The organism is Aliiruegeria haliotis, from assembly GCF_003003255.1.
GTDB lineage: Bacteria > Pseudomonadota > Alphaproteobacteria > Rhodobacterales > Rhodobacteraceae > Tropicimonas > Tropicimonas haliotis.
Genome location: NZ_PVTD01000005.1, coordinates 113,533 through 298,754 on the forward strand (window position 1 = coordinate 113,533; position 185,222 = coordinate 298,754).

General features: G+C 61.6%; 182 protein-coding genes, 4 tRNA genes and 3 pseudogenes (1 of these 189 running past the window's edge). 83 read left to right on the plus strand and 106 right to left on the minus strand.

The genetic code is table 11. The features are described 5' to 3' along the window. The 7 genes from CLV78_RS13570 to CLV78_RS13600 all read left to right on the plus strand — a co-directional run. On the plus strand, positions 1-125 hold the 3' end of the coding sequence (locus CLV78_RS13570; protein ID WP_106205373.1) for a glycosyltransferase family 2 protein. The gene continues 1,111 nt to the left of window position 1, outside the view; 125 of the gene's 1,236 nt are visible here — the last part of the coding sequence; its start codon lies beyond the left edge, outside the window; its stop codon occupies positions 123-125. A 178-nt stretch (positions 126-303) separates the two neighbouring features. Then, positions 304-1,197 carry a UTP--glucose-1-phosphate uridylyltransferase GalU gene (galU, locus tag CLV78_RS13575; protein ID WP_106205374.1) on the plus strand — a complete coding sequence of 298 codons (894 nt, stop codon included), beginning with the start codon at positions 304-306 and terminating at the stop codon, positions 1,195-1,197. A gap of 15 nt (positions 1,198-1,212) precedes the next feature. Further along, on the plus strand, positions 1,213-2,196 hold the full coding sequence (gene galE / locus CLV78_RS13580; RefSeq protein WP_106205375.1) for a UDP-glucose 4-epimerase GalE: 984 nt from the start codon (positions 1,213-1,215) through the stop codon (positions 2,194-2,196). After that, entirely contained in the window at positions 2,186-3,403 is a 1,218-nt protein-coding gene (locus CLV78_RS13585; RefSeq protein ID WP_106205376.1) for a glycosyltransferase family 4 protein, read from the plus strand. Before galE ends, CLV78_RS13585 begins: the two co-directional genes overlap by 11 nt. A gap of 58 nt (positions 3,404-3,461) precedes the next feature. Beyond that, positions 3,462-4,448, plus strand: a complete 987-nt coding sequence (locus tag CLV78_RS13590) for a glycosyltransferase family 2 protein (protein WP_106205377.1) — start codon at positions 3,462-3,464, stop codon at positions 4,446-4,448. After that, positions 4,445-6,145, plus strand: coding sequence for a DUF5927 domain-containing protein (locus CLV78_RS13595; RefSeq protein ID WP_106205378.1), 1,701 nt, complete (start codon positions 4,445-4,447; stop codon positions 6,143-6,145). The genes CLV78_RS13590 and CLV78_RS13595 overlap by 4 nt, the downstream gene beginning before the upstream one ends. Position 6,146: 1 nt before the next feature. Next, the gene (locus tag CLV78_RS13600; RefSeq protein ID WP_106205379.1) at positions 6,147-7,571 is read left to right on the plus strand and encodes a nodulation protein NodH; all 1,425 of its coding nucleotides are present in this window, start codon (positions 6,147-6,149) and stop codon (positions 7,569-7,571) included. 2 nt (positions 7,572-7,573) lie between these two features. Here CLV78_RS13600 and CLV78_RS13605 read toward each other — a convergent pair whose 3' ends face one another. From CLV78_RS13605 to CLV78_RS13685, 18 genes are all read right to left on the minus strand, one after another. Then, the gene (locus tag CLV78_RS13605) at positions 7,574-8,038 is read right to left on the minus strand and encodes a PTS sugar transporter subunit IIA (protein WP_106205380.1); all 465 of its coding nucleotides are present in this window, start codon (positions 8,036-8,038) and stop codon (positions 7,574-7,576) included. Positions 8,039-8,070: 32 nt separating this feature from the next. Continuing rightward, positions 8,071-8,649, minus strand: a complete 579-nt coding sequence (hpf, locus tag CLV78_RS13610) for a ribosome hibernation-promoting factor, HPF/YfiA family (RefSeq protein WP_106205381.1) — start codon at positions 8,647-8,649, stop codon at positions 8,071-8,073. Positions 8,650-8,930: 281 nt separating this feature from the next. Beyond that, a complete protein-coding gene (gene lptB / locus CLV78_RS13615; RefSeq protein WP_106205382.1) occupies positions 8,931-9,695 on the minus strand; it encodes an LPS export ABC transporter ATP-binding protein in 765 nt (254 codons plus the stop codon). Then, positions 9,692-10,201 (minus strand): LptA/OstA family protein, encoded by a 510-nt coding sequence (locus CLV78_RS13620; RefSeq protein ID WP_245925052.1) that lies wholly within the window; start codon positions 10,199-10,201, stop codon positions 9,692-9,694. Before CLV78_RS13620 ends, lptB begins: the two co-directional genes overlap by 4 nt. Before the next feature lie 12 nt (positions 10,202-10,213). Next, entirely contained in the window at positions 10,214-10,819 is a 606-nt protein-coding gene (gene lptC, locus CLV78_RS13625) for an LPS export ABC transporter periplasmic protein LptC (protein ID WP_106205383.1), read from the minus strand. 3 nt (positions 10,820-10,822) lie between these two features. Beyond that, positions 10,823-11,788, minus strand: coding sequence for a KpsF/GutQ family sugar-phosphate isomerase (locus CLV78_RS13630; protein WP_106205384.1), 966 nt, complete (start codon positions 11,786-11,788; stop codon positions 10,823-10,825). Continuing rightward, positions 11,785-12,399 carry a ribonuclease D gene (locus CLV78_RS13635; RefSeq protein ID WP_106205385.1) on the minus strand — a complete coding sequence of 205 codons (615 nt, stop codon included), beginning with the start codon at positions 12,397-12,399 and terminating at the stop codon, positions 11,785-11,787. Before CLV78_RS13635 ends, CLV78_RS13630 begins: the two co-directional genes overlap by 4 nt. A gap of 99 nt (positions 12,400-12,498) precedes the next feature. Then, positions 12,499-14,496, minus strand: coding sequence for a sensor histidine kinase (locus tag CLV78_RS13640; protein ID WP_106205386.1), 1,998 nt, complete (start codon positions 14,494-14,496; stop codon positions 12,499-12,501). Beyond that, positions 14,489-15,853: a sigma-54-dependent transcriptional regulator gene (locus CLV78_RS13645; protein WP_106205387.1), complete on the minus strand. Its 1,365-nt coding sequence runs from the start codon at positions 15,851-15,853 to the stop codon at positions 14,489-14,491. Before CLV78_RS13645 ends, CLV78_RS13640 begins: the two co-directional genes overlap by 8 nt. Beyond that, positions 15,850-15,975, minus strand: coding sequence for a hypothetical protein (locus tag CLV78_RS24795; protein WP_281261149.1), 126 nt, complete (start codon positions 15,973-15,975; stop codon positions 15,850-15,852). The genes CLV78_RS13645 and CLV78_RS24795 overlap by 4 nt, the downstream gene beginning before the upstream one ends. A gap of 5 nt (positions 15,976-15,980) precedes the next feature. Beyond that, positions 15,981-17,282 (minus strand): c-type cytochrome, encoded by a 1,302-nt coding sequence (locus tag CLV78_RS13650; RefSeq protein WP_106205388.1) that lies wholly within the window; start codon positions 17,280-17,282, stop codon positions 15,981-15,983. Between the two features lie 7 nt (positions 17,283-17,289). Beyond that, positions 17,290-18,543 (minus strand): formate dehydrogenase subunit gamma, encoded by a 1,254-nt coding sequence (locus CLV78_RS13655; RefSeq protein ID WP_106205389.1) that lies wholly within the window; start codon positions 18,541-18,543, stop codon positions 17,290-17,292. Positions 18,544-18,718: 175 nt separating this feature from the next. Next, positions 18,719-19,312, minus strand: coding sequence for a formate dehydrogenase FDH3 subunit beta (gene fdh3B / locus CLV78_RS13660; RefSeq protein ID WP_106205390.1), 594 nt, complete (start codon positions 19,310-19,312; stop codon positions 18,719-18,721). Between the two features lie 13 nt (positions 19,313-19,325). Beyond that, positions 19,326-22,301, minus strand: coding sequence for a formate dehydrogenase subunit alpha (locus CLV78_RS13665; RefSeq protein WP_106205391.1), 2,976 nt, complete (start codon positions 22,299-22,301; stop codon positions 19,326-19,328). A 157-nt stretch (positions 22,302-22,458) separates the two neighbouring features. Beyond that, positions 22,459-22,644 carry a ubiquinol-cytochrome c reductase iron-sulfur subunit N-terminal domain-containing protein gene (locus CLV78_RS13670; protein WP_106205392.1) on the minus strand — a complete coding sequence of 62 codons (186 nt, stop codon included), beginning with the start codon at positions 22,642-22,644 and terminating at the stop codon, positions 22,459-22,461. A 46-nt stretch (positions 22,645-22,690) separates the two neighbouring features. After that, positions 22,691-23,296: a TorD/DmsD family molecular chaperone gene (locus tag CLV78_RS13675; protein ID WP_106205393.1), complete on the minus strand. Its 606-nt coding sequence runs from the start codon at positions 23,294-23,296 to the stop codon at positions 22,691-22,693. Positions 23,297-23,318: 22 nt separating this feature from the next. Continuing rightward, entirely contained in the window at positions 23,319-23,927 is a 609-nt protein-coding gene (locus tag CLV78_RS13680) for a DUF3306 domain-containing protein (RefSeq protein WP_106205394.1), read from the minus strand. Then, positions 23,924-24,490, minus strand: a complete 567-nt coding sequence (locus CLV78_RS13685; protein ID WP_106205542.1) for a DUF3305 domain-containing protein — start codon at positions 24,488-24,490, stop codon at positions 23,924-23,926. The genes CLV78_RS13680 and CLV78_RS13685 overlap by 4 nt, the downstream gene beginning before the upstream one ends. A 371-nt stretch (positions 24,491-24,861) precedes the next feature. On the opposite strand from CLV78_RS13685, the gene CLV78_RS13690 reads away from it, so the two are divergent. Then, positions 24,862-26,829, plus strand: a complete 1,968-nt coding sequence (locus tag CLV78_RS13690) for a 4Fe-4S binding protein (protein WP_106205395.1) — start codon at positions 24,862-24,864, stop codon at positions 26,827-26,829. Here the strand turns inward: CLV78_RS13690 and CLV78_RS13695 are convergent. Further along, on the minus strand, positions 26,823-27,584 hold the full coding sequence (locus tag CLV78_RS13695; protein ID WP_106205396.1) for a hypothetical protein: 762 nt from the start codon (positions 27,582-27,584) through the stop codon (positions 26,823-26,825). The two genes, CLV78_RS13690 and CLV78_RS13695, sit on opposite strands and share 7 nt — an antisense overlap. 95 nt (positions 27,585-27,679) lie before the next feature. Between CLV78_RS13695 and CLV78_RS13700 the strand changes: the two genes are divergently transcribed. Genes CLV78_RS13700 through CLV78_RS13715 form a run of 4 tightly spaced genes read left to right on the plus strand, consistent with a single transcriptional unit; the run spans position 27,680 to position 30,155 of the window. Further along, positions 27,680-27,880, plus strand: a complete 201-nt coding sequence (locus CLV78_RS13700; protein ID WP_106205397.1) for a DUF6494 family protein — start codon at positions 27,680-27,682, stop codon at positions 27,878-27,880. After that, entirely contained in the window at positions 27,881-28,945 is a 1,065-nt protein-coding gene (locus CLV78_RS13705) for an Mrp/NBP35 family ATP-binding protein (RefSeq protein WP_106205398.1), read from the plus strand. Further along, positions 28,942-29,676 carry a biotin/lipoate--protein ligase family protein gene (locus tag CLV78_RS13710; protein ID WP_106205399.1) on the plus strand — a complete coding sequence of 245 codons (735 nt, stop codon included), beginning with the start codon at positions 28,942-28,944 and terminating at the stop codon, positions 29,674-29,676. Before CLV78_RS13705 ends, CLV78_RS13710 begins: the two co-directional genes overlap by 4 nt. Beyond that, positions 29,676-30,155, plus strand: a complete 480-nt coding sequence (locus CLV78_RS13715) for a DUF6505 family protein (RefSeq protein WP_106205400.1) — start codon at positions 29,676-29,678, stop codon at positions 30,153-30,155. The genes CLV78_RS13710 and CLV78_RS13715 overlap by 1 nt, the downstream gene beginning before the upstream one ends. Positions 30,156-30,228: 73 nt before the next feature. On the opposite strand, the gene CLV78_RS13720 is transcribed toward CLV78_RS13715, so the two are convergent. From CLV78_RS13720 to fdhD, 7 genes are all read right to left on the minus strand, one after another. After that, entirely contained in the window at positions 30,229-31,038 is an 810-nt protein-coding gene (locus CLV78_RS13720) for an ABC transporter substrate-binding protein (RefSeq protein ID WP_106205401.1), read from the minus strand. Beyond that, positions 31,035-31,754, minus strand: a complete 720-nt coding sequence (locus tag CLV78_RS13725) for an ATP-binding cassette domain-containing protein (protein ID WP_106205402.1) — start codon at positions 31,752-31,754, stop codon at positions 31,035-31,037. The genes CLV78_RS13720 and CLV78_RS13725 overlap by 4 nt, the downstream gene beginning before the upstream one ends. Then, positions 31,748-32,452: an ABC transporter permease gene (locus tag CLV78_RS13730; RefSeq protein ID WP_106205403.1), complete on the minus strand. Its 705-nt coding sequence runs from the start codon at positions 32,450-32,452 to the stop codon at positions 31,748-31,750. The genes CLV78_RS13725 and CLV78_RS13730 overlap by 7 nt, the downstream gene beginning before the upstream one ends. Positions 32,453-32,635: 183 nt before the next feature. Next, positions 32,636-33,898 (minus strand): molybdopterin-binding protein, encoded by a 1,263-nt coding sequence (locus CLV78_RS13735; RefSeq protein WP_106205404.1) that lies wholly within the window; start codon positions 33,896-33,898, stop codon positions 32,636-32,638. Continuing rightward, positions 33,895-34,404, minus strand: a complete 510-nt coding sequence (gene mobB / locus CLV78_RS13740; protein ID WP_106205405.1) for a molybdopterin-guanine dinucleotide biosynthesis protein B — start codon at positions 34,402-34,404, stop codon at positions 33,895-33,897. The genes CLV78_RS13735 and mobB overlap by 4 nt, the downstream gene beginning before the upstream one ends. Further along, complete coding sequence (mobA, locus tag CLV78_RS13745) at positions 34,401-35,033, minus strand: molybdenum cofactor guanylyltransferase MobA (protein WP_106205406.1); 633 nt, start codon at positions 35,031-35,033, stop codon at positions 34,401-34,403. The genes mobB and mobA overlap by 4 nt, the downstream gene beginning before the upstream one ends. Then, positions 35,026-35,916: a formate dehydrogenase accessory sulfurtransferase FdhD gene (gene fdhD, locus CLV78_RS13750; RefSeq protein WP_106205407.1), complete on the minus strand. Its 891-nt coding sequence runs from the start codon at positions 35,914-35,916 to the stop codon at positions 35,026-35,028. Before fdhD ends, mobA begins: the two co-directional genes overlap by 8 nt. 496 nt (positions 35,917-36,412) lie before the next feature. On the opposite strand from fdhD, the gene CLV78_RS13755 reads away from it, so the two are divergent. Further along, a complete protein-coding gene (locus CLV78_RS13755; RefSeq protein WP_106205408.1) occupies positions 36,413-37,189 on the plus strand; it encodes a potassium channel family protein in 777 nt (258 codons plus the stop codon). A 224-nt stretch (positions 37,190-37,413) separates the two neighbouring features. On the opposite strand, the gene CLV78_RS13760 is transcribed toward CLV78_RS13755, so the two are convergent. Next, the gene (locus CLV78_RS13760) at positions 37,414-38,049 is read right to left on the minus strand and encodes a VPLPA-CTERM sorting domain-containing protein (RefSeq protein ID WP_106205409.1); all 636 of its coding nucleotides are present in this window, start codon (positions 38,047-38,049) and stop codon (positions 37,414-37,416) included. Positions 38,050-38,220: 171 nt separating this feature from the next. Continuing rightward, positions 38,221-39,876 carry an energy-dependent translational throttle protein EttA gene (gene ettA / locus CLV78_RS13765; protein WP_106205410.1) on the minus strand — a complete coding sequence of 552 codons (1,656 nt, stop codon included), beginning with the start codon at positions 39,874-39,876 and terminating at the stop codon, positions 38,221-38,223. Positions 39,877-40,107: 231 nt separating this feature from the next. On the opposite strand from ettA, the gene CLV78_RS13770 reads away from it, so the two are divergent. Further along, a complete protein-coding gene (locus CLV78_RS13770) occupies positions 40,108-40,686 on the plus strand; it encodes a L,D-transpeptidase (protein WP_106205411.1) in 579 nt (192 codons plus the stop codon). Between the two features lie 80 nt (positions 40,687-40,766). Here CLV78_RS13770 and CLV78_RS13775 read toward each other — a convergent pair whose 3' ends face one another. The 7 genes from CLV78_RS13775 to CLV78_RS13805 form a co-directional block, all read right to left on the minus strand. After that, positions 40,767-41,174, minus strand: a complete 408-nt coding sequence (locus CLV78_RS13775) for an acyl-CoA thioesterase (protein ID WP_106205412.1) — start codon at positions 41,172-41,174, stop codon at positions 40,767-40,769. A gap of 219 nt (positions 41,175-41,393) precedes the next feature. Continuing rightward, on the minus strand, positions 41,394-43,028 hold the full coding sequence (locus CLV78_RS13780; RefSeq protein ID WP_106205413.1) for an ABC transporter ATP-binding protein: 1,635 nt from the start codon (positions 43,026-43,028) through the stop codon (positions 41,394-41,396). Positions 43,029-43,109: 81 nt separating this feature from the next. Further along, complete coding sequence (locus tag CLV78_RS13785) at positions 43,110-44,270, minus strand: ABC transporter permease (RefSeq protein ID WP_106205414.1); 1,161 nt, start codon at positions 44,268-44,270, stop codon at positions 43,110-43,112. Between the two features lies 1 nt (position 44,271). Then, positions 44,272-45,429, minus strand: a complete 1,158-nt coding sequence (locus CLV78_RS13790) for a microcin C ABC transporter permease YejB (RefSeq protein WP_106205415.1) — start codon at positions 45,427-45,429, stop codon at positions 44,272-44,274. Positions 45,430-45,453: 24 nt separating this feature from the next. Then, positions 45,454-47,331: an extracellular solute-binding protein gene (locus tag CLV78_RS13795; protein WP_425427952.1), complete on the minus strand. Its 1,878-nt coding sequence runs from the start codon at positions 47,329-47,331 to the stop codon at positions 45,454-45,456. Between the two features lie 156 nt (positions 47,332-47,487). Then, positions 47,488-47,733, minus strand: a complete 246-nt coding sequence (locus CLV78_RS13800; protein WP_106205417.1) for a hypothetical protein — start codon at positions 47,731-47,733, stop codon at positions 47,488-47,490. Positions 47,734-47,751: 18 nt separating this feature from the next. Then, positions 47,752-48,276, minus strand: coding sequence for a c-type cytochrome (locus CLV78_RS13805; protein WP_106205418.1), 525 nt, complete (start codon positions 48,274-48,276; stop codon positions 47,752-47,754). 125 nt (positions 48,277-48,401) lie between these two features. Here CLV78_RS13805 and CLV78_RS13810 point away from each other — a divergent pair, with 125 nt between their 5' ends. Further along, positions 48,402-49,241 (plus strand): prephenate dehydratase, encoded by an 840-nt coding sequence (locus CLV78_RS13810; RefSeq protein ID WP_106205419.1) that lies wholly within the window; start codon positions 48,402-48,404, stop codon positions 49,239-49,241. Between the two features lie 27 nt (positions 49,242-49,268). On the opposite strand, the gene CLV78_RS13815 is transcribed toward CLV78_RS13810, so the two are convergent. Next, complete coding sequence (locus CLV78_RS13815; RefSeq protein WP_146136688.1) at positions 49,269-49,733, minus strand: SRPBCC family protein; 465 nt, start codon at positions 49,731-49,733, stop codon at positions 49,269-49,271. 49 nt (positions 49,734-49,782) lie between these two features. Beyond that, a complete protein-coding gene (nudC, locus tag CLV78_RS13820; RefSeq protein ID WP_106205421.1) occupies positions 49,783-50,757 on the minus strand; it encodes an NAD(+) diphosphatase in 975 nt (324 codons plus the stop codon). A 261-nt stretch (positions 50,758-51,018) separates the two neighbouring features. Between nudC and CLV78_RS13825 the strand changes: the two genes are divergently transcribed. After that, the gene (locus tag CLV78_RS13825) at positions 51,019-52,998 is read left to right on the plus strand and encodes a bifunctional 2',3'-cyclic-nucleotide 2'-phosphodiesterase/3'-nucleotidase (RefSeq protein ID WP_106205422.1); all 1,980 of its coding nucleotides are present in this window, start codon (positions 51,019-51,021) and stop codon (positions 52,996-52,998) included. A 193-nt stretch (positions 52,999-53,191) separates the two neighbouring features. Here CLV78_RS13825 and CLV78_RS13830 read toward each other — a convergent pair whose 3' ends face one another. Beyond that, the gene (locus CLV78_RS13830; RefSeq protein WP_106205423.1) at positions 53,192-53,815 is read right to left on the minus strand and encodes a class I SAM-dependent methyltransferase; all 624 of its coding nucleotides are present in this window, start codon (positions 53,813-53,815) and stop codon (positions 53,192-53,194) included. Positions 53,816-54,066: 251 nt separating this feature from the next. Here CLV78_RS13830 and CLV78_RS13835 point away from each other — a divergent pair, with 251 nt between their 5' ends. The 5 genes from CLV78_RS13835 (at position 54,067) to CLV78_RS13855 (ending at position 58,811) form a co-directional block, all read left to right on the plus strand. Further along, positions 54,067-55,074: an ABC transporter substrate-binding protein gene (locus CLV78_RS13835; protein WP_106205424.1), complete on the plus strand. Its 1,008-nt coding sequence runs from the start codon at positions 54,067-54,069 to the stop codon at positions 55,072-55,074. 162 nt (positions 55,075-55,236) lie between these two features. Then, positions 55,237-56,046 carry an ABC transporter ATP-binding protein gene (locus CLV78_RS13840; RefSeq protein ID WP_106205425.1) on the plus strand — a complete coding sequence of 270 codons (810 nt, stop codon included), beginning with the start codon at positions 55,237-55,239 and terminating at the stop codon, positions 56,044-56,046. Continuing rightward, positions 56,043-56,798 carry an ABC transporter permease gene (locus CLV78_RS13845; protein ID WP_106205426.1) on the plus strand — a complete coding sequence of 252 codons (756 nt, stop codon included), beginning with the start codon at positions 56,043-56,045 and terminating at the stop codon, positions 56,796-56,798. Before CLV78_RS13840 ends, CLV78_RS13845 begins: the two co-directional genes overlap by 4 nt. 9 nt (positions 56,799-56,807) lie before the next feature. After that, positions 56,808-57,578, plus strand: a complete 771-nt coding sequence (locus CLV78_RS13850) for an HAD-IIB family hydrolase (protein ID WP_106205427.1) — start codon at positions 56,808-56,810, stop codon at positions 57,576-57,578. A 12-nt stretch (positions 57,579-57,590) separates the two neighbouring features. Continuing rightward, positions 57,591-58,811, plus strand: coding sequence for a glycosyltransferase family protein (locus tag CLV78_RS13855; protein WP_106205428.1), 1,221 nt, complete (start codon positions 57,591-57,593; stop codon positions 58,809-58,811). A 259-nt stretch (positions 58,812-59,070) separates the two neighbouring features. Here CLV78_RS13855 and CLV78_RS13860 read toward each other — a convergent pair whose 3' ends face one another. The 5 genes from CLV78_RS13860 to CLV78_RS13880 all read right to left on the minus strand — a co-directional run bounded on the left by CLV78_RS13860 (position 59,071) and on the right by CLV78_RS13880 (position 62,051). Further along, complete coding sequence (locus tag CLV78_RS13860; RefSeq protein WP_158263525.1) at positions 59,071-59,520, minus strand: aggregation factor core; 450 nt, start codon at positions 59,518-59,520, stop codon at positions 59,071-59,073. A 147-nt stretch (positions 59,521-59,667) separates the two neighbouring features. Then, positions 59,668-60,153, minus strand: a complete 486-nt coding sequence (locus CLV78_RS13865; protein ID WP_106205430.1) for a fasciclin domain-containing protein — start codon at positions 60,151-60,153, stop codon at positions 59,668-59,670. A gap of 151 nt (positions 60,154-60,304) precedes the next feature. Continuing rightward, on the minus strand, positions 60,305-60,940 hold the full coding sequence (locus tag CLV78_RS13870; protein WP_106205431.1) for a DUF3047 domain-containing protein: 636 nt from the start codon (positions 60,938-60,940) through the stop codon (positions 60,305-60,307). An 82-nt stretch (positions 60,941-61,022) separates the two neighbouring features. After that, positions 61,023-61,562 carry a lipocalin family protein gene (locus tag CLV78_RS13875; protein ID WP_106205432.1) on the minus strand — a complete coding sequence of 180 codons (540 nt, stop codon included), beginning with the start codon at positions 61,560-61,562 and terminating at the stop codon, positions 61,023-61,025. A gap of 111 nt (positions 61,563-61,673) precedes the next feature. Beyond that, the gene (locus CLV78_RS13880; protein WP_245925056.1) at positions 61,674-62,051 is read right to left on the minus strand and encodes a PAS domain-containing protein; all 378 of its coding nucleotides are present in this window, start codon (positions 62,049-62,051) and stop codon (positions 61,674-61,676) included. A 347-nt stretch (positions 62,052-62,398) separates the two neighbouring features. Here CLV78_RS13880 and CLV78_RS13885 point away from each other — a divergent pair, with 347 nt between their 5' ends. Together CLV78_RS13885 and CLV78_RS13890 are read left to right on the plus strand one after the other, a co-directional pair. Beyond that, entirely contained in the window at positions 62,399-62,569 is a 171-nt protein-coding gene (locus CLV78_RS13885; RefSeq protein WP_106205433.1) for a DUF1328 domain-containing protein, read from the plus strand. A gap of 92 nt (positions 62,570-62,661) precedes the next feature. Next, positions 62,662-63,183: a Dps family protein gene (locus tag CLV78_RS13890; RefSeq protein ID WP_106205434.1), complete on the plus strand. Its 522-nt coding sequence runs from the start codon at positions 62,662-62,664 to the stop codon at positions 63,181-63,183. 83 nt (positions 63,184-63,266) lie between these two features. On the opposite strand, the gene CLV78_RS13895 is transcribed toward CLV78_RS13890, so the two are convergent. Continuing rightward, positions 63,267-64,076, minus strand: coding sequence for a response regulator (locus CLV78_RS13895; protein WP_106205435.1), 810 nt, complete (start codon positions 64,074-64,076; stop codon positions 63,267-63,269). A 134-nt stretch (positions 64,077-64,210) separates the two neighbouring features. Here CLV78_RS13895 and CLV78_RS13900 point away from each other — a divergent pair, with 134 nt between their 5' ends. The 3 genes from CLV78_RS13900 to CLV78_RS13910 are packed head-to-tail and all read left to right on the plus strand — an operon-like array spanning position 64,211 to position 66,689. Continuing rightward, positions 64,211-64,378: a hypothetical protein gene (locus CLV78_RS13900; RefSeq protein ID WP_245925058.1), complete on the plus strand. Its 168-nt coding sequence runs from the start codon at positions 64,211-64,213 to the stop codon at positions 64,376-64,378. Further along, positions 64,375-64,932 carry an RNA polymerase sigma factor gene (locus tag CLV78_RS13905; RefSeq protein ID WP_106205436.1) on the plus strand — a complete coding sequence of 186 codons (558 nt, stop codon included), beginning with the start codon at positions 64,375-64,377 and terminating at the stop codon, positions 64,930-64,932. Before CLV78_RS13900 ends, CLV78_RS13905 begins: the two co-directional genes overlap by 4 nt. Then, positions 64,929-66,689, plus strand: coding sequence for a sensor histidine kinase (locus tag CLV78_RS13910; RefSeq protein WP_106205437.1), 1,761 nt, complete (start codon positions 64,929-64,931; stop codon positions 66,687-66,689). Before CLV78_RS13905 ends, CLV78_RS13910 begins: the two co-directional genes overlap by 4 nt. A 29-nt stretch (positions 66,690-66,718) precedes the next feature. On the opposite strand, the gene CLV78_RS13915 is transcribed toward CLV78_RS13910, so the two are convergent. Next, entirely contained in the window at positions 66,719-67,783 is a 1,065-nt protein-coding gene (locus CLV78_RS13915) for an AI-2E family transporter (RefSeq protein ID WP_158263526.1), read from the minus strand. A 103-nt stretch (positions 67,784-67,886) separates the two neighbouring features. Between CLV78_RS13915 and CLV78_RS13920 the strand changes: the two genes are divergently transcribed. Then, the gene (locus tag CLV78_RS13920; RefSeq protein WP_106205439.1) at positions 67,887-68,909 is read left to right on the plus strand and encodes an amidoligase family protein; all 1,023 of its coding nucleotides are present in this window, start codon (positions 67,887-67,889) and stop codon (positions 68,907-68,909) included. 1 nt (position 68,910) lies between these two features. Then, positions 68,911-69,660 (plus strand): gamma-glutamyl-gamma-aminobutyrate hydrolase family protein, encoded by a 750-nt coding sequence (locus CLV78_RS13925; RefSeq protein ID WP_106205440.1) that lies wholly within the window; start codon positions 68,911-68,913, stop codon positions 69,658-69,660. A gap of 396 nt (positions 69,661-70,056) precedes the next feature. Here CLV78_RS13925 and CLV78_RS13930 read toward each other — a convergent pair whose 3' ends face one another. The 8 genes from CLV78_RS13930 to CLV78_RS13965 all read right to left on the minus strand — a co-directional run bounded on the left by CLV78_RS13930 (position 70,057) and on the right by CLV78_RS13965 (position 74,796). Continuing rightward, the gene (locus CLV78_RS13930) at positions 70,057-70,563 is read right to left on the minus strand and encodes a pyridoxamine 5'-phosphate oxidase family protein (RefSeq protein WP_106205441.1); all 507 of its coding nucleotides are present in this window, start codon (positions 70,561-70,563) and stop codon (positions 70,057-70,059) included. 3 nt (positions 70,564-70,566) lie between these two features. Beyond that, on the minus strand, positions 70,567-70,764 hold the full coding sequence (locus CLV78_RS13935; RefSeq protein WP_106205442.1) for a CsbD family protein: 198 nt from the start codon (positions 70,762-70,764) through the stop codon (positions 70,567-70,569). A 550-nt stretch (positions 70,765-71,314) separates the two neighbouring features. Further along, positions 71,315-72,487, minus strand: a complete 1,173-nt coding sequence (locus CLV78_RS13940; protein WP_106205443.1) for an energy transducer TonB family protein — start codon at positions 72,485-72,487, stop codon at positions 71,315-71,317. After that, positions 72,484-72,861 (minus strand): ExbD/TolR family protein, encoded by a 378-nt coding sequence (locus CLV78_RS13945; protein ID WP_106205444.1) that lies wholly within the window; start codon positions 72,859-72,861, stop codon positions 72,484-72,486. The genes CLV78_RS13940 and CLV78_RS13945 overlap by 4 nt, the downstream gene beginning before the upstream one ends. A gap of 4 nt (positions 72,862-72,865) precedes the next feature. Further along, complete coding sequence (locus tag CLV78_RS13950; RefSeq protein WP_106205445.1) at positions 72,866-73,231, minus strand: biopolymer transporter ExbD; 366 nt, start codon at positions 73,229-73,231, stop codon at positions 72,866-72,868. Continuing rightward, on the minus strand, positions 73,224-73,889 hold the full coding sequence (locus tag CLV78_RS13955) for a MotA/TolQ/ExbB proton channel family protein (RefSeq protein WP_106205446.1): 666 nt from the start codon (positions 73,887-73,889) through the stop codon (positions 73,224-73,226). The genes CLV78_RS13950 and CLV78_RS13955 overlap by 8 nt, the downstream gene beginning before the upstream one ends. Continuing rightward, positions 73,886-74,320, minus strand: coding sequence for a hypothetical protein (locus CLV78_RS13960; protein WP_106205447.1), 435 nt, complete (start codon positions 74,318-74,320; stop codon positions 73,886-73,888). Before CLV78_RS13960 ends, CLV78_RS13955 begins: the two co-directional genes overlap by 4 nt. A gap of 401 nt (positions 74,321-74,721) precedes the next feature. Beyond that, a tRNA-Thr gene (locus CLV78_RS13965) sits at positions 74,722-74,796 on the minus strand. Between the two features lie 131 nt (positions 74,797-74,927). On the opposite strand from CLV78_RS13965, the gene CLV78_RS24495 reads away from it, so the two are divergent. The 11 genes from CLV78_RS24495 to CLV78_RS14020 all read left to right on the plus strand — a co-directional run bounded on the left by CLV78_RS24495 (position 74,928) and on the right by CLV78_RS14020 (position 81,754). Beyond that, entirely contained in the window at positions 74,928-75,113 is a 186-nt protein-coding gene (locus CLV78_RS24495) for a hypothetical protein (protein WP_106205448.1), read from the plus strand. Then, positions 75,106-76,377, plus strand: a complete 1,272-nt coding sequence (murA, locus tag CLV78_RS13975; RefSeq protein WP_106205449.1) for a UDP-N-acetylglucosamine 1-carboxyvinyltransferase — start codon at positions 75,106-75,108, stop codon at positions 76,375-76,377. Before CLV78_RS24495 ends, murA begins: the two co-directional genes overlap by 8 nt. After that, the gene (locus CLV78_RS13980; protein WP_106205450.1) at positions 76,370-76,846 is read left to right on the plus strand and encodes a DUF2948 family protein; all 477 of its coding nucleotides are present in this window, start codon (positions 76,370-76,372) and stop codon (positions 76,844-76,846) included. The genes murA and CLV78_RS13980 overlap by 8 nt, the downstream gene beginning before the upstream one ends. Before the next feature lie 68 nt (positions 76,847-76,914). Beyond that, the gene (gene hisD / locus CLV78_RS13985) at positions 76,915-78,225 is read left to right on the plus strand and encodes a histidinol dehydrogenase (RefSeq protein ID WP_106205451.1); all 1,311 of its coding nucleotides are present in this window, start codon (positions 76,915-76,917) and stop codon (positions 78,223-78,225) included. Continuing rightward, positions 78,222-78,710, plus strand: a complete 489-nt coding sequence (locus tag CLV78_RS13990) for a UPF0262 family protein (protein ID WP_106205452.1) — start codon at positions 78,222-78,224, stop codon at positions 78,708-78,710. The genes hisD and CLV78_RS13990 overlap by 4 nt, the downstream gene beginning before the upstream one ends. A 1-nt stretch (position 78,711) precedes the next feature. Further along, entirely contained in the window at positions 78,712-79,179 is a 468-nt protein-coding gene (locus tag CLV78_RS13995) for an arsenate-mycothiol transferase ArsC (RefSeq protein ID WP_106205453.1), read from the plus strand. Positions 79,180-79,577: 398 nt separating this feature from the next. Beyond that, positions 79,578-79,796: a translation initiation factor IF-1 gene (gene infA / locus CLV78_RS14000; RefSeq protein WP_021097168.1), complete on the plus strand. Its 219-nt coding sequence runs from the start codon at positions 79,578-79,580 to the stop codon at positions 79,794-79,796. A 9-nt stretch (positions 79,797-79,805) separates the two neighbouring features. Then, on the plus strand, positions 79,806-80,384 hold the full coding sequence (locus CLV78_RS14005; RefSeq protein ID WP_106205454.1) for a Maf family protein: 579 nt from the start codon (positions 79,806-79,808) through the stop codon (positions 80,382-80,384). Beyond that, positions 80,381-81,424 carry a ribonuclease E/G gene (locus CLV78_RS14010; protein ID WP_106205455.1) on the plus strand — a complete coding sequence of 348 codons (1,044 nt, stop codon included), beginning with the start codon at positions 80,381-80,383 and terminating at the stop codon, positions 81,422-81,424. The genes CLV78_RS14005 and CLV78_RS14010 overlap by 4 nt, the downstream gene beginning before the upstream one ends. Then, positions 81,421-81,603, plus strand: coding sequence for a DNA gyrase inhibitor YacG (locus tag CLV78_RS14015; protein WP_106205456.1), 183 nt, complete (start codon positions 81,421-81,423; stop codon positions 81,601-81,603). The genes CLV78_RS14010 and CLV78_RS14015 overlap by 4 nt, the downstream gene beginning before the upstream one ends. 76 nt (positions 81,604-81,679) lie before the next feature. Then, positions 81,680-81,754: transfer RNA gene (locus CLV78_RS14020), tRNA-Phe, on the plus strand. Positions 81,755-81,888: 134 nt separating this feature from the next. Here CLV78_RS14020 and CLV78_RS14025 read toward each other — a convergent pair. From CLV78_RS14025 to CLV78_RS14060, 8 genes are all read right to left on the minus strand, one after another. Next, positions 81,889-82,518 carry a hypothetical protein gene (locus tag CLV78_RS14025; RefSeq protein ID WP_106205457.1) on the minus strand — a complete coding sequence of 210 codons (630 nt, stop codon included), beginning with the start codon at positions 82,516-82,518 and terminating at the stop codon, positions 81,889-81,891. A 41-nt stretch (positions 82,519-82,559) separates the two neighbouring features. Next, positions 82,560-82,835: a hypothetical protein gene (locus tag CLV78_RS23895; RefSeq protein WP_106205458.1), complete on the minus strand. Its 276-nt coding sequence runs from the start codon at positions 82,833-82,835 to the stop codon at positions 82,560-82,562. Continuing rightward, on the minus strand, positions 82,832-83,248 hold the full coding sequence (locus tag CLV78_RS14035; RefSeq protein WP_106205459.1) for a hypothetical protein: 417 nt from the start codon (positions 83,246-83,248) through the stop codon (positions 82,832-82,834). Before CLV78_RS14035 ends, CLV78_RS23895 begins: the two co-directional genes overlap by 4 nt. 33 nt (positions 83,249-83,281) lie before the next feature. Then, positions 83,282-83,914 (minus strand): helix-turn-helix domain-containing protein, encoded by a 633-nt coding sequence (locus CLV78_RS14040; RefSeq protein ID WP_211300989.1) that lies wholly within the window; start codon positions 83,912-83,914, stop codon positions 83,282-83,284. Beyond that, positions 83,911-84,699 carry an HNH endonuclease signature motif containing protein gene (locus CLV78_RS14045; RefSeq protein ID WP_106205461.1) on the minus strand — a complete coding sequence of 263 codons (789 nt, stop codon included), beginning with the start codon at positions 84,697-84,699 and terminating at the stop codon, positions 83,911-83,913. Before CLV78_RS14045 ends, CLV78_RS14040 begins: the two co-directional genes overlap by 4 nt. A 142-nt stretch (positions 84,700-84,841) precedes the next feature. Next, positions 84,842-85,060, minus strand: coding sequence for a helix-turn-helix transcriptional regulator (locus CLV78_RS14050; RefSeq protein ID WP_106205462.1), 219 nt, complete (start codon positions 85,058-85,060; stop codon positions 84,842-84,844). A 127-nt stretch (positions 85,061-85,187) separates the two neighbouring features. Further along, positions 85,188-85,787 (minus strand): hypothetical protein, encoded by a 600-nt coding sequence (locus CLV78_RS14055; protein WP_106205463.1) that lies wholly within the window; start codon positions 85,785-85,787, stop codon positions 85,188-85,190. Further along, the gene (locus CLV78_RS14060; RefSeq protein WP_106205464.1) at positions 85,784-86,992 is read right to left on the minus strand and encodes a tyrosine-type recombinase/integrase; all 1,209 of its coding nucleotides are present in this window, start codon (positions 86,990-86,992) and stop codon (positions 85,784-85,786) included. The genes CLV78_RS14055 and CLV78_RS14060 overlap by 4 nt, the downstream gene beginning before the upstream one ends. Positions 86,993-87,590: 598 nt before the next feature. Here CLV78_RS14060 and CLV78_RS24915 point away from each other — a divergent pair. Next, positions 87,591-88,760: pseudogene (locus tag CLV78_RS24915) on the plus strand (DNA cytosine methyltransferase); the annotation flags it as partial. 12 nt (positions 88,761-88,772) lie between these two features. Here CLV78_RS24915 and CLV78_RS24500 read toward each other — a convergent pair. From CLV78_RS24500 to CLV78_RS14080, 3 genes are all read right to left on the minus strand, one after another. Then, a complete protein-coding gene (locus CLV78_RS24500) occupies positions 88,773-89,723 on the minus strand; it encodes a response regulator (RefSeq protein WP_245925060.1) in 951 nt (316 codons plus the stop codon). Then, positions 89,720-92,047 carry a sensor histidine kinase gene (locus CLV78_RS14075; RefSeq protein WP_106205466.1) on the minus strand — a complete coding sequence of 776 codons (2,328 nt, stop codon included), beginning with the start codon at positions 92,045-92,047 and terminating at the stop codon, positions 89,720-89,722. The genes CLV78_RS24500 and CLV78_RS14075 overlap by 4 nt, the downstream gene beginning before the upstream one ends. A gap of 150 nt (positions 92,048-92,197) precedes the next feature. Further along, entirely contained in the window at positions 92,198-93,754 is a 1,557-nt protein-coding gene (locus CLV78_RS14080) for a MobA/MobL family protein (RefSeq protein WP_106205467.1), read from the minus strand. Positions 93,755-93,928: 174 nt separating this feature from the next. Between CLV78_RS14080 and CLV78_RS23645 the strand changes: the two genes are divergently transcribed. The 3 genes from CLV78_RS23645 (at position 93,929) to CLV78_RS14095 (ending at position 95,202) form a co-directional block, all read left to right on the plus strand. Continuing rightward, positions 93,929-94,219 (plus strand): hypothetical protein, encoded by a 291-nt coding sequence (locus CLV78_RS23645; RefSeq protein WP_146136690.1) that lies wholly within the window; start codon positions 93,929-93,931, stop codon positions 94,217-94,219. Between the two features lie 16 nt (positions 94,220-94,235). After that, positions 94,236-94,472: a hypothetical protein gene (locus CLV78_RS14085; RefSeq protein WP_106205468.1), complete on the plus strand. Its 237-nt coding sequence runs from the start codon at positions 94,236-94,238 to the stop codon at positions 94,470-94,472. A gap of 388 nt (positions 94,473-94,860) precedes the next feature. Next, complete coding sequence (locus tag CLV78_RS14095; protein ID WP_106205470.1) at positions 94,861-95,202, plus strand: hypothetical protein; 342 nt, start codon at positions 94,861-94,863, stop codon at positions 95,200-95,202. A 445-nt stretch (positions 95,203-95,647) separates the two neighbouring features. On the opposite strand, the gene CLV78_RS14105 is transcribed toward CLV78_RS14095, so the two are convergent. From CLV78_RS14105 to CLV78_RS14130, 7 genes are all read right to left on the minus strand, one after another. Further along, positions 95,648-96,172 carry a P-loop NTPase family protein gene (locus CLV78_RS14105; RefSeq protein WP_106205472.1) on the minus strand — a complete coding sequence of 175 codons (525 nt, stop codon included), beginning with the start codon at positions 96,170-96,172 and terminating at the stop codon, positions 95,648-95,650. Between the two features lie 103 nt (positions 96,173-96,275). Continuing rightward, positions 96,276-96,476 (minus strand): hypothetical protein, encoded by a 201-nt coding sequence (locus tag CLV78_RS14110; RefSeq protein WP_106205473.1) that lies wholly within the window; start codon positions 96,474-96,476, stop codon positions 96,276-96,278. Next, entirely contained in the window at positions 96,473-96,811 is a 339-nt protein-coding gene (locus CLV78_RS14115; protein WP_106205474.1) for a hypothetical protein, read from the minus strand. The genes CLV78_RS14110 and CLV78_RS14115 overlap by 4 nt, the downstream gene beginning before the upstream one ends. Before the next feature lie 160 nt (positions 96,812-96,971). Further along, positions 96,972-97,838 carry a hypothetical protein gene (locus tag CLV78_RS23650; RefSeq protein ID WP_146136691.1) on the minus strand — a complete coding sequence of 289 codons (867 nt, stop codon included), beginning with the start codon at positions 97,836-97,838 and terminating at the stop codon, positions 96,972-96,974. A 147-nt stretch (positions 97,839-97,985) separates the two neighbouring features. Next, positions 97,986-98,156, minus strand: a complete 171-nt coding sequence (locus CLV78_RS14120; protein WP_106205475.1) for a helix-turn-helix transcriptional regulator — start codon at positions 98,154-98,156, stop codon at positions 97,986-97,988. Between the two features lie 65 nt (positions 98,157-98,221). Further along, on the minus strand, positions 98,222-98,881 hold the full coding sequence (locus CLV78_RS23655; RefSeq protein WP_146136692.1) for a hypothetical protein: 660 nt from the start codon (positions 98,879-98,881) through the stop codon (positions 98,222-98,224). Beyond that, a complete protein-coding gene (locus tag CLV78_RS14130) occupies positions 98,878-100,071 on the minus strand; it encodes a tyrosine-type recombinase/integrase (protein ID WP_106205545.1) in 1,194 nt (397 codons plus the stop codon). The genes CLV78_RS23655 and CLV78_RS14130 overlap by 4 nt, the downstream gene beginning before the upstream one ends. Before the next feature lie 524 nt (positions 100,072-100,595). On the opposite strand from CLV78_RS14130, the gene CLV78_RS14135 reads away from it, so the two are divergent. Next, on the plus strand, positions 100,596-101,111 hold the full coding sequence (locus tag CLV78_RS14135) for a hypothetical protein (RefSeq protein WP_106205477.1): 516 nt from the start codon (positions 100,596-100,598) through the stop codon (positions 101,109-101,111). Positions 101,112-101,150: 39 nt separating this feature from the next. Then, complete coding sequence (locus CLV78_RS14140) at positions 101,151-103,814, plus strand: AsmA family protein (RefSeq protein WP_106205478.1); 2,664 nt, start codon at positions 101,151-101,153, stop codon at positions 103,812-103,814. 74 nt (positions 103,815-103,888) lie between these two features. Here the strand turns inward: CLV78_RS14140 and CLV78_RS23900 are convergent, their stop codons facing one another. Beyond that, on the minus strand, positions 103,889-104,041 hold the full coding sequence (locus CLV78_RS23900) for a hypothetical protein (protein ID WP_158263530.1): 153 nt from the start codon (positions 104,039-104,041) through the stop codon (positions 103,889-103,891). Positions 104,042-104,331: 290 nt separating this feature from the next. Continuing rightward, positions 104,332-106,656, minus strand: coding sequence for a mechanosensitive ion channel family protein (locus CLV78_RS14145; RefSeq protein WP_158263531.1), 2,325 nt, complete (start codon positions 106,654-106,656; stop codon positions 104,332-104,334). A gap of 1,107 nt (positions 106,657-107,763) precedes the next feature. Here CLV78_RS14145 and CLV78_RS23905 point away from each other — a divergent pair. Both CLV78_RS23905 and CLV78_RS14150 read left to right on the plus strand, forming a co-directional pair. Further along, positions 107,764-107,910, plus strand: coding sequence for a hypothetical protein (locus tag CLV78_RS23905; RefSeq protein WP_158263532.1), 147 nt, complete (start codon positions 107,764-107,766; stop codon positions 107,908-107,910). Between the two features lie 15 nt (positions 107,911-107,925). Beyond that, positions 107,926-108,657 carry a BamA/TamA family outer membrane protein gene (locus tag CLV78_RS14150; RefSeq protein ID WP_106205480.1) on the plus strand — a complete coding sequence of 244 codons (732 nt, stop codon included), beginning with the start codon at positions 107,926-107,928 and terminating at the stop codon, positions 108,655-108,657. Between the two features lie 261 nt (positions 108,658-108,918). Here CLV78_RS14150 and CLV78_RS14155 read toward each other — a convergent pair whose 3' ends face one another. Together CLV78_RS14155 and CLV78_RS14160 are read right to left on the minus strand one after the other, a co-directional pair. Then, entirely contained in the window at positions 108,919-109,254 is a 336-nt protein-coding gene (locus CLV78_RS14155) for a hypothetical protein (RefSeq protein ID WP_106205481.1), read from the minus strand. A gap of 136 nt (positions 109,255-109,390) precedes the next feature. Beyond that, positions 109,391-110,953 carry a hypothetical protein gene (locus CLV78_RS14160; RefSeq protein WP_106205482.1) on the minus strand — a complete coding sequence of 521 codons (1,563 nt, stop codon included), beginning with the start codon at positions 110,951-110,953 and terminating at the stop codon, positions 109,391-109,393. A 159-nt stretch (positions 110,954-111,112) separates the two neighbouring features. On the opposite strand from CLV78_RS14160, the gene CLV78_RS14165 reads away from it, so the two are divergent. The 4 genes from CLV78_RS14165 (at position 111,113) to CLV78_RS14180 (ending at position 114,193) form a co-directional block, all read left to right on the plus strand. Further along, a complete protein-coding gene (locus tag CLV78_RS14165; protein WP_106205483.1) occupies positions 111,113-111,391 on the plus strand; it encodes a hypothetical protein in 279 nt (92 codons plus the stop codon). A 197-nt stretch (positions 111,392-111,588) separates the two neighbouring features. Beyond that, positions 111,589-112,683, plus strand: coding sequence for an Ntn hydrolase family protein (locus tag CLV78_RS14170; protein WP_106205484.1), 1,095 nt, complete (start codon positions 111,589-111,591; stop codon positions 112,681-112,683). Positions 112,684-112,901: 218 nt separating this feature from the next. Continuing rightward, positions 112,902-113,420, plus strand: coding sequence for an outer membrane protein (locus CLV78_RS14175; protein ID WP_106205485.1), 519 nt, complete (start codon positions 112,902-112,904; stop codon positions 113,418-113,420). A gap of 83 nt (positions 113,421-113,503) precedes the next feature. Next, a complete protein-coding gene (locus tag CLV78_RS14180) occupies positions 113,504-114,193 on the plus strand; it encodes a GAP family protein (RefSeq protein ID WP_146136693.1) in 690 nt (229 codons plus the stop codon). A gap of 50 nt (positions 114,194-114,243) precedes the next feature. Here CLV78_RS14180 and CLV78_RS14185 read toward each other — a convergent pair whose 3' ends face one another. From CLV78_RS14185 to CLV78_RS14230, 10 genes are all read right to left on the minus strand, one after another. Further along, complete coding sequence (locus CLV78_RS14185) at positions 114,244-114,867, minus strand: hypothetical protein (protein WP_106205487.1); 624 nt, start codon at positions 114,865-114,867, stop codon at positions 114,244-114,246. Between the two features lie 309 nt (positions 114,868-115,176). After that, positions 115,177-115,977 carry a hypothetical protein gene (locus CLV78_RS14190; protein WP_106205488.1) on the minus strand — a complete coding sequence of 267 codons (801 nt, stop codon included), beginning with the start codon at positions 115,975-115,977 and terminating at the stop codon, positions 115,177-115,179. A gap of 473 nt (positions 115,978-116,450) precedes the next feature. After that, entirely contained in the window at positions 116,451-116,885 is a 435-nt protein-coding gene (locus CLV78_RS14195) for an alpha/beta fold hydrolase (RefSeq protein ID WP_146136694.1), read from the minus strand. Between the two features lie 141 nt (positions 116,886-117,026). Then, the gene (locus tag CLV78_RS14200) at positions 117,027-117,347 is read right to left on the minus strand and encodes an alpha/beta fold hydrolase (protein ID WP_106205490.1); all 321 of its coding nucleotides are present in this window, start codon (positions 117,345-117,347) and stop codon (positions 117,027-117,029) included. 153 nt (positions 117,348-117,500) lie between these two features. Further along, positions 117,501-118,529: a LacI family DNA-binding transcriptional regulator gene (locus CLV78_RS14205; protein WP_106205491.1), complete on the minus strand. Its 1,029-nt coding sequence runs from the start codon at positions 118,527-118,529 to the stop codon at positions 117,501-117,503. A gap of 99 nt (positions 118,530-118,628) precedes the next feature. Beyond that, positions 118,629-118,931 (minus strand): PfkB family carbohydrate kinase, encoded by a 303-nt coding sequence (locus CLV78_RS24920; protein WP_106205492.1) that lies wholly within the window; start codon positions 118,929-118,931, stop codon positions 118,629-118,631. Positions 118,932-119,015: 84 nt separating this feature from the next. Then, the gene (gene rbsD, locus CLV78_RS14215) at positions 119,016-119,426 is read right to left on the minus strand and encodes a D-ribose pyranase (protein WP_106205493.1); all 411 of its coding nucleotides are present in this window, start codon (positions 119,424-119,426) and stop codon (positions 119,016-119,018) included. Then, complete coding sequence (locus CLV78_RS14220) at positions 119,423-120,421, minus strand: ABC transporter permease (RefSeq protein ID WP_106205494.1); 999 nt, start codon at positions 120,419-120,421, stop codon at positions 119,423-119,425. Before CLV78_RS14220 ends, rbsD begins: the two co-directional genes overlap by 4 nt. Continuing rightward, positions 120,418-121,980 carry a sugar ABC transporter ATP-binding protein gene (locus tag CLV78_RS14225; protein ID WP_106205495.1) on the minus strand — a complete coding sequence of 521 codons (1,563 nt, stop codon included), beginning with the start codon at positions 121,978-121,980 and terminating at the stop codon, positions 120,418-120,420. The genes CLV78_RS14220 and CLV78_RS14225 overlap by 4 nt, the downstream gene beginning before the upstream one ends. Positions 121,981-122,058: 78 nt before the next feature. Continuing rightward, positions 122,059-122,979, minus strand: a complete 921-nt coding sequence (locus CLV78_RS14230) for a sugar ABC transporter substrate-binding protein (RefSeq protein WP_106205496.1) — start codon at positions 122,977-122,979, stop codon at positions 122,059-122,061. A 270-nt stretch (positions 122,980-123,249) separates the two neighbouring features. On the opposite strand from CLV78_RS14230, the gene CLV78_RS24925 reads away from it, so the two are divergent. The 3 genes and pseudogenes from CLV78_RS24925 to CLV78_RS14240 all read left to right on the plus strand — a co-directional run bounded on the left by CLV78_RS24925 (position 123,250) and on the right by CLV78_RS14240 (position 125,001). After that, positions 123,250-123,465: a transposase gene (locus CLV78_RS24925; RefSeq protein ID WP_425427953.1), complete on the plus strand. Its 216-nt coding sequence runs from the start codon at positions 123,250-123,252 to the stop codon at positions 123,463-123,465. 490 nt (positions 123,466-123,955) lie between these two features. Next, complete coding sequence (locus CLV78_RS24930; protein ID WP_158263534.1) at positions 123,956-124,093, plus strand: hypothetical protein; 138 nt, start codon at positions 123,956-123,958, stop codon at positions 124,091-124,093. A gap of 163 nt (positions 124,094-124,256) precedes the next feature. Continuing rightward, a pseudogene (locus CLV78_RS14240) lies at positions 124,257-125,001 on the plus strand (IS5 family transposase). A 332-nt stretch (positions 125,002-125,333) separates the two neighbouring features. Here CLV78_RS14240 and CLV78_RS14245 read toward each other — a convergent pair. Continuing rightward, a tRNA-Met gene (locus tag CLV78_RS14245) sits at positions 125,334-125,410 on the minus strand. Positions 125,411-125,581: 171 nt separating this feature from the next. On the opposite strand from CLV78_RS14245, the gene selD reads away from it, so the two are divergent. Continuing rightward, entirely contained in the window at positions 125,582-127,756 is a 2,175-nt protein-coding gene (selD, locus tag CLV78_RS14250; protein ID WP_106205546.1) for a selenide, water dikinase SelD, read from the plus strand. A 15-nt stretch (positions 127,757-127,771) separates the two neighbouring features. On the opposite strand, the gene mnmH is transcribed toward selD, so the two are convergent. The 3 genes from mnmH to CLV78_RS14265 all read right to left on the minus strand — a co-directional run bounded on the left by mnmH (position 127,772) and on the right by CLV78_RS14265 (position 132,110). Then, positions 127,772-128,812, minus strand: coding sequence for a tRNA 2-selenouridine(34) synthase MnmH (gene mnmH, locus CLV78_RS14255; RefSeq protein ID WP_106205498.1), 1,041 nt, complete (start codon positions 128,810-128,812; stop codon positions 127,772-127,774). Positions 128,813-128,892: 80 nt separating this feature from the next. After that, on the minus strand, positions 128,893-131,421 hold the full coding sequence (locus CLV78_RS14260) for an ABC transporter permease (RefSeq protein ID WP_211300995.1): 2,529 nt from the start codon (positions 131,419-131,421) through the stop codon (positions 128,893-128,895). 2 nt (positions 131,422-131,423) lie between these two features. After that, positions 131,424-132,110, minus strand: coding sequence for an ABC transporter ATP-binding protein (locus CLV78_RS14265; protein ID WP_106205500.1), 687 nt, complete (start codon positions 132,108-132,110; stop codon positions 131,424-131,426). Here CLV78_RS14265 and CLV78_RS14270 point away from each other — a divergent pair. The 8 genes from CLV78_RS14270 to CLV78_RS14305 all read left to right on the plus strand — a co-directional run bounded on the left by CLV78_RS14270 (position 132,109) and on the right by CLV78_RS14305 (position 141,897). Beyond that, positions 132,109-132,804: an arylesterase gene (locus CLV78_RS14270; protein WP_106205501.1), complete on the plus strand. Its 696-nt coding sequence runs from the start codon at positions 132,109-132,111 to the stop codon at positions 132,802-132,804. The two genes, CLV78_RS14265 and CLV78_RS14270, sit on opposite strands and share 2 nt — an antisense overlap. Before the next feature lie 14 nt (positions 132,805-132,818). Beyond that, a complete protein-coding gene (locus CLV78_RS14275; RefSeq protein ID WP_106205502.1) occupies positions 132,819-134,231 on the plus strand; it encodes an FAD-binding oxidoreductase in 1,413 nt (470 codons plus the stop codon). Positions 134,232-134,367: 136 nt separating this feature from the next. Then, positions 134,368-136,770, plus strand: coding sequence for a methyl-accepting chemotaxis protein (locus CLV78_RS14280; RefSeq protein ID WP_106205503.1), 2,403 nt, complete (start codon positions 134,368-134,370; stop codon positions 136,768-136,770). Between the two features lie 378 nt (positions 136,771-137,148). Then, on the plus strand, positions 137,149-137,652 hold the full coding sequence (locus CLV78_RS14285) for a flagellar basal body-associated FliL family protein (protein WP_158263535.1): 504 nt from the start codon (positions 137,149-137,151) through the stop codon (positions 137,650-137,652). Positions 137,653-137,661: 9 nt separating this feature from the next. Next, positions 137,662-138,030 carry a hypothetical protein gene (locus tag CLV78_RS14290; protein ID WP_106205505.1) on the plus strand — a complete coding sequence of 123 codons (369 nt, stop codon included), beginning with the start codon at positions 137,662-137,664 and terminating at the stop codon, positions 138,028-138,030. Further along, positions 138,027-138,620 (plus strand): MotE family protein, encoded by a 594-nt coding sequence (locus CLV78_RS14295; RefSeq protein WP_106205506.1) that lies wholly within the window; start codon positions 138,027-138,029, stop codon positions 138,618-138,620. Before CLV78_RS14290 ends, CLV78_RS14295 begins: the two co-directional genes overlap by 4 nt. Positions 138,621-138,682: 62 nt before the next feature. Beyond that, positions 138,683-139,555, plus strand: coding sequence for a flagellar motor stator protein MotA (motA, locus tag CLV78_RS14300; RefSeq protein ID WP_106205507.1), 873 nt, complete (start codon positions 138,683-138,685; stop codon positions 139,553-139,555). Further along, positions 139,552-141,897 (plus strand): hypothetical protein, encoded by a 2,346-nt coding sequence (locus CLV78_RS14305; protein WP_146136695.1) that lies wholly within the window; start codon positions 139,552-139,554, stop codon positions 141,895-141,897. Before motA ends, CLV78_RS14305 begins: the two co-directional genes overlap by 4 nt. Before the next feature lie 1,258 nt (positions 141,898-143,155). Here CLV78_RS14305 and CLV78_RS14315 read toward each other — a convergent pair. Beyond that, positions 143,156-143,916: pseudogene (locus CLV78_RS14315) on the minus strand (transposase family protein). A gap of 879 nt (positions 143,917-144,795) precedes the next feature. Between CLV78_RS14315 and CLV78_RS14320 the strand changes: the two are divergent. Then, positions 144,796-147,195, plus strand: a complete 2,400-nt coding sequence (locus CLV78_RS14320) for a cache domain-containing protein (RefSeq protein ID WP_106205510.1) — start codon at positions 144,796-144,798, stop codon at positions 147,193-147,195. Next, positions 147,192-147,833 (plus strand): response regulator transcription factor, encoded by a 642-nt coding sequence (locus CLV78_RS14325; protein ID WP_106205511.1) that lies wholly within the window; start codon positions 147,192-147,194, stop codon positions 147,831-147,833. Before CLV78_RS14320 ends, CLV78_RS14325 begins: the two co-directional genes overlap by 4 nt. Before the next feature lie 57 nt (positions 147,834-147,890). Here CLV78_RS14325 and CLV78_RS14330 read toward each other — a convergent pair. Continuing rightward, positions 147,891-147,966 (minus strand) — tRNA-Ala (locus CLV78_RS14330). A gap of 35 nt (positions 147,967-148,001) precedes the next feature. Then, a complete protein-coding gene (gene trxC / locus CLV78_RS14335; RefSeq protein ID WP_106205512.1) occupies positions 148,002-148,448 on the minus strand; it encodes a thioredoxin TrxC in 447 nt (148 codons plus the stop codon). 214 nt (positions 148,449-148,662) lie between these two features. Between trxC and CLV78_RS14340 the strand changes: the two genes are divergently transcribed. After that, positions 148,663-149,085: a globin domain-containing protein gene (locus CLV78_RS14340; protein ID WP_158263537.1), complete on the plus strand. Its 423-nt coding sequence runs from the start codon at positions 148,663-148,665 to the stop codon at positions 149,083-149,085. A gap of 99 nt (positions 149,086-149,184) precedes the next feature. On the opposite strand, the gene CLV78_RS14345 is transcribed toward CLV78_RS14340, so the two are convergent. Beyond that, positions 149,185-150,144, minus strand: coding sequence for an acetyl-CoA carboxylase carboxyltransferase subunit alpha (locus tag CLV78_RS14345; RefSeq protein WP_106205514.1), 960 nt, complete (start codon positions 150,142-150,144; stop codon positions 149,185-149,187). Positions 150,145-150,290: 146 nt separating this feature from the next. Then, positions 150,291-152,216, minus strand: a complete 1,926-nt coding sequence (locus CLV78_RS14350) for an elongation factor G (protein ID WP_106205515.1) — start codon at positions 152,214-152,216, stop codon at positions 150,291-150,293. A gap of 551 nt (positions 152,217-152,767) precedes the next feature. Here CLV78_RS14350 and CLV78_RS14355 point away from each other — a divergent pair. From CLV78_RS14355 to CLV78_RS14395, 9 genes are all read left to right on the plus strand, one after another. Next, on the plus strand, positions 152,768-152,977 hold the full coding sequence (locus tag CLV78_RS14355; RefSeq protein ID WP_106205516.1) for a YgaP family membrane protein: 210 nt from the start codon (positions 152,768-152,770) through the stop codon (positions 152,975-152,977). A gap of 4 nt (positions 152,978-152,981) precedes the next feature. After that, a complete protein-coding gene (locus CLV78_RS14360) occupies positions 152,982-153,410 on the plus strand; it encodes a YeeE/YedE family protein (RefSeq protein ID WP_106205517.1) in 429 nt (142 codons plus the stop codon). Between the two features lie 4 nt (positions 153,411-153,414). Further along, entirely contained in the window at positions 153,415-153,930 is a 516-nt protein-coding gene (locus CLV78_RS14365; RefSeq protein ID WP_342751834.1) for a YeeE/YedE family protein, read from the plus strand. 18 nt (positions 153,931-153,948) lie between these two features. Continuing rightward, on the plus strand, positions 153,949-154,830 hold the full coding sequence (locus tag CLV78_RS14370; RefSeq protein WP_106205518.1) for an MBL fold metallo-hydrolase: 882 nt from the start codon (positions 153,949-153,951) through the stop codon (positions 154,828-154,830). A gap of 84 nt (positions 154,831-154,914) precedes the next feature. Then, positions 154,915-156,600 carry a bifunctional protein tyrosine phosphatase family protein/NAD(P)/FAD-dependent oxidoreductase gene (locus tag CLV78_RS14375; RefSeq protein WP_106205547.1) on the plus strand — a complete coding sequence of 562 codons (1,686 nt, stop codon included), beginning with the start codon at positions 154,915-154,917 and terminating at the stop codon, positions 156,598-156,600. A gap of 57 nt (positions 156,601-156,657) precedes the next feature. After that, on the plus strand, positions 156,658-158,397 hold the full coding sequence (locus CLV78_RS14380; protein WP_106205519.1) for a SulP family inorganic anion transporter: 1,740 nt from the start codon (positions 156,658-156,660) through the stop codon (positions 158,395-158,397). 115 nt (positions 158,398-158,512) lie between these two features. After that, positions 158,513-159,619: a hypothetical protein gene (locus CLV78_RS14385; RefSeq protein WP_106205520.1), complete on the plus strand. Its 1,107-nt coding sequence runs from the start codon at positions 158,513-158,515 to the stop codon at positions 159,617-159,619. Positions 159,620-159,688: 69 nt separating this feature from the next. Then, positions 159,689-160,696: a deoxyribose-phosphate aldolase gene (deoC, locus tag CLV78_RS14390; protein ID WP_245925063.1), complete on the plus strand. Its 1,008-nt coding sequence runs from the start codon at positions 159,689-159,691 to the stop codon at positions 160,694-160,696. A gap of 51 nt (positions 160,697-160,747) precedes the next feature. Beyond that, positions 160,748-163,078: an aldehyde dehydrogenase family protein gene (locus tag CLV78_RS14395; RefSeq protein WP_106205521.1), complete on the plus strand. Its 2,331-nt coding sequence runs from the start codon at positions 160,748-160,750 to the stop codon at positions 163,076-163,078. A gap of 303 nt (positions 163,079-163,381) precedes the next feature. Here the strand turns inward: CLV78_RS14395 and CLV78_RS14400 are convergent, their stop codons facing one another. The 11 genes from CLV78_RS14400 to CLV78_RS14445 all read right to left on the minus strand — a co-directional run bounded on the left by CLV78_RS14400 (position 163,382) and on the right by CLV78_RS14445 (position 176,502). After that, complete coding sequence (locus CLV78_RS14400) at positions 163,382-164,242, minus strand: D-amino-acid transaminase (protein WP_106205522.1); 861 nt, start codon at positions 164,240-164,242, stop codon at positions 163,382-163,384. Positions 164,243-164,363: 121 nt separating this feature from the next. Further along, positions 164,364-165,359, minus strand: a complete 996-nt coding sequence (gene dgcA, locus CLV78_RS14405; protein ID WP_106205523.1) for an N-acetyl-D-Glu racemase DgcA — start codon at positions 165,357-165,359, stop codon at positions 164,364-164,366. A gap of 59 nt (positions 165,360-165,418) precedes the next feature. Beyond that, positions 165,419-166,423, minus strand: coding sequence for an N-acetyltransferase DgcN (gene dgcN, locus CLV78_RS14410; protein WP_106205524.1), 1,005 nt, complete (start codon positions 166,421-166,423; stop codon positions 165,419-165,421). 135 nt (positions 166,424-166,558) lie between these two features. Continuing rightward, positions 166,559-166,705 carry a hypothetical protein gene (locus CLV78_RS24285; protein WP_211300990.1) on the minus strand — a complete coding sequence of 49 codons (147 nt, stop codon included), beginning with the start codon at positions 166,703-166,705 and terminating at the stop codon, positions 166,559-166,561. Between the two features lie 51 nt (positions 166,706-166,756). Next, on the minus strand, positions 166,757-167,788 hold the full coding sequence (gene mgrA / locus CLV78_RS14415; RefSeq protein WP_106205525.1) for an L-glyceraldehyde 3-phosphate reductase: 1,032 nt from the start codon (positions 167,786-167,788) through the stop codon (positions 166,757-166,759). 116 nt (positions 167,789-167,904) lie between these two features. Continuing rightward, a complete protein-coding gene (locus tag CLV78_RS14420; protein ID WP_106205526.1) occupies positions 167,905-169,791 on the minus strand; it encodes an acyl-CoA synthetase in 1,887 nt (628 codons plus the stop codon). A gap of 107 nt (positions 169,792-169,898) precedes the next feature. Continuing rightward, positions 169,899-171,689 carry an ABC transporter transmembrane domain-containing protein gene (locus CLV78_RS14425; RefSeq protein ID WP_106205527.1) on the minus strand — a complete coding sequence of 597 codons (1,791 nt, stop codon included), beginning with the start codon at positions 171,687-171,689 and terminating at the stop codon, positions 169,899-169,901. Positions 171,690-171,796: 107 nt separating this feature from the next. Continuing rightward, positions 171,797-173,218 carry a c-type cytochrome biogenesis protein CcmI gene (gene ccmI, locus CLV78_RS14430; RefSeq protein WP_106205528.1) on the minus strand — a complete coding sequence of 474 codons (1,422 nt, stop codon included), beginning with the start codon at positions 173,216-173,218 and terminating at the stop codon, positions 171,797-171,799. Continuing rightward, complete coding sequence (locus CLV78_RS14435; RefSeq protein WP_245925064.1) at positions 173,218-173,727, minus strand: cytochrome c-type biogenesis protein; 510 nt, start codon at positions 173,725-173,727, stop codon at positions 173,218-173,220. The genes ccmI and CLV78_RS14435 overlap by 1 nt, the downstream gene beginning before the upstream one ends. Positions 173,728-173,737: 10 nt before the next feature. After that, the gene (locus tag CLV78_RS14440; protein WP_106205529.1) at positions 173,738-175,720 is read right to left on the minus strand and encodes a heme lyase CcmF/NrfE family subunit; all 1,983 of its coding nucleotides are present in this window, start codon (positions 175,718-175,720) and stop codon (positions 173,738-173,740) included. Next, on the minus strand, positions 175,717-176,502 hold the full coding sequence (locus CLV78_RS14445; protein ID WP_106205530.1) for a Crp/Fnr family transcriptional regulator: 786 nt from the start codon (positions 176,500-176,502) through the stop codon (positions 175,717-175,719). The genes CLV78_RS14440 and CLV78_RS14445 overlap by 4 nt, the downstream gene beginning before the upstream one ends. Positions 176,503-176,756: 254 nt before the next feature. Between CLV78_RS14445 and CLV78_RS14450 the strand changes: the two genes are divergently transcribed. Together CLV78_RS14450 and CLV78_RS14455 are read left to right on the plus strand one after the other, a co-directional pair. After that, positions 176,757-179,132, plus strand: coding sequence for a hypothetical protein (locus tag CLV78_RS14450; RefSeq protein ID WP_211300991.1), 2,376 nt, complete (start codon positions 176,757-176,759; stop codon positions 179,130-179,132). A 67-nt stretch (positions 179,133-179,199) separates the two neighbouring features. Beyond that, entirely contained in the window at positions 179,200-179,565 is a 366-nt protein-coding gene (locus CLV78_RS14455) for a Rap1a/Tai family immunity protein (RefSeq protein WP_106205531.1), read from the plus strand. Between the two features lie 282 nt (positions 179,566-179,847). On the opposite strand, the gene CLV78_RS24180 is transcribed toward CLV78_RS14455, so the two are convergent. Beyond that, the gene (locus tag CLV78_RS24180; protein WP_170111669.1) at positions 179,848-180,000 is read right to left on the minus strand and encodes a hypothetical protein; all 153 of its coding nucleotides are present in this window, start codon (positions 179,998-180,000) and stop codon (positions 179,848-179,850) included. Between the two features lie 195 nt (positions 180,001-180,195). Between CLV78_RS24180 and CLV78_RS14460 the strand changes: the two genes are divergently transcribed. The 6 genes from CLV78_RS14460 to CLV78_RS14485 form a co-directional block, all read left to right on the plus strand. Next, on the plus strand, positions 180,196-181,098 hold the full coding sequence (locus CLV78_RS14460) for a DMT family transporter (protein ID WP_342751835.1): 903 nt from the start codon (positions 180,196-180,198) through the stop codon (positions 181,096-181,098). 291 nt (positions 181,099-181,389) lie between these two features. Then, the gene (gene rpsL, locus CLV78_RS14465; protein ID WP_008182915.1) at positions 181,390-181,761 is read left to right on the plus strand and encodes a 30S ribosomal protein S12; all 372 of its coding nucleotides are present in this window, start codon (positions 181,390-181,392) and stop codon (positions 181,759-181,761) included. A gap of 12 nt (positions 181,762-181,773) precedes the next feature. Then, a complete protein-coding gene (gene rpsG / locus CLV78_RS14470) occupies positions 181,774-182,244 on the plus strand; it encodes a 30S ribosomal protein S7 (protein ID WP_106205533.1) in 471 nt (156 codons plus the stop codon). A gap of 27 nt (positions 182,245-182,271) precedes the next feature. Then, positions 182,272-184,389, plus strand: a complete 2,118-nt coding sequence (gene fusA, locus CLV78_RS14475; protein ID WP_106205534.1) for an elongation factor G — start codon at positions 182,272-182,274, stop codon at positions 184,387-184,389. 29 nt (positions 184,390-184,418) lie between these two features. Beyond that, positions 184,419-185,069, plus strand: a complete 651-nt coding sequence (locus tag CLV78_RS14480) for a sulfotransferase family 2 domain-containing protein (RefSeq protein WP_106205535.1) — start codon at positions 184,419-184,421, stop codon at positions 185,067-185,069. A gap of 59 nt (positions 185,070-185,128) precedes the next feature. Next, positions 185,129-185,222 (plus strand): GTP-binding protein (locus CLV78_RS14485; protein ID WP_146136670.1); only part of this gene is annotated, 94 nt, incomplete at its 3' end.

Here is a 185,222-nt window from a genome sequence, read left to right on the forward strand (position 1 = left end):
GGATCTGGTGGCATCGCGGCGGCACATTCGGGCGGGTGTCGCGCGACGGGCCGCACTTCAGGTTGCGCAGCTTCCGAAGAGCAGCGGAAGTCGAGCGCCTCCGTGTGGCCAAATTCCGCCAATAGTTCATGCATGGGCGCAAGTGTCGCTGCATTGCAGAGCATTTCGCACATTCAAGGCAGCATTGCTTCCGGTATACTTCACATCGGGAATTAGATGCACGATTATGGCGCCGGGAAGTGTGGAGAGCACGCCCGTCTGACGTCGCCGTTAAACCGGAACGAGTTTGAGAAGGACAAAGAGATGCAGCGCAAGGTTACCAAGGCTGTCTTCCCCGTTGCGGGGCTTGGGACGCGATTCCTGCCGGCCACCAAGTCTGTGCCGAAGGAAATCATGACCCTCGTCGATCGTCCGTTGATTCAGTATGCAATTGACGAGGCCCGCGCCGCGGGGATCAAGGAATTCATTTTTGTGACATCGCGCGGCAAGAGCGCGCTGGAGGATTATTTTGACGCCGCGCCGGAGCTCGAGAGCGCTCTGCGCCGCAAGGGCAAGGACGATCTGCTCAAGGCGCTTGAGCAGACAAACATGGACAGCGGCGCCATCGCCTATATCCGCCAGCACCAGGCCCTGGGTCTTGGTCACGCGGTGTGGTGTGCCCGGCGCCTGATCGGCGACGAGCCCTTTGCCGTCATGCTGCCGGACGATGTGATTGCGGGCGAGAAGCCCTGTCTGCAACAGATGGTCGAGGCCTACGAGGAAACCGGCGGCTGCATGGTCGCCGCCATGGAAGTGCCGCACGAAAAGGCCTCTGCCTACGGTATCCTCGACGTAAAAGAAGACATGGGCCAGATGGTGTCGGTCAACGGTATGGTCGAGAAGCCCAAGGCAGACGAAGCGCCCTCTAACCTCGCCGTGATCGGTCGCTACATCCTGACGCCGCAGGTGATGCATAACCTGTCCAAGATGCGCGCCGGCACCGGCGGCGAGATACAGCTAACCGACGCGATCGCCGAAGAAATCGAGGGTGGGCGTGATGTCTATGGTTATCGCTTCCGCGGTCAGCGCTTCGATTGCGGGTCCAAGGCCGGCTTCCTTCAGGCGACTGTTGCTTTTGGGCTTGCACGTCCGGAGCTTCGGGACGAATTCTCCGACTACCTGACGGAATTGGCGGCCACCCGGAGTGCCGCCCAGTAAGCACTGGACCGGAACATGACGAAGATACTTGTAACAGGCGGTGCGGGTTATATTGGCGCGCACGCCTGCAAGGTACTGGCCCGCGAGGGCTACACTCCCGTGACCTTCGACAACCTCTCGACGGGGTGGGAACAGGCCGTGAAGTTCGGCCCGTTCGAAAAGGGGGATCTTCTGGACCGGGCTCGGGTCGACGAAGTCTTTGCCAAGCACAAGCCGGAGGCCGTGATGCACTTCGCGGCCCTCAGCCAGGTTGGCGAGTCGATGCAGGTGCCCGGATGGTACTGGCGCTCCAACGTGGGTGGTGCGGCCAACCTTTGCGAAGCGGCGGTCGAGGCCGGATGCGGGAAATTCATCTTCTCGTCTACCTGCGCGACCTACGGTGATCAGGACGGTGTCGTGTTGGACGAACACAGCAAGCAGATGCCGATCAATGCCTATGGTGCCTCGAAGCGTGCCATCGAGGATATCCTGGAGAATTTCGAGGCCGCCTGTGGATTGAAACATGTCATCTTCCGCTATTTCAACGTGGCCGGTGGTGATGAAGAGGCTGAAGTCGGCGAGTGCCACCGCCCGGAGACCCACCTGATCCCATTGGTCCTGGACGCGATCGACGGACGGCGTCCGAAGCTGACGATTTTCGGCACGGACTACGACACGCCGGACGGAACCTGCATTCGTGACTACGTGCACGTCATGGACCTCGTCGAGGCGCATGTGCTTGGCCTGAAGTGGCTGGAATCCGGCAAGGACAGCCGAGACTTCAATCTGGGCACCGGCTCGGGCTTCTCGGTTCGGGAGGTGATGGACGCCGCGGGGGTCGTGACCAACCGCACGGTGCCCTACGAAGAAGGCCCCCGCCGCGCTGGCGATGCAACTCGGCTCGTCTCCGGTTCCAGCCGGGCGATGGACGAACTGGGATGGAAGCCTCACCGCTCCAACATGCCGCAGATGATCGAGGATGCCTGGCGCTGGCATCAGTCGGAGGGCTATGGGGTCTGAGAAGGCCCCGCTGTGTCTCGACCTGACCCGGCTGCTGTCCCGCGTCGGGCGGGGGCCTTGGACCGGGGTCGACCGGGTCGAGGCCGCCTACCTTGGGGCCCTGCTAGAGCTTTCGGATCGAACCGTGTTCGCGTTGGTGCGCATGCGGTTCGGGTTCGTGCTGCTGGACCATGGGGGCATGACCGCCATTTCCGCGCGTCTGGCGGGCGACATTCCGTGGGGGCGACCGGATCTGCTTGCCCGTTCATTGCGACGGCCGTCCCGGACGACCTCCACCGATCTGCGGCGCCACGCGTTGGCGGTGACCCATCGTCGAGGGCTCCCGCGCATGCTCCGCCGACACCTGCCGCCAGGAGCGGCCTATTTGAACGTTGGGCACAGCAACCTCTCTGCCCCCGTGTTCCGAGCGATACGCGAAATCCCCGGTTCCACGATCTGCGTACTTGTTCACGACCTTATCCCGCTCGACTTTTCCCAGTTCCAGCGCCCTGGCACGTCGGAGAAGTTCGAGGCCGCAATGCGACGCGTGTCGCGCTGCGCGGATCTCGTGATTTGCAACTCCGCGGCGACCGAGGCGAGTGTGTGCGCTCGCTTTACCGACTGGGGACGGGTGCCGAACCTCGTGACGGCGCATCTTGGGCTCGATCTGTCATCGGAGAGTGTCCCTGCCGAGCCGACAGAGCCGCCGCCGTGCCAGCCGTACTTTGTGTGCCTTGGCACGATCGAACCGCGCAAGAACCACGCCTTCCTGTTGGATCTGTGGGAGGCGATGCCGGCAACGGAACGCCCCGGCCTGCTCTTTCTCGGGAGCCGGGGTTGGAACAATGATGACGTCTTTCGGCGGCTTGCCACGTCCTCATTGACTGGAGAGACTGTTTTCGAGCATTCCGGGTTGGATGACAGGGCGGTGGCGCAGTTGCTCCGTGGTGCCGCCGGCGTGCTCTTCCCGTCGCACGCGGAGGGGTTTGGCCTGCCCGCGCTGGAGGCGGCGGCCCTCGGAGTGCCGTTGATCTGCAACGATCTGCCGGTTTTCCACGAGATCCTCGGGGATTATCCCGTTTACGCGGATATTTCGGATACCTATTCTTGGACAACGGCAATTCGCAGTGCCGCGAAAAAACACATGAAGGGGCCGGAACACAGCTCGGCGCAGCCCGGAATTCCGACGTGGGACGAGCACTTCAATCTCGTCTTAAGCCGGATCTGATAGCGCCGGACCAAGGCCCTTCGAAGAGGAAAGAGTGGGCGCACTGAACTCATATCGCATGCGGTTGCGCCGCAAGAAGCTGCGCTTGCGGGCCTTTCGCAAACGGCGGGAACTCACGCCGGTCGCGGACCGGACGAAGGAGATCCGGGAGGGCGATGTGCTTGCCTTTTCAACACTCCGCAATGAGCGCGTGCGGCTGCCGTATTTCCTTCAGTATTATCGTAAGCAGGGGATCGCGCAGTTCCTGATTGTCGACAACGGCTCTGACGATGGCTCTCGCGAATATCTCGCCGATCAGCCGGATGTCTCGCTCTGGCACACGGACCGCAGCTACCGTCGAGCCCGCTACGGTGTGGATTGGCTGAACTGGCTGCAATGGCAGCATGGGCATGACCACTGGACGCTCGTTGTCGATCCCGACGAGTTCTTCGTCTACCCGTTCTGCGATACGCGCCCTATCCGGGGTTTGACGGATTGGCTCGACGCCTGTTCGATCCGATCCTTCAGCGCGATGCTGCTCGACATGTACCCCAAGGGGCCGATTGATGCCGAACGCTATTGTGAGGGGCAGGACCCGTTCGAGATCGCATCGTGGTTCGACAGTGGAAACTACCTGATTTCCCGGAACCCCGACTACCTGAACCTCTGGATCCAGGGCGGGCCGCGCGCCCGGGTGTTCTTCCCCGAGGATCCGATGCAGGCACCGTCGTTGAACAAGATCCCGCTGGTGCGCTGGCACCGCGACTACGTCTATGTGCAGTCGACGCACATGTTGCTGCCGCGCGGCCTGAACCAAGTTTATGACGATGCCGGGGGCGAAAAAACCTCTGGCGCGTTGCTCCATGCGAAGTTCCTCGACACCCTTGCTGGCAAGGCAGCGGAGGAATTGCAGCGCAAGGAGCATTTCGCCGGCAGCCGCGAGTACCGGGCCTATCACGACCACCTGTCGGACCGGCCGGTTCTCTGGAACAAGTGGTCAGAGCGCTACATCAACTGGCGCCAGCTCGAGATCCTGGGGCTGATGTCGAAAGGAAACTGGGCATGAGCGTTGGCTTCGTCATGCTGGTGCACACTGCGCTCGACCGGGCGGCGCAGACGGCACGGCACTGGGCGCAGAGCGGGTGCCCGATCGTGATCCACGCCGACCGGAAGGTGAAGCCCGCCGCCTTCGCGGCCTTTCGGGCAAGCCTGTCGGAGTTGGACAACGTCCGGTTCGTCGACAACCGGGTGCCGTGCGAATGGGGCACCTGGGGCATCGTTGGTGCGACGATCGAGGCCTGCGAGATCATGTTGCGGGAATTCGCGACCGTCAGCCATGTCTACCTCGCCTCCGGTTCCTGTCTTCCCCTGCGGCCGGTGCCGGAGATGAAGGCCTATCTCAACAGCCGCCCCCGAACGGACTTCATCGAATCCGTCACAATCGAGGATGTCGCCTGGTCCAATGGCGGATTTGACAGCGAGCGGTTTTCGCTTCGCTTCCCGTTCTCCTTCAAACGCCACCGCCGCCTTTTTGACAAGTATGTCGAGCTGCAGCGCAGCGTGGGCTTCAGGCGCAAGCTCCCCGAAGGCCTGGTACCGCATCTCGGCTCGCAATGGTGGTGCCTGACGCGCGAAACGCTTTCAGCGATCCTCAAGGACAGCCGCCGTGAGGAGTATGATCGCTTCTTCAAACGGGTCTGGATCCCGGACGAGAGCTATTTTCAGAGTCTGGTGCGCCTGCACAGTCGTCGTGTCGAAAGCCGCTCCCTGACCCTGTCAAAGTTCGACTTTCAGGGAAAACCGCACGTTTTCTACGATGACCACCTGCAGCTTCTGAGACGTTCGGACTGCTTTGTCGCGCGAAAGATCTGGCCGCGCGCAGGCCGGCTTTACGACAACTTCCTGTCGAACGACCCGACCGTCACCAAGAATGCCGAACCCAATCCGGGCAAGATCGACCGCCTGTTCGCCCAGGCCGTCGACCGGCGGATGCGGGGGCGGCCGGGGCTCTACATGCAGAGCCGTTTCCCGCTCCAGAGCAGGGATAACGGCAAGTCCTGCTGCCCGTATTCCGTATTCTCGGGGTTCGCCGACCTGTTCGAAAACTTCGAAACCTGGCTGAACAAGACAACCGGCTGCCGGGTTCATGGCCACCTCTATGGCCCCGAACGGGCGGAGTTTGCGGGCGGGGAGAAGATCTACAACGGTTGTCTCCCCGACAGTGCCCGCCTGCGGGACTACAATCCCTGCGCCTTCCTGACCAACCTGACCTGGTCGACGCGTGGGGAGCGGCAGTGCTTCATGTACGGTCCCATGGACAACCAGTATCCCGCCGGTTTCATGACCGGTGATCCGAATGCCCAGATCTCGGTGATCACCGGGGCTTGGGCGATCGGGCTGTTTCGGACCAACATCACATCCGAGGTCGTCCGCAAGGAGGCGGCGCGGTTGCAGCGGATCGAAGCCCAACAGGTGGAGACCCTGCGGGCACAATGGGCCAAGGCGCGAATCCGGATCTGGACGCTGTCGGAGTTTGTCGAGACGCCGATGGATCACCTGCAGGAGATCCTTGACGAGATCATGCCGGGGGCAACGCGCCGGCTGACGGAGGCGCCACGATTGGTGGATCTGACAGGGTTCGGGATGTTCCTCCAGCAACTCAAGAACGAAGGGATGCACCTGCACATGGCGGGTGATTTTGCCGCCGGGTTCGACCCCGCGCCGCTAGCACCCGGCCAGACCCGCCCCTACCTGGTGAAGTGAGATGGCGGATTTCGAGGGCTTCGTTCTGTTCGCAGAGATGCGCACGGGGTCCAATTTCCTGGAGGAAAGCCTCAACCTTTTTCCCGGCCTTTGTTGCCATGGCGAGGCATTCAACCCGGTCTTCGTTGGCCAACACAACTGGCAGGACCTGCTTGGCGTGACGCTGGAGGCGCGGCAGGCAGATCCGATGGAACTGCTGCGCCGGATCCGGACCCAAGGTGACGGTCTCGGCGGGTTTCGATTCTTCCACGACCATGATCCGCGGATACTCGAGACGATCCTGCCGGATCCAAAAATCGCCAAGATCATCCTGACGCGGAATCCGCTGGAATCCTACGTCTCCCGGAAGATTGCGGGAGCGACCGGGCAGTGGCGGCTCACCGACGAGAAGCATCGGAAATCCGCGAAGATCCGGTTCGACCCGGAGGAGTTCGAAGCCCATGCCGCGAAGATCGAGCTTTTCCAGCGAAAGCTCCGGCGCGGGCTCCAGTTGACCGGCCAGACCGCGTTCGAGGTGTCCTATGAAGAGGTCGGCGATGTCGATGTGCTGAACGGCCTGGGACGTTTCCTGGGGCAAACCCATCGTCTGGATGGTGCCTCGACCCGGCTCAAGCGGCAGAACCCGTCGCCGTTGGAAGACAAGGTCGAGAATTTCGAGGAAATGCAGCAGGCCCTCGGTGCGATGAATGCCCGTAGCCTTGTGGCGGGGCACGCGGAGAGCCCGCAGATGGTGGCCGTGCCCGGTTTCATCGCATCGTCGACGGCGCCACTTCTTTTCATGCCGATCAAGGGTGGCCCGACCCAATCCGTTCGGCAATGGCTTGCCGCCCATGACGACCGCTCACCGGAGGCGGTACAGGATGGGTTCACCCGCAAGACCCTTCGCCAGTGGAAAAACCGGAACAAGGGATCGCGCGCATTCACCATCGTCACGCATCCCGTGGAGCGCGCATATGGGGTCTTTGAGCAGTTCATCCTCACACGCGGGCCGGACACGTTTGACGCCATCCGCAGATATCTTCGGGACGACGTCGGGTTGCCGCTTCCGGATGATACACCGGGACCGGAGTATCCGGTTGCGCGGCGCCATGCGGCCTTCTTGGGGTTCCTGCAATTCGCAAAGGCCAACCTCGCCGGGCAAACCCCGATGCGAACCGATGCCGCCTGGCGCCTGCAGGCCGCGATCATCCAGTCGATGGGAGAGGTCCTGTCGCCAGACATGATCATTCGGGCGGATCAGGCAGAAGTTGCTCTTGGCCAGGTGTGCCTTCAGGTCGGACTGACGCGCATGCCCGCAATCCCGTCATTGGCATGCCCCGGACGGGATGCCCTTGTGGCACTCTACGACGCGGAAATAGAGGCCGCGGCCCGCAGCGCCTTCAACCGTGACTACATGGCCTTTGGGTTCAGGGACTGGGCGGCCTGAGCTCAGGCAGCCTTGGGGGACACACCTTCGGTCAGTACCGTGTGCAGGGTCGTCGGGTCGCCGTTGGCACGAAGCTTGGAGCAGACCGACGAGTCGCGCATGGTGCGCGAAATCAAGGCCAGCGCCTTCAGGTGTTCGACGCCGGCGTCTTCCGGTGCAAACAAAGCAAAGACGAGGTCGACTGGTTGCCGGTCGACGGAATCGAAGTCGAGTGCACGCTCGAGTTTGAAGAACACGCCGGTGACACCGGTGGCCCCGTTCATGCGGGCATGGGGCAGGGCGATACCATTGCCAACGCCGGTCGGGCCGAGGCTCTCCCGTTCCAGGAGGGCCTCGACCGCAGTTTCGCTGTCGAGTCCATAGGCGCTCGCAGCCGCATCACCGAGGCGCTGAAACAGCCTCTTCTTGCTGCTGGTTTCCGAGATCACCTTGACGGCGTCGGGTCTCAATATGCTCGACAGGTCCATTTTCCGTCCATTTGCCCCAGATTACTGCCGGTTCAGCCCCCTTCCCTGGGGTCGATCCAGCCAATGTTTCCATCCTCGCGGCGGTAGACCACGTTGAGGGTTTCCTTGCCTTCGGGATGGAAAACCAGCACCGGAGCGCCTGCGAGTTCCATCTGCATGACGGCCTCGCCCACGGACAGGCTGGGGATCTGGGCTTCCATCTCCGCAATGATCATCGGTTGAAGCGTGTCGGGTTCGCTGTCCCCGGCTCCATCCTCGGATGCGGCGAGGATATACGAGGCCCCGCCATAGACTTCAACCGGCTCCTTGCGATCCTTGTAGTGGTCTTTCAGACGGCGCTTGTAGCGGCGCAGTTGCTTTTCCATCTTTTCGCGGCTGTCGTCGAAAGCCGTGTAGGCGGTGGTTCCTCGCCCCGATGCCTTCGCGTTCAGCCCGGTCGAGAGATGTACGGTCGCTTCGCACAGGTACTCGTGGGCGCGCTTCGAAAAGATCACCTGGGCGTTGGTGGGACGATCGGCATACTTTCCGACAGCGTCGCCAAGCTCCGTTTTGACATGGCTCTGAAGGGCTTCTCCGATGTCGATCTGGTGACCGCTGATCTGATAGCGCATCTTGCCTCCTTGGGGTTGGGAACATGGGCCCGCCTGTCAGTGACAGGGAACCCGGGTTGAAAACCTGATGTCTCGCGAAAGCGGAGAGAGCTGCAACAAGCGTCCTTCGTGACCGGCGAGCGGCGCGGGATTGTCAAAGGATTCGGCTCGATTGTACGTCAGCATTGTCCTCATTTGGCGCCTTCCGGGACGCTTCTGTCAATTGCTACCTTGTCACATAGGCATGAATCTTGCCGCTTCAAAGGCCTCTGCGGCGCTTTGTTGCGCTAACACCAGCGCTGTTAACCTATTCGGAAGTTCTGGCCGAGGTAGACCCGCCGCACGTTCTCGTCCCGCACGACGTCCTCCGCGGTGCCACTCATCAGAACCTGCCCGTCGTGGAGGATGTAGGCGCGGTCGACGATTTCCAGCGTCTCGCGCACGTTGTGGTCGGTGATAAGGACACCGATCCCGCGATTCTTGAGATCCATCACGAGGTGCCGGATGTCGCCCACGGAAATCGGGTCGACGCCGGCGAAGGGCTCATCGAGCAGAAGGTACTTGGGCTCCGCCGCAAGGCAGCGAGCAATCTCCACCCGGCGCCGCTCGCCCCCCGAGAGCGACAACGCAGAGGCGCGGCGCAGATGCTCGATGGCGAATTCAGACAGCAGGGCCTCAAGCCTCTCGCGGCGCTTGTGGCGATCCCGAACGGCAATCTCCAGGATTGCCATGATGTTGTCTTCGACGGAGAGGCCGCGGAAAATCGACACCTCCTGCGGAAGGTAGCCGATGCCGTACCGCGCGCGGCGGTACATTGGCAGGGTCGTGACGTCACGACCATCGATCTGCACAAGCCCCGATTCAGGGGTCACCAGCCCGGCAATGGAATAGAAACATGTCGTTTTTCCCGACCCGTTCGGTCCGAGAAGGGCCACGACCTCACCGCGTTGCAACTCCAGCGTGACGTCGTGAATCACAGGGCGGCGGCGGTAGCTCTTGCGCAGCTGAACGACCTGCAGTCCGGAAGAGCCCGGCTCGACCGTCAATCCGCGTTCGGTTCGCTTCATTGGGATTCGGGCTCGCTCTCGGATTTGAATACGACGCGCACGCGGCCCTCCATTAGGCCGGTCCCGGTGTCGAGGTTCACGGTCAGCTTTTCACCAGCCATGGCGTTTTCGCCCTGGGTCAACACCACGTTGCCGGTCATGACGACGACGCCACTCTCCAGTGTATAGATGGCCTCCTCGCCCTCTGCGGCCTCCGCGCCGTTGTAGAGCGTCACGCCGCCTGTGGCATGCAGGCGCTTCACTTCGGTCGAGCCGTCGTCGCCCTCACCGTAGTCCACGTCCACCATGGCGCCCGTCAGCCGCATGTTGCCCTGTCCGACCACCACGTTGCCGGTGAACTTCGCCGTCCCGTCGGCCTGGCTTACATCAAGCTGGTCGGCGGTAATTTCGACCGGCAGCGAGCTGTCATGCTCCTCGCCACCGAAGCCGATATTGGCACCCTGCGCGAGTGTGGCGACGGGACAGAACAGCAAGGTTGCAGCAAGCAGCAGGGAACGGAAGCACACGGCAAAGACACCTTATTGGGTTTGCGGGAGGTATAGCAGCTTCACCCCATCCTTGAAAACCACGCTGACGTCATCGCCTTCGCCGGATGTCACCGTCATGCGGCCGGCATCGATCCGGCCGAGCGGCCCTTCGGCCGTTACTTCAGTGGTGGTGTCCATGTTCATGCTGTCGAGGGCGGTTTCCAGTTCCTCCGTCAGGATCGTGTAACCCGTCGAGGTCTCGATGCGAACGTTTCCGCGCAACTGGGCGCGGGATTCCTCGGCCAGCACGGTGCCGGCATCGGAGGTCACGTGGATCGAGCTGTGATCACCGGTTTCCAGCGTGCCGACCATCATGGCAGTATCGACAATGTTCAGATCATCGGGCCGGGGCGTGGCAGAGAGGGCGGAGACCTCAATGGAGCGGCCCTCCTCCGTGGTGCCGGAGAACCGGGCGACATCGACGCGTTGCTCGCTTGCCATTTCTTCAAGCTGCTGCTCGGTAAAAGGCAGTTCGGTCTCTTCCTCGCCATGGCGTGCCACGAGAAACAGCGTGGAGAGCAGCGCCAGCGCGCAGAGGGGAAGAATAACCTTCAGCCAGGCCACGACCCAGGAGTGCAGGTTGTCCCGCGTGGCCATCTCTCAGACCACGCCCGCCCGCAGGCAGTCGTGAATATGCAGGATGCCCGTTGCAGCAGCGCCGCCTTCGGGCACGACAAACAGGCAAGTGATCTTTCGGTCGTTCATCTGTGCCAGCGCCTCTTCGGCCAGCGCGGTCGGGGCGATCGTCAGCGGTGCGCTGGTCATCACGGCATCGGCCGTCAGGTCCAGCAACCCGGCCATGTGCCGGCGCAGGTCGCCGTCGGTGACGATGCCGGCCAGTGCGCCGTCGGGCTCCGTTACGCCCACGACGCCGAACCCCTTGCGGGTCATCTCCAGCAATGCATCGCCCATCGGCGCGTCGCGTGGGATCAGCGGGACCGCGTCGCCATCATGCATCAGGTCACCAACGCGGGAAAGCTGGGCGCCAAGCTTGCCGCCGGGGTGGAAGTTGCGGAAATGCTCCGGTGTGAAGCTGCGGTGCTCCATCAATGCAATCGCCAGGGCATCGCCAAGGGCAAGTGTCATCGTGGTGGAGATCGATGGCACCATCCCGAAGCCGCATGCTTCGCCCATTGCCGGGATCGGAAGCTGGACGTCCGCCTCGGTCATCAACGTGCTGTCGGGGCGGCTGGAAAGGCCGATGAGCGGGATGCCGAAGCGGCGGGTGAAGGCCACGAGGTTGGCCAGTTCCGGCGCTTCGCCCGAGTTGGAGATCGCCAGCACCACATCGCCCTTCGTCAGCATTCCGAGGTCGCCATGGCTGGCCTCCGCCGGGTGGACGAAATGCGCAGGTGTGCCGGTGGAGGCAAGTGTCGCCGCGATCTTGCGACCGATATGGCCGGATTTGCCGATACCGCTGACGATGATCCGGCCCCTGGCCGCCAGTATCAGGTCCACCGCCGCGGTGAAGCCCCCGTCGAGCGTGTCGGCGAGCGCATCAAGGGCGCGTGCCTCATCGGCAATGACCTTTCGGCCGGTGCAGAGGAAATCCTCAGGGCCGGTCATGAGTGGGCGAAGATGTCTGTTTCCGGCCAGCCGGCAAGGTCCAGCCTGGCACGGGTCGGCAGGAAGTCGAAGCAGGCCTGCGCAGTCTCGGTCCGGCCTTCACGCGCCAGCCGCCGGTCCAGTTCCTCGCGCAGCCGGTGCAGGTACAGCACATCCGAGGCCGCATATTCCATCTGTGCCTCGGTCAACTCATCAGCGCCCCAGTCGGAGGATTGCTGCTGCTTGGAGATGTCGACGCCGATCAATTCCTGACAGAGATTTCGCAGACCGTGCCGGTCGGTGTAGGTCCGCACGAGGCGCGACGCAATCTTGGTGCAATAGACCGGTGCCGAGAGCGCGCCGAAGGTGTGAAACATCGCTGCGATGTCGAAACGCCCGAAGTGGAACAGTTTCAGAACCTCGTGATCGGTCAGCATGGCGCAGAGGTTCGGTGCCTCTGTCTGCCCCTTCGCAACCTGCACAAGGTGCGCATTGCCATCGCCGCCGGACATCTGCACCAGGCAGAGGCGGTCGCGATGAGGGTTGAGCCCCATGGTCTCGCAATCGATGGCAACGATAGGACCAAGGTCCAGCCCATCAGGGAGGTCGTTCTTGTACAGATGGATGGCCATCGCGGGACTCTTCGCTTGCAAGGGTTTGGCCCGAGATACGGTCTCGGACGTGTGAATTCAATGGCGCGGGTCCGTGAGGGGCGTGGCGTATCGGCCCTGCTAGGCGTCTTCCGGAAGCCAGATCCGGAAGGTCGTGCCCTCGCCCGGAGCACTTTCGACGGAGATCGTGCCGCTATAGCGCAGGATCAGTTTGCGGCTGATGGAGAGCCCCAGGCCGGAGCCCTCGCCCTGCTTTGTGGTGTAGAAGGGATCGAAAGCACGCTGGACCACCTCAGGCGGCATGCCGACCCCGGTGTCGGTGACCTCGAACCGCACGCCGTCCCGCCCCTCAATGGTTTCGTCCCGCGTGCGAAGGGTGAGCGTCCCGCCCTGTGGCATCGCGTGGATCGCGTTGACCATCAGGTTGATCAACACCTGTTGCAGCTCGGTACGGTTGATCGCGACCAGCCGGCTCGCCTGAAGGTCCAGATCAAGCGCGATATCCACCTTGCTCAGCAAGTGCTGCACCAACGGCACGGAATCGTCGATGATCTGCGACGGCACCTGTTGCTGGTCGAAGGCCGCGAACTCGTCCGGCCGGGTGAACTGCAACAGCTTGTTGACGATGATGAAGATGGAGTGAACCTGTTCGTGGATCAGCTTGAATTCTGTCGCAAGCGGCTCGGCCTGGGGGCCAAGTTCGGCCTGAATCAGATCTAGGTTGCCTTGGATCACGGCAATGGGATTGTTGATCTCATGGGCGATGCCTGCAGCGATCTCGCCGACGGCGGCGAGCTTCTCGGACATCACCAACTGGCGGGACGTTGCCTCCAGTCGCGTGTTGGCCTCTTCCAGTTCGCGGGTGCGTTCGGCGACGCGGGCGTTCAGTTCTTCTGCCCAACTTCGCAGCGCCTTGTCGCGTTCCTGGATCTGGTCGAGCAGCGTGTCCATCTGGCCCGCGACCCGGCCGATCTCGTCCCCCCGGTGCGCCACGCCGGTTCGGGCCCCGAGATGTCCGCCCTCGACCTGTGAAATCGTGTCGAGCATTCGCTGCAGCGGGGTGAAGATCTGGCGCGCCCAGCGCAGGAAGATCGGGACGGAGAGGAGGACAACGCCGAAGAAGGCCGCGGCGAAGGTCAGCAGCGTGTTCCACTTCGCATCCCGAAATGGTGTGTCCAAGAAGCCGACGTAGAGCATGCCCACACGTTCCCCGCGGCTGTCGGTGATCGGCTCGTAGGCGGAGATATACCAGTCGTTCACCACGAAGGCCCGGTCGAGCCAGACGCTCCCCTCGTCCAGGACCGTCTTTCGCACCACGTCCGACACCCGTGTGCCCAATGCGCGCTCCTGCTGGAAGAGCCGGACATTGGTGGAGATCCGCACGTCCTCCAAGAACAACGTCGCGGTGCCGATACTGCCCTCGATCAGGCTGGCTGTCGGGTAGACGAGGCCGTTGATCGTGTCGATGAAGGCGAGATTGCGATTGAGCAGCAAGCCCCCGACCAACGCCCGCCCGCCGGCTACGGTGGAGGCTGCATGAAGGACCATGCCGCGGCTTTCCTCTATCGCGTCCGTGGGGCGCGCGGCCTTGGTCGGAACGAGGGGAAGCCGCGCCCGGTCGGCCAGCGCCGGGGAGATTGCCAGAAGATCCCCGGCACTGAAGATATCTATGGCGGAGGCGGAATGCCCCGCGATGGCGTGGCGAACAACAGGCCAGCGACGAAACCGGTCCATGTCCTCGTCGCCCGCAGGCGCGCCCGCGACCACGCCTGAGCTGTCGATCAGGTAGAGGAAGTCAAGACCGAACGCCTCGCGCCGCGCTTCCAGCAGCGCGGCCAGCCGTTCGGGATCATTCTCCAACGTGTCGGCAAACAGCGCGGATTCTCCGAAGGACCGGACCTGCAACGCGGTGCTCTCCTTGATCCGGCTGACATATTGGTGTGCGATGGTCAGCTCGCCGTTGACCTTTGCAATGAGCAGTTGGTCAAACCGCGCCGACCAGTTCAGAAACGTCACGCCGAGGAAGAGCGGCAGGATCACCAGCGTCGGCAGCAATGCGATGGCGAGCAGTCGGACGCGGACAGAAATCCCGTTCTTTCTGGGCTTTGCGTCAGACATTCCACATGGCGCATTTCCGGTCGATGGTCTTGCGCGAAATGCCCAGGCGGCGCGCGGCTTCTGCCCGGTTGCCGTTGCAGGTGTCAAGCACCGCGAGGATATGGCGACGTTCAACCGCCTGAAGCGAGTCCACGGCTTCTACCGCCTCACCCGGTTCGGAAGAGGCAAATTCCGGCGGAAACTCCCCGAGGATCAGCGACCGTTCGATCAGGTTGCGCAGCTCGCGCACGTTGCCGGGCCAGTCATACCGCGCCAGGTTGCGCAATACGCCCTCGTCCAGCACCAGCGGTTCCACGCCAAGGCTGCGGGAAATCTGGCCGATGAACATCATCGCCAGTTCCTTCAAGTCGTTCTGTCGTTCGCGAAGGGCGGGCATCCGGATATTGAGGACGTTGATGCGATGGTACAGGTCGGCCCGAAAGCGCCCCTCTTCCACCGCCTTTTCAAGGTCGGTGTTCGTCGCAAAGATGAAGCGCAGGTCGAGCGGGACTTCGCGCACCGCGCCCACTGGCCTGATGCGGCGGTTCTCGATCACACGCAGGATCGCAGCCTGGATCGATTGCGGCAGTTCCGCAACCTCATCAAGATAAAGCGTGCCGCCATTGGCATTCAGGAACAGCCCGTCGGAGCGGCTTTGCCCGGCCGCGACAAGGCCAAACAATTCGTTCTCGGCAACATCGTCCGGCAGCGCGGCACAGTTCACTGGCACGAAGGGCTTGTCGGCGCGTTCTGACATGGCATGCAGCGCGCGGGCCGCAATTTCCTTCCCGGTGCCGGTTTCCCCGGTGAAGAGCACGGGGGTCGGCAGTGGCGCGGCCCGTTCGAGCGTTGAACGGATGTCCTCGATCATGGGGGAAGTCCCCAGCAGCCGCCCGCGTGCTTCCGCGCCACCGGTGGCCAGTTCGTATTTCAGCAGGTAGTTCTCCCGCCGGAGGCTGCCCCGGTCTGCGCAGCGGGCCACGGCGTTCAGTATCTGGTTGGACCGGAACGGCTTCAGCACGAAATCCACGGCCCCCGCGCGCATCGCCTCGATGGCAGTGTCCATGTCCGCGAAGGCGGTGATGAGGATCACGTCGGCAAAGAGCCCGAGTTCTCGCTGTTCACCCAGCCAGTCGAGCCCCTTGGTTCCCGGCATCAGGTTGTCGAGGATCACGATGTCGAAATGGCTGGCGTCGAGCATCCGGGAAGCTTCCGCGGCATTGGACGCCTGTTCGACACGCCCGACGACGGGTTCGAGGATGCGGGTGATGAAATGGCGAATGCCGGCTTCGTCATCCACCACGAGGACAGAAGCCTGCGCCAACCCCGGGCCGAACTCCGAGGGGGGTGTCGGTGGCTTGGGCTGCGCGGAGGTCATTCGATGCGGACAGAGGGCCCGGCGGTCTCGGTCAGGGTGGACATGCCGATCTCCTTCGTCGCGAAGCTCGCGCCGATGCCGATGGCGATGATGGTGGCGCAGGCCAACAGGAAGGATCGCATGGGCCTCAGTCCTCTGTCATTGGTCGTGTCGCTTCTTGCAGATACTCCACCAGGTCAGAGCGGTCTTCTTCCCCGGTGATGCGCTGCATCGGCATCTTGCTTCCCTCAATATACACATCCGGACCCAGATCGAACAACGCGTCAACGGTGTCTGCGGACCAGATTATGTCGGATTTTTCGAGGGTTTCGGAATAGGAGTAGCCGTCCACGCTGCCTGCGGGGCGCCCAAAGAGCCCGTGGAGCGTGGGACCGGCGCGGCGCTCTCCATCGGGTCCGAGCGCGTGGCAGATGGAGCATTTGCGGTTGAACTGTCGCTCGCCATTGCTGGCGGTTTCGGCGCCGCGCAGGAACGTGCGGTCCTGCTGGACCATCCGCGGGGCGTCGTCGGTGCCATCGACGGGCCACGAGTACATCGCATCGTCAAGTCCGCCGGCGTGGATGTTTTCCCCATCGGCTGAGAAGGCCAGCGCCCAAATGGGACCGCGCAGCGTCGCCCGGAAGTCGGCAATGAAACTCCAGGTCGCGGTGTCGATGACGGAGATGTAGCCCTCTCCATCCCCGATCGCGAGCCGCGACAGCTTGCGGTCCGCAGCCATGGCAAGGATCGGTCGACGTTCCAGGGTCAGGTCCTTGATCTGTTCGCCCGTGGCGAGGTCGACAATCCGGGTCACGCCATCCACGGCGCCATAGGCCAGCCATCCGGCGGCCTCGTTCAGCACCAGCGTGTTGACGCCGAAGCCGTTGTTCAGGAGCTGCCCTGTCTGTGTTCCGGTTTCGACATCCCAGGTCCGGATCGATCCATCCGAACTGCCGGAATAGAGCGTCGTTCCATCGGTGGCAAAGGCGACGTCGTTTACCCCGGCGGTATGGCCTGTGAGGAAGCGTGGCGCGCCATCCCCGGCGAGATCCCAGAGGCCGATAGAGCCGTCCCAGCTGGCGGATGCGGCGCGTGTGGAATCGGTACTCACCGCAAGCGACAGCACCTTTCCCTTGTGGTGACCGAGCAGGCGCGGCGTGGCTGTCCTCAGGTCCCAGAGGTACAGCGCAAAGTCGTCGCCGGCAGAGATCGCCTGCGTTTCGTTCACGAAACGAACAGTGTTTGCGGCTGCGGAATGCGCTTCGAGCCATGCAGATTTGCCGTGAAGCCAGTGCCCGAGCGAGTTGTCGAAACTTGCCGTCAGGATGGCATCGCCCTCCGGGGACACGGCGATGCCCTTGATTGGCCCGCCATGACCCTTGAGGGTGAAGAACTCACCGGCCTGGACTGCCGCCGGCAGGAACAGGGCCAGGGCAAGCGCCGCCCGCATCACCGGATCACTCGGCCGGTGCGGCGGCGGTCCCGTTCGGGGCCTCCGCCTCCTTGGCCTTCATCTCGTCATACCAGATGGAGTGGTGTTCCTTGGCCCATTGCTCTTCGACATAGCCGGAACCCATCGCGTCAAATGCGCCCTCCATGCCCAGCGTGCCGATGTAGATGTGGCCGATGATCATTGCCATGAAGAGGAAGGCAAAGACGGCGTGGGCCAGTTGCGTGTACTGCATTTCCTGCTGCGGAGAGAGAGCTGCGGGAAGGTCGGCGAGGCCCACGAGTGGCAACATGCCCAAAGAGTTGATCCAGCCGAACAGCCCCTCGAATACGGGTGCACGGAATGGCATCAACAGGCTGAGCCCGGTGGCCACGACGCAGACCGACAGGAACATCACCGACCAGAAGATCAGCTTCTGTCCGGCGTTGAACTTTCCGGCGGGAGGATGGATGTCGTGGTTGAAGAGCCCGCCGAGCACCAGCATCCATTTCACGTCGTTCCAGTTGGGGATGTTGTAGGCAACCCATTTGAAGAAGATCAGCACCACGCCAATCATGAAGGCCCAGCAGACGTTGTTGTGGATCAGCTTCGACCAGAGGGCGAGCGTTGCATGTGCTTCCAGACCCATGACGGGGATCAGGAACTGCCGGCCGTACATGGAGACCAGCCCGGTGAGGCCAAGCAGGATAAAAGACCCTGCGGTCGTCCAGTGCATCCAGCGATCGAAGCCGCCGAACCGCAGCATGGTCCGGCCGGTTTTCTCACCGGCGATCGGGACGCGGCCGAAAAGCGCGTAAACTACAATGAACAGGGCGATCATGCCCATGAGCAACCAGCCTCCGTACTTTCCAAGCACGTCCTCGCGCAGTTGCAGCCACCACATGCCACCATCCTGGATGATCACGTCGGCGGCAGGGTTGCGGGCACTGGTGGTGATATCGGCAGTATTGTAGCGCAGGGCGCGGAACATTTCCGCGTCCGAAACGCCGCCCAGCGTGCCGAGTTGATCAGTTGCCGCCTTCGCCCGATTGGGGTCGCCGACATCCTCGCGCCGGAAGTCGAGATCCACGGTCTCGCCGCGTTGGCGGGCCATGATCGATTCGCGTGTCTGGGCTCCGCCGGTGGCCTCTCTCGCGGCCGTGAGTGTGGTTTCGTCCACTGCGTCGGGGTCCGGCGCGGGTGTCGAAAACAGGAACGCGGCGGCAATCAGCGCCACGCTCAGAGCCAGGAAGACGGCAAATCCGCTCTTTCGGTCGGCCATTTGGTACTCACTCGGTCAATCGGGGCACAGGCGGAACGCCCGGCCGGTTGGAAATCGCTGAGTGCCCCCGGTGCGGTGCACCGGAGACGGGAAGGAGCGAGCGCCCCTTTCCTGTTGGGTCGGATGAGTGGGGAGAGCGCACGCCATGCGCTCTCCCGGTCTGATATCGGACGGATCAGCCGCCCTTCTGGTCGTAGGCCGTGCCCCAACCCCAGGCGCCGCTGCCGAAGCCACGGGCCACCACGCGTTCGCGGTAGATGCCCGAGACCACGTCGCCGTCGCCGGCGAGCAGGGCCTTGGTCGAGCACATCTCCGCGCAGAGGGGCAACTTGCCCTCGGCGATCCGGTTGCGCCCGTACTTGGAGAACTCCGCATTGGAGTGGGTCTCCTCCGGGCCACCGGCGCAGAAGGTGCACTTGTCCATCTTGCCGCGCGACCCGAAATTGCCCGCCTGCGGGTATTGCGGCGCACCGAAGGGGCACGCGTAGAAGCAATATCCACACCCGATGCAGAGGTCCTTGGAGTGCAGCACCACACCTTCTTCGGTCTGGTAGAAGCAATCCACCGGGCAGACGGCCATGCACGGCGCATCAGAGCAGTGCATGCAGGCCACGGAGATCGAGCGTTCGCCGGGGCTGCCATCATTGATGGTCACCACGCGACGGCGGTTGATGCCCCAGGGGACTTCATGCTCGTTCTTGCAGGCCGTGACGCAGGCATTGCACTCGATGCAGCGCTCGGCGTCGCAGAGAAACTTGGATCTAGCCATTCTTCATTCCTCCTCAGGCTGCCGTGATCTTGCAGAGAGTTGTCTTGGTCTCCTGCATCTGTGTGACCGAGTCGTAGCCATAGGTCTGCGCAGTGTTGGTGCTTTCGCCCAGCACGTAGGGATCGGCGCCAGCGGGGTATTTCGCCCTCTGGTCCTCGCCCTGGAAGTGACCGCCGAAGTGGAACGGCATGAAGGCTACGCCCTCGCCGACCCGTGGTGTCACCATTGCCATGACCTTGACCTTTCCTCCTTCCGGACCTTCGACCCAGACCTGTGCCCCGTCACGCACGCCAAGATTGTTGGCATCGCGCGGGTTGATCTCGACGAACATGTCCTGCTGGAGTTCGGCCAGCCAGGGGTTCGACCGGGTCTCGTCGCCACCGCCCTCGTATTCGACCAGGCGACCGGATGTGAGGATGATCGGATAGTCCTTCGAGAAATCCTGCTTCTGGATCGATGCGTACATCGTCGGCAGGCGATAGAACTTCCGGTCCTCGTAGGTCGGGTAGTCGGCCACGAGGTCGCGCCGCGGCGTATAGAGCGGCTCGCGGTGCACCGGGACAGGATCCGGGAAGGTCCACACGACGGCCCGGGCCTTGGCATTCCCGAACGGCGCGCAGCCGTGGGCAATCGCGACCCGCTGGATACCGCCCGAAAGGTCGGTCTTCCAGTTGACCTTGGCCGCCTTGTCGTTGAAGTCCGACGGGAACGGCGACATGCCGGCCTCGCCCACTTCCTTGGCGCCCTTCTGGAACTCCGGAATGCCTGCGGCGCGGGCGATTTCGGCCTTCTCTGCGTCAGTCAGATCCGCATCCCAGCCCAGGTCCACCAGCATCTGGTAGGTGAACTCGGGGTAACCGTCCTGGATCTCGGAGCCGACGGAGTAGACGCCTTCGGCCAGCAGGTTGTCGCCATCGCGTTCCACGCCGAAGCGGGCGCGGAAGGTAAGGCCACCCTCTGCCACCGGCTTGGACATGTCATAGAGGTTCGGCGTGCCGGTATGACCCATCTCCGCCGTTCCCCAGCATGGCCATGGCAGACCGTAGTACTCGCCGTCATTCGGACCACCGATGGCCTGAAGCGTTGTACGGTCGAAGGTGTGCTGGTTCGCCATGTGGGACTTGATCCGGTCGGGATCCTGCCCGGTGTAGCCGATCGTCCACATGCCGCGGTTGAATTCGCGGGTCACGCTTTCGATGCTCGGCGTCTCCTCGTCCTCCATCTCGATGTTGCGGAAGAAACGATCAGCCCATCCGAACTTGTTGGCGAACTTGGCCATGATGACGTGATCGGGAAGGCTCTCGAAGAGCGGATCCATGATCTGGTCGCGCCACTGGAAAGACCGGTTGGAGGCGGTCACCGAGCCGCGTGTCTCGAACTGTGTCGAGGCGGGCAGCAGATAGACACCGTCCGTGCGGTCATGCAGCACCGCCGAGACCGTCGGGAACGGATCGACCACGACAAGCATGTCGAGCTTCTCCATCGCCGTCTTCATCTCGGTCATGCGGGTCTGCGAGTTGGGCGCGTGGCCCCAGAGCACCATCGCCCGAACATTGTTCGGCTGGTCGATGTTGTCCGCTTCCTCAAGGATCCCGTCGATCCAGCGCGAGACCGGGATACCGGTCAGGTTCTGAAGCGACTTTTCCTTGCCATCGGCGCCGGTGATCTTGTCGAACTGGCCGGCAAGCCACTCCGGATCCTCTTCCCAGACGCGGGCCCAGTGTGCCCAGGCGCCGCCCGACAGGCCGTAGTAGCCGGGCAGGGTGTGGCTGAGGACACCAAGGTCCGTCGCGCCCTGCACGTTGTCGTGGCCGCGGAAGATGTTGGTGCCGCCACCGCTGGTGCCCATGTTGCCAAGGGCCAGTTGCAGGATGCAGTAGGCGCGGGTGTTGTTGTTGCCGTTGGTGTGCTGCGTGCCACCCATGCACCAGATCACGGTGCCGGGGCGGTTGTTGGCCATCGTGCGGGCCACGCGGCGGAGCTGGCTACCGGGGGTGCCGGTGACGCGCTCGACCTCTTCGGGGGTCCATTTCGCAACTTCTTCCTTGATCTGGTCCATGCCCCAGACACGGGTGCGGATGAACTCCTTGTCCTCCCAACCGTTCTCGAAGATGTGCCAGAGGATGCCCCAGACCAGCGCCACGTCGGTGCCCGGGCGGAAGCGGACGTATTCGTCGGCATGGGCCGCGGTGCGGGTGAAGCGCGGGTCGCAGACGATCAGCGGTGCGTTGTTCTGCTCCTTGGCCCGCAGCACGTGCAGGAGGGAGACAGGGTGCGCCTCGGCGGGGTTGCCGCCGATGATGAAGATCGCCTTGGACTTGTGGATATCGTTGTAGGAGTTGGTCATGGCGCCGTAGCCCCATGTGTTCGCAACACCCGCAACCGTGGTGGAGTGGCAGATCCGGGCCTGGTGGTCCACGTTGTTCGTGCCCCAGTAGGCGGCGAACTTGCGGAACAGGTAGGCCTGCTCGTTGTTGTGCTTGGCCGAGCCGAGCCAGTAGACGCTGTCAGGTCCGCTCTCTTCTCGGATTTGCATCATCCCGTCGCCGATCTCGTTGATCGCCTGCTCCCAGGAGATGCGCTTCCACTCGCCACCCTCTTTCTTCATCGGGTACTTGAGCCGGCGCTCTCCGTGGGCGTGCTCGCGGACCGCTGCGCCCTTGGCGCAATGCGAGCCGAGGTTGAACGGGCTGTCCCAGCCGGGTTCCTGCCCGACCCAGACGCCGTTCTGCACTTCTGCGACGACCGTACAGCCGACGGAGCAGTGCGTGCACACGGATTTCACGTTCTTGACGGCGCCGTCCATGGCTTCCTGGGCACTGGCCTTCTTGACCATGCCGCCAGAGGCGCCGATTGCAGCCAGGCCACCAATGGCCAGACCGGAGCCGCGCAGGAATGTGCGGCGGTCGACAGACTTTTCAGCCGCCGACGTCAGGATACTTGTCCGCTGGGGGCGTCGCGCAACCCCGTTGGTCTTTTTCCTAAGCATGTTGTTGCCTCCCTTGCTGCCCTGAAGTCAGGGCTTGCTTGGTAAGTGTTCGGGTGTCCTCGGGCAGTCGGGCGTCACGCAACCAGTCGCCTTCGGGCGGGATGTCAGTGTCCGGTTCGCATTTCGGTCCGTGGTGATCACGGACAGCCGAAACGCATCAGAACCGGGCGCTGTCGTAGTAGGCGCGGGTATGCGCGGTGTCCTGCATGCGGTTCTCGTCGATCGCGACATCGGCCTGGGCCTCGGTCGAAACAACGGTCGCAGCAGCGGCGGCCGGGACGGAGGCCGCGGCGACTTTCAGAAAGTCACGGCGGGTGGCCTTGTCTTCGGCTGGCTTGCTCACTTTGCTTGCTCCTTGTTGTGGGCCATGGTTGCGGCCGGTTGCAGTTTCACTCGCCGCTCATGCGGAAAGCTTGCGCTTCGATCTCCATGAAGACCCGGCCGGTGGTGCCGACAGGGGCGTAGAAGATCGAATTCTGAGCGCCCTCGAGGTCACTGAAAAAGTGACCGGCCCAGGGCGCGATGTGACGGAAGAAGAAACCCTTCTGACGCTCGAGCGATGCTGGCTCGCCGAAGCGGCCGGTGATCAGCCCGGCCATCATTCCGCAGAGGCTTGCGATGTTGTCTTCCGGCTCGAAAACGTCCGGCGCGCGGGCGATATGCAGCGCTGCCATGTCCTGGCGCAGGCTGGAGAGCGGTTTCTCGTTGAGGAAACCGGTCATGTAGTAGCTGGCATAGGGCAACAGTTCCCCGCGGCCGAGACCGATGAAAAGCGCGTTGAACTCCGATTCCACCGCCTTGGCCTTCACCGCGCCTGCTACGCGCGCCAGGCCTGAGATTGCTCCGCCGAGGTCCGTGTCGTCGCCAGACAGCGACGCTGCCCGCGATAGCAGGTCCTTGCTGGGCGGGAAGGCAAGCAGGGCGCTGAGAAAATCGTAGAGATCCGCGCGGAGGCGGTCTTCTTCGGCGATGGCGATATCGGTGGCGGCGGACATTTCGGCGGGTTTTCCTCGGACGTCAGGTGAATTCGAAGCGCATGCGGCGGCGGGTCGGCGCGGGATCGGTGTCCTCGGCCTCCGTTCCAGCGGACTGCGTGGCGGGTGTTTCCGGGCGGGGTGTATCTGCGAACTGCGGCTCGGCCTGTTGCGTTTCGTCGGTTCCTGCAACCTCGATCGTTTCCTCGGCGTCGACGGGGTCTTCTTCGGACGATTGCTTGGCGGCCTCTTGCCGCTCCATTTCGAGGATGTGTTTCAACATGCCCTTGCCGACCTGGTAGGTGGTCTGAAGGTTCTCGACGACAGTTGCGGCATCGGTGAAATCCTCACCGTAGTCGACCAATCCGTCGACGTTCGCCAGGGTCGGGTTGGTCAGCCAGAGCTTGCGCAGCGCGCGGCGGCGCAGGCGTTCGGGCACCGCGGCTTTCATGAAAGCGGAGAAGTCGTCGCCGGGTTCAAGCAGGTCCGGATCCTTCAGGTCCAGTTCTTCAAGGATTTCCGCGTCGGATTTCTCTTCCTGGAGGGCCTGTTCCTCGGCCGCCTGCATCGCCTCGTTGGCGCGCTGCTCTGCCTCCGCCTCAGCGGCGACCGCGGCCTTTCGACGGGACCAGAAATCCTGACGCGCGCTCAATGCAACACCCTCCGCTTCTGGGAGCCGGGCGAGCGGTAGACGTCGGTCAATTGCGGAATGCGGGCGTCGCCGACGCCGTCTTCCTGCGCGTCGATCCGCTTCTTGTCGCGACGGCGCTTTACGAAGACCTCGTCCTCGTGATGCGCATCGACGAAATCGCGGATCAGCGCCACCAGCCCTTCGGGCATCGGTACCAACTCCACAATTTCCTCACCACTGTCGAGGTAGTCCTGCGTCTCGTAGGGCGATGCGGTGGCCAGAACGACCTCCACATCCTCCGCCGCGTCGGGATCGGTTGCATCCCGCATCACCACGCCGATCGACGGAACGCGGGCAGAGAGGCCCGTCAGGTAGGCTTCAGTGTCGGAGGCATAGAGTTCGAGTTGCACCGTTGCGGCATGGTACTCTACCGCGTCACCGTCCCGGCGCATTTCATGCCAATCCGCCGGTCCGGCGCCGGGCAATATGCCGACAGCCTTCCAACTCCAGCGCGCCCAACGTGTCACGCCTGGCATTTTCCGGATCACGATGCCCAAAGGCAGCGATACCTGCGGTGGTCGCATGCTGTCGTGGTCCTCCCCAGCGGTCAGGCGCCTGTGTTCTGGTTTCATTGGCGGCGCCCTTGCCTCATTTCAGCCCGACACTGCTCAAAACCCAAGCCAATTCTTCCCGATGGCAGGAATTTTGTCGGATCATCGCGGGCGATTGGACAAAATGGCTGTCCGTGTAGAGCGTGACGGAAGGGTTTGGACGATATGTCCACTCCGGACCTAATGCGACTAAAACCATCGGGTATGGCGGCGATTTCGAAACCGAATCACCCCGTTCGCACATGGCTGTTTCGTCTTTACCTGCCTTGGGAATCGTGACTAGGTGATATGCCGGGAGCGAGCGAACGGGCAGTGGATGCCCTGCGGCCAGTGGGGAGGACATGATGGCTAAATCCTTGATTACATGTAGCTGTCTGGACAGCCAGTCGATCGATTCAAAGGCTTTCGAGGGGCTGGATGGCGTGCGGTGCGTGGGGTCGGGGACGGCACTTTGTACCCGCGAGATCACTCGGGTCGCGGAGCTGTTGCAGGAGGGCGATACGATTGTTGCCTGCGGCCAAGAGCAGGATCGTTTCGAAGAGCTTGCCGCCGATCTCGGAGTGGAAACGCCCCAATTTGTCGACCTGAGGGACCGGGCCGGATGGTCGGACGAGGGCGATGCCGCCGCGCCGAAGATGGCAGCCCTGCTTTCGGATGCGCTGCTCGTGCCACCACCGGTCAAGACCTTTGACATCGTTTCTGAAGGGATCTGCCTTGTGATCGGTGGCAGCGAGGCGGCGCTGAGCGCGGCTGTCGATCTGTGCATGACGATGGGTGTGACGCTCCTGATCGACGAGGGGCAGGAGCCCCCATTGCAGCGCGGTTTCGACGTGATATCGGGCCGGCTGCGAAGTGCCGCCGGCGCGTTGGGCAAGTTCGACATCGGCATCGACAACCTGCGCCAGGTGGAGCCCGGAGGGCGCGGCGCGTTTCGCTTCGGGGAGCCGCGCAGTGGGGCCCGCAGTGCCTGCGACGTGATCCTGGACCTGCGCCCGGCGGGCACCGCCCCGCTGTTCCCTGCGCCGGAGAAACGGGACGGCTACCTGCGTGCCGATCCCGGGAGCCCGGCCGCCGTGGCGCGTGCCGTTGCCGAGGCTGCACAGCTTGTCGGGACCTTTGAGAAGCCGCTCTACCTGTCGTTGGACCCGTTGATTTGCGCGCATTCAAGAGCCGGGCAGGAGGGCTGCCGAAACTGCCTAGATATCTGCCCGACCGGGGCGATATCGCCTGCGGGCGACCATGTCGTGGTGGATCCACTTGTGTGCGCGGGCTGCGGAGCCTGCGCGGCGCTGTGTCCGTCGGGTGCCATTACCTACGACGACCCGTCTGCTACGTTCCTGTTTGGCCGAATGCGCACATTGTCGGAGAGTTTCCGCAATGCGGGTGGCAAGGCGCCGCGGCTGCTGGTTCATGATCGCGAGCACGGCGCCGAGATGATCTCGCTTGCGGCGCGGTTCGAACGGGGGCTTCCGGCGGACGTGATCCCAATGGACCTCGAAAGGGTTTCTGGCTTCGGTCATGCGGAGATGCTGGCGGCCCTTGCCTGTGGCTTTGCCGCTGTCGACATCCTGGTCAACCCGAAGACAGAGCGGGAGGCTTTGGAGCGGGAACTGACGCTGGCACAGGCGCTTGCGGATTCCCCTGACAGGCTGCGTCTGCTCGACCCGATCGAGCCGGCGGGGCTGTGCGATGCCGTTTACGGAAGAGAGGTCGGTGCGCCGGTCGAAACACCCGTGTTGGCACTAGGAAGCCGCCGGCAGGTGGCACGACTCGCGGCGCAGGCACTTCATCCCGGGGCCGAGCAGCCGCTGCCCTTGCCACAGGATGCCCCCTATGGGGCAGTTCTGGTCGATACCGAGGCCTGCACGCTCTGCCTGTCCTGTGCCTCGCTCTGCCCGGCGGGCGCGCTTGGCGACAACCCCGACATGCCGCAACTCCGTTTCCAGGAAGATGCCTGCCTGCAATGCGGTCTGTGCGCCCATGTCTGCCCGGAGGACGCAATCACCCTGGCGCCCCGCATGGACCTGTCGGACGCGGCGCTTTCCCAGAAGGTCCTGCACGAGGAAGAACCGGCGGCCTGTGTCGAATGCGGCAAGCTTTTCGGTGTGAAATCAACCATCGAGAAGATCGCCGCCAAGCTGGAGGGCAAACACAGCATGTTTGCCACGGGCGATGCGGCGCGGATGATCCGGATGTGTGACGACTGCCGGGTGCAGGCGCAGTACCACAGCGAGAACAATCCATTCGCCGCAGGGGAGCGACCGCGTGTGCGGACCACGGACGACTACTTTTCCAAGCGTCGGGATCACTGATGCTGGATGGGTGCCCCGAGATCGGCCGGCGCGACGCTGGCTGCAAACGCCACGATGTCTTCGATTTCCTCAAGGGTGATCTCGACCGGGCTGATATGCGGCGCCTTTCCATCGGCAAAGGGTTCGGTGACGTTGGTCACCTGTGTGAACGAGGGATGGGGCTTCAGCGCGTAGAACTCGGAGAAGCGCCGTTTCCAATCCTTGAAAGTGCGCATCACGGCGAAGGACGGTGTAGAACCGACGCCGTTCATCCGGTTGATCTCTCCGATGACATGGCAGCGGCCGCAATGAACAAGCGAGAGCTCCGCGCCGCGTTCCTGATCTCCGTCGAGGATCGGCGCCGCGGTCTCGACGATCCGGGCAAAGTCGGCACTGAACGCCGGCGGGCCGGCGAAGCCGGTGACGGTATTGCGCCCGATATCGGAGCCCAGCCAGTCGGCGAATTTCGCCAGGTGCGGATTGGCCGTGGAGGCCGCAGGAATCGTGAGATGCCAGGTCGTGTCACCGCTGGCGAAGGCCGGCGTGCCGTCCGGTGTGTCGGTGAAGGCCGCATCGGCAGACTCGCCCGGTGCGACCACCGTGATCGGGATGCCGTACTTCAGGGAAAACCGCGGCAGCAGGTGGCGCAGAAACCCGGTTTCGACAAGGGTCGCCGGCGCCGCGATATGCAGCCGCTTGTCCTGGGCCGAAAGCGGTGCCATGGCGGCAAGAAGCAACGCGACAGAAATCAGCAGGTAACTGGCGGAACGTCTCATGGCGTGGCGCCCTCCTGTTCGCAGGCGATAGCCTTCGACGTTAGGGTGTGCCGAGAGGTTCGGTCAATACGGCAGTTAAGGGAAAGGGGTGCGCCATGAGCGACGACTTCAACATGAGCATGCGGAAATTCCTCAAGCAGGTGGGTGTGACATCGCAGCAGGCCATCGAGGATGCCATGCGGAAAGCCGGGTCGGACGTGACCGCCGGAAAATCCTTCGAGATCAAGGCGGTGATCTCCATCGATGGTCTCGAAATGGAACACGTTGTGAACGGCACGATCGAGGGGCGTGAGTGAATGGCGCTGCAACGGGATGACGTGCTGGCGGTGCTCAAGGGCATCGCCCTTCCCCAGGGCGGGGACATCGTCTCTGCCGGGATGGTTCGGGCGCTGAATGTCGATGCCGGGACGGTACGTTTCGTGCTTGAGATCGACCCGGCGCAGGCAGAGGCGATGAAAGCGGTTCAGGCCGAGGCCGAAGCCGCCGTGAAGGCGCTGGAGGGGGCTGACACCGTGTCTGTCCTGATGACCGGGCATACCACGCCCTCCGCGCCGCCGGATCTGAAACCCAAGGGCGCCGCGAAGCCACAGGGGCCGCAGAAGATCCCGGGGATTGACCGGATCGTGGCCATCGCGAGCGGCAAGGGCGGCGTCGGCAAGTCGACCGTCGCCTCCAACCTTGCCGTTGCCCTCGCGGCCGAGGGGCGCCGTGTCGGACTGCTCGATGCCGATGTCTATGGCCCGTCGCAGCCGCGGATGCTGGGCGTGTCCGGCCGCCCGGCCTCGCCGGACGGAAAGACGATCCTGCCGATGCGCAACCACGGGGTGACGATGATGTCGCTCGGACTGATGATGCGCGAGGAGGAGGCGGTCGTCTGGCGCGGCCCGATGCTGATGGGCGCGTTGCAGCAGATGCTGACACAGGTTCAGTGGGGCGCGCTCGACGTGCTCCTGGTCGATCTGCCGCCCGGCACCGGCGACGTGCAGATGACGCTGGCGCAGAAGGCGGAGGTGACCGGCGCAATCGTGGTTTCTACCCCGCAGGACATCGCATTGCTGGATGCGCGCAAGGGAATCGACATGTTCCAGAAACTGAACGTGCCCCTGCTGGGGATGATCGAGAACATGTCGACCCATGTCTGTAGCCAGTGCGGGCACGAGGAGCATGTCTTTGGACATGGTGGTGTTCAGGCGGAGGCCGAGAAGCTCGGCGTCCCACTACTTGCCGAGGTTCCGCTGGCCATCGAGATCAGGAAAGCCGCGGACGGCGGTGCGCCGATTGTCGTCTCCAACCCGCAGGCGCCGCAATCCGGTGCATTCCGCCAGATCGCCCGCACGCTGATTGACGGAGGCAACGCATGAGCGACGCGCCGGCGCCGGTCTTTCCGCCGCTGTTCCACGGGCTGGCGGTTTACGGGCCAGCGGATCCCTTCGCGAAGGCCTGTACGCAGGCAATGCTTGGCTGCGACGCGGGGCTGGTGGTCTACAACCACGGCGCAGACGTGTTGCGAGCGGCGATCGTCTTTGCCCCGGAGATGCCGCTGTCGCAGGCGGTTTCTGTGGTTGTTGCCTGCGGGGTCGGGTTCCAGAACGCCCTTGGGGCGCTGGCGCCGCCGGAGGTCGCGGTACACTTGCACTGGAGCGGTGGGATACTCGTCAATGGTGCCTCCTGCGGACGGTTGCGTGTGGCAGCCTCGACCGATGACCCGGCGGCGGAACCGGACTGGATCGTGGTTGGCCTCGAGCTTTCACTGATCCCTCCCGACCCGGAGGCGCCCGGCGCTTCGCCCGATGCGACCGGGCTCTACGAGGAAGGATGCGTGGAGGTGGATTCCGTCACGCTTCTGGAGGCATGGGCACGGCACACTCTGCTTTGGGTCAACCGGATGCTGGACGAGGGCAACCGACCGCTTCACGCCGAATGGCAAGGGTTGGTGCAGGACGTCGGAAAAGATATCTCCCTTGCCTTGCAAGGCGAAACACTGGCCGGAACCTTTGTCGGAACCGACGAGGATTTCGGTATGCTGCTGCGCAACGGGGAGGTCACCGACCTGGTGCCACTGACCCGGATACTGGAACAGGGGGGCGGGTGATGAACCTCGCACGGGCGATCCATCTCGATGAGAGCGACCAGAATGTCTATTTCAGCCCCGCCCGGACCGGCGAATGGGCGATCAGCGGCGGGTTCGAGTTTTCCAACTGGACCGAGGCCGACCTGACCGGCAAGGCGCGCCAGGCCTTTTCCAATGGCTGGCTGGGGGTGGAGACCTTCGGCCGGGTGACTTTTGTCGCAGTGACCCGGGTGGAGCCCTCCGAAGTCGAGGCGCTGGAACAGGCATTGGCGCGGCATTTCGTGGAGATCTACGGCGCTCCTTCAGTGGAGGCGGCGCTTGGCGTCGCGCGGGAGGAGATCGCGCACATGGCCGAGCTTTGTGACGATCACGAACCCAATACCCTGCTGACCGTGGCGCGCGAACTGACCGACGCCGGAGTGCGGGAGCAGTACCGCTCCATCAAGGGCGAGGCCGCCGATCTGGAGCAATTTGCCGTCCACCTGACGCCCGACAGCTGACGCGCGGCGGGTGTGGTTCGGGCTGGTCGCCCGAACCCCTTTCGTGCCGCGCTATTCCTGCTTCGCGTTGAAGCTATTCCTGCTTTGCGTTGAAGGTGAACAAGGTCTCGCCATTCAGCGTGTAGCCGTCGATCAGCGCGCCCGCGCGGTCGGAGATCAGCCAGTCTTCGAGCTTCGCTGCAAGATCCGCCTTCACATGGGGGTGCGCCTCCGGGTTCACCGGGAGGTAGGCGTATTGATTGAAGAGAACGGGATCACCGGCGAAGAGCAGCTTCAGGTCGCCCTTGTTGCCGAACTTCAGCCAACTTGCGCGGTCAGACATGATATAGGCATTCATCCCCGAAGCGGTGTTGAGCGTCGCGCCCATGCCGGACCCGGCCTCCTTGTACCAGGAGACATCCCGTGCGCTCTCGCCAACCCCGGCGGCCTCCCAGAGCGACAGCTCTTTCTTGTGCGTGCCACTGTCGTCGCCACGGCTGGCGAACGGTACCCTGGCTTCCGCGATGAGGGTCAGCGCCTCCGCCGCGCTTCCGGCCGAGGCAACCCCGGCGGGGTCGTCGCCCGGTCCGATCAACACGAAGTCATTGTACATGATCTCCGTCCGGTGGGTGCCGTTGCCGCCCGCGATGAAAGCCTCCTCCGCCTTTCGGGAATGCACGAGGATCGCGTCCACATCGCCGGCCTCGCCCAGTCGGATCGCCTGACCGGTCCCCACGACCAGCAGTTGAACATCGAGGTCGAGATCGGCCTTGATCTCCGGCAGCAGCACGTCCGACAGGCCGGAGTTCTGGAAGGACGTCGTCACCGCCATTTTCATCTCCTCCGCCTGAAGTACCGTGCCCATGGTCAGGGCGGCGATGGCAAAAATTGCCTGCTTTTTCATTCCAGAATGTCTCCTCTCAGAAATGCCCGGGCTTCGGGCGTTGGCGCGCTTCCAAAAAAGCTTGGGGCAGGGCCACTGTCGTGCAGCCGGCCATGGTGTATGAACAGCACCTCGTCGGCGAGCCGGCGTGCCTGTCCCATGTCGTGCGTGGCCATCACCAGGCGGGTTCCGTCTGCGCGGGCCGCTTGCAGGATGGCCTCGATGTCCCGTGTGGCGCGGCCGTCGAGGCTCGCGCAGGGTTCGTCCAGAAAAAGGATCTGCGGTTCGCGGATCAGGGCGCGGGCCAGCGCCAGTTTCTGACGCTCGCCGCCGGACAGGACGGTGGCCTGCCGGTCGGCGGCCGCTTCCAGCCCGACCCGCACCAGCCAGTCAGCGGCCCGGTCCCGGGCTTCCTTGCGGTGGACGCCATGCAAGGTCAGCGGAAAGGCCACGTTGTCCAGAACGCTCCGACGCATCATCACCGGCGTCTGGAAGACATAGGCCTGTGCTTCCCGTGCCTCGACGTCGGGGATCTGCCAGTCGATGGTTCCATCCGCCAGCCGCTCCAAACCGTGCATCAGGCGCAGCAGCGTGGTCTTGCCCGCGCCGTTCGGTCCCATGACAATCGTGCAGCCCGTGGGTCCAAGATCCAGGTCGACCGGGCCGACAATGGTCTTGCCCTTGCGCCGGGCAACGGCGCCCGAAAGGCGCAGGGGCAGGATCGGCCGGGTCACCATCGCTCTCCCACCTCGGTGCGCGACAATGTGTGGATCACCCAGTTCACCGCCAGTGCCAGCGCGATCAACACGAAGCCGAGCGCGAGGGCGACGGCGAACTCCCCTTTTCCGGTTTCGAGCGCAATGGCGGTGGTCAGCACACGGGTGGCGTGGTCGATGTTGCCGCCAACGATCATGATTGCCCCGACTTCGCCAATCCCGCGACCGAACCCGGCCAGCGAGGCCGTCAGAAGCGCCCTGCGCCCATCCCAGAGCAGTGCGCGAATGCGCTGGTGCCGCGTTGTGTTCAGGGAAATCAGCAGGTCATGATACTCCGCCCACATGTCCCGCATCGTCTGGTGCGAGATGGAGGCAATGAGCGGCGTGAGGATGATCACCTGCGCAATGATCATCGCACTCGGCGTGAACAGCAGCCCCAGGACCCCGAACGGCCCCGAGCGCGACAGCAGCAGGTAGACAACGAGGCCCACCACCACCGGCGGGAGGCCCATCAGCGCATTCAGGGTGGCAATGGCAGCCCGCCTGTGACGGAAGCGTTTGACCGCAAGGAAGGCGCCGAGTGGCAGGCCAATGGCCGACGAGATAAGCACGGCGGTGACAGTGACCTGGAGCGAACGCAGGGAGATTTCGATCAGGTCGGAATCAAGCGTGACGATCAGCCGTCCGGCCTCGATCATGCCCTGGAGAATTTCGTTCATTTGCCGTGCACTACCGCCTGCGCTGCATGGCACATGGTTAAGCCGCCGGTCGGTCTCTGCCTAGGGGAAAGATCCGCAACGGTCGGAATAACTGGCCTCTCCACCGTGGCGCGGTTTCGCGGCGGTCAAATTGTCCAGTTGTGGCGGTCGCAATTGCGGCCAGGGCCGACAAAAGGTCCCGTGTCAGCCGTCGAAACTGCGGTAGGGCAGGAACCGGACCCGATCGCCCGGGGAGATCTGGCGAGGCGCTTCATCAAGATGCACCAGCCCGTCGGCCCAGCTCAGGCCGGAGATCCGCCCGGATCCCTCGGAATGAAACGTCTCCACGCGGCCATCGGCGCCAATGCGGGCGCGCAGGAATTCCGAACGCCCGGGTTTCTTGGTCTTGCAGAAACCGGCCGGTAGATCGAATCCCTGCGGCTCCAACCACTGTCCGCCTGCCAGTGCCTCCAAGGCGGGTCGGGCGAAAACCAATGTACAGACCAGTGCCGCAACCGGGTTGCCCGGCAGGCCGAAGACGGGCGTTCCCTGCCAGACAGCGAGTGCCAGTGGCCGCCCCGGCTTGATCGCGATCCGCCAGGTTTCCATGTGCCCCTCCGCGCGCAGCAGCGCCGAGACGTGGTCCTCGTCCCCTGTCGAGACACCACCGGAGGTCAGGATGGCATCGACATTCGCGCCGTCGAGCTTTTCCCGAAGCCCGTCTATCCGGTCGGGAGCGACACCGAGGTCGACCGGTTCGAACCCCCACAGGGCGATCTGAGCCAGCAGCATCGGGCGGTTGGCGTCGTAGATCGCGCCTGCCGCCATGGCTTCGGGCGGCACCATTCCCGGCGGCACCACTTCGTCACCATTTGAGAGTACGCCGACGCGAAGTCGCTTGAACACAGCCACTTCGGATATGCCGACCGCGCTCAGCAAGGCGACCTCCGCCGGGCGCAGCCGCCTGCCTGAGCTCAGGATCCGGGCGCCTTCCTGAACATCCTCGCCGGCATTCCGGGCATTGGCGCCACGTTTCAGTGGGCCATTTAAAGCCACGTCCCGATCGTCGGCGGCGGTGTCCTCCTGCAACACCACGGTATCGACCCCGGGCGGCAGGATAGCCCCGGTCAGGATGCGGATGGCGTGGCCTGCCGGCACTGCACCGTCGAAGGGGACGCCGGCGGCCGCGCGACCTTCGGCCAGCGGCAGGGTGACGGGTCCATCCGGCGCCGGGCCGGCAAAGGCGTAGCCGTCAACGGCGGAATTGGGCGCCGGGGGATTGGAGCGGCGCGCCACGACGTCTTCGGCCAGAATACGCCCTGCACAGGCATCCACGGGGACACTTTCGGTTCCCACGACGGCCCTCACCCGGCTCCGCATCCGGTCCAGGGCGTCGTCCATCGGCACCCAATCCACGCCCGGCGGCAGGGCAAAGCAATCGTTGCGCAGCTTCGGTGGCTTGATCATGCGAGACCTGTGTCCTTCAATACGAAATCGGCGATAGCAGCGGTGTCGTTCAGGTCGAACACCGGGCGGTCCGGCATCCTCGCGGCCATCTGGTCGGGCACGTCGCTTGCGATTGCGCGGATGGTTTCGTCTGCCACCGCGATCAACGGTTGCTCGGTTTCCTGTCTGTGCGCCTCGATCTTCGGATGGCGGTCGCGCTTGTAGCCCTCGACCAACACGAGGTCGACGGGCGCAAGTCCGGCCAGCACGTCCGCAAGCGGGGGCTCCGCATTGTCGCGCAGCTCTGTCATCAAGGCCCAGCGACGCCGGGACACCAGCATGACCTGTTCGGCGCCTGCTTCGCGGTGGCGATGACTATCCTTGCCGAGCTGGTCCACGTCGAAGGTATGGTGCGCGTGTTTGACGGTCGACACCCGGAACCCGCGTGCCGTGATCTCCGCGACAAGCCGTTCCATCAAGCCGGTCTTGCCGGAGTTTTTCCAGCCCGTGACCCCAAAGAGCTTCATGTCCGGGATTCCTCGATTCTGGCCTCTATCCTCTGCCGGGCAGCGGCGAGATCTTCGGGCGTGTTGACGTTGAAGAACGGATCGGGCGACGCATCGAACAGGACGTCCGCCGCGCCGTGCTTATCCGTCCAGATCACGACCTTCCGTACGCCCCCCGCCAAAGCCGCGCGCAGGTCGTCGCGCAGCGCGGTGGACCAGAGCCCGAAGGTCGGCTGGCGCAGGCTCCCCCGTTTGGGGTGCGGCGTCGCGGCCAGAGCGATCGGTGCGGATCCGATATCGGTGACAAGGCGATCGACCAGGTCGGTCGGGAAAAACGGCGTGTCGGCGGCCACTGTGACGATCCGTTCTGCCCCGATCCCGGCCGCCCAGTCGAGGCCTGCCAACACCCCGGCCAGGGGCCCGGGAAACTCCGCGACGCTGTCTGCAATGACGGGCAGCCCATAGTCGGCAAACCGGCTCGCCGGGCCATTGGCATTGAGCGCCATCGGACCGGCCTGCGGACCGATGCGATTGATCACGCGGGTCAGCAGCGTCTGTCCGCACAGGTCGAGAAGGCATTTGTCGCCTCCACCCATGCGGCTTGAAAGCCCCCCGGCGAGGATCACTGCCGGGATGTCGCGGTCAGCCATCCGAGGTGGCTCCTTTCCGGCGGTGCTTGCGCGATTCCTCCGCAACACCGGCAAGATCGGCGTCGTAGACCAGCCGTTCTGCCCCGCTCAGACAGGTGAAGCGCTTTCCACGCATCCGGCCGATCAGGGTCATGCCGAGTTGCTGCGCCAGTTCCACGCCCCAGGCGGTGAAGCCCGAGCGCGAGACCAGTACCGGAATGCCCATGTGCGCTGTCTTGAGAACCATCTCCGAGGTCAGACGGCCGGTGGTATAGAGGATCTTGTCAGCGGCTTCCGTGCTGTTCATGAACATCCATCCGGCGACCTTGTCGACGGCATTGTGACGTCCGACATCCTCCATGTAGACCAGCGGTTCCTCGCCCCTGCACAGCACGGTGCCGTGGATCGCACCGGCCTCCAGGTAAAGCGATGGGGTGCGATTGATCTTCGCGGCGAGCGCATAGAGCCAGCTTGTGCGCAGTTCCGCCTGCGGGAGCCGCACATCCTCCAGCCCTTCCATCATGTCGCCGAAGACGGTGCCCACGGCACAGCCACTGGTGCGGGTCTTCTTCTTCAATTTCTCTTCGTAGTCGGTTTCCCGTTCCGTGCGGACCACGACAACGTCGAGGTCCTCATCGAAGTCGACGCCCGTGATCGCCTCGCCCGGTGCCAGCATCCCCTGGTTTCGCAGGAACCCGATGGCGAGGTAGTCGGGGTAGTCCCCGATCGTCATCGCCGTCACGATTTCCTGCGAGTTTAGAAAGATCGTCAGCGGGCGCTCGGTGATCACCGAAGCATCGACCGGTTCGCCGGCCTCATCCACACCGGAAATCCGCGTCGTCAGCCGTGCATCGTCAATGCGCGGCGCGATCAGGTAGCCGGCGCTGTCGTGTAACCTGGCCAAGCCTGTTCTCCCTTTGGCTGAGGTGCGACCAGCACCAAGCCAGTTTCGCGATCCAATGGCAATGGGTGCGCGACGCCGCAGCACAGCGCAGAGCACGTGTGCCGGGAAGAAGAAACAGCGATGTCGGGGACCTGACCGGGCGTGTCCGGCTCAGATCATGGCCCAGTCGGTGAACCGATACTTCCGAACCGGCTTGGCGTCGGGGATGCGGGGGAAACGTGGCCGGATACGGGGTTTCATGGTCTTTGTCCTGGAGGTCATTCCTAAATTGGCAGATGCGCCCGGCGCATGCGGATGTCACCAGCCAAAACACCTAAAATCATCCGCTTACCCCCGCATCGGCCACTTTTGGCCGATGCGGGGGCAAAAGCCGATGCCGGAATGGGCGCGCGCTGTCCGGTTCGGAGATCATGGACCGGGACCACTGCACCGAACCAACCGGCTTTCGTTGACCGATCCGCCACTTTGGGCTCTAGATCGCTGACAAGGAGGCCGCATGTCCAACAGCCTGAAGAGCAAGGTGGTTGATCTCTACACCGGTCAGTCGAGCCGGTCTGTGCGGTTTCGCTACACGCTTATCCTGTTCGACCTTGCGACCGTCCTCTACTTCATCGTCACGACGCCGCTGCCACACGGGCAGGGCTTGCTGATCGTGAACATGCTGCTGCTCGTCGTCATCCTGCTCGACTTCATCGCCAGGTTCTGGATCGCCGACGACAAGGTAAGCCATCTCTGTCGCCTCTACGTGATCGCCGATCTGTTGGTGCTGTTGTCCTTTCCGCTGAATGCGATCACCCATGTCGACCTGACGTTCCTGAGGATCCTGCGGGGAGTGCGCCTCGGCCACTCGGAATATCTTCTACGAGACCTCCGGCGCGACTTTCCCGTTTTTCGCCTGCGGGAGGATGCGCTTGTTGCGCTGTTGAACCTGGTGATCTTCGTCTTCGTGATCACCTCTGCCGTCTTTGTGTTCTTTGTCGACGCCGATCGAAGCGTGTCAGGCTATATCGATGCGATCTACTACACCGTCACCACGCTCACCACGACCGGCTACGGCGATCTCACGCCCAAGACGCCGGGCGCCAAGCTTTTTGCCGTCGGGATCATGGTCGTTGGCGTTGGCCTGTTCCTTCGGTTGGCGAGTGTGATCTTCACGCCCTCGAAGGTCCATCATCGCTGTGGGCATTGCGGGCTGACACGTCACGACCCGGATGCGATCCACTGCAAGCATTGTGGTGAAGCCGTCAGGATCGAGACGAAGGGGTTTGGGTGACCCCGCACCACGGTGCGAGGCTCTCCGGGACGCAATCGCCCCTTGGGCCGTGGCTTTGGCGCGGCGGAAACGCGTCGTTCAGGGCAGTGCAGTTGCGGAAGCGTGCCGGAAGGTCTCTGCGCACGCAACCAGGCCCCCATGCCGGGCAGATCGTGGATTTGGATGATTATTTGTCCAAACGGGAGCAGGGCGAGCGGTGGGAGCGCTGTGCCGCGCGCGCCGGGTCAGGTCCGACGGCGTTTGCGCCGCCCGGCAACACCCAGCCCGGCCAGGGCCGTCATGCCGAACAGCAGAGACGCCGGCACCGGGACCGCAGCGATCTCGTACAGGAAGTTTGCCCCGTAGCGGCCACTGTTTCCGCTGATACTTGCCGGAAAAACGAACCCGAGATCGCCGCTCGACGGGTAGCGCCCCTGAACGACGGAAATCTCCGGCGACGTCGCGACAGTCGGACCCGAAAGGTAGCTGTCGTCGTCATTGGATGTGTAGACCGCCCCGATCGTATAGGTCCCGGCCGCAAGGACGAAGTTGGTGACGGGGCTGTAGTGGAAACCGTTGATCAGGGTGGCTAGGGAATCGACGGTGCCGGAGCCAACAAGGGTCTGGCCGCTATTCCAGATGCCAACCATGTGATCAGAACTCAGGCTGCCATCGTCGTAGATGCCGAAGTGGGTGACCGTGACATCGGTAGAGAGCGTGAAGTCCCAGCCCACGACATCGTCTGAGGTTCCTCCGTAGTAGCTGCCGAACGAACCGCCACCGGAAATGGAGGATATCGCCGCAGTCGCTGCGACGCCCTCGGTGCCGCTCGCCAAAACCAGAGCGACAGCAAGCCCCGCCAGACCGATCTTCGTTTCCATGGTATCGCCACTCCCGTCGAACTCACAGACCCACATCCCCACTGTGCCATGACGGCGGGGTCACCCGGGAATGGAGCCTAACACGATTTGACATCATCGGGATAGCCGATGATTGCGACGCGGCAACAATGATGGAATCGCGCGACACCAGGTGCCGCGCCGAGGGTCACGCTATCGCGTAAACTTCTTGTACTTCACCCGCGTTGGCTCTACGGAATCCGGCCCCAAACGTCGGATCTTGTCCTCTTCGTAGGCCTCGAAGTTGCCTTCGAACCATTCCACCCTGGCCTCACCCTCGAAGGCGAGAATGTGCGTGCAGAGGCGGTCGAGGAAGAAGCGGTCGTGGGAGATGATCACGGCGCAACCGGCGAAATCCTCCAGCGCGTCTTCCAGTGCGCGGAGGGTTTCAACGTCGAGGTCGTTGGTCGGTTCGTCAAGCAGCAGCACATTGCCGCCTTCCTTCAGAAGCTTGGCCATGTGGACGCGATTGCGTTCACCGCCCGAAAGCAGGCCGACTTTCTTCTGCTGGTCGCCGCCCTTGAAGTTGAAGGCGCCGCAATAGGCGCGGGAATTGATCTGGGCATCGCCGAGTTCGATCACCTCGCCGCCGCCGGAGATTTCTTCCCAGACGGTTGCCTTGTCATCGAGCGAGTCGCGTGACTGGTCCACAAACGAAAGTTGTACCGTGTCACCAAGCTCGATGGTGCCGGAATCCGGCGCCTCCTGCCCGGTGAGCATGCGGAACAACGTGGACTTGCCGGCACCGTTGGGGCCGATAACGCCGACGATGCCACCCGGCGGCAGGGAGAACGACAGGTCCTCGATCAACTGCTTGTCGCCGTAGTGCTTCGAGAGCCCCTCGACCTCGATGACCTTGGAGCCCAGACGTGGGCCGTTCGGGATGACGATCTGCGCCTTGGAGACCTTTTCGCGCTCGGACTTCGACGCCATTTCCTCGTAGGCGTTGATACGCGCCTTCTGTTTGGCCTGGCGCGCCTTGGCGCCTGCGCGAATCCACTCAAGCTCGCGGTCGAGCGTCTTCTTCTTGGCCGCGTCTTCCTTGGCCTCGCGTTCCAGCCGCTTTGCCTTCTGCTCCAGCCAGGCGGAGTAGTTGCCCTCGTAGGGAATGCCCCGGCCGCGATCCAGTTCGAGAATCCAGCCCGTGATGTCATCGAGGAAGTAGCGGTCGTGGGTGACGATCAGGATCGTGCCCTTGTAGTCGATCAGGTGCTGTTGCAGCCAGGCGACCGTCTCGGCGTCGAGGTGGTTGGTCGGTTCGTCGAGCAGCAGCATGTCTGGTGCTTCGAGCAACAGCTTGCAAAGCGCAACACGGCGCCGTTCACCACCCGAGAGGTTCTCGGGCATCGCGTCATCCGGCGGGCAGCGCAGGGCCTCCATCGCGACGTCGATCTGGCTGTCGAGATCCCAGAGGTTCTGGCTGTCGATCTCGTCCTGGAGCTTCGCCATCTCCTCGGCGGTCTCATCCGAGTAGTTCATCGCAAGTTCGTTGTAGCGGTCTAGAATGTCCTTCTTGGCCTTCACGCCAAGCATGACGTTCTCGCGCACGGTCAGGTTCTCGTCGAGATGCGGCTCCTGTGGCAGGTAGCCGACTTTGGCCCCCTCCGCGGCCCAGGCTTCGCCGGTGAAATCCTTGTCCAACCCGGCCATGATCTTCATCAGCGTCGATTTGCCGGCGCCATTGACGCCGACCACGCCGATCTTCACGCCCGGCAGAAAGCTCAGCCGGATGTTCTCGAAGCATTTCTTTCCGCCCGGATAGGTCTTGGAGACACCATCCATGTGATAGACGTACTGGTAGGCTGCCATTGGGTGCGCTCGCTTAGCTGGAAGGTCTGGTTTCGGCGCTATGTATCCGCCCGGGAGGCCGGTTTCAATCGGCGGTGCGAGGATCGAAGCCTTCAAGTGCACGGTGCGGAAGGGTGGCCTTTCGGAAACTTGAATGGACGTTATATCTGCTTTCCACGCGAAGGCGTTGATTTCCCCGGCGCGCCGAGTCCATGCTTGTCCCAGTTTTCAAGCCGTGAAGAGCCCTGATCAATGATATCGCGTCGTACCTTCCTCACCTCCACTTTCGCCGCCGCTGCTGCGCCCGCGTTCGCACAGACAGCCACCACGGAGGAACCGCAGGGGTTCGTGCTCGACCCACGCTTCCAGCCGCAGGTCGTCAGGATCCAGAAACAGTACCTTCCCGGGCAACTGCTGATCCTGCCGCGGAGCCACTTCCTGTACTTCGTCATCGAGTCCGGAAAGGCGATCCGCTACGGCGTCGGTGTCGGCAAGGCGGGGCTGGAATTCACCGGGACCGCCACGATCGACGTGAAGAAGGAATGGCCCACCTGGCGGCCGACGGACGAGATGATCGAGCGCGATCCGCAAACCTATTCCAAGTTCAATGGCACCGACTACGTGATGCCCGGCGGCCCCGGGAACCCGCTTGGCGCGCGCGCGCTTTACCTGTTCCAGAACGGTCGCGACACGTTCTTCCGGATCCACGGGACAACGTCCCCGGAGTCCATCGGCCGTTCGGTCTCCAACGGCTGCATCCGGATGCTGAATTCCCACGTGATCGATCTCTACAACCGGGTGCCCATCGGCACGGTCGTCACCGTCCTCTGACACGCTGTCTGCCGCGCCCATTGCGACGGGCCAAAGGCGCTTACGCCGATCCGCGGGCGTAGTTGGGCTGGCGTGATGCCTCAGGTGCGTTCGGGAAGGTCGTCTCCGACCGGAACCGGGCGCGGTCGTCCGGTCTCGTCGATAGCAACGAACGTGAAAACAGCCTCCGTGACCCTTTCCCGTGCGCCGATCCGATTGCGCAGGACCCAGGCCTCCACGTGGATGCCCATCGAACTGGTCCCGACCCGGGCCACCTCGGTGTAGACGCAAAGTACATCGCCGACCTTGACCGGACGGATGAATTTCATCGCATCCAGCGCAACGGTGGTCACCCGCCCCTGCGCGCGTGCGCCTGCCGTCATCCCCGCAGCAATATCCATCTGGCTGAGAACCCAGCCGCCGAAAATATCACCGTTCACGTTGACATCGGCTGGCATGGCAAGCGTCCTGAGCGTCAGCTCGCCATCCGGGGTTTCGCTTTCGCTCATCGTCACTCTCCGTGGTTTTCCGGGCAGTCTGCGGGAAGGCAGTGCGGCTGGCAAGCGGCAGGGAGTGCGGCTGGCAAGCGGCAGGGAGTGGCAATGCGCGCCCAGCTGTTTGCCTCCCGTTTGCATCCTATCAGTGCCTCGCATCGTTCACTCCGGGGGAGGCAGCAGCCTGCCCAAGCCTTCGGAGGTCACGTGCGGAGGCTACATCGCCGTGGACTGTCACGCGCTGTCGGCCGCATCTCCAAGGTTGAATGCCGCCGCAATCAGTTCCCGCGTGTAGTCCGTCTGCGGGGAGGCAAAGATGTTCTGCGCCGTGCCGCCTTCCACGATGTCACCCTGCTTCATGACGATCACCTTGTGACTGAGCGCGCGCACCACCCGCAGGTCATGGCTGATGAAGAGATAGGCCAGCCCGTGTTTCTTCTGAAGCCGGCGAAGCAGTTCGACAATCTGCACCTGCACCGTCATGTCGAGAGCCGATGTCGGCTCATCCAGAACCACCAGGCGGGGGCGAAGGATCATGGCCCGGGCGATCGCGATCCGCTGCCGCTGTCCCCCGGAAAACTCGTGCGGGTAGCGGTGCATCATAGCGGGGTCGAGCCCGACCTCCTCCATGATGTCGGACACCAGTTCGCGGTTGCTGCGCTGGCGGTCAACCTTGTGCACGCCGAGGCCCTCGGCGATGATCTGCTCGACGGTCATGCGGGGGCTGAGTGAGCCATAGGGATCCTGAAAGACGATCTGCATGTGCTGGCGCAGGTCGCGAAGGGTGCGTTGGGGGCGGCCCTGAACGTTTTCTCCCATGAAGACTACCGGTCCTTCGGACGCAATCAGACGCATGATCGCCAGCGCCAGCGTCGTCTTTCCGGACCCGGACTCGCCGACGATCCCCAGGGTTTCGCCGGCGCGCACGGAAACGGTCGCCTCGTTCACGGCCTTCACGTGCCCCACTGTCTTGCGCAGGAACCCGCGCTGGATCGGGAACCAGATACGCAACTTGTCGGTGGACACGATCTCCTCCGGATCGCCCTCCACCGGGGGCATGGTCCCTGTGGGCTCCGCCGCCAGCAGCATCTGTGTATAGGGGTGTTGCGGGCTGCCGAAGATCTGGTCCGTCGGACCGGTCTCGACGATTTCTCCGTCCTTCATCACACAGACCCGGTCGGCGATCTTGCGAACGATGCCGAGGTCATGGGTAATGAACAGCAGGCTCATCTGCTCGGTCTGTTTCAGTTCCGCCAGCAGATCGAGGATTTGCGCCTGGATGGTCACGTCGAGCGCCGTGGTCGGCTCGTCCGCGATCAGCAGGTCCGGCCCGTTGGCCAGCGCCATGGCAATCATCACACGCTGCCGCTGTCCTCCGGACAATTGGTGCGGATAGGCGCCGAGTCGGCTCTCCGGGTCCCGAATGCCGACCTTGTTCAACAACTCCAGCACCCGCGCACGTGCAGCGTCGCCAACGAGGCCCTGGTGCAGGGTGATCGACTCCACCAATTGCCGCTCCAGCGTGTGGAGCGGGTTCAGCGAGGTCATGGGCTCTTGGAAGATGAAACTGATGTCGTCGCCCCGGACGTCCATCAGGTCGCCCTCCGGGGCGCCGACCATCTGCGTGCCCTTGTAGTCGATGGAGCCTGCGATCGTGGCATTCTCCCCCAGCAGCGACACCGTCGACAATGCCGTGACCGACTTGCCGGATCCGGACTCGCCCACCAGTGCCACCGTCTCGCCCTCGGCGACGTCGAACGACACTCCCTTGACAGCCGGAATATCCCGCCCGTCCTGGCGGAAGGACACCCGAAGGTCGCGCACCGTCAGCAAGTTCCGATCAGACATCGCGCCCGTCCTCCCCGTCATCTTTCCGCAAGCATCCTCGGGGGGAGCGCGCCCCGCGCGCGGGGGGCAGACAGCCCCCCTCTGCCCTGTCCACATACGCCATCACTGGAATGTCTTCCTTGGATCGAATGCGTCCCGCACCCCTTCGAAAATGAAGACCAGCAGCGAAAGCATGATCGCAAAGACAAAGAAGGCGGTGAACCCGAGCCACGGCGCCTGCAGGTTCTGCTTCGCCTGCAAGGTCAGCTCGCCGAGCGACGGTGCGGAAGAAGGCAGGCCGAAGCCGAGAAAGTCCAGCGAGGCCAGCGAGCCGATGGTTGCCGTCACGATGAACGGCAGCATCGTCAGCGTCGCCACCATGGCGTTCGGCAGCATGTGCCGGAACATGATCTTCCAGTTGGACACACCAAGCGCCTTGGCGGCACGCACATACTCCAGGTTCCGCGCCCGCAGGAATTCGGCACGCACCACGCCCACCAGGGCCGGCCAGCCGAACAGGACGGTGAGGAACACCAGCAACCAGAAACTTCGCCCCAGGATCGCGAACATGATGATGATAATGTAGAGCGATGGCGTGGAGACCCAGATCTCGATGAACCGCTGGAACAAAAGGTCGATCCAACCGCCGAAATACCCCTGCACCGCGCCGGCGACAATGCCGATGACGGAAGAACAGACCGTGACAATGAGCGTGAACATGATCGACAGCCTGAAACCGTAGATCACCCGTGCCAGCACGTCGCGCGTGGCGTCATCCGTGCCGAGCCAATGATCGGCATCCGGGGGAGAGGGCGCCGGCTGACCCAGCGTGTTTGGCGTGTTGTAGCTGTAGGGCACCAATGGCCAGAGCATCCAGCCTTTCACGACCTCCTCGCCGTTGATCTCCTTCGCCCCGGCGTCGACCTGTTCGATGATGCCCTCCGGGTCATCGAAGCAATCGAGCAATCCGCCGGAGACGATGAGGCATTGCACCTCCACGTCGCGATAGACCGCTTCCGTGGGGAAATCGCCGCCAAAGGCGGTCTCCGGGTAGAAGTTGTGGATCGGGAAGTAATACTCGCCCCGGTGCTGAACGAGGATTGGCCGGTCATTCGCCAGGTATTCCGCGAAGAGCGACAGCACGAAGAGCACCGAGAAAATGATCAGCGACCAATAGGCGCGTCGGTTGCGCTTGAAGTTGCGCCAGCGGCGTTGGTTCAGCGGTGACAACCGAAAGAGGCCTTTTTTTGGCCGGGCGGCGGGGATGAAGGTCTGATCGCTCATCTCACACCTGCCGGCTCTCGAAATCGATCCGAGGATCGACAAGGACGTACATCATGTCGGAGAGGATCCCCACCAACAGGCCGATTAACCCGAAAACATAGAGCGTTCCGAAGACGACCGGGTAGTCCCGCGCCACCGCCGCCTCGAAGCCCAGCCGCCCGAGACCGTCGAGCGAGAAGATTGTCTCGATAATGATGGAGGCGCCGAAGAAGACACTGAGGAACGCCGCGGGGAAGCCCGCGATGACGATCAGCATGGCATTTCGGAAGACATGCCCATAAAGGACGCGACTCTCGCTCAACCCCTTTGCCTTGGCGGTGATCACGTATTGCTTCTTGATTTCGTCGAGGAAGGAATTCTTGGTCAGCAGCGTGAGCGTGGCGAAGCTGGAGATCGTAGAGGCCAGAACCGGAAGTGTGATGTGCCAGAAATAGTCACCGATCTTCTGGAGTGTTGTCATGTCCTCGAACCCGTCGCTCACCAGCCCCCGGAGCGGGAAGATCTGCCAGTAGGACCCGCCGGCAAAGAGCACCAGCAACAGGATCGCGAAGAGGAAGCCCGGGATTGCGTAGGCCACGATGATGAAGCCGGAGGTCCAGGTGTCGAAGCTGGAGCCGTCCTTGACCGCCTTGCGGATACCGAGCGGAATGGAAACGATATAGGCGATCAGCGTCGACCACAGACCGAGCGTGATGGAGACCGGCATCTTCTCGATCACGAGGTCCACGACCGAGATGGAGCGGAAATAGCTCTCTCCGAAATCGAAGCGCAGGTAATTGCCCATCAGGATCGCAAACCGTTCGACGATGCCGATGGTTTCCTTGCCGCATTCCGCCGCATCGAGCGTGGGCGTGCCTTCGAACCCGTCCGCGCAACTGATCCGGGCGAATCCCATGTCGATTTCAAGCTGGTCCAAAAAATCCTGCGGCAGCCCCCGTGCGCCAAGATAGGCGTCGTCACTTCCTTCCGACCCGGCGCCGCCGCCGGCATCCGCGCCGCCCGCGATGCCCTCGAACACGTCGCCTTCGCCTTCGACCTGGGCGATGATCTGCTCGATCGGCCCGCCCGGGACGAATTGTGTGAGAATGAAGTTGATCAGCATGATCCCGAACAGAGTCGGAATGATCAGCAGCAATCGCCGTAGGATATAGGCGCCCATCGAGGTGCTCTTACCTGCCTGTTGTTATCGCAGCACGCCGGCTGCTTTCAGTTTTTCTGCCTTTTCGGCATTGTACCACCAGAAGTCCAGATGGCCGAGTGCATAGGGCGGCAGTGGTTCGGGGTGTTCATACATGTCGAAATAGGCAACCGTGTGCTTGTCCTTGTACCACTGCGGCACCCAGAAGCGCTCCGCCCGCAAGACGCGGTCGAGCGCCTTGACGGCGACATGCAGCTCGTCCTTGCTCTGCGCGCCGATGATGGTGTCCACCAGGGCATCGACAGCGGGCGATTTCAGCCCCATCGAATTGAAAACCGAGCTGTCGGCGGTTTCCGAGCCGAAGTACTGCTTCAGGCCCGCCCCCGGGACATAGCCCATCGGGAACTGATCGGTTGCAATGTCGAAGTCGTAGTTCCGCTCACGGTTGGTCGCCTCGGCCTGATCCACGCGACTGTGGACGGCGTCGATACCGGCGCGGCGGAGGTTCTCGACATAGGGGTTGATGACCCGGTCAAAGGTCTGGCTGTCATTGAGGAATTCGACCTTGAGGACCTTGCCGTCCTTGCGGCGCATACCGTCGTCACCGACGATCCAGCCGGCCTGATCCAGCAGGTTCGAAGCCTTGCGCAGATTCTTGCGGTCAAGCTGGCGGGCGCTGGAGGTCGGCGCCATAACCGGCTCGCTATCGAGCACGCCTTCGGGCAGATGCTCTTTCAGCGGCTCCAGCAGGGCAAGCTCCTCGGGGCTGGGCTGGCCGGTTGCAGCCAGCTCCGAGTTTTCCCAGAACGAGTTGACGCGCGCATACAGGCCATAGAACAACTGCTCATTCGACCATTCGAAGTTGAACAGGAGCCCGATGGCTTCGCGCACCCGCGGATCCTGGAACTGCTCCCGGCGCAGGTTCATGACGAAGGACTGGCCGGTGGCGATGGTACCATCGTGCAGTTCCACCTTTTTCACGTGGCCGTTCTTGATGGCCGGAAAATCGTAGCTTGTCGCCCAGTTCTTGGAACTGGCCTCGTTCCGGAAGTGGTAGGAGCCGCCCTTGAAGCCCTCGAAGGCGACGTTGTAGTCGGCGAAATATTCGACTCGCAGGCTGTCGAAATTGTGGCGACCCTTGTTGATCGGCAGATCCTTGCCCCAATAGTCGGGGTTGCGCTTGTAGGTGGCGCGCTTTCCGACGTCGAGTTGGTCGGGCACGTAGGCGCCAGACCCGAGGAAGGGCGTCATCGAGTTTTCTTCAAGATCGAGCCCGTTGGCCTCGTAATGCGCCTTCGAAAAGACCGGGAGCGACCCGACAGTCTGAATCAGGTCGCGCTTGGGCTGATCCTCGTGGAAGATGTAGCGAACGCGGCGCTCGTCCAGCACCTCCCCTTCCTTCACCTGCTCGCGCAGCACGGCCCGGAAGCTCGGCAATCCCTTCTCCCGGAAAAGCTCGTAGGAAAACAGTACGTCCTCCGCTGTCACCGGCGTGCCGTCAGAGAAGGTCGCTACCTCGCGCAGTGTGAAGATCACTTCCGAGCGATCCTCTGGAAACTCGATGGTCTCCGCCAGAAGGCCGTAGTTCGACCCGATCTCGTCGGCCACGCTTTCGAGCAGCGTCTCGTAGGGCGCGGTGGCAAGGCCGGCGGCACGGCCCTTGACCGAATACGGGTTCATTGAATCGTAGCCGCCAAAGCCCCAGACCGACATTTCCCCGCCCTTGGGCGCGTCCGGGTTCACGTAGTCGAGGTGTTCGAAATCGGCAGCATATTTCAACGGATCGCCGGTGAAGGTCGTGATCCCATGGGAGTTGATCCAGCCCTCCGGTGTGGCTTGGGCGAATGCCGTCATTGCCAGCAGTGCCGCCCCCGACATTGCGAGCCGCGCGCGGGTGGCAATGGGCGACAGGAATTCGGGCATCGTCATGTGGGCATCTCCGGGCGGTGCAACAGTTCTATCGCACGCAGGCTAGAGAGGCCTGCTGGAAGGAACAAGGCGAGATTCCGTGAGCGCGCGTGATTGGCGTCTCGACTCGTTGCGCCTGTCGGTCAGCGCAAGGACTGTCGATGCCCCTGACTACGCGGTTGCCATGCGCAAGAGCCACTGGACGCACAGGCCGCTGGCCCTGAACTCACCTCGGGAGGTCGGGTCCAAGGCTACGACGATCCGGGCGACCGGGGCCCGGCAGTTCATCGTCATGTCGGCCATCACGCGGCCGACTTCGATCTGGAAGACGCGGCGGAAGAAAGCGGTCCGTCCGTCAAGCCGGCCGCTGCCCACAAAAAAGCCCCCGGTGATCCAGTCACCGAGGGCCCGTGTCATGTCAGGATGCAAAGCCTGTCAGCCTTCGGGGTTCTCCAGGAAGGCGATGATGTTGGCACGCTCCTCGGGCTTCTTGAAGCCGGCGAAGGCCATCTTGTTGCCCGGGGCAAAATCCTTGGGGTTGGCCAGGAACGCATTGAGGTTCTCCGGCGTCCAGACGTCGGCGGCCTCGATCAGCACACCGGAATAGCCACCGAAACTGTCGACAGCCTGCACCGGACGGTTCACGACCTGGTAGAGTGTCGGCCCGGTTGCGTTCGCGCCGTCTTCCAGCTTGTGGCAGGCTTGGCACTTCTTGAAGAGCTTGGCACCCTTGGAGGCGTCGGCACTGGCCATCAGTTCCTCGAAGCTCACTTCCTCTACCGGCTCGGCGGCTTCGCCATCGTCTTCCCCGGTGGGAATCACGTAGGCCTGGTGGTGGTCGTCGCCGTGGCCACCGCCCGTGGTGTAGATGGCGCCAGCAACCCAGGCGCCAAGAAGAAATACCAGAAGCGATCCGAAGAGGGCGCCTGCGGCCTTGGTGATAGTCATCGTGTCGAACATGTCGCATCCCGCTAAATGGTCGTTTCGCGCATCTATCGGGGTTCCAGCGCCGTGGTGCAAGCTATACTTGGCGCGACGAAACGCCCTTTCGCTTCGCGATAGTGCTAAATGGCAACGGAAAACACATGACAGACCGTCCCCGTATCGCATTTCAGGGTGAGCTTGGCGCCTATTCCCATCAGGCCTGCCACGATGCCCGTCCGGAATACGAACCGCTTCCGTGCCACGCGTTCGAAGATGTGATCGAAGCCGTGCAGACCGGCAAGGCGGAGCTTGCGATGCTTCCGGTCGAGAACTCGACCTATGGCCGCGTGGCCGACATTCACCGGCTGCTTCCCGAGAGCGGATTGCATATCGTGGACGAGGCCTTTGTCCGCGTACACATCTCGCTGATGGCCATGCCCGGTGTGCGCATGGAAGATATCAAGGTGGTGCGGGCGCATCTGGTCCTGCTGCCGCAATGCCGTGGCTTTCTTGACCAGTTCGGGATCCGTGGGGAAGCGGCCGCGGATTCCGCGGGCGCGGCTGCGGACATCGCGCGCGACGAGTTGCGGAATGTCGGCGCGCTCGCCTCGGACCTGGCGGCGGCGACCTACGGGCTCAATATCCTCGCTCGTCACATCGAGGATCGGTCGCACAACACCACCCGCTTCCTGATCATGGCCAGTGAGCCCAACTATGCCCGGCGCGGCGACCACGGCATGATGACAACCTTCGTGTTCAAGGTCCGCAATATCCCTGCTGCGCTCTACAAGGCAATGGGCGGTTTCGCGACCAATGGCGTGAACATGACGAAACTGGAGAGCTACATGGTGGACGGGTCCTTCTCCGCCACCCAGTTCTACGCCGATATCGAGGGTCACCCGGACGACCGCAGTGTTCAACTGGCGCTGGAGGAGCTCGATTATTTCACTGACCGGGTGGATGTTCTGGGCGTCTATCCGGCGGACCCGCGTCGGGACTGAACACAGGCGCGCGCGGCCCCGAGCAGGTCAGCCAGCGTGGTCCTTGCGGCCGAGGTCTTTCGCGAAGCGGCGGATGGCTCTCCTGAACCGCTTGTCGAGCGTCGCCTTGGCCAGTTTCAAGGTCTGGATCAGAACCCGCCCGGGGACAGAGGCGGGCGTCAGGTCCAGAGCCAGCGCCATGCGGGTCCGATCCTTCGGAAGCGCCTCCAGTTGAACGCTCAGAAGCGAGTTCACGCCGCTCACCCTGGAAGCGATGTCATACGCCACCGGAGCCTTCAGGTTGGTGACATTCACCTCCATCTTGCGACTCATGCCGTGAAAGTCGAACTCCGCGCTCCAGCTGTCGCCGGGTTTCAGCGCATCGGCCTCCTGCCCTGCCGTGACCTGCACGCCCTTCCCGCGGGCCCTTTCCTCGAATGTCGCGGTGTCGGTAACGGCCTTCCAGACGTCCTGGACCGGAGCGTCTATTTCCTCGCGGGTCGAAAACTTCATCGTGGCATCCCGGGTCGTGGTGTCGTGTCGGTTCGGCCGTACATTCAGGTCAATCCAGCCGGTCCGCAAGCCAGTTCGTCAGCAGGAACCGGGCGATGGCGCCGCTGCGTGCGGCCTTGATGTGGGGATGGTCGCCGGCCATCACTTGCAGCATCTCCTCACGCGTGACCCAGATCGCATCCTCGATTTCCCTGGGATCGATCTTGATCTTGCGATCCTTCGCGACGCCCCGGCACCCCATCATGAGCGAGGCCGGAAACGGCCAGGGCTGCGAGGCCAGGTATTCCACAGCACCAATGCGAACACCGGTCTCCTCGAAAGTCTCGCGGCGGACAGCGGCCTCGATGGTTTCCCCCGGTTCGACAAACCCGGCCAGCAGCGAATACATGCCGTCCGGCCAGCCCGGCGACCGCCCGAGCAGGACCGAGTTTCCATGGGTGACCAGCATGATCACCACTGGATCGGTTCGGGGGAAATGGGTGGCGTCGCAGGCCGGGCAGCGGCGTTGCCAACCGGCCTCCTCCATGTCCGAGGCGTGTCCGCACCGGGCGCAGAACCCGTGCGTCTGGTGCCAGGCCATCAATCCCCGCGCCGTCGCCGCCAGTTCCGCATCAAGCGGTGACAGCCGGTTCATGATCGTGCGCAACTCTGCGAAACGGTGGTCGTCGGGCAGTCCGGGATACCGCTGTTCGGACAGATCCACGAAGGCGCCGATGGTGTCGGTGTCCTGTCCTGCCGGTTCCCACGGCGAGATGTCGACGGCAAACCAGGGCGTGCCATCGGCCAGTCCCAGGAAGATCGGCTCCTCCGTGGCATGGGACAACGCAGCCGCGCCAGACGAAAGGCCGGCAAGCGACAGGCCGCCCTCGTCGCAGCCGACGACCAGCGGTTTCGACTTCCAGAAAGGCACGATCCGGGCCGTGTCCTCCGCCACCATTCGCGTCAGTGCCGCGCGGTCGCAGCGCAACTCCGCGGCGCGCTCAAGTCCACCGCCGCCAAATGTCACCTGTTCCGCAATCCGCATCCCGACCCCGCCTCAATGTCAGCCCGCATCGGGACGGTGATCGCATGTGGCGCGGCCCCCGGCAATCCGCATCAGCCCCCAATTCGTTAACAAAATCACCTTGTTTGTTAACTAGTTGTGTCATTTTGACCGCGAAGCCACGGTCTTGCCGGAAGGTGCCCGGTTTTCGGCTGGCAATCCGGGGGGGCAGAAGTATCGGTCATGAAGATGGGATACATGGGTTATACTCCGGGAGACGCAACGGATCCCGAGGAGAATCCCATGACCAAACGTACCGATTTCCACCTTACCCGTCGTGGCTTCATGGCGGGCAGTATCGCGGGGGCGTCCTTGATCTCGCTGCATCCTTTCTCCGCTCGGGCTGCCGGAAACCAGGCGCACTTGCGGATCATGGAAACCACGGACCTGCACGTCCATGTGTTCCCATATGACTATTACTCCGACAAGCCGCGCGACACCGTCGGCCTGTCGCGCACCGCGTCGATCATCAACGATATCCGCGCAGAGGCGACCAACGCCATGCTGGTGGACAATGGCGACTTCCTTCAGGGCAACCCGATGGGCGACTACATCGCCTACGAGCGGGGCATGAAGGAGGGCGACCTCCACCCGATCATCAAGGCGATGAACACGGTCGGTTTCGATGCCTCCACGCTGGGCAACCACGAATTCAACTATGGCCTCGATTTCCTGGATAAGTCGCTGGCCGGCGCCGACTTCCCGGTGGTTTCGGCCAATGTCGTCAAGGAAATGGGGGTGGATCCGACCAGAGACGTCACTCTCATCAAGCCCTATGTGATCCTCGACCGGGAGTTGACGGATGGCAACGGTGAGACCCATCCGATCAAGGTTGGCATCATTGGCTTCGTGCCGCCCCAGATCATGAGCTGGGACCGCCGGCACCTCGAAGGTAACGTTGCAACGCGGGACATCCTGGAGACCGCCGAAGCCTACGTGCCGCAAATGCGCGAGGAGGGGGCCGATATCATCATTGCCCTGTCGCATTCCGGCATCGGCTCGGCCGACCGTACCGATCTTATGGAAAACGCCTCGGTTCCGCTGGCCGGGATCGATGGCGTCGATGCGATCATGACTGGCCATTCGCACCTGGTGTTCCCCTCTGCAACCTTTGCCGATTTCGCCGCTGTCGATGTCGACAATGGGACGATCCATGGCAAGCCGGCCGTGATGGGCGGCTTCTGGGGCTCTCACATGGGGCTGATCGACCTGATGCTGGAAAGGGACGGCAACGCGTGGAGGGTCGTGAATTTCGAGACGTCGGCCCGCCCGATCTCCAAGCGAAACGAGGACCGTTCTGTTACGGCGCTTGTGGAAGACGACCAGGCCGTGCTCGACGCCGTGCAGACGGACCATGAGGAAACGCTGGCCTATGTCCGCCGCGCTGTCGGCAAGACCGACGCGCCCTTGCACTCATACTTCGCGCTCGTGGCAGACGACCCGTCGGTGCAGATCGTGTCCATCGCGCAGAGATGGTACGTCGAGGAGATGCTGAAGGGCACCGAGTACGCGGACCTGCCGCTCCTGTCCGCCGCTGCTCCCTTCAAGGCCGGCGGCCGGGGCGGTCCGGACTACTACACCGATGTTGCGCCCGGGGATGTCGCGATTAAGAACGTCGCAGACCTCTATCTTTACCCGAACATCGTGCGGGCGGTGAAGATCAACGGCGCGCAGCTCAAGGGCTGGCTGGAGCGGTCCGCCGGCATGTTCAACCAGGTCGAGCCGGGCAGCACCGACGCACCGCTGCTGAATTCCGATTTCCCGACGTACAATTTCGACGTGATGGACGGCGTGACCTACCAGATCGACCTCTCGCAGCCCTCGCGTTTTGGTCCGAAAGGGGAGCAGTTGAACCCGGAGGCAAGCCGCATCGTCAACCTGATGTACGATGGCAAGCCCGTCACTGACGACATGGAGTTCGTGATTGCCACCAACAACTACCGGGCTTCTGGCGGCGGGGATTTCCCGGGTGCGGATGGCAGCACGATCATCCTCGAAGCGCCGGACACCAACCGCGACGTGATCGTGCGCTATATCGTAGAGCAGGGCACGATCAGCCCGAGCGCAGATGGAAACTGGACCTTCGCGCCAATGGACGGCACGACCGTGCTCTTCGAGACCGGCCCCAAGGCCGCCGATCACATCGGCGATGTGAAAGCCGTATCGATCGAACCGGCCGGCGACGGCGCCGATGGCTTTGCCGCCTATCGCATCACGCTCTGACCGGTCGACCTGAACCCGAGACGGTCCCCGCCAGGTGCGGGGGCCTCTTTCCGGGGGAATGAGCCGCCCGTTGGACTGGCGGACGAAGTCCCCGTCGGGTCTGTGGAATGTCGTTGAGTGTGGGGCACCGATCGCAAAGCAGCCCTTTTCCGCCTGCGGGATGTGCCGAATGCGGGCGTGTCATGGTTGGCATCTATGCCGGTTTGCGGGCAATGATGAATACAGCCTTCTTTGATCCTGGCTGCCAGACGGTCTCCAACTCGAACCCGGCACCTGTGATGATCCGCTCCACATCCGCCGGCATCAAGTCGCGGACCGACGGAAGTACCCTGAGCGCCGAGCCAATGGGCAACAGGCGTTTGAACACCCCATCGATCTCGCCGAGGCATACGGTCGAGGAGAAGAACACCCCGCCGGGTTTCAGCATCCGATACACCTTCGCCGCAGCGGCCGGAGGATCGTCCAGCAGGTGCAGGATGCTCATGGCCAGGACGGCGTCGAAATGGTCATCCGGGACAGAGCAGGCGGCAAAGCCGGATAGCTCCCAGGTGATATTGGCAATCCCCGCCGCCTCGGCCTTGCTGCGGGCGATGTCCAGCATCTTCGGCGATATGTCCATCGCGTGGATGTGTTTGACCAGCGGTGCATGCTCAATGGCGGTCGAACCCGTCCCGCAGCCCAGCTCGAAGAGCTTCCAGTCCGGTTTCAGGTGGGCCTGGGTGAGGCGCAGCTTTTCACGGTAGGAAGCCTCGTCCGCCACGGGCGTTCGGGCATAGCGTTTGGCGATAAAATTCCAGAATCCTGCGCGTTCCGCCATGACGGTCTCCTTGCGGGTGTCTGTTGTTGGCTCCTAGCATGTCATGTCAGTGTTTTCCGCCATTTCTCGACCACCCGGTCAGGAAATTCGGCAAAATGCCTTGCCACAGGGCCCACTTCATGGGCTGAATGCCTGCAAAATGTGCAAAACTGGCGTTTGAAGGCGACAAATTGCTGATCCTGGCCTCGCCGTCTTCCCGGACGCCCCTCGAAGACCGCAGTCTCTTGCGGACAACGACAAGGAGGTAACGCGTGTTCCATCGCACGATCACTGCCATCGCCGCGACGGTCGCCCTGACCGCAGGTGTGGCGCATGCCGAGACGAAGGTGCCCTTCGCGCTCGACTGGAAATTCGAAGGCCCCTCGGCCGCCTATTTCGCCGCCATCGACAATGGCCATTTCGCCGAAGCCGGTCTGGAGGTGGAAGTGACGGCGGGCCAGGGCTCGCTCGATGCCATTCCAAAGGTCGCCACCGGCGCCTATCCCGTGGGCTTCGCCGACATCAACTCGCTGGCAAAATTCCTCGACCAGAATCCCGGCGCCCCGGTGACCGCGGTGATGATGATCTATGACAAGCCGCCGTTTGCCATCGTTGGCCGCAAGTCGCTGGGCGTTGAAACCCCGGCCGATCTCGAAGGAAAGGTGCTTGGCGCCCCGCCGCCTGACGGTGCATGGGCCCAGTTCCCCGCCTTTGCGGAGGCCGCAGGGATCGATCCCTCAAAGATCACGGTGGAACCCGTCGGTTTCCCGACGCGCGAGCCGATGCTGGCCGAGGGCAAGGTCGCTGCCGTGACCGGGTTCTCATTCTCTTCCTACCTGAACCTCGTGCGGCTGGGCGTGGAGGAAGCCGACATCTCGACCATCTTGATGGGTGATTATGGTCTGGAACTCTACGGCAATGCGATCATCGTGAACACGGAGTTCGCGGCGGCCAACCCTGACGTGGTCAAGGGCTTCCTTGCCGCCGTTGCGGCTGGCTGGAAGGACGTGGCCGCAGACCCGGCCATGGGGGCCAAGGCCGTCATCGCCCGCAACCCCGCCGCGGACGAAGCGCTGGAACAGCGCCGCCTGGAGCTTTGTCTTGCAGACAACGTGCTGACCGATCACGTGATGGAAAACGGCTTCGGCGGCATTGACGAAACCCGCATGGCAACAGCCATCGAGCAGCTGGGCAAGAATTACGAGTTCCAGAATGCACCGGATGCGTCGCTCTACTTCGACGCGTCATATCTTCCGGAGGGGCTCTTCTCCCTGAAGTGATCCTTCGCGTCCGCGCGCCTTCTCCAGTGGTGCGCGGACGACCCGATGCATTCGCGTTAATGCGACCGGCCGCGATATGACCGGGCAGGGCAAACAGGGCGCTGAACGCCCGGTTCTGTTCGACGATATCGCCGCCGGGCGCCACGAAACCCAAGGCAGGTCATGAGCGACGCCCCCCTGATCGAAATCAAGAACGTCAGTCACACGTTCCAGACCGCCGGTGGCCCGTTGCAGGTCCTGGACAGGCTCAATATCTCCGTCAAGGAAGGCGGGTTCTGTGCCGTGGTCGGGCCTTCCGGATGCGGCAAGTCCACCCTGACCCGGCTGGTGGCAGGTCTGCTGAAGCCGGACGAGGGCGAGGTCTGGTTGCATGGAGAGCAGGTGAAATCGCCGCGCGCCACCGTCGGAATGGCGTTCCAGAATCCCGTTCTGCTGGAATGGCGAACGATCCTTCGCAACGTGATGCTGCCGCTGGAGATCGTACCGACGAAAACCAGCAAGGCGGAGCAGGAGGAGCGTGCGCGCTATCTGCTCAACCTCGTGGGACTGGAAGGGTTCGAGGACAAGCGGCCCTCGGAGCTGTCCGGCGGAATGCGGCAACGTGCCTCCCTTTGCCGTTCGCTGGTGCACCAGCCCGACGTGTTGATCCTGGACGAGCCTTTCGGCGCGCTAGATGCCTTCACCCGCGAGGACCTCTGGCAAACCATGCACAAGGTCAAGGAGCAGGAACCCTTCACCGGCCTGCTCATCACCCACGACCTGCGGGAGTCCATATTCCTCGCCGATCAGGTGGTCGTGCTGTCCGGTCGCCCGGCGCATGCGCAATACGTGCTGGACGTCCCGATGGACGGACCACGCGACCTAGAACACCTTTATACCCACGATGCCGCCGAGATGCTGACCATCCTGCGCCACCAGATCGAGATCGCCCAGGGCCGCGCGCCCGAGGGCAGCCCAGCGGAGCCGGCATGACCTTCCAGAAAGTCTTTGTCCCGATCATCGCGATCATCGTGTTCCTTCTCCTGTGGGAGGCGCTTGTCTGGGTCATGGGATGGCCGAATTACAAGATGGCCTCCCCCTCGGATCTCTGGCCTGCCTACGTGAAATACGCCGACCTGTTCCTGATCAATGGCTGGCAGACGCTTTGGCGGACGGTGGCCGGGCTCGGTCTGGCGATCATTTTCGGCACGGCCGTGGGCATGATCATGGGCTTTTCCAAGATCATGCGAGAGGCCCTCTATCCCCTTCTCGTGGGGTTCAACGCCATTCCGAAAGCGACGGTCGTCCCGATCGTCGCGCTGATGTTCGTCGGCATGCACGATTTCAATACCGTGCTGATTGCCTTCATGATCTCCTTCTTTCCGATTGCAGTATCGGTCTCCATCGGCCTCAGCACGCTTGAGCCGGAATACCGTGACATCCTCGCCGCTCTTGGGGCCAACAAGGTCACTATCTTCTGGAAGATTGCGCTGCCGAAAACGCTGCCGGAGTTCTTTGGCGCGCTCAAGGTTTCCGTGACCCTTGCCTTCATCGGCACCAACCTGATGGAGATCGTTTCGCCGCATGGCCGCGGGCTGGGTGCGCTTTTCGACTCGGGCAAGACCAACTCGGACTATCCGCTGATGTTTGCGGTGCTGATTGCCCTCGCGGGCCTCGGAATCGTGCTCTACTATGTTGTCATCGCAATGGAAAAAGCACTGGCCGGGTGGGCCGTTCGCGATTGAGGTAGCTTGATGGGGCATCCCCCGCTGATCGTCTTCACCGACCTCGATGGCACGCTGCTGGACCATGAAACCTACTCGTACACAGCGGCCCAACCGGCGCTTCGTCGACTGGCGGAGGTTGGCGCGCCACTGATCCTCGCCTCCTCCAAGACAGCGGCGGAAATCGCCGTTTTTCAGCAGCGGATCGGTTGCGAGGCATTCCCGGCTATCGTGGAAAATGGCGCCGGACTCCTTGTGGACGTGACCGATGGACAACCGCCGTACCAGCGGTTGATCGCGGCGCTGGCGCATATCCCGGCCCGGTTGAGGGCCCGGTTCGAAGGGTTTCACGACCTTGGCCCGGACGGGATCGCGCGGGTCACCGGCCTGTCGCCGGAGGGCGCTTTCTTGGCCGGCCAGCGTCAGTTCTCGGAGCCCGGGCTCTGGCACGGGACGGAGGCGGAACAAGAGGCATTCCTCGCGGCGCTGAATGCTCATGGCGTGCAGGCCCGGCGCGGTGGCCGTTTCCTGACCCTCTCCTTCGGGGGCACGAAGGCCGACCGGATGGCCGATATCGCCTCCCGCTATGGCAGTCCGCCAAGCGTCGCCCTCGGGGATGCGCCGAACGATGTGGAGATGCTCACCACCGCCGATCGCGGCGTCATCGTCGAAAATCCGCATGGCGCGACATTGCCCCAGCTTGAAGGCGAGGCAGAAGGGAGGATTGTACGCACAGACCGCCCCGGGCCTCTCGGCTGGAATACCGCGATGCTCGACATACTGGATTCAATGCACCTCTAGAAAGGGCGCCCAATGGCCGACTTTCACCAGAACGGCAATATCGCCACGATGCACAACCTGCGCAGTGCCAATACGGAGGCGCTGACCCGGGAGCTTTCGACTTTCGCAACCTCGCGCCGGATCTCGTTGATCCTTCCATCCCTTTATTCCGAGCTTGAGGGCGAGGCGCTGCCGAGGATCCTCGATGAGCTGTCGGACGTGCCCTACCTGCATCGGATCATCATCGGGCTCGACCGCGCCAATGAGGAGCAATTCCGCAAGGCACGGCAGTTCTTCTCGCGCCTGCCGCAAAACCACGTTGTGATCTGGAACGACAGTCCGCGGATGCTGGAAATCCAGGATCGCCTGAGGGAGTTGAACCTCGGCCCGGCGGAACCCGGCAAGGGCAAGAATGTCTGGACTTGCCTTGGGTACCTGTTGGCTTGCCAGGACAGTTCCGTGGTGGCGATCCACGATTGCGATATTCTGACCTATCACAAGGACATGCTGGCCCGACTTGTCTATCCGGTGACCAACCCGACCTTTCCCTACCAGATGGCGAAGGGCTTCTACCCACGAACCGACGGCCAGAAGCTGAACGGGCGGGTGTCGCGGCTGCTTGTTTCGCCCCTGCTGATCGCACTGAAACGGGTGATCGGGGATCGGGACTATATCGACTACCTGCGCTCCTTCCGCTACCCGCTGTCAGGCGAGTTCGCCATGCGTGTCTCGACCCTTGCGGATCTGCGCATTCCGGCGGATTGGGGGCTTGAAGTCGGCGTGTTGTCCGAGGCCTGGCGGAACCTGGCGCCAAAATCCGTCTGCCAGGTGGAAATCGCCGACACCTACGATCACAAGCACCAGCCGCTGTCAGAAGAGGACGCCAATGCCGGTCTTTCCCGCATGTCGGTGGATATCTGCAAGTCGATCTTCCGCAAGCTGGCGACCGACGGCACGGTGTTCTCGGAGGAAGTTTTCCGCTCGCTGAAGGCAACCTACTATCGCTCGGCGCTCGACCTGCTGGAATGCTACTACAATGATGCGAAGATGAACGGGCTTTCCATTGACCGCCACGCCGAGGAGGCCGCGATCGAACTTTTCGCGCGAAATGTGGTGGTCGCGGGCCAGATTTTCCTCGAAAACCCGGCAGAGCCCCCCTCAATCCCGACCTGGAACCGTGTGCATGCTGCGGATGCCGAGCTGCTGCCGGACATGTTGAAGGCAGTGGAGAAGGATGCGGAGGACTTCGACTGATCCGGTCCAGCCGGTAATTATCGAGTCGCTAGAGCCATCTTGGAGCGAGTCTACCGCACCGTCCGGCACGATTTTGCGGGTTCTAACGTTGTTTCTGGCTCGGTCCTAATACGGCAGGTGGTCGGGCTGAAATCGTTCGCTCTGTGCCCCCGAGTGCCGTTTGGGCCCGTGCGGTGCGCGCGCTGGGGGGGGGCGCGCGACGAGGCTCTGTCGCGATGGTAGGGGCACACCTACGCGTTGTTCGAGCCTTCGGAGGGTGTCAGGAGCAGGTCGGCAGCGGCACTCGGAGTTTTGCGGTCTCTTCAAATGTCTTCGAGGCCGTCCAGGCTGGTGTTTTGATCGATGCCGTTGCGCCGCTGAGTTCGCTGTCGGTCACAGTGATTGCTCTGCTCCCCCGGGTATCATCGACGTCCACCGTGAAAGCCACCGTTTCCCCGCGCGGGAGGCTTTTCAGCCGCAGGGTAACAAGACGATCGCCATCTCTCACGGTTGGTCGGTCAACGACATACCCTTCGCCGCTGACGATCTCGAAAGGTTGGAAAACCTCGGTTCCGGCTCCGTTACCCGTGACGTCAAATATGACACCGGAAGCGGAGGTAGAAAGGTCCAGCGTGATGGCTGCGGCATCGAGGTCACACGTGCCGGAGTTGGTCAGGACGAAACTGTCCTTCGGTGCGCCTTCCAGGAAAGCGACCTCCAGATCGGCCATGGCCGGCGTGGAAAAAAGAGTGGCAACAACGGCAGTAACCAGGTTTCTCATAGGACGATCGGTTCCGTTCGGTTTCTTGTGGCGTGGCGGCGTTGGAAAAGGTGCGCGCCGCCTCGAGGGAGGCAAGACGGCGCGCGGAACTGAGTATTACTTGGGAAGGATCACCGCATCGATGACGTGAATAACGCCATTGGACGCTTCAATATCGGCGGTGACGACATTTGCGCCATCAACGGTAACGCCGCCATCGGTCATGATCGTCACGTCGCTGCCCTGAACGGTCGTGGCCATCATGTTGTTGCTGAGATCACCGCTCATGACCTTGCCGGGCACCACGTGGTAGGTAAGCACGGCCGTCAGTTGATCCTTGTTCTCGGGCTTCAGGAGATCTTCAACCGTGCCTTCGGGCAACGCGGCGAAGGCGTCGTCGGTCGGGGCAAACACCGTGAAAGGACCTTCGCCCTTCAGGGTGTCTACGAGCCCGGCGGCCTGAACGGCGGCCACGAGGGTGTTGAAGGAGCCGGCTCCCACAGCCGTATCCACAATGTCCTTGGAGTGGCCATCGGCAAATGCGGTGGTCGCGGCGAACAGACCGGCGGCGGCGGTGGCGGCAAAGAAAGTTCTACGAAGCATGGTATCTCCATTCATGTGAGCCCGCGTCGTGCGGAATGTTTGGGATACGGCGCTTGACGTGAGGTGGATCATCGCGACGTGAAAAATGCTGCGCCGCCGGCCGAAGGGGGCGTCGCCCGGGACTGCCGCCCCGGTGCGTATCCCCGCGCGGTCATTCGAGTCTGAGCCCACCAAGCCGTGCCTGCACCGACGTGCCCGTGTCGTCACTGTCCGAAGACACTGCAAGTCCGACGAGAACGGTTTTTGGTTCACCGAAGGCACGCTGGAAATCTGCATTCAAATCAACGCTTTCCTGGTAGCTTCCCGTGCCTGCAGGGCGCCGGATCAAGGTCTTGCCACGAGTGCCAAGGTAGGGTGTCGGCAGCACCTCGCCACGGGCGTGCGTGCCGCCCCAGACATACATGAGCACGCGGGCATCCCGGTCTCTCAGCAGCTTGCGGATGCTGGTGTTTCGGCTGGCTTCGGCGCGATCCTGCGGCAAGAACACGAAATAGAGAGCAAGGTTGCGATCGTCTCCGCCCTTCCGCGTGAGCTGCGTGCCGGGCACGCTTTCCGAGACAGACCAGTCCCAGGTGGCCCGTGTTGCAGCACCATCGGAGGCCGGCAGCCGGGTCCAGATCAACGAAACCGATCCGTTTGAGCGCACCTCTACACCTTGCGGCGACTGGCTCCACTGGTTGCCGGGCAGGCGCGGGAACTTCTGCTCCGACCATTTCCCAAATGGCACCGCACCTGCCGCAGAAGCGGCAAGGGATATCGAGAGGGCGAGGGCGGCCGCCAATTTCATGATCGTTCTCCGGGGTATTTTCAGGCTGCCGGAGACGATAGCGCTGACAAGCGGGTCGAACAGGTTGTGGGGGCGTGACCTGTCAGTGGCGCACATCGCGAAGGCGCGCGGGATCGTACCCGTTACGCCTGAGAACCTCTTCTGCGGTTGCGCGCGCCTCGTCGGAGATCGACGGGCTGCGTGCGAGGATCCACCCGGTTGTCCCACGCGGCGCACCGACAACGGCAAGGGTGTAGTCCTCATCAACATGAAGCACCCAGTAATCGCCACGGGCAAAGGGAAGCCACGGCACGAACGTGACTGACAGCTTGCCCGGACCGACAACCTTGGCCTGTCCGTCGGCCGTCTTGACCTCACCATCGGGCGCACCGATCCGACAGGTGTTCAGTACCGAAATCTTGCCGTCATCGCGCAGGGCGTATTCCGCCGTGACCCCCTCACATCCTTTCTCGAAACGGTTGGGGAAGCGCGCGATCTCGTACCACTTGCCAAGGTAGCGTTCGAGGTCGAGTTGGGACACCGGTATCATCTCCACGTCACGATCCCTATACCTCTCGGCCATCGCAGGAGCCGCGAGAATGACCATCAGCCCTGCGACCATGGCGTGCCAGATTGCCTTCATGTTCTGCCTCCGGGTTATGCAGATTGGTTTTCAGGTTCCGAGTGGACAGACGATAAGCGCTTCGCCAAAGGGCGAGGAGCACAGGTCGATTGGCCGCCGGGAGTCTGCCGTTCAGATCGGGTTCTGAGCCCCGACATAGTACAGCAGATCGCCAGTGTCATCGAACAGCGGCCGAATCCGCAGGCGATTCATGAAAGGCTCGCCCGATTTGCGGTAGTTCAGAATGTCGATCGTGAAGGTCGTCCTGGCCTTCAGCGCCGCACGGATCGCCTCGACGGCGTTCGGGTCCGTTTCCGGTCCCTGTAGAAATCGGCAGTTCTGCCCGAGGACCTCGTCCGGTGCATAGCCGGTGTGAGCCTCGAACTCATCGCTGACATAGATCATCGGGTTGTCGGGCAACGCGGGGTTGGTGATCACGACGCTCATCGACCGTTCGTCAGAGTCGAGCCGGGCAATCAGGTCTTCTTCGCTGAGGAATGTGTCGGGCACGGTAGACTCCTACAAGATGGGAGAAAGGTCCTGCCCATATCCTACCCTCCCGGCGCCATTGAGCAATAGAGCGTTTGAGCCCAACGTTCCGCGCATCCGCGAGACGCGCGAAGGTCAATGCACACGATGGACAGCGCTGCTCATGATTGCCGGGTCGGCGTCACTCCAACTTCTGGGGGCAGTGGAGTGAACCAAGGCAAACCTCGCGGTGCTGCGCCTCTCTCTCCCATCTCGGCTGATTTCGGGCTTGGGAGCGTTTTCCACGATTCTTTGGGAACATTTCCGCCGGCACGCCGTTGTCGATGCACAGTTCGATACGAAAATCGCAACGATCAAAGGAGTAAATCATGCTTGGATGGGCCATCACGTTTCTGGTTGTCGCCCTCATTGCCGCGCTGTTCGGGTTCGGTGGGATTGCCAGCGCCTCGGCAGGGATCGCCCAGATCCTGTTCTTCGTATTTCTCGTACTGTTTGTCATCGCAATGGTCGCGCGCGCCCTGCGCGGTCGCACGCCCTGACTGAAGCAGAGCTCACTTTGGTGGAGCGCGCCTGAAAGGCGTGCCGTCGACCTACACCGCACAAGATCAATAACACGCTACCGGAGACTCCAATGAACAGTCCGCTGAACATCGCCCCCAGCAACCCCATGAACATCGCCCCCTCGGACAAGGTCGTGAAGACCGGCGTCCGCGACGTGGATGCGGTCGCCGAAGGCCTCGCGGATGTGCTGTCCGAGAGCTACGCCGTGTTGCTCAAGACCCATAGCTATCACTGGAATGTCGAAGGTCCGCTGTTTCACGCGGTGCATGTTCTGACCGAGGAGCACTACACCGATCTGTTCGCGGCGATCGACGTGATTGCAGAGCGCATCAGGGCACTTGGCCGGGTTGCCCCGATGAAACCCTCCGATGTCGTGAACATGTCCAACGAGCATTCCACGCTGGAGCATCCCTCGGCGCTCTGGATGCTGGAAGACCTCGCAAAGGACAACGAAAGGTTGGCCCACAAGCTGCACGCGTTGGTTGAGCTGGCGGATGCCCGCAAGGACCATGCGACGGCCGATCTTGCGACGGCCCGGATTGCTGTACACGAAAAAGCGGTGTGGATGCTGCGCGCGCTGGCCGCGTCCTGATCCGCGAAGCGATCACCACACCAACATGAAAAAGCCCCGCGTGACGACACGCGGGGCTTTCTGTTTATGTTCTCTGCCGTGGGTCAGGCGCCGAGCGTTGCGGTCGACGCGAAGAACATGGCCTGGCTGACGGCGCCGACCACCTGATCGGGCTCATAGGGTTTGGCAATCAGGAACGTCGGCTCTGGGCGGTCCCCGGTCAGCAGGCGTTCGGGGAACGCGGTGATGAAGATCACTGGGACGTCGAGTTCCGGAAGCAGCGTCTTCACGGCATCGATGCCGCTGGAATTGTCGGCGAGCTGAATATCGGCAAGGATCAGGTCAGGTTGTTGCTTGCGTCCCATCTCGACCGCGGCATCGCGGGTGCGGGCGACGCCAGTCACCTCGTGCCCCATCATCGACAGGATGCCCTCGAGATCCATCGCGATGATTGCCTCGTCCTCGATGATCAGAACCCGGCCGCTCACCGATTTCTGCATTTCCGCGCGTGCGGTCTCCACCAGAGCGTCAGCTTCGGCGGCGTCGATTCCCATCACGAACGCCAGATCATCGATGGAGAAACCCTCGACGGTGTGCAGGAGCAATGCTTCGCGCGAGTTCGGGGTAAGTGTTGCCAGATGCTGCGTTGCCTGGGCGCGGAGTGGATCCCCCGACACCGCATCCGGCGCATCGATACTCGTCCAGATCGAATGGAACACCCGGAACAGCCCTGCCTTTCCACCCCGGCTTGCATCAAAGCAACTCGGATCGGCCAGGATTGCCTCCAACGTGGCTGCGGCCTGACGGTCCCCGCTGTCCTGCCGCCCGGTCAGCGCCCGGGCATGCCGGCGCAGAAATGGCAATTCCGGAGCAACGAGATCTGACATCTTGGTTGGTTGGCTGGGATCGGTCATGCTGTCTCCAAGAAAAATCACACTTTCGGGGAACAAACGTTTCTCTCATGCGTTTGTTCCACAAGACCACGAATTTTTTTGCGGCTGTCAACACGAGCCAAGGGACGCCACTGCCGATGCCATCGAAATCCAGAATGCTGAAAAGCCAGATAGACGACAACCTGCGCCTCATATTCGAGGAAGAGTCGCAAGCTGATTTGCCGCCGCGGTTGCAGGAACTACTTGAACGTCTCGATGAGATCGACGTGCCTGTCGGTGTCGCAAGCGGGGTTTCCGATCCCAAGACGGAGAAGAACTCGTGAACCGACAAGATGCGAAGGCCGAACTGATCGGCCATATGAAGGTCCTGCGGGCCTTCGCCATGAGCCTGACCCGCAATCCAGCCGCCGCTGACGACCTCGTGCAGGACACCGTGCTAAAGGCGTGGAGCAAGCTCGACACGTTCGAAGAGGGTACGAACATGCGGGCATGGTTGTTCACCATTCTGCGCAATGGTTTCTATTCTGATCGACGGAAGGCCGCTCGCGAGACCGATGATCCGGAGGGCAATCTCGCTGGCGCTCTGGCGGAAAAGCCTGCACATGACGGGCGGTTGCAACTGGCGGATTTTCGGGTTGCCTTCGACACTCTCCCGCCGGAGCAACGCGAGGTCCTGACACTGGTCGGAGTGTTGCAATACTCTTACGAAGAGGCGGCGGAAATGTGTGGAGTGAAGATCGGAACGATCAAAAGCCGTCTCAAGCGCGGGCGCGATGCGCTGGCGCAGGCGATGGATCTGTCGGAGGACGAACCGATCGAAATGACGGATCAGGTCACCCAGTCCGTGGTCTCCGTCAATGGAGGAGCCGCTGCGTGAGCGAGCAACGGGCCGGGCCGCTCCCGGCGAAGCGTCTTCGGCTCCCGTTTCGCGGAAGCCTGTCGCTGCGTCTTGCCTCCTTGCTCTCGATTGCACTCCTTCCATTGGGTTTGATCGCGGTCTGGCAGACGACACGGCTGGAGCGAGAGCTTGACGAGATCCACTCCCTGACGACGACCGCGATCACCGCGCGCGCTGCCAGCAACGACCGCAGGACAATCGAGGCCGCGTTTGGTGCGGCGAAGGGGCTGGCGGCCGCGATCCCCGAGATGCGGGGCGATCCTGCGCAATGCCGCGAGACGTTCCAGCGCTTCCTCGACCGGTCGGGCGGTGATTTCGCCTTTGCCGGGTTCATTGACAGGGAGGGTCACTCGGTTTGCTCCTCCGCCGACACCAGCCTCGACCTGTCGGATGATCCCGAGTACCGGGCGTTGATGTCTGGCGACCGCCGCAAGATCCTGGTGTTGCCGGAAGGACCGGTATCAGGCGCCTCGGTAATTCTGGCGGGTCAGCCAGTGCGTGATCGGGATGGCGCCGTGACGGGGTTCGTTGCTGTTTCGATCCCCCATCTGCGACTTGACCCGCCGCCTGATGACCAGATTGCCGGGCGGAAAATGGACCTGGTCACGATCAACCGGTCAGGAGAGATCCTGACTGCAACCGGCGACCTCGGTCAGGCGGAGGGCTGGCTGCCCGCGGACCGAGACGCGGCGGCGCTCGTCTATGGACCAGACCGCTTCATCGGACAGAACCGCAACGGGGAGACACGCGCCTTCTCTGTCGTTCCGATCGTCGAGGAAACTGTCTACGCCGTCGGCTCCTGGCTGCCGCGGTCCGCCGGCGAGGGCCGGGCATGGGTCTCGCCTGCGTTGTTCCCGATCCTCATGTGGCTGGCCAGCCTCGCACTGGTCTTCATGGCAGTGGAGCGGCTGGTCGTGCGGCACGTTCGCAGACTCGCAGCACAGATGCAGGTTTTCGGCCGCGACCGGAACCTGCCGCCAGCCGGGAGCGCAGAGTCGATGCCCTCTGAACTGGCCGCTATCGACGATGCGTTCGGTGAGCTGGCGGCCCGGCTCCTTCGCGACGAAGCTGACCTGCTGGATGCGATGCACGACAAGGATGTACTGCTCAAGGAGGTCCATCACCGCGTCAAGAACAACCTTCAGTTGATTTCCTCCATCATCAACATGCAGATCCGCGCCACCCAAAGCGACGAGACGCTGGCCGCGCTTCAGAATGTGAATCGTCGGGTTGCAGGCATGGCAACGGTGCACCGCCGACTATACCAGGCCGAGAACCTCGGGCTCGTTCAGGCGGGTGATCTGTTGCGAGACGTCGTGGCGCCGCTCTTGGACCTCGCGCCTCCCGGCGGCGCACGGCCGGAGGTGGAGCTGAAGCTCGACCCGGTTGTGCTCTATCCCGACCAGGCGGTTCCGGTTGCGTTGCTGACCGTCGAGGCGGTGACAAACGCGCTCAAGTACCTGCAGACTGATGCAAACGGGGAACGCTGGCTTCGAGTCTGCCTCGACGATCTTGGCGAGGGAACGGTGCGGATTTCCACGGCGAGTTCCCTCTCAGAACGGCCGGCCACCGGCGAGAGCCAGGAAGCGGTTGATGCCGGCGGATTGGGAAGCCGGTTAATCGCTGCCTTTGCGAGGCAATTGGACTCCTCGGTCGAGATTGAAGAAGGTCAGGGCGTGTTCCGGCTTAGTGTCACGTTCGAGGCTTTGCCGTTCTCCAGTGACGATCCAGCCTGAGGGGCGGTGCGAACGTCGTGGCGCGCGCGTCAAGCGGGTGGTGGCGTTTCGGATCCGCGTGGCGCTGGCCCGTCCGGGAGGCCGAGCTGCCAGCCCGTCATGCTGAGCGTCCATACAAGGAGCGGGATCGCGACAATCCCGCCAATCGGACCCCAGAGCCAGAGCCAGATTGTGAGGGACAGGAAAACAAGCAGCGGGTTGATGGTCATGCTGTGGCCCACGAGCGTCGGTGTCACGAACTGGCCCTCCGTCACGTTCAGCGCAAGGTAGGCGGCCATCGGCAGGATGCCGGCAATTCCGTCGAAGGTGAGGATGCCCGCCACGGCGAGCGCAGAGGCGAAGATTGCCGGGCCGAGATAGGGTGCGAAGTTGAACAGGAATGCCAGCACACCCCACAGGACCGGTGAGGGCATTCCCAGGGCCGACATGGTCACAGCGACGAGAATTCCAAGACCGGCGTTGATCACGCTGATCGTCAGGAAGTACCGGGACACACGCGCCTCCGCCTTGCGCAACCGATGGGAATCGACGGTTTGTGTGGCGCGTTCGACCAGCTCATAGATCTCGTCCCGCGACAGCAGGAAGAAAAACAGCGTTCCCACGAACACAAGAGCCTGTCCGGCCAGCGCCGGTGCATAGCCGAGCGCCGTCGCAACATCGGGCAGCGCTTCGTCTGGGGCGATAATCTGGTCACCGCCCGCACTCTCGGTGTCGCCCTCGTCCTTCAATGCCTCGTTCACCGTTTCCGCCATCTCCTCGACGCCCCGCAGCAGGTTGCGCAGGTTCTCGATGGCTCCTTGCGCTTCTTCCCAGAGGATCGGGGCACGGCGGACAAGTTCGCGCACATAGGGGTCCATGAAGAGCACGAACAGCCCGATGAGCATTGCTACGAGCAGCAGCCCGGAAAAGGCGGCGAGGGATCGTGGCACACCTGCGGAACGTGCAAGATCGACCAGCGGCGCGAAGACCACACCGACAACGAGCGCCAGGACAACCGGCGCCAGGATTTGCTGGGAGGCCCAGAAGACCGCCAGCATGGCCAGGATGGCGAGTGCGATCTGAGCGATACAAGCCATTCTGGCCAAGGGTGTCATACGAGTGCCTCCTCTGGTCCAACGCACAGTATCGAGGGAGGTTCCCGGCACCGCGCGATCATGTGCCATTGGAACCTTTCCCGGGCCTAGGCGTTCCCACTTCATGGATATACAGCGCACAACCCCCTCCGAGAACTCCCCTGTCTTCGCGCCGTTGCCGGCTGATCCGTCATGTGAATCGCCACGTCGTGTCGGGCTTGAGATCGAGTTCGCCGGGCTTTCGTTGCCGGACGCCACAGGTGTCGTGAAGCAGCGTTTCTCCGGCCGCGAAATCTGGAACGGCGCCGGGGAGGTAACCCTGCAGCACAGTTCCATTGGCAAGATCGAGATGTACCTGGACACGGCATTCCGCCCGGAGTCGGAGTCCGCCGCCGCGAAGGCCGGTGTGGAAATTGCCCAGTCCGTGGTGCCATTGGAGATCGTGACCGAGCCCTTGCTTCATACCGATCTGCCGCAGATGGAGGCTCTGGTCGCGGACCTGGACGCCGCAGGCGGCCACGGCGGCGGAAAGAGTCTGCTGATCGGCTGCGGTCTGCACCTGAATATCGATCTTGCCGACAGCGAAGAAGGATCGGACTTGCCCCGGATTGCGCTTGCCTACGCATTGCTGGAGGGCTGGCTGCGTTGGCGAGACCCGCCGGAGCTGAGCCGACGTCTCTTGCCATTTGTCGACCCCTTTCCGGCCGACATGGTGTCTGACCTGGCCGGGATGGGCCCCGGGATGAGTTGCGACGACCTGTTCACGCTGCTGTCGCGATACGCTCTGAGCCGCAACCAGGGGCTCGATCTCCTGCCAGCGTGGGCTGCCGTTGCACCGGAACGGTATGAGCGGGATGGGCCGGTCGACAGTGCGGTCTCCCCACGTCCGGCATATCACTATCGGTTGCCGGATTGCAGGATCGGCGATGCCGAATGGTCACTCGCCTACGAGTGGGACCGTTGGCAGCTGATCGAGAACGTGGCGCGGAGGACTGACCTGCTGGAGGCATTGTGCAACCTTTGGCTCGCGGCAGACGGAACGCAGTTGCTGCCCGGCCATACCGAATGGCACGAGGCAGTCACCGGGCACCTTGGCTCGCTGGCAACCTTGGCGCCGAACTACCGTTCGGTTCAGGAGGGCGGATAGAATGGCCCGGAGAGAGCACAATCGCCCGCTGATTGGCGTGACGACCTCTGCCCGCTCGGGGTGGCGCATCTTCCCGCTGGTCGCTTTCAACCTGTGGCTTGTGGGCGGACGCGGGATCCGCTGGGGCGCCGGGCGCCCCGCCGATCTTGATGCGGTCGATGGTTTGATCATTGGTGGCGGAGATGACATCGCGCCGGCGCTTTATGGCGGCGAGATCGTGGCCGAGGCCGTACTGGAGCCCCAGCGGGACGCGCTGGAAAGGACGCTGGCGGAGGCGGCGCTGACCCGCGGGATTCCTGTGCTCGGGATCTGCCGCGGCGCGCAAATGCTGAATATCGCTGCGGGCGGGACGCTGATGGGGGATGCCTTCGCCCGTCACCCCGAATCGCGAAAGGTCCGCACTATCCTTCCACGCCGGATTGTGTCGGTATCCGCCGACAGTTGGCTGCGCCGGATCACCGGGCGCGATACGCTCAAGGTCAACGCCTTGCACAGCCAAGCGGTTGATCGATTGGGCAATGGGCTGCGTGTGGGTGCGCGGGATGGCGGCGGCATGGTGCAGGCCATTGAAAGCACACGCGATCCGTTCGCGCTGGGCGTGCAATGGCACCCGGAGCATCTTTTCTATCGCGCCGCGCATCGGCGGCTCTTCACGGCGCTTGTTGCCGCCGCGCGTGAACGGCGCCTGGAGCGGCACGGGAACGGCCGTCAGAGGGCTGCCGTGGCCGGGGCACTGAAGCCGTCCGGCTAGGCAATGATCGTATTGGGCTTGCTAGGGGTTTGTCTTTCCTGCCGTGGGCCTGGGCAAAAAAGCTTAATAGTGCCTGCTCCAGAGATATCAGCTCGCGCGCAGATTGCCCAAAGGCCAGGACAGCCATTCGCGAACTGTTCTGGCGGTAGTCGGGATTGCTACAGCCGGCCCGTTATATCCGGTCCCATCCGGCCAGCCCCGTGGAGAGGCTGATGGCGGCTATGGGCAGGCCCGGTTGCACGTCTGTGCCGGCCCCCTCTGAAGGCCCAGCCTGAACGACTGGTGACTTGGTCCGGCGCATGTCCAATATCATGTCGGGAATCGAAAAAGTCATCCTGCTTCTCCTTGTCCTATGTGAACCCCGCGCCGGTCGGCGACGTGGCGCGGGGCGGGCGATCAAGCCGCGATCTGGATCACGGTGTGAAAGCCGAGGTCTTCGGCCGAACCGCCGGCATTGGCGCGCAGGACGTTGATGCCGAACACGACCGGGTTGGACGGGCTCGCCCAGAGCGCGGCTTCTCGCAGTGTCATTCGCAACAGGATCGCATCCGATTCCGTCGGCGCCTCGCCTTCGAAGAAGGCGGCGGACACCGGCGACCAGAGGTTGCGCAACCGTTCCGGGTTGTCGACCTGCATGAGCGCGCCGGTGAAGCTGATGTGAACGTCCTGCGCCTTGGTCACGAGCGTGAATCGCGCATCCGCGCCTTCGCCCACCGCTGCGACAAGGTCGGATTGGCGGTTGACGATGAACCAAAGCTCACCGTCACTCCGCTCCAGGTGATGTGTCATGGGTTGCGGATGCTGGCCACTTGCCGGGACCCACAACATGCCCGCCCGGGTGTCGTCGAGCGCATCGAAAACGAGTTTTTCCGGGGCTTCCCGGGCTGTGTCGAGATCCGGCATCGCTCACGCCTCCGCCAGCCAGCGATCGATAGCGTCGCGGGCTTCTTCCTTGGTCTTTCCGTACTTCTGGCGCAGCAATCCTTCGAGCTGCTCGCGGTCGCCCTCGGCTTCCGCCAGTTCATCATCGTTCAGGCGGCCCCAGGTCTCCTTGGCCTTGCCCTTCATTTCCTGCCAGTTTCCGCGAACTTGGTCCCAGTTCATCTTGGGTCTCCTTTCCGTAGTGGTCGCCTGCTCACGCGGCGCCTTCACAGAGAGAACGGCGACAGGCCCGGAATGTTCCCGGCTGGGCGCTAGACCCGTCGGACCCGAACGGGTGGTGCCCCGGTCAAGGGCGCCCGAACCGGCTTGTGACCGATTCCGGCGGGACAAATGCCGGGTCGGCGCCAAAACGCCCCTCAAAGTGAGCTCGGCACCGTGCCTAAGATGTTCGCCAGGGCGTTGCAGGTGTCGCCAGTGCTACGGTCTCGCATCGGTCTCCGTCGCGGATCGGTCGTTCCGCGCGGTGGGCAGGCAGGACCGGGCAGGGTTGGTGGACCTGGTCGCAATCCGCCATGGCCGTATACACTCTTGCGCCAAGCTGCATTGTGCGCACCAAGTGGTCCTTCCAGATGGCGCTTCATCTCGCTGGATCGGCCAACAGCCTTCTTGGCTTGCGCGAATGAAACCCAAGGCCATCAGCTATCCCATTGTTTTCGCACAAGTCGCCCCAAGCACCCGTCGCGGTACCGTCAGTGAGCGCACACCCTGCAGTCTATTTGGAGCCGAAAACGAAGCCGATCTGCCGCTTGGCGCCAGCAGGTGGCCGCGGAAAGGGCTCTGCCTTCCGGACCTGCTGGCGGGCTGCGCGAACTAGTTCCGGCGAACCCGACCGCGTATCGACCTTGACCCAGGCCAGCGTGCCGTCCGGATTGATCTCGAAGGTGACCCGTGCCAACCCGGGGGTTGATACCCGTACCGGTGGGACACTGTTCAGATGCACCAGAACACGTCCGGCATAGTTGGTGGTGCTTGCGTTTCCTGGTCCCCGATCCCTGTTCTGGCCGAGCCAGCCGTTCAGGGTCCCGTCGCGTTGATAGGCCGTCAGCGGCGATTCCATGGTCTGGGGCGCAGGGGGCCGGCTGCCGCTGCCTGCAGTGGACGGGGCGGAGGGTCGTCGATCCGGGAGTTTTGGACGCGGCGAAGATACAACAGCAAGCTCGGTCCCCCCGAGACCGTCCTCGGCGGTCTCCGGCACCGGGGCGATGTCCGTGTCGGGGGTGGCCGGGTCAATGCTCTCCTGTTCCAGCGGGATGACCGGGATCGTCGCAGGCTCTGGTGATGGCGAAACAGGCAGCGTGGGCGACACCTCGACCGGCAAGGCCGCAAGCCGTTGTGTCGGCTCCGGCGAAGGTGCATTCGACGGCTCTGTTGCTGCGGTGTCGACTGCCGCAACATCGGAGACGGGCGCGCTTTCCGGTTCTTCGGGCGATGACACGGGCTCGACGGCGCTGGGGCTGGCGGCCTCGGTCGCCGAGCCGTCCTCACCGTTCGGGGTGGAAACGGCCTCCGGCTTCGGTATCTCTGCCGGCTTGGGTTCCGTAGAACCAGCCGCGTCCGCCTGCACTGTCTCGGCCGAACCCAGGTCCGGTGCCGCGACAGGCTGTGGATCGGGGGATGCCACGAGCGCAACGGAAGTTGGGGGGTCCTGGTTCTCTGGCTCCGGCAACGGTTCGGTTGGTGGTTCGGGCGCTGGGGCCGGTTCGGGTGGCACCGGATCCGACAGGGCTTCCGCAATGTCCTCGAACGAACTGCCCAATGCGACACTATCGGACGGTGCATCGGCATGCGGTCGTTCCGCGTCAACGCGAATGCCAAGGCCGAAGACATGCGTCACCAGCGACAACAGGACGGCCGCAGTCGCGGCGATTGCCGATCTGCGGATCACTCGATGGCCTGTTCGGTGACGAGGAACACGGACGGGGCACCAAGGCGGCGGAGGGTTCCAGTCACCTCCACCAGCCTGGACGCTGGCGCATCGCGATCAGGCACGATCCGTGCCGGTTCATCAGCGCGCGTGTCCAGATACGCCTTCGGGTCACTTGGCTGGCCCCGGTAGCTCAAAGTGCCGTCCTTGTGCAGTACCAGCGCATCTGGTGGCTCCCGCCCGTCGAGGCCGGCGGTGTCCACGAGTTCCAGGTCCGGGTCGAGCGGTGGCGCGACCGTTCCAGCGATCAGAAAGAAGATCAGCATCAGGAAGACCACGTTGATCAGCGCGATGGTCGAGTCGCGTTTTCGACGCGGGATCGTGGAGCGTATCATTCGTTCACTCCAGCACCAAGACGTTGACACCTTCCACGCCGCGCAGTTGCACGAGAAGGTCAGCCAGCCTCTGTGCAGAGGTGTCGTCGTCAAGGCTCACCAGCAACTGCCCGGGCTGGACAGTCCTGGCCAATTCGTTCAGCGAAACGTCCGCCCCATTCAACACCAGTCGCGCGCCACCGAGTTGCAGAAATGCGCGCTCGGTCGGTTCTCCTGCGGCCCCGGTCCCGGCTACGGCCGCGCTCAATTCGATCTCGCCGAATTTCGCGAAGGTCGAGGATAGCATAAAGAACAACAGCAGAAGGAAAATGACATCGATGAGCGGCGTCAGCGCCACCCTGCGGCGGGTGAATGGCGCTCTGTTAGCCATGGTTCGAGGCCAAGGGCGCGAAGTCGGGCGCTGCGTCAGCAGGGTCGGTCCGGCTGGGCACCGCGACCGTCCGGAGCGCCTTGTCCGCGAACACACGTTCACCAGCAGTGCGGCTTTCGAGCCAGGCGAGTACCATCGACGTCGGCATCGCCACTGCCAGCCCGACGGCGGTTGTCAGAAGCGCGACCCAGATCCCGCCCGCAAGCAGAGACGGATCCACCGACGAGCCAGCATTCTGAAGGCTCTGGAACGCTTCGATCATGCCGAGAACCGTGCCGAACAGGCCAAGCAACGGCGCAAGCTGGGCGACAGTGTCGAGAAAACGAAAACCGCGTTCAAGGCCTGCGAGCGCCAGCCCCGCTTCGGCGTCCAACCGGTCATCCAGTCCGGGCATGTCGCGCTCTTCCATCGCCACCTTCAGAAGTGGAGCCAGGTAGCTGCGGCTTTCGGCAAGTCGCGTCCGGGCGGTTTGGCGGTCACCTGCATCCCAGGCGGCCAGCGCCTCTGAAAGATGACGGTGGCGACCCACCCCTGAGACAGCGAACTGCCAGATCTTGTAGAGAGCGACCCCGAGCGTCAGTACGGAGATCACCAGCAGGATCGCTATGACCGGACCGCCGAGGTTCACAATCTCGCCGAGCGCGTCGATGGGATTCATCCGAGCAACTCCACCGAAAGACGGCTGCCGAGCGAGAGCGACGCATCACAGATGTCGCTTTCGGCGCCGTCGACACGGCATGTATTGGCACCATTGATCAGCGCCTGCCCGATGGACTCGCAGGACCTGTCCGGCAGATCGAACTGCCGTACCCGTGGCCGATCGGCTGGCAACTCGCGGAAATCAAAAAGCGACAGGTTTACCACGCCGCCGGATTGATCGAAGACCACCGCCTCGAATACCACCTTCTCGATGGTCATTCCGGTCCCGTTGCGTGCCATGAACGTCAATCGGCACGCGCCGCCCACATCCTGCAATGCGTTCAGTTCCAGATGCAGGGTACGAGGCGTGTCTTCGGCGGACTGAGCCTGTGCCAATGCCGGCAGCACGCCAGCCAATACAGTTGTCAATGCAAAGAGACGAAACGACATGGGCAGGCTCCTGATTGCTGTTGCCGGAACATCGCGGCCTGAGAAATGTCGCGAGCGGGTGGACCAAACCCCGCTCGGATATCGCAGACCTTGCCAGATCGGAAGGCCTGCCAACGGCAATGTGATATTGCCGAGCAGCAGCGCAGGCAGGCCAATACGAATGGCCGGGGTGGAGGTGAGGCGTCTACAGCGTGTTATTTGAACCCGGCCCGATCATGCTCTGGATGGATACGTAGAAGGCCGAACTCAATTGGTATGAGTGGTTGCCGGGGATACTATGATCGCGCGCATTTCTCGGAAACGCGTGGAATGCCCTGCTCTGCAAGATCCATTCGCCAACCGGACGGCGCTCTAGGCGATCCGTTCTGGCCGAACTCGAAGTCCAAGTCTGTGGTGGAATCTGGTGCTGCCGGAGAGATTTGAACTCTCGACCTCTCCCTTACCAAGGGAGTGCTCTACCCCTGAGCTACGGCAGCATTTGAAGTGAGGGCGGGATATACAAGTTGCGGTCGCAAGTGCAAGAGGATTCTGGCAGCATTGCTTCAAATTCCGCCACGATCCCGCATGAAGGCTGGACCTGCACCGGCCCCTCGCGTAATTCCGCCTCATGAGCGGGACACGGAAGAGCCGGCCGGCACCGGATTCCCGGGAGGTCCGGCTGAAACAGGCATTGAAAGCTAATCTCCAGCGGCGAAAGGCCCAGGCGAAGGCGCGTACCGACGCGCTGGAGGACGCGCAGCAGGTCGACGGCGCCCATCCCGATACGAGGCAGGAGAACGAGTCGAATGGATAGGATTGTTGTACAGGGCGGCGGGCCGCTCAGCGGGAAGATCTCGATCTCGGGTGCGAAGAATGCGTGTCTGACGCTGATGCCGGCCACGTTGCTGAGTGAAGAGCCGCTGACGCTGACCAATGCGCCGAGGCTGTCGGACATCCGCACCATGACGACGTTGCTTCAGTCGCTCGGCGCAGAGGTCTCGTGCATGCAGGACGGCAAGGTGCTCGCCATGTCGAGCCACTGCGCCGACAACCATGTCGCTGACTACGATATCGTGCGGAAGATGCGCGCCTCCAACCTGGTTCTGGGGCCGTTGCTGGCGCGCCACGGACATGCCGTGGTGTCTCTCCCGGGCGGATGTGCGATTGGCGCACGACCTATGGATATCCACATCACGGCACTTGAGGCCATGGGAGCGGAGATCGAGCTGAAGGAAGGCTACCTCCACGCGAAAACCAACGGTGGGCTGAAAGGGGGCGACATCGCCCTGCGATTCGCTTCGGTCGGGGCCACTGAGAATGTGATGATGGCGGCCACTCTCGCCAAGGGAACCACCGTGCTGCGCAACGCCGCCCGCGAGCCGGAGATCGTGGATCTCGCGCTTTGCCTGCGTGCAATGGGGGCGCAGATCGAAGGTGAGGGCACCGACACGATCACCATCGAAGGGGTTACATCGCTGCACGGGGCCACACACCCCGTGGTCGCCGACCGGATCGAGACCGGCACCTACATGCTGGCGCCGGCGATCGCCGGAGGCACGGTCGAACTGGAGGGCGGACGGATTGGCCTTTTGGGCGCCTTTTGCGAGAAACTGGACGCCGCGGGCATTTCGGTGGAGGAGACCGCAACCGGCCTTCGCGTCAGCCGCAAGAATGGCCGGGTGAACGCGGTCGATGTCGTAACGGAGGTCTTTCCAGGCTTCCCGACCGACCTGCAGGCGCAGATGATGGCGCTCATGTGCACGGCCGAAGGCGTCAGCGTGCTGGAAGAGAAAATCTTCGAGAACCGTTTCATGCATGCGCCGGAACTGATCCGCATGGGGGCGCAGATCGACGTCCAGGGCGGGACCGCGACGGTGACTGGCGTGGACAGGCTGAAGGGCGCGCCGGTCATGGCAACCGATCTGCGGGCCAGCGTGTCGCTGATCCTCGCCGCCCTTGCGGCCGAAGGCGAAACGGTGGTGAATCGGGTCTACCACCTCGATCGCGGCTACGAGAGGGTCGAGGACAAGCTAGGTGCCTGCGGCGCACGCATTGAACGGGTGAACGAGAATGACTGATGCTACCTTCGAGGACGGTGCCGAGCGCCCGATCCTGGTGACCGCCGTCGATGCCGACGATCTCGGGGTGATCTCGGCGATGGTCCAGGACGCCGTCCTTCCGATCACGGAAATGCGCTGGGAGGCGAAAAGCCGTCGTTTCGCAATGCTGCTGAACCGGTTCCGCTGGGAGGATCGGGAGGATGCAGAGCAGCGTGGCCGCCCCTACGAGCGGGTGCAGAGCCTGCTTGTGGTCGAGGACGTCACAAAGGTCGCGTCGCAGGGCATCGATCGGACCGACAGTGACATGGTCCTGTCGCTGCTCTCTGTCGCCTTCGAACCTGGAGCGGACGGGACGGGTCGTCTGGTGCTGACGCTTGCCGGCGACGGTGCAATCGGCCTCGATGTGGAATGCCTGAATGTATCGCTCCGCGATGTCACGCGCCCCTATGTTGCCCCCTCCGGCCAGGTGCCGCAGCACGGCGACTGAACATCGCGGGCGGCCTGCTTGAGGCGGCGGAGAGGGAACGGTATGTGGGGGCCTGACGAGGAGACGCCATGCCCCAGTTCCTGACAACTGACGAATCCGATTTCGAGTCCCGTTTCGCGGCCTTCCTGACCACGAAACGCGAGGATGCGCCGGACGTGGACGAGGCCGTCGCCGCCATCATTGCCGACGTGCGTGCCCGTGGCGATGCCGCAGTCATCGAGTTGACCGAAAGGTTCGACCGTTTCTCTCCGGGCGCGGACGGGTTGGCCTTCACGCAAGCAGAGATAGACGCCGAGTGCGCAAAAGTCGCGCAGTCCGAACGCGCTGCACTGGAACTCGCCGCCGACCGCATACGTGCGTATCATACGCGCCAGATGCCGGAGGACGCCAGTTGGACCGACGCCACGGGCGCGACACTCGGCTGGCGCTGGACGCCAGTCTCCGCTGCTGGTCTCTATGTACCGGGCGGGCTTGCCTCCTATCCCTCCTCGGTCCTGATGAACGCGATCCCGGCCAAGGTCGCTGGGGTCGAGCGGCTGGTGGTCACGGTGCCGACACCGGACAATGTCGTGAACCCGCTTGTGTTGCTTGCGGCAAAGATCGCCGGTGTCGATACGGTCTACCGAGTAGGCGGGGCGCAAGCTGTCGCTGCCCTTGCTTATGGGACCGAGACAATTGCGCCGGTCGACAAGATCACCGGCCCGGGCAATGCCTTCGTTGCTGCGGCCAAGCGCCGGGTGTTCGGCAAGGTTGGCATCGACATGATCGCGGGGCCGTCCGAGATCCTCGTGATCGCCGATGCCGAGAATGACCCCGACTGGATTGCCGTCGATCTGCTCAGCCAGGCGGAGCACGACGAGAGCGCCCAATCGATCTTGATCACGCCCGACGCTGCCTTTGGCCGCGCCGTGGCGGACGCCGTTGAAAAGCGTCTTGAAACCCTAGAGCGCCGCGCGATCGCCGGCCCCTCATGGCGGGATTTCGGGGCCGTGATCACGGTCGGCGATCTGGACGAGGCAGCGGAATTGTCCAACCGCATCGCACCGGAGCACCTGGAGCTTTGCGTGGCGGATCCTGAGGCGCTGGCGGAAAAAACGATTCACGCCGGCGCGATTTTCCTTGGCGGCTGGACGCCAGAAGCCATCGGCGACTATGTCGGTGGACCCAACCACGTATTGCCAACCGCCCGCTCAGCCCGGTTCTCATCCGGGCTCAGCGTGATGGATTTCCTCAAACGCACAACGCTTGCGTCGATGACTCCCGCCGCGCTCAAGGCCATCGGACCTGCAGCCGAAACCCTTGCCATTTCCGAGAGCCTCGAGGCGCACGGCCTGTCCGTCCGGGCCCGGCTTGACCGACTCAACGAGGAGACGCCATGAGCACCTCCCGCATCTGCCATGTCGAGATCGACAACACCCACCTCGCCTCGCCAACGCCCGAGATCGAGCAAGAGCGAAAAGTGGCAATCTTCGATCTGCTGGAAGACAATTCCTTTGCCATGCCGCTCAGGCATGACGACGAACCGATCCCGGAGGGCCCATACAAGCTGCTGCTTGCGATTCGTGACCGGCGGTTGGTCTTCGATATCTCCACCGAGGACGACGGGAAAGTTGGAGAGTTCCATCTCTCCCTCGGACCCTTCCGGCAGGTGGTGAAGGACTACTTTCAGATCTGCGAGAGCTATTTTTCTGCCGTGAAAACCATGCCGCCAAGCCAGATTGAGGCGATCGACATGGCACGGCGGGGCATCCACAACGAGGGCGCCAGAGTCTTGCAGGAGCGCCTGGAGGGCAAGGCCGAGGTTGACCTCGATACGGCACGCCGTCTTTTCACTCTGATCTGCGTCCTGCATTTCGGAGGTTGACGTGGCAGCGGACCTTCCCACATCGGTACTGTTCACCTGCGACCACAACGCAGTGCGTTCCCCGATGGCGGAAGGTCTGGCCAAGCTCTACTACGGACATGCCTTCTATATCCAATCGGCAGGAGTGAAGAACGATCTGGAGATCGACGGCTTTTCGATTGCCGTCTGCGACGAGGTCGGCGTCGAGCTTTCGCGACATCGCGCGCGCAGCTTTGACGAGATGCAGGATTGGGGTGATGATCTCGGCGGGTTCGACCTTATCGTCTCTTTGTCGCCTGCAAGCCAGCGCAAGGCGCTGGAACTGACGCGGTACTACCACCTCGACGTGGAATACTGGCCTATCATGGATCCAACCGGCCTCGGCGAGACCCGCGAGGAGAAACTCGACCGCTACCGCCAGTCTCGGGACCAGATCATCGGACGGATGATCGAGCGTTTTGGCCCGCCGCTGCGACAGCAAGCGTCCTGACGGCTGTAGTTTGGATGTCGTCTGGCCGTTTGATGGTCCTGCGCAGCGCCACTTCCGCAGCTTGGCGACCTCGAGTGTTGGCAGATGTGCCTCCGTTCGCCGACATCCGCATCACATGGATGTGGCCCACGCACTCCGTTTCCGCGGCGAACGCATTCGCTGAGTGGTGGAGGAGGTCCCCGGCGCGTGCCTGCACCAGGCAATCGAAATGCGAATCCTCTTGGCTGGAGTGGTGGCCCGACCACGGCCCTCGCCATCGGAAAGACAGCGAAGCGGCGCGTAAACCCGGTCACACCGGGGAAAATGAACGCGAATCGGCCTTGATTTGTGGCGCGATCAGGCGCATTTAACGCCCACCTTCCGAGAGGGAGGCTGTTGCAAACACTTTTGGAGTGAACATGGCCAAGGAAGAACTGCTCGAATTCCCCGGTGTCGTGAAGGAACTCCTGCCGAACGCGACATTCAGGGTCGAACTCGAGAACGGCCATGAAATCATCGCGCACACGGCGGGCAAGATGCGGAAGAACCGTATCCGAGTTCTGGCCGGCGACCGGGTCCAGGTGGAAATGACCCCGTACGACCTGACGAAGGGTCGTATCAACTACCGCTTCAAGTAAGGCGCAAAAATGCGCCTCGTGCTTGGTTCCGGCAGCCCGCGGCGGCGCGAGCTGCTGGCCCAGATCGGCGTCGTTGCCGACGATATTCGTGCCCCCGACATCGACGAAACCCCGAATGACGGCGAACTGCCGCGGCCGTATTGTGCGCGCATGGCGCGAGAGAAGGCATTGGCCGTAAAGGCCGATCGAGAAGAATTGGTGCTCTCGGCGGATACGACCGTTGCCTTGGGGCGGCGTATCTTTGGCAAACCGGCGGATGCAGCGGAAGCTGCAGACTTCCTGCACCGGCTCTCCGGGCGGAGGCATCGGGTCTATACCGCCGTTGCCCTGCGGCTCGGCGAGCGGGTTTGGGAACGCGACAGCGTGAGCGCGGTGCGCATGAAGATGCTGAGCGACATTGAGGTCAACGCCTACCTGCGCTCCGGCGACTGGGTGGGCAAGGCGGGCGGCTACTCGATACAGGGGCCTGCCGGTGCCTTCATCCCTTGGATCAGCGGCTCCTACACAGGTATCGTCGGTCTGCCGCTTGCTGAAACTGCCGGCCTGCTGATGGCGGCCGGATACCCGCTCTACAGGGAGGCCCCATGAAGGGCACCAGCGTATTTCTCGATCACGTCCTGGATCGCCGCGTTGCCGTCCGAATGGTGGATGGCCGGGTGGAGGACCTTCTCGTCGACCCGCCCGAAGGGGGCCCGAATGTGCCTGGCACTGTGTTTCTCGCCAAGGTGGGACGGCAGATGAAAGGCCAGGGCGGCGTCTTCGTACAGCTTCCGCACGGGCAGGGTTTCCTGCGGCAAGCGAAGGGGCTGGCGCAGGGGCAAAGTGTTCTGGTCCAGGTCACCGGCTACGCTGAGCCGGGCAAGGCGGTCCCCGTTACGCTGAAGCTGCTCTTCAAGTCTCGGTTTGCCATCGTGACCCCGGATGCACCAGGCCTGAACGTTTCTCGCCGCATCCGCGACGAGGATGCGCGCGCGGCGCTCAAGTCCCTCGCCGAAGATCTGATGGATGGCAGCGAATTCGGCCTGATCCTGCGGTCTGAAGCCGAGGGCGCGGACGAGGGGGAAATCGCCGAGGACATCGCGGAGATGCGGAGCCTTGCAGAGGCGATCCTTGGCGAATCCTCCGGCGATCCGCAGCTATTGCTGGAGGGCGCGGATTCCCACGCTCTGGCGTGGCGCGACTGGGGCACGCCGGACGAGATCGTGACCGATGCCGGATGCCTGGAGACCCGGGGGGTGCTGGACGATCTGTCTCTGGCGCTGTCCGGCGACATCCCGTTGACCGGCGGTGGAAGTCTCGTGGTCGAGCCGACGCGTGCGCTGGTTGCCGTAGACGTGAACACGGGCGGCGACCAGTCCCCGGCTGCGGCCCTGAAGGCGAACATCGAAGCCGCCCGCGAACTCCCGCGCGCATTGCGATTGCGCGGCCTCGGTGGGCAGATCGTGGTTGATTTCGCCCCGCTGGCAAAGAAAGACCGCAGACAGATCGAGCAGGTGCTGAAATCGACCCTTCGCGCCGACCCGGTCGAAACCGCGATGATCGGCTGGACCCCGCTTGGCCATTTCGAACTGCAACGAAAACGCGAGCGCCCGCCCCTCGACCCGACTGTCACGGAGGCTCTGCGTTGAGTTGCCCGATTTGCAGCAAGGACCCGGAACCGCGCTACCGTCCCTTCTGCTCGAAGCGCTGTGCGGATGTCGACCTTGGGCGCTGGATGCAGGGGAAATACGCCATAGCGACGGAAGAGCGACCCGTCGTAGATGGGGCGTCGGACGAGTTCGACGATGCGGCTCGAAAATTCCACTGATTTTTTGCCGGCCCCTATGGACTTGCCCGATCAGCCCGATTAGAACGCCGCAACCCGCGCAGAGATGCGCACCCGTGCCCGGGTAGCTCAGGGGTAGAGCAGTGGATTGAAAATCCTCGTGTCGGTGGTTCGATTCCGCCCCCGGGCACCACTTGAAATCAAGAACTTAGTGGAATTTCGGCGGCCTTTCGAGAACTACGGCTTTCGGCTGGGGGCGCGCTGGGGGCGCTATTTGCGCGCGTTTTGCAGAGACTGATCGGGACCGATGCAGCCGGAATTCTTCCGCTATTTGGACGGCCTTTCTGCCAGGCTTTCAGCCGGGTGCGAATTTGAAAGGGGCATTTTCTGGCCCGCCTGCGCCTGCAACGCCGCCGCTTCCAGGGCGGTTGCAAGCTCGGATATCTCGGCAAGGGCCGAAGCCGGATCCAGTGCGGCCAGCCGCTTCCCCAAGCTGGCGCAGAGCGTGGCAATTGGCAGAGCGGCGACAGTCGGCGGCCGGCGTTTCTTCGGCGGGCCGTTCCGGCGGCGGCGCTGGGTCATGTTCGCCATGTTCCGGGGATCAAGGCTCGGTCGGGATTTCTTGATTGCCGCGTGCTCTGCCCACATGGCCCGCACTTCGGTCTCATGCTCGCAGCACCACATGAGCGAGCCGCGCCAGTCTGTCGGCACGTCGACGAAGCCCTGCACCTCGCACCACGCCTGAAATGCCCGGGCATATCCCGCCCCCATGGGCTTGTTCGTCCCGGCCTCAGCCATTGCCAGTCGGCGCCCTTCCATCAGCGCGCGCCCTACATCAAACAACTGATCCAGCCCCAGCTCCTGCGCCTTGCAGAACCGCCGCCATGCGTCACGGCCGGCGGCCACGACAACAGACAGTCCCGAAGCCGGTTCAGTTCTGAGCGCAACCGTTCCCATTGTGTCGGCCCTCCGGTATCCGGCCGCTTGTGCGACCGATGTCAATATACCCCATCGGATTGCAGCGCTCGCAACCGACGCAGAAGCATCGGCGCTGCACCCGGTCGGCTTCCAGTGGCAACCGCCTCCCCCCAACTCCGCACGGTGTTAGCCCGCAGGCCGGCCAGCGCTGCGGCAAACGCCAACTCGGCAGATCCTCCGGTGATCCACTTGCGCGCCGCTGTGGCTTGTCTCAAGTCGCCGTTGCGCAGTTCCGCGAAGGCTCCGGCAATCGCGCGCTCGCCGGCCAGGCGCTCGCGTTCGGTCGGAGCTGTCATTGCAGGAAGCGGCTCGGAGCGACGGGCACCGCTGGCCCTTGGTCGTGTCGGTGCCTTGGTTTCAGTGGCATTGGCGGCAGCGGCCATTTCAGGCGGACCACAAGCCGCGCCGGCGGCCCGCCCAGGCTGAAGGACACCCACCCGGCAACATGCCACTTGTCCCGCGCCTTGCCGGCTTCGTGTTCCTCACATCCCAGCAACACGGCCACGGGCGCCAGCGCGCCGCAGATTTCTCCGTCGCCACTCAGGTCCAGCATCATCGCGGCAAGCACTCCGTAGCAGAGCGGATCCCGCAATCCACGGCCAGCGGCGCGTTCTTCGCCCAGGCGTTTGGCAACAGCGGCTTTCCAGGCGGCCTTGGTTCTCGGTCGTTTTCCGTTTTCGCGAAGCGGTCGTCTCTGAGCTTTTTTCATTGCGTCCGTTCCTTTAGTTCAATCGTTCTATAGTTAGGGGCTCCGTCCGGTTCCCTTGGCCGAACCGTCCGGTTCCTTTGGCCGAACCGTCCGGTTGCCTTGGGTTTTGGTGCCAAGGGAACCGGACGGTTGCCTTGGGGCGGGTTGACCGGCGGGGGCAGAGCCAAGGGAACCGTCCGGTTGCTTTGGCGGCAGATCGGGCAGCGGCCAGGAGAACCGAAGGACACGCGGCCCGTGCGAACCTTTCTTGCCGGCGTTCGGTTCCAGAACGCCGCAAGTCTCGAGTTCGCGAAGCGCGCGCCTCGCTGAGTTGGCAACGCATCCGGCCGCGGCGCAAAGGCGTTCTCTGCCCGGCCATGCCTCGCCGTCATCGTTCACCCGGCGGATCACATGCTGCAACACGGCATAGGTGGTCCAGCGGGCAAAGCCCCGGCCAGCCTCCAGTTGCCTTTCCAGCCATTCGTCCAGGGACGTTTGCCAATCGCGGAACTGCACGGGCCGAAGCTCTGCCAGGGCTGATCCGCGCATGATCTTTCCGGCGTCCAGGTCGCGGGCAATCTGATCCAGCGCAGCCTTGGCCTGCGCATCCCTCCACGACACGGCTTCCGGCACTGGAACACTGCCGATCTTCTGAAACCCACCCGTGCCCGGCTTCCCATTTGTCACCACGGCACCAACTCCCCGCGCATCGCGGCGACAGTGCGCCACCAGACCCAAGGTGCGAACCGGGTCGGCGGGCCAATCTCCAACACCTCCAGATCCAGAAGTGCCAGTACGATTGCATCGGCCACCGCCGCGGAGATCCCAAGGGCGCCGGAAAGCTCGGAAGCCGACAGGAACGCGCCCGGCCGGATATGCCGGTCGAGGTCGGCGGCCTCGATGTCGGCACGTCGCGCGCCCAGCGCCTCCAGAATGGCCAACTTGACCAACTCGCGGGCAGAACCCCGGAAATGCCGGTCATTCGCTCCAGCGGCCTCAAGCGTAGCGGCCATGATCCATCCGGCACGCTCGCAGAGATCCCAAAAATCGGCGGTCAGGACCCAGCCTTGCCAGGCGCGCGTATCCCGGCCGTCGTCGGCCGCGGTGGTTTCATCGCGCGGCATGATCTGCCCCCGGTTCAGTGGCAGCAACAACTGCCCAAGCAGAGCTACCGGCTTGCGGTGCCGTGCCATGTGGCAGGCACGGCAGAGCCAAACCACCGACAGCGGGCGCGCATAGTCGGCGTGGTGCCCTTCGGTTCGGCAGCTCGAGCCGCAATCGCTGCACCGCTCCGCGCGCTCGAGCTCGCCGCGCTGCACCGCCCGGGCAACCTGCAACCGAGCCGCAATCTTTGCCGCGTTGCCCGGATTGCCCCGATAGGTCTGTTGCGCCTGGGCGTTGCGGAGCCGGTCCAGCTCGGCAGGATCCGGCGCCGGCAGGTCGGGAAAAAGGCTCGGTTGCAGATCGGACATGGCAAATTGCCCCCGACTGCGAAAGCAGATAGCTTCGCATTGATGGTTCCATCGGTTTTCGGTGGATGGCAGCGCCGTGCGTATCCTGTCCCGGGTCCGCGCGGCGTTTCCCTTTCAGGCGGTCAGTTGCCGTACCTGGGGATCACTCTGCTGGTGCGCGGGCGACGTCGCGCGCCGCCTTCAACTGGCCGATGTAGGCCACAAGCTCGGACAGAAGCCAGCGGCTCGAGCCGCCGGATTTCACCGGCGCCGGGAAGCGGCCCAGCGCTATGTCGCGGTAGATGGTCGGGCGTTTCTTGCCGGTCATCGTTTCGACTTCGGAAATCGGCAACAGCCGTTCGGGATAGCTTTCCAGGTCCATTCCTGCCCCCGTTTCTGATCTCGGTTCGGTTTCGATACCAATTTAGATTTCACGGGATGGATTTCCGTTCAATGCCAGCGCCGGCGGACCGGTCTAGTCTGGCCGCCGGATCGGTCCGGTCAGTTCGTCAGTCGGGGTAGTCCTTGAGGCGAAAGCCGGAGCGCTTGCGCAATGTCGTCTCGCTGGGAGCGCGTCGGTTCTTTGGATCCATGGCCGCCCAAGTCTGGAGATCATCGACAACGAAGCTCAGCATTCCATGCCAGTCGCGCCCCGTGGCTATGGCTTCGTCCCTTTTGTCAGCGGCCCGGGTTTCCCAATCACGGGTCTTTGCGCTTCGCATTTCCCCGCCAAGCTCGAGATTGGACTTGGAGCGACGCGCACCCTCCAAAACCGGGAGAGCGCCTTTCAGCGCGGCGGATTGGTCTTCTGCGAAGTCGAGCAACTCAACGTGCTTGTCCAATAGACGCGAAAGGCGTTCCTGCGTCGCGCCCAAGCTTTTCAGGGCTCCCCATGCTATCGGCCCCACCTCGTCTCGCAGGACTTGCAGTGCCGCGCATTCCTTAAGCGCCCGCAAAAGGCGTTCGGCCAACTCTGCATCCACCAAAATGCAGTGGCCCGTCCCGGTGGCCTCACGGTCTTTCAGCAACTCTCGCAGTTCGCTGTGAACATTCAAAATCTCTGCGACGGGCAGCGAGCCCAGCTTGTGCCCTTTCCCCGTTTCCGTCATGCCCCCAACCTCACAACCTGTCCGGCCAGCGGCTCGCCGGCCGCCCGCAACAGGATCCCGGCCCAGCGCTCCAGAGCCTGGGCGCGCTGCGGCAACAGCTCAGAGCGTTGATAGACGCGGGCCACGGCCGACACTCTCGAGCCGGTGGCGACATGGTTCAGCACGCGGTCCACGACGCTTTCCGAAACCCCGGCCTCTGCACAATGCGAGGCAAAGGCGGTGCGCAGATCGTGAAGCGTCCAGCCGGTCACGCCGGACAGTTCGTCCAGTCGTTCCTTGAAGCGCCCGAAACCGGAGATCGGCGTCTTGCCGGTGGTTGTAAATATCAGCCCCTTGGCCCGCTCGGCATCTTCGCGGATCCCCTCGAGCTCCGCGACGGCCGGTGCGGACAGGTGGACGATATGCGGCTTGCCGTTTTTCGTCCGGCTACCCGGGATCACCCAGCGGTCGCCCTCGAGTTCTTCCCAACGCATCCCGGCCACGTCACCGCGGCGCTGGGCCGTCAGCATCAGAAGCCGGATGTATCCGCCCCAGAGCGGCCCCAGCTTTTCCGACGCATCCCAGATGGCGGCCAGTTCCTCGAGCGTCAGCACCCGGTCGCGGCCGGTTTCGCGGTGCGGTTTCTCCAGCCGCTCGCCGATGTTCACCTCAAGGTAGCCGCGCCGGTGCGCCCAGCCCGCAAAATGCGACAACCCGGCCAGCAGCCGGTTGGCAGCAACCGGCGTCTTGCGCGCCTTGTCGTCTACCATGGCTTGCAGATCCGTTTTGGTCAGCTCTGCCATGGGGCGCGCCATGTGGATCTTGAGCGCCCGCTTCAGCGCGTTGTGGCGTCGGCTTTCATCCTTGAGCTTTGCAAGGTGAAGATCGGCGTAGCGGTGCAGCACTTCGGAAACCGAAGTCGCCTGATCCACAAGTGCCGCCTGTCGGGCTTCGCGGCGTTCGGCAACGGGATCCCGGCCGGCCGTCACTTCGGCACGCAATCGGCCGGCAGTGTCCCGGGCATCGCTGAGCGACATGGCTGGATAGTGGCCCAGGACAAACCGCCGATCCCGGCCGTGCACTTTGAGCCGTATCGACCAGGTGCGCTCGCCCTTGGCGGTGTATCGGAAATTGAGCCCCCGGCACTTTGTGTCGGTCAGCTCGAGCCGCCCGCTTTCGGGGCGTGGCAGCTTGCGCAAGGCAACTGCGGTCAGTTCGGTCTTCATGGTCTCTTGTCCCGGGTCGAAAAGCGCCCCCACTCATTCTGGGGGCGCGCTGGGGGCGCTTTTTGCACGCGCTTGGATGGTTCTGGCAGGGACGATGATAGACGTTCAGAGACGAAATATCCACCACAATACACTGAAATCAATAGATGTTTTTAGACGCCCTCAGACGGGGCGAGATTGGCTGGGAAACTCGTGATCGGAGATTGAAAATCCTCGTGTCGGTGGTTCGATTCCGCCCCCGGGCACCACTATTTCAAATATTTAAATTTAAAAACAATATGTTGAAACAATAAGGCCCTCGTCAATCCACCTTCTAGTCCCCTCCATCGGCTGCAAAGGATGGACATTGGAGTCAACTGCGGTGTCTTCGAACTGCATGCAGCCACAAAGACGGACAAAAAAACGACGCCCAGCCGGAGAACTGGTCCAAATCCAAGCACGCCTTCGGGTGCCGACCAAGGTTTCAACATGATGTTGCTCAGCCGCAGTTGAGTGGAAACATATGCTCTTGACTAACGGAACTACTCCTTTGGGGTTGCTAGAGATCTCAGGTTGTTGGTTATCTGCTCGTGAGTGAACGGGCTTCTTCGGGAAGAAAATGACGGCCAACTGTATTGATCTTTTCTCAGGATGTGGCGGTCTCTCGCTAGGCCTAGGAAGTGCTGGGTTCAAAACACGATTCGCCGTTGAAGCGCATGATGACGCCTTCGCAACCTATGAGAAAAACCTACTTCACAGGCATCCTGAAAGGCACGATTGGCCGAGTTGGCTAGAACGCAGAGCCTGGCGCGCTGAAGAACTGTTTTCAGAGCACAAAACCGAGCTGAAGGCATTGCGCGGTTCGGTTGATCTGATCGCTGGCGGCCCTCCATGTCAGGGATTTACGACCAACGGCCTCAGACGACCTGATGATCCGCGCAGCCGAATGGTGGATGTTTATCTGAACTTCGTTCGGGAGGTCCGGCCTTGTCTAGTCTTGCTAGAAAACGTTCAGGGGTTCCGCTCAATGCCACACGGCACTGGAGGCACCTACGAGGACTATGTCCGTGGTCAACTCGTGGAAGCTGGGTACGACGTCTGGAGTGATGTTCTCAGGGCAATGGACTGGGGAGTTCCCCAACGTCGACCAAGGTTCGTATTGATCGCGGCCAAAGCAGGAGCATTGACAGGAATTGACCCATTCCTAAGGCTCCGTGTCGCACGCCAGAAATTCCTTCAGGTCAGGAACCTTGGGCCAGGTCCGACGTCTGCACAGGACGCGATCTCCGACCTTGAGACCAACGGAGACGAAATGCCTTTGGATGAAGAGTGGGGGCACCTCGGCTTCAAGAGGCTCCAACGCAAAGCTTCGAGTAGCTCAAGCTTTCAGAAACTGATGAGAGTTGAAAGCCATGACCAGCCGACGGACCTACGGCTTCCGAGGCACAGACAACCTGCTATTCAAAGGATGAAGGATATTTTGTCCACATGCGAGCGGGGTGTTTGTCTGCGACGTGATGACAGAGAACGACTAGGTATCGGCAAACGTTCGACCACCCCTTTAGACCCCAACGCACCAGCGCCCACGATATCCACGCTACCAGATGACTTCGTGCACTACGGTGCGCCTCGTTCGATGACCGTTCGAGAACATGCCCGGCTCCAGTCCTTTCCGGACTGGTTCTCGTTTCAAGGTCCGTATACTTCTGGCGGGAAGCAAAGGCGAAACGCATCTCCAAGGTTTACTCAGGTTGGAAACGCAGTCCCGCCGCTTCTCGCGGAAGCTATTGGTGAAGTAATGCTAGGATTGCTGCCCATTATCCGCGACAATGATGTCTCTCATTTCTCGGAAGGCGTCAATATGCTCTGCAAAGGTCTGCCGCAAAATGGGGAAATCCATGACGGAGATATCGTCGCTACCCTGTAACGCCCACCCCTCTGGACCTTCGATTTCAATGACATGCCCGAGTGTATTTCTTTTTGCCAATATCTTTTCATTGTAACCCTTACTTTCATTTCGAAGCTCTCTTAGACGCTCCACCCTTTCCGCATCAATTCCAAATGCCTCAGGTCGGGCAGTTACGGCTCTTGAGAGCAGTCGGAAAAATTTGAAGAGCTTTAAGCTATCGACCGCTCTGGTATTCAACCGATCTTCCAGCGATCCTTCTGAGGCCGTTTTGTACTTCTCCAACAGTTTCTCGGCTGATTTGAAAACTTCATCGTCCAATTTCTTGACTTTGTCTGCACACTCCCGGTCTTGCTTCGTTATAAACAACACTGAAGTCTTCATTATGTCGTCGCATTCCGCCACAACCTTAATCGCAAGGCCTCTCATCCCAGACAACCTATCGAGTGACCGAGCCGTTTGTTCAATTAACGCGCCCGTTCGCGAAATGAACCTGTCGCGATGACTGCAATAGACGCCCTCTACCTCATTGGCCGCAATTTTCGAACGAAGCGACGATTCGCCAATTGTCCCGGAATAGAAGAGGATAGTTGTCGACGGAAACAGATTGCGCACTACCGGTGCAAGGTCATCTCCTCTCACGTCCTTCAGTTTGTAGTCCAGTAGTATTATGTCAAAGCGATGGTACAGACTGTGTTGCCGAGCAAGTTCTTCTATTCCGTCATCGTTCTCAATATTTACGATTCTCGGCAGAAACCCAGCCTCGCGTATCCGTCGTTCTAAAGCGATTCGTTCTTCCGTACTAAACGAGTCTTCAATCCAAAGAATGCCTATATCGAGATTCACGCAACATCTCCTGGTATTGAGATTTCAAAAATTGCTCGGCTTCCATCACCGACCAACACCATTGTCCCCCCCATCGTCTCGATGATCTGCCTTGCGCTGTACAGCCCTAGCCCTGTTCCTTTCGTTGATCCTGTGTATCCGCGCTCAAAGATCTTCGCCGGATCCACTCGTCGTGTGTCGATGCCAAGTCCGTCGTCGGAAACAAGAATAGCGATGGACTTTGCCGACTTCTTCGACACTTTGAACTCAATCTGGCTCGCCTTGGCCTTGCGAGCATTGTCTAGAAGGTTGTCGATCAGAACAGCGACATCGACGGGCGAAAACTCTCTGTGCAAAGAGACGTTTCCAGCTTCCAACTTCACGTTGGGTAGATCGGGAACGCCTGCAACGCGAACCTCAAAATACTCCCCGATAAACTGAACAATGTCGCCGTCAACTCGGTCCGTTTCAAGATCGACACGGATGTTGGGTGCAAAGGATAGCACGCTTCGTAACCTGTCACCTGATAGGTGCGCACCGGCGAGTGAAACCGAAACTCTTCTGGCTGCTTGCCGAATCGTGGCGAAAAGGTCCTCAGCCTCTTCCAAATCTTCAAGTTCATCCGCCTCTTGGGCCGAAGAAAGCAGCGAGTTCACTTCATGAACCGCATTTGATACTGCTGACGACAGATGACCAAGGTGAATCGTTGCTTGATGCATCAGTAGTTGAACCCTTTCAATATCAATGTCCTTGCTACTTCCTAGGAAAGCCGCCTGCTGTTCTAAGAGCGCAATCCTCGCATCGGCTCTTTGTCGTTCTTCCAGAGCTCTACGCGCTTGCTCGCGAGCTTCTTCGCGTGACTGTTTGAGTTGTTCGATTCGCCTACGCGCGCTTTCGACTTGATCAAGAAGCGCTGGGTCTCCTCGACGCTCAGCCAAGTCGGACATGGCACGAAGGGCCTTATCCGTAATGTGATCTGGGTCCTCAGATACTTTGACAATGTCTTTGTCAAAATAGTCGATCACAACATCTGTGGATCGCGCTAGATTTCCTACAACGGTTAGAACTCTGGAGCGAGCACTGTCGGTTTCAAGTCCGTCTGCTGTGTCCCGGTCCTGATCCTGCTTGTCTTGCCAGTTTACGCCAACAACATATCTTTCAAGGCGGAACACCATATTTGTGCGTATTGCCTCGTAAAGTGCTCGGCTTCTTGCATCTTCGACAAGACCGGCGTCACGACTTGAAACCTCGCGAAACAATTTCGGACGTGCGAGAACATCCACTCGCCCCAATACGTCTCGGGTTCCAAAGTATCGAGATTGGCCCTGCTGCTTTCTTCGATTTAGACCGAAAGTATCGTCCGTTTCATCTCCGATTGGAGATATCCGAAATCCATTCAAAAACAGAAAGATGCTTCCAAACTCTACAGGTCGAACACCCATACGCCTAGTAAAAGTGGATTTTGCCGACCGGTTGAGAAAGTATATTTGACCAGTAACTTCGCAATCAATCAACTCTTCGTAGGGAGAGGGTTCGCGAATGGCATAGATCTTCCTCCCCCGGTCATATAGGGTGCTGGAAATCTCTCCATGTTCAATCTTTACTTCGATCCGGCTGGTTTTTTGTTCAAGGAGGTCCGAGATCTCATTTCCAACAGGGCCATCAACACCATCTATCCATTTATCTGATCCATCATAAAGCCACGTTGAAACTTCGACAGTATCAGTTGTGCCGAATGGATCAATTAGTTTAGCTAGATCTCGGCGGAGACGTCGAACACGCTCCTCATTCCATCTATGTCGGGTTCCCTTAATCACCAATACCGTACCACTACCCTCCGGGAGTGTAGCGTTGCTTGTTTCAGGGAAGCTATTTGCTTGTGACACCAAAACGTCAATTTCTTGAAACTCTTCCGAACTGCTTTCTTCGAACAAAGTCCAGTCTATAGAGAGCTTTGCTATTTCATCCGAGCTCTCACTCCTGCTGAAGAGTTCAAGACCTACTCCAAGTGTATCGCAAGCGAACCTTCCGATTCCTTTGCTACCTGCAAACTGCCCTCCAGGTCGGATTTTGTCTCGATAGTTATCAGCTTGAGCCAGAGCTTTTTCAGAATAAGCGACAAAAAGCCATTTCTCTCTAATATCAGATTGAGACATGCCGTGGCCATCATCTACAATTGTAATGGTTTCGGCCTCTGTATCAAACTCAATGCCGACTGATGTGGCTCCAGCGTCGAACGAGTTTTTGACAAGCTCAAAGATGGCGACAAACTCGTTGGTCACCAAATCTCGACCGATGATGTCCTTTAGGTGCGAGCTGATTCTGAACTTGTCGTGTCCTTGCATGAAGACTTGCTACTCCAGTTGCCTCACAGAGCGAAGCCTGAACACTACATCACTGAACATGGGGCATCGACAGTTGCTGAATACGCTCAATGGCATCGTCAGTGAGCCAAGCTCGACTTGCATGCGTTCTTGAAGGAAGCCACAGCCAGATCAATGCCTAGGCGTTGGCAAGGACACAGTGTTTGAGTCGAAATCGACGAAACGAGCGAACTGCTTTCGAAGAATACGGCTAAGCTTTGCGAGTAAGTTCGGATCTCGAATATCGGGGCTAGGCTCAACATCAGCAGGCCCGCACATGTCGGCACAGCCGCCATTGAAGCCAGCGATTTCGTCGGCCAGCTCGTCGGCGGCTTCGGCCAGCTCGTCGGCCTGCCGGATTACTGACCCGCTGCTTTGTAGATCGCTAGAACTGCGTTCATGCGTTTCACTAGCTCGTTGTTCGTTTTCTGTAGCTGTGTTTGCTGCTCGATGATCGTTTTCAATAGTTCTCTGATTGTCTCGTCTTTGCTCATGTCGCTCTGCCTCTCTGCGTTTGCTGTGGTTGTGTTGTTTGAGTGCCGCCAGCTCGTCGGTCAGCTCGTCGCTGGCCACGACTCTACGGGCCTTGTCGAGCTGAGATGCACCCCGACGGGGCCGGTTGTGCTCTCGCAACTCTGCGGTGATTGCGTCGTATCGCTCGGCGCTGTTGATGCGTTGCAGCTCGGTTGGCTCATTGAGCAATTCGATTGCTGCGTCTCCGAAGTCGGCTTCGGATCGGGCGTCGATCAGCTCGGCGGGTTCATGAGCTGGTCTAGTTTCGATTCCGTCCGCATCGTGATTTCGATCAGCTCCCGCAACAGGGGTAGGAGCGGATCGGCCCCGGCCTCGGTCGGCCTGACGTAAGCTAGAATCTCCGTCGTGTCTCGCTTCGTCGCTTCGATCTTGATCGCGATCTCGTTGCCGCTCGGCTTCCCGGTATTCGTTGATTGCCGCGACGGCTTCGGCTCGCCGCTCAAGGAATTCTGCGACGTGCTTCGGGGCGGCTGGTGCTGGTCTGTCATGTTGTAGTGCCTCCTGTTGGCGTTTTCTCCATCGCTTTAGTGCGTGGATTGTGGATTTCGGGGCGGTGGGAATTCTCAGTTCCTCGGGGATCGGCTTTGCCGACACCTCGGCGTTGATGCCGTGCCGGTCGAAAAACTGGTTCATGCGGTCGGCAAACTGGTCTCGCATTTCGCGACCTTTGCCCTCCGTCATGATCGAGTTGAATTCGCGATCTTTCTTCTTGTCGAAGCCAGCAGCTCCGACATGACGAAGCGAGATCAGCGCCGAAACGTGGTCATTTTCGCCGTTGCCAAAAATGCCGCCGTCCTCGTGCCTCGCGAACTCGACGCCAAAGCCGCGATCAACGAGGGGTTGCAGCATTTCGCGAGCAAACTCGTTGCGAAGTTCGCCGGGAACTTCGTGCGGAATCGAAAAGTCGAACGTGCGAGCTGTCTGCGCATCTTTGCGACGCTCGACGCCTTCGGCTTCGGTCCACATGGCCACCGGATCGTGCATCCGCTCGGGCGCATCGGCGGGCAACATGACTTCAGAATGTTGCAGCTCGTCGGCCTTGTGCGAGAAGTCAAATTCGGGGTCCTTAGAGCATCGCTGATAGGCTGAGCGGCGCAGAGCGCTGCCGCCCTGCGATCTCTGAACCACTCCGAAGCTGACCCGAAAATAAGCCATGTGTTTTCGCTCTTAGCTCCGCAAGACGAAGCACGTTGGCCTTGGCCAACGTATAAGCGAGCATCCCCTTTCTTTTGAACTTCCCTTGCAATTTTAAATTGTGTGCGCATTTGAGAAATCAAGACTTTCAATTTCGGTTTATGTTTTTGAAGTCAGTTGGGGAGATTTTCATACGTGCAAAATAGAAAGACGGAGTTAGAAAAGGCAGAGGAACGGTTTCTGAAGGCAAAACTGAAGCTCGCGGAAGTGAAAAGGCGTGCTGGAGACGCCGAAAGAAAGAGGCGTGACACTGCACTGTTCACAATCGGAGCTTGTTTCGCTGCCTTACTGCGTGATCGACCAGATTTTGCCCGAAAATTTTGGAGCGAATATCTGTGTCACCTCGCGCCAGAGCTGATGAACGACACACGACGCAGGGCGTTGCGCGAAGTCTTTGATCTGGAGTCCAAGCATGACGAAACCTGAGTGATTTCGGTAGCTTATGTCGCGCCTCTTGTTCGCGGAGTCGGGGCTGCAACAGCTCGAAGATGGGGCGGCGCTGGCGCGCATGACTGATGTGCATCGCTCATACAGAGCGTTCAAGGATGCGGAGCTGGAAAAGGAAGAAGCGGAAGAAAAAATGAAGGCCGCAGGCGACGAGCTGGTGAAAGCGATTGACGGATATGGCGAGCTGAAAGATTTGCCGCATCCTATGAAAGATTATCGAGCGGGACTTTAAAATAGGGCGGAATTTACCGAGGACAGAAATGGATAACACTCTAGAAATAAAGAGGGCCATGGAGACATATTTTCGCGAGCAATATGAACTTCAAGAGCGAACTATTCGGCACTTGGAAAGCATCGAAAAGCAAAACAAGGTTTTGATTTCAATTTTCGGTGCTGCCGCGAAACATTTGGATTCCGAGCAATGATCCGGGGTCTATTCATCTTGGGGTCAATGTTGACACAAATGCACCTGCTGCGAGCGAAGAAGCTCAAACGCCGCCGCCGCTTGAGAGCGAATAGGCGGACAGCCCGCGCGGCTGCTGGTTTGCTCGCGGCACATCGAGCGATGCACATCGCGAAGAAGCAAGCTGCTCGCTACGCCGCTGAACTGGGGATGTGAGATGCTGACAGATGGACAGCGATACACGATGAAAATGACGATGTTGCTCCACGAAGATTCAGAGCGATTGCGAAAGGTTTGGGCGATCAGGAATGAACGTCTGCGGGCTGGATCGTTTCCGCTTTCTGTCGAAGAAGCTGCTGAGATCGTCACTGGCCTCGGTTACAAAGAAGAGTCTTCGCGCTGGTATCAAATGGTCTGGAAGCTATCGCGGGTGCCTGTCGGCGAGCTACGTCGTTCTCGCAGCCAGTTCCAGCACGACGAAGGCGGAGATCCCGGCGACGATGGTGCGCCGGGGTTGTCGATGGATATCGACTCGATCCTGAAAGACGCAGGTTTGTAGGGGCTGTCTGCCCCAGGCCCTGTGGGCCTCCCCCGAAGGTTTTTTCGCTCGGAAATGAGGCGATAAGGCTTCTCCTGGCCGAAGCTTGCGGAGACCAAGAGAACGACGGGGTTGCTATTTGCGAGCTGCCGCACACTTACAACATGTCCGCGTGAGCTGGGGAGCAAATCGCGGAACTCGGAAATGCCCCTCGGTCTGTTCACCTCAATGTCAGCCGAGGGTTTTTTTTATAGGAAATCGTTAAACGCGCCGCAGCTCTCGCAGGTCTTCCAGGGGATCCGCTCGCCGTTTATGAAGTCGAGCACTTCTGATCGCGGCGCGGTTTCCTCGTTCCAGCCTGGTTGTGTCCACGCTGGAATTTCACGCTCGATACTCCAACGTGTCTCGCGTTCGCAGCGGTCGTTTTCTGTGTCTACAGATTCTCTGTCCATAACGATTTCCTTGTTTAATTGTTTATTTGTTGAGTGATGTGATCGAATAGGGGGCGGGCACTGTCGTTCACTGACTGAAAGCGGGTTTCGGTCAATGCGGTGCCTTCTTCGCCACAGCGCCGCCAGCTGGGGCGGTAGAGTAGATGGCTGGGCAAGGTCGCATAGTCCGTTGTCTCAAGCCATTCTCTCGCGTTCTTAGCTTCGGCTTCGGTGGATACCTGGCTAAGTGCAAATGCGATGCGAGCGAGCGGGATTCGGGCGTCCACGAGCGCATGAGCGAGGTTTACGGAAGGCTTGAGATCGTCAAACGAATTGCTCGTTGGGATGATCGCTAGATTAGACCGCTCGGCGGCTTCGATGCTCTCGCTGTTAGCGTGGGGGCGTCCGTCGATGATTAACACGTCATAACCACGACCGAGGTTTAGCGCCTCTTTGACTGACTTAGCTTCCACGGCCTCTACAGCCTGGACCAGCTCTGCCGCTGCCCGAAGCTCGGCCCATTCGGCGCTTGTGGCTTGCTGTGTGTCCAGATCGGCCAACCGTGGGCGCTAGCCGATCTTCGACAGCTCCACGGCTAGGGTGCGAGCGAGTGAGCTTTTGCCGACTCCGCCTTTTTTTGAGACAGGAAGCTGACAACGTAGGTCATATACCCCAGCCTCGTTTTGTGTCTGCGATGAGTCCCGCCACGCGGTCTAGTTCGTCTCGAATGAGCCCGAGCAGCTTTGAATCAGTTGTGCGACTGCGCAGAGCGCGCAGGCTTCCAGCGCATTCTTCTAAGGCTGTCGCATCGCCGGTCGCATCGTCGATCTGATTAATGATCTGATTTAGCTTACTCTCGCTCATGCTGTGGATTCCTTGTTTATTTGCTTAAGTGTTGACGCTGCGAGTTTAGCGGTCGCAAGACCGAAAGCTTTTTGCGTGATCTGTTCGATAGCGTGGCGCAAGTCTTCAACCAGATCGTCGATTTCGAGCCTGTCGGCCTCGGCTTCGACGTAGTGACGCGCGGATTCCAGCAGTCCGATATGGCGGACAAGCGTGCTCTGGTTCCGCATCGTTAAGCTAACCTTAAAAATGCGGTCTGCTGGCTCGGTCGATATTGTGACGGCATCGAGCAGCATGGTGGTGTTGTTCATATCAGTGCGGATTGCTTCCATGAGTTCGGGGGCCAAGTGCGGCATAGCTTGTTTCCTGTTAACTTGTTTAGGTGTTACCGAAAGCGGTGAGGGTGGCAGCCCAGGTCACAGGGAACCGGAGACCTAGACTATGTACGGTTGTGACGAGGCTGCCTAGGATACCCACAGGAGCATCCCAAGCTGCAATAAACCAAAGGTGTTTGCCCTAGCGAAGGCCGGTCTGCGCGTCATTGCGAGATGCGATGAGGGCCCTAGAGATTAGGTATCGTCCTCGTCTAGCAGCACTTCCAATGATGTAACCTTGAGTCTGATCGTAGCGGGAGTTCTTAATTCGACCACCGAACTCGATGCCCCTCTCAAGCTTGGAACTATTCGGGACAAGACGACCACGGAATAGTCTCTCAGAAGCTTCAGCTTTTCCGATGTAAGCGGCGGCCCAATAACCCTGAAACTCAGGCTTACCATCTGGAAACTCTGTTGCGAAGTGCCACGAATTCTTTTCGCCACAAGCAACTTCGCCGCGTGTTCTCACGTCCGGAGTTCGCTTTCTTGACAACCTCCTCTCACCAGTAAACCTTTCAATATAGTCGATTGCCGCCGGGATATGATCCGCTGGCACATGCGTCAGGTGATGAATGTGCTCACCCTCTTTCGGAGACATTTCCCTGACAATGATTGACTTCGCCTTGAACCTTCTCTTGGGCCTCCAGCACCATCGCCGCCAGCCATCATTGTAAATCTTCATGAGGTCATATCCATTGGAAGAAAACAGCCGATGGTCGGGATTTCTAAGAATTGTGGAGAGCCTCGCCGTTATCAACACATTCAAAGGAGTTCCCTGCTGATAAGCTACATGGGCATACGAAACAAACTCTGACATCTCACCAATCTTTAGGCTGTTTGTAACCCTCTTAGGTCTCTTTCTGACTCCTTTAGTCATTATTGAAATATCATCTGGACCATCATGGGGGCGATACGGAAATAGATCCGCGCGTACCTTATAATAGGGGGGTGTCCGTAGAAGGCCGGTTTCGCCCTTCGGCGCAACACCTGATGATGCGACTTCGGGCATCTTTTGCTCTGAACTTTGCGCGTCTGCGTCAGCGGTTATACAGATAGTCTTTTTCATTTGGATGATACCGTTTTTTGGGCATGGGTCGTCCGTCACCTGCCGTAAGCAGGCAAGGCGTCGAGCACCGAACTCAATTGAAGGATAGATTTAGGTGAAGATGTCAGTCATGGCTGAATCAATGTCACTTTCGCGCCAGTATAGCCTGCCGCCTAGCTTCAGTGGCTTTGGAAGGCGACCGAACTCCACATCGGTGTAGATTGCGGAGCGGGATCGGCCTCCGAGTTTTTTACGAAGGTCAGAAAAATTTAGGTACTTCATGGGGCTACCATTGTTTGCTGTAGGTTGCCCAACATTGTCTGAAGTTGTCTACGTCGTCGTTAGATTTAAATTCGCCAAATAGCTTCGCATGTACTTGATCGCCACAAGTGATCGATGCCCAAGGCGGTCTTGCCCCGTGAAACACTGGTCTCGAGGTTTGGTTGATGGGGCTTGTCTTTGAAGGGGTTTTCCCCAAGCACTCCGAAGTCAAAACCATCTACCTCCGCAAGAATATCTCGATTGGAAACGTTAACCCCAACGCTGGGGGAATAGCCATCCCCTCGGAGAAGCTTCTCTTTCTCGTGAATGTAGACCCACAACGCGAATGCTCTGTGGCTATCAATTCCAGACGTTGCGTCAACACGTCGTGGACGCCCACGAACAGTAGGAAAATTATACGGTGCTCTTTGGTAGGCTTCCAAAGTTTGATACAGCAATCCGTAGAACAGTATTTTGAGAGCTCCATTGGACATGCCGTGACCCACACCGAGGATTTTTCGATAATTGACATCGTCGTCGAACAATCGACCAAAGAGATCCAAGTCTATATTTGCGTGCTCTAGAAAACCGTCAGCCTCTAATTCCAGTAGCAACAACCCGCGAATTGCGATGTCGATCACGTGGGGTTCAGCACCAATGCCAAAGCTTACATCTTCAAGCTTTTTTTGTAGTCTAAGCCTTTGGTCTTCTGCAATTGGCTCCATCAGCGTTTCAATGTCACTCAATTCGCCTCTAGCAAGCGAACTACTTGGCCACTTTTTCCGAGCAGGTGCTCTGACCAGCGTTCCATAAGCTGTCGGCGCTGTTCCAGGAAGTCGGTCCTACGATATGCGCGCTCGACGGACGATCCCGAAACATGTTGTAAGATCGTCTCACATACTTCGTTCGGCGCATCGGTAGCCTCCGCTAACCACGTTCTTAGGCTGGATCTGAATCCGTGTGGCCGCTCGTCATGGCCTTGTCTTTTCATCAACCCAGCAAGCGTGCCGTCACTAATGACGCCCTTTCTTGTCGATGGGAACAAGAACCCCTTCTTTTGAAACGGCTTTGAAAGGTCGATGACTTTTAAAGCCTCCAGCGACAGAGGAACCCGGAACTCACTTGTCTTACCTTTCAGGCCCTTCATGGAGTCACTGGGGATTGTCCAGACGTCACCATCAATTTGGTCCAGGTTAATAAACCTAAGCGGATGCGAGCGAACACCAGTCAGGATAAGTAGGCGCATCGCCAAGTTCGTAACCGACGGTTCGGTCAAGCTCTGATAGAATGACGGAACCTTGGTCCAGTGCAGAGCCGGAATGTTCTTCGGGGTATGACGTGTCTTTCCTAGGAGCAACTTAGCCTTTTCCGTGACCTGCAAGTCGACATCGAGGTCATGTGCAGCGGCGTGTCGCAGAACGATTGATATCCTGTTAAGCGCTTTTCGAGCGGTATCTGCTTTGCTGTGCCAGATTGGCGCGAGGGCATCTTTCACGTCGCGTTGATCCAGTTGTGCGACCGGAATTTTTCCCAACTTGGGAAAAACGTGGTTCTCCAAAGGGCTTAGCCATCGTCCGGCCTTACCGTCGCCCTTTAGTTCGGGCTTCTTTGCTTCAAATGCCTCAAGCGCGATTGCCTCAAAGGTGTTGTCGGCCCTTTTGGCTTCCCGTGCCTCCCTTTCGCGTTGCTTTATTGGGTCTATTCCCCTTTTTGCTATCGATCTCCAGTGATCGGCGAGGCCGCGTGCATTCTTCAGGGACACGTCGTTGAAGCTGCCGAGGCCCATCTCTCTACGCTTGCCGTGAATCGTAACTCGCAGCACCCATTGAGCCCCACCATCCTTGCGCTTATGCAGCCACAGCCCAGCGCCATCACAGTGCTTCCCTACTGGTGCGCTTCGAACAAATGACGCGGAAAGAAGTTCTTTGCCAGCCATGTCCATCCCCCTTTCTATCCACCGCAATATGTAGGATACGACCGGACAGTTCAATACAGTTTAAGACAATTAAGGCACGGAAATATTTCGAATCTAGGTTTCTCCACGACACCGAAGAACACCTAAATATAGGAATGCGATTCCGCCCCCGGGCACCACTTCACCCTGATACCATACGAGAAATCCTGGCATATCAATGGCCTGCCGTGGGGTTCGCGGAATAAGCCTCTGATATCGGTATCGACGCGGTCAACTGATCCGCATGTCGCCTGTTCCGTTGGAGGTGTCCGACTGTCGGGCCTGCTCCACTTGATGTGATTGGTCTCGTAGCTGGGGCTATCGTACCCTGCTTTCAGCACTCGGATGAAACCGTTTGAGAAAAGCGACTGTGTGGACGGGAGCCGATGCGAGGCTGAAGTGTCATGTGTCGTCGTTTGGCAGGTGGGAGACTGGATGCAGAAACGGCATTCGTGCCGACAGGCCTGTTTCGGGGCCGGTCAGGCGCCTTGCGGGTAGGAGACGCCATGACAGGTCGCAGCAATGCCTTGGATCTTTTGCTTGGCGCGGTACTCCTGTTTCCTTTGCCGGCGGCGGCCTCGGACAGGGAGCCTTGGGGAGAGGCCGGGCCGTGGAAACTCTATGTCGACAGGGCTGCCGGCAATGGGTGTGTCATGGAGCGGGACCTTGAGAACGGGCTTCGTGTCAGGATCGGGAACCTGCCCCGGAAGGGGGGCCAGTTTCTCGACATCCTAAGCCGCGAATGGACGGATGTCGTCGACGGTGAATCCGGCGAAGTCGACATCGATTTCTCGGACGATCTGTTCAGCGGTGACGCCACCGGGATCGTGGAGGGCGCGTGGTACGGTGGTCATATCTTCACGAACAATCCGGAGTTCCTTGACCTCTTTGCGCGAAAGCGCTCGCTGTCGGTGGGCGAAACGGGCATGGAAATGTACGAAATCTCGCTGGACGGGACGACCAAGGGGCTTCAAGCTTTGAGCAAGTGCCAGGAAAGCCAACCCACTCCGGTGACAGAGTAGCAGGTATCGCAGGTGTCGAGATGGGCCCGGAGAAGCGTATTGACCGGAATCGTTCTGGTCATTCTGGCCGGATCATTCCTGACACTTCTGCTATCGGCCTCGCTGTTTCAGGAAGCCCGGCGTGAGATTGCCTCCAGGGTTTTGTCCAGCGAACTGTCGGCAGAGGTTCAGGTGGGGGGCGATGTCCGCTTGCTGCCGGGGCGCAGGATCCGGGTTGAGCTGACCGACATCCGGTTGATCGATTTAGTCCCGTCCTTGCAGCGACGGATGCATCTGGATCAGGCGTCTTTCGATTTCAAGGCGGAAAGGCTGCTCGATACCGGATTCGAGATCGAGAACCTGCGGGTTTCAGGGTTTCGGGCCGATTTCGATCGTAACACCGTAGAGGAGGAGTCCGAGCCGTCGGACGTGGTGGCATTGATCCTTGGAACAGAGGACGATCCCGGAGCCGGTTTGCTCGCCTATTTCCGGCATCGCGAGGTTGTTCTGGAGCGATTGGCCGTGCGCTACGTCGACAACGTGACCGGCTTTCGCTTCGATCACAACCTGGACAGCTTCATCCTTGCGCAACCTTCCGCGGATGCACCCGGTCGGCTCTTGTCCGAGGGCAGCGTCAACGGCAAACCGTTCCGGCTGGAAGGATCGTTCTCCCCCGACCACCCGTTTCGAAGCGACATGCGGTTGGGCAAGGCCGATATTGCACTGGAAGGGCTCACCACGTCTTCGGGCGAAGAATACGATGGCACGCTGACCCTGCGCACGGCATCGCTTGGCGATACCCTCGATGCAACCTTGCTGGACGGCGAATTCGATGGCACGGCGCAATTGTCCGCATCGCTCTTTCTGGCGCCCGGGTCGTTGAGGTTGCAGGACATCGATCTGGCGGTGCAACTGGATACGGGCACCAACGTGACTGCCAGTGGCGAAGTTGGCGACCTGCTCTCACTAGATGCCGTGGACATTCTTGCCGACATTTCGTTGCCTGCCACGCGCGGCGTGACCGAAAGGGTTCGCTACATTGACGACCTCCGGTTCCTCGGCGCATCAGCGCTAATCCTCGGCACGGACGGAGATTTGCGGCTGGACGAGGTGAACCTTCACACCAACGCCATGGACGCCAACTTCGAGAGGATCGGCCCGATATCCGTCGGTTCACTGCATCGGCAGGAGGACGGCGCACTTGCCGTGAGCGAGGTCGATGTGAAGGTGGGGCCGCCGGAGTCGCCCGTGGCGTCGGCGACCGGCACCATCGGGAACGTGTTGACGGCGTCCGGCATCGCGTTCGATGGCCAGATCCACATTCCAGGTGGGTATCTGGTGTCGTTCAAGCCACTGGACGAACTGGGCATTTTCCGTGGTCAGTTCAGCGCTAGCGACGCTGGTGGCGGGTTCGGCATTGATACGCTGTCAGGAGAGATCGCAGGCAATCCGATCTGGTCGCTGTCTGCCTCGCTTCAGGCGCCGGATCTCAAAGACCTCGCCTCTCTGAGTGCGGACCTGTCTGTAGACTGGAAGGATCTGCGCGCGTTCCAGTCAAAGGTCGGGACGGCCGTCATCGGAGTGAGGGACTTGCAGGCGGATTTGGCCATCCAGGGCGGGGAAAGAGCGCTTTCGGTGGAGTCGTCCTTCGGAGTTGACGGACGGTCGGTGGATCTGTCGGTTGAGTTTGGGCTCGACATGGAGGCGCCATCGCTTCGCGGCCGCCTTGCAAGTCCCGAGGTGTCGCTGGAAGACCTGAACCGGGTCGCGGAAGCCATTCTTGCAATCGTCGATCCCAAGACCGCAATCGTCAAAGAATCCCGATCCGGACGCAGCCCCAAGCCGCTCGTTCTCGAGGAGCCGAGAAGGATCGTCAAGCCACTTGTCATCGACCCGGATGCACCGGTTGAAAGCGTTTTCGATTGGGAAGACATCCTCCGCAATGCGGATGTTGATCTAGGCATCAGGATAGGCCGGCTAGTCGGGCAACAGTCGGTCGCAGCACTCGACAGTGCGCTGTCCCTTCAAGGAGGTGTGCTGAGACTATTCCCGGTGCGTGCGGATTTCGGACCCGTTGCAGTCGATCTATCCGCCTGGATGGATGTCGTGTCTGCACCTGACCGGTTGCGCCTGCAAGGCAATATGCGCGGTGTCGACATCGGGCGCCTGATGCGGGCCTCCGGCGTTGATTTCCCGGCCTCGGGAACGGTCAGCGGGGCGTTCGACCTGACGACGGACCTTGAAGAACCATCCGATTTGCTCCTCACGGCTCGGGGGGCTGCCCGCCTGAAGCTCGATACCGGGCAACTCGGGACCAGCCTGCTCGAACTTGCGGGGCGTGGCGTGTTGCCCTGGCTGTTTTCGAGAGACCTTGCCCGAGGCGGCAGCCGCATCACCTGTGCAGTGGCTCCGCTGGGGCTGGAACGCGGGATCCTGTCGATCCGCGATGGCGTGCTGGAGACCCCGACGGTGCAACTGGTTGTCACAGGCGCGGTCGATCTGCGACGGGAGAGCCTGGAGCTTCGCGGTGAGCCACGTTCCGTGGGACAGCCATTCGAGCGCAGCCCCTATCCGTTTGCGGTCACAGGGCCGTTCGCCGCGCCAGATGTCGCCCTGCAGAACGCCCTGGCGCCCCGCGGTGGACCAATCCGTGTCAAGCCTCACCCAAACCGCAAGCCATGTGTCCCGGATCGACGGCAGTTCCGCCTTGCGCGACCGCGATGAGGGTTCCCGCCTTGGATGCGACGCATCGCATCAGGAGCCTGTCGAAACGGCCCTGCGGCGCTGGGAATCGTTGCTCAAGCCATTGCGAACAGCGAAATGACGAGGAACGTGGCTGAGACGCCGACCACCCATTTCGCAAATATCTCCCCGCGCTCGGCGCGCTTGATGAAGGTACGGTAGTCGGCAAGGTCGCTTTGCCCGTCAACTTTCGTGGGAATACGTTTCATCGGCTATCTCCGTGCGGTAGAAATCTTTGAAGGTCACGGAGGAAATGGCAGTTCAGGCTGCACGGCGGGATGTAGGCTACGGTTTCCTACGGTTCCCGCCGGGGGGAACCGGAGTAGCCCAATCCAACACTCGTGCCGAAAGACGAGGCCGGCGAATGGCATTGATCCCCGGCGTTCATTGACTTCCACGGGTGCTGCGGCCCGGGCCGTATCTGACGCAGACGCGGTCAATGGTACGCCGGCTATGGGGGCGATTGCCTCGGTGGCAGGGTCCGTCCTGGCAGCTTCGTTCAGGCTTCAGGATCGCGAAGCAGTGCTTCCGGGTTCTTGAGCGTGACGTCGCGTTGCGGGAATGGCACCTCGATTCCTTCCTCACGCAGGCGGGACAGGATCCGGTGGTTCAGTTCTGTTCGTGCGCTCAGTCCGAAATTGATGTCCCGCAGGATCACCCGCACTTCGAACTCAAGCGCGTTGTCACCAAGGCCCTGGAACACGATGAGCGGGGGCGGGTTTCCAAGCACCATCGGGTGTGATTCCGCGGCTTCCCGTAGGATCCCTTCAACCTGCCGGGAATCACTGTCGTAGGAAACACCCACTGGAATGATGAGCCGCCCGGCGGTGTTGCCCAAAGTCCAGTTTACGACCTTGTTGGTCACAAGGTCCGAGTTCGGAACGATCACCCGCTGCCTGTCGAAGGTCTCGATCGTGGAGGCACGGACAGAGATCTTCCGGACCGTCCCCATCATGTCGTCAATCTCGATCCAGTCGCCTTCGGAAAACGGACGCTCCACCAGCAGGATGATGCCGGACACGAAGTTGGAGACGACGTTCTGCAAGCCAAAACCGATGCCAACGGAAAGCGCGCCGGCAATCACTGCGAGATTCCGGAAATCCAGCCCGGCGGTTGCGATGGCCAGCAAAACCGCGAGCAGGACGCCGAGATAGCCCATCCCAGCGACCATGGCTGCTTGCGCCCCTTTGTCGATCCGGGTGCGGGGCAGGATCGAACTGCGCGCGATACCTTGCAGGAACCGCGTGACTAGGATCCCGAAAACAAGTGTGATCAGTAATACGGTGACTTTGCCCGGCGACACCTGAAGGTCACCGACGGAGAAGCCACGGCTGACGATATAGGTCGCCTCCTTCCAGTCCAGCGCCCGGACCCCCCAGACTGACGCGAGGGCCGGCAGCGACAGCAGGAACACCGTGAAGCGCGCGATCGCCGCGCCGACCGTGTCGGCGCCGTCCGCGCCTTGACCACTGACGGCGCGGAACACGTTGTCGGACATTTGCTGCATCCAGAACACCCCGGCCAGCAGCCAGATTGTCAGCGTCGGTTCCCAGACAAAATACAATCCCAGGTCCAGATAGCCCGCGAGTGCCAGGATCGGGCCGACAAGGGCGCCGAGCAGGATGACATAGCCGAGGCCCCTGGCCACCTTGCTCACAAAGGCAACCTCTCCGACCGGGTCGGCATCCACGTCATCGACTTGGCCCTGCTCGTCCGCGTCGTCCGCGCTTATCGTCGTCAGCGCCCGCCCGATTCCGGCAAGGTGAATGGCCAGCAGCAGCACGACCGGAAACGCAAGCACGACCAGTGTTTCCGCTGGCGGCTCCAACACGTTGGCCACTCTCCGCAGGAGCAATCCGACGGCAACGGGAATACCGAGAGCCGCAAGATGACGTCGGGCTTTTCGCCGGGCATCGAAGGAAATGTTCAGGGGGATCTCGACGGACTGGTCGAGCGGCAGGATCTCGGCCCCCAGCCAGCGCGGGAACAGGGCTGCCAGCGCCATAAGGGGCAATGCGCCCAGTACCGCACTGCCATCCGGGCCCGGGGCAAGCAACAGATCCAGGCCCTGCTGAAGGAACAGGCAGGCCACGATGGGCGACGCGTAGGCAATCAGGTCGTCCAGCGGGCCGCTCTCCGCCTCCGCGTCGTCCGGGGTTTCCCGGATCATGCGCCGGTAGATGACCCCGCCAAACAGAAGCGGAATGGCGACGAAGATCAGCAGCAGACCGGCGACTGCATTGCCCGCGGCCCGGCGACTCTGTGTCCTCGCATCGTCCCAGATGTCCCGCAGCCCGTCGAGACCGGCCCGGATCGTGTTGCGCTCAACGAGAACCGGACCGGGCGACAGCAATGTCTCGCGGGTGGTCTGGCGGGAAAGCTGCTCGATCCGGGATATCAGGCCGGAGGCATGGGTCGACGCCTCCTCGGACCGTCGGAGGAAGGCAACCGCGTCCAGAAGGTCCTGCTCGATCTCGTCCCGCCGTGCAGCGATGTCTTCCGGCTCGCCCCCCTCCGGGGCGTCTCCCAGAGCGGCGATCTGCGCGAGAAAGGCATCGACCGGTATGTTCGCTTGCGCCGCAATCGAGTCGAACCGACCGCGCCAGTCCCTGAGATCCGGGATATACCGGTTCAACTGCTCGATATCTGGTGGGCTGGCCGCAAGCTGTTCCTCGATTGATGTCGCCAGCCTCGTCCAGGCCCTGAAATCATCCTGAAAGGTCTGCCGCGGACCATCCTGCGCGAGGAGCATTGGACCAAGCAGGACCATCGAAGCGACCAGTGCAATCACCAGGAGCAATGGTCTCGGCACGGTCATTCTCATCAGAGGCATCTCCAACCGTCGATCAACCCGGTGGTTCTTCCGGGCCGAACTCGGCAATGCGAAACAATCTGCCCGGTCCATGGCTGGCAATCAATCCTCACAAGACTTCTCATGGTTCGTGCGAATTTGCCAATGACTTTGAGCATCTTGCCGGGAGAGTGCCCGCACGGCCCACGGTGCCATGCGGCCCCGGATCCGCCGTCACGGCGTCGGGGCGCGCCCGGTGACAGGAAACGCTTGCTCGGGCGTCTCGCAGGTGCCGGCAGTGGTGTAGGGTGGCTTCAGCCGCCTTGGCGATCGAAAGGAACGGGCACTCCTGCCCAATCTGATGGCATGCAACTGCCGCGACCCGGAAGGGAACGGGATGTGGGACGTGTTCCGCCCCCGATGAAGCAAGCTACTGTTTGGCAACGGTTGTCTACAGTCCGGTCGGCCTGCGTGGTCGGTATGTCTCGCCCAACAAATCAACGGAGGCTCAAGCGAGGCAGAGACCCATCAGACAAACGCAGAACGTCCCGCCGCAACTGTATCAAACCCGCCCCAATGGCTGTCACGGCCACTCCAGTACTTTCCGCGAAGCCTTCCTTGGGAGGCGCGCGCGGATCGACATGCTGCGTGAAGCAGAAAAGGAAGGTATCTAGGCCCCAGTCAAGGCCACTCCCCAATCCGCAGGCGCTGTCCACGGCAAGCACCACTCCCTACGACACATCGTTCCCTCGAATTGAAACCACGCCTGTCCCGACGCGATCACTCGCCGCCACGGCCCTGACCGCTCACGGTTTCAATGTCCTCCTGGGCCTGTCCTCCCCGGCAGGCCCACATTTTTTGGCTACAGGCCTGTCGACCGGGCACCGGCGGGGTCCTGCCACATTGAACCGTTGCCGCCTGCTGCCGGCGCCAGATTGCCGAGTGGATCCGAACATCGATGCGTGGACCGGCCCGTTTGCAACCGGACACACATGCACAACACTGGCAAACTCATCCGGCCATATCGAACGCGGGATATGGCGTTCCCTTTGCGCATTGACCAGGGCCTGGCGGACCCGAAGACTGAGACCGAATGCAGGTTCAGGCATTGCGGCATTTGAACGAACCGGGGCGACGAAGATGAATGTAAGGTCATTGGTGGCGATGGCGGCACTGGCGTCGTTCTGGTTCATTCCCGCAGAGGCTCAACAGCAGGAGGGCGGCTTCTTCAGCCAGTTCGTCGACGAGCAGGACGGGTACCTCGATGCGTCGGATTTTCTGGACTGAGGCGGGTTCATTCCGTTGCCGATCCTGCTGACGGAGCCGGCATTGCAGGGCGGTCTGGGGCTGGTTGCGGCCTTCATCGACATTCCGGAGGACGACAGCCTGGCCGATCCGACTGTCACGGCACTCGGCTATATTCGAACCGGCAATGAATCTGAAATCGGGTTTGGCGCCCATTCCGGCAACGCCATGGACGGCGCCTTGCGGTACATGGCGGCGCTCGGGGGCGGCTCGATCAACCTCGACTTCTACCTGGGCGACGAAGAGAAGCCCGTGTCACTCAACAACGAAGCTCTCTTTGCCCATGTCGAGGCGCAATACCAGTTGGGTGACAGCCGCTTCTTCTTCGGTCCTTCCGCCACATGGATCAACACGACCATCTCGCCCAATGAGTCCGGGGCGCCCGGCTATGTCTCCCAGGAGGTCACGCTCGCCGCACTCGGGCTGTCACTGCACTACGATACCCGCGACAACCGGTTCACGCCACGCGACGGGATCAATGCGCGGGTGTCCTATGAACGTTTCGACGAGTCCTGGGGCAGCGACGCGGAATACAATACCTACGGGGCGTTCGGGGCCTGGTTCCACTCTCCGAACGACGCATGGACCCTGTCGGCGATGGCCGACCACAGGGCGGTGGACGGCGGGGCGCCCTTCTTTGTCGAACCTTCGATCAACCTGCGTGGCGTGCCACTCAACCGCTACCAGGGCCAGGACGTCGTCTCGGCCGAAATCGAGGTTCGACGGTAGCTCTCTCCGCGATGGGGCATTGTCGGATTCGGGGGCTATGGCGCCGCCTATTCCGGCGACAGCCAGATCCTGCCCAACGACAGCACGGCCACAACCTTTGGCGGCGGCATCCGGTATCGTATCGCCCGAAAGCTCGGTCTGGATATGGGGGTCGATGTCGCGCGCGGGCCGGAAGACACAACGTTCCATATCCAGTTCGGACATGCCTGGTCGCCGCGCATGGACTAGGCCCGTCGAGGTCGTAGGATGTCGTCTGGGAGCTCAGATATCCTCGCCGCAGATGCTCCTGTCGATCTCCATCAACTCCACCGGTGCGCCGCGCACTTCGATGAAGGCAACGACAAGACCCGGGGTTGGCGAGTTGGGTTCGATGATGACCTTCTGCCCTTCGAGTGCCGCTGCGAGGTTCTCCACCTCGAAGGCAACATGCGGGACCGTTTTGACCAACTCGGGATAGGGCGCGCCGGGATCATAGCGTTGCCACTGGATTCCGAATGGATTGTCCTTGTGATCGCTGACCGTCATCGACAACTCGGGGAGCGGGATCTCGCCGTCGAATTGCGATGTCGTGGGAATGCCGATGTGGTTGAACTTCACTTTTTCCTCCACCGTCGTGAGTGACCCGCAGGCACCAGTTTATTGCCCACAGGTGCCGGTCTATCCGGGCCTGCCGGAAAGGAAGGGGCCTTCGGAGACAGGCGAGCCCTGCCCGAACCGCTCCCGGATACCGGGATCAGTCGGTGTTGCCTGAGCTCGCTTTTTCCTGCGCTGCGGTCAGGCCCACCTGCAGGCGTTGGGCGAGCTCGGGACTCATCGGGATCGTACTCGCGTATTCGACCGGGTCGAGTTGTGCACGGTCGAACACGGACAACGCCTCTCTTGCCAGGTCATGCTGCCCGGCCAGCTCATGCGCTGCGGCGATCAGCATCCAGTCATAAAGGCTGTCGCGCGCATCGACATGCCTGACCATCGCGGACGCGGTCTGGAAGTCACCTTCGACCAGGGGCCGAATAGCAAGTGCAATCGTCGTCCAGATCGGCAACAGCGGGTTTCGGGCGCGGGCGTCATCGACCAGCGCGAGGCCCTTCTCGAAATCGCCTGCCTTCGCGAACCAGCCGCCCGCAAGCGCGGTCAGCAAGGTGCCATTCTGGTTGGCCTCCACCGCGCGGTCGATCAGGTTCCGGTACCGCGCATCATCGCCGCGAGCCTGCGCGAAGGCGGCGGCGGCAAAAAGGGCTTCCTGGCAATTGGGAGCGAGGGCAATCGCCTTCTCGGCATGTCCGCGTCCGGGGTCGATGATATCGGACACGGGCATCACACCGAGCGACGCGGCCTCGATCAGGCCGATCGCAACGAGCGCATGCGCCAGGCCGCTGCTCGGGTTGTCCCGCACGGCGGCTTCGGACAGATCCCGGAACTCCTGAAGGCTCGCAAGCCGAGAGGTCCGCATATGCGCGTGGAAGGCCAGCAGCGCCTCGAACACGCTGGCATCGGCCGCCGCTCGCCCCGAAAACTGCGCACTCAGATCCTCCGCTACGGCGCCGTAGGCGTCCGCCATCCGGGTTGCGCATTGCCGGGCGATCCTTTCCTGAACCTCGAATGGATCGGCCTCGTCCGCGCCAACACGGAAACGATCCGACCACACGAGCGTTTCACCCGGAACCCGGCTCAATTGCACCGAAACCCGCAGGCTTCCGGCCGCTTCCCGGACGTTGCCACGCAGAATGTAGTTGGTGCGCCCTTCGAGTTCGGCGGGCACCGACTCGTCGTCTTCCGGGGTGTTCAACCATCCGGAGATGACCCGGATCTGACCGAAACGGGCAAGCTCCAGCGCGATTTCCTCGGGCAGGCCGTCGCGATATAGCTGCGCCTTTTCGCTGTCTCCCCCTTCGAAACGCAATATGGCCAGCGTCGGAAGGCCGTGCATCGACGGGGCGGCCCTCTGCGCGGGAGCGACCTTTCGGCGTTCGAACTCCGGGCGATACCGCCCTTTCGGCACCGAGATCACGATGTCGTCCTCGGTGCCGGAGGTGAGGTAGTAGTGTTCGATCGCCTTGCGGAGCTTGACCGCCTCGATCCTGACGATCGGGTCGTTGTTGGAATCGAAGTCAGCTCCGCGTCCGAAGACGTCCATGGCCAGCGCCGTGCCCCTGAGCAGTTCGCCGCGCCCGTCCAACTCCTCGTTCACGAGATGCGTCAGGAATTTCTGCACCCGTGGACCTGCGGTGAAATCGGGCGACGACAGCATGCGGGCGAGTTGTTCCAGAACCGCTTCGCGGGTCAGGTCTTCTTTCACGGAAATGTTCCTTCGGCAGTTCAACCGGCAGCGATCGACCGCCAGCCCGGTCAAGTATCGTAGTGTCTTCCAACCGTTGCGCAACCGTTGTCGACATCCCGTGCCCCGGCGGCGCGGTCTATCTGCCGTGCACCACCACCTGTGTCCCGGAGACCTATCATGAAGACCAAGACCTCCCTGCCTGGCCTGTTCGGGCTTGCGATAATAGCAACCCTCGCTGTGGGCTCCCCTATGGTAGCATCCGCCGGCGCGTCCAACCTGTCCCAGGCGACGGTCGGCCAGGCTCGCAAGGCCGGTGTTCCGGAGTCCTGCATTGCGAAGATGACACATGCGGATATTGCCGTGATCAAGTCGATCTCGGGCAAGCGCCGTCTCAGTGTTCCCACCCGTCAAAGGCGGACCCGGGAATACGTGAAGAAGATCTGCCGCAGACCTTGAGCCCTGCAGCCTGCAACTTGCCTGCCCCTCGCCCGACGCGGTCATCCCAAGGATGGCCGCGTTTTCGTTCGGGGGGCATGGGCGCCGGGGAAACCGTAGACAACCGTTGCCAACCTGCAATTCGCCGCTGCGGAGCCGCACATTCAGATCATCAAGAAGCGAGGACGACACAGTCCCCAAACGCAAGGAAGATGAAGATGAAATCCCTCAACCAGAAAGCCCGCTCCTGGAAATCCCTGGTCGTGACCGGTGTTTTGGCCGCAGCCATGACCTCCAGCGCGCTCACCGCCAATGCCTGTTCCCGCTGGGTCGCCGACACCGACCATGGCATCGCCGTCATCCGCACCTACGACTGGGCTGACCAGCTTGGCGCCGTCGCCCGTGTCCATCCTGTCGGCGAAGTGCGCGTTTCCAGCCCGACGCCCGGCTACGAAAACACCGCCACCTGGACCGTCAAGCACCACGCCGTCTCCTTCGAGGAGCATGACGTGTTCCACGGCACCGCGGGCGAAGTTGTCAACGACAAGGGTATGTCCGTCCACATGCTGTACCTAGACGACAGCAAGCACTTTGTTGCCGACCACGAAGATACAGGTGCCCCGGCGCTGAGCCTCAAGGATGTCTCCGCCTTCATCGCCGAAACCTACGCCAGCGTTGACGAAGCGGTTGCAGGCTTCGAGGCCGGAGAGTTTCAGTTCGCATGGCGCTCGGGCATCGACGGTGCGGTTCACGGGCTGCATGTCTCGGTTGTCGACACGTTCGGCGACATCGCGCTGTTCCAGCTGAACGAGGGCGGCGAGATGGTCGTCCACCGCGGCGATCAGGCCAGCGACCTCCGCATCCAGGCAAACGCTCCGCTTCAGCAGGACCACCGTGCCTATGTCCGTGGCTTCGCGCTGGACAAGAACCCGATGGGCCAGAACCTGCCGTCCTCGATCTCCTCGCCGGATCGCAACCTGCGCCTGCTCTGGGTCTCTGACCGGCAGAACTTCGAAGGCCTGAGCAAGCAGCAGACCATGGCCGTGATGCAGCAGAGCTTCGACAATGCTGCCGGTGTGCCCGCCGATCTGGTGGACCCGATGAATGGCGAGACCTACCGCACCTGGGTCGGCTTCAAGCACTTCCTCCAGGATGGAACGGTCACCGTGCGCGGCTACGATACCGCCACCGAGATCACCTTCAATATCGAGGACACCAAAGGTTTCAACGGCCCGGTCTGTGCCGATCTGATCCAGCAGGCCAGCGAGGGCAACACCGAAGTCACCTGGAGGGTCTGCGAAGCGAACTCCTGATCCACTCCAATCCCTTGTATCTCATGACATCGGCCGTTCCGGGAAACCGGGGCGGCCTTTTTCGTGCCGGGCGTCCCGATCCGTGATGTCCTACGCCGTGCCGGACATACCGTAGCCTACTGTTGCCTACATACCGGACGGTTCGTGTCAGGCGTATCTCAGTGTCATCGAAAGGGCCAAAGCCCAACACGCAGAAACGCTCCTCAAGGACAGAATCAATGACCAAATCGAAACTCATCGCTGCAATCGCCACCGCCGCGGCCCTGGTGGCCAGCGTACCGGCCTATGCTGCCGACGACTGGGGCGGCTCCTATGTCGGTGTCCAGCTCGGCTTCGGCGACACCGGAGAAGGCAGCAAGAAACGCTACCCCACGTTCGGGGTGCAGGCCGGACATGACTGGCAGATCGACAACTGGGTCGTGGGCCTGGGGGTCGACTCCTACCACGGCGAAATCGGCACCGGCTTCGGCAACCTGGACTCCCTGAGCCGCGTCAAGGTCCGTGGCGGCTATGCCTTCGGCGATACGCTGGCCTATGTTTCCGCCGGTGCCAGCTATGGCATGAGCCGGGACTTCGGAAACGACTGGGGCTACTCGGCCGGTATCGGTGTCGAGCATCGCATCTCCGAGCGGGTCAGCCTGACCGGTGAGATCAGCCAACACCGCTTCGACGATTTCAACAAGCTCGGCAGCCTCGATGCGACGACCGTGAGTGTCGGAGTGAATTACCGGTTTTGATATGTCCGGTGATTGGATACATCGAGATCGAACCGCGCCTGCTGCTCTCCTGCGGCAGGCGCCCGCATGATGGGGTTGCAACAATGAACAGCCTTTGGTCAATCGGACTGCCGATACTGGTTGTCGACGTCGCCAACCCAGTGCTTCTGGCCGCCGTTATCCTGGCGCTCACGACCCCACGGCCACTGGCGTTGAGCATTTCTGTCATCGCCGGGCACACGCTTGCGTATTTCGGTGCAGGTGTGCTGATCGCTTTTGGTCTAGCAGACCTGATTGGCCAGATGCTCTCCCCACTGCTGGATCGGTTCAGCAATCCCATTCCGGTCGATTTCGTGATCGGACTGGCAATCGGCATCTTGCTGCTCGTGGTTGCCTGGCGGTGGAAGGTGGCGCCGCCGGACCCTGCAAAAAAGGGGGCGGACGAGCCGAAGCAAAGTATCGGCATGGCGCTGGCGTTTGGCGGCATCATAAACTTCGCGGGCATCCCCTTTGCCCTGCCGTATTTCGCTTTCATCAACGAGCTCTACCAGCTTGATGGGGAAAGCAAGCTCAGCGCGCTGGTGGTATACAACCTCCTCTACGCCGTGCCGTTCCTGTTGCTGCCACTGGCATTTGCCATCATGGGCAAATCGGTCATGTCGGTCTTTGAGCGTATCAACGAGATCGTGGCAAAGTACTCCGCCTATATCATCCCGGCGATCATCGGTCTGCTCGGAGCTGCGCTTGTGCTGGATGCATTGCTCTATTTCTGGTCTGGCACGGGCCTCTACTGAAGGTCGAGCGCAGAAATCCAACGATCAGCCAGCGGTGCAATGCGCCTGCACTACGGTCGCCCGGTGCTGAAGGATACCGGCTTCGGAGTTTTGAGTGGTTTCCCTGCTTCCATTCGTGCCGTCTCGACCGAAACGCCAAGAGCGGGAACGTAGGACAGAACAGAGGTCAGTTGCTTCTCGCCCCGAGAGACACGCACCCGCACATCGAACCCCTCGTAGTCACACCCGGCAATGGTCAGGGGGCCGGGGTCGCCCGCAAGCACAGATATCGATGTCATCTCTACCCGCGAGCCGTCGGCAAAGATGGCCTCGCCCTCGAAATCCAGGGACACACCTGGTTCGGGTTCGTAGGATTTCGGATCCACATCCGAATGCCGGGTCATCACGCGCGTCCGGCGCAGGTTCAGTGGGCCCAGCGTCTCGATCTCATCTACGACAAGGATGCCGCCGCGTGACACCACGCGATAGCCGGCGTCGTCAATGTCATTGCGGATCCATTCGTACAGGAGGCCGTCCGAGTTCATCCGAAGCTCCACGATCCAGCCGTCGTCATAGACCAGATACGCCGGGTCGCCCGCTTGCATCGAGTCCGGCGTCGGGCATTCGGCAAAGGCCGCCGTGGCGGCGAAACCAATTGCACAGGCGGCACAGTACGAACGTATGGTGTTTCTCATTCCTGACGACCTTCTCGCGACGGGCTTGGGCCTAACCTTCGTCAGGGTTCCATGTCTGTCAATGGGATAGGTATGTGTCACGGTTCGATACGCACGCCCTTGGAGCCTTTCGGCCATGGTGACGTAGAATTGCCCCAACAGCCCGAGTGGTTCCTGCCGACTGTTGAGGCATGTCTGCCCGGGTCGTCCAATAAGTTGCCTCGGAGGCACGTCAGTGCAGCCCTCATACAGGCGACGCCGGGGCATTGCCGATGTCGCGTGCGTCAGGTCAGAGGATGACGGACCACCAAAGAGGCGGGTGAGACGGGATCAGGGGAAGAAGTAGTTGAACGAAAACTTGAACTGGCTTTCGTTTGCACCGTCCGGCTTCGCAGCCATCGCATAGGCGCCAAGGCTGGCATCGAAGGCGCCGCCATTGGCGAGCGGCCAGGTCTTGCCAAGCGTCAGCCCGACAGGAACGGTCCAGCCATCACGATCCCGCTCGGTGTTCCAGTTGTAGGTGAGCGAGTTGTTATAGCCGACGTAGGAGCCGCCGAGGAAGTTCGCCAAGTTGTAGAACACGATGGGCTGGACAGTGGTGACCGAAAAGTCGTCTTCGCCCCACAGATGCCCGAGGATACCGCCGTAGGACAGATCGCCGGCAAAGCCGAAACCGACCACGGCAAACCCGAGCCCGTTGCCCGGGCCGCCCAGCTTCGTGTCACGGGTCTTGATCGAGAATTGCGGGCCGTAGCCGAGTTTGAAACCGCCCGACGCTGCCGTCGGCACCCAGAAGACCTGCCCGACAGTATCTCCGACACCGATATCCTTGGCGAGCGGGTCGTCGGGACGCCCGAGGAACGGCAGGATGCCGCGAAAGATCAGGTTTCCGGCGTCGGTCTCGATTGTCGTGGCACCCTGAAGCTGGAAATTGTAGGTCTTGTCCTCGTCCTCCGGACCGTAGCCGATGGTGTTGTCGGTGAAGAGTGCCGTCACCGGTGCCAGCGGGTCCTGCGCATTCCGCGCTGCCTGGCAGGCCGCATCGCAATCATCCTGCGCGAGGGCCGAGGTGCCGAACAAAACGGCCAACGCCGCCGTGGCAGCAAGGATCTTTTCTTGGTGGTTCGCCATCACATGCCTCTTGCCAGAGTGTTCCCGGGGACGTCCGGGATATAGTGGGAACGGCTGGCCGGTCTATCCATTTTGTGCCAAGCCAGCCGCGGTGCCGGTGTTGTGATGTGCTTGCAATAGCGACCACCGGGAGATGAGTACGGATATTCTGGCCGCACACTTTTTCGGGGGCAGGCGGTTTTTGCGGGCGCCTTGGTTTCGTGAACCGCGCGGCGACTGCGGACGATATGCCGGACCGCCACCATCGCGTCCAATACCAAGGACGGCCGACGCAGACGGCTTCGCTCTGCCGCATTCCCGGCCATCGCAACCGATCTGGCAGTGTTTCCTGGTGGCGATGGCCGCGACCGCACAAAAACCCTTCAAATCCAACGCCAACCGTTTCGTCCGGAATGCCGACGATCTTGTGTTTCAGGTGGAAACGGCGTTCGTCTTGGCTTTCCCGTCGGAAACCCGGCCTGCATCACCCAATTCTACACCGTATTGGGACGATCTATGCCCGACTGCTGTTCGAGGAATGCGGCGACCGCCGCGTTGAACTCCTCGGGCCGCTCCCGCATCGGCCAATGACCGGCCTCCATCAAGTTCAGGGTGGCATCAGGCATCCGGTCTGCTGCCGCTTCGATACCGGATTGCGGAACAAGCCGATCGCCACGGCCATGCAGAAACAGAGTCCTGTGGGAAATCCGATGCACGTCGGGAAGGAAATTGCTGACGAGGCAGGCAGGGCCGATCTCACCGCGCTGAAAATCGGCGAATGCCCGGCCCGCCTCCCGGAGCGCGAGTTTCTCCATGACGTCTGTCACGATCGCCTCGCTCACCCGGATTGGATCGGCAGAGTGCGCTTCGACGCCACGCCGGGTCACGCCCCGGCTGCGACGCATCAGGCGGAAACTTGCGACGGTCATCGGAAGGCGTGTGAACAGATAGGACAGCAGATGCGCGGGCGCCTTGCTTTGCAATCCATAGGGGCCAGCTGCAAACATCCAGTTAAGACGAGATTGATGGTGCAGCGCAAGCCAGAGTTCAACCCCAGAACCCATTGAAATTCAGGGCACATTCGCGCAACAAATGTGCAACGCGTCGAGCAGATCCAGCAACCAGTTCCCGAGGTCGGCGATGCGAAAGGGACCGCCCAACAGGTCGCTTCCGGCATGCCCCGGCCAATCGGGCGCGATGACGTGGTGGTGCTTGGCAAGGTGCGGAAACAGCAAGCGCAATGACAAGGTTACCCGATCCAGCCCGCCACCATGAAGAAGCAGCACCGGAGCGGCAGCATCGATCCCGCCCCGGACAAAGCTGACCTGTCGCCCCCCGAGGATCAATTGCTCGGAGGGCGGGATTTCAGCGGGGGACGAACTGAGTGTCATGCAGGCTCCAGCCTGTGGGGCTGATCAAGCCGACGATCGCGAACGTCAATCGAACAAACCACTGCGTTGCCTGAGTTCTGTGCGAGCAAGATCTCGTTCTGATCCCGTACTCTTGGTGGAGTTCTTTAAGCCAGCCAGAGTGCAGTGGGGTCGTCAATTGGATTTGGCCTTGCCGGCGAGTGGCACGGTAGATCGCGATTCCGCCGTCACGGTCGATCCACGAACAATCAGACTGCCGCGAATTTTGACATCATGCGAGGCGATTGAAGTATCAATGATCGGGGCGATCACCGCCCTTGCGAGCGCCTGAATCGGCTGCCGGATCGTGGTCAGTCGCGGATACGCAAGCGCGGACATGTCGATGTCATCAAATCCGGTCAGAGCGATATCCGCCGGTACCTTCAGTCCCCGGTCCCGAGCGGCCCGCATTACGCCGATCGCAATCTGGTCGCTTGCTGCGGCCACGGCACTTGGCATGTTCGCCCGCTTTCCGGACATGATGTCGTGCCCGATTGTCTCGCCCGACTCGAAGGAGAACTGCCCCTCCCGAACCTCCAGATCGATTGGATCGTCGTGCGTGGAAAGAGCTCGTATCCGTTGGACGAAACCGTTTTGTCGCACTCTGCCGACCTCGGTATTCGGGGGGCCGGAAATGTAGCAAATGCTCCGATGCCCAAGGGCATGAAGATGCTCTGCGATCTGGATCGACCCATGTTCATTGTCGATACAGGCGAGCGGCCGGTTGCGAAAACGTCTGTCGATCGAGAGAATCGGCACGTCGCTGTCGATACTCGCTTCGGGTGAATCGGAAGAAGCGACGACGATCAACCCTCGTGGCGAACGATCCAGAAGAGCCATGATTTGCCGGCTTTCCGTCTCCAGATCGTCATGCGTGTTCGCAAGCATAACGAACTGGCCATGGGAAGCCGCCTCTGTTTCGATGGCTTTGGCAAGTTGTGCGAAGAACGGATTGGTAATGTCGGGAACGACGAGGCCGATGACATCGACGCGATTGGTCCTGAGGGCCCGGGCGGCCTGGTTGGGTTTGTAGTCGAGTTCCTCGATCACCGCTTGCACACGTTCTCTCAGGCGCTGCTTGACGGTTGCATTGCCTGACAGAACCCGGGAGACCGTCCCGACAGAAACCCCGGCACGTTCTGCCACGTCGCGAATGGTCGCCATCTCGGTTCCTCCGGCTTTGCTCTCGCCCGGTAATCGCGAACACGCCCGGGCGGTGTCGCGTATCACAGCTCATTTGACAGCGCACGTCCGGACCTCCTTTCACGTCGGCAAGGACGCAACTGCACCGGGCCGCGTCGCTGATAGTGCAGCCGCCCTCGGGGCGAACTCAACCGCGTGTTCAAGGCTGGCGCGTCGCGAAAGCTCCGCTGCAATCCCGCCGTTGAGGCAATTGGGTCCCGCGACCGTATCGACAGCCGTCACGACAGGCGCTGCGCACGATCCGCTGGACTCGCCGGTTGCCCATGCCAAACCAGTTACTCCAAGCGTAACGATAGCGCCGACACCGTGCCGCAGCGGTGCACTGGTTGGCTCCTTCGCCACCAAGCGCGTGAGCGAATCCACGCGCCTCTATCGTCTCACCAACCCGCAGCCAGCGTTCGAGTTGGATAGAAAGATCCACGTTGATGCTGCCAACCACGACCTCGGTCAAAACGCCACTCCGCTTATGAGGATAACGTTGGCGTAAGGCGTGACTTCGCCAGTGCGAATGACGGCCTTCGACCGAGACGTGCGCGCTTTGAATGCGTCGTGCGACATCTGCTCAGTGACGATCGGCTTGCCGGTTTGCTCACGCCAGACCGCCATTTCGGCGTCGAGCAGTTCGACCAGTTCTGCGCTTGCCTCTTCTGCCCAAATGGCCCGCTCGACGACGAGTTCGAGCCGCAGCGCCGCCAGCACTTCCATGAATCGCGGCAATCCCGGCACGATGGCAAGGTCGATGACCGCTACCCCCTCGGGCACCGGCAACCCGGCATCGGCTACAACGACCTCGTCCATATGCCCAAGGGTGGAGACGAGGGTGCTGAGATGGCGGTTGAGAAGTCCGGTGCGTTTCATTTCGAGGCATACTTTGCGCGATAGTAGTCAAGGATAACGGCGATGATGATGACGACGCCGGTGATCATCTGCCGCATGAAGTCGTTCAGCCCGATCAGGATCAGCCCGTTGGCCAGAACGCCGATGATGAAGGCCCCCAGCAAGGTACCAATCACCGAACCCCGGCCGCCGCTGAGGCTGGTTCCACCAATGATGACGGCAGCGATGGCATTGAGTTCGAATGCAATCCCGGCAATCGGGCTGGCGATGTTCAGTCGCGCCATGTAGACGATCGCCGCAATTCCCGCGCAGAGCCCGCAGATGGTGAAGGCCCCGACCTTGTACCAGAACACCGGATGCCCGGCGAGGCGGACGGCCTCCTCGTTGTTGCCGATGCCATAGATCAGCCGACCGAACACGGTGAAGTTCAGGATGAACCAGGCCACCACGACCAGCGCCAGCGCCACAAGGAACACGATCGGAATGCCATAGACCATGGCAGAGCCAAATTCCTCGAAGGCGAAGGGGAACGAGTATATGGTTTGTGCGTCGGAAATGTGCAGCGCCGCGCCGCGCGCGATGTTCAGCATCCCCAGCGTGATGATGAAAGACGGCAGCGCCCAGTAGGCGCTGACCACGCCATTGAAGAGGCCGCAGACCACGCCTGCCAACATCCCCGCGACAATCGCCAGGATGATCAGCTCGGCATCGCCCATCCCCGGCATAGTGATCGCCTTGCCGGCGACCACCGCCGCAAAGGCCATCACCGAGCCAACGGACAGGTCAATTCCTCCGATGAGGATCACGAAGGTCATCCCGACGGCTAGGATCAGGTTGATGGTGATCTGGGTCAGGATGTTGGTGATGTTGTTGGCTGTCAGGAAATGCTCGGTGAAGATCGAGAAAAACAGGATGATCGCCAGCAACGCCAGCCCGATCCCGGCATTGTTCAGGATTGATCGTAGCGAAAACCTGTTCGGTCGCGTGGCCTCGGCCGTCTGTGTCGTCTCGGTCATTGCCCTGCCTCTTGTGCGCGCGCTTCCTGCCCGTAGGCCATGCGCAGAATGGTTTCTTCCGAAAACGCGTCGCGATCGAGCGTTCCCTGCACTTCGTTCTTTGATAGAACCATGATCCTGTCGCACAGCGTCATCAGTTCCGGCATTTCCGACGAAACGATCAGCATCGCCACGCCTTCCGAAACGAGCCGCTTCAGGATTGCATAGATCTCGAATTTTGCGCCGACATCGACACCCCGGGTCGGTTCGTCGAGCATCAACACCCGCGGATTGCGTGCCAGCCACTTGGCGAGCACGACCTTCTGCTGGTTGCCCCCTGACAGACTAGCCGCCGGGTCCGAGGTCGCGCCGTACTTCAGGGCCAATCGTTTGCCGCCGTCTCGGGCCTGCTGCCGTTCCTGACGGAAGTTGATCAGACCACGCCGGGCGACATCTCGTAGGTTGACGAGGCTGATATTGGCGGCAATCGGCATTTCAAGGATCAGCCCCTCGTCCTTGCGATCTTCGGTGACAAAGCCGATCCCGTTGTGAATGGCGTCCTTGGGACCCTTGAAACGAACCTCGCGCCCGTCGCGGGCGATCCGCCCTTCCACGACCGGGTCCACACCGAACAGGCTGCGCAGGATCTCCGTGCGGCCGGACCCTACAAGCCCGGCAATCCCGAGGATCTCGCCATAGCGCAGCTCGAAGGAGATCGGCGCGGTGTCCGGGCTGGCCTGCACACGCAGCCCGTCCGCCCGAAGGGCGACCTCACCAATCTTGCTCTTGGGCAGGGACGCGGCCGCGCCGGACTCCACCGCGCGACCAACCATGTGCCGGACGACGCCCTCCGGCGTGGTGTCCGGAATGTTCTCCGTGGTGATCGTGATCCCGTTGCGAAAAACCGTAACGCGATCCGATATTTCGAACACCTCTTCGAGGTGATGCGAGACGAAAACAACGGTCACGCCATCGGCCTTGATCCTGCGCACGATCTCGAAAAGGCGCCGGGTCTCGCGTTCCGTGAGTGTGGCGGTCGGCTCGTCGAGAATCAGCAATCGGCTCTTCGACTGCAACGCCCGGGCGATCTCGATCAGTTGCCGGTGGGCAATGCCCAGCGAGGAGACCGGCGCCCGTACATCCAGATCGGTCAATCCGATCGATTCCACCGCCGAGCGGGCGCGTCGGTTCATCTCGGCTCGGTCCAGAAGGCCGAGCCGGCTGCGCGGCATCGCTTCGATGGAGATATTTTCAGCCACGCTAAGGTGATCGAGCAGATTGAACTCCTGGTGGACGACCTGAACGCCGGCCTGCTTGGCATCGTTCGGCGTGGCGGGCGAGAATGGCGCGCCATCGAACTCGATCATGCCGGAATCGTAACCGTAGACCCCCGTGAGAACCTTGATCAGGGTCGATTTCCCCGCACCGTTTTCCCCGACCAGCGCGTGGACCTCGCCTTGCGACAAAGTGAAATCCACACCGTCCAGCGCCTTGACGCCGCCGAAGTGCTTTTTCAAGCCCCGCACGAGGAGGAACGGCTGCTCCGGTTCGTGCGCGGGGATCGATACCGCTGGTGTCATGAGTGTCAAACCTGTCTGGAGTTCAGCCGCAATGAACCCCCGCCCGCCGCATTCGCGGGCAGGGGATGAGGCGTATGCCTATTCGCCGGTCACCAGCTCGATCGGGGTCTTCACCCAACCTTCGAGCGCCGGTCCCCCGGCAACGACTTCCAGCGCCAGGTCGATGGCGTTGGCGGCCATGTCTGTACCGAACTGATCAACAGTCGCCAGCATCCGGCCATCTTCGATCATCGGACCGACGGCCGGGATGTTGTCGAAGCCGACGACAAGGATGTCGTCCCGACCAGCAGATTCCAGCGCCTTCACGACACCGATCGCCATTGAGTCGTTGGCCGCCATGACACCTTGCACGTCCGGATTGGCGGTCAGCATGTTCGAGAAGACCGTGTTGGCTTCCTCGGTTTCCCAATGAGCCGTGCGGCTGTCGAGCAGGTCAAGCTTGTACTCGGCCACCGAGTCCTCGAAGCCAAGGCGCCGCTGGGTCGCGTTGTCGGCACCCGGGTTGCCTTCGATAATGACGACCTTGCCGCCTTCGCCGAGCTTCATGCCGAGCGCATCGCCGGCCAACTTGGCGCCGCCGCGGTTGTCAGGGCCGACGAAAGCGAGCTCCACGCCCTGCTGCTTCTTGGCTTCCTCGTCCAGGGAAACATCGAAGTTCACGACAACGATGCCGGCTTCCATCGCTTTCTTCAGGGGCCGCACCATGGCGCGGGAATCCGCCGGCGCGATGACGATGGCATCGACGCCCTGCGTGATGAAAGTGTCGACCGCGTTGATCTGGGATTCGAAGTCGGTCTCGTTCTGCATACCGACCGCCTTGAGCACATAGTCCCCGCGGGACTTTTCATGCTCCTTCGCACCTTCCATCATGTTCTGGAAAAACTCGTTGGCGAGCGATTTCATCACCAATCCGACGACAGGCTTGTCATCGGCCAAAGCGGTGCTTGAAAGCAAAGCGATACCGGTCGCTGCCGCAGCAGCGAGTTTCAGGAATTTCATGTGGACCTCCCAATTTCAAAAACACCGGACCGGGGGGAATCCACCTGTCCGATGTTCCTCAAACTGGAACACGACATCGTGATTCGGTCAATATGAAACGTTTCATAATGGAATGGTCCACGTGCGGCCTTCTGCTTCCAAGCGAGATCGGTAGCAGTCTTGCTCCTCCTGTTCGTCAGCATCGGCATGGCAGTACAAGGCTGTCCGGAAAGTGCAGTGTCTGCCCGCGTTGGCGACCCGCAAAGGCCCTTGGTCCGTTCGAAGAAGGAGATGGTCTTGCTGTCGCCGCATGACGGCAGCCCCGATCGTCCTGCTGTTTTCTCTGATGCGCTGATCCAGTTCTGTTTGTCGATCAAGGTGCTGTTCAAGCTGTCACTCAGGCAGACTGCCGGAATGTCGCCAGCCTGTTGCGCCTGGCCGGATCGGACTGACCCGTCCCAGACGATACCACCCTATGCAACTGTCGGAAGAACCCAACTGCCCTGATTCTGGAGCGTCGCGCCGACGGGCCGCAGAACCTGCTTGTCCCCTCTCGGGCAACGGATATCACCGGGATCCAGTTCCTCGGCGAAGGTGAATGACAGGCCCGTATGCACGGTGCTCCGGGACGACGCCAATGGCGCAAGGTCCACCTGACATTGGACAACGCCGCCTCCGACTTTCGAGCGGTGCAGTTCAGGCCCAGCCGAGTTGGCGACAGCCCGGTCTTGCCGAACCTACTGGCGCAGACCCCCAAAGACGAAGACACCGGTACCGTGAACGCACATAGTGCCTAAGCTACGCGACGTTGTCATACCACCATCCTTGAGCGCGACGCGGTCCCGATTATCCCGATCCGCATGAATGGCCGGTCGCGGAAAGAAGGTTGCCTGCCGCGATCCCGAGAACTGAAACCCTCAGGGCCATCCGGTACTTCGGCACGGCCTTCTGGAAGCGCCGGACAGGACTTCTCAACCGTAGCCGAATCGAGCCTAAAATGCGCAGCCTGAAATCCTTCGAGGATCACATCGCCGCCAAGGACCTCGACCGACCAACCGCCGAAATACACGTTCGCACCGCACTGATGAACCGCTTCTCACCTCTCGGCACTGCCGAGGTCGTCTGCGTCGCCTGAGACAATCGGGGCAAGGGACCGCTACACCTCAAGCCGCAGTTCTGCAACAATGCCGAGCCAAGGTCTCACGTTTCAACGACGGAGCGTCTAGGCTGTGAATCCATTGATTTGGTTGCGGTTGACGTTCCGGACTCATTCAAGCTCCTGAACTTCGGGAGACGTTATGAGCAACTTGTTCTGGATAGCCGACGAGCAGATGGCCCGGTTGAGACCGTTCTTTCCCAAGAGCCATGGCAAGCTACGTGTCGATGATCAGCGTGTGTTGAGCGGGACTATCTTCATAAATTGCAACATCTTGAGATGTTCGGATGCTCCAGGGGAATACTGTCCGTCCGAAAACCTCCAAAATCGCTGGAAACGATGGAGCGACCAGGGCGTGTTTGCCCGGATCATGGAAGGGTTGGCCGCCGGGCATTCCGATCACAATGCGATCATGATCGACGCAAACTATCTGAAGGCACATCGCACGGCCTCAAGTCTGCGACTGAAAAGGGGGCGTGAGCGCCTGATCGGGCGCACCAAGGGCGCGATGAACACTAGGTTGCACGCTATGGCGGACGCCTCTGGTCGTCCCATACGGTTCTTCATGATCGCCGGACAGGTCAGTGATTGCACGGGCGCCAGGACGCTCATGAGCAGCTTGCCCGCGGCTGATTGGATGATCGCGGCTACGATGTAAACTGGTTCCGGGTTGCCTTAACTGACAGGGGATACGGCCCTGCATCGAAGGGAGAGAATCTTGCGACACGCCAGTGCGATACGACAAGCGCAGATACAAGCGTCGCAACCGTATCGAGATCATGTTCGGTCGGTAGAAGGATTGGCGTCAAGTGGCGACACAATACGCAAAATGTCCGAAGGTATTAATGTCAACCGTCGCGCTCGCGACTGCGGAGCCATCTGGTTAAGATATTGAATGTGTCCCAATCCCAACCAGCGATCTAGACCAGTTCTTTGGGAAGCCGAAGCAATCTTTCTACGATGCGACCGAGAAGCGGTCGTCGGCCATTTCACGTCCTTCGGCGGCAACGCGCGGTGATCTGATACTTCGATGCGGCGCTGTCTAACTATCTCGAATCAAGGTCACTTCAGCCATCGACACAAGGTCAGAAGATTCCCACATTAGAAGGAGTTTTAGAATTTCTCTGTGAAGCTCAGTGAAATCACTCCCCATATGTCCCCCATTGGGGTTCGGGAAAGACGTCAACGAGAGAGGATGGCTGATGTTTCTTTGGATTGTTGGTAGCGGAGGAGGGACTTGAACCCCCGACACGCGGATTATGATTCCGCTGCTCTAACCAGCTGAGCTACTCCGCCCCAATGCGTGGGCGGGAACTAATCGAGCCTGCGAGACGCGTCAAGCGGATTCTGACCCGATATCAGGACGAATCCCTACGGCCAGATCGGCAAGGGTTCGCAGAGGATCTTATGGGCTTTACCTTCAGCGCCGCGGTTGCTTCTGTTGGGACAGGGAACCGGAGCGACAACATGCAATCACAACTGCCCCTGACGCGGGACCTCGTTCTGATCGGGGGGGGGCATACCCATGCGTTGGCGCTCCGGATGTGGGGGATGAACCGGCTTGCCGGATGCCGTGTCACCTTGGTCAACCCTGATCCGGTGTCGCTGTATTCCGGTATGGTGCCCGGCGTTGTCGCAGGGACGTATGCGCGGGAGGCCTGCGAGATCGATCTCGTTCGGCTCAGCCGTTTTGCCGGGGCGCGGTTCCTTCCGGTCCGTGCCACCGGGCTCGACACCCGAGAGAAGTTGGTGCACCTCGAAGGGAGAGCGTCGATCCGATACGACGTTGCCTCGCTCGACCTTGGAATCCACACGGCAATGTCCGAGATCGCGGGATTCGCCAGCGACGCGGAGCCTGTGAAGCCGCTCGATCGGTTTCTCGACAGATGGGAAAGTTGGTGTCGGGCGCGGACCGGGATTGCCACTGCGGATGTCTGTGTGATCGGTGCGGGCCTTGCCGGTGTGGAGCTTGCCCTCGCCGCCGGCAACCGGCTTCGCGGACTTGGCGTTTTAGCGAGGGTTCGGGTGCTGGATGCCGGTGCCGCCCTTTCGGGTGTCGCGGGCAACACGCGCAGCCTGTTGTTCGAGGCACTTCGAAAGGCGGACATCACCCTGCACGAGCATACCGGTGTGGAGGAAGTCCTCTCTGATGGCGTCCGGACGACCGATGGGCGAACCTATCCGTCCGATTTCACGATCGGCGCGGCGGGGGCACGTCCACATGCCTGGGTGGGGCAAACGGGCATGGAGACCTTTGACGGGCACATCGTTGTGGACCGTTTCCTGCGAAGTGTCAGCAGCCCGGATGTCTTCGCCAGTGGAGACTGCGCGCATTTCGGGTTCAACCCGCGGCCCAAGGCGGGCGTTTATGCCGTTAGGGCAGCACCTGTCCTCTATCGCAACCTGCGAGGTGCCCTGTCCGGTCGGCAGATGCGGAAGTTTCGACCACAAGGCGAGTACCTCAAGCTGGTCTCGCTGGGAGACGGACAGGCTGTCGCGGACCGGTCCGGCCTGTCGTTCAAAGGCGAGTGGGTCTGGCACTGGAAGGACCATATCGATCGCAAGTTCATGCGTCGGTTCCAGGAGCTGCCGCCGATGCCGCAGACCAAACTCCCCCGCGAGGTGGCCCAGGGCGTTGGTGATGTCCTGGGGGATGCACCCCTGTGTGGCGGTTGTGGCGCCAAGGTTGCGGGAGCAGAGCTGAAGGCCGGCCTGGATCGTATACCGCCACCTCAACGCAAGGACGTCCTGACCTTGCCCGGGGATGATGCGGCGATCCTGGCGATGGGTGGCGACTGGCAGGTAATCACAACGGATCACTTGCGGGCGTTCTCCAATGATACGGCACAGTTCGCGCGGATCGCGATCGTGCATGCGCTTGGCGATATCTGGGCGATGGGTGCCCGCCCGCAGGTTGCTCTTGCCAGCGTGACGCTTCCCCGGATGCGTGGCGCGATGCAATCGGAGGTTCTTGGTGAGATCCTCGATGCCGCCACGAAGGTGCTCCGTGCCGAGGGGGCTGACCTCGTCGGTGGGCATACCAGCGTCGGCGCGGAAATGACGCTCGGTTTCACACTGACGGGGCTCTCCGGCCCCTATCCCATCACCCTTGAGGGCGCGAAGCCCGACGATGTGCTCCTGCTGACGAAACCGATCGGGTCCGGAACGGTTCTGGCGGCGGAGATGCAGGGTTTGGCCCGTGGTGCCGATGTGATTGCGACGCTCGACGAGATGGCCCGGCCGCAGGGGCGCGCGGCCCAGCGTCTCCGGACCGCACATGCCATGACCGATGTGACCGGGTTCGGGCTTGCCGGACACCTGATGGAGATGTGTCTGGCCTCGGGATGCGCGGCGACGCTGAGGCCGGAGGACATTCCGCTCTACCCGGGTGCCGAAGCGCTGGCCTCCCGGGGGATTCGCTCGACCCTCTACCCCGGAAACCGGGCGACGGCCGCAGCCATGACACTTGCCAGTGGTCCGCGCACGGATTTGCTGTTCGATCCTCAGACTGCGGGTGGCCTGCTCGCGGCTGTGGATCCGAAGGAGGTTGACGCCATGCTCGATGGGCTCCGGTCCGATGGCTTCAGGGCGGCAAGGATCGGGACGATTGAGGCCGGCGCGCCGCACATCTCTGTTCTGTGATCCTCAGGCGTCCGGTCAGGACAACCTTGCCACCAGAGTGTCGGCGGCGCGGTCAAGTCCGTCGGCCTCCAGCCGGATCGGGAACCGTTCGGCGGGTTCACCCGAAGCGCTCCGCGCCTTGGCGTAGCGGCTGTCATAGTGGCGGGTGATGAGGTCGAGCGCGAGCGCTTCGAACTCCCCACGATCCACCATAGCATGCCACTCCGCCACGCGCTCCCTTCCCTGCAACCTTATCAGCAGAGACAGGATGTCCTTGAGCCCTTGCCGATCCTCCGAGATGTCGGAATAGGCCCGCGCAAGGTACTTCGCACGATCCGCAGGCGAGGCTTCCAGCCGCCAACGTGGCGCGGCGCGCATCACGCTCCAGACAGAAGGAGGGATCAGCAGGTTCCCGACCTTGCTGCTTTCAGCTTCGACCAGAACCGGCCGATTCGGATCGAGGGCCGCAAGCGCTTCGACCAACCGGCTCTCCAGCATCTTCTGGCTGGGCTGCCCGCCCGGTCGTGGACCGAGAACCGACCCCCGATGGTTGGCCAGACCCTCCAGGTCAAGTACCTGTCCCCCACGCTCCGAAACCCTGTGTAGCACCTCGGTCTTTGCAGTGCCGGTATCTCCGTCCAGAAGGACGAACCGGAAGGGAAGGGGGGCGTCATAAAGGCGTGCCACGACCGCACGGCGATAGGATTGGTAGCCGCCCTTCAGAACGTCCGCCCGCCAGCCAATCTGTTGCAGGATGGAGGCGAAGGAGTTCGAGCGTTGCCCGCCCCGCCAGCAATAGACCAACGGCTTCCAGCCGCCGTCCTTGTCGGCCAAGGGACCCTCGATATGGCGGGCGGCGTTTCTCGACACCATTGCGGCGCCGATCTTGCGGGCCTTGAACGGGCTGTCCTGCTTGTAGATCGTGCCGACGATGGCGCGTTCCTCGTTGTCGAGGACCGGCAGGCTGATGGCGCCCGGGACGTGGTCCTCCGCGAATTCGTCTGGTGAGCGGACGTCGATCACCGTATCGAAAGGGAGAGTCAGCGGGCGTGACAGGTCGGGCAGTTCCTGGGGCATGGCCAGCCCATAACGCACCTTGCTGAGAAGCTGAACCCCAAGGTCAGATGGTTGTTGAGTCCACGGACGCGCAGTCTGAGCTACTCCCGTCCGCGCAGCACATGCGCCGGGCGCGCGGACAGGGGGCGCCAGGCAAATCCCAGCCCTGCAAGGAGGTTTGCCAACACACCTCCGGTCACGATGAGCAATGCCGAGATCGGCTCGAACGTATAGTCCGTCTCCATGACGAAGGTCGTGACCGCCCAGCCGGAAATTGCGCCACAGAGGATCGCGACCAGCCCCGCAGCCCCGCCAAGCAGGGCCGACCGGATGGCAAAATACCCCAGAACCTGACCGCGCACGGCTCCGACGGTCTTCAACACGGCTGCCTCGAACACGCGCATCCGCTCTCCGGCAGCGGCGGCGCCGATCAGGACCACGACGCCCGTGAGCAGCGTCGCCATGGCCCCATAGGTGATCGCGGCTGCGATCCCGGCCAGAACCTCGCTCACACGGTCGATCGCATCGCGGACACGAATGGCGGTGATGTTCGGATAGGACCTGGCGAGGTCGCGCAGGATCGCGGCCTCGGATGCGGGGTCGGCATAGATTGTCGCGATGTGACTGTGCGGAGCGCCGGCAAGCGCTGCAGGGTTCATCGACATGATGAACCCGATCCCCGCCGTGGAGAAGTCGACCTCCCGGAAGGACGTGACCCGGGCCGTGATGTCCCGCCCGAGGATGTTTACGGTGATCCTGTCGCCGAGCGCCAGGCCCATCTCCTCCGCCTCTTCGGCAGCGAAACTGACCTGCGGGTCACCGGAGTACCCCGCAGGCCACCACTCGCCATCGAGGATACGGGTCTGCGGGGCGGGTTCGGCACTATAGGTGACCCCCCGGTCACCGTTTATGACCCAGTGGTCACCTACCACGTCCCGCGCGGGCAAGTCGTTGATGCGTGTAATTATTCCGCGCAGCATTGGCGCGGTTTCGACGCGACTGACTCCCGGGTCATTTTCCACTCGTTCCAGGAATCCTTCAAGCTGGCCCGGCTGGATATCCACGACGAAGTAGGACGGCGCGACCGTCGGCAGGTCCCGTGCAATCGCCGAACGCAGGTTTGCATCGATCTGCCCGACCGCTGCCAGCACGGTCAGTCCGAGGCCGAGGGAAAGAACGACGGATGTTGTTTCTCCCCCGGGGCCGCCGACTGCGCCGAAGGCAAGGCGCAAAGAAGGTCGCCCGCGCAGCGCACGAGATCGGCCAAGCTTGCGGGAGAGGGCGCGAATGGCGAAGGCCGCCAGTGCCAGAAGGCCAAGCGACGCGATGATCCCGGCGGCTGCGTAGAGGGCCAGACGAGGCACGCCTGAGAAGCTGGCCGCTGCCCCTACCAGCGTAGTGGCCACGAGGATCGTTAGTACGAGGTGAACCAGCCGCGGCATGCGCCAACGACCGGAAACGGCATCTCGAAACAGCGCGGCGGCGCGGATGTCCTCGGTACGGGCGAGGGGCCACAGGGTGAAAAGAAGCGCAGTCAGGAAACCATAAAGGGCAGCTTCGGCCAGGGGGGCCGGATAGATACCGAACTCCGCCGGCACCGGCAGTCGGGCTTCGATGACGGGCGCCAAGGCCAGCGGCGCAACCGCTCCGAGGACGAGTCCGATACAGACACCCAGCACCGCCAGGGCGGCAATCTGGAGCAAATACGCGGCAAAGATCGTGCCCGAGTCCGCCCCGAGGGTTTTCAGTACGGCGATCACCTCGCGCTTGCCTTCCAGATACGCGCGCACCGCAGCGGACACACCGATGCCGCCCACCGCAAGTCCGGCGAGACCGACAAGTACAAGAAAGGCCCCCAACCGATCCACGAAGGCAGCCACGCCAGGGGCACCATTGCGGCTGTCACGCCAACGCAGGCCGGTATCCCGGAACAGGTCAAGCGCCTCTCCCTTCCTCGCGTTCACGTCAGTGCCATCAGCGAACGCCAATCTGTAGCGGGTCTCGAACAACGTCCCGGCAGCGAGGAGCGATGACTCTGCAAGCGCCTCGGTGCGCACCAACGTGCGTGGTCCCAATCCGAACCCGTCACCGGCGTTGTCAGGTTCGCGCTCGATCAGGGCGGAGAGCCGGAACTCCTGTGTCCCCATGCGAAACGGATCGCCAATGGAGAGTCCCAACCGGTCCGCGAGGACACGTTCCATGACCGCTCCCGGCACGCCATCCCGGACCTCAAGGGCGGTATCGAGCCCCATGCTCGGCGAGAGCACCATCTCGCCATAGATAGGGTAGGCTGCATCGACGCCCTTGACCTGGGTCAGCCCGCGTTCCTCTGCGTCCCCTTCACCAACTACGGCCATGGACCGGAAGTCGACCACTTCGGATACGATCCGAGCGGTGTCCGTCATCCAGGCGCGCTCTGCCTCATTGGCGTAGCGGTAGGTGAACGACATCTCGGCGTCGCCGCCGAGAAGCACCGCGCCTTCGCTCGCAAGCCCGGCTTCGATCGCGGTGCGCACCGAGCCCACCGCGGCTATCGCTGCAACTCCGAGCGCAAGGCACAAGAGAAAGACCCGAAAGCCCTGCAGGCCACCTCGCAGCTCCCGGCGCGCAATCCTGGCGGCGTTGCGCAGGTTCACGCTGCGGCCTCCGCGGTGTCGACCCGACCGTCTTCCAGGCGGACCACGCGATCGCAGCGCCGGGCCAGTTCGGGTGCATGGGTCACAAGGACAAGGGTCGCGCCGTGCCGATCCCGCAGGCCAAAGAGCAATTCCATGATCGCTTCGCCCGTGGAGCCGTCGAGATTCCCGGTGGGTTCGTCCGCGAGCAGCAGTCGCGGTCGAGGTGCCGCGGCCCGCGCCAGAGCGACCCTTTGCTGTTCACCGCCGGACAATTGTGCGGGGTAGTGGTCGATCCGATCCCCGAGCCCGACGGCCTGAAGCTCCAGCGCGGCACGGTCGAATGCATCGTCAACGCCGGCGAGTTCCAATGGGGTTGCGACGTTTTCAAGCGCCGTCATTGTCGGAATCAGGTGGAAGCTCTGGAAGACCACACCCATATGATGGCGACGGAAGCGGGCCAACGCGTCTTCGCCCATCGCTGACAGATCGTGGCCTGCCGCCATGATGCTGCCGGAGGTGGCGCGTTCCAGCCCGCCCATGAGCATGAGGAGAGACGACTTGCCTGAGCCGCTCGGCCCGACCAGCCCAAGGGTTTCACCCACTGCCACGTCCAGCGTGATCCCGTGCAGGATGTCCACCCGACCGGCGTTGCCGTCCAGCGAGAGCGTCACGTCGCGAAGTGACAGGATGGGCTCGGGCATGCGCAGGATCTCCGGTCTGTTCCATCGTTTTGGATATGGCGCGGTGCAGCGGTTTCGCAAGGCAGTTTTGACAGTCCTGGTCGCGCTGTCACTTCCTGCGATGGCAGGTGCCGAAACCGTGACTATCGCAGCCCTCGGCGATAGTATCACGCAAGGCTATGGCTTGCCGGCTGAGGATGGCCTGGTGCCCCAGCTGGAATCCTGGCTGCGCGAGCGGGGCCATGATGTGACATTGATCAACGCTGGCGTATCCGGCGACACCACTGCAGGTGGGCTGTCCCGCGTTGGCTGGACACTGACGCCAGAGGTCGACGCGATGATTGTCGCGCTGGGCGGCAACGACATGTTGCGCGGGATCGACCCGGCCAATGTCCGCTTCAATCTTGACGGAATTCTCAAAGCGGCGCGGGACGCCGGGGTGGAGGTTCTTCTGGTCGGATACCAGTCTCCGGGAAACTATGGACCTGCCTACAAGAAGGCGTTCGACAATGCCTACCCCGAGCTGGCAGGTAAGTACCGGACGCTCTACCTGAGCAGCTTTCTCGCCGGTATTGCCAACCCGCCGGATGTACGCACTCTGATGCGGAAATACATGCAGCAGGATGGGTTGCATCCCAACGCCCGGGGCGTCGGGCTGATGGTCCAGTCGCTCGGACCCTCTGTCGAGGCCCTCATGGCACGCGCCGCGGAATAAACGAAGGATTTCCGATGTCCCTGATCGACCAGCTAGTTGAAATCCTTGACCCATCACAGGTTCTGACGGGCGCGGACTGCAGTCGTTTCGCCTCCGATTGGACGGGGGTCTACAGGGGAGCGCCGCTGGCAGTCGTACGTCCATCCAGTACCGAAGAGGTCAGCGCCACAGTCAAACTGGCCGTGGCCGCAGGTGTGCCCATCGTGCCGGTTTCGGGAAACACGGGCCTTGCGGGTGGGACGAAGGCCGATGGTGCGCTGGTCGTCTCGCTGGAACGCATGAATGCCATCCGGGAGATCCGGCCCGACGCCCGCGTGGCGATCGTGGAGGCGGGGGTCGTGCTCGACACGCTTCATGCCGCGACGGCGGACCACGGGCTGACGTTTCCCTTGGCCTTCGGCGCACGCGGTTCCTGCATGATCGGCGGCAACCTCGCCACCAATGCCGGTGGCTCGAACGTGCTGCGCTATGGCTCCACCCGAAGCCTGTGCCTCGGGCTGGAGGTCGTGCTGCCGACCGGCGAGGTGCTGGATCTGATGTCAGCGTTGCATAAGGACAACACGGGCTACGATCTGAAGGACCTCTTCGTCGGGGCCGAGGGCACGCTGGGAATTATCACGGCGGCCACGCTGAAACTCGTTCCCCGGCCAAGGGCCTACGCTACCGCCATGGTTGCCACCAACACCCTGGGGGAGGCACTGTCACTGTTGAACCGGTTGCAGGAGACGACTGGCGGCGCCGTGGAGGCCTACGAATACATGCCGGGGAATACCGTGGCACGAATGCTTGCCGCGCTTCCGCATCTGCGCGCACCTTTCGACGCACCCCGGGCGATCAACATCCTCCTCGAAGTCGGCGCGAGCGCTCCCCGTGACGTCACGCCGGAGGCGGATGGAAGCCTGCCCATCGTCAACATTCTGCAGGAGTGCCTCGTGGAGGGGATGGAAGCAGGGGAAGTCCTCGATGCAGTTGTTGCCCGAAGCGAGTCGCACCGCGCGGCCATGTGGGCCCTTCGGGAAGCCAATGCTGAGGTCGCACTCGCCCGAAAGCCTGCAATCAACGCCGATGTTTCCGTCCCGTTGGACCTTGTGGAGGGGTTCATTGACCAGATCGGCCCACGCCTTCAGCGAATTGATGAAGCCGTCGAGGCCCATGTCGTCTGTCACCTCGGCGACGGCAATGTCCACTATACGGCCTATCCCGGGAGCGACGATCCGAGCCTGGTGGACAGGTTGACGGAAGAGATCGAGGCCTTCGTCGAGGAGCTTGGCGGCTCCTTCTCGGCAGAACACGGCATCGGCATAGCGAAACTGCCGTCCATGCGACGGCGAAAGGACCCGGTGGCGTTGCAGGTCATGCGCCAGGTAAAGGCTGCGCTCGATCCAAAGGGATTGATGAACCCGGGGAAGGTCCTCCCCAACGCATAGTCGGCTCGGCCTTCATTGATCTGCACGGGGGCTGCGATATCCGCACAAGTTGATCTTTTGCACCGGCGAACGTTTTAAGATTGTTAGTGTTTCTGTGGGCAATTGACGGCCGAGTTCCCCCAAGGAGGCACGCGGCATGACGCCCCTGAAACACCGCATCGACTGGAGTCGGTGGACCATTCGCTCGCAGATTAACATGGCCATGGGCAGCGTCGGCGTGTTGCTGTGCCTGATCGCCGTCGTTTCCGTTGTTTTGACCAAGCAAGTCGGGAGTATTTTCACGGAGTACCGGGAGGCAGCGGGCCTGAGTGTTCTTTCGTCCGACCTTAGGAAGGACCTGACAACGGTCCGCCTCGACGCGTTGGAGTTCCGCTCCACGGCGTCCGAGGAGAGTCGCACCGAAATGTTCGCGAAGCTCGAAGAACTGCAATTCCACCTCAGCGAGAGCCAGGAGCAGTATGCTGACAACTCGGAGTTGACGGAGTTCTTCAAAACCATCGCCTCGGATCTTGACGACTACCGGAGCCATTTCGAGGGCGCCACTGTCCTGCAGGACATGAGAAACGAGTTGGTTGTCGAGATCTCAGATCTTGGGCCGAGTGCGCGGGAAAAACTGTCCGAACTGATGGACGTTGCGCAAAGACGGGGCGATATCGAGATCGGGTTCGCGGCCGGTGTCGTGCAGCAATATCTCCTGCAAGGGCGGCTTCACCTGGAACGATTTCTGCTGCAAAATCTGGAAGAAGCCTTCACCGAATCAATCGGCCAGCTCGACAAGGCGCTCAATGGGAGCACTGAGCTGGCGGACGAGTTGACAATCCCTGCACATGCGAAACTCATTCAGGGCGCTTTGTCGGATATCATCAAGTACCGTTCCCGCGCGGACCGGATCTATCATACAATCGAGCAGCGCAACGGCTTCTACCAAGCCATGGATGAGATGGGCCTCAAGGTCGAAGACGCGCTGAAGTCATTCGAAGGGGAGACCGTGGATCGTCAGAACACTCTCGGACCTGCTGGTAGTTCCGGCGTGAAGAGAGCGGCGGATGCCGTCGAAATCATGAGTCTCCTTTCGATCCTGGTTGCCTTGGTACTGGCGTGGCGCATTGGCCGGACCCTTTCCCGGAACGTCAGGCAGTCCGTCGCCACGATGAGCGAGTTGGCCGCCGGCAACCTGGAGGTCGAGGTCGTCGGGGAGGGCAAGGCGAACGAGCTTGGTGATATGGCACGGGCGTTGGTGGTCTTCAGGGACAACGCCAAGGAGGCGAGGCGTCTGGAAGCCGAGACCGAGGCCGCGAACACCCGGGAGCAGGAGCGCCAGAAAGAGCAGGCCGAAGCGGAAAGGCGCGCTGCGGAGCAAGATCGGCAACGGGCCGAAGAGGAGCGGCGGCGCCTCGAAGAACTGGAGAACTTCCGACAAGCTGTGAACCGGGTGATTGTCAAAGCCGCCGAGGGAGATTTCTCGCCTCGCGTCCAGGCGGAGACTGGCAACGAAGGCCTCGCGCAAATGGCGCAATCGATCAACGAGATGCTTTCGAACGTTGATGCAGGCCTCACAGAAACGGGCCGGGTCATTCGGGAAATGGCGGACGGAAACCTCACCAGCCGGGTGACCGGCAGTTTCCATGGCGCGTTTGCGCATCTTCAGGCCGATGTGAACCAGACGCTTGAGACAATGAACGCCTTGATTGGACAGCTCTCAGAAAGAGGATCGAGTGTTGACGGCAAGTCGAGTGAGTTGCAGGCGGCTGCAGTGGAGATGTCGCGCCGATCTGAGCGCAACGCGGCATCGCTTGAAGAAACGTCAGCGGCGCTTGAGGAAATGTCAGCAAGCGTCCGTCAGGTTGCCGCGAACGTTTCCCAGGCCAACACGGACGCGATGACCGCCACTCAGGCTGCGGAAGCCGGCGCGTCGATCAGCCGAGACGCCGTCACGGCATTGTCCGAGATCAACAACGCCTCACGAAAGATGGAATCGATTGCGGGAATAATTGAGGATATTGCTTTCCAAATCAACTTGTTGGCCCTCAACGCAGGGGTCGAATCCGCCCGAGCAGGAGATGCCGGAAAGGGGTTCGCAGTTGTCGCATCGGAGGTCCGTTCGCTCGCTCAAAGATCGACTGAATCGGTTGCCGAGATTTCTAAGGTGATCTCCTCCGCTAGGGAAAAGATCGAGACCGGAGTCGCGAGCGTTGGCAGAACACAAGAAACTTTGGACGACATCGTGGAGGCGGTGAATCGCGTAGGTGATCAGATGCAAAGCGTGGCCGAGTCGATGAACCAACAATCTTCCGGCATCTCGGAGATCAACTCAGCGGTTTCGACACTCGATTCCAGCACCCAAGCGAATGCATCGGCTTCGGAAGAAGTTACCGCAGCGAGTAGTGTTTTGAAAGATGATGCCCAAAGCCTTAGCCGAGCACTATCGACTTTCAAAGTTCAGGACATCGCGACGGCAGCCTCTCCGAAAATGGCGTCGGGGCGTCTCTCGCAGGCCGCTAGTGTAGCATGCAACATTGGCGAGGCGCGCCATGGATAGACAACAGGTAGCCGGCTTTCCCTGGCCGCCAACGTAAGTCGCGAAACGTTGCCCGAGCTAATCCGCGAAAGCAATTCGGTGCTCAAAGTCTTGCTGGCCAACGACGGTGAAGTCGCAGACAGGCGGCATATCTCTGAATCCGAAGTTGCGTTTCGAACGGCTTGCAGCGGTGGGTCGCTGAATGGTGCACGATCTACCCGAATCGTGTTTTTCCCATCTTTGCCTGCGGCTTCGATAGGGGCCATCCGGGCTAAGATCAGCCTTGCTCCATGCATATCACAAAGTGCTCGACGACCGATTGCGACGGCCAGACGATCTTAACCCCTACTTAGGCTTGTGGGGATAGTAAACATGAATGTTCGTTCCATGGAGTTTGGTATGACAGAAACGACCACGGAAGTAACGGTGTCAAACAAAAACAGTCGAGTTTTGTTCTTTTCTTCCTTGTTACTCTCAATTGCCTTGGCGGCGGCGACGTTCTGGGCCGCCTATACGAACAGAGTCCTTGGCCCCGAATTGTCTTCGAAGTTTGGGAAGAGCGAGGGGATTCTTAGCGGTCATGACTCAGCATTGCCGGCCCAAATTCCATCCTTTGTCGAACTTGAACCCATCGTTGTCTCCCTTGGCACAGCGAATAAGACCCGCCATTTGCGATTTCGCGCCCACGTAGAGGTTGGAAACGAAAACGGGGATGTTGTCGTCGCACTAATGCCGCGAATTCTGGATGTTCTGAATGGCTACCTTCGGGCTGTCGATATTCCCGAGCTTGAGCGACCAAGTTCTTTGATCCGCCTGCGCGCCCAGATGCTCCGCCGGGTCCAGTTGGTGGCTGGCGAGAGCAATGTCCGAGATCTTCTTATCACTGAATTTGTGCTGAACTAGGAGGTAGGAATGGAGTTGGTTTCTGACGTGTTGATGATTTCCGGTGCACTCGTCGCTGCACTATACTGTCTGATCCTCTCTCGCAGGCTGACACAGTTTACCGACCTCGAGAAAGGCATGGGAGGTGCGGTAGCTGTTCTTTCTGTCCAAGTAGATGATTTAAAAAGCGCCTTGGAGCGTGCAGAGGCGTCTGCTCGCGCGTCAGAACGAAGCCTGAAAGAGATAACGCACCGAGCGGAGGCCGCTGCCGCACAAATGGAAATGCTACTGGCGTCAATGCATGACATGCCGGACCTCGAAGGCCGGAGCGAGAGGGGACCAAAAGTTCGGCGGCACCGGCGCAGTGTTGCTCGCACAACCTCGGAAGGCGCCTCATGAGAGCCAAAAAAAACCTAAATCGTGTGCCGCGGCGGCGCATCCTGGTCTTAGTAGCGATCTTGCTTGCTTCCTCTGGTGGGCTAAGAACACTAAATGGTGCGAGTGCCGCATTTGCACTTCAAATTGACCTAATCAACGAAAAAGTTGAAGGGGATAAGCGAGATCCGCACTGCAATAACGAGGAAGATATTTCGCGTGTACTTGACGTTCTGCAACGTCGACAAGAGGAGTTGGATGTGCGGGAGGGGAGTGTGGAGTATCGGGCCAAGACGCTTGAGGTCATTGAGAGGGAAATAGAAATAAACCTCTCTGCGTTAGCCGAAGCGGAGGATTCACTGGTTTCTGTGCTCGCACTCGCGGATGGGGCTGCAGAACGCGACGTGGAGCGTCTAACCAGGGTCTATGAAAGGATGAAACCCGAGCAGGCGTCATTGATATTTGAGGCGATGGATCCAGTTTTCTCTTCTGGTTTCCTTGCGCGAATGCGTCCTGAGGCCGCCGCACCAATCATGGCTCAATTATCGCCGAATGCAGCGTACGCACTCAGCGCATACTTGGTAGGGCGGAATCTGAATGTACCGAAGGACTAGATTGAGCGGGCTAACTTCATGCCTTCCCGCCGTCAACTAAGAAGCAATCTTGGGAGCTCCGAATGATCGGTTTGTTGGGAATCGCGGCAACCTTCCTATTGGTGTTTGGCGGATATCTCGCTGCCGGCGGGAAGATGGCGATAATTCTAAAGTCGTTACCCTACGAGTTTACTATGATTGGCGGGGCGGCAATTGGTGCATTTCTAGTTTCCAATGATTTGCCATCCATAAAACGAACACTTAGAGATACCGGTCGTGTCTTTTCCGGTCCGAAGTGGAAGCCGGATGACTACCGTGAACTACTGTGCCTTCTATTTGAATTAATTAAGATGGCGAGGCAAAATCCGGTTGCACTGGAAGAGCATATCGAAGCGCCTGGCAGTTCCTCAATTTTTTCTCAATACCCTAGAATTTTAGCTGATCAAGAGGCGATCGAGCTTATGTGCGACACGCTCCGTTCCGCTTCGATGAACTATGACGACCCTCACCAGGTTGAAGATGTTCTCGAGAAAAGAATGGAAGCCAACTATCGCCATGCCATCCACTCGAGTCATGCATTGCAAACAATGGCGGATGGATTGCCGGCGTTAGGTATCGTCGCTGCCGTCTTGGGAGTGATCAAAACTATGGGATCGATTGACCAACCTCCCGAGATACTCGGGAAACTCATAGGCGGGGCGTTGGTTGGTACTTTCCTTGGCGTGTTCCTTGCGTACGGCCTTGTTGGACCATTTGCATCGAAGGTTCGATCGGTAACAGAGGAAGATGGACATTTTTACCAATTGATACGTGAAGTGCTCGTGGCAAATCTCCATAGTCACTCAATGAACATCTGCATTGAAGTTGGGCGACAGAACACGCCAAGCCATATTCGTCCAACGTTCAGCGAACTTGAGCAATCACTCAGCACTATTAAGCAAAAGACTGTCGCATGAATACACTACAGACGGTTTTCCTCGCTATTTTACTTTGCTCAACGTGCGCCCACGCCGAAGTTGTTCGCGTATTGTCGGGTGAGCATGAAACCTTCTCACGTATTGTCTTGATGTTTCGGACCCCAGTAAATTGGACGAAACATGAAACAAAATTCGGGTTCGTGGTTGAGTTTGACCGATCTGACTTTGAAATCGACCTAAGTCATGTTTTTGATCTTATCCCACGATCGCGTATTCAGGGGATCTCGTATGGGAGAGAAGAAGGTAATCTGAGAATTTTAAGTGATTGTAGTTGTTCGATCGAAGTGTTTTCTGCTGGATTGCACGAAATCGCGATCGATATAAAGGACACCAGATCTCAACGAGATGTCTATTCAGTTGCTTCGGTAGTCGAAGGGCAAGGTTTGGAATTGCAATCAACCTATTCTTCGCCTTTGCCATTTCCTCTTCTTGGGCGAAGTCGAGAACTTTTGAATCCAGCGGAGTCAAAAGCTGCCACAAAAAATTCGGGAGAGTTAACTATTGAGAATCAGAGTACGCTCCGATCCATATTGCTTCAGGAAATGCAGCGAGCCAACTCCGAAGGTCTTGCAGACATACGTGGGAAAGGCATAGCTGGTTCCATGGCCACGGAAATCGGTTTACGCGGTACTGGTGTGGCGAAGGCGCCCGAGTTTAGAAACCATGTCCGCGCAAGGACTGTTTTCGGTAACCTCGGAGTGATCGATGCAAGCACTATTGTGGGAAACCACTTCACTTGCGAAGACGGTCCGTTTTCCGACGGTGCGGGCTGGATACCGATCCAATCCAGCTTTGATGCCTTGGCGGAGGCGCGCTCTCTTTTGTTCGATGGCAGTGGGAAGGTCAATGGGAGTGGAGTCGAAGACTTAGTTGTGACACTCTTGGGGCTTCAGCTCGGAGCGGAAGCAGCAGTCGTCCTTTCAGAGTTTCAGGGGGAATTCGAGACCCGTGCTGTGTATCGCAGGCTGGCAAATATCATCGATAGTGTCGAGCTTACTGGTGAGAATCCACTGAGTCAGTATCTAGAATGCAACTCTCCTGCTCTTGTTTGGGCGACCCTTTCCGAGCGGAGTGTGAGCCGACTTGCCACAGTAGATGGGATTGAGATCAAAAGAAACTTCCTAGAGTTTCCGGACGGTTTTCGAAGAAGAATGGGCCCGTTGCTGGGGCGACTGTTGGCTCAGGCGGGGCTCGCAGATACGGCGGCGTTTGTGATTGCGGAGGCGCGTAGAGCTTCGGGTGGCGTCTCGGGAAAGGTCGAACTCCTCTCGCTCGGCGACACTTCATTCCTGGAAGTCGAGGGGGGCTTGGCAAACTCGTTGCCCGAAATTGTTTCCGAAAACTCCGATATTTCACCGATGGCACTTCTCGTCCAGATCGAACGTGCGCTGCGCGAAGGATATGTGGCAGAGAAAGATATCGTGCTCGTGGAGGCGTTCGCAAGTGAAATGGCGGGAACGGAGATCGGCCGGAAGTTAACACAAAGCGCGGCTGTAGCTCGAGCGACGATCGGCGACTTTGAGACGGCATTGGAGCACCATCAATCGTTGTTTTTACTTGATGAAGTCACAGAGGAGACCTCCGCAGTCTTAAATAGGGTTTTGGATCTGATGCTGGTTACCGAAGCCGATTCGGCGTTGTTGCGTTTCCTGGTTCGGGATTCGGTTGGCCAAACACCAGACGAACTCGACCAAACGGTTTTAGTTCGAGTTGCTAATCGACTTGTACAGTTGAACCTACCGGAATTGGCAGAATCCGTTGTTGGGAAAGTCCGCGGGAGAGAGCCTCCGGACGTTAGACATCTTCGCGCACGAATAAACCTGCTACGAGGCAACCCGCGTCGTGCGCTTGCGATGGTAGCGGGGGACGCCGGTCCGGAAAACGCTTTTATTCGAGCGAACTCGCTAGTGGCACTTGGAAAGAACAAATTGGCGAGCCGAGTTTTGAGAGAAACGGGAGCATTGGACATGGCGGCGAGGCAAGCGTGGTTGGGCGAGGATTTCGAGGTAGTGGCAGAACTTGGTTCCGGCTTGGAGAAGCGCTTTGCCAGTGTTGCACAAGGGTTCAGCGGTACTTCTGGGAAATCGAAGCCAGAGCTTTCGGATGGAGGAATAGCTCAGACTGAAAGGCTAGATAGTGTGTTGGCCGAAGAACTGCCAACCGTTGGTTCGCCGATGGGATCTACGCAACTTGGCGAGGGTGTTGGCTTGCGGGAAAGCTATGAGAGGATCGAGAACAGCAAAGAACTGGGCGCGGCTGTTCGTTCACTGCTTGAGCAAACCAGGTTGGATAGTCTCAAAAAGCCAGAGCTGCCAAATTGAAGTCGGAGTCTAGAAAGGGGTACTGCAAATTGCAAGCTGTGGATCGTCCTAGTCGGGTTGGTCGAATGGAGCGACGGACTCTTCCCTTTTGGAGGTCATTGGTCATAAGTGCAATCGTGACCCATTGATCTCTGCGTGGGTGTGATTCTCCTACTGGCCATGAAAAAGCGCTTCAAATAGGAGGGTAGAGCCAGTCGGGAGCGATTCGCTGCACAACTTGGCAGTCTACGAGTTGGTGGTTTGCGTTCGACAATTCGGTCGCAGAGGTCGCAACCTACATACTGCATGGGCAGCCTCGGCTGTCAGTTTTCGGAAGGCATCCTAGCAACACACTGTTCGACGCCTATTGACTCTGATTTGAAATGCCTGCGCAAAAAACTCTTTAGCTCACCTTTCAGGTTGGCCATTGAGGATCGTACGAAGGCTCTCGGCTGTGTTGGAGCAGGAGTTCACACTGCCCATGTTGCGAGTGGCTATCAACGGTGCGACAGCTGCTGGCTTTTTCTCCGATCACATGCTTTGCGAACCGGACGTTTCATTTTAGGTCAGCCCGGTGACGGCGCCGCTCCCTTTGAATGGCATTGCTATCGGAGTGTATCAGAACAACACGAAGGGCGGACAAGCGCCGCCATTTTCCGAGGGTCTCAGATTGTGGTCCAGAGTACCCCTTTTGGGTTCATCGGCTCCCCGGATCGACCATCGCGGTTTGTGGTTCGTGCCTGTGCACCTCGGTCGCGGCGTTCAGGTAGTATCGCGTGTGTCGACAGTCTGTCTCAAGCGCGATGTGGCACTGACGGCCCAATTTCCCAACATGGCGTGGCCAATAGCTTTCCGTTGGCCGGTGGGTTCGCCTGTGGAAACTCTCGATCTCGCCGTCAAATAGCCGTCTATTCTGATGGCCCACGTTCTGTCGTCCCAAGACAGAAGATCTAGGATAAACGTGGTGACTTTTGGGAAGGTCGGCAAGGCGCAGACTGCAGACCAGGTCGATGCCTCATCCCGGAACTGCTCGGAAACAGGCATACCGTTCTCCATCATGCGCAGGACACCGACGGCACGGGCTGTGGTGAAGCTTTTCTCTCCATCGGCAGTTCCCCAGTCTTCGTGCCGAGAAAATACGTCGTCCTGATGGCTATGCGGATGAGGATCACCCTCGACATGACACAGGTCGAACTTGCTTTGTTCGAGGCGCATTGACTCAGAGCCGGAACACTAGGGTCGCTACGAGCGCGTTTGCTGAGGGGAATACAGTCAGGGATCAGTCGTAGCGGGTGGCAACTCGGCCCCAATCTTTCTGGCGTCCGAACATGATCTTGCGTCTCTTGACCTTTCGTTTGTCGTCTCTGTTTGGTTTGCCGCGCGACTTGCCTCCAGGGATGCAGGGCTTGATCCGCATTCCTATCAAGGCCTCTCAGAACCAGTCCGCATTCGCCATTGTCGCTCGGACCGATAGCGCGAAACGGCTCAGTATCCTCGATCTTTTAGTCGCCAATCGGCTGATGGCAGGTTGCCTGCCAGCGTCCTGGCGCCAGTGTCGTCGCTGACCGTTGCCGCGCTGCCGATGCTCGCATCGCCGAGAAGAAAACCCGCAGTGATGAAGTTCCGGATCGGACGCCCCGCGGCGTCAGTGACGGCATGCAGCTTCGGGTTCAGGCCGCCTTTCGTGCGCCCGATCAGCCTTACACGCCCCCTTGTTCAACCACGGGCTGAAGGCCGTTCCATGCGCGTTGAGGTATGTCGCGTCATGATCTTTTCCGATCCGTTGCTTCCGAAGCCAACCCCACCATGATCCGGGCAAGCACGTCCGTGTCGCTCCCGTTGCCCGGCAGGGCACGGTGCTGTGCACACCCGAGTGGAGCCGCTCCCAGCGATTAAAGAGCGTCATGGTGCGCCATCTTCACTTGGTGCGCCTCTTTAACGCAAGTCATTGCAATTTATAAAAACGCCACGCCGACCACGTTCGCCATCGACGCATGGCCTGCCATGGCTCTTCGGACACTACGGCCGGAGCCGTGCCATCGGCTCATCGTTCGGCTGGGAAGCGATTGCTCACTACGCCCCCTGAAGAATGGGAGCTTGGATCAAGATCGCCCGGAATTTGCAACCAGATCAATGGGTCCTGGCACTGGCTCTCGAAATTGATCCCAACCAACCTTCAGGCAGCCTTGCCACCCGACGACCCATCACGATGCGCGTAGGCAATTCTACGAATTGCCCGCTTTCCATCTGTGACCATACTGAGGCTATCCTTTCGGACGAATTGCTTCCAAAGCCCTAAGCGTGCATTGCCCGTATGTGCGCCAAGAACGCCTCGCCTCATCCCCAATCGGCGAGGCGTTCGTATTCCGCCGTCAGGGAGTCGTCGGTGGACGAGTAGCATTGGGCGCCCGTTTCAGCTTTGGGACACTATTGGCCCTCGGTGCGAATACCCGCCAACTCGGACTCCTGCTGTTTGCGCCGGACGGAAGTCGCACCTACGCGGGACAAGTTGCACCGTACCGGCAAGCCCCAGCACCTGCGCATGCCGGACCGGAAAGAAAAAGCCGGCGCCTGGACATGTCCAGGACACCGGCATCACTATGAAAGAATTGCTATACGCACCACTCAACTGCGCTGAAATTCTGCTATAACAGTCACTCGCAACAACTTTGTCGACGCGGCCTCTCAAAAAGACGTCGACCAGACTGTTTCAATGTTTGCACAATGGGTCCCGGATGAGAATTCGCGAGATTGCCTAGGTAGATTTGCCTATGGGTGCCCAAGGGGACGGCGAGCGAAGCGGAGTTGCGCCGGGCTTGAAAGTTGGCGAGCCAATTGCGCATCGCTCTGTTCCGGTGGGGGTCATGTTGCAATTCCGTCCCATCTCGCCAATAGAGTGTTCATGGGAACCTTCCAGACATGAGAACATCCCTTGGGGCACTGCTCGCGATCGGACTCGCGGGGCTGCAATTCATCGCGGTCATGGTCGTGGTGTTTTCCTCCCATATCACGTCGGAGCGTGCCCTGCTGGACCACGCTCGGGGTCTCCTGAGCGACGTTGGCGCAAATATTACGGAGCACTCGAAGAGTTTCCTGGGCCCGGCGAGGGGCGCAGCCGAGCTCTCTGCCAGGCTGGCCCAAAGCGATGTGATCACAAGCGAGAACCCCGAGTTGCTGGAGCGGTTGCTGTTCCAACAATTGCAGGTCGCGCCGCAGTTCGCTGGCCTCTTCCTTGGGAGCGAGGATGGCGACTTCATCTACGTGATGCGCAGCGAGGGGCCTGCCCCCTTTCGCTCCAAGATCATCACCGTTGACAACGGCACTCGGATGACCGACCTGATCTGGCGCGATGACGATTTTACTGTCGTCGAGCAGCGTCAGGACCCGGACGACCCATACGATCCCCGGACCCGCCCCTGGTATGAAAAGGCCCGCGCCGAGTTGACAACAATCTGGACGGCGCCATACATCTTTTTCTCGTCGCAACAGCCGGGGATCACGCTTGCGTCGCCAGTTTTGGATGGCGGCGGCGGTATACGAGGGGTTGTTGGAGTCGATATCGAGATCAGCGAGATTTCGGATTTTCTTGCACGGCAACGTATTGGCAAAACCGGGCGTGCCCTCATCATTCATGAAAATGGCGACGTCATAGCCCATCCGAACAAGGAATTCCTGAAGTCGGAAGACGCGGACGGCACCTTGCGCTTCGCAAGCATCGGCGACTTCGAGGATCCGATTGCACGGGCGGCGTTCCTCCAGCTTACGGCGGGGAGCACCGAGCCGGTGACCCGGGAGGCGGTGTCACAGTTTTCCTACGAGGGAGAATCCTACGTTTCCGTCGTCAAACCCGTGGTCAGCGAGAAGCTTCCGTGGACGATCGCGGCCTACGCGCCGGAGAACGACTTTACGGAAGTTATCAAGCAAAACCGCATGATGAACACCTGGATTGCATTGGCGGTTGCCATTGTGACTGGTGTGTTCGGCCTCGCACTGGCCAACTACATTCACAAGCCCGTCCGCGCCTTCGCAGTCCGATCCGCCTTGATCTCCCAAGGTGAGATTCCACCGTCGGAGCCATTGCCGGCAACCTACCGGGAACTCGAACGGGCAAATGCTACCCTGATGCAACAGATCGCCGCGCGGCGGGAGACCGAGATCGAGTACGGACGGACCTTCGCCCTCTCCTCCCGTGGAATGGCGCAGATTGAAGCCGGCAGTGGTCGGCTCCTGCGCGTGAACGAGAAATTCTCTGAAATCACGGGGTATTCCTCGGACGAGCTTGGCCAGATGACATTCCAGGATCTGGTCATTCGGCCTGATCCAAGCCTTTCGCAGCTCTATGGCTACGTGGGCGTGGAGGATGGCGAGTTTCGCGGAGAGGTCCCGTGTCGCCGGAAAGATGGTGAGACGATCTGGACATCTGTGAATGCGATCATGGTCCACAATCAGGAAGGAGCGCCCCTGCACCTTGTGCTCACGATGGACGACATCACCCAGTACAGGCTCAAGGAAGAGCAGATTTCCGAACTCAACAAGGACCTCACCAGCCTGTCGCGGCACAACACCATGGGGCAATTGGCAGCCGGTCTCGCGCACGAGCTCAACCAGCCGCTGACGGCGATCGCCCAGAATGCAGACACGGCTCTGCTGACGTTGAAGCAACTGTCCTTGAGTGATCCCGAGTTGCAGGAAATCCTGACGGAGATCGAGGAGCAATCCCTGCGTGCCGGCGAGATCATTCGGGCCCTCAGAGGGTTTATTCGGAAGGACGAAGGTGTCCGGACGATGTTCGACCTTAAGGAACTGGTCGAGCAGACCGAACGCCTCGTGATCGCGGAGGCACATGCTGCCGACGTGACGATCGAGACCGACCTTCCGCCTCTGCCACCGGTCGAGGCCATTCGCATCCAGGTCGCCCAGGTTCTTGTGAACCTGCTGCGAAACGCAATCGAGTCGCTGGCGAGCAATACGGAGGGGGAGCGGCGCGTCCGGGTCGCCGCGACGGTAGCTGGCGACAAGGTGCAGGTTTGTGTTGAAGACAACGGTCCCGGCGTCGATCCCAATATCAACCTTTTCACAGCATTCGAGTCGACAAAGGCAGACGGCATGGGGATCGGATTGTCGATCTGCCAAACAATCGTGCAAACGAATGGCGGCGAGCTGTGGCATGAACCAGCCCCCGACGGCGGAGCGCGTTTCTGTTTCGATCTCGTCGCGGGCGGGATTGACGCTTCCGACCACATGGCTAGCTTGGATGGACCGGAGCAGAAGCGCTCCGGACAGTCAGGTGGATCAGGGCGAAGGCAGCAAAATACTTGAGCAAATCTGAAGCCAGGGTTTACGTCGTAGACGATGATCAGGATATTCGCTCCTCGTTGTCGCGTGCTCTCAAGAAGCGCGGGATGGATGTCGAGACCTATGGGTCAGCACAGGCGTTTCTGGATGCCTATGACGGAAGCACAGCCGGGTGCGTTGTCCTGGACTACGGGTTGCCGAAGATGTCCGGGCTCGATCTTCAGGACCAGCTCAACAAAGGTGGCTACCCGCTTGCCGTGATCTTCATCACTGGCCATGGCGGGGTGCCGGAATCCGTTCGAGCCATGAAGGCGGGCGCTGTCGACTTCCTTGAGAAACCGTTCCGGCAATCGGTCCTGGCGGAGTTGATCGACAAGGCGCTACAGGTGGCGGTCGACAAACATAGCCGGCAACGGGTGAGCAACGACGTCAAGGCCCGTTTCGGTCGGCTCACCGAGCGGGAGCGGCAGATCGTCGTGCACATGATTGCCAATCCGGCAGAGGTCTCCAGCAAGGAGGTCGGAAACAGCCTGGGTATCAGCCCGCGTACAGTAGATCATCACAGGGCCCGGATATTCGAGAAACTCGAGGTCAGGACCCTGGTGGAGATGCTGAACCTGGCGTCCAAGGTGAAGTTGGACACCCGGGATCACACCGGTTGACGGAGTCCGACGGGCGACGACACGACGCGCAACTGTGTGACAGTTCATGGGGAATTCTGGTGGAGCCGATCGGGATCGAACCGACGACCTCGTCATTGCGAACGACGCGCTCTCCCAACTGAGCTACGGCCCCACGGACAGTTCCATTCGCCTAACACGAGCGCGATGTCAAGCCGGCAGCTTGACGTTCTCACGCACGAAGGTCTCGATCTGGTTGGCCGGGCGGACGCCCGAGAGCCGTGCGGCCTCCCGCCCGCGATGGAACAGGATCAGTTGGGGGATTCCACGGATGTTGTAGCGCACGGTTGCGTCCGGATTTCGTTGCGTATCGACCTTTGCGAACCGCGCTTGTCCCCGCAGTGCCCGAGCAGCCTGCGCGAATTGCGGTGCCATCTGGCGGCATGGTCCGCACCAGGGCGCCCAGAAGTCGATGAGCAGCGGTAGACCGTCGGTGCGGATCGACTTTTGCGCCTCGCGGAAGGTCATTTCATGCACCTTTCCATCCAGGAGCCGGGTGCCGCAGGTCCCGCACTTCGGGCCGGCGTGGAGTGCATTGGTCGGCAGGCGGTTGATTGCCCCGCAATCGGGGCAGGTCAGCTTCACAGTGGCGGACATGGATCTCTCAAATTCTGTTTGATGAATAAATGGGCGCGCGAGCACCGGTTTCAACCGCTCCCGGCGGCGGCTTGCTCGACAAAAGAGGTGTTTTTGCCTTATAATTTGGCAGTCCCCTGCGGGAAATGTCGCAGTTTGCGATGAATCAATTCCGCCATTTCGCTTCCGTGACACTCTCGCCGCCAAAGGGAGATCAACAGTCATGGAGACCTTGATGCCGACTTCAACTGAAGAAATCGCGATGGTCAAACAGAGCTTTGAAGACTTGAAGCCGCGACTCGAGCCGACGTCCATTCATTTCTACGAAGCGCTGTTCGAGCGTGCCCCTCATCTGCGGGAGCTGTTCCGCGAAGACCTCAAGGGGCAGGGGATGCGTTTCATGAACACCCTCGGGCTGATCCTCGCCAACCTCGAAGAACCGGAGGAGAACCCGGTCGACTACAAGGAACTCGGGCACCTCCACACGATGCTGGGCATCAAGCAGGCCGACTTCGAGCCTATGGAAGACGCGCTGATGGAGTCTTTCCGGGAGAAGCTCGGAGAAGGGAAGTTCACGCCCGAGCTCGAAGCGGCATGGCGGCGGGCCTACGGTCTGTTCAGCAAGAAACTGATCGAAGAGGGCGACATTCCGGCCTGAACTGCGACCAGCCCAGCGGCTCGCTGGGTGGTCGCGGTCATCCGCCCCGGATCCCGGTTTGACCCGGGCTCCGGCAGTGCGGCGCCCTGTATCGACAGATCAGGCCGCGAGACCGGTCGAGCCGAGTTCCAAGTATTTTTTCCGGCGGTCCGCGACAAGCGCCGCCCGGTCCATCTGGCCAAGCTCTTCCAGCATTGCGTGGATGGACTCGCCGACACTGGCCATCACTGTCTCGCGGTGGCGGTGCGCGCCGCCAACGGGTTCGGGAATCACGAGATCCGTGACGCCAAGCTCCAGCAAGTCCTGTGCGGTAAGCCGCAGCGCCTCGGCGGCTTCCCGCATCTTCTCCGCATCCTTCCACAGGATCGACGCACATCCCTCCGGTGAGATCACCGAATAGATCGAGTGTTCCAGCATTGCGAGCCTGTTGGCGGTGGCAAATGCAACGGCGCCCCCCGAGCCACCTTCGCCGACAATGACGGAAACCAGCGGCACGCCGATGGTCAGGCACTTCTGGGTGGAACGGGCGATGGCCTCCGACTGGCCGCGTTCTTCCGCGCCCTTGCCCGGGTAGGCACCGGGCGTGTCCACCAGTGTCACAACGGGAAGGTTGAACCGGTCGGCAAGGTCCATCAGGCGGATTGCCTTGCGGTAACCCTCGGGTCGGGCCATTCCGAAGTTGCGCTCGATGCGGCTGGTGGTGTCGTTGCCCTTCTCGTGGCCGATCACCACGACCGGCCGGTCGTTGAAACGGGCCATTCCGCCCATGACCGCGTGATCATCCGCGAAATTCCGGTCGCCGGCCAGCGGTGTGTACTCGGTGAAGAGCGCGTCGATGTAGTCCTTGCAATGCGGGCGGTCAGGGTGCCGGGCGACCTGGCATTTCCGCCACCGGGTCAAGCCGCCGTAGAGTTCGGCCAGCATGGCGTCGGCCTTGGCGTCGAGCGCGGAGGCTTCGGCCTCGACGTCCATCTCCTCGTTCGCACGAGCCATCGCCCGGAGTTCCTCGGCCTTGCCTTCGATCTCTGCCAGAGGTTTCTCGAACTCGAGATAGTTCATGCAATGGCTCCCTTCCTGATCGGCTCCCATATGAGCCTGATGGAGGGTTTTTGCAACCTGAGGTCAAGTCGCGCCGGCGCTGGTCCGGGGATTTGCACGGTCGGGGGCGCCGGGACGCCCCCTGTCCATGTCTTGGTCGTGCAAGGTCAGGCGTCCGCCTTGGCCTCTTCGCTGATCCGAGAGGCTTCCTTCCCGTGAACTTCCTGGTAGTGGTCGAACTCGGCCTCGTACCATGCGGTGCCTTGCGTCGCTCCGCCGAGCGAGCGCGAGAGTTCCTCCAGCGAGCTGTCAGGCAAGAGGGCGTGGAAAATGTCCCACCCCTTGGCGTCCGGGTTCGGGTCGAATCCCAGGACCTGTCCCTTGAGTGAACTCACCAGTGTGACGATTGCACCGGAGAAAACCGAGGGCACATGGATATCCACACGGTCGATCGGTTGAAGCAGGACCGGACCAGCGTTTTGCAAGGCCTCTTTGACACAGGCCTTTCCGGCGGTGCGGAACGCGAAGTCAGAACTGTCGACCGAATGCGCTTTGCCGTCCGTCAGGGTTACGGCGACGTCGATGACCGGGAACCCCAGAGGCCCTTTCACCATTGCATCCCGTGCGCCGGTTTCCACCGACGGGATGTAGTTGCGAGGGACCGCGCCCCCCTTGACCACTTCGTTGAACGCGAAGCCTTCACCACGCGGTTGCGGTGCGATCTTCATATGGACATCGGCAAACTGCCCTGCGCCGCCAGACTGCTTTCGATGGCGATGTTGATGCTCGACCGGCTTGGAGATCGACTCCCGGTAGCGGGACGCAACCGGTTCCGAGCCGACGGACACACCGAAATCTGCCTCAAGTGCGGCCTGGACACGCCGCAGGTGCATTGGGCCCTGCAGGCGCAGCATGGCGTGCCCCGAGGCTTCGTCCTGTTCCACCGTCATGCCCGGATCGGTTTCGCCAAGGCGTGCCAGCGCGCTTGAAAGACGCGCGTCGTCTTTCTCGTGCACAGGTGTGACAAGGGTTGCATAGCTTGGCGTGTGACCGCGCGCCCAATCCGCCATCGGCACGGCCTCAGTCTCGGAGAAGAGGTAGCCGGAGTTCAGGTGGTCGGATTTCACAACGAGGGCAACCGCGCCGGGGGCGATGGACTGCACCGGGTGCTTGGCTTCGATATCGGAGAGGTTGGCGATCGACTCGCCGGCCAGCATTGAGCCTGAAGCGATCTCGGCCCCGAGGGAGCGCAGAACGATGGCCTTGCCCATGTGCTTGCGGAAGCTCGAAAAGACACCGGCGGCGATGGCATCGACACCAAGGCGCTCGGCTGTGGATGTCACTTGCGGTGCCTCGTGACGCAGTGATTTCATCAACCGGGTGATGCCGTTCTTGTTGGCGCCCGAGCCCAGGAAGGCAGGAATATCTTCATTGTCGCGCAGCACTGATGTGGCGATGTCATAGACTTCGTCCCGCGGCGGTTGCTTGTCCTCGATCAGTTCTTCAAGGAGGTGGTCATCGAAATCGGAGAGGTGTTCAAGAAGTTCGGTACGGGCCTCCTGTTCACGTTCCATCACGCCATCGGGGATCTCGATCAGTTGCGACGGTTTGCCGGCCTGGAACTCCCAGGCGCGTTCGGAAATCAGATCGACCGTACCCACGATTTCTCCGTCCTGATGGATCGGCACCTGGCGCAGGACGATCGAGTGATTGGCATAGGCCTGCAGCCCGGCGACGATGTCGCGGACGCGATTGTTGGTGGTGTCCATCCGGTTGATGAACAGGATACAGGGGGTCCCGGATTCCTCAATCAGTCGAAGGTATGGGGCACAGAGAACGGCGGCCTCCGGTTCCGGCGGCACGCAGAGGATCGCCGCGTCACTGGCTGCCAGCGCTTCCCCCGAATACCCGAGGAAATCCGACCCGCCAGGGACATCGAAGGCGCACCACTCCTCGTCGAGGTAGGTGAATTGCGTGATTGCGAAATGCTCGGCCAGTTCGGACCTTACGGGCTTCGAATCCAGGTGACTCAGGGCATCGATCAGGGTCGTTTTTCCTGAGTTCGATGGGCCGAGAACAGTGAAACAGCGCATACGAGAGGTCCTCCAAACAGTGCCGGTTAAGGCGGCTCGGAAGACCCTTTGCGGGAACGGCCCGCTTCTTGGGGCGGGCCTTCAGGATCCCGCGCGGTCTTGAGCCGCCGTCTGATCCTGCCGCCCTTTGCATGGGCTCCGACGTGAGGAGTTTTGCATCGCGCGGCCCTCAAGTATTCCGCTCACCTTGGGGCAAAGGTCAAGGCCATGTGAGCGCTGCCACCTGCGACATTCCCGTGCGATCGGTGGTTTCAAGGCGCTGGGGAGGCAATTGAAATCGATTTGGGTGCCAAAAACGAGGGCGCTACCTTTCGGGGTTCGGGGCATGACGAGCCGGTGTTCTAAAATTATGTCCCGGAAAATCACATTCAATAACTTGAATTTTTATTCCTGTGGGTCTACATCATGATCACAACGAGGCCTTGCGCCGGGCGACTCACCGGTGCCGGGCCTGCATTGCTTGAAACCCCGAGAGGGAAATGCGGGACCCTCCCCGGTGCTGAAATGGCCAAGGTCCGCCCGCAGCGACCGAGACAACAGGAAACACGAAAATGACCACAAACATGGGTTCGACCGATCGCGTCATCCGGGCCATTCTGGGCGCGGTTCTTCTGATCGCGGCCTTCACAGCCATTTCGAGCACACTTTGGACTGCCATTGCCGCAATAGTCGGCCTCGCGATGCTGGGAACGGCCGCGATGGGCTACTGTCCGCCCTACCAGTTGTTCGGCATCAAGACCTGCAAGATCGACAAGGTGTAGCTGCATGGAAATCGTGAACTTCACACCAATCACATCGCTGTTTGGCGGCCTGCTGATCGGGCTGGCGGCGGTGTTGCTGATGGCGTCCGTGGGCCGCATCATGGGCGCGACCGGGATCCTCTCGGCCGCGATATTCGCCGAGGATGACCGGATGTGGCGCTGGGCTCTGCTGGCCGGCATGGTGTCGGGCCCGGCCCTTTACCTGCTGATCACCGGAAACTGGCCGGAGGTCACGGTTCCGGTGTCCACTCCTGCGCTGTTACTCGGCGGTCTGCTGGTGGGCCTCGGCGTGTCCTACGGCTCCGGGTGTACCTCGGGACATGGCGTATGCGGCCTCGCCCGCCTGTCTCCGCGCTCCCTTGCGGCGGTTGCCACGTTCATGGCTGCGACGGCGCTCACCGTTTATGTCGTGCGCCACGTTCTGGGGGGCTGATTCCATGCGTCTTCTATCTGTCTACCTCGTCGGGCTTGTCTTCGGTCTCGGGATCTCGATCTCGGGCATGGCAAATCCGGAAAAGGTGCTGAACTTCTTTGACGTCGCGGGCACCTGGGATCCGTCATTGGCATTCGTGATGGGCGGGGCGGTCGCTGTGGCCTTCGCCGGCTACCGCTTCGTGCTGAGACGTCCCGGGCCGACTTTCGACCACATGTTCCACCTGCCTCAAAACCGCCGTGTCGATGCCAAGCTGCTTGCAGGTTCCGCCGTCTTCGGCGTCGGCTGGGGCATTGCCGGTTTCTGTCCCGGGGGCGCCATACCGGCGCTTGGCACCGGCCGGATCGAAGTCATCCTCTTTACCCTCGCCATGATCGGCGGGATGGTGATCGCACGGTACATCAACACGCACTTTGGCGCGCGGCTGCAAACGCCCGGTGGGCCGGCGCTGCACCAGCCGGCCGCGCATGGCCCCATCACACAGGCTCCGAAGGGCCCGGCGCCAAACACCAATTCCTGAGAGTCCGAGGAGGAAACCATGGACTACCCCATCGATATCTCCGTGAAGCCAGAAGTCACCGGCTTCTTCGATCCGCAGACACACACGATTTCCTACGTCGTCAAGGATCCGGCCTCCAACAGTTGCGCCATCGTCGATTCCGTCATGGATATCGACTACGCTGCGGGCCGCATCACCTATGAACACGCCGACGAGTTGATCAAGTTCGTGGAGGACAATGGCCTCAAGCTCGAATGGCTGATCGAGACCCATGTGCATGCCGACCACCTTTCGGCGGCTCCCTATATCCAGGAGAAGCTGGGCGGAAAGATCGGCGTTGGCGAGCATATCGTCACCGTTCAGAACGTCTTCGGGAAGATTTTTAACGAAGGCACCGAGTTTCAGCGCGACGGGTCGCAGTTCGATGCGCTCTTCAAGGACGGGGATACCTACGAAATCGGCTCCCTGAAGGTCTTTGCCATGCACACACCCGGCCACACGCCGGCCTGCATGGTCCATGTGATCGGCGACGCGGCTTTCGTGGGCGATACGCTTTTCATGCCGGACGGTGGCTCGGCACGTGCCGATTTCCCGGGCGGCGATGCCGCGACGCTCTACGATTCGATCATGAAGGTGCTCGCACTTCCAGACGAGACCCGCCTGTTCATGTGCCACGACTACGGCCCCAATGGTCGCGAGATCGCATGGGAGACCACCGTAGGCGAAGAGAGGAAGCACAACATTCATGTTGGCGAAGGAAAAACGAAGGAGGATTTCGTCAAGTTCCGCACCGAGCGTGATGCCACTCTGGCGATGCCGAACCTCATCATTCCGTCGCTGCAGGTGAATATGCGTGCGGGCGAGATCCCCACAGATGACGATGGCAATCCGATGCTCAAGGTTCCCGTGAACGGCCTGTGAGCCTATCAAGGCGTGGAAACAGGACAAGCTGCCCCGGGCGGGAGATCTGCCCGGGCGCGCCAGTGGGAGAGGATACGAGACGTGCTGGAAATCAAGAAACTGACTGATGCGATCTCGGTTGCTCCGCAGATCGAGCCCGAGGACGTGCAGAAGATCAAGGATGCGGGGTTCCGTGCCATCGTCTGCAACCGGCCCGATGGCGAAGGAGCCGACCAGCCGACCTTCGAGGAAGTCGAGGCGAAGGCAAGGGAAGTGGGGCTTGAATGCCTCTACCAGCCGGTGACATCCGGAATGGTACACGACGAACAGGCGGAGGAGTTCGGCAAGGCGCTGACCACGCTGCCGGGACCGGTCCTCGCCTATTGCCGTACAGGCACGCGCTGCACGACGCTCTGGTCGCTTTCCCATGCCAAGGACATGGAAACCTCCGAGATCCTCGCGACGGCAAAGGCTGCGGGCTACGACATGGGCGGGGTGGTGCGTCGGATCGTGAACGGCGGCAAGACCCCGACCGACTCGGGCGATGCTCGGTTCGATGTGGTCATCGTGGGTGGCGGGGCCGGTGGGATCGCGGTCGCATCGTCGCTCAAGTCCCGGATGCGTGACATCGAGATCGCGGTGATCGATCCGGCGGACATTCACTACTATCAACCCGGCTGGACCATGGTCGGGGCCGGAATCTTCGATCCGGCGACCACGGCCCGCACGATGGGCAGCCTGATCCCGAAAGGCGTGCACTGGATCAAGTCCGCGGTTGCGGCCTTCGAACCCGGCAACAATGCGGTGATCCTCGATGGCTGCCGGGTGGTGAAGTATGACCGCTTGATCGTCTGCCCGGGCCTGAAGCTGGACTGGCACGCAGTTGACGGGTTGGTGGATACGTTGGGCAAGAACGGCGTGACCTCCAACTATCGCTATGACCTTGCGCCCTACACCTGGGAGCTGGTTCAGAACCTCAAGCAGGGTCGGGCGCTCTTTACCCAGCCGCCAATGCCGATCAAGTGCGCGGGCGCGCCGCAGAAGGCGATGTACCTTTCCGGCGATCATTGGTTCCGCGAAGAGGTGCTCGGCAACATCGATATTCAGTTCATGAATGCCGGGGGCGTGCTCTTCGGGGTCAAGGACTACGTGCCGGCGCTCATGGAATACGTGAAGAAGTACGACGCAACGCTCAACTTCTTCCACAATCTGGTCGCGGTGGATGGTGCGGCGAAGACGGCGACCTTCGAGGTGAAGGAGCCCGATCACGAACCACGGCGTATCGATGTCGAGTTCGACATGATGCACGTTTGCCCGCCGCAGACCGCGCCGGACTTCATCCGTGTGTCGCCGCTGGCCGACGCGGTGGGATGGGTCGACGTGGACCAGATAACCCTGCGCCACAAGACATTTGACAACATCTGGGCACTGGGCGACGTGATGAACGCGCCGAATGCCAAAACCGCGGCTGCCGCACGGATGCAGGCCCCGGTTGTCGCCGCCAACGTGACCGCCGACATCCTCGGTGGCAACCCGCGCGGTGCCTACAATGGCTATGGGTCCTGTCCGCTTACCGTCGAACGCGGCAAGATCGTGCTGGCCGAATTCGGCTATGGCGGCACGTTGCTGCCCTCCTTCCCTAAATGGGTCATCGACGGCACCCGGCCGACCCGAATGGCCTGGTGGCTCAAGGAGCAATTGCTGCCGCCTGTGTACTGGGGCGCGATGCTCAAGGGGCGTGAATGGATGGCCAAGCCCGAGAAGGTCACCACCAAGGTGTCCGACGTCTGAACCAAGCCGCGGCGCGCCGATCGGGGCGCGCCGTTTTCTCCCGCTGCGAGACCTCCAATGCCTCCCTTCCTGCGCCAGTACCTCCCAATCCTCGATTGGGGCAAATCCTATTCGCGACAGAGCCTGGAGAGCGATCTGCTGGCTGCGGTGATCGTGACGATCATGCTGATTCCGCAATCGCTGGCCTATGCGCTGTTGGCCGGGCTTCCGGCGGAAATGGGACTCTATGCGTCGATCCTGCCGCTGGTGGCCTACGCGATCTTCGGCACCTCGCGGGCGCTGGCCGTCGGGCCGGTCGCGGTGGTCTCCCTGATGACGGCAGCCGCGGTCGGCAACCTTGGGCTTGATGATCCGCGCGCCATCGCTCTCGCGGCGATTACACTTGCGTTTCTTTCCGGTGTTTTTCTGACTCTGATGGGCTTGCTGAAACTCGGCTTTGTTGCGAACTTCCTGTCCCATCCGGTGATCGCGGGCTTCATCACGGCCTCCGGGATCCTGATCGCCACCTCGCAGCTCAAACATGTCCTCGGAGTGGACGCTTCCGGTCACAACCTGATCGAAACGCTTGCACACCTGCTGGGAAGCATTGGCGATACGAACCTCTGGACGCTGCTGATCGGCGTGACGGCAACGGCGTTCCTGTTCTGGGTCCGCAAGGGGCTGAAGCCGTTCCTGCTCGGGGCCGGGATCAAACCGCGACTGGCGGAGGTTCTGACCAAGGCCGGACCCGTCGCCGCAGTCGTTGTCACCACGGTGATCACCTGGGGGCTCGGGCTGCAGGACCGTGGCGTGGCCATCGTCGGCGCGGTGCCGCGTGGCCTGCCGCCCCTGACCGCGCCGAGCTTCGATCTTGACCTCTGGGCGGCGCTGGTCGCCTCCGCCGTGCTTATCTCCATCATCGGCTTCGTGGAATCCGTATCGGTGGCCCAGACCCTTGCCGCAAGGAAACGGCAACGCATCGACCCGGATCAGGAACTGATCGGACTCGGCACGTCCAATATCGCCGCCTCTGTCTCGGGCGGCTATCCGGTGACCGGCGGTTTCGCGCGCTCTGTCGTGAATTTCGATGCCGGGGCGGAGACACCGGCCGCCGGTGCCTTCACCGCCGTGGGCATCACGCTCGCGGCTTTGCTGCTGACACCGCTGCTGTTCTTCCTGCCCAAGGCGACGCTGGCTGCGACCATCATCGTGGCTGTCCTGAGCCTCGTCGATTTCTCCATTCTGCGCCATGCCTGGGCTTACTCGAGGGCGGATTTCTTTGCCGTCGCCACCACGATCCTGCTGACGCTGGGCATGGGGGTAGAGGTCGGCGTGTCGGCGGGTGTCGTGTTGTCGATCTTCCTGCATCTCTACAAGACATCCCGCCCCCACGTGGCCGAGATCGGGCTGGTCCCCGGGACGCAGCACTTTCGGAATATCTGCCGCCACAAGGTGCTCACAGATCCGACGATGGTGACCTTGCGGGTGGACGAAAGCCTGTATTTTGCCAATGCGCGGTTTCTGGAGGACTACGTTTACGACCGCGTTGTCGGGGACCGGAACCTCAAGAACGTGGTATTGAACTTTCCCGCGGTGAACGAGGTCGACCTCTCCGCGCTGGAGTCGCTGGAGAGCATTCTGCATCGTTTGAAGGACATGGGCATCAAGCTTCATCTGTCGGAGGTGAAGGGGCCGGTGATGGACCGGCTGAAGCGGAGCCATTTCCTCGATGAGCTGAACGGGCGGGTGTTCCTGTCGCAATACGATGCGCACATGGCGCTGTCGCAGAATGCCGAGGTACATGCGGCAGCCGAATAGCCGGAGACCGGCCGACGGGCGTCTTTGCTAGAATACGCGTCCAAAATCCGCGGACCGAACGGCTCCGAGACGCTAAGCGGTTGGCTTCAGGGGTGTGTTCGTCCTATGAGGCGGCATGGATTGGCCCGATTTCTCCGTTCAAGAGATGTGCTCCCTGTCGGTCGAGGGAAGCGGGCTGCGTCGCTCCGCGATCATCCCGCCGGACGCGCAGGGAGAGGGGTTCGACGCGGCCTATGACTGGACCACCCTTTGGTACGATGCCGTGCAGCGCGACCAGGAGGTGCTGCTGGTCTGCCCGAAGCTCCTGAACTTCAAGGCGATGATTGCGGATGGCGCCCTGCGGCTCGATGGTGCCCCGGCACGGGTCCGACGGGTCGAGGCATGGCGGCGCCATGACATTGTCCACCTGCGCGGCGCAGCGGGCCGTACCGTTGCCACCTCCGCCGGTCGATGGTCGGGCGAAAGCGGTGTGAGCCCGGACCAGTCGGGCATCTTTGCCGGGTTGAACGCCTCGCTGCACATTTCCCGCAACAACCGGCTTGAGTGGATCGCGGACTGGGCGCGGTTCCATATCGGTGAGCATGGGCTCGAGGCGATGCTGGTCATGGACAATGGCTCCGATGACTATGCCCCCGAGGCGGTGCTCGATGCCTTGGCGCAAACTGGCCTGAAGCGCGCGGTGGTGTTGAAGGTTCCGCATCCCTATGGACCCGTGCGCGCGAAAAAGGGCGGTGGTGGAGCGAAGTTCCTGCAACCCGCGATGCTGAATCTCGCGCGGCTGCGGTTTCTCTACCGCGCGCGGGCCGTGCTCAACGCCGATCTGGACGAACTGGTCTGGAGCGGCGCGGGGTCGGTCTTCGATGCGACCGTGTCGAGCCGTTTCGGTTTTCTCGCTTTCGATGGAAAGTGGCGGATGCCGCCGCTGGGGCTTGAGCCGCCGCATGTCCATGCCGACCACATTCACGAACGGGTCGGCGACAAGCCATGCCCAAGCAAATACTGCATCGTTCCGGGCGGTTGGCGGAGGGGGATTGGCTGGGACGTGCACCGGCCGGAGACGAAGTTGCCTGTAAAGTGGCTTCGGGACGCTCGTTTCGGGTATTGGCATTGCCGTGGGATCACGACCAACTGGAAAAGCTATAACCGACTGGGCTTCACCGAGGTGGGCCCGGCAGACCCGTTCACCGCAAGCAAGCTCTTGGACCGCTTGCCGCGAGCGTAAGGCTCCCCATTGCGCCGCCACGCGCTGCGTGCGACCTTGCAATCCTGAACTTCAGGGAGGACTCGCCCCGTGCAGACCGAAACCGAAAGCACGACGGCCGTGACCCGTGGCTCGGCCCACCTGCCGCAGGTGACAGAGGCCCGAAACCCCGGGATGGATCTGGACATGGACTGGGTGATGCGCGCCCAGGCAAACAGGTCTGCCATCGAACGGCGTGCCGCGACATTGCCGGGGCGGCGCTCCGTCAAGAAGGACTACCAGGCGGCATGGCTGCTGAAGGCGATCTCGATGATCGACCTGACCACGCTGGCTGGCGACGACACGCCCGGCCGGGTGCGCCGGCTCTGCGCAAAGGCGCGGCACCCGGTGCGGGCCGACCTGCTAGAGGCACTCGGGCTTGAGCGGCTGACGACGGGGGCTGTGTGTGTCTACCACGATATGGTCCCGGTGGCGGTCGAGGCCCTGGACGGCAGCGGCATTCCGGTTGCAGCGGTTTCAACCGGGTTCCCGGCAGGGCTGTCGCCGTTCCACCTACGGTTGGCAGAGATCGGCGAGTCGGTGAAGGCCGGTGCCGAGGAGATCGATATCGTGATCTCGCGTCGACATGTACTGACCGGAAACTGGCAGGCTCTTTATGAAGAAATGCAACAGTTCCGCGCGGCCTGTGGCGAGGCTCATGTGAAGGCGATCCTTGCGACCGGCGAGCTGGGCAGCCTGCGCAACGTGGCGCGGGCCTCGCTGGTCTGCATGATGGCCGGCGCCGATTTCATCAAGACCTCGACCGGCAAGGAAAGCGTGAATGCAACATTGCCGGTCAGCCTGGTGATGATGCGGGCCATCCGCGACTACCAGGACCGGACCGGCGTTCGGGTGGGCTACAAACCTGCCGGCGGGATATCAAAGGCCAAGGATTCCCTGACCTACCTGATGCTGCTCAAGGAGGAACTGGGGCATCGCTGGCTTCAGCCCGATCTGTTCCGGTTTGGCGCCTCTTCGCTGCTTGGCGATATTGAACGGCAATTGGAACACCACCTGACCGGCGCCTATTCGGCCGCCTGGCGTCATCCGCTTGCCTGACCGCGAGAAGGTGATCGGGCGCGACATGGGGATTTGGACCGGGAAGACGACATGAACATTCAGGATATCTTCGAGAGCATGGAATACGGACCTGCCCCCGAAAGCGACGCCGAGGCGCAGGCCTGGCTGGAGGGGCGTGGGCGGTCCCTGGGGCATTTCATCAACGGAACCTTCACCGAGGCAGGGACGGTCTTTGAAAGCCGCAACCCGGCGACCGGGGCGGTATTGGCGAAGGTCACGCAGGCCAATGGGGCCGATGTGACAGCGGCGGTCACGGCGGCGCGGAAGGCGCAACCCCGTTGGGCCGCCCTTGGTGGGCACAAGCGCGCGCGGTTTCTCTATGCGCTGGCGCGGTTGCTGCAGAAACATGCGCGGCTCTTCGCGGTGTTGGAGACCCTCGACAACGGCAAGCCGATCCGGGAAAGCCGGGACATCGACATCCCGCTGGCACAACGCCATTTCTACTATCATGCAGGCATGGCCCAGCTGATGGAGGAGGAGTTGCCAGGGCGCGTTCCGCTTGGCGTGTGCGGGCAGATCATCCCTTGGAACTTTCCGCTTCTGATGCTGGCCTGGAAGGTGGCGCCCGCCATCGCCATGGGCAACACCGTGGTTCTGAAACCGGCCGAGTATACGCCTCTGACAGCGCTTCTTTTCGGGCAGATCTGCCAGGAGGCGGGATTGCCGGCCGGCGTAGTGAATATCGTGACGGGGGACGGAGCGGTCGGCGAGATGATCGTCGGGGCGGAGGTCGACAAGATCGCGTTCACCGGGTCGACGGCGGTCGGTCGTGCCATTCGGTCCGCGACGGCGGGGTCCGGGAAGTCTCTGACGTTGGAGTTGGGCGGCAAGTCTCCCTACATCGTCTTCGAGGATGCCGACCTTGATTCCGCAATCGAGGGCCTGGTCGATGCGATCTGGTTCAACCAGGGGCAGGTCTGCTGCGCGGGCTCCCGTCTGCTGGTGCAGGAGGGGATCGCGGATCGTTTCCATACCAAGCTGAAGGCACGGATGGACCGGTTGCGCATCGGCGATCCGCTCGACAAGTGTATCGACGTGGGAGCGCTCGTTGATCCGGTGCAACTGGACACGGTCACACGGCTGGTGACAGAAGGTGCGAAGCAGGGTGACCTCTACCAGCCGTCCGGCACCCTGCCGGACGGGTGTTTCTACCCGCCCACCCTGATCACCGGGCTCGAACCGGCCGACACGCTGATGCAGGAGGAGATTTTCGGACCGGTTCTGGTCTCGACGACCTTCCGGACGCCAGCGGAAGCCTTGGAAATCGCGAACAACACCCGATACGGTCTCGCAGCCTCCGTCTGGTCGGAGAATGTGAACCTGGCTTTGGATATCGCACCCAAACTGACCGCAGGCGTGGTCTGGGTGAACTCGACGAACCTCTTCGACGCAGCGGCCGGGTTCGGCGGGGTCCGGGAAAGCGGCTTTGGCCGTGAAGGCGGTTGGGAAGGGTTGCTGGCCTATACCCGTGCCGGGGATGTGCCCGCGCGGGCCAAGCCGGTCGCGCCCTGTGCCGCACCGGCCGACCCTTCACGCGACGATCCGCTGGACCGGACCGCAAAGATGTTCATCGGGGGCAAGCAGTCCCGGCCGGACAGCGGGTATTCTCGGGCGATCTGGTCACAGAAGGGCGTTTTGCTTGGCCATGTCGGTGAAGGCAATCGCAAGGATATACGCAACGCTGTCGAGGCGGCCAGCAAGGCGGCCGCGTGGGCTGGGACGTCCGGCCACCTGCGTGCGCAGATCCTGTATTACGTCGCCGAGAACCTGTCGGCCCGTGCCGCCGAGTTTGCAAGGCGGATCGACGATCTGACCGGCAAGAAAGGCGGCAAGGCCGAGGTGGAGGCCGCCATCGACCTGCTGTTCACCCACGCCGCCTGGGCCGACAAGTTCGACGGCGCGGCCAAGGGCGTGCCCTTGCGCGGGTTGGCGTTGGCGGTGAATGAACCGGTCGGCGTGATCGGTGCGATCTGCCCACCGGATCGGCCACTGCTTGGCCTGATCTCCGCCATGGGTCCCGCAATGGCGATGGGCAACCGGGTTGTCCTGGTGCCGAGCGACGCCTTCCCGCTGGTGGCGACGGATTTCTACCAGGTTCTGGAGACGTCCGACGTCCCCGCCGGCGTGGTCAACATCGTCACCGGTGGGCAAGGCAGCCTGTCGGCCGACATTGCGTCTCACCTTGATGTTGACGCGGTGTGGAACCTGTCCACACCGGATCTGGATCAGGGGATCGAGGCCGCGTCTGCCGGGAACCTGAAGCGGACGTGGTGCGCGGGGATCGGAGGCGGCACGTCCGGGCGAGAGGTGCTCGCGCAGGCGACCGAGGTTCGGACAGTCTGGGTCCCCTACGGAGAATAGCGCGGAAGACCGGTCGAAGGTTGGCCGGGGCGCTCCCGCCCGTCCTCAGGGCCCGCCGGCCCATCGTCCTGTTGGGCCGGGCGCGCCGTCGGCGCGCAGGCGACCCGAAGGCTCTGTGCTGTGCTTCCGGCGACAGGGCGAGCCTTCCCCGGTGCTCGACGTGCTGTTAGGCGACACATTTTCTTTGAACGGATCCCTCAAGGAGAAGCCCGGCACGCGGAACGCGTGCCGGGCCCAAGGGGATGAGGGGCCGGCAGGCCCTGAAGACGCGCGTGAGCCTTCCGGAACCGCAAATGCGTGCGTTCAGACGGCTGTCTTGCGGCTTTCGTCCAGGTAGATCTCTCGCAAACGGGCGGCCACCGGGCCGGGCGTTGCGTCGCCAAGGTCCGTGCCGTCGATGTTCACGACCGGCATGACGAAGGTGGACGCGGAGGTGATGAAGGCCTCGTCGGCCTCCTTCGCCTCGTCGATCGTGAAGGCGCGTTCCTCGACTTCCATCTGAGCCTCCCGGGCGAACCGCAGCACGGCGGCGCGCGTGATCCCGTGCAGGATCTCGTTGCCGAGGTGCCGGGTGACGATCTTGTTGCCCGTCACGATGTAGGCGTTGTTCGAGGTCCCTTCGGTCACGAAGCCATCCTCGATCATCCACGCATCGTCGGCGCCAGCTTTCTTCGCCATCATCTTTCCCATCGAGGGATAGAGCAATTGCACCGTTTTGATGTCGCGGCGGCCCCAGCGGATGTCCTCGATGGAAATGACCTTGATGCCGACCTTCGCCGCGGGGCTGTCGGCGAGCCCGGGCTTGGACTGGGTGAACAGTACGAGCGTCGGCTTCACATCGTCGCCCGGAAAGGCAAAGTCCCGGTCGGCGGCCGCGCCACGCGTAATCTGCAAATAGACAAGACCATCTTCGATCTCGTTTCTGGCCAACAGTTCCCTGTGAATTTCAAGCAGGTCGCCCATTGCGTCGGGCGCAGGCATGTCCAGCTCGTCCAGCGACCGCTGGAGGCGCTTGGCGTGCCCCGCGAAGTCGATCAGCTTGCCGCCCAGCACCGAGGTCACCTCGTAAACGCCATCGGCAAACAGGAAGCCACGGTCGAAGACCGACACCTTGGCGTTCTCCTCGGGAAGGTACTCCCCGTTGACATAAACAATGCGGCTCACCGTCGTCTCCTTTGTCCTGGTGCAAGCGTCTTGGGCGCTGTCGCGGCCCGGGTCAAGCGCGGAGCCCAACACTGCGGCGCTGCGGCCGCTGCACCGGAGTCGTTGTGCGCCTGCCGCGTTGTCAGCCCCAGAGGGCGCGCGACGGCGGATGCACGCCAGCCTCGTCAAAGGTCAGCGGCGCCTCGCGATCTTCTGCCAGCAACAGCGGCGGGTCGAGGTCGACAACACTGGCGCCCTGCGCGACGATCTGCGCCGGCGCAATGGCCAGCGATGAGCCCATCATGCATCCGACCATCACGCCGTATCCCGCGGTCTCGGCCGCGGCGCGCAGCGCGAGCGCTTCGGTCAATCCGCCGGTCTTGTCGAGCTTGATGTTGATCATGTCATAGCGACCCGTCAGCCCGGGCAGCGAAGCACGGTCGTGGCAGCTTTCGTCGGCGCAGACCGGCAACGGGCGGTCGGTTCCCGCAAGGTCACAGTCGTTGGCGGCGGGCAGGGGCTGTTCGACCATCTCGACGCCGAGCCCGGGCAGCAGCGCCGCCATTTCCCGGTACGTATCGATGGTCCAGCCTTCGTTGGCGTCAATCACGATGCGCGCGTGGGGGGCGCCAGCGCGGACAGCACGCAAGCGCTCGATATCTCCCTCGCCCCCGAGCTTGATCTTGAGCAGCGGGCGATGGGCGTTTTCCGACGCGGCCTGCTGCATGTCTTCGGGGCTGCCGAGCGACAGTGTGAACGCGGTGAGGACCGGTTCCGGCGCTGGCAGGCCCGCGAGGTCCCACACCCGTTTGCCAGTCGCCTTGGCCTCCCAGTCCCACAGCGCGCAATCCACCGCGTTTCGTGCGGCACCCGCCCGCATTGCCGACAGGAGGTCCTGACGCGTGATCCCCGCCTGCAGCTTCGGCTCGATCGCCCGGATCTCGGCGGTGGAGCTTTCCAGCGTCTCGTTGTAGCGCGGATAGGGTGTGCATTCCCCGCGACCGGTGATGCCGTCCCGTTCAATATGGACGGTCAGGACCGCAGCTTCTGTCCGGACCCAGGGTTTCGCGTCGCCGCGCCCGGAGATCACGAAGCTTCCGGCAATCGCGAAGCTGTCCTCAACGATGGCTATCTTCATTCCTAGACCTGTCTTGTTCTGGCCAATGCAATGGCCGGATCATGGGCGGTTTCTGACATTCAGCCAAGGGCGGACAGTGCATCCACCAGCCTGCCTGACCCGTTGCGGAACGGATCCACGGTCGGCAACCCCATCCGGGCCTCGACCTCCGCAAGGTAGGCGGCGGATTCCGCGTCCGACATGTGCTGCGTGTTGACCGAGATGCCCACAACCTGCACGTCCGGGTTCACCCGCTTTGCCAGCAGCATCGCCACATCCCGCAGCTCTTCCAGCGACGGAAGCGTGTAGTCGGGCAGGCCACGCATGTGGTCCCGCGTCGGCTCGTGGCACAGGATCAGCGCATCGGGCTGACCACCATGCACCAGTGCCAGCGTGACGCCGGAAAACGACGCGTGGAACAGGCTGCCCTGGCCCTCGATCAGGTCCCAGTGATCGGCGTCGTTGTCTGGGGTCAGCCACTCTACCGCGCCAGCCATGAAATCTGCGATCACGGCATCAAGCGGCACGCCGTCGCCAGTGATCAGGATCCCGGTTTGCCCGGTGGCGCGGAATGTCGACTTCATGCCGCGCTTCTGCATCTCCGCATCCATGGCCAGGGCGGTGTACATCTTGCCAACGGAACAGTCGGTGCCCACTGCAAGGCACCGCTTTCCGGTCCGTTTCCTGCCATTGGCGATCGGGTAGTCGATCTCCGGCACGCGGACATCGTGCAATTCCCGCCCCTCGGCCTTGGCGATTTCCACCAGTTCCGGCTCGTCGGCGAGCAGGTTGTGCAGCCCCGACGCAAGGTCGAACCCTTTCAGCAGCGCTTCCGCCAGAACATGGCGCCAGGCGGGCGAGATCACGCCGCCACGGTTGGCCACGCCGATCACCAGTGTCCTTGCACCGGCCGCCTTTGCCTCGTCGAGCGTCATGTCGGTCAGGCCCATGTCGGCCTTGCATCCGTCCATTCGAAACTGGCCAACAGCGAATTCCGGGCGCCAGTCCTTGATCCCCTGGGCGACCTTCGCGGCGAGCTGGTCCGGCGCATCGCCAAGAAACAGCAGGTACGGCGTCTTGATCATTCTCGCATCTCCTTGTTCCGGATTACGCTAGCACAGGGCGATAGTTGATTTTTTGTCAGAATTACTGACCCATCGCGGGCGCCGAGGGTGATCATCCCGTTTTCCCTGAACTATTTGGGAAAAAATTCGACATGATCAAGAAATGTGCAGAATGAAAACGCGGATCTTGCCTGCGATTCGGATGGCGTCGCCAACCTGTGCCGCAGGTCGAGGCAGCTTGGCGGAGCAATACGCGCTGTCACCCTTGTAGACCATGGTCCAGACGGAAAGCCACAAGGCCACGAAGCGCACCGACGACGGACGGGAATTCTCCGCCCGTCGCCGGCGTCGGGTTCAGACGCCCTCGGAGGATTGGGCCCAGATATTGATATCCTCTTCTGAGGAAATCTCGTCGATCCGTGCCAATTCCTCATCGGTGAAGGTGAGGTTCCCAACAGCGCCGGCGCAATCGATCACCTGTTGCGGCTTGCTTGCCCCGATCAGCGCGGTGGTGATGCCGCCACCGCGTAGCACCCAAGCGATGGCCATTTGCGCAAGCGTCTGCCCGCGCTCTTCGGCCATGGCGTTAAGGTTGCGGATGCTCTGGAGCGCAGTCTCGGTCAGGAAACCGTCCCGGAAGGGACCCCCCTTCGTCGCGCGACTGCCGTCCGGCACCCCCTTCAGGTACTTGGACGTGAGCATTCCCTGTGCCAACGGCGAGAAGGCGATAGAGCCGATGCCCAGTTCGCCGAGCGTTTCGCGCAGCCGGTCACGCTCTACCCAGCGGTTCAGGATGGAATAGCTCGGCTGGTGGATCAGACAGGGCACGCCCAGGTCCTTCAGGATCGCGGCTGCATCCCGCGTACGCGCGGAATTGTAGGAGGAGAGCCCGACGTAAAGCGCCCTGCCGGATCTCACGATTTCCGCGAGCGCGCCCATGGTCTCTTCGAGGGGCGTGTCGGGATCGAACCGATGCGAGTAGAAGATGTCGACATAGTCGAGCCCCAGCCGTTTCAGGCTCTGGTCGCAACTGGATATCAGGTGCTTGCGGCCGCCCATCTCGCCATAGGGGCCGTCCCACATCCGGTAGCCGGCCTTGGTCGAGATGATCAACTCGTCCCGGTGCGCGCGAAAATCGGTGCGGAGGAGCTCGCCGAAGGCCTCCTCGGCCGCGCCCGGCGGTGGACCATAGTTGTTGGCAAGATCGAAGTGGGTGATGCCGTGATCGAAGGCCGTGCGGCAGATGGCCTGCTTTGTGCGGTGCGGCGTATCGTGGCCGAAGTTCTGCCAAAGCCCGAGCGAGATTGCCGGAAGCAGCAGCCCCGAGGCGCCGCAGCGGTTGTACACCATGCGATCATAGCGGTCCGGGGCGGGAAGGTAGGTCATTCGCATCCTCCATGAACGTATCAGGCCCCAGGTCCTCCCCGGGGCCGTTCACTCCATGTCGGTCATGCGCGGGCAGAGCGCAAGGGACGTGGTTGCGGGATGTGGCCCGTATCAGTTCACTCGGCCCATTCCCATGGGGTCGCGAAATTGCCGAGCAGGTGGCCGAGCGCGTCTTCGTCCACGTCGCCGGTGCGTTCCAGTTGCGCCACCAGTCCACGTTTCTTGCTGTCGATCACGTCCTTCACCCGCGCTTCGATCTTCGCCTCCTCCAGGACCCGGTTGAAGACACGCTTGATGGCGCTCTTGCGGAGATCCGGTTTGAAGATCTTTCCGACAGCTGTCTTGGGCAGCTCATCCACGATCTCCAGGTGCTTGGGGAAGGCGGCCCGTTCGACGATCCGGGGTTTGATGAAGGCCTGCAATTCGTCCGGCGTTGCCTTGGCTCCATCCACCAACTCGACATAGGCGCAGGGAAGTTCGCCTGCGAAACTGTCGGGCTGTCCGATGGCACCGGCAAAGGCGACTTTCTCGTTGCCGAGCAGGGCCTCTTCGATGATGGCCGGGTCGATGTTGTGGCCGCCACGAATGATCAGGTCCTTTGCGCGTCCGGTGATCCACAGGTATCCATCCGCGTCGATCCGCCCGAGGTCGCCGGTGCGCAGGTAGACATCGTGGTGGAACAGGTCGTGGTTCTTGTCCGCCTCCGTATAGGTCGAGCCGGCATAGACGCCAGGATTGTCCACACAAATCTCGCCCACCTCGTCGACGGCACACTCGCGCGGCCCGTCCTTGGTGTGTTCGAGGATCTTCACGTCGCAATGCGGGAACGGCAGCCCGACGGATCCGACCTTCTTGGTGCCCTCCACCGGATTGATGGAGACAAGGCAGGTCGCCTCGGTCAACCCGTACCCCTCGATGATCTCGACCCCCGTGGCCTGCTCAAACCGGTTGTAGAGCTCGACCGGGAGCGGTGCGGACCCGGAGAAGGCATTGTTGAGCGTGGAGACATCGGCATCGACCGGCCGCTGCATGAGTGCGGCGAAGGCGGTCGGCACGCCGATCATGAACGTGACATTCCAGCGTTCGATCAGTTTCCAGAAGTTGTCGAAGACGCCATCGCCGCGGTACCCTTGCGGCGTCGGAAAGACGACATGTGCCCCCGAGGCGATCATCGACATCAGGATCGGCTCGACCGCGAAGACATGAAAGAGCGGCAACGGGCACATCACCACGTCTGTTTCATCGAACAGGAGCCGGTTTCCGAGCCAGCCATTGTAGACCATGCCGGAGTAGAGATGCTGGGCCACCTTGGGCATGCCCGTGGTGCCGCCGGTGTGGAAGTAGGCTGCAACGCGGTCCTCGGTGGAATCGGCGAAATCAAGCGCGTCGGATCGATGCTTCGCCATCTCGGTCGTAAAGTCGTGGACCTTCGCGGTGTGGTGGACTTCGGTTTTTGGCCGCAGGAACGGAACGATGAACTTCTTGAGCCCGGTCAGGTAGCGCAGCAGATCGATCTCGATCACATGCTTCACGTTCGGAGCATGGTCGACGGCCTCCGCGGCCTTCTGGGCAACATCGGACTTCGGGAAGGCCTTGAGCGTGACCAGCACGCGCGCGTTCGTCTCGCGCAGGATGGCAGAGATCTGGTCGGGTTCTAGCAGCGGGTTGATCGGGTTCACGATCCCGGCGATGGACCCGCCGAGCAGAGTGACCACCGTCTCCGAGCAATTCGGCAGCAGGAAGGCCACGACGTCCTTCTCGCCGATGCCGAGACTGCGGAACATGTTTGCGGCCTGGACGGATTTGGCATGCAGATCCGACCAGGTATAGGTCTCGGCCGGGGCCTTCGGGTCGGAAAGCAGCTGGAAACTGACCGCGTCCCGCGCGCCGTGAGTGTCCTTCGCATGGCTCAGGAACTCGAACATGGTGGTCGGAACGTCTCGCTCCTCCCATTCCATCTCGTTGTGAATCGCGTCTCGATCGGCGAGGGTCGCAAAGCCCATCCCCAACTCCTCCCTGTTCTCGCACCCGCAGGCGCTCCCGGGCCCGTTCTTGGTGTGAAACCAGTATTGGGCGCAACAATGACGCTGCGCAACGAGGAAACGGGACGCTACGCCACGGCGCCCTCGGTGAATTGCAGCCGTGCGAGACGGGCGTAGAGGCCACCCTCCGCCACCAGCGTCTCGTGAGTGCCCTCGGCGATGATCCTGCCGCCCTCGAAAACGAGGATCCGGTCGGCCTGTTTCACGGTCGCGAGCCGGTGGGCGACAATGAGCGTTGTCCGCCCTTCGGACATGGCGGCCACGGCATCCTGTACCGCGCGCTCACTCTCCGCATCGAGTGCGGAGGTGGCTTCGTCGAGCAGCAGCACAGGGGCGTCGCGCAGGATCGCGCGCGCGATGGCGATACGTTGCTTCTGACCGCCTGAGAGCATCACGCCGCGTTCGCCAACGTAGCTGTCGTAGCCTTCCGGCAGGGCAGCGATAAAGTCGTGGGCCGCGGCGGCGCGGGCAGCGGCCTCGACCTGTGCGTCGGTCGCGTCCGGCTGGCCGAAACGGATGTTCTCGCGTGCGGTGTCTGCAAAAATGATCGGATCCTGCGGCACCAGGGCCAGCGCCTTCCGAAAATCGTCCCGGGCCATGTCGGGCAGGGCAATCCCGTCCAGGCGCACCGTGCCGCTGGTTGGATCATAGAAACGCAACAGAAGCTGAAGCACCGTCGACTTGCCGGCTCCCGACGGCCCCACGAGTGCCACCGTCTCGCCCGGCGCGACCTCGAAGGACGCGCCATTCAACGCGGCATCGGCCGGACGGCTCGGGTAGTGGAAGTCCACCTGGTCGAAGGCGATGGCGCCCCGGGTCGGCCGGGGCAGGGCCAGCGGCTCGGCCGGGTCTTGCACCGAATCCTCGGATCCCAGCAGTTCCACCAGCCGTTCGGTTGCGCCCGCCGCGCGTTGCAGTTCGCCCCAGATCTCCGACAACGCGGCGACAGAGCCTGCCATGATGCCGGCGTAGATGACGAACTGGACCAGTTCGCCCGGTGTCATGATTTCCGCCCGAACATCGCGGGCACCTATCCAGAGCACGCCGAGGATGCCGGTGAAGACCACGAAGATGATGATGATCGTCAGCAGCGCCCGTACGGCGATCCGTTTCTTGGCCGAGACGTAGCTTTTCTCTGTGACATCGGAAAACCGCGCCTTGCTGGCGGCCTCATGGGTGTAGGCCTGCACGGTTTGCAGGGACTGCAACGCCTCGACGGCATTTCCGGAGCTTTGGGCGATCCAGTCCTGGTTGTCACGGCTCAGGATGCGCAGGCGTCGGCCGAGCGCGAGGATTGGCACGATCACGACAGGGATGATCGCCAACACCATCAGTGTCAGCTTTCCGGATGTGATGAACATCATCACCAGACCGCCGAAGAACAGCAGCGTGTTGCGCAGGAACCAGCTGACCGAAGAGCCGATGACGGACAGGATCAGCGTCGTATCGGTGGTGATCCGGCTGATGACCTCGCCTGTCATCAGACGTTCGAAATACGCAGGGCTCATTCCGACCATGCGATCAAAGACCGCCTTTCGGATATCCGCCACGACCCGCTCGCCAAGACGGGTAACGATGTAGTAGCGCAGCCCGGTGCCGAGCGCGAAGATCAGCGCGATTCCGATGGCGGCAAGGAAATAGCCGTCGAGCAGGTGGACACGGGTGGCCTCGAACCCGTCGACGACGCGGCGGGCGGCCACGGGCAGCAGGAGAGAGACGGTCGCGGTGATCGTCAGGGCGATGCCGGCGAGGATGACGTAGCGACGATAAGGGACAAAGAAGGGAAACAGCGCCCGAAGCGCACTAACGCGTTTCGAGGCTTCCCGCTCCTCTTGAGCGTCTTTTCCCGGTTGCGCCATGTCCTTGCCTCCCCCACGCGGTTCATCGTGCTTTAGCTGCCGCTCTCGCTGCCGGCAACCCGGTGCCGCGCGCCCGCGACAACACTACTGTTTTGTCGTGATCCGGGTCAGTTGGCGGCGATGACCCCGGCGGTGCCCTCCCGCAGCGCCTCGATGGCGGCCGCGTTTCCACTGTATTGCGCCGTCGCGGCGTCATAGGCCGCGCGTGCCTTCTCGATTCGGCCGAGGTTGGCGTAGGACCGCACCAGCATGATCCAGCCGTCGAGATTGTCGGGGTTCTCCTCCAGCTTCGCGGCAAGCCCGGCAACCATGCCTTCGATCATGTCGTCCTGATCCTGCTGGCTCAGCCGTGATGCGGCGGCGATCTGCTCCGCATCCGGTCCGGCGGTGCCGGGGCCCCGGTCGAGCATGTCGAGCCCGAGCGCGCGGGCCGTTTCGTCAAACTTCTGGAGCACGAAGGGAGCGGCCTTGAAGTGGCTGCGGGCCTTCTCCAGCGCCGCGAGCGCCGCCTGTCCGTCGCCCAGGGCCGCGTGCTGGCCAGCCAGCGCGATCCACGCCTTGTGGTCGGTGGGATCGGCGGAAACCGTTGCCTCCAGCTCCGACACCCGCTCGGCGCTTGCCGCACCCTGCGAAGCTCCGCCAGCCGCGGCGATCTCTGCCTGCGTGGCATCCGGCATGTAGGCACGCACATCGGCCTTGAGGAAACGCGCCATGTTCACGATGTCGCGCCGAACCGTCGTTGCCCAGGGCGCATTCGGGGCACTTTCCCCCAGTAGCGCCGCCCAGTCCGTGATGGCACCGTGGAAATCCTGCGATTGGGCCTTCGCCAGGGCGATGTAGTATCGTGCGCGGGGATCTGGGTGCTCCTTCACAACCTGTTCGAAGATTACGCGGGCAGCGGCAGGCACCTTGTTTCCATTGGCCAGTGTCATCGCCTCGGCATACGCGGACAACACACCCGGATTGTCGTTCGAGAGTTCCGCAGCCCGGCGATAGGCTTCCGCAGCGGCTGCGTCGTCGCCCATCTCCGAATAGGACTTGGCCAGCATCCACCAGGTCTCGAAATCCTCGGGGGTCTCCTCGGCGGCCTGTTGCAGGAGTTGCGCGGAACTCGCGATGTCCCCGGCCGCAGCCCGTTGGGTCAGCAACTCGGTTTGACGTGCGGCGAGCGGCTGGTCCGGCGCCTGCGGTGTTCCGAGCGCGATGTAGAGCGCAGCAACGGCCACACTGCAGAGCGCCACGATCCCGATGGCGGTCGGGATCGACCGACGTCCGACGAAGAACCCCTGGTCCAGCCGCCGGGCCGACTGCAGGGCGCGGCGCTCGATCTCCTGCCGGGCGGCGTCACACTCGCCCTCGCTGATGATACCCGCCGCCAGATCGCGTTCGACCTCGTCAAGCTGGTCCCGATAGATCGAGATCGTGCTGTCGTGGGCCTCCATTTCCATCGTGCCGGATTTCAGGAAGGGACGGGCGATCCAGACCGCCGCGCCCAGGGTGACGAGTGTTGCAAGCGCCCAGAACACCATCACGCGTCCCCTCGTTTCAGCAGTCGTTGGGCTTCGGCCCGATCCGCCGCGCTCAACTCGGTGGGTGATGCCTTCGGGTTGCGCCGTCCGCGCATGTACACCGCAAGAAACCCCGCCCCCAGTAGCAGGAACGCCACTGGCGCCAGCCACAGCACGGATGTCTGGGCCGAGACCGGTGGATCGAGCAGGACGTAGTCGCCGAACCGGGACCGGACGAATTCGAGGACTTCCTCGTCGGTGTCGCCGGCTTCCATGCGTTCGCGGACGACCACCCTAAGGTCCTTGGCCAGACCGGCATTGGAATCGAAGATCGACTGGTTCTGACAGACCAGACAGCGCAAGTCGCGGCCGATGTCACGGGCGCGGGCCTCCTGCGCGGGATCGGCGAACATCTCGTCGGCTGTGAGCGCCTGCGCGCCCGTCCCGTGCGGGACGGTGACGAACAGGAGCGCAATGGCGGTTGCGATGCGCGGTCCAATCATGCGGGGGCGGGGCAGGGCGAACGGCATGGGCTGGTTCCTATTCTGCCGGTTGCGCAGCCGACGTCGCGCGGCGCGCCGACGGCGCACCGACCCGAAGTCGGCGGTCGAGCAGGGAGATCAGCGCGGAGAACGTGATCAGCAGAGCGCCGGTCCACATCCAGGGCACGCCCGGGTTGTAGTAGTAGCGGGTCACGTATCCGCCGGTGCCATCGGGATCGCCAAGAACGGCATAGAGATCACCATGCCAGAGCGTCCGGATGCCGGCCTCGGTGGTGGGCTGGCGCTCGACGGGGTACCACCGCCGCTCCGGTGCGAGCTCCGCGACGACGTCGCCCTGGCGCGTGACCGTCACGCGGGCGATCGAGGTCTGGTAGTTCGGCCCGGTTGTGTTCCGGATGCCTTCAAGGGTGAACTCGTAGGGGCCGACCCGGGTGGCGCTCCCCTGTTGCACGGTCTGGATGGCTTCCGCGCTCCAGACCGACACGGCAATGACGCCGGCCGCCGCAATGGCTAGGCCCGCATGCCCGAGGTAGAGGCCATAGGCCGCTGCCGGCAAACCGGCCGCCCGGCGCAGTGCCGTCGCGGGCCCCACCCTGGGGAGGCCAATCCGGCGGGCGTAGTCCTGCAGGGTTGCGACCATGAGGAAGGCCGCGATGAAGGCTCCGAGGAGGCCGACACCGTCGCCAAGGCCGAGCCAGAATGCGATCCCGGCCGTCACCAGCAGCGCGAGCAACGAACACAGCAATGTGCGCCGCAGGGCCTCTCGCCGGTTGGCGCGTTTCCAGGCGAGGAAGGGCCCCACGCCAGCGGCCAGCATCGCCACCCCGAAGATCGGCAGGAAGGTCTTGTTGAAATAGGGCGCTCCGACGGAGATCCTGGCGCCGTTGATAAGTTCGAGCACCAGCGGATAGAGCGTCCCGACAAAGACCACACCACAGGCGGAGGCAAGCAGGAGGTTGTTGACGAGCAGGCCGGTCTCCCGTGACCAGATGCCGAAGACCCCGCCATCCAGAAGCCTGGGAGCACGCCAGGCGAAGAGAGTCAGAGCGCCACCGATCGCGATGGAGAGCAGCAGAAGGATGAAGGCGCCGCGCTCCGGATCTGTGGCAAAGGCATGGACCGAGGTCAGGATGCCGGAGCGGACAAGGAAGGTGCCGATGAGCGAGAGCGAAAAGGTGAGGATCGCCAGCAATATGGTCCACTTCAACAGGGCGTTTCGCTTCTCTACCACGATTGCCGAATGCAGCAGCGCCGTGCCGATGAGCCATGGCATGAAGGAGGCGTTTTCCACCGGGTCCCAGAACCAGAACCCGCCCCAGCCAAGCTCGTAGTAGGCCCACCAGGAGCCGAGGGCGATGCCGGCGGTCAGGCCCGACCACGCGAGCAGCACCCAAGGCCGCATCCAGCGTGCCCAGGCCGGATCGACCCGGCCGGTAATCAGCGCGGCCACCGCGAAGGAAAAGGCGGTCGAGAAGCCGACATAGCCGAGATAGAGCAGCGGCGGGTGGAACGCCACGCCGGGGTCCTGCAACAGCGGGTTCATGCCCTGCCCGTCGATGGGGGCGGTGGCGAGGCGCTCGAACGGGTTCGAGGTCAACAGGATGAACAGGTAGAACCCGGCGCCGATCATCGCCTGCACCGCGAGGACATTGGCCCGCATGACCACCGGGATCACGCCACCGAACAGCGAGATCAGCACACCGAACAGGGCCAGCATGAGCACCCAGAGGAGCATCGAGCCCTCATGGTTCGCCCAGACCCCTGACACCTTGTAGAGCATCGGCTTGGCGGAGTGGGAATTCGCAGCGACCGTCATGACAGAGAAGTCCGACACCACGAATGCCCATGTCAGGGCCGCAAACGCCAGCGCGGTTCCGAGAAACTGAACCTGTGCGGCGGTGTCCGCCACCCGCATAGCTGCCGGTGCGCCATTGGCCGCGCCCCAGATCGGGATCGTGGATTGGATGACCGAGGCCACCAGCGCGATGCAGAGGGCAAGGTGCCCGAGTTCGACGATCATGCCCGAACCTCGTGCACGGTGCCTGGGCCCGGGCGCACCGCGGCGGGGCGGAACATGGCCGGTTCGGGGATCTCGACCGGCAGCCGGCGTTCAAGCTCACCAAGGTCGGGGACAATGAACTCTGAGGGTGACAGGAACTTCACCATCCGGGATTTCTTCAGGCGGGACAGGATGCGGCTGACCGTCTCCGCGTTCAGGCCAAGGTAATCGGCGATGTCTTCGCGCGACATCGGAAGGGTGACGAGTTGCGGCTTGGCTCGGGTCGCCCCGGACCGGATCGCCATCTCGGCGAGAAACAGTGTGACCCTTTCCACGGAGTCCAGCCGTCCGAGGGTCGTGATGTGGTTCTGTGTCCGCTCCAGGCGGCGGTGCACCACGTGAAACGTCGTGGCCAGAAACTCGGGATCGCCCTGCAACTCCCGGGCATTTCCGGAAAGGTCGATTTCGCAGACGATGCAATCGCTGAGCGCCTCCAGCCAGTTCTGGGTGCCGGGCCCTGCCATGAGGCTGCAGATCGTTTCCCCTGCGGTCTCAAGGCCCACGATCTGTCGTCGGCCGTCCTCGAATGCGGTGCAGGTCGCCGCCGTGCCATGGACCACAACCCAGAACTTCATGCAGGTATCCGACTCGCAGCTGTCCAGCCGCCGACCACGTTTCATGAAGTGTTTCTGCTTCGCTGCCTGGCTGTGGCCGGGTGGCAGGAAGGTGCAGATCATATTCCCGCAGGAACCGGGAAGCCTGCCATTCTGGTGGCCGTTGGCCGTCATCTTGAGGTTTTGCATCAGCTGCCCTGTTCGCGTCGTAGGGGGGGCTGCCTCGTCCCTATACTTGATTGAAGTTGTTCGCCTTGCTCTGGATCAAGGCCAAACACTCCTTTTTAGGTATTCCAGTTTGAGAATTCGACACCTTCCAGGGTCTTGATTGAGAAGAGCTTTTCGGAGGAGTTGCCGAATTCTGACAAATGTCAGGGCGAAGGACCTCACGGTCGCGTTACTAGAATCGGGAACGCAATGACTCTATCCAGGGAGGTCCAGCTTTGAGACGCATGTTCCTGACGCTGACGCTTCTACTCGGTGCCGCAACCTACGCGGGTGCCCAGGAAGCCGCGGGGGACGCGGAAGCGGCCCCGATGACTGTCAGTGCCGAACTGGCAGCCGAAAAGGGCTGTCTTTCGTGCCATGAAGGTATCGAGAAATTCACCCAGGGCGCGATGATGGACACCATCGAGTCGATGGGTGCCGACTACGATGACCCGGCAGGTTGTACTGTCTGTCACGGGGGCAACGTCACGGGCACGACGCCGGACGAGGCCCACGCCGGTACGCATGCCGTGCTCGCCGAGGATGGCGGACCGCACACGTTCTACCCGGATCCGGGCGCGGTGTGGATCGCGGACAAGTCCTGCGGACAGAGCGCCTGTCACGAGGGCTATGCGGAGCGTCTGATCAAGTCGCTGATGAACACCGAGGCCGGCAAGCTTCAGGGCAACCTGTGGGCCTGGGGCGTTCTGGACACGCACCAGTCGGTCTATGGCAACTACACGCTGGTCGATGACGACGGCTATGTGCCGACGGTCGGCACAGATGCCTACAAGGAATACATGGTTGCTTTCGCAGAAGCGCATCCCGAGCAGATACCTGCCTCCATGGAACAGGTGCCCGAAGTGGATGTCGATCAGATTTCGGAGCATCCGAACCTCGCCGGCATCACCTATTCGCGTCAGCAATGCCAGCGGTGCCACGTCGGTGTGAATGGCCGCGAAAAGCGCGGCGACTATCGCGGCGCCGGTTGCTCCTCCTGCCATGTTCCCTATTCGAACGAAGGCCTCTACGAGGGTGGCGATCCGGTCATCTCCAAGGAACAGCCGGGCAAGCTGCTGACGCACCAGTTGCAGGCCACGCGCAAGTCCAAGGTCAAGCATGGTGATCTCGAATACTCGGGCATCCCGAACGAGAGCTGCTCCTCCTGCCACAATCGCGGCAAGCGGATTGGCGTGAGCTACCAGGGGATCATGGAATTCCCGTATGGCTCGCCCTACAGCGCTTCCGGTGGAAAGCAGCCCAAGCTGCACACCAAGAACTACCTGTTCATCAAGGACGATCTGCATCACCAGGTGCAGTCGCGCGAGGGCAACCCTGAAGGGGGCCTGCTTTGCCAGGATTGTCACACCACCGTGGACATGCACGGAGATGGCAACCTGCCGGGCACGACCCTTGCCCAGGTGGAGATCGAGTGCGAGGACTGCCACGGCACCGTCGGCAAGTTCCCGTGGGAGTTGCCACTTGGCTATGGCGAGGAGTTCCAGCAGGAGATCGCAGACACCGCCCGCGGGCTCACCGAGGACCTGACCGACGAACAGTACTTCGCTGAGGTCTACGACGCGGAAGACGGGTACCTCCTGACCGCACGTGGCAACCCCTTCGGCAACGTCGTCAAGAAAGGCTCCAAGGTCCTGCTTCACTCCGCCTCCGGTCTCGATTTCGAGGTGCCGGTGCTGAAGCAGATCGCGATCGACGGCACCTGGAAGTCGCCGAACGCCGAAGTGGCCATGATGTCGGTCGGCAAGCACATGGAAAGCATGGAATGCTACGCCTGCCACGCCGACTGGGCACCGCAGTGCTACGGCTGCCACGTCACCGTGGACTATTCCGAAGGCAAGACGGACGTCGACTGGATCAACAACGCCAATGCGCGTGAAGACAACGGTCTGACCGGCGATGCGCCTCTCGGCACCAACGGTCTGACGTCGCCGGGCAAGGTCTCCGAGACACGCTCCTACCTGCGTTGGGAAGAGCCGACGCTCGGGATCAACGGTGAAGGTCGCGTCAGCCCGCTTATGCCTGGATGCCAGGTCATCACAACGGTCATCGACAAGGACGGCAATACGATCGTCCACAACGAGACCTGGATGACGCCGGACGCCGGTGGCACCAAGGGTGCCGAGCACGCCGCGGTGCAGCCGCACACGGCCGGTCGTCTCGCTCGCTCCTGCGAGAGCTGCCATAACAACCCGAAGGCCCTTGGCTACGGGATCAGCGGTGGCCGCTTCATGCAGGGCTACGAAAACGGCTTCATCGTGGACCTGGAGACTGCCTCGGGCGAGATCATCCCGCAGCAACACCAGTACCAGTCGCAGCCTGTGCCGTCGCTGGATCACGACCTCAGCCGGATCGTGACCGAGGATGGCAAGCAACTGGTGTCTGTCGGGTCGCACTGGCCGCTGACCGGTCCCTTGCCACAGGAGATGCGCGAGAAAATGGAGCGCACCGGACTGTGCATGGGCTGCCACCAGAACATGACCAACGAGGAGCTCTGGGACAAGGTGAACAGCCCCGAGTTCGTCACCAACGAAGAGCACCAGGATGTGATGGATCAGGCCATCCACGCCCTGGCCGACAAGAAGTCCGACTGACGTCGGTCCTCCCGGCCGCCCCGATGGGGTGGCCGGGACAGGTCTCTTGAACACCGGGGAAGTACATATGCGCAAGACACTGATCTGCTCGATCGCCGCCGTGGGGCTGGCAACGATCGCCTCAGCGGATTCCCACATGGCTCCATCGTACACTGCCAAGGAGCTTCTCAGGCCCTGTTTCGAGGCGGACAGCGACGCCCGCGACGGTGTTTTCGCCGAGGTCGAGTGCGAGCAATACCTGGTCGGTTTCGTCGATGCCCTGGCGGCTGTTGATGCCCTCGATGGCATCTGCCTGCCAGAACAGAACGTGGCGGACGAGGTTCGCTGGGCCTACATGCGTTGGGTCCACGGTGCATATTCCGCACGAACCCAACTGCCAGCCGCCGAGGCCGTCATGGGCGCTTTGAAGGAAAGCTTCGCCTGCTCCAACTGAAGTAGCCGTGAACGACCTGCCAAGCCAACAACGAGGGAGAGTGAGGCAGGCCATACCTGCCCGCGATCAAGGCCCGGCAAGTGCCGGGCCTTTTTTGGGCGCCCTGCCGCCCGCTCCCCCCCCCCCGCTGTGATCTGCCATGGAAGTGTTCCCGGGCACCTTGCCAACTCAAAGCCCGTATTCTGCCTCGTTGTCGAAGCGCATAGCTGTCTCAGGCCCCTTCGGGTGCATGAGGCCACGACCAAATGGAATGGTGTCTACGAAGCGATGTCGCGCCAGCGATCAGGAGGCGTCGGCGCATTCAAGGGTCGACAACTCCTTGACCGGGTCATCCGGTGCACATTCCTGTCCCGTGATCGGGTAGTGCGATGTATCCGTGCAGGCGGCCCCAAGGATTGCAATCCCCATGAGAGCGAAGATAGTCGAGAGTTTCATCATGAGCTCCTTCCAGTGTTCGGGCCCGGTCGCGGTTCACCCCCCTTGGGGCGTCGTCCCCTCGGTCGAGGTCCGCACCGCGCCGATGCCGGCAAATGAACTGATTCCAGGGTATTTGAACATTGTTCAGACGCAATGACGCCGAACGTCACACCGTGCTTTTCGTTTGACACGCGCAGATGCGTGGCGCATCGGGTGAGGGTTCAGACTTTCGAGGCAGATCCCTTGTCCCCCAACGTTCGCGGCGCACTTTTTATGGCGGCCTCAATGGCCTCCTTCACCCTGAATGACGCCATGATGAAATCGGTGTCCGGCGAGCTGTCGATGTTCCAGGCCCTGTCGATCCGCGGCTTGATCTCCACGATCCTGCTGGTCGCGATGGCCGCGGCCATGGGCGGCTTGCGGTTCCGGTTGCCGCGCAAGGATCGCAACGTTGTGATGCTCCGAACGCTGGCAGAGATCGCGGCGGCGTACTTCTTCATCACCGCGCTGTTCAACATGCCGCTGGCGAATGCGTCCGCTATCCTTCAGGCCCTACCGTTGACGGTTACCCTTGCCGGGGCGCTGTTCCTTGGCGAGCACGTCGGGTGGCGACGGATGTCGGCAATCCTGCTGGGCTTCGTTGGCGTGATGCTCATCGTCCGTCCCGGCGCGGAGGGGTTCACCATCTACTCCATCTATGCGGTGCTTGCCGTGCTCTCCGTCACCGCGCGGGACATCCTTGCCCGTATGGTCTCCGTCGAGACGCCGTCCATGACCGTGGCGGTTGCGGCGTCGATCGGGGTCTGGCTGTTTGCACTGGTCGGGGTCGCAACAGAAGAATGGCAACCGGTCTCCGGACAGAACCTTGCCGCGCTGACCGGAGCGTCGGTCATGATCATCGGCGGCTACCTCTTCTCGATCCTGACGATGCGGGTCGGCGAAATTGCCTTCACGGCCCCGTTCCGCTACACGTCCCTTCTCTGGGCGCTCGTTCTGGGGTTGGTGGTCTTCGGCGACTGGCCCGATCCGATCACCATGATCGGGGCGGCGATCGTCGTCGGCACGGGCCTGTTCAGCTTCCATCGGGAGCGAAAACTGGCCGTGGGAGCAGTATAAAGGACGGGAGTGCGGGCAAGGCGCCCGGCGTCTGTTGACAACCCCACCGATTCTCACTAGAGCGTGCCCACTCGGTCACGGGGATTCCGTTCGACCGGCCCTAACAGAACTAAGTGGTCAAGATCCGGGCGCCGACCGCCCCGATCCTCTGAGATCCCACCCGCGTCGTTTCCGCGTACGAGGAAACGCCGGCGGTTTTTGTGCATTGCGGACGCGCGATGTGCGATTTTGAAAAACAACCGCTCGCGGCACGCGCGAGAAGAAGAAGAAAGCTAGACTGGGGAAACCGGAATGCCGACGATCCAACAGCTGATCCGCAAGCCGCGGCAGCCCAAAGTAAAACGATCCAAATCGCAGCACCTCGAGAGCTGTCCGCAGAAGCGCGGTGTATGCACGCGCGTCTACACCACCACGCCGAAGAAGCCGAACTCGGCCATGCGGAAGGTGGCCAAGGTTCGTCTGACCAACGGCTTCGAAGTCATCAGCTACATTCCGGGTGAGAGCCACAACCTCCAGGAGCACTCCGTGGTGCTGATCCGTGGCGGTCGTGTGAAAGACCTTCCCGGTGTGCGCTACCACATCCTGCGTGGTGTTCTGGATACCCAGGGCGTCAAGGATCGGAAGCAGCGTCGCTCGAAGTACGGCGCCAAGCGTCCCAAGTAAGGAGAGACAGACATGTCCCGTCGTCACGCCGCTGAGAAGCGCGAAGTCCTGCCCGACGCCAAGTATGGCGATATCGTGCTGACCAAATTCATGAACAACCTGATGATCGATGGCAAGAAATCGGCCGCCGAGCGCATCGTGTACAACGCCCTGGACCGGGTCGAGGACAAGCTGAAGCGCTCCCCGATCGAGGTGTTCACCGAGGCACTCGACAACGTGAAGCCGTCGGTCGAGGTCCGTTCCCGCCGTGTCGGTGGTGCGACCTACCAGGTTCCCGTCGAAGTCCGTGTGGAGCGTCGCGAAGCCCTGGCCATCCGCTGGATGATCGCCGCTGCCCGTGCCCGCAACGAGAACACGATGGAAGAGCGGCTGGCCGGTGAACTCGTCGACGCCGTGAACTCCCGCGGCAGCGCTGTGAAGAAGCGCGAAGACACCCACAAGATGGCCGACGCCAACAAGGCATTCAGCCACTATCGTTGGTAACACCCCTCTACGTCTAAGGACCCTCCCATGGCCCGCGAATATCCTCTGGACCGATACCGCAATTTCGGCATCATGGCGCACATCGATGCCGGCAAGACCACCTGCTCGGAGCGTATCCTCTACTACACCGGCAAGTCCCACAACATCGGCGAAGTGCACGATGGCGCGGCGACCATGGACTGGATGGAGCAGGAGCAGGAGCGTGGTATCACCATCACCTCGGCTGCGACCACCACCTTCTGGGAGCGTACCGAGGACGGCGTCAACGCCGACACGCCCAAGCACCGTCTGAACATCATCGACACCCCCGGCCACGTTGACTTCACCATTGAAGTCGAGCGTTCGCTGGCTGTACTCGATGGTGCCGTCTGTGTTCTGGACGCCAACGCCGGTGTCGAGCCGCAGACCGAGACCGTCTGGCGTCAGGCCGACCGCTACCACGTTCCGCGGATCGTCTTCGTCAACAAGATGGACAAGATCGGCGCGGACTTCTTCAACTGCGTCGCGATGATCGAGGACCGTACCGGTTCCCGTGCCGTGCCCGTGTGCCTGCCGATCGGCGCCGAGACCGAGCTCGAGGGTCAGATCGATCTGATCACCATGAAGGAATGGCTCTGGAAGGGTGAAGACCTCGGGGCGTCCTGGGAGCAGGTCGAGATCCGCGACGAGCTCAAGGATCTGGCCGAAGAGTGGCGCGGCAAGATGATCGAAGCCGCCGTCGAAATGGACGACGACGCCATGGAGGCCTACCTCGAAGGTGAGGAGCCCGATGTCGAAACCCTTCGCAAGCTGATCCGCAAGGGGACGCTGGCGCTGGAATTCGTGCCGGTTCTGGGTGGGTCCGCGTTCAAGAACAAGGGCGTGCAGCCGCTGCTCAACGCCGTTCTCGACTTCCTGCCGAGCCCGCTCGACGTTGTCGACTACATGGGCTTCAAGCCGGGCGACGAGACGGAAACCCGTGACATCCCGCGCCGTGCGGACGATGACATGGCCTTTGCCGGTCTGGCCTTCAAGATCATGAACGACCCTTTCGTCGGTTCGTTGACCTTCACCCGGATCTATTCGGGCACGATGAAGAAGGGCGACTCGATCCTGAACTCCACGAAGGGCAAGCGCGAGCGCATCGGTCGTATGATGATGATGCACTCGAACAACCGCGAAGAGATCGACGAGGCATTTGCCGGCGACATCATCGCGCTGGCCGGTCTCAAGGACACCACCACCGGTGATACGCTGTGTGCCATCAACGACCCGGTCGTCCTCGAAACCATGACCTTCCCCGATCCGGTGATCGAGATCGCCGTCGAGCCTAAGACCAAGGCTGACCAGGAGAAGATGTCCCAGGGCCTCCAGCGTCTGGCTGCCGAGGATCCGTCCTTCCGCGTCGAAACCGACCTCGAGTCGGGTCAGACCATCATGAAGGGTATGGGTGAACTCCACCTCGACATTCTCGTCGATCGCCTGAAGCGGGAGTTCAAGGTCGAGGCCAACATCGGTGCGCCGCAGGTGGCCTATCGCGAAACGATCTCGAAAGAGGTCGAGCACTCCTACACCCACAAGAAGCAATCGGGTGGTTCGGGTCAGTTCGCCGAGGTCAAGATGGTCATCTCCCCGACGGAGCCCGGCGAAGGCTACTCCTTCGAGAGCAAGATCGTGGGTGGCGCGGTGCCGAAGGAGTACATCCCCGGTGTCGAGAAGGGCATCAAGTCGGTCATGGACTCCGGTCCGCTGGCTGGTTTCCCGGTCATCGACTTCAAGGTGGCGCTCATCGACGGTAAGTTCCACGACGTGGACTCCTCGGTCCTCGCCTTTGAAATCGCGGCTCGTATGGGCATGCGCGAAGGCATGAAGAAAGCCGGAGCCAAGCTGCTCGAGCCGATGATGAAAGTCGAGGTGATCACACCGGAAGAATATACCGGTGGTATCATTGGTGATCTGACGTCTCGTCGTGGGCAGGTGTCCGGGCAGGAACCGCGCGGCAACGCCGTCGCGATCAACGCCTTCGTGCCGCTGGCCAACATGTTCGGCTACATCAACACGCTGCGTTCGATGTCCTCGGGCCGTGCCCAGTTCACGATGCAGTTCGATCACTACGATCCGGTGCCGTCGAACATCTCCGAAGAGATCCAGGCAAAGTACGCGTAACCAACTGTGCAATCTGTCGGGCCAGGGAAATGTCTGTTCACCTTTTCAAACACGAAGTTTCTTACTTCAGCGTTCCGAAGTGCGCCTGCACTTCGCTGAAGTTGTGCTTCTTTGAAATCGAGAACGGCTTTCCCTTCCGGTCTTACACTGCGAACGGGGTGTCAAAGCACATTCACAATGCGGCCTATCCTTCGGTGCCCTACGCGAAGGTTCGGCGCGGAAGAATAGCGTCGCATTGGAAAGCTGCTGTCGTTCGACACCCGATTGGCCGTGTCTTGTCCTGTTTTAAAAATCGGGTCGAGTATCACGGCGAGTTGGACAACGTCGCATTGACGGATGAGGATCGGGAAAACGGCGTGGTAACCTCGCCGGACCTGCCCACCTTCATTCGACACTTGGAGCGGTACAAGGATCTTTCGCCGCCAGTCCGCCACCATGCGGAACCACTGTCGCATTTCCTGGGGACCGACCCCGGATACTTCGATCGGATCTATCCGATTTCCAAGGTCGACGAGTTTGCCGAGGAAATCGGCAGACGAACCGGCCGGATCGTCAAGGTGGGGCGAGAGCAGGTTTCCGGCAGCAAGGCCAGCCGAAAGGACCTCAGCGCCGAGGAGGTCTCCAAGCTGGAGACGCTTTTCGCAGAAGATCTCGAACTCTACGGTGAGTTTTTCGAATAACGCTTCGCCCGCCGGGGAGGTCGGTGGGCGACGCAGAAAAAAAGAGAAAGGACGCCATCATGGCAAAGGAAAAGTTTGACCGCAGCAAGCCGCATATGAACATCGGCACGATCGGTCACGTTGACCACGGCAAGACGACGTTGACGGCCGCGA

Coding starts and splice junctions, on each gene's coding strand:
- galU (WP_106205374.1), top strand. CDS start 304: ATGCAGCGCAAGGTTACCAAGGCTGTCTTCCCCGTTGCGGGGCTTGGG.
- galE (WP_106205375.1), top strand. CDS start 1,213: ATGACGAAGATACTTGTAACAGGCGGTGCGGGTTATATTGGCGCGCAC.
- CLV78_RS13585 (WP_106205376.1), top strand. CDS start 2,186: ATGGGGTCTGAGAAGGCCCCGCTGTGTCTCGACCTGACCCGGCTGCTG.
- CLV78_RS13590 (WP_106205377.1), top strand. CDS start 3,462: ATGCGGTTGCGCCGCAAGAAGCTGCGCTTGCGGGCCTTTCGCAAACGG.
- CLV78_RS13595 (WP_106205378.1), top strand. CDS start 4,445: ATGAGCGTTGGCTTCGTCATGCTGGTGCACACTGCGCTCGACCGGGCG.
- CLV78_RS13600 (WP_106205379.1), top strand. CDS start 6,147: ATGGCGGATTTCGAGGGCTTCGTTCTGTTCGCAGAGATGCGCACGGGG.
- CLV78_RS13605 (WP_106205380.1), bottom strand. CDS start 8,038: ATGGACCTGTCGAGCATATTGAGACCCGACGCCGTCAAGGTGATCTCG.
- hpf (WP_106205381.1), bottom strand. CDS start 8,649: ATGCGCTATCAGATCAGCGGTCACCAGATCGACATCGGAGAAGCCCTT.
- lptB (WP_106205382.1), bottom strand. CDS start 9,695: ATGAAGCGAACCGAACGCGGATTGACGGTCGAGCCGGGCTCTTCCGGA.
- lptC (WP_106205383.1), bottom strand. CDS start 10,819: ATGGCCACGCGGGACAACCTGCACTCCTGGGTCGTGGCCTGGCTGAAG.
- CLV78_RS13630 (WP_106205384.1), bottom strand. CDS start 11,788: ATGACCGGCCCTGAGGATTTCCTCTGCACCGGCCGAAAGGTCATTGCC.
- CLV78_RS13635 (WP_106205385.1), bottom strand. CDS start 12,399: ATGGCCATCCATCTGTACAAGAACGACCTCCCTGATGGGCTGGACCTT.
- CLV78_RS13640 (WP_106205386.1), bottom strand. CDS start 14,496: ATGTCTGACGCAAAGCCCAGAAAGAACGGGATTTCTGTCCGCGTCCGA.
- CLV78_RS13645 (WP_106205387.1), bottom strand. CDS start 15,853: ATGACCTCCGCGCAGCCCAAGCCACCGACACCCCCCTCGGAGTTCGGC.
- CLV78_RS24795 (WP_281261149.1), bottom strand. CDS start 15,975: ATGCGATCCTTCCTGTTGGCCTGCGCCACCATCATCGCCATCGGCATC.
- CLV78_RS13650 (WP_106205388.1), bottom strand. CDS start 17,282: ATGCGGGCGGCGCTTGCCCTGGCCCTGTTCCTGCCGGCGGCAGTCCAG.
- CLV78_RS13655 (WP_106205389.1), bottom strand. CDS start 18,543: ATGGCCGACCGAAAGAGCGGATTTGCCGTCTTCCTGGCTCTGAGCGTG.
- fdh3B (WP_106205390.1), bottom strand. CDS start 19,312: ATGGCTAGATCCAAGTTTCTCTGCGACGCCGAGCGCTGCATCGAGTGC.
- CLV78_RS13665 (WP_106205391.1), bottom strand. CDS start 22,301: ATGCTTAGGAAAAAGACCAACGGGGTTGCGCGACGCCCCCAGCGGACA.
- CLV78_RS13675 (WP_106205393.1), bottom strand. CDS start 23,296: ATGTCCGCCGCCACCGATATCGCCATCGCCGAAGAAGACCGCCTCCGC.
- CLV78_RS13685 (WP_106205542.1), bottom strand. CDS start 24,490: ATGCGACCACCGCAGGTATCGCTGCCTTTGGGCATCGTGATCCGGAAA.
- CLV78_RS13690 (WP_106205395.1), top strand. CDS start 24,862: ATGGCTAAATCCTTGATTACATGTAGCTGTCTGGACAGCCAGTCGATC.
- CLV78_RS13695 (WP_106205396.1), bottom strand. CDS start 27,584: ATGAGACGTTCCGCCAGTTACCTGCTGATTTCTGTCGCGTTGCTTCTT.
- CLV78_RS13700 (WP_106205397.1), top strand. CDS start 27,680: ATGAGCGACGACTTCAACATGAGCATGCGGAAATTCCTCAAGCAGGTG.
- CLV78_RS13705 (WP_106205398.1), top strand. CDS start 27,881: ATGGCGCTGCAACGGGATGACGTGCTGGCGGTGCTCAAGGGCATCGCC.
- CLV78_RS13710 (WP_106205399.1), top strand. CDS start 28,942: ATGAGCGACGCGCCGGCGCCGGTCTTTCCGCCGCTGTTCCACGGGCTG.
- CLV78_RS13715 (WP_106205400.1), top strand. CDS start 29,676: ATGAACCTCGCACGGGCGATCCATCTCGATGAGAGCGACCAGAATGTC.
- CLV78_RS13720 (WP_106205401.1), bottom strand. CDS start 31,038: ATGAAAAAGCAGGCAATTTTTGCCATCGCCGCCCTGACCATGGGCACG.
- CLV78_RS13725 (WP_106205402.1), bottom strand. CDS start 31,754: ATGGTGACCCGGCCGATCCTGCCCCTGCGCCTTTCGGGCGCCGTTGCC.
- CLV78_RS13730 (WP_106205403.1), bottom strand. CDS start 32,452: ATGAACGAAATTCTCCAGGGCATGATCGAGGCCGGACGGCTGATCGTC.
- CLV78_RS13735 (WP_106205404.1), bottom strand. CDS start 33,898: ATGATCAAGCCACCGAAGCTGCGCAACGATTGCTTTGCCCTGCCGCCG.
- mobB (WP_106205405.1), bottom strand. CDS start 34,404: ATGAAGCTCTTTGGGGTCACGGGCTGGAAAAACTCCGGCAAGACCGGC.
- mobA (WP_106205406.1), bottom strand. CDS start 35,033: ATGGCTGACCGCGACATCCCGGCAGTGATCCTCGCCGGGGGGCTTTCA.
- CLV78_RS13755 (WP_106205408.1), top strand. CDS start 36,413: ATGTCCAACAGCCTGAAGAGCAAGGTGGTTGATCTCTACACCGGTCAG.
- CLV78_RS13760 (WP_106205409.1), bottom strand. CDS start 38,049: ATGGAAACGAAGATCGGTCTGGCGGGGCTTGCTGTCGCTCTGGTTTTG.
- ettA (WP_106205410.1), bottom strand. CDS start 39,876: ATGGCAGCCTACCAGTACGTCTATCACATGGATGGTGTCTCCAAGACC.
- CLV78_RS13770 (WP_106205411.1), top strand. CDS start 40,108: ATGATATCGCGTCGTACCTTCCTCACCTCCACTTTCGCCGCCGCTGCT.
- CLV78_RS13775 (WP_106205412.1), bottom strand. CDS start 41,174: ATGAGCGAAAGCGAAACCCCGGATGGCGAGCTGACGCTCAGGACGCTT.
- CLV78_RS13780 (WP_106205413.1), bottom strand. CDS start 43,028: ATGACGGGGAGGACGGGCGCGATGTCTGATCGGAACTTGCTGACGGTG.
- CLV78_RS13785 (WP_106205414.1), bottom strand. CDS start 44,270: ATGAGCGATCAGACCTTCATCCCCGCCGCCCGGCCAAAAAAAGGCCTC.
- CLV78_RS13790 (WP_106205415.1), bottom strand. CDS start 45,429: ATGGGCGCCTATATCCTACGGCGATTGCTGCTGATCATTCCGACTCTG.
- CLV78_RS13795 (WP_425427952.1), bottom strand. CDS start 47,331: ATGCCCGAATTCCTGTCGCCCATTGCCACCCGCGCGCGGCTCGCAATG.
- CLV78_RS13800 (WP_106205417.1), bottom strand. CDS start 47,733: ATGACACGGGCCCTCGGTGACTGGATCACCGGGGGCTTTTTTGTGGGC.
- CLV78_RS13805 (WP_106205418.1), bottom strand. CDS start 48,276: ATGTTCGACACGATGACTATCACCAAGGCCGCAGGCGCCCTCTTCGGA.
- CLV78_RS13810 (WP_106205419.1), top strand. CDS start 48,402: ATGACAGACCGTCCCCGTATCGCATTTCAGGGTGAGCTTGGCGCCTAT.
- CLV78_RS13815 (WP_146136688.1), bottom strand. CDS start 49,733: ATGAAGTTTTCGACCCGCGAGGAAATAGACGCTCCGGTCCAGGACGTC.
- nudC (WP_106205421.1), bottom strand. CDS start 50,757: ATGCGGATTGCGGAACAGGTGACATTTGGCGGCGGTGGACTTGAGCGC.
- CLV78_RS13825 (WP_106205422.1), top strand. CDS start 51,019: ATGACCAAACGTACCGATTTCCACCTTACCCGTCGTGGCTTCATGGCG.
- CLV78_RS13830 (WP_106205423.1), bottom strand. CDS start 53,815: ATGGCGGAACGCGCAGGATTCTGGAATTTTATCGCCAAACGCTATGCC.
- CLV78_RS13840 (WP_106205425.1), top strand. CDS start 55,237: ATGAGCGACGCCCCCCTGATCGAAATCAAGAACGTCAGTCACACGTTC.
- CLV78_RS13845 (WP_106205426.1), top strand. CDS start 56,043: ATGACCTTCCAGAAAGTCTTTGTCCCGATCATCGCGATCATCGTGTTC.
- CLV78_RS13850 (WP_106205427.1), top strand. CDS start 56,808: ATGGGGCATCCCCCGCTGATCGTCTTCACCGACCTCGATGGCACGCTG.
- CLV78_RS13855 (WP_106205428.1), top strand. CDS start 57,591: ATGGCCGACTTTCACCAGAACGGCAATATCGCCACGATGCACAACCTG.
- CLV78_RS13860 (WP_158263525.1), bottom strand. CDS start 59,520: ATGGCCGATCTGGAGGTCGCTTTCCTGGAAGGCGCACCGAAGGACAGT.
- CLV78_RS13865 (WP_106205430.1), bottom strand. CDS start 60,153: ATGCTTCGTAGAACTTTCTTTGCCGCCACCGCCGCCGCCGGTCTGTTC.
- CLV78_RS13870 (WP_106205431.1), bottom strand. CDS start 60,940: ATGAAATTGGCGGCCGCCCTCGCCCTCTCGATATCCCTTGCCGCTTCT.
- CLV78_RS13875 (WP_106205432.1), bottom strand. CDS start 61,562: ATGAAGGCAATCTGGCACGCCATGGTCGCAGGGCTGATGGTCATTCTC.
- CLV78_RS13885 (WP_106205433.1), top strand. CDS start 62,399: ATGCTTGGATGGGCCATCACGTTTCTGGTTGTCGCCCTCATTGCCGCG.
- CLV78_RS13890 (WP_106205434.1), top strand. CDS start 62,662: ATGAACAGTCCGCTGAACATCGCCCCCAGCAACCCCATGAACATCGCC.
- CLV78_RS13895 (WP_106205435.1), bottom strand. CDS start 64,076: ATGACCGATCCCAGCCAACCAACCAAGATGTCAGATCTCGTTGCTCCG.
- CLV78_RS13900 (WP_245925058.1), top strand. CDS start 64,211: ATGCTGAAAAGCCAGATAGACGACAACCTGCGCCTCATATTCGAGGAA.
- CLV78_RS13915 (WP_158263526.1), bottom strand. CDS start 67,783: ATGACACCCTTGGCCAGAATGGCTTGTATCGCTCAGATCGCACTCGCC.
- CLV78_RS13920 (WP_106205439.1), top strand. CDS start 67,887: ATGGATATACAGCGCACAACCCCCTCCGAGAACTCCCCTGTCTTCGCG.
- CLV78_RS13925 (WP_106205440.1), top strand. CDS start 68,911: ATGGCCCGGAGAGAGCACAATCGCCCGCTGATTGGCGTGACGACCTCT.
- CLV78_RS13930 (WP_106205441.1), bottom strand. CDS start 70,563: ATGCCGGATCTCGACACAGCCCGGGAAGCCCCGGAAAAACTCGTTTTC.
- CLV78_RS13935 (WP_106205442.1), bottom strand. CDS start 70,764: ATGAACTGGGACCAAGTTCGCGGAAACTGGCAGGAAATGAAGGGCAAG.
- CLV78_RS13945 (WP_106205444.1), bottom strand. CDS start 72,861: ATGATACGCTCCACGATCCCGCGTCGAAAACGCGACTCGACCATCGCG.
- CLV78_RS13950 (WP_106205445.1), bottom strand. CDS start 73,231: ATGGCTAACAGAGCGCCATTCACCCGCCGCAGGGTGGCGCTGACGCCG.
- CLV78_RS13955 (WP_106205446.1), bottom strand. CDS start 73,889: ATGAATCCCATCGACGCGCTCGGCGAGATTGTGAACCTCGGCGGTCCG.
- CLV78_RS13960 (WP_106205447.1), bottom strand. CDS start 74,320: ATGTCGTTTCGTCTCTTTGCATTGACAACTGTATTGGCTGGCGTGCTG.
- CLV78_RS24495 (WP_106205448.1), top strand. CDS start 74,928: ATGAGCGGGACACGGAAGAGCCGGCCGGCACCGGATTCCCGGGAGGTC.
- murA (WP_106205449.1), top strand. CDS start 75,106: ATGGATAGGATTGTTGTACAGGGCGGCGGGCCGCTCAGCGGGAAGATC.
- CLV78_RS13980 (WP_106205450.1), top strand. CDS start 76,370: ATGACTGATGCTACCTTCGAGGACGGTGCCGAGCGCCCGATCCTGGTG.
- hisD (WP_106205451.1), top strand. CDS start 76,915: ATGCCCCAGTTCCTGACAACTGACGAATCCGATTTCGAGTCCCGTTTC.
- CLV78_RS13990 (WP_106205452.1), top strand. CDS start 78,222: ATGAGCACCTCCCGCATCTGCCATGTCGAGATCGACAACACCCACCTC.
- infA (WP_021097168.1), top strand. CDS start 79,578: ATGGCCAAGGAAGAACTGCTCGAATTCCCCGGTGTCGTGAAGGAACTC.
- CLV78_RS14005 (WP_106205454.1), top strand. CDS start 79,806: ATGCGCCTCGTGCTTGGTTCCGGCAGCCCGCGGCGGCGCGAGCTGCTG.
- CLV78_RS14010 (WP_106205455.1), top strand. CDS start 80,381: ATGAAGGGCACCAGCGTATTTCTCGATCACGTCCTGGATCGCCGCGTT.
- CLV78_RS14025 (WP_106205457.1), bottom strand. CDS start 82,518: ATGGGAACGGTTGCGCTCAGAACTGAACCGGCTTCGGGACTGTCTGTT.
- CLV78_RS23895 (WP_106205458.1), bottom strand. CDS start 82,835: ATGACAGCTCCGACCGAACGCGAGCGCCTGGCCGGCGAGCGCGCGATT.
- CLV78_RS14035 (WP_106205459.1), bottom strand. CDS start 83,248: ATGAAAAAAGCTCAGAGACGACCGCTTCGCGAAAACGGAAAACGACCG.
- CLV78_RS14045 (WP_106205461.1), bottom strand. CDS start 84,699: ATGTCCGATCTGCAACCGAGCCTTTTTCCCGACCTGCCGGCGCCGGAT.
- CLV78_RS14050 (WP_106205462.1), bottom strand. CDS start 85,060: ATGGACCTGGAAAGCTATCCCGAACGGCTGTTGCCGATTTCCGAAGTC.
- CLV78_RS14055 (WP_106205463.1), bottom strand. CDS start 85,787: ATGACGGAAACGGGGAAAGGGCACAAGCTGGGCTCGCTGCCCGTCGCA.
- CLV78_RS14060 (WP_106205464.1), bottom strand. CDS start 86,992: ATGAAGACCGAACTGACCGCAGTTGCCTTGCGCAAGCTGCCACGCCCC.
- CLV78_RS14075 (WP_106205466.1), bottom strand. CDS start 92,047: ATGCAAGGACACGACAAGTTCAGAATCAGCTCGCACCTAAAGGACATC.
- CLV78_RS14080 (WP_106205467.1), bottom strand. CDS start 93,754: ATGGCTTATTTTCGGGTCAGCTTCGGAGTGGTTCAGAGATCGCAGGGC.
- CLV78_RS14085 (WP_106205468.1), top strand. CDS start 94,236: ATGTCGCGCCTCTTGTTCGCGGAGTCGGGGCTGCAACAGCTCGAAGAT.
- CLV78_RS14095 (WP_106205470.1), top strand. CDS start 94,861: ATGCTGACAGATGGACAGCGATACACGATGAAAATGACGATGTTGCTC.
- CLV78_RS14110 (WP_106205473.1), bottom strand. CDS start 96,476: ATGAGCGAGAGTAAGCTAAATCAGATCATTAATCAGATCGACGATGCG.
- CLV78_RS14115 (WP_106205474.1), bottom strand. CDS start 96,811: ATGCCGCACTTGGCCCCCGAACTCATGGAAGCAATCCGCACTGATATG.
- CLV78_RS23650 (WP_146136691.1), bottom strand. CDS start 97,838: ATGCCCGAAGTCGCATCATCAGGTGTTGCGCCGAAGGGCGAAACCGGC.
- CLV78_RS14120 (WP_106205475.1), bottom strand. CDS start 98,156: ATGAAGTACCTAAATTTTTCTGACCTTCGTAAAAAACTCGGAGGCCGA.
- CLV78_RS14130 (WP_106205545.1), bottom strand. CDS start 100,071: ATGGCTGGCAAAGAACTTCTTTCCGCGTCATTTGTTCGAAGCGCACCA.
- CLV78_RS14135 (WP_106205477.1), top strand. CDS start 100,596: ATGACAGGTCGCAGCAATGCCTTGGATCTTTTGCTTGGCGCGGTACTC.
- CLV78_RS23900 (WP_158263530.1), bottom strand. CDS start 104,041: ATGAAACGTATTCCCACGAAAGTTGACGGGCAAAGCGACCTTGCCGAC.
- CLV78_RS14145 (WP_158263531.1), bottom strand. CDS start 106,656: ATGAGAATGACCGTGCCGAGACCATTGCTCCTGGTGATTGCACTGGTC.
- CLV78_RS23905 (WP_158263532.1), top strand. CDS start 107,764: ATGAATGTAAGGTCATTGGTGGCGATGGCGGCACTGGCGTCGTTCTGG.
- CLV78_RS14165 (WP_106205483.1), top strand. CDS start 111,113: ATGAAGACCAAGACCTCCCTGCCTGGCCTGTTCGGGCTTGCGATAATA.
- CLV78_RS14170 (WP_106205484.1), top strand. CDS start 111,589: ATGAAATCCCTCAACCAGAAAGCCCGCTCCTGGAAATCCCTGGTCGTG.
- CLV78_RS14175 (WP_106205485.1), top strand. CDS start 112,902: ATGACCAAATCGAAACTCATCGCTGCAATCGCCACCGCCGCGGCCCTG.
- CLV78_RS14180 (WP_146136693.1), top strand. CDS start 113,504: ATGAACAGCCTTTGGTCAATCGGACTGCCGATACTGGTTGTCGACGTC.
- CLV78_RS14185 (WP_106205487.1), bottom strand. CDS start 114,867: ATGAGAAACACCATACGTTCGTACTGTGCCGCCTGTGCAATTGGTTTC.
- CLV78_RS14190 (WP_106205488.1), bottom strand. CDS start 115,977: ATGGCGAACCACCAAGAAAAGATCCTTGCTGCCACGGCGGCGTTGGCC.
- CLV78_RS14195 (WP_146136694.1), bottom strand. CDS start 116,885: ATGACCGTCGCAAGTTTCCGCCTGATGCGTCGCAGCCGGGGCGTGACC.
- CLV78_RS14200 (WP_106205490.1), bottom strand. CDS start 117,347: ATGACACTCAGTTCGTCCCCCGCTGAAATCCCGCCCTCCGAGCAATTG.
- CLV78_RS14205 (WP_106205491.1), bottom strand. CDS start 118,529: ATGGCGACCATTCGCGACGTGGCAGAACGTGCCGGGGTTTCTGTCGGG.
- rbsD (WP_106205493.1), bottom strand. CDS start 119,426: ATGAAACGCACCGGACTTCTCAACCGCCATCTCAGCACCCTCGTCTCC.
- CLV78_RS14220 (WP_106205494.1), bottom strand. CDS start 120,421: ATGACCGAGACGACACAGACGGCCGAGGCCACGCGACCGAACAGGTTT.
- CLV78_RS14225 (WP_106205495.1), bottom strand. CDS start 121,980: ATGACACCAGCGGTATCGATCCCCGCGCACGAACCGGAGCAGCCGTTC.
- CLV78_RS14230 (WP_106205496.1), bottom strand. CDS start 122,979: ATGAAATTCCTGAAACTCGCTGCTGCGGCAGCGACCGGTATCGCTTTG.
- CLV78_RS24925 (WP_425427953.1), top strand. CDS start 123,250: ATGGTCTTGCTGTCGCCGCATGACGGCAGCCCCGATCGTCCTGCTGTT.
- CLV78_RS24930 (WP_158263534.1), top strand. CDS start 123,956: ATGCGCAGCCTGAAATCCTTCGAGGATCACATCGCCGCCAAGGACCTC.
- selD (WP_106205546.1), top strand. CDS start 125,582: ATGCAATCACAACTGCCCCTGACGCGGGACCTCGTTCTGATCGGGGGG.
- mnmH (WP_106205498.1), bottom strand. CDS start 128,812: ATGCCCCAGGAACTGCCCGACCTGTCACGCCCGCTGACTCTCCCTTTC.
- CLV78_RS14270 (WP_106205501.1), top strand. CDS start 132,109: ATGCGCAGGATCTCCGGTCTGTTCCATCGTTTTGGATATGGCGCGGTG.
- CLV78_RS14265 (WP_106205500.1), bottom strand. CDS start 132,110: ATGCCCGAGCCCATCCTGTCACTTCGCGACGTGACGCTCTCGCTGGAC.
- CLV78_RS14275 (WP_106205502.1), top strand. CDS start 132,819: ATGTCCCTGATCGACCAGCTAGTTGAAATCCTTGACCCATCACAGGTT.
- CLV78_RS14280 (WP_106205503.1), top strand. CDS start 134,368: ATGACGCCCCTGAAACACCGCATCGACTGGAGTCGGTGGACCATTCGC.
- CLV78_RS14285 (WP_158263535.1), top strand. CDS start 137,149: ATGACAGAAACGACCACGGAAGTAACGGTGTCAAACAAAAACAGTCGA.
- CLV78_RS14290 (WP_106205505.1), top strand. CDS start 137,662: ATGGAGTTGGTTTCTGACGTGTTGATGATTTCCGGTGCACTCGTCGCT.
- CLV78_RS14295 (WP_106205506.1), top strand. CDS start 138,027: ATGAGAGCCAAAAAAAACCTAAATCGTGTGCCGCGGCGGCGCATCCTG.
- motA (WP_106205507.1), top strand. CDS start 138,683: ATGATCGGTTTGTTGGGAATCGCGGCAACCTTCCTATTGGTGTTTGGC.
- CLV78_RS14305 (WP_146136695.1), top strand. CDS start 139,552: ATGAATACACTACAGACGGTTTTCCTCGCTATTTTACTTTGCTCAACG.
- CLV78_RS14320 (WP_106205510.1), top strand. CDS start 144,796: ATGAGAACATCCCTTGGGGCACTGCTCGCGATCGGACTCGCGGGGCTG.
- trxC (WP_106205512.1), bottom strand. CDS start 148,448: ATGTCCGCCACTGTGAAGCTGACCTGCCCCGATTGCGGGGCAATCAAC.
- CLV78_RS14340 (WP_158263537.1), top strand. CDS start 148,663: ATGCCGACTTCAACTGAAGAAATCGCGATGGTCAAACAGAGCTTTGAA.
- CLV78_RS14345 (WP_106205514.1), bottom strand. CDS start 150,144: ATGAACTATCTCGAGTTCGAGAAACCTCTGGCAGAGATCGAAGGCAAG.
- CLV78_RS14350 (WP_106205515.1), bottom strand. CDS start 152,216: ATGCGCTGTTTCACTGTTCTCGGCCCATCGAACTCAGGAAAAACGACC.
- CLV78_RS14355 (WP_106205516.1), top strand. CDS start 152,768: ATGACCACAAACATGGGTTCGACCGATCGCGTCATCCGGGCCATTCTG.
- CLV78_RS14360 (WP_106205517.1), top strand. CDS start 152,982: ATGGAAATCGTGAACTTCACACCAATCACATCGCTGTTTGGCGGCCTG.
- CLV78_RS14365 (WP_342751834.1), top strand. CDS start 153,415: ATGCGTCTTCTATCTGTCTACCTCGTCGGGCTTGTCTTCGGTCTCGGG.
- CLV78_RS14370 (WP_106205518.1), top strand. CDS start 153,949: ATGGACTACCCCATCGATATCTCCGTGAAGCCAGAAGTCACCGGCTTC.
- CLV78_RS14380 (WP_106205519.1), top strand. CDS start 156,658: ATGCCTCCCTTCCTGCGCCAGTACCTCCCAATCCTCGATTGGGGCAAA.
- CLV78_RS14385 (WP_106205520.1), top strand. CDS start 158,513: ATGGATTGGCCCGATTTCTCCGTTCAAGAGATGTGCTCCCTGTCGGTC.
- CLV78_RS14395 (WP_106205521.1), top strand. CDS start 160,748: ATGAACATTCAGGATATCTTCGAGAGCATGGAATACGGACCTGCCCCC.
- dgcA (WP_106205523.1), bottom strand. CDS start 165,359: ATGAAGATAGCCATCGTTGAGGACAGCTTCGCGATTGCCGGAAGCTTC.
- dgcN (WP_106205524.1), bottom strand. CDS start 166,423: ATGATCAAGACGCCGTACCTGCTGTTTCTTGGCGATGCGCCGGACCAG.
- mgrA (WP_106205525.1), bottom strand. CDS start 167,788: ATGACCTACCTTCCCGCCCCGGACCGCTATGATCGCATGGTGTACAAC.
- CLV78_RS14420 (WP_106205526.1), bottom strand. CDS start 169,791: ATGGGCTTTGCGACCCTCGCCGATCGAGACGCGATTCACAACGAGATG.
- CLV78_RS14425 (WP_106205527.1), bottom strand. CDS start 171,689: ATGGCGCAACCGGGAAAAGACGCTCAAGAGGAGCGGGAAGCCTCGAAA.
- ccmI (WP_106205528.1), bottom strand. CDS start 173,218: ATGGTGTTCTGGGCGCTTGCAACACTCGTCACCCTGGGCGCGGCGGTC.
- CLV78_RS14435 (WP_245925064.1), bottom strand. CDS start 173,727: ATGCCGTTCGCCCTGCCCCGCCCCCGCATGATTGGACCGCGCATCGCA.
- CLV78_RS14440 (WP_106205529.1), bottom strand. CDS start 175,720: ATGATCGTCGAACTCGGGCACCTTGCCCTCTGCATCGCGCTGGTGGCC.
- CLV78_RS14445 (WP_106205530.1), bottom strand. CDS start 176,502: ATGCAAAACCTCAAGATGACGGCCAACGGCCACCAGAATGGCAGGCTT.
- CLV78_RS14455 (WP_106205531.1), top strand. CDS start 179,200: ATGCGCAAGACACTGATCTGCTCGATCGCCGCCGTGGGGCTGGCAACG.
- CLV78_RS24180 (WP_170111669.1), bottom strand. CDS start 180,000: ATGAAACTCTCGACTATCTTCGCTCTCATGGGGATTGCAATCCTTGGG.
- rpsL (WP_008182915.1), top strand. CDS start 181,390: ATGCCGACGATCCAACAGCTGATCCGCAAGCCGCGGCAGCCCAAAGTA.
- rpsG (WP_106205533.1), top strand. CDS start 181,774: ATGTCCCGTCGTCACGCCGCTGAGAAGCGCGAAGTCCTGCCCGACGCC.
- fusA (WP_106205534.1), top strand. CDS start 182,272: ATGGCCCGCGAATATCCTCTGGACCGATACCGCAATTTCGGCATCATG.
- CLV78_RS14480 (WP_106205535.1), top strand. CDS start 184,419: ATGTCTGTTCACCTTTTCAAACACGAAGTTTCTTACTTCAGCGTTCCG.